Source organism: Pseudoduganella sp. RAF19 (assembly GCF_052114165.1).
GTDB lineage: Bacteria > Pseudomonadota > Gammaproteobacteria > Burkholderiales > Burkholderiaceae_D > Rugamonas.
Genome location: NZ_JBFREF010000007.1, coordinates 1 through 222,949 on the forward strand (window position 1 = coordinate 1; position 222,949 = coordinate 222,949).

217 protein-coding genes and 2 tRNA genes (1 of these 219 cut by a window edge) are annotated in these 222,949 nt (G+C 61.8%); 141 read left to right on the top strand and 78 right to left on the bottom strand.

From position 1 onward, the window contains the following. The first annotated feature begins 207 nt into the window (after positions 1 to 207). The 3 genes from ltrA to AB4Z19_RS19175 all read left to right on the top strand — a co-directional run bounded on the left by ltrA (position 208) and on the right by AB4Z19_RS19175 (position 4,272). Positions 208 to 1,641, top strand: coding sequence for a group II intron reverse transcriptase/maturase (gene ltrA / locus AB4Z19_RS19165; protein ID WP_442035796.1), 1,434 nt, complete (start codon positions 208 to 210; stop codon positions 1,639 to 1,641). A 118-nt stretch (positions 1,642 to 1,759) separates the two neighbouring features. Next, complete coding sequence (gene pmbA, locus AB4Z19_RS19170) at positions 1,760 to 3,112, top strand: metalloprotease PmbA (protein ID WP_442021697.1); 1,353 nt, start codon at positions 1,760 to 1,762, stop codon at positions 3,110 to 3,112. 71 nt (positions 3,113 to 3,183) lie between these two features. Continuing rightward, positions 3,184 to 4,272 carry a TRAP transporter substrate-binding protein gene (locus AB4Z19_RS19175; protein WP_442021695.1) on the top strand — a complete coding sequence of 363 codons (1,089 nt, stop codon included), beginning with the start codon at positions 3,184 to 3,186 and terminating at the stop codon, positions 4,270 to 4,272. Here the strand turns inward: AB4Z19_RS19175 and AB4Z19_RS19180 are convergent, their stop codons facing one another. Next, complete coding sequence (locus AB4Z19_RS19180) at positions 4,273 to 5,172, bottom strand: LysR family transcriptional regulator (RefSeq protein ID WP_442035797.1); 900 nt, start codon at positions 5,170 to 5,172, stop codon at positions 4,273 to 4,275. It abuts the gene before it with no gap. A gap of 64 nt (positions 5,173 to 5,236) precedes the next feature. On the opposite strand from AB4Z19_RS19180, the gene AB4Z19_RS19185 reads away from it, so the two are divergent. Beyond that, entirely contained in the window at positions 5,237 to 6,028 is a 792-nt protein-coding gene (locus tag AB4Z19_RS19185; RefSeq protein ID WP_442021691.1) for an NAD(P)H-dependent oxidoreductase, read from the top strand. Here the strand turns inward: AB4Z19_RS19185 and AB4Z19_RS19190 are convergent. Next, the gene (locus AB4Z19_RS19190) at positions 6,006 to 6,899 is read right to left on the bottom strand and encodes a LysR family transcriptional regulator (protein WP_442035798.1); all 894 of its coding nucleotides are present in this window, start codon (positions 6,897 to 6,899) and stop codon (positions 6,006 to 6,008) included. The genes AB4Z19_RS19185 and AB4Z19_RS19190 overlap by 23 nt on opposite strands. Positions 6,900 to 6,965: 66 nt before the next feature. Here AB4Z19_RS19190 and AB4Z19_RS19195 point away from each other — a divergent pair, with 66 nt between their 5' ends. Next, entirely contained in the window at positions 6,966 to 7,823 is an 858-nt protein-coding gene (locus AB4Z19_RS19195; RefSeq protein ID WP_442021703.1) for a type 1 glutamine amidotransferase domain-containing protein, read from the top strand. A gap of 47 nt (positions 7,824 to 7,870) precedes the next feature. Here the strand turns inward: AB4Z19_RS19195 and AB4Z19_RS19200 are convergent, their stop codons facing one another. Together AB4Z19_RS19200 and AB4Z19_RS19205 are read right to left on the bottom strand one after the other, a co-directional pair. Further along, positions 7,871 to 8,305 carry an Ohr family peroxiredoxin gene (locus AB4Z19_RS19200; RefSeq protein ID WP_442021687.1) on the bottom strand — a complete coding sequence of 145 codons (435 nt, stop codon included), beginning with the start codon at positions 8,303 to 8,305 and terminating at the stop codon, positions 7,871 to 7,873. A gap of 48 nt (positions 8,306 to 8,353) precedes the next feature. Beyond that, positions 8,354 to 8,785 carry an Ohr family peroxiredoxin gene (locus tag AB4Z19_RS19205; RefSeq protein ID WP_442021685.1) on the bottom strand — a complete coding sequence of 144 codons (432 nt, stop codon included), beginning with the start codon at positions 8,783 to 8,785 and terminating at the stop codon, positions 8,354 to 8,356. 123 nt (positions 8,786 to 8,908) lie between these two features. Between AB4Z19_RS19205 and AB4Z19_RS19210 the strand changes: the two genes are divergently transcribed. Then, complete coding sequence (locus AB4Z19_RS19210) at positions 8,909 to 9,361, top strand: hypothetical protein (RefSeq protein ID WP_442021683.1); 453 nt, start codon at positions 8,909 to 8,911, stop codon at positions 9,359 to 9,361. 32 nt (positions 9,362 to 9,393) lie between these two features. Then, the gene (locus AB4Z19_RS19215) at positions 9,394 to 9,561 is read left to right on the top strand and encodes a hypothetical protein (protein WP_442021681.1); all 168 of its coding nucleotides are present in this window, start codon (positions 9,394 to 9,396) and stop codon (positions 9,559 to 9,561) included. A 6-nt stretch (positions 9,562 to 9,567) separates the two neighbouring features. Here the strand turns inward: AB4Z19_RS19215 and AB4Z19_RS19220 are convergent, their stop codons facing one another. Then, positions 9,568 to 10,341, bottom strand: a complete 774-nt coding sequence (locus tag AB4Z19_RS19220; RefSeq protein ID WP_442035799.1) for a DUF2145 domain-containing protein — start codon at positions 10,339 to 10,341, stop codon at positions 9,568 to 9,570. 2 nt (positions 10,342 to 10,343) lie between these two features. Beyond that, positions 10,344 to 10,742 (bottom strand): hypothetical protein, encoded by a 399-nt coding sequence (locus tag AB4Z19_RS19225; protein ID WP_442021677.1) that lies wholly within the window; start codon positions 10,740 to 10,742, stop codon positions 10,344 to 10,346. A 128-nt stretch (positions 10,743 to 10,870) separates the two neighbouring features. On the opposite strand from AB4Z19_RS19225, the gene AB4Z19_RS19230 reads away from it, so the two are divergent. Beyond that, positions 10,871 to 11,602, top strand: a complete 732-nt coding sequence (locus AB4Z19_RS19230) for a helix-turn-helix domain-containing protein (protein ID WP_442021675.1) — start codon at positions 10,871 to 10,873, stop codon at positions 11,600 to 11,602. Here AB4Z19_RS19230 and AB4Z19_RS19235 read toward each other — a convergent pair. Then, the gene (locus tag AB4Z19_RS19235) at positions 11,599 to 12,726 is read right to left on the bottom strand and encodes a M14 family metallopeptidase (RefSeq protein ID WP_442021673.1); all 1,128 of its coding nucleotides are present in this window, start codon (positions 12,724 to 12,726) and stop codon (positions 11,599 to 11,601) included. The genes AB4Z19_RS19230 and AB4Z19_RS19235 overlap by 4 nt on opposite strands. A gap of 113 nt (positions 12,727 to 12,839) precedes the next feature. Between AB4Z19_RS19235 and AB4Z19_RS19240 the strand changes: the two genes are divergently transcribed. Next, the gene (locus AB4Z19_RS19240; protein ID WP_442035800.1) at positions 12,840 to 13,925 is read left to right on the top strand and encodes a TRAP transporter substrate-binding protein; all 1,086 of its coding nucleotides are present in this window, start codon (positions 12,840 to 12,842) and stop codon (positions 13,923 to 13,925) included. A 2-nt stretch (positions 13,926 to 13,927) separates the two neighbouring features. Here the strand turns inward: AB4Z19_RS19240 and paaX are convergent, their stop codons facing one another. After that, the gene (paaX, locus tag AB4Z19_RS19245) at positions 13,928 to 14,857 is read right to left on the bottom strand and encodes a phenylacetic acid degradation operon negative regulatory protein PaaX (RefSeq protein WP_442021669.1); all 930 of its coding nucleotides are present in this window, start codon (positions 14,855 to 14,857) and stop codon (positions 13,928 to 13,930) included. A gap of 122 nt (positions 14,858 to 14,979) precedes the next feature. On the opposite strand from paaX, the gene paaA reads away from it, so the two are divergent. From paaA to AB4Z19_RS19320, 15 genes are all read left to right on the top strand, one after another. Beyond that, a complete protein-coding gene (paaA, locus tag AB4Z19_RS19250) occupies positions 14,980 to 15,969 on the top strand; it encodes a 1,2-phenylacetyl-CoA epoxidase subunit PaaA (RefSeq protein ID WP_442021667.1) in 990 nt (329 codons plus the stop codon). A 93-nt stretch (positions 15,970 to 16,062) separates the two neighbouring features. Beyond that, a complete protein-coding gene (paaB, locus tag AB4Z19_RS19255) occupies positions 16,063 to 16,347 on the top strand; it encodes a 1,2-phenylacetyl-CoA epoxidase subunit PaaB (RefSeq protein ID WP_442021665.1) in 285 nt (94 codons plus the stop codon). Positions 16,348 to 16,357: 10 nt separating this feature from the next. After that, positions 16,358 to 17,110, top strand: coding sequence for a 1,2-phenylacetyl-CoA epoxidase subunit PaaC (gene paaC / locus AB4Z19_RS19260; RefSeq protein ID WP_442021663.1), 753 nt, complete (start codon positions 16,358 to 16,360; stop codon positions 17,108 to 17,110). 1 nt (position 17,111) lies between these two features. After that, positions 17,112 to 17,657, top strand: coding sequence for a 1,2-phenylacetyl-CoA epoxidase subunit PaaD (paaD, locus tag AB4Z19_RS19265; RefSeq protein ID WP_442021661.1), 546 nt, complete (start codon positions 17,112 to 17,114; stop codon positions 17,655 to 17,657). Positions 17,658 to 17,661: 4 nt separating this feature from the next. Further along, complete coding sequence (gene paaE, locus AB4Z19_RS19270) at positions 17,662 to 18,738, top strand: 1,2-phenylacetyl-CoA epoxidase subunit PaaE (protein WP_442021659.1); 1,077 nt, start codon at positions 17,662 to 17,664, stop codon at positions 18,736 to 18,738. An 81-nt stretch (positions 18,739 to 18,819) separates the two neighbouring features. Then, positions 18,820 to 19,611, top strand: coding sequence for a 2-(1,2-epoxy-1,2-dihydrophenyl)acetyl-CoA isomerase PaaG (paaG, locus tag AB4Z19_RS19275; RefSeq protein ID WP_442021657.1), 792 nt, complete (start codon positions 18,820 to 18,822; stop codon positions 19,609 to 19,611). 2 nt (positions 19,612 to 19,613) lie between these two features. Next, the gene (gene paaH / locus AB4Z19_RS19280) at positions 19,614 to 21,167 is read left to right on the top strand and encodes a 3-hydroxyacyl-CoA dehydrogenase PaaH (protein WP_442021655.1); all 1,554 of its coding nucleotides are present in this window, start codon (positions 19,614 to 19,616) and stop codon (positions 21,165 to 21,167) included. Next, entirely contained in the window at positions 21,160 to 21,606 is a 447-nt protein-coding gene (gene paaI, locus AB4Z19_RS19285) for a hydroxyphenylacetyl-CoA thioesterase PaaI (RefSeq protein WP_442021653.1), read from the top strand. Before paaH ends, paaI begins: the two co-directional genes overlap by 8 nt. A gap of 27 nt (positions 21,607 to 21,633) precedes the next feature. Continuing rightward, positions 21,634 to 22,944, top strand: a complete 1,311-nt coding sequence (gene paaK, locus AB4Z19_RS19290; protein WP_442021651.1) for a phenylacetate--CoA ligase PaaK — start codon at positions 21,634 to 21,636, stop codon at positions 22,942 to 22,944. 1 nt (position 22,945) lies between these two features. Next, complete coding sequence (gene pcaF / locus AB4Z19_RS19295; RefSeq protein ID WP_442021649.1) at positions 22,946 to 24,151, top strand: 3-oxoadipyl-CoA thiolase; 1,206 nt, start codon at positions 22,946 to 22,948, stop codon at positions 24,149 to 24,151. Then, entirely contained in the window at positions 24,151 to 24,771 is a 621-nt protein-coding gene (gene paaY / locus AB4Z19_RS19300; RefSeq protein WP_442021701.1) for a phenylacetic acid degradation protein PaaY, read from the top strand. Before pcaF ends, paaY begins: the two co-directional genes overlap by 1 nt. A gap of 4 nt (positions 24,772 to 24,775) precedes the next feature. Continuing rightward, positions 24,776 to 26,818, top strand: a complete 2,043-nt coding sequence (paaZ, locus tag AB4Z19_RS19305) for a phenylacetic acid degradation bifunctional protein PaaZ (RefSeq protein WP_442021647.1) — start codon at positions 24,776 to 24,778, stop codon at positions 26,816 to 26,818. A 58-nt stretch (positions 26,819 to 26,876) separates the two neighbouring features. Beyond that, complete coding sequence (locus tag AB4Z19_RS19310; RefSeq protein WP_442035801.1) at positions 26,877 to 28,439, top strand: amidohydrolase family protein; 1,563 nt, start codon at positions 26,877 to 26,879, stop codon at positions 28,437 to 28,439. A gap of 84 nt (positions 28,440 to 28,523) precedes the next feature. After that, positions 28,524 to 29,384: a c-type cytochrome gene (locus AB4Z19_RS19315; RefSeq protein ID WP_442035802.1), complete on the top strand. Its 861-nt coding sequence runs from the start codon at positions 28,524 to 28,526 to the stop codon at positions 29,382 to 29,384. An 80-nt stretch (positions 29,385 to 29,464) separates the two neighbouring features. Beyond that, positions 29,465 to 30,121: a hypothetical protein gene (locus AB4Z19_RS19320; protein WP_442021641.1), complete on the top strand. Its 657-nt coding sequence runs from the start codon at positions 29,465 to 29,467 to the stop codon at positions 30,119 to 30,121. Here AB4Z19_RS19320 and AB4Z19_RS19325 read toward each other — a convergent pair whose 3' ends face one another. After that, entirely contained in the window at positions 30,122 to 31,033 is a 912-nt protein-coding gene (locus tag AB4Z19_RS19325) for a DMT family transporter (protein ID WP_442021639.1), read from the bottom strand. 91 nt (positions 31,034 to 31,124) lie between these two features. Between AB4Z19_RS19325 and AB4Z19_RS19330 the strand changes: the two genes are divergently transcribed. Further along, positions 31,125 to 32,012, top strand: a complete 888-nt coding sequence (locus tag AB4Z19_RS19330; protein WP_442035803.1) for a LysR substrate-binding domain-containing protein — start codon at positions 31,125 to 31,127, stop codon at positions 32,010 to 32,012. On the opposite strand, the gene AB4Z19_RS19335 is transcribed toward AB4Z19_RS19330, so the two are convergent. Both AB4Z19_RS19335 and AB4Z19_RS19340 read right to left on the bottom strand, forming a co-directional pair. Further along, positions 32,002 to 33,228, bottom strand: a complete 1,227-nt coding sequence (locus AB4Z19_RS19335) for a M24 family metallopeptidase (protein WP_442021635.1) — start codon at positions 33,226 to 33,228, stop codon at positions 32,002 to 32,004. The two genes, AB4Z19_RS19330 and AB4Z19_RS19335, sit on opposite strands and share 11 nt — an antisense overlap. Before the next feature lie 157 nt (positions 33,229 to 33,385). Continuing rightward, the gene (locus tag AB4Z19_RS19340; RefSeq protein WP_442035804.1) at positions 33,386 to 35,908 is read right to left on the bottom strand and encodes a M4 family metallopeptidase; all 2,523 of its coding nucleotides are present in this window, start codon (positions 35,906 to 35,908) and stop codon (positions 33,386 to 33,388) included. Between the two features lie 342 nt (positions 35,909 to 36,250). Between AB4Z19_RS19340 and AB4Z19_RS19345 the strand changes: the two genes are divergently transcribed. Further along, positions 36,251 to 36,907, top strand: coding sequence for a hypothetical protein (locus tag AB4Z19_RS19345; protein ID WP_442021631.1), 657 nt, complete (start codon positions 36,251 to 36,253; stop codon positions 36,905 to 36,907). Here AB4Z19_RS19345 and AB4Z19_RS19350 read toward each other — a convergent pair. After that, complete coding sequence (locus tag AB4Z19_RS19350; protein WP_442021629.1) at positions 36,904 to 38,013, bottom strand: NADH:flavin oxidoreductase; 1,110 nt, start codon at positions 38,011 to 38,013, stop codon at positions 36,904 to 36,906. The two genes, AB4Z19_RS19345 and AB4Z19_RS19350, sit on opposite strands and share 4 nt — an antisense overlap. A gap of 117 nt (positions 38,014 to 38,130) precedes the next feature. Here AB4Z19_RS19350 and AB4Z19_RS19355 point away from each other — a divergent pair, with 117 nt between their 5' ends. Then, a complete protein-coding gene (locus AB4Z19_RS19355) occupies positions 38,131 to 39,012 on the top strand; it encodes a LysR family transcriptional regulator (protein WP_442021627.1) in 882 nt (293 codons plus the stop codon). Here the strand turns inward: AB4Z19_RS19355 and AB4Z19_RS19360 are convergent. Both AB4Z19_RS19360 and AB4Z19_RS19365 read right to left on the bottom strand, forming a co-directional pair. Continuing rightward, the gene (locus tag AB4Z19_RS19360) at positions 38,946 to 39,395 is read right to left on the bottom strand and encodes an ester cyclase (RefSeq protein WP_442021625.1); all 450 of its coding nucleotides are present in this window, start codon (positions 39,393 to 39,395) and stop codon (positions 38,946 to 38,948) included. The genes AB4Z19_RS19355 and AB4Z19_RS19360 overlap by 67 nt on opposite strands. Further along, positions 39,392 to 40,558, bottom strand: a complete 1,167-nt coding sequence (locus AB4Z19_RS19365; RefSeq protein ID WP_442035805.1) for an MFS transporter — start codon at positions 40,556 to 40,558, stop codon at positions 39,392 to 39,394. Before AB4Z19_RS19365 ends, AB4Z19_RS19360 begins: the two co-directional genes overlap by 4 nt. A gap of 103 nt (positions 40,559 to 40,661) precedes the next feature. On the opposite strand from AB4Z19_RS19365, the gene AB4Z19_RS19370 reads away from it, so the two are divergent. Further along, on the top strand, positions 40,662 to 41,495 hold the full coding sequence (locus AB4Z19_RS19370) for a LysR family transcriptional regulator (RefSeq protein WP_442035806.1): 834 nt from the start codon (positions 40,662 to 40,664) through the stop codon (positions 41,493 to 41,495). On the opposite strand, the gene AB4Z19_RS19375 is transcribed toward AB4Z19_RS19370, so the two are convergent. The 3 genes from AB4Z19_RS19375 to argH all read right to left on the bottom strand — a co-directional run bounded on the left by AB4Z19_RS19375 (position 41,496) and on the right by argH (position 45,278). After that, positions 41,496 to 43,208, bottom strand: a complete 1,713-nt coding sequence (locus AB4Z19_RS19375) for a TRAP transporter large permease (protein WP_442035807.1) — start codon at positions 43,206 to 43,208, stop codon at positions 41,496 to 41,498. After that, entirely contained in the window at positions 43,205 to 43,747 is a 543-nt protein-coding gene (locus AB4Z19_RS19380) for a TRAP transporter small permease subunit (RefSeq protein WP_442028558.1), read from the bottom strand. The genes AB4Z19_RS19375 and AB4Z19_RS19380 overlap by 4 nt, the downstream gene beginning before the upstream one ends. Positions 43,748 to 43,886: 139 nt before the next feature. Further along, positions 43,887 to 45,278 carry an argininosuccinate lyase gene (argH, locus tag AB4Z19_RS19385; RefSeq protein ID WP_442035808.1) on the bottom strand — a complete coding sequence of 464 codons (1,392 nt, stop codon included), beginning with the start codon at positions 45,276 to 45,278 and terminating at the stop codon, positions 43,887 to 43,889. A 53-nt stretch (positions 45,279 to 45,331) separates the two neighbouring features. Between argH and AB4Z19_RS19390 the strand changes: the two genes are divergently transcribed. From AB4Z19_RS19390 to AB4Z19_RS19420, 7 genes are all read left to right on the top strand, one after another. Then, the gene (locus AB4Z19_RS19390) at positions 45,332 to 45,832 is read left to right on the top strand and encodes a hypothetical protein (protein ID WP_442035809.1); all 501 of its coding nucleotides are present in this window, start codon (positions 45,332 to 45,334) and stop codon (positions 45,830 to 45,832) included. Further along, positions 45,829 to 46,260 carry a GNAT family N-acetyltransferase gene (locus AB4Z19_RS19395; protein ID WP_442028561.1) on the top strand — a complete coding sequence of 144 codons (432 nt, stop codon included), beginning with the start codon at positions 45,829 to 45,831 and terminating at the stop codon, positions 46,258 to 46,260. The genes AB4Z19_RS19390 and AB4Z19_RS19395 overlap by 4 nt, the downstream gene beginning before the upstream one ends. A gap of 16 nt (positions 46,261 to 46,276) precedes the next feature. Further along, positions 46,277 to 47,674, top strand: a complete 1,398-nt coding sequence (locus AB4Z19_RS19400) for a cyanophycinase (protein WP_442035810.1) — start codon at positions 46,277 to 46,279, stop codon at positions 47,672 to 47,674. Positions 47,675 to 47,752: 78 nt separating this feature from the next. Next, the gene (locus AB4Z19_RS19405) at positions 47,753 to 49,219 is read left to right on the top strand and encodes a DUF4331 domain-containing protein (protein WP_442035811.1); all 1,467 of its coding nucleotides are present in this window, start codon (positions 47,753 to 47,755) and stop codon (positions 49,217 to 49,219) included. 10 nt (positions 49,220 to 49,229) lie between these two features. Then, positions 49,230 to 49,481, top strand: a complete 252-nt coding sequence (locus AB4Z19_RS19410) for a hypothetical protein (RefSeq protein WP_442029160.1) — start codon at positions 49,230 to 49,232, stop codon at positions 49,479 to 49,481. Then, positions 49,478 to 50,710 (top strand): hypothetical protein, encoded by a 1,233-nt coding sequence (locus AB4Z19_RS19415; protein ID WP_442029161.1) that lies wholly within the window; start codon positions 49,478 to 49,480, stop codon positions 50,708 to 50,710. The genes AB4Z19_RS19410 and AB4Z19_RS19415 overlap by 4 nt, the downstream gene beginning before the upstream one ends. After that, a complete protein-coding gene (locus AB4Z19_RS19420) occupies positions 50,707 to 51,786 on the top strand; it encodes a HupE/UreJ family protein (RefSeq protein WP_442029162.1) in 1,080 nt (359 codons plus the stop codon). Before AB4Z19_RS19415 ends, AB4Z19_RS19420 begins: the two co-directional genes overlap by 4 nt. Here AB4Z19_RS19420 and AB4Z19_RS19425 read toward each other — a convergent pair. Then, on the bottom strand, positions 51,783 to 52,565 hold the full coding sequence (locus AB4Z19_RS19425; RefSeq protein WP_442035812.1) for an anti-sigma factor: 783 nt from the start codon (positions 52,563 to 52,565) through the stop codon (positions 51,783 to 51,785). The two genes, AB4Z19_RS19420 and AB4Z19_RS19425, sit on opposite strands and share 4 nt — an antisense overlap. Next, positions 52,562 to 53,122 carry a sigma-70 family RNA polymerase sigma factor gene (locus tag AB4Z19_RS19430; RefSeq protein ID WP_442029336.1) on the bottom strand — a complete coding sequence of 187 codons (561 nt, stop codon included), beginning with the start codon at positions 53,120 to 53,122 and terminating at the stop codon, positions 52,562 to 52,564. Before AB4Z19_RS19430 ends, AB4Z19_RS19425 begins: the two co-directional genes overlap by 4 nt. Before the next feature lie 96 nt (positions 53,123 to 53,218). On the opposite strand from AB4Z19_RS19430, the gene AB4Z19_RS19435 reads away from it, so the two are divergent. Beyond that, on the top strand, positions 53,219 to 54,631 hold the full coding sequence (locus tag AB4Z19_RS19435) for a M64 family metallopeptidase (protein WP_442035813.1): 1,413 nt from the start codon (positions 53,219 to 53,221) through the stop codon (positions 54,629 to 54,631). Between the two features lie 86 nt (positions 54,632 to 54,717). Beyond that, on the top strand, positions 54,718 to 55,212 hold the full coding sequence (locus AB4Z19_RS19440) for a hypothetical protein (RefSeq protein ID WP_442035814.1): 495 nt from the start codon (positions 54,718 to 54,720) through the stop codon (positions 55,210 to 55,212). 108 nt (positions 55,213 to 55,320) lie between these two features. Here the strand turns inward: AB4Z19_RS19440 and parC are convergent, their stop codons facing one another. Beyond that, positions 55,321 to 57,669, bottom strand: a complete 2,349-nt coding sequence (gene parC, locus AB4Z19_RS19445) for a DNA topoisomerase IV subunit A (protein ID WP_442035815.1) — start codon at positions 57,667 to 57,669, stop codon at positions 55,321 to 55,323. Positions 57,670 to 57,750: 81 nt separating this feature from the next. Beyond that, positions 57,751 to 59,748: a DNA topoisomerase IV subunit B gene (locus AB4Z19_RS19450; RefSeq protein WP_442022945.1), complete on the bottom strand. Its 1,998-nt coding sequence runs from the start codon at positions 59,746 to 59,748 to the stop codon at positions 57,751 to 57,753. A 225-nt stretch (positions 59,749 to 59,973) separates the two neighbouring features. Between AB4Z19_RS19450 and AB4Z19_RS19455 the strand changes: the two genes are divergently transcribed. The 9 genes from AB4Z19_RS19455 to AB4Z19_RS19495 all read left to right on the top strand — a co-directional run bounded on the left by AB4Z19_RS19455 (position 59,974) and on the right by AB4Z19_RS19495 (position 70,273). After that, the gene (locus AB4Z19_RS19455) at positions 59,974 to 60,066 is read left to right on the top strand and encodes a potassium ABC transporter ATPase (protein WP_442022944.1); all 93 of its coding nucleotides are present in this window, start codon (positions 59,974 to 59,976) and stop codon (positions 60,064 to 60,066) included. Then, positions 60,063 to 60,152, top strand: a complete 90-nt coding sequence (gene kdpF / locus AB4Z19_RS19460; protein WP_442022943.1) for a K(+)-transporting ATPase subunit F — start codon at positions 60,063 to 60,065, stop codon at positions 60,150 to 60,152. The genes AB4Z19_RS19455 and kdpF overlap by 4 nt, the downstream gene beginning before the upstream one ends. Next, complete coding sequence (gene kdpA, locus AB4Z19_RS19465) at positions 60,152 to 61,957, top strand: potassium-transporting ATPase subunit KdpA (protein ID WP_442035816.1); 1,806 nt, start codon at positions 60,152 to 60,154, stop codon at positions 61,955 to 61,957. The genes kdpF and kdpA overlap by 1 nt, the downstream gene beginning before the upstream one ends. A gap of 16 nt (positions 61,958 to 61,973) precedes the next feature. Next, the gene (gene kdpB, locus AB4Z19_RS19470) at positions 61,974 to 64,088 is read left to right on the top strand and encodes a potassium-transporting ATPase subunit KdpB (RefSeq protein ID WP_442022941.1); all 2,115 of its coding nucleotides are present in this window, start codon (positions 61,974 to 61,976) and stop codon (positions 64,086 to 64,088) included. A 9-nt stretch (positions 64,089 to 64,097) separates the two neighbouring features. Beyond that, positions 64,098 to 64,667, top strand: coding sequence for a potassium-transporting ATPase subunit KdpC (gene kdpC / locus AB4Z19_RS19475; RefSeq protein WP_442022940.1), 570 nt, complete (start codon positions 64,098 to 64,100; stop codon positions 64,665 to 64,667). Between the two features lie 7 nt (positions 64,668 to 64,674). Next, the gene (kdpD, locus tag AB4Z19_RS19480) at positions 64,675 to 67,467 is read left to right on the top strand and encodes a two-component system sensor histidine kinase KdpD (protein ID WP_442022939.1); all 2,793 of its coding nucleotides are present in this window, start codon (positions 64,675 to 64,677) and stop codon (positions 67,465 to 67,467) included. Next, entirely contained in the window at positions 67,464 to 68,174 is a 711-nt protein-coding gene (gene kdpE, locus AB4Z19_RS19485) for a two-component system response regulator KdpE (RefSeq protein WP_442035817.1), read from the top strand. Before kdpD ends, kdpE begins: the two co-directional genes overlap by 4 nt. Positions 68,175 to 68,279: 105 nt before the next feature. Then, positions 68,280 to 69,965 (top strand): outer membrane beta-barrel protein, encoded by a 1,686-nt coding sequence (locus tag AB4Z19_RS19490; RefSeq protein ID WP_442035818.1) that lies wholly within the window; start codon positions 68,280 to 68,282, stop codon positions 69,963 to 69,965. Positions 69,966 to 70,075: 110 nt separating this feature from the next. Continuing rightward, positions 70,076 to 70,273, top strand: a complete 198-nt coding sequence (locus AB4Z19_RS19495; protein WP_442022936.1) for a hypothetical protein — start codon at positions 70,076 to 70,078, stop codon at positions 70,271 to 70,273. A 38-nt stretch (positions 70,274 to 70,311) separates the two neighbouring features. On the opposite strand, the gene AB4Z19_RS19500 is transcribed toward AB4Z19_RS19495, so the two are convergent. The 3 genes from AB4Z19_RS19500 to AB4Z19_RS19510 are packed head-to-tail and all read right to left on the bottom strand — an operon-like array spanning position 70,312 to position 72,922. After that, positions 70,312 to 71,481 (bottom strand): vWA domain-containing protein, encoded by a 1,170-nt coding sequence (locus tag AB4Z19_RS19500; protein WP_442022935.1) that lies wholly within the window; start codon positions 71,479 to 71,481, stop codon positions 70,312 to 70,314. Then, on the bottom strand, positions 71,481 to 72,068 hold the full coding sequence (locus tag AB4Z19_RS19505) for a GNAT family N-acetyltransferase (RefSeq protein WP_442022934.1): 588 nt from the start codon (positions 72,066 to 72,068) through the stop codon (positions 71,481 to 71,483). Before AB4Z19_RS19505 ends, AB4Z19_RS19500 begins: the two co-directional genes overlap by 1 nt. Next, the gene (locus AB4Z19_RS19510) at positions 72,068 to 72,922 is read right to left on the bottom strand and encodes an AAA family ATPase (protein ID WP_442035819.1); all 855 of its coding nucleotides are present in this window, start codon (positions 72,920 to 72,922) and stop codon (positions 72,068 to 72,070) included. Before AB4Z19_RS19510 ends, AB4Z19_RS19505 begins: the two co-directional genes overlap by 1 nt. A 285-nt stretch (positions 72,923 to 73,207) precedes the next feature. Between AB4Z19_RS19510 and AB4Z19_RS19515 the strand changes: the two genes are divergently transcribed. The 6 genes from AB4Z19_RS19515 to AB4Z19_RS19540 all read left to right on the top strand — a co-directional run bounded on the left by AB4Z19_RS19515 (position 73,208) and on the right by AB4Z19_RS19540 (position 75,722). Beyond that, on the top strand, positions 73,208 to 73,531 hold the full coding sequence (locus AB4Z19_RS19515) for a c-type cytochrome (protein ID WP_442028328.1): 324 nt from the start codon (positions 73,208 to 73,210) through the stop codon (positions 73,529 to 73,531). Between the two features lie 10 nt (positions 73,532 to 73,541). Next, a complete protein-coding gene (locus AB4Z19_RS19520) occupies positions 73,542 to 73,883 on the top strand; it encodes a c-type cytochrome (RefSeq protein WP_442028326.1) in 342 nt (113 codons plus the stop codon). Positions 73,884 to 73,967: 84 nt separating this feature from the next. Further along, complete coding sequence (locus AB4Z19_RS19525) at positions 73,968 to 74,648, top strand: hypothetical protein (protein ID WP_442028324.1); 681 nt, start codon at positions 73,968 to 73,970, stop codon at positions 74,646 to 74,648. After that, positions 74,645 to 75,103: a hypothetical protein gene (locus tag AB4Z19_RS19530; protein ID WP_442028323.1), complete on the top strand. Its 459-nt coding sequence runs from the start codon at positions 74,645 to 74,647 to the stop codon at positions 75,101 to 75,103. Before AB4Z19_RS19525 ends, AB4Z19_RS19530 begins: the two co-directional genes overlap by 4 nt. Beyond that, the gene (locus tag AB4Z19_RS19535; RefSeq protein WP_442035820.1) at positions 75,079 to 75,339 is read left to right on the top strand and encodes a hypothetical protein; all 261 of its coding nucleotides are present in this window, start codon (positions 75,079 to 75,081) and stop codon (positions 75,337 to 75,339) included. The genes AB4Z19_RS19530 and AB4Z19_RS19535 overlap by 25 nt, the downstream gene beginning before the upstream one ends. 2 nt (positions 75,340 to 75,341) lie before the next feature. After that, positions 75,342 to 75,722 (top strand): hypothetical protein, encoded by a 381-nt coding sequence (locus tag AB4Z19_RS19540; RefSeq protein ID WP_442028319.1) that lies wholly within the window; start codon positions 75,342 to 75,344, stop codon positions 75,720 to 75,722. A gap of 81 nt (positions 75,723 to 75,803) precedes the next feature. On the opposite strand, the gene AB4Z19_RS19545 is transcribed toward AB4Z19_RS19540, so the two are convergent. Further along, positions 75,804 to 76,229, bottom strand: coding sequence for a DUF1841 family protein (locus AB4Z19_RS19545; protein ID WP_442028317.1), 426 nt, complete (start codon positions 76,227 to 76,229; stop codon positions 75,804 to 75,806). A 54-nt stretch (positions 76,230 to 76,283) separates the two neighbouring features. Next, positions 76,284 to 76,916, bottom strand: a complete 633-nt coding sequence (locus AB4Z19_RS19550; protein ID WP_442035821.1) for an RNA pyrophosphohydrolase — start codon at positions 76,914 to 76,916, stop codon at positions 76,284 to 76,286. A gap of 193 nt (positions 76,917 to 77,109) precedes the next feature. Here AB4Z19_RS19550 and AB4Z19_RS19555 point away from each other — a divergent pair, with 193 nt between their 5' ends. Genes AB4Z19_RS19555 through AB4Z19_RS19565 form a run of 3 tightly spaced genes read left to right on the top strand, consistent with a single transcriptional unit; the run spans position 77,110 to position 80,071 of the window. After that, positions 77,110 to 78,834 carry a proline--tRNA ligase gene (locus tag AB4Z19_RS19555; protein ID WP_442035822.1) on the top strand — a complete coding sequence of 575 codons (1,725 nt, stop codon included), beginning with the start codon at positions 77,110 to 77,112 and terminating at the stop codon, positions 78,832 to 78,834. Continuing rightward, positions 78,834 to 79,493 carry a lytic transglycosylase domain-containing protein gene (locus tag AB4Z19_RS19560; RefSeq protein ID WP_442028511.1) on the top strand — a complete coding sequence of 220 codons (660 nt, stop codon included), beginning with the start codon at positions 78,834 to 78,836 and terminating at the stop codon, positions 79,491 to 79,493. The genes AB4Z19_RS19555 and AB4Z19_RS19560 overlap by 1 nt, the downstream gene beginning before the upstream one ends. Then, the gene (locus AB4Z19_RS19565) at positions 79,481 to 80,071 is read left to right on the top strand and encodes a hypothetical protein (RefSeq protein WP_442028510.1); all 591 of its coding nucleotides are present in this window, start codon (positions 79,481 to 79,483) and stop codon (positions 80,069 to 80,071) included. The genes AB4Z19_RS19560 and AB4Z19_RS19565 overlap by 13 nt, the downstream gene beginning before the upstream one ends. On the opposite strand, the gene AB4Z19_RS19570 is transcribed toward AB4Z19_RS19565, so the two are convergent. The 3 genes from AB4Z19_RS19570 to ffh all read right to left on the bottom strand — a co-directional run bounded on the left by AB4Z19_RS19570 (position 80,072) and on the right by ffh (position 83,336). Next, complete coding sequence (locus AB4Z19_RS19570) at positions 80,072 to 81,265, bottom strand: MFS transporter (protein ID WP_442035823.1); 1,194 nt, start codon at positions 81,263 to 81,265, stop codon at positions 80,072 to 80,074. A 147-nt stretch (positions 81,266 to 81,412) separates the two neighbouring features. Further along, on the bottom strand, positions 81,413 to 81,790 hold the full coding sequence (locus tag AB4Z19_RS19575; protein ID WP_442030200.1) for an SWIB/MDM2 domain-containing protein: 378 nt from the start codon (positions 81,788 to 81,790) through the stop codon (positions 81,413 to 81,415). Positions 81,791 to 81,971: 181 nt separating this feature from the next. Beyond that, positions 81,972 to 83,336 (bottom strand): signal recognition particle protein, encoded by a 1,365-nt coding sequence (gene ffh, locus AB4Z19_RS19580; protein ID WP_442035824.1) that lies wholly within the window; start codon positions 83,334 to 83,336, stop codon positions 81,972 to 81,974. Between the two features lie 207 nt (positions 83,337 to 83,543). On the opposite strand from ffh, the gene AB4Z19_RS19585 reads away from it, so the two are divergent. From AB4Z19_RS19585 to AB4Z19_RS19635, 11 genes are all read left to right on the top strand, one after another. Continuing rightward, entirely contained in the window at positions 83,544 to 84,572 is a 1,029-nt protein-coding gene (locus AB4Z19_RS19585) for a YjgN family protein (protein ID WP_442035825.1), read from the top strand. After that, positions 84,572 to 85,558 carry a M48 family metallopeptidase gene (locus tag AB4Z19_RS19590; protein ID WP_442025952.1) on the top strand — a complete coding sequence of 329 codons (987 nt, stop codon included), beginning with the start codon at positions 84,572 to 84,574 and terminating at the stop codon, positions 85,556 to 85,558. The genes AB4Z19_RS19585 and AB4Z19_RS19590 overlap by 1 nt, the downstream gene beginning before the upstream one ends. Before the next feature lie 887 nt (positions 85,559 to 86,445). Continuing rightward, positions 86,446 to 87,420 (top strand): ABC transporter substrate-binding protein, encoded by a 975-nt coding sequence (locus tag AB4Z19_RS19595; protein WP_442025953.1) that lies wholly within the window; start codon positions 86,446 to 86,448, stop codon positions 87,418 to 87,420. A 9-nt stretch (positions 87,421 to 87,429) separates the two neighbouring features. Continuing rightward, a complete protein-coding gene (locus AB4Z19_RS19600; RefSeq protein ID WP_442035826.1) occupies positions 87,430 to 88,245 on the top strand; it encodes an ABC transporter permease in 816 nt (271 codons plus the stop codon). A 3-nt stretch (positions 88,246 to 88,248) separates the two neighbouring features. Further along, the gene (locus AB4Z19_RS19605; protein ID WP_442025954.1) at positions 88,249 to 89,037 is read left to right on the top strand and encodes an ABC transporter ATP-binding protein; all 789 of its coding nucleotides are present in this window, start codon (positions 88,249 to 88,251) and stop codon (positions 89,035 to 89,037) included. 31 nt (positions 89,038 to 89,068) lie between these two features. Then, positions 89,069 to 89,872, top strand: coding sequence for a cytochrome C assembly family protein (locus AB4Z19_RS19610; protein WP_442025955.1), 804 nt, complete (start codon positions 89,069 to 89,071; stop codon positions 89,870 to 89,872). After that, a complete protein-coding gene (locus AB4Z19_RS19615; RefSeq protein WP_442025956.1) occupies positions 89,869 to 90,117 on the top strand; it encodes a PP0621 family protein in 249 nt (82 codons plus the stop codon). The genes AB4Z19_RS19610 and AB4Z19_RS19615 overlap by 4 nt, the downstream gene beginning before the upstream one ends. Position 90,118: 1 nt before the next feature. Then, positions 90,119 to 91,798: a sensor histidine kinase gene (locus AB4Z19_RS19620; protein WP_442025957.1), complete on the top strand. Its 1,680-nt coding sequence runs from the start codon at positions 90,119 to 90,121 to the stop codon at positions 91,796 to 91,798. 10 nt (positions 91,799 to 91,808) lie between these two features. Beyond that, positions 91,809 to 93,329, top strand: a complete 1,521-nt coding sequence (locus tag AB4Z19_RS19625) for a sigma-54-dependent transcriptional regulator (RefSeq protein ID WP_442035827.1) — start codon at positions 91,809 to 91,811, stop codon at positions 93,327 to 93,329. Between the two features lie 367 nt (positions 93,330 to 93,696). Further along, positions 93,697 to 96,618: a ribonucleoside-diphosphate reductase subunit alpha gene (locus tag AB4Z19_RS19630; RefSeq protein WP_442035828.1), complete on the top strand. Its 2,922-nt coding sequence runs from the start codon at positions 93,697 to 93,699 to the stop codon at positions 96,616 to 96,618. Between the two features lie 102 nt (positions 96,619 to 96,720). Continuing rightward, positions 96,721 to 97,827, top strand: coding sequence for a ribonucleotide-diphosphate reductase subunit beta (locus tag AB4Z19_RS19635; RefSeq protein ID WP_442035829.1), 1,107 nt, complete (start codon positions 96,721 to 96,723; stop codon positions 97,825 to 97,827). 54 nt (positions 97,828 to 97,881) lie between these two features. Here AB4Z19_RS19635 and AB4Z19_RS19640 read toward each other — a convergent pair whose 3' ends face one another. Further along, positions 97,882 to 98,562: a type 1 glutamine amidotransferase domain-containing protein gene (locus AB4Z19_RS19640; protein WP_442035830.1), complete on the bottom strand. Its 681-nt coding sequence runs from the start codon at positions 98,560 to 98,562 to the stop codon at positions 97,882 to 97,884. A 112-nt stretch (positions 98,563 to 98,674) separates the two neighbouring features. Between AB4Z19_RS19640 and AB4Z19_RS19645 the strand changes: the two genes are divergently transcribed. The 7 genes from AB4Z19_RS19645 (at position 98,675) to AB4Z19_RS19675 (ending at position 107,471) form a co-directional block, all read left to right on the top strand. Beyond that, complete coding sequence (locus tag AB4Z19_RS19645; RefSeq protein ID WP_442024757.1) at positions 98,675 to 99,088, top strand: MarR family winged helix-turn-helix transcriptional regulator; 414 nt, start codon at positions 98,675 to 98,677, stop codon at positions 99,086 to 99,088. Continuing rightward, positions 99,085 to 100,827 carry a chloride channel protein gene (locus tag AB4Z19_RS19650; protein WP_442024755.1) on the top strand — a complete coding sequence of 581 codons (1,743 nt, stop codon included), beginning with the start codon at positions 99,085 to 99,087 and terminating at the stop codon, positions 100,825 to 100,827. The genes AB4Z19_RS19645 and AB4Z19_RS19650 overlap by 4 nt, the downstream gene beginning before the upstream one ends. 206 nt (positions 100,828 to 101,033) lie before the next feature. Further along, a complete protein-coding gene (locus AB4Z19_RS19655; RefSeq protein ID WP_442035831.1) occupies positions 101,034 to 102,734 on the top strand; it encodes a methyl-accepting chemotaxis protein in 1,701 nt (566 codons plus the stop codon). A 2-nt stretch (positions 102,735 to 102,736) separates the two neighbouring features. Then, positions 102,737 to 104,224: a chemotaxis protein CheW gene (locus tag AB4Z19_RS19660; RefSeq protein ID WP_442024751.1), complete on the top strand. Its 1,488-nt coding sequence runs from the start codon at positions 102,737 to 102,739 to the stop codon at positions 104,222 to 104,224. A 64-nt stretch (positions 104,225 to 104,288) separates the two neighbouring features. Next, the gene (locus AB4Z19_RS19665; protein WP_442024749.1) at positions 104,289 to 105,125 is read left to right on the top strand and encodes a substrate-binding periplasmic protein; all 837 of its coding nucleotides are present in this window, start codon (positions 104,289 to 104,291) and stop codon (positions 105,123 to 105,125) included. Positions 105,126 to 105,901: 776 nt separating this feature from the next. After that, positions 105,902 to 106,861, top strand: coding sequence for a transcriptional regulator (locus AB4Z19_RS19670; RefSeq protein ID WP_442035832.1), 960 nt, complete (start codon positions 105,902 to 105,904; stop codon positions 106,859 to 106,861). 97 nt (positions 106,862 to 106,958) lie between these two features. Next, positions 106,959 to 107,471, top strand: coding sequence for a YggT family protein (locus AB4Z19_RS19675; RefSeq protein WP_442024761.1), 513 nt, complete (start codon positions 106,959 to 106,961; stop codon positions 107,469 to 107,471). A 108-nt stretch (positions 107,472 to 107,579) separates the two neighbouring features. Here the strand turns inward: AB4Z19_RS19675 and AB4Z19_RS19680 are convergent, their stop codons facing one another. The 9 genes from AB4Z19_RS19680 to AB4Z19_RS19720 form a co-directional block, all read right to left on the bottom strand. After that, the gene (locus AB4Z19_RS19680) at positions 107,580 to 108,524 is read right to left on the bottom strand and encodes a carbohydrate kinase family protein (protein ID WP_442024745.1); all 945 of its coding nucleotides are present in this window, start codon (positions 108,522 to 108,524) and stop codon (positions 107,580 to 107,582) included. An 8-nt stretch (positions 108,525 to 108,532) separates the two neighbouring features. Next, positions 108,533 to 110,407, bottom strand: a complete 1,875-nt coding sequence (locus AB4Z19_RS19685; protein WP_442035833.1) for a DUF3426 domain-containing protein — start codon at positions 110,405 to 110,407, stop codon at positions 108,533 to 108,535. Positions 110,408 to 110,425: 18 nt separating this feature from the next. Continuing rightward, entirely contained in the window at positions 110,426 to 111,361 is a 936-nt protein-coding gene (gene prmA / locus AB4Z19_RS19690; protein WP_442027524.1) for a 50S ribosomal protein L11 methyltransferase, read from the bottom strand. Between the two features lie 3 nt (positions 111,362 to 111,364). Then, entirely contained in the window at positions 111,365 to 112,723 is a 1,359-nt protein-coding gene (gene accC, locus AB4Z19_RS19695; protein WP_442035834.1) for an acetyl-CoA carboxylase biotin carboxylase subunit, read from the bottom strand. Between the two features lie 99 nt (positions 112,724 to 112,822). Continuing rightward, positions 112,823 to 113,293, bottom strand: a complete 471-nt coding sequence (accB, locus tag AB4Z19_RS19700; RefSeq protein ID WP_442027522.1) for an acetyl-CoA carboxylase biotin carboxyl carrier protein — start codon at positions 113,291 to 113,293, stop codon at positions 112,823 to 112,825. A 94-nt stretch (positions 113,294 to 113,387) separates the two neighbouring features. After that, positions 113,388 to 113,825 (bottom strand): type II 3-dehydroquinate dehydratase, encoded by a 438-nt coding sequence (aroQ, locus tag AB4Z19_RS19705; RefSeq protein ID WP_442027526.1) that lies wholly within the window; start codon positions 113,823 to 113,825, stop codon positions 113,388 to 113,390. Positions 113,826 to 113,974: 149 nt separating this feature from the next. Further along, complete coding sequence (locus AB4Z19_RS19710; RefSeq protein ID WP_442027521.1) at positions 113,975 to 114,496, bottom strand: DUF4410 domain-containing protein; 522 nt, start codon at positions 114,494 to 114,496, stop codon at positions 113,975 to 113,977. Between the two features lie 128 nt (positions 114,497 to 114,624). Next, entirely contained in the window at positions 114,625 to 115,167 is a 543-nt protein-coding gene (locus tag AB4Z19_RS19715; protein ID WP_442035835.1) for a TlpA family protein disulfide reductase, read from the bottom strand. Then, a complete protein-coding gene (locus tag AB4Z19_RS19720) occupies positions 115,164 to 115,778 on the bottom strand; it encodes a hypothetical protein (protein WP_442024919.1) in 615 nt (204 codons plus the stop codon). The genes AB4Z19_RS19715 and AB4Z19_RS19720 overlap by 4 nt, the downstream gene beginning before the upstream one ends. A 162-nt stretch (positions 115,779 to 115,940) precedes the next feature. On the opposite strand from AB4Z19_RS19720, the gene mpl reads away from it, so the two are divergent. The 10 genes from mpl to AB4Z19_RS19770 all read left to right on the top strand — a co-directional run bounded on the left by mpl (position 115,941) and on the right by AB4Z19_RS19770 (position 125,654). Continuing rightward, entirely contained in the window at positions 115,941 to 117,296 is a 1,356-nt protein-coding gene (mpl, locus tag AB4Z19_RS19725) for a UDP-N-acetylmuramate:L-alanyl-gamma-D-glutamyl-meso-diaminopimelate ligase (protein ID WP_442024917.1), read from the top strand. Continuing rightward, the gene (locus tag AB4Z19_RS19730; RefSeq protein WP_442024913.1) at positions 117,297 to 117,875 is read left to right on the top strand and encodes a YqiA/YcfP family alpha/beta fold hydrolase; all 579 of its coding nucleotides are present in this window, start codon (positions 117,297 to 117,299) and stop codon (positions 117,873 to 117,875) included. Continuing rightward, entirely contained in the window at positions 117,872 to 118,480 is a 609-nt protein-coding gene (locus AB4Z19_RS19735; protein WP_442024911.1) for a chorismate--pyruvate lyase family protein, read from the top strand. Before AB4Z19_RS19730 ends, AB4Z19_RS19735 begins: the two co-directional genes overlap by 4 nt. Then, positions 118,477 to 120,525: a ribonuclease catalytic domain-containing protein gene (locus AB4Z19_RS19740; protein ID WP_442024909.1), complete on the top strand. Its 2,049-nt coding sequence runs from the start codon at positions 118,477 to 118,479 to the stop codon at positions 120,523 to 120,525. The genes AB4Z19_RS19735 and AB4Z19_RS19740 overlap by 4 nt, the downstream gene beginning before the upstream one ends. A gap of 102 nt (positions 120,526 to 120,627) precedes the next feature. Next, the gene (locus tag AB4Z19_RS19745) at positions 120,628 to 121,509 is read left to right on the top strand and encodes a TonB family protein (RefSeq protein WP_442035836.1); all 882 of its coding nucleotides are present in this window, start codon (positions 120,628 to 120,630) and stop codon (positions 121,507 to 121,509) included. Beyond that, positions 121,509 to 122,327 carry a shikimate dehydrogenase gene (gene aroE / locus AB4Z19_RS19750; RefSeq protein ID WP_442024905.1) on the top strand — a complete coding sequence of 273 codons (819 nt, stop codon included), beginning with the start codon at positions 121,509 to 121,511 and terminating at the stop codon, positions 122,325 to 122,327. The genes AB4Z19_RS19745 and aroE overlap by 1 nt, the downstream gene beginning before the upstream one ends. Continuing rightward, complete coding sequence (mtgA, locus tag AB4Z19_RS19755) at positions 122,324 to 123,025, top strand: monofunctional biosynthetic peptidoglycan transglycosylase (protein WP_442024903.1); 702 nt, start codon at positions 122,324 to 122,326, stop codon at positions 123,023 to 123,025. The genes aroE and mtgA overlap by 4 nt, the downstream gene beginning before the upstream one ends. Before the next feature lie 6 nt (positions 123,026 to 123,031). Further along, positions 123,032 to 123,391 (top strand): DUF4124 domain-containing protein, encoded by a 360-nt coding sequence (locus AB4Z19_RS19760; protein ID WP_442024901.1) that lies wholly within the window; start codon positions 123,032 to 123,034, stop codon positions 123,389 to 123,391. A gap of 95 nt (positions 123,392 to 123,486) precedes the next feature. After that, the gene (gene corA, locus AB4Z19_RS19765; protein ID WP_442024899.1) at positions 123,487 to 124,452 is read left to right on the top strand and encodes a magnesium/cobalt transporter CorA; all 966 of its coding nucleotides are present in this window, start codon (positions 123,487 to 123,489) and stop codon (positions 124,450 to 124,452) included. 98 nt (positions 124,453 to 124,550) lie between these two features. Further along, positions 124,551 to 125,654, top strand: coding sequence for a sensor histidine kinase (locus tag AB4Z19_RS19770; protein ID WP_442035837.1), 1,104 nt, complete (start codon positions 124,551 to 124,553; stop codon positions 125,652 to 125,654). Positions 125,655 to 125,790: 136 nt separating this feature from the next. Here AB4Z19_RS19770 and hemL read toward each other — a convergent pair whose 3' ends face one another. Together hemL and thiD are read right to left on the bottom strand one after the other, a co-directional pair. Then, positions 125,791 to 127,077: a glutamate-1-semialdehyde 2,1-aminomutase gene (gene hemL, locus AB4Z19_RS19775; RefSeq protein WP_442035838.1), complete on the bottom strand. Its 1,287-nt coding sequence runs from the start codon at positions 127,075 to 127,077 to the stop codon at positions 125,791 to 125,793. A 4-nt stretch (positions 127,078 to 127,081) separates the two neighbouring features. Beyond that, the gene (gene thiD, locus AB4Z19_RS19780) at positions 127,082 to 127,894 is read right to left on the bottom strand and encodes a bifunctional hydroxymethylpyrimidine kinase/phosphomethylpyrimidine kinase (protein ID WP_442025532.1); all 813 of its coding nucleotides are present in this window, start codon (positions 127,892 to 127,894) and stop codon (positions 127,082 to 127,084) included. Positions 127,895 to 127,989: 95 nt separating this feature from the next. On the opposite strand from thiD, the gene AB4Z19_RS19785 reads away from it, so the two are divergent. The 6 genes from AB4Z19_RS19785 to AB4Z19_RS19810 all read left to right on the top strand — a co-directional run bounded on the left by AB4Z19_RS19785 (position 127,990) and on the right by AB4Z19_RS19810 (position 138,271). Then, positions 127,990 to 128,142 (top strand): rubredoxin, encoded by a 153-nt coding sequence (locus tag AB4Z19_RS19785; RefSeq protein ID WP_442025537.1) that lies wholly within the window; start codon positions 127,990 to 127,992, stop codon positions 128,140 to 128,142. 149 nt (positions 128,143 to 128,291) lie between these two features. Further along, the gene (locus tag AB4Z19_RS19790; protein ID WP_442025538.1) at positions 128,292 to 128,690 is read left to right on the top strand and encodes a response regulator; all 399 of its coding nucleotides are present in this window, start codon (positions 128,292 to 128,294) and stop codon (positions 128,688 to 128,690) included. 5 nt (positions 128,691 to 128,695) lie between these two features. Then, the gene (locus AB4Z19_RS19795) at positions 128,696 to 129,061 is read left to right on the top strand and encodes a response regulator transcription factor (protein WP_442025533.1); all 366 of its coding nucleotides are present in this window, start codon (positions 128,696 to 128,698) and stop codon (positions 129,059 to 129,061) included. Between the two features lie 3 nt (positions 129,062 to 129,064). Further along, a complete protein-coding gene (locus AB4Z19_RS19800; RefSeq protein ID WP_442025534.1) occupies positions 129,065 to 129,613 on the top strand; it encodes a chemotaxis protein CheW in 549 nt (182 codons plus the stop codon). Between the two features lie 56 nt (positions 129,614 to 129,669). Further along, entirely contained in the window at positions 129,670 to 132,003 is a 2,334-nt protein-coding gene (locus AB4Z19_RS19805) for a methyl-accepting chemotaxis protein (protein WP_442035839.1), read from the top strand. 7 nt (positions 132,004 to 132,010) lie between these two features. Further along, complete coding sequence (locus AB4Z19_RS19810) at positions 132,011 to 138,271, top strand: Hpt domain-containing protein (RefSeq protein ID WP_442035840.1); 6,261 nt, start codon at positions 132,011 to 132,013, stop codon at positions 138,269 to 138,271. On the opposite strand, the gene AB4Z19_RS19815 is transcribed toward AB4Z19_RS19810, so the two are convergent. Continuing rightward, positions 138,258 to 139,703, bottom strand: coding sequence for a cryptochrome/photolyase family protein (locus AB4Z19_RS19815; RefSeq protein ID WP_442024595.1), 1,446 nt, complete (start codon positions 139,701 to 139,703; stop codon positions 138,258 to 138,260). The genes AB4Z19_RS19810 and AB4Z19_RS19815 overlap by 14 nt on opposite strands. Positions 139,704 to 139,836: 133 nt before the next feature. Here AB4Z19_RS19815 and AB4Z19_RS19820 point away from each other — a divergent pair, with 133 nt between their 5' ends. The 6 genes from AB4Z19_RS19820 to AB4Z19_RS19845 are packed head-to-tail and all read left to right on the top strand — an operon-like array spanning position 139,837 to position 144,522. Next, positions 139,837 to 140,496 carry a YqgE/AlgH family protein gene (locus AB4Z19_RS19820; protein WP_442024593.1) on the top strand — a complete coding sequence of 220 codons (660 nt, stop codon included), beginning with the start codon at positions 139,837 to 139,839 and terminating at the stop codon, positions 140,494 to 140,496. After that, the gene (gene ruvX, locus AB4Z19_RS19825; protein WP_442024591.1) at positions 140,489 to 140,887 is read left to right on the top strand and encodes a Holliday junction resolvase RuvX; all 399 of its coding nucleotides are present in this window, start codon (positions 140,489 to 140,491) and stop codon (positions 140,885 to 140,887) included. Before AB4Z19_RS19820 ends, ruvX begins: the two co-directional genes overlap by 8 nt. Next, positions 140,874 to 141,386 (top strand): bifunctional pyr operon transcriptional regulator/uracil phosphoribosyltransferase PyrR, encoded by a 513-nt coding sequence (pyrR, locus tag AB4Z19_RS19830; RefSeq protein WP_442024589.1) that lies wholly within the window; start codon positions 140,874 to 140,876, stop codon positions 141,384 to 141,386. Before ruvX ends, pyrR begins: the two co-directional genes overlap by 14 nt. 4 nt (positions 141,387 to 141,390) lie before the next feature. After that, complete coding sequence (locus AB4Z19_RS19835) at positions 141,391 to 142,356, top strand: aspartate carbamoyltransferase catalytic subunit (RefSeq protein WP_442024587.1); 966 nt, start codon at positions 141,391 to 141,393, stop codon at positions 142,354 to 142,356. Positions 142,357 to 142,361: 5 nt separating this feature from the next. Beyond that, entirely contained in the window at positions 142,362 to 143,663 is a 1,302-nt protein-coding gene (locus AB4Z19_RS19840; RefSeq protein WP_442035841.1) for a dihydroorotase, read from the top strand. Next, positions 143,644 to 144,522 carry a lysophospholipid acyltransferase family protein gene (locus tag AB4Z19_RS19845; RefSeq protein ID WP_442024583.1) on the top strand — a complete coding sequence of 293 codons (879 nt, stop codon included), beginning with the start codon at positions 143,644 to 143,646 and terminating at the stop codon, positions 144,520 to 144,522. Before AB4Z19_RS19840 ends, AB4Z19_RS19845 begins: the two co-directional genes overlap by 20 nt. Here the strand turns inward: AB4Z19_RS19845 and AB4Z19_RS19850 are convergent. Continuing rightward, complete coding sequence (locus AB4Z19_RS19850; RefSeq protein ID WP_442035842.1) at positions 144,519 to 145,382, bottom strand: symmetrical bis(5'-nucleosyl)-tetraphosphatase; 864 nt, start codon at positions 145,380 to 145,382, stop codon at positions 144,519 to 144,521. The genes AB4Z19_RS19845 and AB4Z19_RS19850 overlap by 4 nt on opposite strands. 94 nt (positions 145,383 to 145,476) lie before the next feature. Here AB4Z19_RS19850 and rfbB point away from each other — a divergent pair, with 94 nt between their 5' ends. The 10 genes from rfbB (at position 145,477) to AB4Z19_RS19900 (ending at position 156,164) form a co-directional block, all read left to right on the top strand. Next, positions 145,477 to 146,544, top strand: a complete 1,068-nt coding sequence (gene rfbB, locus AB4Z19_RS19855) for a dTDP-glucose 4,6-dehydratase (RefSeq protein ID WP_442024579.1) — start codon at positions 145,477 to 145,479, stop codon at positions 146,542 to 146,544. Next, positions 146,544 to 147,443, top strand: coding sequence for a glucose-1-phosphate thymidylyltransferase RfbA (gene rfbA, locus AB4Z19_RS19860; protein WP_442024577.1), 900 nt, complete (start codon positions 146,544 to 146,546; stop codon positions 147,441 to 147,443). The genes rfbB and rfbA overlap by 1 nt, the downstream gene beginning before the upstream one ends. Then, positions 147,440 to 147,985, top strand: a complete 546-nt coding sequence (rfbC, locus tag AB4Z19_RS19865) for a dTDP-4-dehydrorhamnose 3,5-epimerase (RefSeq protein ID WP_442024575.1) — start codon at positions 147,440 to 147,442, stop codon at positions 147,983 to 147,985. The genes rfbA and rfbC overlap by 4 nt, the downstream gene beginning before the upstream one ends. Beyond that, positions 147,982 to 148,833, top strand: a complete 852-nt coding sequence (rfbD, locus tag AB4Z19_RS19870) for a dTDP-4-dehydrorhamnose reductase (RefSeq protein ID WP_442024573.1) — start codon at positions 147,982 to 147,984, stop codon at positions 148,831 to 148,833. Before rfbC ends, rfbD begins: the two co-directional genes overlap by 4 nt. Positions 148,834 to 149,050: 217 nt before the next feature. Beyond that, on the top strand, positions 149,051 to 150,148 hold the full coding sequence (locus tag AB4Z19_RS19875) for a glycosyltransferase family 4 protein (RefSeq protein WP_442035843.1): 1,098 nt from the start codon (positions 149,051 to 149,053) through the stop codon (positions 150,146 to 150,148). Between the two features lie 66 nt (positions 150,149 to 150,214). After that, positions 150,215 to 150,529 (top strand): H-NS histone family protein, encoded by a 315-nt coding sequence (locus tag AB4Z19_RS19880; protein ID WP_442024130.1) that lies wholly within the window; start codon positions 150,215 to 150,217, stop codon positions 150,527 to 150,529. A gap of 103 nt (positions 150,530 to 150,632) precedes the next feature. Continuing rightward, positions 150,633 to 152,012: a phosphomannomutase/phosphoglucomutase gene (locus AB4Z19_RS19885; RefSeq protein ID WP_442024132.1), complete on the top strand. Its 1,380-nt coding sequence runs from the start codon at positions 150,633 to 150,635 to the stop codon at positions 152,010 to 152,012. Then, entirely contained in the window at positions 152,013 to 152,978 is a 966-nt protein-coding gene (waaC, locus tag AB4Z19_RS19890) for a lipopolysaccharide heptosyltransferase I (protein WP_442024134.1), read from the top strand. A 2-nt stretch (positions 152,979 to 152,980) separates the two neighbouring features. Further along, entirely contained in the window at positions 152,981 to 154,264 is a 1,284-nt protein-coding gene (gene waaA, locus AB4Z19_RS19895) for a lipid IV(A) 3-deoxy-D-manno-octulosonic acid transferase (protein ID WP_442024136.1), read from the top strand. Between the two features lie 94 nt (positions 154,265 to 154,358). Further along, the gene (locus AB4Z19_RS19900; protein WP_442035844.1) at positions 154,359 to 156,164 is read left to right on the top strand and encodes a CIA30 family protein; all 1,806 of its coding nucleotides are present in this window, start codon (positions 154,359 to 154,361) and stop codon (positions 156,162 to 156,164) included. On the opposite strand, the gene AB4Z19_RS19905 is transcribed toward AB4Z19_RS19900, so the two are convergent. Genes AB4Z19_RS19905 through glyQ form a run of 5 tightly spaced genes read right to left on the bottom strand, consistent with a single transcriptional unit; the run spans position 156,161 to position 161,436 of the window. Then, positions 156,161 to 157,057 carry a M48 family metallopeptidase gene (locus tag AB4Z19_RS19905; RefSeq protein WP_442035845.1) on the bottom strand — a complete coding sequence of 299 codons (897 nt, stop codon included), beginning with the start codon at positions 157,055 to 157,057 and terminating at the stop codon, positions 156,161 to 156,163. The genes AB4Z19_RS19900 and AB4Z19_RS19905 overlap by 4 nt on opposite strands. Before the next feature lie 53 nt (positions 157,058 to 157,110). After that, positions 157,111 to 157,812 (bottom strand): lysophospholipid acyltransferase family protein, encoded by a 702-nt coding sequence (locus tag AB4Z19_RS19910; RefSeq protein WP_442024142.1) that lies wholly within the window; start codon positions 157,810 to 157,812, stop codon positions 157,111 to 157,113. Between the two features lie 41 nt (positions 157,813 to 157,853). Beyond that, entirely contained in the window at positions 157,854 to 158,423 is a 570-nt protein-coding gene (gene gmhB / locus AB4Z19_RS19915; RefSeq protein ID WP_442024144.1) for a D-glycero-beta-D-manno-heptose 1,7-bisphosphate 7-phosphatase, read from the bottom strand. A 1-nt stretch (position 158,424) separates the two neighbouring features. Next, a complete protein-coding gene (gene glyS, locus AB4Z19_RS19920; RefSeq protein WP_442024146.1) occupies positions 158,425 to 160,527 on the bottom strand; it encodes a glycine--tRNA ligase subunit beta in 2,103 nt (700 codons plus the stop codon). Positions 160,528 to 160,539: 12 nt separating this feature from the next. Further along, positions 160,540 to 161,436, bottom strand: coding sequence for a glycine--tRNA ligase subunit alpha (gene glyQ / locus AB4Z19_RS19925; RefSeq protein ID WP_442035846.1), 897 nt, complete (start codon positions 161,434 to 161,436; stop codon positions 160,540 to 160,542). 169 nt (positions 161,437 to 161,605) lie between these two features. Between glyQ and AB4Z19_RS19930 the strand changes: the two genes are divergently transcribed. After that, positions 161,606 to 161,929 (top strand): hypothetical protein, encoded by a 324-nt coding sequence (locus tag AB4Z19_RS19930; RefSeq protein ID WP_442024150.1) that lies wholly within the window; start codon positions 161,606 to 161,608, stop codon positions 161,927 to 161,929. A gap of 40 nt (positions 161,930 to 161,969) precedes the next feature. On the opposite strand, the gene lnt is transcribed toward AB4Z19_RS19930, so the two are convergent. Together lnt and AB4Z19_RS19940 are read right to left on the bottom strand one after the other, a co-directional pair. Beyond that, positions 161,970 to 163,514 (bottom strand): apolipoprotein N-acyltransferase, encoded by a 1,545-nt coding sequence (gene lnt, locus AB4Z19_RS19935; RefSeq protein WP_442035847.1) that lies wholly within the window; start codon positions 163,512 to 163,514, stop codon positions 161,970 to 161,972. Beyond that, complete coding sequence (locus AB4Z19_RS19940) at positions 163,514 to 164,392, bottom strand: HlyC/CorC family transporter (RefSeq protein ID WP_442027880.1); 879 nt, start codon at positions 164,390 to 164,392, stop codon at positions 163,514 to 163,516. The genes lnt and AB4Z19_RS19940 overlap by 1 nt, the downstream gene beginning before the upstream one ends. Before the next feature lie 97 nt (positions 164,393 to 164,489). Here AB4Z19_RS19940 and AB4Z19_RS19945 point away from each other — a divergent pair, with 97 nt between their 5' ends. Continuing rightward, complete coding sequence (locus AB4Z19_RS19945) at positions 164,490 to 165,503, top strand: transporter (RefSeq protein ID WP_442027882.1); 1,014 nt, start codon at positions 164,490 to 164,492, stop codon at positions 165,501 to 165,503. Positions 165,504 to 165,617: 114 nt separating this feature from the next. Here AB4Z19_RS19945 and ybeY read toward each other — a convergent pair whose 3' ends face one another. From ybeY to miaB, 3 genes are read right to left on the bottom strand one after another with little or no spacing between them, the layout of a single operon-like run. Continuing rightward, positions 165,618 to 166,082, bottom strand: a complete 465-nt coding sequence (ybeY, locus tag AB4Z19_RS19950) for an rRNA maturation RNase YbeY (RefSeq protein WP_442027883.1) — start codon at positions 166,080 to 166,082, stop codon at positions 165,618 to 165,620. Next, positions 166,066 to 167,130, bottom strand: coding sequence for a PhoH family protein (locus AB4Z19_RS19955; RefSeq protein WP_442027885.1), 1,065 nt, complete (start codon positions 167,128 to 167,130; stop codon positions 166,066 to 166,068). The genes ybeY and AB4Z19_RS19955 overlap by 17 nt, the downstream gene beginning before the upstream one ends. Next, complete coding sequence (gene miaB, locus AB4Z19_RS19960) at positions 167,127 to 168,461, bottom strand: tRNA (N6-isopentenyl adenosine(37)-C2)-methylthiotransferase MiaB (RefSeq protein WP_442035848.1); 1,335 nt, start codon at positions 168,459 to 168,461, stop codon at positions 167,127 to 167,129. Before miaB ends, AB4Z19_RS19955 begins: the two co-directional genes overlap by 4 nt. A 90-nt stretch (positions 168,462 to 168,551) precedes the next feature. On the opposite strand from miaB, the gene AB4Z19_RS19965 reads away from it, so the two are divergent. Continuing rightward, a complete protein-coding gene (locus AB4Z19_RS19965; protein WP_442030282.1) occupies positions 168,552 to 168,866 on the top strand; it encodes a hypothetical protein in 315 nt (104 codons plus the stop codon). 239 nt (positions 168,867 to 169,105) lie between these two features. Then, complete coding sequence (locus AB4Z19_RS19970) at positions 169,106 to 169,480, top strand: hypothetical protein (RefSeq protein ID WP_442030238.1); 375 nt, start codon at positions 169,106 to 169,108, stop codon at positions 169,478 to 169,480. Positions 169,481 to 169,528: 48 nt separating this feature from the next. Here AB4Z19_RS19970 and AB4Z19_RS19975 read toward each other — a convergent pair whose 3' ends face one another. Together AB4Z19_RS19975 and AB4Z19_RS19980 are read right to left on the bottom strand one after the other, a co-directional pair. Continuing rightward, positions 169,529 to 170,374, bottom strand: a complete 846-nt coding sequence (locus tag AB4Z19_RS19975) for an HDOD domain-containing protein (RefSeq protein WP_442030236.1) — start codon at positions 170,372 to 170,374, stop codon at positions 169,529 to 169,531. After that, positions 170,371 to 170,706: a hypothetical protein gene (locus AB4Z19_RS19980; RefSeq protein WP_442035849.1), complete on the bottom strand. Its 336-nt coding sequence runs from the start codon at positions 170,704 to 170,706 to the stop codon at positions 170,371 to 170,373. The genes AB4Z19_RS19975 and AB4Z19_RS19980 overlap by 4 nt, the downstream gene beginning before the upstream one ends. Before the next feature lie 116 nt (positions 170,707 to 170,822). On the opposite strand from AB4Z19_RS19980, the gene AB4Z19_RS19985 reads away from it, so the two are divergent. The 6 genes from AB4Z19_RS19985 to AB4Z19_RS20010 all read left to right on the top strand — a co-directional run bounded on the left by AB4Z19_RS19985 (position 170,823) and on the right by AB4Z19_RS20010 (position 175,140). Beyond that, entirely contained in the window at positions 170,823 to 172,409 is a 1,587-nt protein-coding gene (locus AB4Z19_RS19985; RefSeq protein WP_442035850.1) for a sensor histidine kinase, read from the top strand. Between the two features lie 61 nt (positions 172,410 to 172,470). Then, on the top strand, positions 172,471 to 173,022 hold the full coding sequence (locus AB4Z19_RS19990) for a DUF1697 domain-containing protein (protein ID WP_442029370.1): 552 nt from the start codon (positions 172,471 to 172,473) through the stop codon (positions 173,020 to 173,022). 11 nt (positions 173,023 to 173,033) lie between these two features. Further along, positions 173,034 to 173,426, top strand: a complete 393-nt coding sequence (locus tag AB4Z19_RS19995; protein WP_442035851.1) for a DUF3224 domain-containing protein — start codon at positions 173,034 to 173,036, stop codon at positions 173,424 to 173,426. Positions 173,427 to 173,428: 2 nt separating this feature from the next. Then, a complete protein-coding gene (locus AB4Z19_RS20000; protein WP_442035852.1) occupies positions 173,429 to 173,602 on the top strand; it encodes a hypothetical protein in 174 nt (57 codons plus the stop codon). 6 nt (positions 173,603 to 173,608) lie between these two features. Next, complete coding sequence (locus AB4Z19_RS20005; protein ID WP_442029366.1) at positions 173,609 to 174,193, top strand: hypothetical protein; 585 nt, start codon at positions 173,609 to 173,611, stop codon at positions 174,191 to 174,193. After that, positions 174,136 to 175,140: a hypothetical protein gene (locus tag AB4Z19_RS20010; protein WP_442029364.1), complete on the top strand. Its 1,005-nt coding sequence runs from the start codon at positions 174,136 to 174,138 to the stop codon at positions 175,138 to 175,140. Before AB4Z19_RS20005 ends, AB4Z19_RS20010 begins: the two co-directional genes overlap by 58 nt. On the opposite strand, the gene AB4Z19_RS20015 is transcribed toward AB4Z19_RS20010, so the two are convergent. Continuing rightward, positions 175,137 to 175,676 carry a CGNR zinc finger domain-containing protein gene (locus tag AB4Z19_RS20015; protein ID WP_442029362.1) on the bottom strand — a complete coding sequence of 180 codons (540 nt, stop codon included), beginning with the start codon at positions 175,674 to 175,676 and terminating at the stop codon, positions 175,137 to 175,139. The two genes, AB4Z19_RS20010 and AB4Z19_RS20015, sit on opposite strands and share 4 nt — an antisense overlap. 106 nt (positions 175,677 to 175,782) lie before the next feature. Between AB4Z19_RS20015 and AB4Z19_RS20020 the strand changes: the two genes are divergently transcribed. From AB4Z19_RS20020 to AB4Z19_RS20045, 6 genes are all read left to right on the top strand, one after another. Then, entirely contained in the window at positions 175,783 to 176,637 is an 855-nt protein-coding gene (locus AB4Z19_RS20020) for an alpha/beta fold hydrolase (RefSeq protein WP_442035853.1), read from the top strand. A gap of 37 nt (positions 176,638 to 176,674) precedes the next feature. Beyond that, positions 176,675 to 177,499 (top strand): ChaN family lipoprotein, encoded by an 825-nt coding sequence (locus AB4Z19_RS20025; protein WP_442027986.1) that lies wholly within the window; start codon positions 176,675 to 176,677, stop codon positions 177,497 to 177,499. A 52-nt stretch (positions 177,500 to 177,551) separates the two neighbouring features. Then, entirely contained in the window at positions 177,552 to 178,274 is a 723-nt protein-coding gene (locus AB4Z19_RS20030; RefSeq protein ID WP_442027984.1) for a FadR/GntR family transcriptional regulator, read from the top strand. 81 nt (positions 178,275 to 178,355) lie between these two features. Further along, positions 178,356 to 179,267 carry a 5-dehydro-4-deoxyglucarate dehydratase gene (gene kdgD, locus AB4Z19_RS20035; RefSeq protein WP_442027982.1) on the top strand — a complete coding sequence of 304 codons (912 nt, stop codon included), beginning with the start codon at positions 178,356 to 178,358 and terminating at the stop codon, positions 179,265 to 179,267. Positions 179,268 to 179,285: 18 nt separating this feature from the next. Further along, positions 179,286 to 180,863: an aldehyde dehydrogenase (NADP(+)) gene (locus tag AB4Z19_RS20040; protein ID WP_442035854.1), complete on the top strand. Its 1,578-nt coding sequence runs from the start codon at positions 179,286 to 179,288 to the stop codon at positions 180,861 to 180,863. Further along, entirely contained in the window at positions 180,860 to 181,744 is an 885-nt protein-coding gene (locus AB4Z19_RS20045; RefSeq protein ID WP_442027838.1) for an SMP-30/gluconolactonase/LRE family protein, read from the top strand. The genes AB4Z19_RS20040 and AB4Z19_RS20045 overlap by 4 nt, the downstream gene beginning before the upstream one ends. A 76-nt stretch (positions 181,745 to 181,820) precedes the next feature. Here the strand turns inward: AB4Z19_RS20045 and AB4Z19_RS20050 are convergent, their stop codons facing one another. After that, positions 181,821 to 182,630, bottom strand: coding sequence for an NAD-dependent epimerase/dehydratase family protein (locus AB4Z19_RS20050; protein WP_442027836.1), 810 nt, complete (start codon positions 182,628 to 182,630; stop codon positions 181,821 to 181,823). 29 nt (positions 182,631 to 182,659) lie between these two features. Then, the gene (gene garD / locus AB4Z19_RS20055; protein ID WP_442027835.1) at positions 182,660 to 184,201 is read right to left on the bottom strand and encodes a galactarate dehydratase; all 1,542 of its coding nucleotides are present in this window, start codon (positions 184,199 to 184,201) and stop codon (positions 182,660 to 182,662) included. 193 nt (positions 184,202 to 184,394) lie between these two features. Here garD and AB4Z19_RS20060 point away from each other — a divergent pair, with 193 nt between their 5' ends. The 4 genes from AB4Z19_RS20060 to AB4Z19_RS20075 all read left to right on the top strand — a co-directional run bounded on the left by AB4Z19_RS20060 (position 184,395) and on the right by AB4Z19_RS20075 (position 188,106). Continuing rightward, a complete protein-coding gene (locus tag AB4Z19_RS20060; protein ID WP_442035901.1) occupies positions 184,395 to 185,804 on the top strand; it encodes an MFS transporter in 1,410 nt (469 codons plus the stop codon). A gap of 122 nt (positions 185,805 to 185,926) precedes the next feature. Further along, positions 185,927 to 186,250, top strand: a complete 324-nt coding sequence (locus AB4Z19_RS20065) for a thioredoxin family protein (RefSeq protein ID WP_442035855.1) — start codon at positions 185,927 to 185,929, stop codon at positions 186,248 to 186,250. Between the two features lie 9 nt (positions 186,251 to 186,259). Further along, positions 186,260 to 187,534 (top strand): MFS transporter, encoded by a 1,275-nt coding sequence (locus tag AB4Z19_RS20070; RefSeq protein ID WP_442028871.1) that lies wholly within the window; start codon positions 186,260 to 186,262, stop codon positions 187,532 to 187,534. Then, complete coding sequence (locus AB4Z19_RS20075) at positions 187,531 to 188,106, top strand: peptidoglycan recognition protein family protein (RefSeq protein ID WP_442028870.1); 576 nt, start codon at positions 187,531 to 187,533, stop codon at positions 188,104 to 188,106. The genes AB4Z19_RS20070 and AB4Z19_RS20075 overlap by 4 nt, the downstream gene beginning before the upstream one ends. Here AB4Z19_RS20075 and AB4Z19_RS20080 read toward each other — a convergent pair. Together AB4Z19_RS20080 and AB4Z19_RS20085 are read right to left on the bottom strand one after the other, a co-directional pair. Beyond that, positions 188,095 to 188,334 carry a hypothetical protein gene (locus tag AB4Z19_RS20080; RefSeq protein ID WP_442028869.1) on the bottom strand — a complete coding sequence of 80 codons (240 nt, stop codon included), beginning with the start codon at positions 188,332 to 188,334 and terminating at the stop codon, positions 188,095 to 188,097. The two genes, AB4Z19_RS20075 and AB4Z19_RS20080, sit on opposite strands and share 12 nt — an antisense overlap. 62 nt (positions 188,335 to 188,396) lie before the next feature. Then, on the bottom strand, positions 188,397 to 189,293 hold the full coding sequence (locus AB4Z19_RS20085; RefSeq protein ID WP_442035856.1) for a LysR family transcriptional regulator: 897 nt from the start codon (positions 189,291 to 189,293) through the stop codon (positions 188,397 to 188,399). Between the two features lie 99 nt (positions 189,294 to 189,392). Here AB4Z19_RS20085 and AB4Z19_RS20090 point away from each other — a divergent pair, with 99 nt between their 5' ends. Continuing rightward, positions 189,393 to 189,776, top strand: coding sequence for a (R)-mandelonitrile lyase (locus AB4Z19_RS20090; RefSeq protein WP_442035857.1), 384 nt, complete (start codon positions 189,393 to 189,395; stop codon positions 189,774 to 189,776). 2 nt (positions 189,777 to 189,778) lie between these two features. After that, a complete protein-coding gene (locus AB4Z19_RS20095; protein WP_442022753.1) occupies positions 189,779 to 190,000 on the top strand; it encodes a tautomerase family protein in 222 nt (73 codons plus the stop codon). Between the two features lie 52 nt (positions 190,001 to 190,052). On the opposite strand, the gene AB4Z19_RS20100 is transcribed toward AB4Z19_RS20095, so the two are convergent. From AB4Z19_RS20100 to AB4Z19_RS20120, 5 genes are all read right to left on the bottom strand, one after another. Next, positions 190,053 to 190,129: transfer RNA gene (locus AB4Z19_RS20100), tRNA-Met, on the bottom strand. Between the two features lie 89 nt (positions 190,130 to 190,218). Further along, a tRNA-Met gene (locus AB4Z19_RS20105) sits at positions 190,219 to 190,295 on the bottom strand. 46 nt (positions 190,296 to 190,341) lie between these two features. Then, positions 190,342 to 191,292, bottom strand: a complete 951-nt coding sequence (miaA, locus tag AB4Z19_RS20110; protein WP_442022752.1) for a tRNA (adenosine(37)-N6)-dimethylallyltransferase MiaA — start codon at positions 191,290 to 191,292, stop codon at positions 190,342 to 190,344. Between the two features lies 1 nt (position 191,293). Beyond that, a complete protein-coding gene (gene mutL / locus AB4Z19_RS20115) occupies positions 191,294 to 193,270 on the bottom strand; it encodes a DNA mismatch repair endonuclease MutL (RefSeq protein WP_442035858.1) in 1,977 nt (658 codons plus the stop codon). A 121-nt stretch (positions 193,271 to 193,391) separates the two neighbouring features. Next, positions 193,392 to 194,312 (bottom strand): peptidylprolyl isomerase, encoded by a 921-nt coding sequence (locus AB4Z19_RS20120; protein WP_442035859.1) that lies wholly within the window; start codon positions 194,310 to 194,312, stop codon positions 193,392 to 193,394. A gap of 90 nt (positions 194,313 to 194,402) precedes the next feature. Here AB4Z19_RS20120 and AB4Z19_RS20125 point away from each other — a divergent pair, with 90 nt between their 5' ends. Next, on the top strand, positions 194,403 to 195,047 hold the full coding sequence (locus AB4Z19_RS20125; RefSeq protein WP_442022749.1) for a VTT domain-containing protein: 645 nt from the start codon (positions 194,403 to 194,405) through the stop codon (positions 195,045 to 195,047). A gap of 123 nt (positions 195,048 to 195,170) precedes the next feature. After that, positions 195,171 to 196,247 (top strand): carbonic anhydrase, encoded by a 1,077-nt coding sequence (locus AB4Z19_RS20130; protein ID WP_442022748.1) that lies wholly within the window; start codon positions 195,171 to 195,173, stop codon positions 196,245 to 196,247. On the opposite strand, the gene AB4Z19_RS20135 is transcribed toward AB4Z19_RS20130, so the two are convergent. The 3 genes from AB4Z19_RS20135 to tsaE are packed head-to-tail and all read right to left on the bottom strand — an operon-like array spanning position 196,231 to position 198,899. After that, positions 196,231 to 197,028, bottom strand: coding sequence for a D-hexose-6-phosphate mutarotase (locus AB4Z19_RS20135; protein WP_442035860.1), 798 nt, complete (start codon positions 197,026 to 197,028; stop codon positions 196,231 to 196,233). The two genes, AB4Z19_RS20130 and AB4Z19_RS20135, sit on opposite strands and share 17 nt — an antisense overlap. Positions 197,029 to 197,037: 9 nt before the next feature. Continuing rightward, positions 197,038 to 198,450 (bottom strand): N-acetylmuramoyl-L-alanine amidase, encoded by a 1,413-nt coding sequence (locus AB4Z19_RS20140; protein ID WP_442022746.1) that lies wholly within the window; start codon positions 198,448 to 198,450, stop codon positions 197,038 to 197,040. After that, entirely contained in the window at positions 198,414 to 198,899 is a 486-nt protein-coding gene (tsaE, locus tag AB4Z19_RS20145; protein WP_442022745.1) for a tRNA (adenosine(37)-N6)-threonylcarbamoyltransferase complex ATPase subunit type 1 TsaE, read from the bottom strand. Before tsaE ends, AB4Z19_RS20140 begins: the two co-directional genes overlap by 37 nt. Positions 198,900 to 198,949: 50 nt before the next feature. Between tsaE and queG the strand changes: the two genes are divergently transcribed. Continuing rightward, positions 198,950 to 200,044, top strand: coding sequence for a tRNA epoxyqueuosine(34) reductase QueG (gene queG, locus AB4Z19_RS20150; protein ID WP_442022744.1), 1,095 nt, complete (start codon positions 198,950 to 198,952; stop codon positions 200,042 to 200,044). Here the strand turns inward: queG and AB4Z19_RS20155 are convergent. Together AB4Z19_RS20155 and AB4Z19_RS20160 are read right to left on the bottom strand one after the other, a co-directional pair. Next, positions 200,034 to 200,885 carry a CPBP family intramembrane glutamic endopeptidase gene (locus tag AB4Z19_RS20155; RefSeq protein ID WP_442035861.1) on the bottom strand — a complete coding sequence of 284 codons (852 nt, stop codon included), beginning with the start codon at positions 200,883 to 200,885 and terminating at the stop codon, positions 200,034 to 200,036. The two genes, queG and AB4Z19_RS20155, sit on opposite strands and share 11 nt — an antisense overlap. Further along, a complete protein-coding gene (locus AB4Z19_RS20160; protein ID WP_442035862.1) occupies positions 200,882 to 201,364 on the bottom strand; it encodes a MarR family winged helix-turn-helix transcriptional regulator in 483 nt (160 codons plus the stop codon). The genes AB4Z19_RS20155 and AB4Z19_RS20160 overlap by 4 nt, the downstream gene beginning before the upstream one ends. 85 nt (positions 201,365 to 201,449) lie before the next feature. Between AB4Z19_RS20160 and AB4Z19_RS20165 the strand changes: the two genes are divergently transcribed. Further along, positions 201,450 to 202,892 carry a diguanylate cyclase gene (locus AB4Z19_RS20165; RefSeq protein ID WP_442035863.1) on the top strand — a complete coding sequence of 481 codons (1,443 nt, stop codon included), beginning with the start codon at positions 201,450 to 201,452 and terminating at the stop codon, positions 202,890 to 202,892. A gap of 262 nt (positions 202,893 to 203,154) precedes the next feature. Beyond that, positions 203,155 to 203,784 carry a GH-E family nuclease gene (locus AB4Z19_RS20170; protein WP_442022740.1) on the top strand — a complete coding sequence of 210 codons (630 nt, stop codon included), beginning with the start codon at positions 203,155 to 203,157 and terminating at the stop codon, positions 203,782 to 203,784. Positions 203,785 to 203,787: 3 nt separating this feature from the next. Here the strand turns inward: AB4Z19_RS20170 and AB4Z19_RS20175 are convergent, their stop codons facing one another. Together AB4Z19_RS20175 and AB4Z19_RS20180 are read right to left on the bottom strand one after the other, a co-directional pair. Further along, the gene (locus tag AB4Z19_RS20175; RefSeq protein ID WP_442022739.1) at positions 203,788 to 204,375 is read right to left on the bottom strand and encodes a response regulator transcription factor; all 588 of its coding nucleotides are present in this window, start codon (positions 204,373 to 204,375) and stop codon (positions 203,788 to 203,790) included. Positions 204,376 to 204,387: 12 nt separating this feature from the next. Further along, a complete protein-coding gene (locus AB4Z19_RS20180; RefSeq protein ID WP_442022738.1) occupies positions 204,388 to 206,394 on the bottom strand; it encodes a sensor histidine kinase in 2,007 nt (668 codons plus the stop codon). Positions 206,395 to 206,519: 125 nt separating this feature from the next. On the opposite strand from AB4Z19_RS20180, the gene AB4Z19_RS20185 reads away from it, so the two are divergent. Continuing rightward, on the top strand, positions 206,520 to 207,512 hold the full coding sequence (locus AB4Z19_RS20185; RefSeq protein WP_442022737.1) for a TRAP transporter substrate-binding protein: 993 nt from the start codon (positions 206,520 to 206,522) through the stop codon (positions 207,510 to 207,512). A gap of 93 nt (positions 207,513 to 207,605) precedes the next feature. On the opposite strand, the gene AB4Z19_RS20190 is transcribed toward AB4Z19_RS20185, so the two are convergent. The 3 genes from AB4Z19_RS20190 to AB4Z19_RS20200 all read right to left on the bottom strand — a co-directional run bounded on the left by AB4Z19_RS20190 (position 207,606) and on the right by AB4Z19_RS20200 (position 210,325). Continuing rightward, on the bottom strand, positions 207,606 to 208,118 hold the full coding sequence (locus AB4Z19_RS20190; RefSeq protein WP_442022736.1) for an REP-associated tyrosine transposase: 513 nt from the start codon (positions 208,116 to 208,118) through the stop codon (positions 207,606 to 207,608). Positions 208,119 to 208,301: 183 nt separating this feature from the next. Further along, positions 208,302 to 209,687, bottom strand: a complete 1,386-nt coding sequence (locus tag AB4Z19_RS20195) for a TRAP transporter large permease (RefSeq protein WP_442035864.1) — start codon at positions 209,685 to 209,687, stop codon at positions 208,302 to 208,304. Then, on the bottom strand, positions 209,684 to 210,325 hold the full coding sequence (locus tag AB4Z19_RS20200) for a TRAP transporter small permease (protein ID WP_442028440.1): 642 nt from the start codon (positions 210,323 to 210,325) through the stop codon (positions 209,684 to 209,686). The genes AB4Z19_RS20195 and AB4Z19_RS20200 overlap by 4 nt, the downstream gene beginning before the upstream one ends. A gap of 481 nt (positions 210,326 to 210,806) precedes the next feature. Here AB4Z19_RS20200 and AB4Z19_RS20205 point away from each other — a divergent pair, with 481 nt between their 5' ends. From AB4Z19_RS20205 to AB4Z19_RS20215, 3 genes are read left to right on the top strand one after another with little or no spacing between them, the layout of a single operon-like run. Beyond that, positions 210,807 to 211,331, top strand: coding sequence for a methylated-DNA--[protein]-cysteine S-methyltransferase (locus AB4Z19_RS20205; protein WP_442028441.1), 525 nt, complete (start codon positions 210,807 to 210,809; stop codon positions 211,329 to 211,331). Continuing rightward, positions 211,307 to 212,206: a site-specific tyrosine recombinase XerD gene (gene xerD, locus AB4Z19_RS20210; protein WP_442028442.1), complete on the top strand. Its 900-nt coding sequence runs from the start codon at positions 211,307 to 211,309 to the stop codon at positions 212,204 to 212,206. Before AB4Z19_RS20205 ends, xerD begins: the two co-directional genes overlap by 25 nt. Before the next feature lie 37 nt (positions 212,207 to 212,243). After that, on the top strand, positions 212,244 to 212,423 hold the full coding sequence (locus AB4Z19_RS20215) for a hypothetical protein (protein ID WP_442028443.1): 180 nt from the start codon (positions 212,244 to 212,246) through the stop codon (positions 212,421 to 212,423). 119 nt (positions 212,424 to 212,542) lie between these two features. Here the strand turns inward: AB4Z19_RS20215 and AB4Z19_RS20220 are convergent, their stop codons facing one another. Both AB4Z19_RS20220 and AB4Z19_RS20225 read right to left on the bottom strand, forming a co-directional pair. Continuing rightward, a complete protein-coding gene (locus AB4Z19_RS20220) occupies positions 212,543 to 215,674 on the bottom strand; it encodes an efflux RND transporter permease subunit (protein ID WP_442035865.1) in 3,132 nt (1,043 codons plus the stop codon). A 3-nt stretch (positions 215,675 to 215,677) separates the two neighbouring features. Continuing rightward, a complete protein-coding gene (locus AB4Z19_RS20225) occupies positions 215,678 to 216,889 on the bottom strand; it encodes an efflux RND transporter periplasmic adaptor subunit (RefSeq protein WP_442028585.1) in 1,212 nt (403 codons plus the stop codon). Positions 216,890 to 217,096: 207 nt separating this feature from the next. On the opposite strand from AB4Z19_RS20225, the gene AB4Z19_RS20230 reads away from it, so the two are divergent. Further along, complete coding sequence (locus AB4Z19_RS20230) at positions 217,097 to 219,640, top strand: sensor domain-containing protein (RefSeq protein WP_442035866.1); 2,544 nt, start codon at positions 217,097 to 217,099, stop codon at positions 219,638 to 219,640. Here the strand turns inward: AB4Z19_RS20230 and AB4Z19_RS20235 are convergent. Continuing rightward, positions 219,546 to 220,520, bottom strand: a complete 975-nt coding sequence (locus AB4Z19_RS20235) for an endonuclease/exonuclease/phosphatase family protein (protein WP_442024667.1) — start codon at positions 220,518 to 220,520, stop codon at positions 219,546 to 219,548. The two genes, AB4Z19_RS20230 and AB4Z19_RS20235, sit on opposite strands and share 95 nt — an antisense overlap. A 39-nt stretch (positions 220,521 to 220,559) precedes the next feature. Here AB4Z19_RS20235 and ybaK point away from each other — a divergent pair, with 39 nt between their 5' ends. From ybaK to AB4Z19_RS20255, 4 genes are all read left to right on the top strand, one after another. After that, positions 220,560 to 221,051, top strand: coding sequence for a Cys-tRNA(Pro) deacylase (gene ybaK, locus AB4Z19_RS20240; protein WP_442024665.1), 492 nt, complete (start codon positions 220,560 to 220,562; stop codon positions 221,049 to 221,051). Positions 221,052 to 221,159: 108 nt separating this feature from the next. Next, the gene (gene plsY, locus AB4Z19_RS20245; protein ID WP_442035867.1) at positions 221,160 to 221,774 is read left to right on the top strand and encodes a glycerol-3-phosphate 1-O-acyltransferase PlsY; all 615 of its coding nucleotides are present in this window, start codon (positions 221,160 to 221,162) and stop codon (positions 221,772 to 221,774) included. 57 nt (positions 221,775 to 221,831) lie between these two features. Continuing rightward, positions 221,832 to 222,479, top strand: coding sequence for a DsbA family oxidoreductase (locus AB4Z19_RS20250; RefSeq protein ID WP_442024661.1), 648 nt, complete (start codon positions 221,832 to 221,834; stop codon positions 222,477 to 222,479). A gap of 113 nt (positions 222,480 to 222,592) precedes the next feature. Further along, positions 222,593 to 222,949 carry the 5' portion of a sensor domain-containing diguanylate cyclase gene (locus AB4Z19_RS20255; protein ID WP_442024659.1) on the top strand. Its footprint extends 687 nt past the window's final position, so 357 of the gene's 1,044 nt are visible here — the first part of the coding sequence; it begins with the start codon at positions 222,593 to 222,595; the stop codon falls past the right edge of the window.

Genomic DNA, 222,949 nt, shown 5'->3' on the forward strand with positions numbered 1-222,949 from the left:
AACCCCGCAAGCAGCGGCGCAACTTGAAGCAGCTCCATTTGGAACTTAAGGAGTTGGGCTACGAAGGATCATATGACCGCGTGGCGGCATTTGCCAGGCAGTGGAAGGTGGGTCAATCGGAGTGGGTCAATTCTGCGAGCAAACGAACAGACTGAAAACCAAGGCAAGCGCACCGCAGGCGTGGACCGGAAATTATGGGAAACGCCGTTGCAGAAGTTTGCAGCGATTGGGCAGTTGGAGAAGCGCCGTTACAGACCCCTGCCACTACGGAGGGTCTATATCCTCCCTAAGGCCAATGGAAAGGAACGCGCTCTGGGTATCCCGACCATGAAAGATCGAGCTATGCAAGCGCTGCATCTGCTAGCGCTCGATCCGGTGCTGGAGGCCGTGAGCGACCCGAACTCTTATGGGTTTAGGAAGAATCGTTCTACAGCAGACGCAATGGGGCAGCTGTTCGTGAAGATGTCTCAGAAGGCTTCGGCCAGCTGGGTATTAGACGCGGACATCGAAGGGTTCTTCGACAACATCAACCACGACTGGATGATCAAACATGTCTGTATGGACAAAGTGATTCTTCGGAAATGGCTGAAATCCGGGGTCGTAGACCGGGCGCAGTTGCTGGCAACCACAGCGGGAACGCCGCAGGGCGGCATCATCAGCCCTGCATTGGCAAACTGGACGTTGAACGGATTGGAAACGGAACTGATTAAGCACCTCGGTGCGAAATTCGGTAAGTCGAAAATCAAAGGACTCAAAGTAGGTGTTGTGCGATATGCGGACGATTTCGTGGTTCCATGCGGTTCATCTGAACTGCTCGAAACAGAGATCCGGCCATGGATAGAAGCCTTCCTCGCAAAACGAGGTCTGCGACTATCCGATGCCAAGACCAAGATCGTGCACATCGACGAGGGGTTCGACTTCCTTGGGTGGAATTTCCGGAAGTACGGGGAAAAGCTGCTCATCAAGCCGAGTAAGAAGAACTCGAAAGCGTTCTATGAAAAGCTGAGGAAAGTCATCGGCGAACATTTGATGGTACGGCACGAGGATCTAATCCGACTGCTAAATCCAATACTACGGGGTTGGGCGCAATATCACAGCCCGGTAGTAGCCAAACAAGCATTCTCGCGCATGGAGTCGTTGCTGTTCTGGCGACTGATGCGGTGGGCCAAGCGCAGGCATCCCAACAAGAACACCGAATGGATTCGTCGGAAATATTGGCGGACAGTCGGTGAACGAAGGTGGGTGTTTGCTGCAGACGTCGCAACGAAGGATGGCAACAAAGCTGCGATGGAATTGTACTCACTTGCGAGTACTCCCATTGAGCGCCATAAGAAGATCATGGGGGATTATCATCCTTATGATCCGCAGTGGGAGGAATATGGTGAAGCTCTCCGACAGGAACGCATGTTGAAAAACATGGGCTACCGAAAGGAATGGGCCAAACTATACGCTGACCAACGCGGCCTTTGCGCGCTCTGTGAATACGAGATGGACGTAGACACAGGATGGCATGACCACCACATAGAGTACCGTGTGATGGGTGGATCCGAGGCTCTTGGAAATCGAGTATTATTGCATCCAAATTGTCATACTCAAGTGCACCGCCTTGGTTTGATTGTTGTGAAACCGGTTCCTGTATAGGAATTTTTATTATGCTTGAGCCGTGTGCTGCGAAAGTCGCATGCACGGTTCTTAGGGGGGAGGGGTTCTGGCAACAGACCCTTCCTACCCTCCACGCCCACACCCCGAAAAACAGCCCATGAGCGAATCCGCATTCACCTACAGCCAGGACCAGTTGAAGCAGCTTGCACGCGACGTATTGACGTATGCGCGCGAGGTTGGTGGCACCGATGCCGCCGTTGAAATCAGCGAAGGAAGCGGTTTGTCGGTGTCGGTCCGGAAGAGCAAGATCGAAACGATCGAGCAGAACCGCGACAAAGGCATGGGCGTGACCGTCTTTGTCGGCAAGAAGCGCGGCAATGCCAGCACCTCCGATTTCTCCGCCAAGTCGCTGCGCGCGGCAGTGGAAGCGGCGCACAATATCGCCCGCTTTACCGCCGAGGATGACTGCGCCGGCCTGGCCGATGAGGACATGCTGGAAAAGCATCCGCAAGACCTCAAGCTGCACTATCCATGGCATATCGCCACTGAGGAAGCGGTGGTGCTGGCGCAGCGCGCCGAGCAGGCCGCGTTCGACGTCGATGCGCGCGTGACCAATAGCGAAGGCGCCGGTGTGCATGTGCAGCAATCGCACTTCGTTTCGGCTAATTCGCGCGGCTTTATCGGCGGCTATCCTTACTCGCGCCATACGCTGTCCGTGACCCCGATCGCTGGCAAGGGCGCCAGGATGCAGCGCGACGACTGGTACACCTCGGTGCGCGATCCGAAGAAAATGGCGTCCCCGGAAGCCGTGGGCCGTTATGCGGCCGAGCGCGCACTGGCCCGCCTGAATGCGCGCAAGCTGAATACCCGCACCTGCCCGGTGCTGTTCGAAGCGCCGCTGGCCGCCGGCCTGCTGGGCGCCTTCGTACAGGCCACCTCGGGCGGCGCGCTGTACCGCAAATCGACTTTCCTGCTCGATACCCTGGGCAAGAGCGTGTTCCCGTCCCACATCCAGGTGAAGGAAGATCCGCACGTAGTGGGCGGCATCGGCTCGGCGCCGTTTGACGAAGAGGGTGTGCGCACCTCCAAGCGCGATGTGGTGAAGGATGGCGTACTGCAGGGCTATTTCCTGTCGACGTATTCGGCGCGCAAGCTGGGTATGAAGACCACCGGCAACGCAGGCGGCTCGCACAATCTGTCGCTGACTTCCAAGCTGACGGCGAAGGACGACGACTTCGCAGGCATGCTGCGCAAGATGGGCACCGGCCTGCTGGTGACCGAGCTGATGGGCCAGGGCACCAACTATGTGACCGGCGACTACAGCCGCGGCGCGTCCGGCTACTGGGTCGAAAACGGTGTGATTCAATACCCGGTCGAAGAGATCACCATCGCTGGCAATATGAAGGAAATGTTCCAGCAGATCATGGGCATCGGCACCGACGTGCTGGTGCGCGGCACCAAGCAAACCGGCTCGATCCTGATTGAGAAAATGGTAGTTGCCGGAAACTAAAGATTTCCATACACTCTCCCGAAGCTGTAGCGTTTTCCCCGACGTACAACACTTCTAAGGAGACAACACGTATGGAACGTCGTTCCTTCATCAAGAAGGCAGCAGCAGGCGCGGGTGCGAGCGTAATTGCCGCCCCGGCGCTGGCCGCGGAGCTGCCCGCCATCAACTGGCGCCTGGCTTCCAGTTTCCCCAAATCCCTGGATACCATCTTCGGCGCCGCTGATACCTTCACCAAACGCGTTTCCCAACTGACCGGCGGCAAATTCAATATCCGCTCCTTCGCCGCGGGCGAGGTGGTGCCCGGCCTGCAGGTGCTGGACGCTGTCTCCGCCGGCACCGTCGAATGCGGCCACAGCGCGACTTACTACTACTTCGGCAAAGACCCGACATTCTCCTTCGACTGCGCCGTACCTTTCGGCCTGACTTCGCGCCAGCACACGGCGTGGTATGAGCAGGGCGGCGGCCGCGAACTGCTGCGCGCCTTTTTCAAGGACTATGGCGTGGTCAATTTCCTGGGCGGGAATTCCGGCACCCAGATGGGCGGCTGGTTCCGCAAGGAAGTGAAGACGCTGGCGGACCTGAAGGGCACCAAGATGCGCATCGCCGGTTTCGCCGGCAAGGTGATGGAACGTCTGGGCGCGGTGCCGCAGCAGCTGGCCGGCGGCGATATTTATCCAGCGCTGGAAAAAGGCACGATCGACGCCGCGGAATGGGTCGGTCCCTACGACGACGAGAAGCTGGGCTTCTACAAGGTCGCGCCGTACTACTACTATCCGGGCTGGTGGGAGGCGGGTGCGTCCTTCTCCTTCTACATCAACCTGAAAGAGTGGGAGAAGCTGCCGAAGGAATATCAGGCGGCCATTGAAGCGGCAACCTACGAAGCCCACGTGGTGATGCAGGCCGAGTACGACTTCAAGAACCCGACCGCATTGGCGCGCCTGCTGAAGAGCGGCGTGAAACTGCGCGGCTTCCCAACCGATATGATGGACGCGGCCTACAAGGTGGCGACCGAACTGTTCGCCGAAGAAGCGGCGCGCAACGCCAAATTCGCCAAGATCTACGAACCGTGGAAGCGCTTCCGCCACGACCAGAACCAGTGGGCCTCGATTGCCGAAGCCACGATGCAGAATTATCTGATCAAGGCCGACCGCGGCAAGTAATCAGGTTCCTACCGCTGCCACGATTTGCTCGCGCAACCACTGGTGGGCAGGATCGCGGTGGCGGCGTTCGTGCCACAGCATCGTCATCTCGTAGCCAGGGACCGCCAGCGGCGGTTCCATGATCTTCAGCGCAGCATTTCCCCGTACCAGCCGCTCCGGCACCATCGCCACCATGTCCGTATGCGCGACGATGTGCAGCATGGCCATGAAGTGCGGCACCGACAGCACCACGCGCCTTGCCAGTCCCGCCTCCGCCAGCGCCTCATCGGTCACGCCCGTGAACCCGCCGCCGTCGGGCGAGACAATCACGTGTTCCAGATCGCAGAACTGCTTTAGCGACGGGCGCCGTTTGGCTTTCGGATGCGCCTCGCGCATCGCCAGCACATAGCTTTCCTTGAACAGCGGCCGCGCTCTCAGGCCGGATGGCGCGCCTTCGGTGGTGTGAAAGGCGATATCGACTTCTCCTTGCTCCGCCTGGCGCGCCATGCGCGGCGGCACAGCCTCCAGCACAGCCAGTCGCGTGCCGGGCGCCAGTGTGCGTATCGCTGCCAGCGCAGGCAGCAGGATGGCTGATTCCGCGTAATCAGTGGCGGCCACGCGCCAGGTCTGGTCCGCCGCTGCGGGATCGAAGGGCGTAGAAGGCGCCACCGCTTGCGCCAGCCCTTCCAGTGCCTGCCGCAGCGGCTCGCGCAACGCGTCCGCCCGCGCGGTGGGACGCATGCCGCGTGGCCCTGGCAGCAGCAAGGGATCGCCAAACGCCTCGCGCAAGCGCGCCAGATGCACGCTGACGGCGGGCTGCGACAGATGCAAGCGCTCCGCTGCACGTGTGACGTTATGCTCTGCCAGCAGCGCGTCCAGCGTGAGCAGCAGATTGAGGTCGAGCCGGTGCAAATTATTCATCGTAATATCTGGAATTTATGGAATTCATTTCCAATATACCTTGAGCAGCCCTAATCTGCAGGGCATGAATACTTTAATCGTGTATGCCCATCCCGAGCCCCGTTCGCTGAACGGGTCCCTTAAAAACTTCATGGTCGAGCGCCTGCAAGCGGCCGGCCACACCGTGCAGGTCTCCGACTTGTACGCCATGGGCTGGAAGTCCGCGCTCGATGTGGACGACAGCCTGGACGGCGCCGCCGGTCCCCGCTTTCTGCCGGAGCAGGACTCGCGCCGTGCTTACGACAACGGCCGCCAGAGCCCGGACATCGCCTCCGAACAAGCCAAACTGCTGTGGGCGGACGCCGTGATCATCCAGTTCCCGCTGTGGTGGTTCTCGGTCCCCGCGATTCTGAAAGGCTGGTTCGAACGTGTGTATGCGAACGGCTTCGGCTACGGCGTCGGTGAGCATTCAGAACTGCGCTGGGGCGACCGCTACGGTGAAGGCACGCTGGCAGGCAAGCGCGCAATGATCGTGGTAACCGCTGGCGGCTGGGAATCGCATTACAGTCCGCGCGGCATCAACGGCGCGATCGACGATCTGCTGTTCCCCATCCAGCACGGCATGCTGTACTACCCCGGCTTCGACGTGCTGCCCCCCTTCGTGGCCTACCGCGTGGGCCGCACCGATGAAGCCCGCTACGCCGCGCTATGCCGCGCCCTGGGTGAGCGCATGGATACGCTGTTCGAAACGCCACCGATCCCGTACCGCAAGCAGAACGCAGGCGATTACGAGATCCCGGCCATGACACTCAAGTCGCATATCGCGCCGGGCCGCGAAGGCCTTAGTGTGCATCTCAAGGAACCAGGGTCTCGATAAACGCGCGCGCAGCGGCGGACAGGCTGCGCTGGCGGGGATAGAGCAGGGAGAAAGGCCTGCTGCGTCCCCATAGCTGCGGCAGCACCGGCACCAGCGCTCCGCGTGCCAGGCGCTCCTGCACGACGAAATGGAAGCCATGGCAAATGCCCAGTCCCGCTTCCGCCAATGAGATCACGCCGAGCGGATCGTCCGACACCTGCACCAGTGACTGGGGCGTCCAGTCGATATCTTCGCCGTCGCGGCGCAGCTGCCAAGGCACCGCACGGCCGGTGCTGGGCATGAGGAAGGACAGGCAACGGTGCTCGGCCAGCGCCTCGATGCTGTCCGGCAGACCGGCCTGCGCGGCATACGATGGCGAACAGACCAGCACCAACTGCGCGTCTTCCAGCTTGCGCGCTATCAGGCTGCTGTCCTTCAGCATGCCCTGGCGAATTGCGAAGTCATATCCATCCGCTGCGAGATCGACGTTGCGGTTGCTGATGTTCAGATCGACGCGTACGCCGGGATGCAGCGCTGTGAAGCGCTGCAGCAGGGCAGGCAGACGGTAATTGCCGAAGGTGGTCGGCGCGGTGATGCGGATGCGCCCCGTTACGGCACCGGCCGTGCCCTGGATTGCACGCTCCGCTTCATCGATTTGCGCAAAGGCGGCGCGGGATTGTTCCATGTAGAGCTGGCCGGCTTCGGTCAGGCTCATGCTGCGTGTGGTCCGGCGCAGCAGCTGGCTGCCCAGGCGTGCCTCCAGGCGGGCAATCGCGCGGCTGACGACGGAGGGCGTGGTGGATAGCGCCACTGCGGCAGCCGTCAACGAGCCACGCTCGACGACAGTCACGAAAGTCTCCACATCGGCGAGGTGGTCAAAGCGTCGCGTCATTATTGTCTCAAAAGAACAAATGAATTGGGTTGGCGGTAGTTTATCTCCTATGAAGGCTTGAATAAAGTGGCATCCATCGACAACCTGATGGAGAAGAACATGCTGAAAAAACTGAGCCTGGCGGCCTTGCTGGCGGCCGCCTTCGATGCCCAGGCCGCCAATGTGCTGGTGGTGCTGTCCGACGAGCATACGCTGGATCTCAAAGCAGGTAAGACCTACGAAACGGGCGCTTACCTGAATGAGTTGATGCAGCCGGCGAAGATGCTGCTGGATGCCGGCCACTCAATTACTTTCGCCACGCCAAAAGGCATGGCGCCGGCCATCGACAGGAACTCGCTCGATCCCATGTTCTTCGGGAACGACAAGGCGGCGATGGAAGCGCATCGGAAGCTGCTGGACCAGCTGCGCCTGACCGATCCTGTGAATTCGCCGGTGGTCAGCCTGGCGCGCGTGGCGCAGCAAGGCGTGGGGCGTTTCGATGCGGTCTTTGTGCCGGGCGGCCACGCGCCAATGCAGGATCTGCTGAAGGACGAGGGCCTGGGTAAAGTGCTGACCGCCTTCCATAACGCCGGCAAGCCCACTGCGCTGGTGTGCCATGGTCCGGCAGCCTTGCTGTCCGCACTGCCGGATACCAAAGGCTTTGCCTTGAAAATGGAGCAGAAGGGAAGCGCGCCGCATCCGAACTGGATCTATGCGGGCTACAAGGTGACGGCATTCAGCAATGCCGAGGAAGAGGCGTCCAAGGCCCAGCTGAATGGTGGCGAAATGAAGTTCACACCGCAGACTGCGCTGGAACAGGCCGGCCTGAAGTTCAGCGCCGCAGGACTGTGGCAATCGAATGTGGTGGTGGACCGCGAACTGATCACGGGACAGAACCCATTCTCCGCGCCCGCGGTGGGCGCCGAGCTGCTGAAGCGCCCGTGATACAACGTGGCCGGTCCTGCCCTCCAGCGGACCGGCCATGAGCCGCGTTAAGCGGTGGTGACTTTGATTGCCACGTCGATATTGCCGCGTACGGCTTTGGAGTACGGGCAGATCTGGTCGGCGGCGTGGGCGACGGTGGTGGCTACTTCTTCGCTCAGGCCGGGCAGGTTCACGGTCAGGCGGGCGCCGAGGAAGTACGCCTCGCCGGTCTGGCCCAGGTCCACTTCGATGTCGACCGAGGTGTCGGCGGGCAGCTTCACATTGTTCTGTTCTGCGGCCAGGCCCAGGGCCAGGGAGTAGCAGGAAGACCAGGCGCCGGCGAACAGTTGTTCAGCGGTCGGGTGGGCGGCCACGGCGTCGAAAGTGATTTCTTTGGCGCCGGTGCCGTTCAGTTTCAGGTTCACTTTGCTGTTGTGATCGCCTGCTTTGACTTGGGTGGTGTGGGTTTTGCCGGTAACGAGGACTTTTTCGATTTTGCTCATGATTTGCTCCTTAAAAATATGTAGCGGATACGTTTATATAGTGCACTATTAAACTGCCACGTTCAAAGCGACGTCGATGTTGCCCTTGGTGGCTTTCGAGTACGGGCACATTGCGTCGGCGCCATGGGCGATTTCGGTGGCGATGTCCAGCGGCAGGCCGGGCACGCTCAGGGTCAGGCGGGCTTGCAGGAAGTATTGGTCGCCGGTCTGGCCCAGGTCGACTTCGATATCGACCGCAGTGTCGGCCGGCAGTTGCACGCCTTTGCTGGAGGCGACGATGCTCACGGCGCTGATGTAGCAGGCGGACCAGGCGCCGGCAAACAGCTGCTCGGCAGTCGGATGGGCTGCGATGGCTTCGAAGGCGTAAGCTTTAGCGCCAGTACCGCTCAGGTTCAGATTGACTTTGCTGTTGTGATCGCCGGGCTTGGTCGGGGTGGTGTGGGTTTTGCCGGTGACCAGGACTTTTTCGATTTTGCTCATGATTTACTCCGTTAAGTTAGTTTGTGGCGTATGCGATTAGTTCGCATCCGATTAATAGCATTCTCGTGCACGGAAGGGCGCATGTCAAGGCCTTTGTGGCACACTGCGGAAATGAGAATTTTTATGAAAACAGCGGTTGCGATAGCCCTGCTTCCGGCGGCGTTGGCATTTGCGCAATCCGGGCCGCCGCCAACCGCGGCACAGCGCGAGCAGTTCAAGTCCTGCGTCGATGAAGAAGACAGCCTGCAGGAACAGCGGCTGTCCCTGATTCGCCGCCAGGACGAGCACAAGCTGGCGCTGAAGCGCACCCAGGATGAGATTGCGGCTCACATGGCGAGCGCGTCCACCGTGAGCCGAGACGATGCGGCAGCCGTTGCGGCCTTCAACGCCAGGCAGGAAGCGCTGGACGCGCGTGGCGCGGAGCTGAATGCGCAAGGAGAAAAGCTGAACCGCGAACAGACGCAGTTCAATGCCCGTATCTCGGAAGCGAACAAGCGCTGCAACGGCATGATCTTCTCGCACAAAGACCGCGACGCCATCCGCCGCGAGAACGCCAGCGGGGGCAAGAAGAACTAGCGCCGGCGTGCGCCCGGGCCTACCATGGGCCTATGGACGTCAAGCGACAATCGGAGCTGTTCCCGGAGCTCAGCGGTAAGTCCGAGCCGGGACATCACGAACACAAACATCCCGGCGAGCCGGGCTATCCGCAAGCCCATGCGCTCGACAAGCTGCGCCGCAAGCAGGTGAGGCGGGTGCGCAAACTCGGCAAACCCTAGGAAGACTCAGCGCACTTCCAATACGCGAGTTTGCGGGTCGGTGCGCAGGAAGCGGTCGACCGAATCCACCGTGATGGTATCGATCTGGCCTGCCATGCGCTGGCCGAAGGGATGATCGTCGAACGCCACATTGGCGCGGAACATGCGCGCGCCGAGGCGTGTAGCGGCATCGATGTGCACCGTGCCCGGCATGAAGCCCGCCTGTTTCAGCCAGCGCTGCGCTTCGTCGCGGGTTTCCACGGCGCCCGGCGCGGCCGATGCGGCCGCCAGCATCTCAAGCACCCACTGGTTTGAATTCTGATAGCGCGTCGAGAAAGCGTAGGCCAGCATGTTGTAGCTTGACTGGTGCATGCGCAGTGGCGTGCGGGAGGCCAGCAACTGCGCCATCTTCTGCTGCACGGCCGGTGCCGGAATCACGATCTCTGCGTTGAACTGGTACAGATCCGTCAGGAAGAAATTGCCCAGGCCTTCGTTGTAGAGATGGGAGTCCGCCGTGCCGCATTCGTTCAGCAGATGGACCACGGTCCAGCGGCCTTCGGGATGGTCGCGCCATACAAGGCCCACGTGCGAGTAGCGCACGTTATAGCGGGATAAGTTCTGTCCCGCGCGGGCGATGAGGGCCAACTGCGCGCCGCTCGCCTCCAGCGCGTCCATGCTGTGCTGCGCCAGATCCATCGACTTGCGTACTTCGTCTACCGACATGGGCTTGTCTTCACATTGCTGGCCGGCGCGAGCCAGCGCGGAGCAAGCCAGCAGCAGCGCAAGCAGCAGGCGGCGCATGATCAATTCACCTTGCTGTGATGGAGCAGGGCTTTGCCCGACTCGTTCGGAATGAAGGCCAGCACCTTGCCCGACGCGACCAGCGCCTGGCCTGCCGACATCGCCACCACTTCAACCACCGTACCCGTCGCCAGCGACAGGCCGCCAGCTGCGGTGCCGCTGAAGCGCAGCGTCGCCGTGCTGGCTTCAGACCCGCCCTTCACCACAACCTCGATACCATCACCGGCCGTCTTCACACTTTCAACCACCACGCTGCCTGCCGCGCCGGCGACGAGAAGCGAACCTCCCACCACGCCAACGGACAGTTCGCCAGGACCGCGGATCGAACCAACCGAACCGTCATGCGCCTGGCTGGCGATGCTGGCGACAGCGAGAAGGGATGCGAGCAGAACTTTTTTCATTGGATAGCTCCTGGTTAAGAGTTGTCATCATTGTCCGGCTGCGGCGTACGTGCAATGCGGAAAAACATCGTCGCAAGCGCCAGCGCTGCTGGTATCATATTTCGATACTTATTGACGGGGTGGGAGCTATGTCTAGTGTGGCGCGACTTGTCGATGCCCTGAAGCGGCAACTGAAGGCCAAAGGAATGACCTATGCGGATCTGGGGCAGCGCATCGGGCTGTCCGAGCCGAGCATCAAGCGCATGTTCGCCAGCCGCAACTTCACGCTGGAGCGGCTGGAGCAGGTGCTGAATGTGCTGGAGCTGGACCTGGCCACGCTGGCGCAGTCGTCGGCCGATGCGCCGCAGCTGATTTCGCGGCTGACCTATGCGCAGGAAGAGGAAATCACGGGCGACGTGAAGCTGCTGCTGGTGGCGGTGCTGGCGCTGAACCAGGTGCCGGTGGAAGAGATCGTGGCGGACTTCAAGATCAGCGCAGCAGAGGCCACGGCCTGTCTGCTCAAGCTGGACAAGACCGGCTTCCTGATTCTGAAGCCGAACAATAAGGTGAAGCTGCTGGTGTCGCGCACGTTCAGCTGGATACCCGATGGGCCAATCCAGGCCTGGTTCCGCCGCGAAGCGTCTGCGGATTATTTCGACAGCCGCTTTGACGGCCGCGATGAAATCATGCGTCTGGTGAGTGTGATGCTGTCGCCGCAATCGATGCGCGCCTTGCAGGAGCGCCTGCAGCAGGTGGCCGACGAGTTCTCGCGCCAGCATCAGGATGATGCGCGGCTGCCGTATGACCAGCGCCGCGCCGTGACCTTCATGCTCGCCGCGCGGCCCTGGATACCCAAGGCCTTCGCGGCGCTACAGCGTTAGATACCGCGCAGGGAGCGCAGCACCGGTTGCAGGATGGAGGCGCCCAGCTTTGCGCTGCGTGCACCGTTCCAGCCGTTGACGTCGTCCGGATCGTTGGCGTTGTCCTTGAACGGCATTTCCAGGGTCAGCGACAGGCAGCCGAACAGGTGGGTGATGTGCGGCGAACCCATGGTCAGCACTTCCGGCGTGTAGGGCGATTCGCCATAGCCGTGTTCCGACTGGAAATCCGGCGACGCGATCTTGAAGTCGGCGATGAACTTGTCCTGCGCCGCGCGCTGTTCCTTGGTGAAGCTCGGCAGGGCTTCGCTGCCGGCCACGAAGACGTAAGGCAGGCCTTCATCGCCGTGGATATCCAGGAACATATCGCAGCCGATTTCCTTCATCTTCTCCTTGACCAGGAACACTTCAGGGCTGCGCTCCATCGAAGGCTCGTTCCACTCGCGGTTCAGATTCGCGCCGGACGCGTTGGTGCGCAGATTGCCGCGCACGGAGCCGTCCGGATTCATGTTCGGCACCACGTAGAAGCAGGCATCCTGCAGGCACTGGCTGGCGAAAGGATCGGCCGGGTCCAGCAGGGCCTCGACCATGCCTTCCACGAACCACTCGGCCATGGTTTCGCCCGGGTGCTGGCGCGCGATGACCCACACCTTCTTCTCGGCATCCGGATCGCCGATGACCAGCATGTTCAGGTCGTGGCCGTCGATGGTGCTGCCGAGGTCCACCAGCTGGGTCAGCGGGGACAGCTGGGCCGAATCCAGCAGGGCCAGGTGGCGCTCCCACGAATAAGGCTCGAAGTAAGCGTAGTAGACGCTGTCGTGCTCAGGCGCATGCTCAATGGTCATCACCTCGCCGTCGTAGCTGGTCGGGACACGGAACCAGGTTTCGCGGTCGTAGGACGCTACCGCCTGATAATCCTTCCAGCCATCCGGATACGCAGCCTTGGCGGCGTTCAGGAAGCGGATCGTCAGCGGCACCGCCTGCGCGCCCTGCACGCGGAAGTAGAACCACTGGATGATGTCGGCGTGGGAATCCTTGCGGATATTGAGGTCGATATCGCCCGCGGTGGTAACGCTGACGATGTCGATGGCGCCAGCGTCGAACTGGCTGCTAACTTTGATAGACATTGTGTGTCCCATTGGAAAATAAGGCGCCTGTTGCGCAGAGCCCAACATAATACTCCTTCCGCGATTATTGAAGCTACAATGTTTGCCAAAATCACTATTTTGGAGACTCGTCCATGCAACGTCGCAGCTTCCTGAAAAACACCGCCGCCGCGGCAGGCGCCGGCACGCTGGCAATTCCGGCCATGGCACAGGGGCCGCAAGCGGTCACCTGGCGCATGGCGTCCAGCTTCCCGAAAACGCTGGATGCGATCTTTGGCCCGGCCGAGCAGTTCATCAAGCGGGTGTCTGAACTCACCGGCGGCAAATTCGTGATTCGCCAATACGCGGCGGGCGAGGTGGTGCCGGGCTTGCAAGTGATGGACGCCGTGCAGGCCGGCACGGTCGAAATCGGCCACACGCCGGCCTACTACTATTTCGGCAAAGATCCCACCTTCTGCTTCGACTGTGCCGTGCCTTTCGGCCTGACCTCGCGCCAGCAGACGGCGTGGATGGAGCAGGGCGGCGGCCTGCAGCTGCTGCGCGAGTTCTACAAGGGCTACGGCATCATCAACTTCATGGGCGGGAACACCGGCACCCAGATGGGCGGCTGGTTCCGCCGCGAGATCAAGACGCTGGCCGATATGAAAGGCCTGAAGATGCGCGTGGCCGGCTTCGCGGGGCGCGTGATGGAGCGCATGGGTGTGGTGCCGCAGCAGATTCCGGCCAGCGACGTTTATTCCGCGCTGGAGAAGGGCTCGATCGACGCGGCCGAGTGGGTTGGTCCGTATGACGATGAAAAACTCGGCCTGGCCAAGGTCGCGCCGCACTACTACTATCCGGGCTGGTGGGAAGCGGGGCCGCAGCTATCGTTCTACGTCGGCATCTCTGCTTGGGAAAAGCTGCCGAAGGAATACCAGGCGGCGTTTGAAGTGGCGGCCTATGAGTGCCATGTCCGCATGCAGGCCGACTACGACGCCAAGAATCCCGCCGCGCTGGCCCGCCTGATCAAGAACGGCGTCAAGCTGCACCCGTTCTCGAAAGAGATCATGGACGAAGCCTACAAGATTTCGGTGGCGACGATGGAAGAAGAGTCCGCTAAAAACGCCAAATTCCGCAAGATCTACGAGCCGTGGAAAAGGTTCCGCCACGACCAGAACCAATGGGCCTCGATCGCCGAAGCCACCATGCAAAACTACCTCATCAACGCCACCCGCCGCTAACTTCAGCGGAGGCCGCCGAAGCGGTTGTAGAAGCTGGAGGCGGCGGTGGGGGCTTCGGGGTCTTCGCGGCGCAGCATGGTGAGGACGTGGCGTTCGGATTGTTCCCACGTCAGCCGATACAGTTCGCGCGCCAGGCTGTACGCAGCGGCGCCCGGCCACGGATTGGGCAGCAGCTCGACCGGCAGCTGCGGGTCGTGCAGCTGTACGCGGCGGTAGGCGTGGATCACCAGCGAGCGCACCACGAAAGCCTGTTCGGGATCAACGGGCTCGGCTGCTTCGCGCAGCATGTCCAGCAGCGGCGTGAAGAGATCCACGAATTTGGTGTAGCCGGTTATCACCTCGGACAAATCCCACCCTTCGCCAACCAGATCCGACAGCGGCTTGCCGTGTACGCCGGGCAGCTCGCTCGCCTGGCACACATACACCTTGCTCAGCATGCCCATGCGCTGCAGCAGCGCTTCCAGCGCTTCGTGATCGCCGGCGGGATGGCAGGCGATGCCCGGCGCGATCACGCTGTAGCCCTCCCACAACAATTCCTTGCGCATCAGCGCGCGTTCGGACGCGTCCAGGCCGTTCGTCCCCAGCACCAGGGTCCAGTTGCCCGACCAGTGCGTATCCAGCGGCGAGTAGATGCGGCGGAAGGCCCGGCTCAGCCGTGGCTGCGCGTCCGGCATCACGGCGTAGTTGCTGCGGCGGCCGTCGCGCTGGGCGCCCAGCCAGCCTTCCTGCGCCAGGCGGAACACCGAGGTGCGCACCAGCCTGTCATTCATGCCGAACGGCGCCAGCAGATCGATCAGGCTGCCCAGCCAGACCATGCCTCCGTGGGGCACAACCGCGTCGCCAAAGATGGTCATTACCAGGGATTTCGAGCGCGGTGGCTCGCCGGAAAGAAATCCGGCAATCCAGTCATTGATTTTCTGGTTATTTTGCATAGACCTGAGTTTATACACTGACGACACTCAGGATACAGAAATTTTATATGACTCAAAAAAATAGTATGCAAACGCGAATCTGTATCGTATTATGATCTCACACTCGCTAGGAGACTTCCCACATGTACGCTCAAATGGTGGAAACCGGACTGAAAAATGTCCGTACGCTGGAAGACATGAGCGCCGAAGAGCGCGCTTTCCAGGACCGCATCGACGCCGGCATCAAGATCGAACCCAAAGACTGGATGCCCGAGGCCTACCGCAAGACCCTGATCCGCCAGATTTCCCAGCACGCCCACTCCGAGATCGTCGGACAGCTGCCGGAAGGCAACTGGGTGACCCGCGCGCCGACCCTGAAGCGCAAGTCCATCCTGCTGGCCAAGATCCAGGACGAAGCCGGCCATGGCCTCTATCTCTACAGCGCCGCCGAAACCCTGGGCGTGTCGCGCGATGAGCTGCTGCAGGCGCTGCACAGCGGCAAAGCCAAATATTCGTCCATCTTCAATTACCCAACCCTGAGCTGGGCCGACATGGGCGCCATCGGCTGGCTGGTGGATGGCTCGGCCATCATCAACCAGATCCCGCTGTGCCGCTGCTCCTACGGACCCTACTCGCGCGCCATGATCCGCGTCTGCAAGGAGGAATCTTTCCATGCGCGCCAGGGCTACGACATCATGATGTCCCTCGCCAAAGGCACGCCGGAACAGAAGGCGATGGCGCAGGATGCGCTGAACCGCTGGTGGTGGCCGTCGCTGATGATGTTCGGCCCGTCCGATGCGGAGTCCGTGAACAGCGCGCAGTCCACCGCCTGGCGCATCAAGCTGTTCTCCAACGATGAACTGCGCCAGCGCATGGTCGATCAGACGGTGCCGCAGGCTGAATTCCTGGGCCTGACGATTCCTGACCCGGATTTGAAGTGGAACGAGGAGCGTGGCAGCTACGACTTCGGCGAGATCGACTGGTCGGAATTCCACAACGTCCTGAAGGGCAATGGACCATGCAACCGCGAGCGCCTGCGCACCCGCGTGAAAGCCTACGAAGACGGCGCCTGGTTCCGCGATGCGCTGGTAGCGTACGCCGACAAACACAATAAGGAGCAGGCTGCGGCCTGATCAGAACCCACGGCAGAAAGCAGGTGGCAGCCACATCGTGGCTGCCACCAGGTTCACGCCTTGGGTGTTCCAGGAATTCGAGAAGGAGACAACATGAGCAAAGAATGGCCACTGTGGGAAGTATTCATCCGCAGCCAGCACGGCCTGGCCCACAAGCACGTCGGCAGCCTGCATGCGCCGGACGCCGAGATGGCGATCAATAATGCGCGCGACGTGTACACCCGCCGCAACGAAGGCGTAAGCATCTGGGTCGTACGCGCTGCCGACATCGTATCCAGCGCGCCTTCCGACAAGGGCCCGCTGTTCGAACCGTCCAACAGCAAAGTCTATCGCCACCCGACCTTCTTCCCGATGCCGGAAGAAGTGAAGAACCTGTAAGGCGGCGGCCATGGACAACAAGGTAAATTACCTGCTGCGCCTGGGCGACAACGCCATGGTGCTGAGCCAGCGCCTGGCCGAATTGTGCGGCAAAGGCCCTGCGCTGGAAGAAGATATGGCGCTCTCCAACGTGTCGCTCGACCTGCTGGGCCAGACCCGCATGTGGTACAGCTACGCCGCCGAACTGGAAGGCAAGGAGCGTGACGAAGACAAGCTGGCCTTCCTGCGCGATGCCCACGACTACAAGAATGTGGTGCTGGTCGAACAGCCGAACGGCAATTACGGCATGACCATGATGCGCCAGTTCTTCTTCGACACCTGGCACTACTTCCTGATTGGCGCCCTGACCAAATCGTCCGATCCACGCATCGCGGAAATCGCCGAGAAATCGCTGAAGGAAGTGACCTACCATCTGCGCCGCAGCGGCGACCTGGTAGTGCGCTTGGGCGATGGCACGGATGTGAGCCACAAGTTCATGCAGACTGCGGCCGACGAGCTGTGGATGTACACCGGCGAAGTCTTCATCTACGACGAAGTCGATGAAGCGATGGTTGCCGAAGGCGTTGCGCCACCAGCCGCCATGCTGCGCGAGCAGTGGCTGGCTCACGTGTCCGACATCTTCGGCGAAGCCACTCTGGCCATGCCGCCGGCCGAGGCCTGGATGCAGAAGGGCGGCAAGCAAGGCCGTCACAGCGAACACCTGGGCTATCTGTTGGCCGAGATGCAGTTCCTGCAGCGTGCCTATCCCGGCGCGGAGTGGTGAGATGGATTCGTCGCACGTCTGGACCTTGCTGGCCGGCGTATCCGATCCCGAGATCCCTGTGATCTCGGTGGTGGACCTCGGCATCGTACGCGATGTGCAGGTCACCGGACCTTCGTCCTGCGCCATCACGATCACGCCGACCTATTCCGGCTGCCCGGCGATGCAGGTGATCGCTGACGATATCCAGCAAGCGCTGCACGATTCGGGTATTCAGCAGGTGGACATCATCACCCGCCTGTCGCCGGCGTGGACCACCGACTGGATGAGCGATGCAGGCAAGGCCCGCCTGAAAGGCTATGGCATTGCACCGCCTGCGCAGAAGGTGATCGACATCAGCGGTCTGCGGCGCATTGGCGCGCCTGCCGCGCCGGTCGATCCATTGCGCGCAGGCGTCGCGCGCGGAGCCGTGCCTGCACCCAAAGTCGTGTGCCCGCATTGCGGTTCGAGCCACACCGAAGTCACCAGCCAGTTCGGCTCCACGCCGTGCAAGGCGCTGTACAAGTGCCTGGACTGCAAAGAGCCTTTCGACTACTTCAAGTGCCACTGACATCATGAGCAAATTCTATCCGCTGTCTGTATCGAAAGTGCAGCAGGAAACGCGTGACTGCATCGCTGTCACTTTCGCCGTGCCTGCCGAACTGCAGGACTGTTTCAAATACACGCAAGGCCAGCACTTGACGCTGCGCACCAATATCGAATCGGAAGACGTGCGCCGCTCTTATTCGATCTGCTCCGCCGTGCAGGATGGCAGCCTGCGCGTGGCCATCAAGCGCACGCCGGGCGGTATGTTCTCCTGCTGGGCCAACGATATGCTGAAGCCCGGCGCGACAATCGATGTGATGCCGCCAATGGGCCACTTCAATGTGCCGCTGGACGCGCAGAGCCATCGCAACTACATGGCCTTCGCGGCGGGCAGCGGCATTACGCCTATCCTGTCCATCATCAAGACCACACTGCTGGCCGAGCCGAATAGCAAATTCACCCTGTTCTATGGCAACCGTGCTTCGTCCTCGGTGATTTTCAAGAACGAGCTGATGGAGCTGAAGGATAGCTACCTGGAGCGCCTGAACATCGTTTACGTGATGAGCCGCGAGCAGCAGGACATTGAACTTTTTAACGGCCGCATCACGAAAGAGAAAACCCGGCAATTTCTGGAGCACTGGGTCGATATCAAGGATTACGACGTGGCCTTCATCTGCGGCCCGGAAGACATGATGCACGGCGTCTCCGAAGCGTTGCAGGAAGCGGGTATGGCGAAGTCGAACATCAAGATCGAGCTGTTTGCCGCCAGCATTCCGAAGCACCAGCACAAGGCGCGCGCCCAGACCAGCGCGGAGCCGCACCTGACCGAAGTCACCGTGATCATGGACGGCAGCGCCGCCACCTTCACCATGGAGAAGGACAAGGAATCCATCCTCGACGCCGGCCTGCGCGCGGGACTGGATATGCGCTACTCCTGTAAAGGCGGCGTGTGTTCCACCTGCCGCTGCAAGGTGCTGGAAGGGAAAGTGGACATGGACGTCAACTACGCGCTGGAAGACTACGAAATCGCCCGCGGTTTCGTGCTGAGCTGCCAGAGCTTCCCGACGACCGACAAAGTAATCATCGACTATGACCAGGCTGAATAAACCCACGGCGGAAAACAGGTGGCAGCCACGATGTGGCTGCCACCAGGTTCAAGCCTTGGGTTCTAAAAAAGGAGACCACGAGTGAGCTACGAAAACATCCTGTTCGACATCAAAGACGGCGTCGCGCAACTGACGCTGAACCGCCCCGATAAACTGAACAGCTTCACGCAAGCCATGCACCTCGAAGTGCGCGAGGCGCTGGCGCAGGTCCGCAATGACAAATCCGTGCGCGTGCTGCTGCTGACCGGCGCCGGCCGCGGCTTCTGCGCCGGCCAGGATCTGGGCGACCGCGCCGTTGCTCCCGGCGGCGCGGCGGTCGATCTCGGCGAATCGGTCGAAAAATTCTACGCCCCGCTGGTGCTGGCGCTGCGCGAGTTGCCGATGCCGGTAATCTGCGCCGTGAACGGCGTCGCTGCTGGTGCAGGCGCCAACCTGGCCCTGGCCTGCGACATCGTGCTCGCTGCGAAATCCGCCAACTTCATCGAAGCCTTCTCCAAACTGGGCCTGATCCCGGACACCGGCGGCACCTGGCATCTGCCACGCCTGATCGGCCACGCCCGCGCCACCGGCCTCGCCATGCTGGGCGAAAAGCTGTCCGCCGAACGCGCCGAGCAATGGGGCCTGATCTGGAAAGCCGTGCCGGACGAGGAATTGATGAACGAAGCGCTGGCCATGGCCAGGCACTTCGCCACGGCGCCGACGAAGGGCCTGGCTTTCACCAAGCACGCCCTGCAAGCCAGCTGGCACAACACTTTGGCCGACCAGCTGAAACTGGAAGGTGAAATGATGCGTGAGCTGGGCTACAGTCACGATTATCGTGAAGGCGTCGATGCCTTCATGGCCAAACGCGCTCCCAACTTCAAAGGAGAGTAAGCATGTCCGCCCTCGCACAAGGCAGCACCGTCGCCGTCATCGGCAGCGGCGCCATGGGCTCCGGCATCGCGCAAGTTGCCGCAGCCGCTGGCTACAAGGTCAAACTGTTCGACACGCGCGCCGAAGCGGTGGCGAAAGCCATCGCCGATATCGGCACCGTATTCGGCAAGCTGGTTGAGAAGGGCAAGATGACCGGCGAAGCAGCGTCCGCAGCGCGCGAGCGCCTGCATGGCGTCGGCGTATTGGAAGACGTGGCCGATGCCGCGCTGGTGGTAGAAGCTATCGTCGAAAATCTGGACGTGAAGCGCGCCCTGTTCGGCGATCTGGAAAACATCGTCGCTGAAGACGCCATCCTTGCCACCAATACGTCCTCGATTTCCGTCACTGCCATCGCGGCCAGGCTGCGCAAGCCGCAGCGCCTGGTCGGTATGCACTTCTTCAATCCCGTGCCGCTGATGGCGCTGGTGGAAGTGATCAGCGGCGTGGCAACCGATGCGGACGTGGCGGAAACCGTGTATGACACCGCCGAAGCCTGGGGCAAGAATCCGGTGCACGCCAAATCTACGGCCGGTTTCATCGTCAACCGCGTGGCGCGTCCTTATTACGCCGAGGGCTGGCGCCTGCTGAACGAACAGGCCGCCGATGCGGCTACCATCGATGCCGTGATGCGCGAGGCGGGCGGCTTTCGCATGGGGCCATTCGAGTTGATGGACCTGATCGGCCATGACGTGAACTATTCCGTCACCGAATCCGTATTCCGCGCTTACTACAGCGATCCGCGCTTCACGCCGTCCGTTCTGCAGCTGGAACTGGTGAATGCGGGCCACTTCGGCCGCAAATCGGGTCGTGGCGTTTATCCGTACGGCGAGGGCGTCACAGCGCCCCAGGCGCAGGCGGAGGCGCCGCAGCCGAAGCCGGAATACGTTGGCTACAGTTTCGAGCCGGACGATGCGGCCGCGATCACCAACGTTATCGCGGAACGCCTGAAACAGAACGGCATGGCGGTCACCACGCGCAAATCGGCGGAAGGCCACCGCAAGCACGAAGCGCCGGCTTTCCACTGCAACGGCGCCGCCATCTACCTGACCGATGGCCGCACCGCCACTGCCCGCGCGCATGACGACAATCATCCGGACACCGTGCTGTTCGACCTTGTGTTCGACTACGCCAAATCGCCGCGCATCGCGGTCGCCAAAGCGGACCAGTGCAGCACCAACGCCTTCAATGCCGCCGTGGCCATGTTCCAGGCTGCCGGATTCGCGGTGAGCCGTCTGGATGACGTACCTGGCCTCGCTGTGATGCGTACCGTTGCAATGCTGGCCAACGAAGCCGCCGACGCCGTGAATCAAGGCGTGTGCAGCGCCACTGGCGCGGATACGGCGATGCAGAAGGGCGTCAACTACCCACGCGGCCCGTTGGCCTGGGCCGACCTGGTCGGCGTGAACCACGTCGCCACGGTGCTGGACAACCTGGCACACAGCTATGGCGAGGACCGTTATCGCGTGTCGCCCCTGCTGCGCCGCAAGCAGCAAAGCGGAGCCAAGATCCATGAATGACGCAACACTCCATCCGCAAGCTTTGGCCGAAGCGGCAGGCGCCATCATGTATGAGCGCGATGCCGCCAGCCAGGGCCTGGGTATGAAACTGACGGAAATCCGCCCCGGTTATGCGCGCATGACCATGCCGGTGCGGGCCGATATGCTGAACGGGCACCAGACCTGCCACGGCGGCTTTATCTTCGCACTGGCGGACAGCGCCTTTGCGTTTGCGTGCAACAGCCATAACCACATCACGGTGGGCGCAGGATGCACGATCGACTACCTGGCGCCCGGCCGCCAGGACGACCTGCTCATGGCGGAAGCCATCGAGCGCACCCTGTCCGGCAAGACCGGCATCTACGACGTCACGGTGAGCAACCAGGAAGGGCGCATCATCGCGACCTTCCGCGGCAAGTCGCATCGTGTCAGTGGCCAGCTGGTGACGACTCACGGCTGACGCAAACATATTCGGAGGAGACACCCGATGGTTCAACGTAATCCCGCCCCGTCTGACCTGGAACCGATCGAAAAGGCCAGCCGCGACGAACTCCAGGCCTTGCAACTGGAGCGCATGAAGTGGTCGCTCAAGCACGCATACGAGAACGTGCCGCACTACCGCAAAGCCTTCGATGAGAAAGGTGTGCATCCGGACGATTTGAAGACGCTGGCCGATCTGGCCAAGTTTCCCTTCACTGACAAGAAAACCCTGCGCGACAACTATCCTTTCGGCCTGTTCGCCGTGCCGCGCGAGAAGGTGGTGCGCGTGCACGCATCGAGCGGCACCACGGGCAAGGCAACTGTGGTTGGCTACACGCAGAACGACATCGATACCTGGGCCGGCTGCGTGGCGCGTTCGATTCGCGCTGCCGGTGGCCGCGCGGGCGATATGGTGCACATCTCCTATGGCTATGGCCTGTTCACGGGCGGCCTCGGTGCGCACTATGGCGCGGAACGCCTGGGCTGCACGGTGATTCCAATGTCCGGCGGGCAGACGGAAAAGCAGGTGCAGCTGATTCGCGACTTCGAACCATCGATCATCATGGTTACGCCGTCGTACATGCTGAACATCATCGAGGAATTTCAGCGCCAGGGCGTCGACCCGGCCAAGTCCTCGCTGCAGGTCGGCATCTTCGGCGCCGAGCCGTGGACGGATGCGATGCGCGCCGAGATCCAGGAACGTGCGGGTATCGACGCGGTGGATATCTACGGCTTGTCCGAAGTCATGGGGCCTGGCGTGGCAAGCGAATGTATCGAGTCGAAAGATGGCCCGGTCATCTGGGAAGACCATTTCTACCCGGAGATCATCGATCCCGAAACGGGCGAAGTGCTGCCGGAAGGATCGGAAGGCGAGCTGGTATTTACCACGCTGAGCAAGGAAGCGCTGCCGGTGATCCGCTATCGCACGCGCGACCTCACGCGCCTGTTGCCGCCGACCTCGCGCTCCATGCGCCGCATCGGCAAGATCACGGGGCGTTCGGACGACATGCTGATCATCCGCGGCGTGAACGTGTTCCCGACCCAGATCGAAGAACTGATCTGCAAGATGCACGAACTGGCGCCGCAATACCAGCTGGTGGTGACCCGGGACGGCCATCTGGACAAGCTGGAAGTGCTGGCCGAGCTGCGCCCCGGCGTTGATCCGGCGCAGGGACTTGTGCTGGCAAAAGAACTGGAACACCGCATCAAAACCATGGTCGGCGTTTCGACCAAAGTAAGCATGCTGCCGCCTGACGGCATTGAACGCACCTTGACCGGCAAGGCCAAGCGCGTAATCGACAAGCGACCCAAGGAATAATATGACTGAAGCTTATATCTGCGACGCCGTTCGCACTCCGTTCGGCCGCTACGGCGGTGCCCTGGCATCCGTGCGCGCCGACGACCTGGCCGCCGTGCCTATCGCCGCGCTGATGCAGCGTAATCCCGGCGTGGACTGGAAGCAGGTCGACGACATTTACTACGGCTGCGCCAACGGCGCGGGCGAAGATAACCGCAACGTGGGTCGCATGGCTGCGCTGCTGGCCGGCCTGCCGGTCGAAGTGCCGGCCAACACCATCAACCGCCTGTGCGGTTCCAGCCTGGACGCGGTGGGCATTGCGGCGCGCGCCATCAAGTCCGGCGAAGCGCATCTGGTGATCGCGGGCGGTGTGGAAAGCATGACCCGCGCGCCCTTCGTGATGGGCAAGGCGGACAGCGCCTTCTCGCGCAGCGCGAAGATCGAAGACACCACCATTGGCTGGCGCTTCGTGAACCCGCTGATGAAGGGGAAATATGGCATCGACTCCATGCCGGAAACGGCGGAAAACGTCGCAGAAGAATTCAAGATCAACCGCGCAGACCAGGATGCCTTTGCACTGCGCAGCCAGCAGCGCTGGGCCGCCGCGCATGCCGCGGGCTTCTTCGAAAAGGAAATCGTACCGGTCACGATCCCTCAGAAGAAAGGTGATCCTAAGGTGGTCAGCACCGACGAGCATCCGCGTCCGGAAACCACCATCGAACAACTGGCCAATCTGAAAGGCGTCGTCAAGCCTGAAGGCACGGTCACCGCAGGCAATGCCTCCGGCGTGAACGATGGCGCCTGTGCGGTGCTGCTGGCCTCCGGTGCGGCGGTCGATAAATTCGGTCTGAAGCCGCGCGCCAAAGTGCTGGGCATGGCGACCGCCGGCCTGGCGCCGCGCATCATGGGCTTCGGTCCGTCGCCCGCTTCGAAGAAAGTGTTGGCGCAACTGGGTATGACTATCGAGCAGATGGATGTGATCGAATTGAACGAGGCCTTTGCCGCACAAGGCCTGGCGGTGACGCGCGATCTCGGCCTGCCGGACGATGCTGCCCACGTGAACCCGAACGGCGGCGCTATCGCTATCGGACACCCGCTCGGCGCGTCCGGCGCACGCCTGGTGACAACGGCGCTGAATCAACTTGAACGCACTGGCGGCCGCTACGCGCTGTGCACCATGTGCATTGGCGTGGGCCAGGGCATCGCGCTGGTGATCGAGCGAGTCTGATCATGCCGATCTACGAGATCAACGGCGTGCGTCCGGTCGTGCATCCGGCCGCATACGTACACCCGACGGCAGTGCTGATCGGTGACGTGATTGTTGGCCCGCGCTGCTATGTGGCGCCGCTGGCCTCCCTGCGCGGTGATTTCGGCCGCCTGATCCTGGAAGAGGGCGCGAACCTGCAGGATACCTGCGTGATGCATGGCTTCCCCGGCGCCGACACCGTGGTTGAAAAGGATGGCCACATTGGCCACGGCGCCGTGCTGCATGGCTGCCGCATCGGCCGCAATGCGCTGGTCGGCATGAACGCAGTCGTGATGGATAACGCGGTGGTTGGCCCGGAAAGCATCATCGCGGCCTGCGCTTTCGTGAAGGCCGGCTCGGAAATCCCGCCACGCAGCATGGTGATGGGTACGCCCGCCAAGGTGGTGCGCCAGGTGAGTGACCAGGAACTGAAGTGGAAGGAAGGCGGCACGGGCCAATATCACGAGCTGGCCATGCGCTCGATGCAAACCATGCACGAGGTGGAGCCGGACACCGAAGTGGCGCCGGACCGTCCTCGCATGCAATGGGACACCTCGCTGCCTATGCATCTGCACAAGCAATCAAATAAATCGGAGACTTGAACAAATGGCACAAACTCTGCAAAGCTTCATCGGTGGCCGCTGGCATGGCAAGGAGGCCGCGACGCCGCTGTACAACGCACTGACCAATGGCGTGATCTATCACACCCACGCCGAGAAGCTGGACTTCGCGGAAGCGGTGCACTACGGCCGCAAGACGGGCATCCCTTCGCTGATGAAGCTGGACTTCCAGCAGCGCGCCGCTTGCCTGAAGGCTTTGGCGCTGTACCTGATGGAGCGCAAGGAAGAGCTGTATGCGATCTCGCACCTGACCGGTGCAACGCGTCCGGACAGCTGGGTGGATGTGGAGGGCGGCATCGGCACCCTGTTCGCCTACGCCAGCATGGGCAGCCGCGAGCTGCCTTCGTCCAATGTGCTGCATGAAGGCCCGGCCATGGCGCTGGGTAAGCGCGGCGGCTTTGCAGGAACGCACATCCTCGTGCCACGTGGCGGTATCGCAGTGCATATCAATGCGTTCAACTTCCCGATCTGGGGGCTGCTGGAAAAGTTCGCACCAAGCTTCCTGGCGGCGATGCCGTGCATCGGCAAGCCTGCCACGGCAACCAGCTATCTGACCGAAGCACTGGTCCGCATGATCAACGATTCCGGACTGCTGCCGGAAGGCGCGCTGCAGCTGGTGATTGGTTCGACCGGCGATCTGCTGGACCGCCTGCAAGGTCCGGACGCGGTGACCTTCACCGGTTCCGCCGACACTGCCGCCAAGCTGCGCTCCAACAGCAATATTCTTAATAACTCGATTCCGTTCACCGCCGAAGCGGACTCGCTGAACTGCGCGATTCTGGCGCCGGATGTCACGCCGGATGATCCTGAATTCGATCTGTTCGTGAAAGAAGTGGCGCGCGAGATGACCGGCAAAGCGGGCCAGAAATGTACCGCCATCCGCCGCATCATCGTGCCGCAGAACCGCGTGGATGCTGTGGCGGAGCGCCTGCGCGATCGCCTGTCGAAGGTCGTTGTCGGCGACCCGTCGGTGGAAGGTGTGCGCATGGGCGCCCTGGCTTCCAAAGACCAGCAGCGCGACGTGGCCGAGCGCGTGGCGATGCTCGCCAAGGGCAATGAAATGGTATTCGGTTCGGACTCGCTCAAACTGGTCGGCGAAGGTGTGGCGGAAGGCGCCTTCTTCTCGCCGACCCTGCTGTTGTGCCGCAATGCGCTGAGCAACGATGCGGTACACGACGTGGAAGCCTTTGGTCCTGTCAGCACCATGATGACCTACAACGATATGGACGAAGCGCTGGAACTGGCCGCGCGCGGCAAGGGCAGCCTGGTGTCGACGCTGGTGACCAAAGATCCGATGATCGCCGCCCGTGCCGTGCCAATCGCCGCGGCTTCGCATGGCCGCGTGCTGGTGCTGGAGCGCGAAGCGTCCGTCGATTCCACCGGCCATGGTTCGCCGTTGCCGCAGCTGAAGCACGGCGGTCCGGGACGCGCGGGCGGTGGCGAGGAGCTGGGCGGCGTCCGCGCGGTGCGCCACTTCCTGCAGCGCGCGGCGGTGCAGGGATCGCCGACCATGCTGTCGGCCATCACGGGCGAGTATGTGCGCGGTGGCGCGGTGCGCGAGAGCGAGGTTCATCCGTTCCGCAAACACTTCGAAGATCTGGTAGTAGGCGATTCGCTGCTCACGCATCGCCGCACGGTCAGCGAGGCGGATATCGTCAACTTCGGTGGCGTGTCCGGCGACTACTTCTACATGCACTTTGACGAGATTGCTGCGAAGGATACGCAATTCGGCAAGCGTATTGCACACGGCTACTTCGTGCTGTCGGCTGCTGCGGGTCTGTTCGTGTCGCCGGCGCCGGGACCTGTGCTGGCCAACTATGGCCTGGACAACCTGCGCTTCATCACGCCGGTGGCGATTGGAGACACCATCCGTGCGCGCCTGACCTGCAAGCGCAAGGTGGATCGCAACCGCAAGGACGACAAAGGCGTCGGCCAGGGCGTGGTAGCATGGGACGTACAAGTCACCAACCAGAACGATGAACTGGTTGCCAGCTACGATATCCTGACGCTCGTCTCCAAGCGCGCCTGATCGCCCCGTCTCCGGGCCGGCGCCTGCGCGGCGGGCGTCCGGCCAATAAGGAGACAGAATGCAGATAAGCCGTTCCATCGTCCACGGCGCCACCCGGGCGCCGCTCATCCTCAGCGCTCTCGCCAGTGCATTCCTCGCCGCCGCCCAAGCCGCACCTGCTACAACTCAGGCTGCAGCCGTCACGCCCGTCGCTGCCGTCGCACCTGCCGGCACGCCGCCGGCGCCAGGTCCGGAAGTGCGCAAGTTCCTGAAGTACGATGCTCCTCTGATCGCCCTGGCGCACGTGCGCGTGATCGACGGCACCGGCGCCGCCCCGCTGGAAGACCGCACCGTCATCCTGCGCGATGGCCGCATCGACAGCATCCTGGCTGCCAATGTAGCGCCGCCGAAGGATGCGCAGGTGATCGATCTGAAGGGCCGTACGGTTATGCCGGGTCTGGTCGGCATGCACAATCACCTGATGTACACGGCTTCGCTGAATCAGGACGAGGAGGGAAAGCTGCCGCCGCCAGGCTTCTTTGTCACCGAAATCGCCTTCACGGCGCCGCGCCTGTATCTGGCGTCTGGCGTAACGACCATGCGCACTACCGGCAGCATTGAACCCTACAACGACCTGAATATCCGCCGCGCCATCGATGCGATGCAGATTCCCGGTCCGCATCTCGATGTGACCGGCCCTTATCTTGAAGGCAAGGGCACCGTCTTCCCGCAGATGGCGGTGCTGGAAGAACAGGCTCACGCCCGCAAGACCGTCGCGTTCTGGGCCACTGAAGGCGCAACCTCGTTCAAGGCCTATATGAACATCAGCGCGCCGGTGCTGGGTGCGGCCATCGACGAGGCGCACAAGCATGGCATCAAAATCACCGGACACCTGTGCGCCGTCAGTTACCGCGAGGCCGCCGCACTGGGTATCGATAATCTGGAACACGGCCCGGTCTTCACGGATACCGAATTCGTCGCCAACAAGCAGCCGAACCGCTGCCCGACCGGCGCGGAAATGCAGGCGTCGTGGGAGAAGCGCGAGATCGGCAGCCCGGAAGTGCAGGAGCTGATTCGCGACCTGGTACAGAAGAAGGTCGCCGTCACTTCCACGCTGCCAGTGTTTGAAGCCTTTGTCGCCACCCGTCCGCTGCTGTCGAAGAAGCAGATGGAGATGATGTCGCCCGAATCGCTGCGCAGTCACTTGGCCGCGAAAGCCACGGCGGCTGGCAATTCCGAGCGCGCCGCAAAGCAAGAGGCGATGCTGAAGAAGGAAATGGCCTTCGAACTGGCTTTCGTGCGCGCAGGCGGCACGCTGCTGGCCGGACCTGACCCCACCGGCAATGGTGGCACCTTGCCCGGCTTCGGCGATCAGCGCGAGCTGGAATTGCTGGTGGAGGCTGGCTTCACACCGCTGGAGGCAATCCGTATCGCCACCTACAATGGTGCGCGCTTCCTCGGCCTGCAGGACCGCATCGGCACCATCGAACCTGGCAAGCACGCTGACCTGATCGTGATCGACGGCGACCCGTCGCAACGCATCAACGACATCGAGAACGTGGAGACGGTGTTCAAGGATGGTCTGGGTTACGATTCCGCCAAACTGCGCGCCTCGGTGCGCGGCATGGTCGGCATTCGCTGACTTTTTTGCCACAAGCCGCGAAAAAGACATTGAACTGAAGGCCCCCGTGTACCAAGCTGTATTTTTGGGGATGGGGGAACGAACATGGCTAAGCATAAGCTGTGGGGGATAGTCGCGTGCCTGCTCATAACAGGCCAAGCGATAGCAGGGGCCAACGAAGCGCGTCTGGCGCGCGGCAAATACCTGGTGGAAGGCGTGCTGGCTTGCGCCAACTGCCACGGCGTGCGCGATGAGAAGGGGCGCGTATTGGCGGAGAAGGGCATGTCCGGCGGCTTCCACCTCGTGGAGCCCATGTTCGATGCCTATGTCCCCAACATCACGACCGATCCCGAAACCGGTATCGGCAAATGGACAGATGCCCAGCTGGGCAAGGCGATCCGCGAGGGTGTGCGGCCGGATGGCAGCATCCTGTCGCCGTTGATGCCGGTGGAGTATTACCGCACGCTGTCCGACGATGATCTCAAAGCGGTCATTCTCTACTTGCGCGCACAGCCTCCCGTGAAATCCGTGGTGCCTAAGTCCACATGGAACTTCCCGCTGCCACCGACTTATGGTCCGCCGCTGGTCAACGTAAAAGCCCCGTCGCCAAGGGACAAGGTGGCTTACGGCCGCTACCTCATCACGCTGGGGCACTGCCTGGAATGCCACACACCGCGCGGCGAAAAGGGCCAGCTCGATGCAACACGGCTTGGCGCGGGCGGGCAATCGATCAATGGTCCATGGGGCGAGTCCATCTCGCGCAATATCACTTCCCATGCTGAGGGCTTGAGAGACTGGTCGGACACCGAGATCGCTACCGCCATCCGCACCGGCATGGACCGTAGCGGCAAACACTATCGCCCGCCGATGGCCTTCGACTGGTACCACAACATCAGCGATGCCGACATCACGGCGATGATCGCCTACCTGCGCACGCTGCCGCCCGTGGAGAGTGTTGCGAAATAAGCGGTAGTGACATTGCGCGACTTTTGACGAGGGGGCCTGCACGTATGATGGGGCTCCCTTAACTTCACGCCATTTCACCGATGAAGAAACTTGCCCTTGCCGTGACCATCGCCACTGCGGCCGCAGGCTGCGCCACCATCCAGAAAGTATCCATCGATTCGAATTCCGTCAGCGTGATGAAGGGCCAGACCGTAGCGCTGACCACGCGTGCGGCCAAACCTGATTTTGCGGCGCAGACGGCCGGGAAAGCGGCTTTTGCGGTCCTGGGTGCCGTGGCCATGATCAGCGCGGGCAATGAAATCATCAGGACCAATGACGTGCAAGACCCGGCCGGCGATATCAGCCGCTGGCTGGGCGACGATCTGCGCGATATACGCGGCATGCAAGTGGTCGCGCCGATCACGGTCACGTCAGGCGACGCGGAGCAGTTGGCGAGCGCTGCATCCGGCAAGGCCAGGTACGTGCTGGATGTGGAAACCGTGAACTGGATGTTCGGCTACTTCCCCACCGACTGGTCGCACTACCGCGTGATGCACGTGGCGAACGCGCGCCTGGTTGATGTCGCAACGAGGAAGGTGGTGGCGCAAGGCCAGTGCAAACACATGGCCGAATCGAATACCGATGCGCCGACCTACGATGAGTTGCTGGACAACCGCGCTGCGGCGCTGAAGAAGGAGCTGTCGGTCGCCTCGCTGGAATGTGCCAGCACCCTGAAGAAAGAGATGCTGGCCTTGTAATCAGGCGCGCGAGGCTGCTGGCGCGGGCGCGGCTTGCTGCGCCTGGCGCGCGGATTGCAGCAGCCAGACACCGCTCAGGATGAAGGCCATTGCAGCGATGCTGGTGCCGTCCAGTGCTTCGCCGGCGATGGTGTGGCCGATGATCAGGGCGACCACGGGCGGCAGGTAGGTCACGCTGGCTGCGCGCAACGCGCCCAATTCCCCCACCAGGTAGTAATACAGCATATAGGCCACGCCGGTGCCGGCGATGCCGAGGCCGGCGATCAGGCCGACGCAGGCGACCGTGTCACCGGCGATGCGGCCGATGCCGTGCAGGTCGGTCACGGCCAGCAGCATCACCAGCGCGGCGCCGATCTGGTAAGTGGAGAGTGCCGCGGCCGGAATGCCTTTGTCGACCAGGAAGCGCTTCGCGTAAACGAAGGAGCAGCCGACGCTGAGCGAACCGGCCAGCATATAGGCCACGCCGACCGGATCGACAGCGCTGGCTTGCCACGGCCGGGCGATCAGTGCAATGCCAACCAGGCCAAGCGCCAGGCCGCCCAGTGCTGCGCGTCCCACTTTTTCTTCGCGCAGGAAGAGCAGGGCAGTCAGGAAGGAGCTAAGCGGAATCGCACCACTCAGCATGCCCGCGATGGCGGACGGCAGCAGCCGCGCCCCTGCGGCGTAAGCGAAGTAGTAGAGCGCCGTCGCCAGCAAGCCCATTACGATGTAGTGGCGCCAGTAGCGCAGGTGCGACCAGCTGAGCAAGCCGCGCAGCAGCGCATAGGCCAGCAGGGGGAAGAAGCCGAACACCGCGCGCAGCAGAACCACCTGTCCGGCAGGGATCAGGGCGGTGGCCCATTTCATGAAGATGAAGTTGGCGCCCCAGATCAGTCCAAGCAGGAGGTAGGCGGCGTAGGCGGTGCGTTTCATGGTCAAACTCATTCAGAAAGCTTCATTCTCGGTTCGCACGGCCGAGGCGACAAACGATTATATTTATGCTTTGGTATAGAAAAACTATAGCATGGACCGTATGCCGCCCTTGAAAGCGCTGGCCGTCTTCGACGTGGCCATGCAGCACCGCAGCTTCGCGCTGGCGGCGGAGGCGCTATCGGTCACACCCGGCGCGGTGGGCCAGCAGATACAGCGCTTGGAAGAGTGGCTGGGCGTAACGCTGTTCGTGCGCAAGGTGCGCGCGGTGGAGCCGACGCCGGCGGCTGAAGAATACTGGCGCGAGATCCGCCCGGCGTTGTCCGCAATCAGCCGTGCCAGCAGCGCCTTGCGCCACAGCGGATCGCAGGAGCTGTGCATCTCCATGCCGCCCACCTTTGCGGCAAAGTGGTTCAGCAACCATATGGCGCGCTTTGTTGAGCAACATCCCGGCATCACGCTGCGCGTGAGCGCGTCCACAGCGATAACGGATCTGGCCAGCGGCGCGGTCGATCTGGCAATTCGCCATTACGACGGTGTACCGGCTGCGGATTTACAGGCCACTTTGCTGACCCACGACAGGATCACGATCTTCTGCGCACCGGGTTATGTGGAGCGCCTGGAGTTGCACGAGCTGGCCGATGTGCGCCGCGCGACCTTGCTGCATACGACGCTGCATCCGCACTGGGTCGAATGGCTTGGGCGTTTTGCGGGGATGACCCCGGAACAGGTGGACGCCATCGGCGGCCTGCACTTCGATCAAACCCTGCTTGCCATCGAAGCGGCCCGTCGTGGGCGGGGACTGGTGCTGTGCAGCGCGCTGCTGATCGAGGAGGAGCTGGCGGAGGACGGCCTGTATGCCCCCTTTGACTGCGAGCTGGAACTGCCGAAGAGCTATTACCTTGTGCAGCCATCCGCCGCGGCTTTGCGTCCGGCGGCGGAGCTGCTCAAGGAATGGATACTGGCGGAGTTTACAGCTTGAACGGATTGTCGATGGTATGCGATGGTTCGGTGAACCAGCGCGGGCCGTCTTCCGCCATGTAGAAGTGGTCTTCGTGGCGTACGCCGAATTCGCCCGGCACTACGATCATCGGCTCATTGGAGAAGGTCATGCCGACGTCCAGCGGGGTCTTGTCGCCGCCCACCAGATAGGGCCATTCATGGATGTCCAGGCCGATACCGTGGCCGGTGCGGTGCGGCAGGCCTGGCAGTTTGTACTCGGGACCGAAGCCGTTGGCTTGCAAGGAGCGGCGTGCGGCCTGGTCGACTTCCTCGCAAGGGACGCCCAGCTGCGCGGCTTCGAATGCAGCCTGCTGTGCCGCCTTCTCCGCATTCCACACGAAGCGCTGGCGCTCGCTTGGTTCGCCGAAGACATAGGTGCGCGTGATGTCGGAAATGTAGTTCAGCAGCTTGCAGCCGGTGTCGATCAGTACCGTGTCGCCTTGCTTCAGCGTTTGCACGTAGCTGACGCCGTGTGGGAAGGATGTGGCCACGCCGAACAGCACGATCACGAAATACGATCCGGCCGGTGCGCCGACCTTGCGGTGGGCGCGGTCGATGAACTCGGCCACTTCGGTGGTCGTGATGCCTTCGCGCAGAATGCTGGCGGTGGCGATGTGCACGGCCAGGGTCATGTCCTTGGCGCGCTGCATCAGGGCGATTTCGGCCTTGGACTTGCGGGTGCGGCAGTGCGCCGTCACATTGCGCGCGTTCTCCAGCGCGTAGCCATTGGCCAGCGGACGGATGCCGTCGTAGATGAAAAACGCTGCCGATTCGTCGATGCCAACGCGCGGCGGCTGTGCAGGATTCGGCGCAATGCCCATGCGGGCCAGAACGCCGATAAACAGCTGATAAGGGCTTTCGTGCTCGTGCCAGCAATTCACCCGGCCTTCGATCAGCATGAAGTCGTTCAGCGTATCTTCCTCGAAGGCGGGGGCGATGTACTCGACGGGACCATTTGCGGGCAGGATGGCGCCAACCATGCGCTCGCTCGGATGCCATTTGGTGCCGGTGAAGTAGAGCAGGTTGCTGCCTGCGTTGATGTAGATCGCTGCAATGCCTTGCTGCTGCATATAAGCCTGCGCGCGGGCGATGCGTGCCTGATGCTCTTCCTTGCCGATGGGGACGGCGCCTGCCGTCATGTCCTTCAGGCTGGCCAGTGCCTCTTCAACCGTTTTTCCGCCGATGCCGATGCTCATGGTGTCCTCCGAAAATCAAGGCCGCCATCATAGCACCGGCCGCAAGGCCAAAACCGCCTTGTGCAGGGATCGTCATCGCGTATGCGGAGTGCTGCACACGAAAAAAACCGCCGGCCCAGGGGAGGTACCGGCGGGGAAGTGGAACCACAAACTGTGATTACTGGGTCACCAGGCTGACCTTATCCACTACGAAGGAGGTTTGCAGCGACGAGTCTTCCGTCATTGCGAACGACAGGCGCACCGTCTGGCCTTTGTAAGGCAGCAGATCGAAGGTGCGGATCTGGTAGCCGCTGGCCGCGTTCACGTTGGAGTAAGTTGCCAGCGTGGCCAGGGTGGTGCCTGCGGTGTTCTTCACAGTCACCACCAGCTTGTCGTAGGCGGTGCTGCCCGATTCCGCAGTGTCGATGTGCAGCGCGAAGCTCAGGGTTGCCGAGGTCACGGTCGATGGGATCGCCACGTCCTGGGTGATGGTCTCGGAAGCGGTGGTGCCGTTACCGCCCAGCCATGCGAAGCGGGTGCCTTCGTAGGCGGTCTGGCCGCTGTAGCTGCCGATCACGCCGGTGGTGCCGGCCCATGGCGAAGTGCCGGACTCGAAGCCGCCGTTTACCACGCGTTCGGTCTGCGAACCGCCCACGGTCAGGGTGGCGTTGTTCGAGTTCACGGTCGCTGCCGGCGAAGCGGAGTCGGTCACCGATGCGTTGAACGAAGCGCCGTTGTCGGCAGCCTGCGCGGTGAAGGAGTAGGTAGCCGAAGTGGCGCCGGAAATCAGCGAGCCGTTGCGATACCACTTATAGCTGTAAGGCGCGGTGCCGCCCGATGCTGCCACGGTGAAGCTGGCGGTGCCGCCGGCAGACACGGTCACGTTGTTCGGCTGGGTAGCGATCGCCAGTGCCCCCGATACCACTTCATCCACGTCGGCGCCGACGTTAATTGCAGCGTAGGCGCGCTTGACGGCGGTCGACTCTTTGGAACCCACGCCATACAATTCCTCGGCTGCCTGAATGACCTTGGTACGTGCGTCCGCATAGTTGGTGGACGAGGTGAACTTGGTGGTATTCGCCTTGAACCAGATGCGATAGGCCTTGTCGTTGCCGATACCCGTCATGTTCTTCGGGGTCTTTGTCAGGTAGGAGCTGTAGTAGTCGCTGGTCGAGCTGGAGCTGGAACCCTGCGACAGGAAGTAGAACATGCGGTTGTTCGGGCCGGAGCTGTAGTGCACGTTCAGATTGCCGAGGGTGCTGCTCCATGCGTTAGGGCTGGTGCCGTCCTTGCTTGGCTTGTACAGCCAGCGCAGCGGCTGGCCGCTCTTCGAGATTTCAGCACCCATCACCCAGTCATTGCCGGTGTTCGGGATGACGCTGCCGGTGCCGCCTGCGCGGCCATAGGCTTCCACCATTTCGCCGTTGATGTCCGAGTTGGATTCGTTCAGGCCACCGGATTCGCCGGAGTAGGTCAGGTTGGACGTGGCATCGGTCACGCCGTGGCCCATTTCGTGGCCAATCACGTCGATGGAACCGAGGTTATTGAAGGACGTGCCGCCGTCACCGATGTACATGCACTTGCAGCCCGGCTCGAAGAAGGCGTTGTCGTATTGGGTGTCGACGTGGACCGCGATGTAGGTCGCGGTGTTGTTGCCATCCAGGGACTGCCAGCCCAGCACGTTCTTCATCGTGTCGTAGGTGTTCATCAGGCCCCACAGCGCGTTCACTGCGGCGGTCTGGCCGTTGGCGTTGGTGGTGCTGCCGCCGTTGACGTACTGCTGGCCGTCGCCCCAGGTGTTGGTGCTGTTGGTGTAGATGGAGCCGGCTTGCGGATTGGATTCCGGCGAGTGGTTGGCGTTGGTGATCGCCATACCGCCGAAGGTGCCGCCTACGCCGCGCGTGGCGTCCAGCATCTTGTAGGTGGAACCGGACAGGGTGGTCTGGATTGGTACGTCGCCGTTGTACTGGCTGTGGCCGGTGCCGGTCACGGTTTCCAGCGCATCCCACTGCTTGATGGTGACGCCGGTCAGCGCGCTCACCACGGTGTCGCGGTAGACCAGCTGCTTGTTGTTGACCATGCGGGTTTTGACCAGGTAGGCCAGCTCGTAGTGATCAACCACGTCTTCCACGTCCACCGCGTTCAACTGGGCATCGGACTTGTTGCCGGCGGACGGCAGGCGCACCTGTTTCATCACCGGCCAGATCAGCAGTTCGGCTTCAGGCTTCCAGCGATGGGTGCCGTTCGGCGCCACACGTTTTACGACCAGGTCGATCGCTTCGTCGGCGCTGACGGTCGGGGTGGTGTCCGGTGCGCCTTTGCCACCGGCCTTGGCGGCGCGGGATGCGTCCAGCCCTTCGCGGCGGTTAGATGCCGATTCGCTGACGATGTCGCCATTTTGGTCGCTGACGATGACCGAATCCGAACCAAACACGCGCAGGCCGCGCCAGGTGTGAGCGGCGCGCGTGATGCGCTGGCCGTGGGTGCCTGGGTGCTGGCTAGTAATCTTATAGCTGTGATCGCTGTCCAGGCCTGCGGCGCCGCGGCGGTTGTTCAGCTTGTCCAGGATGTTGGCCTTGTCCGCGTCAGTCAGGGCCTGGCCCGGAGCGGACATCAGTGAATCCGGCAAAGCTTGCGCGAATGCGCATGCGAACGGCAGTGCTGCGATGGCAGCGGCGAGGATGCTCTTTTGAAGTTTCATCGTCTCTCCAGATGACGTGGTGGGTAGGAGAGCCGGAACTTAATCCTCCCGATCCGGTGAAGTCAAAAAAGTTGTGAAATGAGTCAAGCCCAGGAAATCTGTTCAAAATGAGACATACTGTTTTCGGAGATCGCGCGCGTATAGCGCTAATCGCACCAACTTGGCGCACTGTTACGAGAAGTTGTCGGCTTACTGCAACAAACTAGACTTGCCTCTCTAAATTCGTGTTTGGCGCAACACAAATATGTATCGAATTGTCGCGTCGTCGTTGCAATAGTTTAATTTTGCGATTTACACTAGCCCGTCACCGTTGAGGCATCTGTTTGTGAGGGCGCATCACTCATGCTGTCAATTTCAACCAAAGTCGAACGCATCGTCGCGGAATCGCCGTTTCTGAGCGAGGGGCTGCGTCGCGGACTGATCAACCTGTCGGAACTGGCGCGCCAGCTGCAACCGCAGCTTCAGACCGACCTGTGGAAACCTGTCGGCCAGGCGGCCGTCGTCATGGCCCTGCGCCGCGTAGCCAACCGGCTGCCCGATGCGGACAGCCACGAGATCGTGCTGGCGCAGAAGTCCGGCCAGCTGACCGCCCGTACCGATCTGGTGGAATTCACCTTTCGCCGCTCCGAGCTGACCGATGAATGCCATCGCCAGCTGCTGGAGAAGGTAGGCACGGGCCACGGCCTGTTCCTGACCGTCACGCGCGGCATCAACGAGGTGATGGTGATCTGTAGCCGCCCGCTGATCCCGATGGTGGAGGAAGTCTTCGGCGACGAGCGCCTGCTCGCGCGCCTGGAGAACCTGAACGCCGTCACCTTGCAGCTGACCGCCGATTCCTGGCGCACGCCGGGCATCTACCACGCGATCCTGAAAAAGCTGGCATGGGACAAGGTCAACCTGATCAATCTGATCTCGACCCACACCGAGCTCACACTATTATTAGAGAAGGAATATACGGGGGCGGCGGTGACGGTGCTGTCCACCATGATTACCCATTAGTTGGCGAAGGCCAGCTCGCTTTCCTTGATGTCCGCGATCGGGCCGAGAATGGACCCGTCGAAGTCGCGCGGTGCGTGGCGCCGCTCGAACAGTTGCGGCAGATCCGGGTTTGCCAGCGCGCCCCGGCCCAGCGCCACGACATCCGCACCCAGATCGAGCGCTTCGCCGCTGCGTTCGACGCTATGCAGAGAACCGTTGGCGATAATCGTGACGCCGGGGGCAAAGCGCCTTGCCAGTGCAATCAGGCTGTCGTGACCGTTCTCAAAAGCCGGCTTCCAGGCCTCGAACTCGGTCACATGGATGAAATCGGCGCCTGCGCGGGCCAGCGTGCCGAAAATGACCTCCGCGTCGGCCTCCCGGCCCGGCCATTTGCTGGTGAAGTCATTCACCTTGCCTTGTGATATGCGAATTCCAACCGGCACCAGGTCACCAACGGCGCTCTTCACGGCTTTGACGATTTCTTCCAGCAGGCGCACGCGGCCGTGCACATCGCCGCCCCAGCGGTCGGTGCGCAGATTGGTATGCGCGGTCAGGAACTGGTCCAGCAGATAGCCGTTGGCGCCATGGATTTCGATGCCGTTGAAGCCGCCGGTCCGCACCGCGCGCAGGGCAGATTGCACGAAGCTGTCGATTACCTCGGCGATTTGCTGTTCGCTGATTTCCTGTGGCGTGGCATATTCACCTGTGCCGTAATAGAAGGTCATCTGCTTGCCCTTCGGCTGCACCGGAGAAGGTGCAATGGTATGGGCGCGATAGGCATTGCCCTGGCTGAGGGCGCCTGCGTGCATGAGCTGGGCGAAGATCAGTGCGCCGTGCTGCTGCACCTCTTGCGTGACTTGCTTCCATGCAGCGGCCTGGGCATCGTCCGCGATGCCGGGCTGGTTGCGATAGCCTTGCGAGAACGCCTTATCGGTGTAGATCCCTTCCGTCATGACCAGACCGAAGCCGCCCTTGGCGAAGCGGCGGTAATAGTCGCGCATGGCCTGCGTGGCCAGGCCGTCCGCGGTCGCCGTAATCCGGGTCATTGGCGCGACAGCCAGCCGGTTTTTCAGATTCGTGCCATTCATATCGTGTTTTGATAAAATTTTGCTGAGAGAGTCGTTCATGATCTTCACTTTCCAAAAGGGACGCTGCGGTTGCAGTGCATGGAAGTCATCATAGGCATCGGTGCACACTTGAGAAAGCATCAGAAAGTGAAGCCGTCTTATCAAAAATCGTTATAAATGCAGATTTCAGACCTTCGCATTTTTCTCTCGGTGGTGACTGCCGGAAGTTTGTCGGCAGCCGCGCGCCAGCTCGACATCGGGCCGATGCAGGTATCGCGGCGGATCGCGGTTCTGGAGGAGGAGCTTGGCGTGCGGCTGTTTCACCGGACCACGCGTTCGGTATCGCTCACTGCGGAAGGTGAAGCGTTTCTGCCCTACGCGAATACAATGGCCGAAGCGGAAGAGAGCGCACGCGGGGAGCTCAGTCCGGCCTCGGCCACGGTTTCCGGCGTGCTTCGCCTCACCGCGCCAAGCGTGTTCGGCCAAACGGTCGTGCTGCCGATGTTGTCCGCGCTGCTGGAGCAGCATCCGGATTTGCGCGTCGATCTCGACTTGTCCGACCGGGTGGTCGATATCGTTGGACAAGGCCTCGATCTGGCCTTGCGCGTGGCAACGCTTGGCGATTCGGATCTGGTAGCGAAGCGGATGGTGAGCAATCCGCGTGTCATCTGCGCATCGCCGCGCTACCTGAAGCGCTATGGTGTGCCATCAACGCTAGCTGAGCTGGAGCTTCATCAGTGCATCGTGCTGCAGGCGGTAGCACGCTGGCCCTTTGTTATCGATGGAAAGCTGCAGCATCGGCGCATGAATGCCCGGCTCACCACGAGCAATGTGGACGCCGCCCGCCTCGCGGCGCTGCAGGGGCTCGGGCTGTCCATGCTCACTTACTGGGACGTTTATCGCCAGCTGCGAGAAGGCAGCCTGGTCAGCATTGAGCTGGAGGATGCGGCGATGGAAGACCTGTCCGTGTGGGCTGTGATGCCAACACGGCGCTATGTTCCGACCCGCGTCAAAGTATTTTTGGCGGCGCTTGAGAGGGAGCTGATGGTCAAGCTCTGATAAGCCTCCCAGCTGGAGCGCTCGACCCAATTGTGCATCAGCATGCCATCTTCGCGGACTTGCCACACGGCGGTGCCGGTGAAACGGACTTCGCGTTGGTCGGGGGGCAGGCCGAACATGCCGTTGTTGCGGCCGCTGACGATCCAGCGCGAGGCGACGCGGCTGCCGTCGGCGTTCTGGAAAGTCTCGACCACTTCGAATGCCAGTCCGCTGATCTGTTGGTTGAATTGTTTTGCCCAGGCCTTGAAGCTGGTCCTGGAGGCGATGTCCACGCCGCCAGAGGTGATGACAAAGTCCTCCACGCAGAAGCGGTCGATGGCGTCAAAGTCCTTGCCCTGCCACACAGCGGCCCAGAAGGCTTCGACGATGTTCACTGAATTCATTGGGATCTCCGGGTTGTAACGAAATAGGCAGCTGCCAGTGCACCGAGGAACAGCACGGCAGCGAATGCGATGGCGCCGGCTTCCATGCCGATGCGGTCGATCAGGAAGCCGCAGGCGACCGGCAGCAGGCCGGCCGGGATATAGGCGCCGATATTGAGCAGGGAAATGGCCTGTGCGCGCTGCGCGTCCGGCACGCGCACGCCGATGGCGCTCAGGCCGCCGAGCTGGCCGAGGCCCTGTCCCATGCCGCCCAAAACAGCGGCGAGCAGGAGCAGGGCGGGAGCTTCGGTATGGATAGCCGTGGTCACCGCGATCATCGCCAGGGCAGTCGCGCTAGCGCCAAACTGCAGAATGGTGCGGATCGGCAGATGTTTCAGCGCCAGTTGCGCGCCAGTCGCGCTCATGAACATCAGGCAGGCCGTTCCACCCGCCACCAAAGGGCTGCTGACGTGCAGTAGCTTGGACAGCAAGGCCGGTCCCAACGCCAGGACGAAGGAAGTCGCCGACAGACCCGGCGCGAACACGGCGACTCCTGATGCAATATCCATCCGGTATTGCGCCTGCACCGTCGGCAGACGCCAGGCCAGGCCGGCGCGGCCAACGTGGGTCGAAGGCCGTGTCATGAGCACGATAAGCGCAGTCGCGATCAGCAACAGTTCGGTGATGAAGATGGCCGGCGCCGGCTGCGCGATCAGCTGCGCCAATGTGCCGGCCAGCAGCGGCCCCAATCCTGCTCCAACGACCATCGCAATCGACGCCGCTTGCGAGGCCTGGCGCTTGCGCTCCGAGCCGCCTGCCTCGACCACGGCAGCCATACCGGCAGCGACGCCGGTGCCTACCGCTACGCCGGTCAGGAAGCGCGCCGCCACCAGCGCATGGACCGAGGCGGCCGTGGTGAACAGAACGCAGGCCAGCATGGCGAGAGCCAGGCCGGGCGCCAGCACGGCCTTGCGGCCGAAGCGGTCCGACAACTGGCCCGCCACCAGGAGCGCGCCAATCAGACCTGCGATGTAGGCCGAGAAAATCACGGTCATCGAGGCCGATGAAAATGCAAATTGGCGCTGCCAGTACACGTACAGCGGCGTGGCCGAATTGGACAAGATGAACACCGCTGTCACCAGCCATGCGGCGGCGGCGATGTTGCCGGGATGTTGAGACTTCATTTTCACTCCTGACGTGCAGCAAATTTCAGATGTTGCTATTCTGCTGGCGTCGCTGAAGAAGCGAAATTCCCCAATATTTCACCTGGCTTGTGAGGAAATACCCATGTTCGACTGGGAAGATCTACGCCACTTCACCGTGTTCGCGCAGGAGAAGTCTTTGTCGGCAGCTGCGCGTCTTCTCAATGTAGACCACGCAACGGTCGCTCGCCGGGTTGCCGCGTTGGAGGAGTCCTTGCAACTCAAGCTGGTGGACCGCCGGCCACGCGCTTATTTCCTGACTAGCGATGGTGAACGCATCGCCGAATTGGGCAAGCGCATGGAGCTGGAATCGCTGGCGGTGCAGCGCACTGCATCGGCAGGCCAGGCAGGTATTGCCGGAACGGTATCGGTCAGCGCACCGCCGGCGATGGCGGCGGCCTTGATTGCACCGCGCCTGGTGGAGCTGCGTGCGGCCCATCCCGACTTGCATGTTCGGCTGGATGGCGACACCCGCAATGTGTCGCTGGTGCGGCGCGAGGCGGATATCGTCATACGATTAAGCCGCCCGCAGGATCACGACGTCGTGGTGCGTAAGATCGCTGCCGTGCCTTTTTCCTTTTATGCCACCCGGGCCTATCTGAAAAAGAAAGACCGCGCCTACATCGCTTACGACACCAGCATGGACGAAACGCCGCAGCAGATCTGGTTGCAGAACGAGGCGGGCGATGCGCCGATTGTCCTGCGCAGCAATGACCTGGCGGTGCAGGCCTCGGCGGCTGCGGCGGGTGTCGGCATAGCGGTGCTGCCGGATTTCATGGGAGGCGCCGATGCGCGGCTGGTGCGCTTGCCGCACAGAGGCGAGGCGCTGAAGCGGGAGGTCTGGATCGCGGTGCACGACGACTTGCGCCGGGCACCGCGCATCCAGGTGGTGATGGCTTTTCTGGCAGCCTGCTTTTGATTACTTCTTCTCTTCTTCCGCCGGCACCGAGAAATTCAGCTCCGGCTCTTCCTGTTTCTTGTCGCTGTCCGGCGGTGGCGCTTCGGTCTGAATTTGCAGATCGCCTGATTGCACCGTGCCTGCCGTGCTGCGGTCGAGGAAAGCAGTCACGGTCTGCGGCAGCGCAGCCACCAGCAGCACCATGATCATCTGCAGGCCGACCCACGGTAAAGCGCCCCAGTAGATATCGGAGCTCTTGACTTCTTTCGGCGCCACGCCGCGCAGGTAGAACAGGGCGAAGCCGAAAGGTGGATGCATGAAGGAGGTCTGCATATTCACGCACAGCATCACGCCGAACCACACCAGCGCCGCGGACTGCGCCGCCTCCGGGCTGCCCATAATGCCTTCCAGTTGCGGTGCCAGGATCTTCTGCGCCACCGGCGCCAGCATCGGCACGACGATGAAGGCGATCTCGAAGAAATCGAGGAAGAAGGCCAGGAAGAACACGAACAGGTTCACCACCAGCAGGAAGCCGATCCAGCCGCCAGGGATGCCGGTAAACAGATGCTCGACCCACAGCCCGCCGTCAACGCCCTGGAACACCACGGAGAAGCAAGTGGAGCCAATCAGGATGAAGACCACCATCGCAGTCAGGCGCATGGTCGACTGGTAGCTCAACACGATCAACCCGCGCAGCTCGCTGATACGGCTGGCGCGGAAGATCATCCAGGCCAGCGCCACGTACAGCACGGCCAGCGTAGCCTGCTCATACGGCTTGGCGTTTGGCGCGAGGCCGGCCTCGCCCTGGTTGAAGAAGAAACCGATGGCTGCAGCCACCACGCCAGCGGTGAGGCCGATGCGGAACACGATGTGATCGCGGCGATTGAATTCCGGCTGGCGGATCACCGCCAGCACCACCGCGCCCAACGCGCCCATGGCGCCCGATTCGGTCGGCGTGGCGATACCGAGCATCATCGTGCCCAGCACCATGAAGATCAGCACCGCGGCCGGGATAATCCCGCGCAGGCACTTCTTCCACAGTTCCCAGCCACGCTCGGTCAGTTCGTCCTGCGGTGCGGCAGGCAGCCACTCCGGACGGATACGCGCCAGCAGGAAGGTGTAGATGGCGAACAGCGCGATCTGTACCAGCGACGGCCCCCATGCGCCGAGATACATGCTGCCCACATCTGCTGCGGCGGTCTGGGTTTTCAGCTGGTCGGCCAGCACCACCAGCACCAGCGACGGCGGCACTAGCTGCGTGATGGTGCCCGATGCGGCCAGCACGCCGGTGGCGTAGCGCATGTGGTAACCATAGCGCATCATCACCGGCAGCGAGATCATCGCCATGGCGATCACCTGTGCCGCAACCGTGCCGGTAATCGCGCCGAGGATGAAGCCGACGATGATCACCGAGTAGCCCAGGCCGCCGCGAATGCCGCCGAACAGCTTGCCCATCGAATCGAGCATGTCCTCCGCGAGGCGGCACTTCTCAAGCACCGCGCCCATAAAGGTGAAGAAGGGAATCGCCAGCAGCAGATCGTTGGCCAGCACACTGCCGAAAATCCTTTGCGGCACCGCCTGCAGGAAGGGCACACCGAAGAAACCGTGCAGGATCGAGATCCCGCCGAAGAACAGGCCTACCGCCAGCAGCGAGAACGCCACCGGGAAGCCAACCAGCATGAACACAACCAGGCCGCAAAACATCAGCGGCGGCATCCACTCCAATGGAATCATTGCACGGGCCTTTCGTATTTGCTGTCCAGGTGCACCATGCCTTTCAGGGCGGCGATGCGCTTAATCAGTTCGGAAATGCCTTGCAGCGTCAGCAAGGCAAAACCGAGCGGGACCACAAACTTGATGGGGTAGCGTGCCAGTCCGCCGGAGTTGCTGGACTGTTCAAAAATCTGCCAGGAGGGGAGGAACAGCGAATACCACGAGAGCCACGCAAACAGAATGCAGGCGGGGAGCAGGAAGAAGATGATGCCGAAAATGTCGATCCAAAGCTGCTTGCGCTCGCTGACATGGCCGTAAATCAGGTCCACGCGCACGTGCTCGTTGCGCTGGAAGGTGTAGCTGGCGCCCAGCATCACGGCGGCGCCAAATAAATACCACTGCAACTCAAGCAGCCAGTTATTACTCCAGTCGAATCCGTAGCGGATCATGGCGTTGCTGGCGCTGATCACGCAGGACAGCAAAATCATCACATTCGCCAGCTGGCCGCTTCTGTAGCCGATCCGGTCCAGCCAGTGGGAAAAGCGCAAAAATCCTTGCATTGGCGGTGTCTCCACGCATTGTTTTATTGCAAGAATATTAGCTGATTATTTGCCGCGGGTCATAAAAAACCAGCGGCCCAAAAACAAGTGCCTGCCACGGCGTGGCAGGCACTAGCTTTACGCCTTGGGTTTCTGCGGATTACAACTGGCTGCGCACGCGTGCGATAGCAGCGCGCACCTGGTTCGGCGCGGTGCCACCGACGTGATCGCGTGCGGCCACGGAGCCTTCCAGCGTCAACACGGCAAACACGTCCTCGCCGATCAGCGGCGAAAAGGCGCGCAGCTGGTCCAGCGACATTTCCGCCAGATCGATCTTCAGGTCATCGCAAGCGCGCACGGCATGCGCCACAGCTTCGTGCGCGTCGCGGAACGGCAGACCCTTCTTCACCAGATAATCGGCCAGGTCGGTCGCCGTGGCGTAGCCCTGCAGCGCCGCTGCGCGCATCGCTTCCGGCTTGACGGTGATGCCGCCGGCCATGTCGGCGAAGATGCGCAAGGTATCGACCACGGTATCGACGGTGTCGAACAGCGGTTCCTTGTCTTCCTGGTTGTCCTTGTTGTAGGCCAGCGGCTGGCCTTTCATCAGGGTCAGCAGGCCCATCAGGTGGCCGTAGACGCGGCCGGTCTTGCCGCGCGCCAGTTCCGGCACGTCCGGGTTCTTCTTCTGCGGCATGATGGACGAGCCGGTGCAGAAGCGGTCCGCGATATCGATGAAGCCCACGCGCGGGCTCATCCAGATGATCAGTTCTTCGGACATGCGCGAAATATGCGTCATGATCAGCGAAGCGGCCGCGGTGAACTCGATCGCGAAGTCGCGGTCGGACACGGCATCCAGCGAGTTGTGGCAGACATCGTCGAAGCCCAGGGTCTTGGCGACGCGCAGGCGGTCGATCGGGAAGGTGGTGCCGGCCAGTGCAGCGGCGCCCAGCGGCAAGCGGTTCACGCGCTTGCGGCAATCGGCCATACGCTCGGCGTCGCGGCCGAACATTTCAACGTAAGCCAGCATGTGGTGGCCGAAGGTGATCGGCTGCGCCACCTGCATGTGCGTGAAGCCGGGCAGGATGGTGTCGGTGTTTTTCTCGGCCAGATCGACCAGGGCGCCGCGCAGCTGATTCAGCAGACCAGTGATATCGTCGATGGCGGAGCGCACGTACAGGCGGATATCGGTCGCGACCTGGTCGTTGCGCGAACGGCCGGTGTGCAGGCGCTTGCCTGCGTCGCCGACCAGCTCGGTCAGGCGCTTCTCGATATTCAGGTGTACGTCTTCCAGATCGAGCAGCCATTCGAAGGTGCCGGCATCGATTTCGCCGGAGATTTGCGCCATGCCTTTCTGGATGGCGTCACGGTCGGCGGCGGAAATGATGCCCTGTGCGGCCAGCATTTCGGCGTGCGCCAGCGAGCCCTGGATGTCGGCCTTGGCCATGCGCTTGTCAAAGAAGACAGAGGCGGTGTAACGTTTAACGAGGTCGGAGACGGGCTCCGAGAAGCGGGCCGACCATGCTTCGGCCTTTTTGGAGAATTGGTCTGTCATGATTGAATAGCTGCGGTTGGATTTAGACGATTATAAATTAGAGGAATGATCTGATGAAAAAGTTAGCAATTTCACTACTAATGCTGGCTACGGCGGGCAGCGCATTTGCGCAGCAGGCGCGGCCGACCGATGTGGGTAGTGTGGAGGGCGTGATCGGCGCGCTGTACGACACCATTTCCGGCCCCGCCGGCCAGCCGCGCGACTGGGACCGCCTGCGTTCCCTGTTCCGTCCCGATGGCCACATGATCGTTCAAAGCCCAACCAAGACCACGGTGCTGAGCGTGGAGGATTACATTGGTCGCGTCACGCCAGTGTTTGCCAAAGATGGTTTCTACGAATCGGAAATTTCGCGCAACACTGAGCAGTTCGGCCAGATCGCCCACGTGTTCAGCACTTACCAGTCGCGCCACGCGCCGGGCGACGCGGCGCCTTTCCAGCGCGGCATCAACAGCATCCAGCTCATCAATGACGGCCAGCGCTGGTGGGTGCAGTCGCTGGTATGGCAAGCGGAAACCGAGAAATATCCTTTGCCTGACCGCTATCTGAAGAAATGACGTTCACCATCAGCACCGACAAGGCCCGCCTGGACGTGAGCCTGATTCACAACTTTCTCAGTAAGGAATCGGCCTGGGCTCAGAATATTCCGCTTGAAACTGTGCAACGATCCATCGAACATTCCTTATGCTTCGGCGGATTTGTTGACGGAAAGCAGGTTGCGTTTGCGCGCGTGGTGACAGACTACGCTACCTATGCCTATCTGGTGGATGTCTTCGTGTTGCAGGAATGCCGCGGGCGCGGCTACAGCAAACGCCTGATGGAAGCTGTCATCGCCCATGAAGGACTGCAAGGACTGCGGCGTTTTATGTTGGCGACCTCGACAGCCCACGCACTGTACGAACGCTTTGGTTTTACTCCGCCGTCGCGTCCGGCTACACTGATGGAAAGGTACTTCCCGGATGTTTACAAAAGAGACTCAGGATAGCGAACAGGAGTCCATTGTGAAGCTGCTCTCTCCCGCCGGCCTGGCGCGATTCGGGCTGGCGTTATTGGCGGCGCTCGGCCTGCCCACGCAGGGCAGGGAAGCGCCAAGATCTACGCCACCGGCGACCGGGCGCAGCAATCCTCCGCCCGCGCCCGCGCCTACGCCGGTTCCACCCGCGCCACCTGCGGCGCCTGAGCAGGTGCGCATCGTTGCGGGAGCAGTCAGTACCATGAGCAGCGGATCGGCAGCTATTGCCACCACCCCTATCGCAGCAACCCAGGGCTCCCTTGTCATCATCGGCGGCGGTTTGCGCGGCGACAATGCCGACGTGTGGCAACGCATCGTCAAGCTGGCCGGCGGACGCGGCGCCCACATCGCGGTCTTCCCTTCGGCCGCCGGCAATCCCGAGCGCTCGGCGCAAACCATCATCGGTTATCTGCGCAAATGGGGCGCGGACGCCTTCCTCGTCCCGGTCGCGATTCGCCTGGATGGCAGCGATTACCGCAAGGCGGCGGAAGATGCGGCGCTGGCCGACAAGATCCGCAAATCCGATGGCGTGTATTTCGTCGGCGGCGACCAGGGCCGCATCACCAAGGCGCTGGTGCGCGAGGATGGCACGCATACGGCGGCGCTGGATGCGGTCTGGGATCTGTACCGCCGTGGCGGCGTGATCGCCGGCTCGTCTGCTGGCGCAGCCATCATGAGTTCGACCATGTTTTCCAATCCCAAGGCCATCCTGGCGATGCTGCAGACCGGCATCGCCGACGGCAAGGAACTGGCGCCGGGTCTGGGCTTCATCGGCGACGATATCTTTGTGGATCAGCACCTGCTGGTGCGCGGCCGATTCGCGCGCATGATTCCGGCCATGATGGCCAAGGGTTACCAGATCGGTCTGGGCATCGATGAAGACAGCGCCATGGTGGTCACCGCCAAGCGCGAGGTGGAAATCATCGGCTACAAGGGCGCCATGCTGATCGACCTGACCCGCGCCGAAACGGATAAGGAAAATCCGAATTTCAACGTCAGCAACGTCTCGATCAGCTATCTCGATCGCGGCGACAAATTCAATATCGCCACGCGCATGTTCATCCCTTCGACGGACAAGGCGGGCGGCCGGCTCGACCCGCTGCACCCGTCCAGCCGCGGCGCCGTGTTCAGCAACGATGTACTCGGCAATAGCGCCGTGGTGGATCTGATGGAGCGCCTGATCGACAGCGATCAGCAGGAGGCGGTTGGCATCGCCAGCGGCAATCCGCGCATTGACAAGACCGACATGGGCTTCGAATTCCGCTTCACCAAGACGCCTGAGAGCGTGGGGTATGTCTCAGCCGTGGCGGATGCCTATTCCATCCTGAATATCCGCCTGGACATCCGTCCCATCGAGCTCTACCGCCCGCTCTACAAATATCGCTGAAAAAATCTGAATCCAGCCGGTCCCCGGCTGCGTATATAGCCATGCTGCACCTTCCTATCCACTATCCAGGGGATGAACATGGCTACTTTGCTGAAGAGAGTGCTGGCGCTGGCGATTGCCGCCGCCGCGCTGCCACCGGCGATGGCGTCCAGCCACCGCGAAGCTCCATTCATTACCAAGAATCCGAAAGCTGATGCGACGGACTTCTATATGTTCCGTAGCTACGAGCCGGGACGCGAGCAATTCGTTACCTTAATCGCCAATTATGTTCCTTTGCAGGATGCATATGGCGGTCCGAATTTCTTCCAGATGGACCCGGACGCGCTGTACGAGATCCACATCGATAACAATGGCGATGCGAAGGAAGACCTGACCTTCCAGTTCCGCTTCACCAATACCAACAAGGACGGCGCGTTCACAGTGGGCGGGCAGAAGGTATCCATTCCACTCGTGATCAATGGCGGCCCGATTAACGACGTCAATCCCGCCGGCTTGAACGTGCGCGAGACGTATTCGGTGACCGTGGTGCGCGGCGATCGCCGTGGCGGGCAACGCGCGATGGTCAGCAATGCAGCCAACGGCAGCACAGTGTTCGATAAGCCGGTGGACAATATCGGCAACAAGTCGATTCCCAATTACGCGGCGTATGCGGCCAAGCATGTGTACACGGTGAATATTCCTGGCTGCAGTGTGCCGGCGCGCATGTTCGTTGGCCAGCGCAAGGACCCGTTTGTGGTCAATCTTGGCGAGACTTTTGACCTTATCAACATCAAGGCCCCGGCAGTGGAATTTCTGGCGAATGCCGAGAAGAATGCACGCGATGATCTGGACGATAAGAATGTGACGTCGCTGGAGCTGGAGATTGCTGCTTCCTGTCTCACGGCAGGCAATGAGCCGGTGATCGGCGGCTGGACGACCGCCAGCTTGCGCCAGGGACGCCTGATCAATCCTCTCGGCGGCTCGCGTGATGGCGGGGCGTGGACGCAGGTGTCGCGGCTTGGCATGCCGCTGGTGAACGAGGTGGTGATTGGGCTGAAGGACAAGGACAAGTTCAATCACAGTAAGCCTTCCGGTGATGCGCAGTTTGCCACTTACGTGACCAATCCGACCTTGCCAGCCCTGGTCGAGGTGTTGTTTGGCAGCGCAGGCGCCAAGGCGCCGACCAATTTCCCGCGCAATGATCTGGTGACTGCTTTCCTCACCGGCGTGCCGGGTTTGAATCAGCCGAAGAATGTGAAGGCATCCGAAATGCTGCGGCTGAATACATCGATTCCCGCCGTGCCGATGGGATCGCAGAAACGGCTTGGCGTGATCGACGGTGATAACGCAGGCTTCCCTAACGGGCGGCGTCCTGGCGATGATGTGGTCGACATCGCGCTGCGGGTGGTGATGGGTAAGCTGTGCACACTGAATATCGGCTGCGCGCCGTCCGACGCACCGGCGGGCGCAATCCGCTTTACTGACGGGGCGTATCTCGACGACAGCTTCTTCACCTCGTCCTTCCCCTACCTGAAAACGCCGATCGCCGGTTCGCCGCAGCAGTAAGGAGCGCATCATGAAATCGCTTGCTCTCCTTTGCAGCGCGCTGCTGCTGGCCGCATGCGGCGGTGGCGGTGGCCACAACGCCGACACCAGCCCTACCACGCCGCCGCCACCACCCGTGATGACGGACGCCTTCACCGCCACCGTACTGGCCCTGATCGCCACCTCGCCCGACGACGCCGAGCCCACCGACACCAGCAACGTCGCGCTCACCACGTCCGAAGACAAAGAGCCCGAACCTGTCGACAAGGTAGCGGCGCCATGATCCCCGCCGGTACGTCGCTGGACAGGGAGGCCGCACGACGGCGCCGCCGCGCGGTCCGTGCACGCATCGTGCGGACGCTGGTGGCGGCCTGGCTCACGCTCGCGGCTGGGGCACGGGCGGGGATGGCGGCGCCGTATGTGCCGGCGTCCGGCGCGGTGGTGGTGGAGACGCTGCCGCGCCGTACCGAGGTGCAGCCGCCGGAACTGCTGGCCCTGCGCGCGCAGCTGCATGCCTCGCCGAACGACGCAAACATCGCGGCGGCGCTCGCGCAGCAGTACATCGCGCTGGGCCGCCGCGAAAGCGACCCGCGCTATTTCGGCTACGCGCAAGCGGTGCTGGCGCCGTGGTGGTCCATGGGAGCACCACCTGCGCCAGTGCGCCTGCTGCGCGCCACGCTGCGCCAAACCAATCACCAATTCGCCGACGCCATGTCCGATCTGGACGCGCTCACGAAATCAGACCCCGCCAACGCGCAAGCCTGGCTTACCCGCGCCACCGTGCAAACGGTGCGCGGCGACTACGCCGGCGCCACCTCCAGTTGCGCGCGGCTGTCCAACCTGTCCGGACAACTGGCCAGCTTCACCTGCCTCGCCGCAGCCCGCGCCAACACCGGCGATCCGCTCGCCAGCGAGCGTCTTCTGCGGGCGGCATTCTCACGTGAAGCCGCCGAAGCGCCGCCCGAAGTTCGTGTCTGGACACTAACCCTGCTGGCTGAACTGTCCGCCCGCCGCGGCGACCCGTCAGCCGATCACAGCTTCCGCCAGGCGCTCGCCATCGCCCCGCGCGACAGCTACCTGCTCGGCGCCTACGCCGACTATCTGCTCGACCAGGGCCGCCCCGCCGAAGCCGAACGCCTGCTGAAACCCTTCCAGCGCGTCGACAGCCTGCTGCTGCGCTACGCCCTCGCCCTGAAGCAACAGGGCGCCGGCACCACGTCCGTGCGCGCCGAACTGCAAGCCCGTTTCAACGCCGCAGCCGCACGCGGCGACAGCGTCCACTTGCGCGAACAAGCCCGCTTCACCCTGCACCTGCTGGGCGACGCGCAATCGGCCGTCGCCCTGGCCCGCCGCAATTGGGAAACGCAAAAAGAGCTGGCCGACCTGCGCCTGCTGCTGGAAGCGGGCGAACGCGCACATGACGGCGCAGCAGTCGCGCAAGCCACGACCTGGATACGCACGCACAAATTGGAAGACGCCGCCATCGCCGTGCTGATGAAAGGAGGTGCATGATGATCCGCCTGCTCACCATGCTGATGCTACTGATCGCCAGCAGCACCGCCTGGGCGCACAAGCCCAGCGACAGCTATCTGACCCTGCACATCGAAGGCCAGGAAATCACCGCGCAATGGGACATCGCTCTGCGCGACCTCGACTTCGCCATCGCCCTTGATGCCGACGGCGATGGCCAGCTGACCTGGGACGAAGTGCGCAGCCTCCACGATGCCATCGCCGCCTACGCGCTCTCCCGTCTCGCGCTCACCGCAGACGGAGCCTTGTGTCCACTGACTGCGGCGAGCCAGCTGCTCGATCACCACACCGACGGCAGCTACACCGTCCTGCGCATGCACGCGACCTGCGCCGCCGAGCCGCAGCGGCTCACGGTCAGCTATCGTCTGTTCGCCGACGTCGACGCCCAGCATCGCGGTCTGCTGCGCATCGAGCATCAAGGCGCGACGACAACGGGCATTGTGGGCGGCGACCAGCCTGCGCTGGAGATCACGCTCGCTCAGCCAGCGCTATGGCGCCAGTTCGCCGACTACGTCCAGCACGGCATCTGGCACATCTGGATCGGCTATGACCACATCCTGTTCCTGCTTTCGCTGCTGTTGCCGGCGGTACTCATCACAGCCGGCGCGCGCGGCGTGTTCATGGACGTGCTGAAGATCGTCAGCGCCTTTACCCTGGCGCACTCGATCACACTGAGCCTGGCCGCGCTACAGGTTGTAAGCCTGCCGTCACGCTGGGTGGAATCGGCCATTGCGGCATCGGTGGCCATCGCAGCGGCGAACAATCTCGTACCGATCATTCAAGGCAAGCGCTGGCTGGCTGCCTTCGTATTCGGCCTGGTGCACGGCTTCGGCTTCGCCAGCGTGCTGGCGGACCTGAGGCTGCCGCGCGAAAGCCTGGTGCTGGCGCTGGTCGGCTTCAACGCTGGTGTGGAAGTAGGGCAGCTGGCAATTGTCGCAGCCTTCCTGCCAATCGCCTACGCAGTGCGCGCGACCTGGCTATACCGTAAAGTGCTGCTGACCGGCGGCTCCAGCATCATCGTGCTGGTCGCCACCTTCTGGTTCGCCGAACGAATCTAAAGCACGCTTACCCACGGGCCTTTGTACAGCACGGGTCCCGTCGGGCCGTTGGGATCTGGCGAACCACCGCGCGGCTCCAGGCTGATCGCCAGCAGCACCACATCGCTGCCCACGGCCTTGTCGTTCAGTGCCAGCTTTGCCGTCCGCGCCGCGCCGAGCACGCCCAGCGAGCGCGGGTTGCCTTGTTTCGGAATCGCCCACAACTGCAAGGTTTTATCGTCCGGCACAGGGGCGCCGCCGACCACTTTGACTTCCATGGTTTGATGGCGTGAATCAGCGGTCACCACCAGCGCGGGCTGGGCTTGCGCGTCCGTCAGCGTGGCAACCATGTCGATGGACGGGGCTTGTAGTGTGCGCACGCCAATGGTGGCAACCAGTATTGCCGCCAGCGCGGTGGACGCGATGCCCAGGCCGCGCCACCAGCGCAGCGAATCCCACCAGCGGGCGCCCGGCGTTTCGCCCGTCTGCCGGCGCGGTGCGCGGCCGGTCGCGTCGCGGGTTCCCTCGGTATCAGCGGCCCCTGCGGCATTGACGGCACCAGCGGCGCTGAGGCGCAGGCGGCGCTCAATGTCGCGCCACACCTGCGGCGAGGGCGCCTGCTGCGGCGCCAGCTCGGCCAGCGGCAGCAGGCGATCCTGCCACTCGTTCACGGTACGGCGCAAGGCCGCATCATTGAACATCCACCCTTCAAAACGCCGCCGCGCGCTACCGCGCAAGGTGCCCAGCACGTATTCCGCCGCCAGGCGCTCGCGCAATGTCTCGTTGCCCCGGATATTCATGCCTGCCCCCTTTGCGCGAGGCAGGTCTTGAGGCGTTCCAGCCCGCGTCTGATCCAGGTTTTTACCGTGCCAATGGGCAGGGACATGCGCTGCGCCACCTCGGTGTGGGACATATCGTGGTAAAACGCCAGCCCGATCACCTGCCGGTGCAGCCCTTCCAGCGCGGAGAGGCAGGCGGCCAGCGCCTGCGCCTGGGCGCTCAATTGCAGCGCCTCTTCGGGGCGTACGTCGGAATCGGGCAGGGCGTTCATGAAGTCGGCATCGATTTCTATCGGTTCATCCAGGCGGCGCAGGATATCGAGCGCCTTGTTGCGCACGATGGCCGTCATCCACGTCATTGGCGCAGAAAGGCCGGACTGGTAGGTGCTGGCCGAATGCCAGATTGAGACAAAGCCATCCTGCAAGGCTTCTTCGGCCAGCTCCTTCTTACGTAATATACGCAGCGCGAAGCCAAACAGTTTCGGCGCTGCAGCGTCGTAGAGCGAACGGAATGCAGCCGCATCGTGGCGGCCCGTGGCGATCAGCCAGTTGCGCAGCTGCTGTGGATCGGAGGACATGGCAGGACTCCGTGAGGGCAGTGGGTCAATCCATCATAGCGGCAGCCCGGCCGGAGGTCTACAATATCGCGCAAACATTCAACACTTGGAGATTGCATGTCCCAATTTGCCCGTCTGCTGGCCGCCACGACGCTCAGCACCGCAGCCAGCCTGGCCTGCGCCGCCCAACCCGCCACCGTACGCGTCGATTACCTCCATAGCGGCAATGCCTTGAGCGAGAACTACGCCATGGAGCGCGTGGTGATTGAACCGCTGCCGTGGCCCGGCGATATGAGCCGCACCATCGATACCACCAACCGTGGCAATAACAAGGTCGAAGTGGCGGACGCCAAGACCGGTAAGCTGCTGTACACGCGCACCTTTTCCACCGTGTTCGGCGAATGGCGCACCACGGACGAAGCCTCCAAGGCAAGCCGTGGTTTCAGCGAGTCTGTGCGCTTCCCCAAACCGGAGCAGCCGGTCAAGGTGCGCATCCTGAAGCGCGACGAGCGCAATGAATTCTCCGTCGTGTGGAGCACGGAAGTCGATACCGATGTTCTGGACGTGGTGCGCAAGCAGGAGCCTGCGCCGGCCAAGCCGATTCCGATCCGCGTCAGCGGCCCGTCCGAAAAGAAAGTGGACCTGCTGATCCTGGGCGATGGCTATACCAAGGCCGAAATGGGCAAGTTCGAGCAGACCGTACGCCGCTTGACCGACTATATGTTCAGCGTGTCGCCATACAAGGAACGCGCCAACGACTTCAATGTATGGGCGCTGGCCGTGCCGACCCAGGAGTCGGGCGTGAGCCGTCCTTCGACCAATACCCACCATGCTTCCGCGCTCGGCACGCGCTACGATATCTTCGGTAGCGAGCGTTATGTGCTGACCACCGACAACCGCGCGCTGCGCGACATCGCCCAGTACGCACCGTATGAGTTCATCGAGATCCTGGTGAACAACGATACCTACGGCGGTGGCGGCATCTACGGCCAGTTCAGCACCGCTGCGGCCAACAACGATTGGGCCAACTACCTGTTCGTGCACGAATTCGGCCACCACTTCGCGGGCCTGGCGGACGAGTATTACACCTCGCCCGTGGCTTACGCGACCGGGGGAGCGCGCATGGAGCCGTGGGAGCCGAACGTCACGGCCCTGCAGGACCCGGCTCAGCTGAAATGGAAGAAGTTCATCAAATCTGGCACGCCGCTGCCGACGCCATGGCCAAAAGCTGAATATGAGGCGCATTCGCGCGAGCACCAGAAGTTGCGCGCCCAATTGCGCAAGGACAATCGTCCGGAAGCCGAGATGAGCAAATTGTTCAAGGAGGACCTGGCCTGGACCAATGCCCTGTTCTCGAAGGCGCCCAACGCCAAAGCCGTGGGCGCGTTTGAAGGGGCCAACTATGAGGCGACCGGCTACTATCGTCCGCAGCAGCAGTGCGTGATGTTCGACCGCAGTGAAGCCTTCTGCTCAGTGTGCGCGGAAGCCATCAGTGAGACCATCGATCTGTATTCGCGGCCTGCGATGTAATCAATTGTTACTTGGTGCGGTGGCGCACAGTGGCAATTGTTGCGTGAGCATATTCTGATTTCACCCAATTACCACGAGGTGAAATCATGAATAAATTGCTCGCAACCCTGATCGCCAGCGTGTTCGCTACCGCGGCCTACGCACAGACTCCTGCGCCGACCACGGTGCCAACTTCTCCGGCTATCTCGAAAGAGCAAGCCAAGGCTGATGAGAAGGTCTCCAAGGCCGAAGTCAAGGAAGCCAAGAAGGACGCCGACGCGGACAAAGATGTAGCGAAAGTGGCCGATAAGGCCGAGAAGAAGAAAGCCAAGGCTCACGCCAAGGCCGCCAAAGCCCACGACAAGGCCAATGAGAAAGTCGCCAAGGCCGATGCCGACGACAAGATGAAGGCTGAGGCAAAGGCTGAGAAGGACATCGCTTCTGCCGACACCAAGGCCGCCAAGGTCGATGCCAAGCAGGATGCGAAGGTAGCCAAGGAACAGGCCGAGGCCAATCGCGACAAGTCCATCGCGGCGGCCAAGACTTCTGAGGTGAAGGCCAAGGCTGCGGCGGATGTGAAAGAAGCTGCGGCCAAGCATTAAACCCACTGCAAAACCTGGTGGCGGGCTCGATGAGCCAGCCACCTGTTCAGCACCTGCGGCTTTGATCAGGTGGCTGGCACGTCAGTGCCTGCCACCAGCTTTCAAGGTTCAGGTGTTCGGCAGCAGCCCCGTAGGCTTGATACGGGTCGGCATCGCCTTGCCCTTGCGGGCGCGCTTGCCGAAGTGCGGCTCCAGCACAGTCGGACCCATACGTTCCTCCTTCGCCTTCTGCGCATTGCCGATGCCCAGCACGGTCACGCCTTTCTGCGTAATCGCGCGCGCGGCAACCAGCTTCTCCTTATCTTCCAGCTCCATCAGGATCACGCCGCGTCCGCCGTTGGACAGCACCTTCATTTCGTCCATGCCGAACACCAGCAGGCGCGCCTTCTCGGAGATGGTCGCCACCGCGCTGGCATCCTCGGCCACCACGGTCGGCGGCAGCGGCTTGGCGCCCTCGTCCAGCGTCATGAAGGCCTTACCGCCCTTCAGTCGCGACACCATATCGCCGGCCTTCGCAATGAAGCCATAACCAGCGTCGGACGCCATCAGCAGTTGCGTATTCGCATTGCCCGCGAAGTAGTGCAGCAGGCGCGCACCGCCGGACAAATCGACCAGCGTGGTGATCGGCACGCCATCGCCACGTGCGTTAGGCAGGGCGGCGACCGGCACGGAATACACCTTGCCGTTGTCGCCAAAGCCCAGCAGCGTATCCACCGTGCGGCACTCGAAGGCGCCGTACAGCGCATCGCCGGCCTTGAAGGTGAACTGGGCCGGATCGTGGCCGATGCCGGTACGCGCGCGCACCCAGCCTTTTTCCGAAATGATGACGGTGACCGGCTCGTCCACCACCTTCTGCTCGACCACGGCCTTCTGGGCTTCTTCGATCACGGTGCGGCGGGCGTCGCCATAGGTCTTGGCGTCGGATTCGATTTCCTTGATGATCAGGCGCTTCATGGAGGACGGATTGTCCAGCAGGTCTTGCAGCGTCTGTTTTTCCTTGCGCAGCTCGGCCAGTTCCTGCTGGATCTTGATCGCTTCCAGGCGGGCCAACTGGCGCAGGCGAATCTCAAGGATGTCTTCGGCCTGGCGGTCCGACAGCTTGAAGCGCTCGATCAGCGCCGCTTTCGGCTCGTCCGAATTACGGATGATGTGGATGACCTCATCGATATTCAGCAGGATGGTCTCGCGGCCTTCCAGGATATGGATGCGGTCATCGACTTTATTCAGGCGGAACTGGGTGCGGCGGGTCACGGTGGAGAAGCGGAAATCGATCCACTCCTGCAGGATTTCCATCACGCCCTTCTGGCGCGGACGGCCATCGCCGCCGATCATCACCAGGTTCATCGAAGCCGACGTTTCCAGCGAGGTGTGCGCCAGCAGCATCAGCATGAATTCGGTCTGGTCGACGTTCTTCGACTTCGGCTCGAACACCAGGCGCACGGCAGCTTCGCGGCCGGATTCGTCGCGCACCTTGTCCAGCTGGGACAGGATCAGCTGCTTCAAGGTCAGCTGCTCAGGCGACAGCGCCTTCTTGCCCATCTTGACCTTCGGATTGGTCAGCTCTTCGATCTCCTCCAGCACTTTCTGTGCAGAGGTACCGGACGGCAGTTCGTACACCACGGCCTGCCATTGGCCACGCGCCAGTTCTTCGATCTTCCAGCGCGCGCGCACTTTCATCGAGCCGCGGCCCGAGGCGTACATATCGTCGATCTGCGCGCGCGGCGTGATCAGCTGGCCGCCACCCGGGAAGTCCGGACCAGGGATCAGCTGCATCAGCTCAGCGTGCGACAGTTTGGGATTGCGAATTAGCGCCACCGTGGCCTGCGCCACTTCGTTCAGGTTGTGCGACGGGATTTCCGTCGCCAGGCCCACTGCAATTCCCGATGCGCCGTTCAGCAGTACCATCGGCAAGCGTGCCGGCAGCAGGGCTGGCTCCTCGTACGATCCGTCGTAGTTGGGGATGAAGTCCACGGTGCCCTGGTCGATCTCGTCCAGCAGCAGGCGGGAGATCGGGGTCAGACGGGCTTCGGTGTATCGCATTGCCGCAGCGCCGTCGCCGTCGCGCGAACCGAAGTTACCCTGGCCGTCGATCAGCGGATAGCGCAGCGAGAAATCCTGCGCCATGCGCACCATCGCGTCGTATACCGACTGGTCGCCGTGCGGGTGCAGCTTACCCAGCACGTCACCCACCACGGTCGCGGACTTGCGCGGCTTGGCGGTCGGGCCCAGGCCCAGTTCATTCATCGAATACAGGATGCGGCGCTGCACCGGCTTCTGGCCGTCGCACACGTCCGGCAGGGCGCGGCCCTTCACCACGGAGATGGCGTAATCCAGGTAGGCGCGTTCAGCAAAGGTGGACAGGGTCAGCGTTTCGCCGCCGTCGCCGTTATCGCCACCGCCGCCGTTGTTGTCCGGCTGTTCCGGTGCCGGTTCGTCAAAGAGATTTGCTTGAGTCATAGTCGTTGTCTTTTCCTGAAACCAGAGGCTTAAACCGGGTGGCTGCCACGATGTGGCAGCCACCAGCTTCACGCTGTTGGTTTAAATATCAGCTTCCACCTCATTGCCATGTTCCTCGATCCAGGCGCGGCGGGCGGCGGCTTCGCCTTTACCCATCAGCATATTGAAGCGGGAAGACGAGTAGCTGTGATCGAAGTCGCCCAGCGACACCGGCAGCAGGCGGCGGGTATCCGGATTCATGGTGGTTTCCCACAGCTGCTCCGCATTCATTTCGCCCAGGCCTTTGAAGCGGGAGATGGTCCACGATCCATCCTTGAGACCATCCTTGCGCAGCTTGTCCTCGATCGCCACCAGTTCGCCGTCATCCAGCGCATACAGCTTCTGGATCGGCTTCTTGCCGCGCGCCGGTGCATCCACGCGATACAGTGGTGGACGCGCCACGCAGATATGGCCCTTCTCGATCAGCGCCGGGAAGTGGCGGAAGAAGAGGGTAAGCAGCAGCACCTGGATGTGGGAACCGTCGACATCCGCATCGGAGAGGATGCAGATTTTGCCGTAGCGGAGGCCGCTCAGGTCCGGCGACTCGCCGTAGTTGTGCGGATCGACACCGATTGCCACGGCGATGTCGTGGATCTCGTTATTGGCGTACAGGCGATCGCGGTCCGTCTCCCAGGAGTTCAGCACCTTGCCGCGCAGCGGCAGGATGGCCTGGAATTCCTTGTCGCGGCCCATCTTGGCCGAACCGCCTGCCGAGTCACCCTCGACCAGGAACAATTCGGTGCGGGTCACGTCGTCGGTTTCGCAATCGGTCAGCTTACCCGGCAGCACGGCCACGCCGGAAGACTTCTTCTTCTCGACCTTTTGTGCGGAACGCAGGCGGGACTGGGCCTGCTTGATCACCAGTTCGGCCAGCTTCTTGCCGTAGTCGATGTGCTGGTTCAGCCACAGCTCCAGCGCAGGCTTGGAGAAGGTGGACACCAGGCGCACCGCATCACGCGAATTCAGGCGTTCCTTGATCTGGCCCTGGAATTGCGGGTCCAGCACTTTGGCCGACAGCACGAAGGAAGCGCGTGCGAACACGTCTTCCGGCAGAAGCTTCACGCCTTTCGGCAGCAGCGAGTGCAGCTCGACGAAATTCTTCATCGCACCGAACAGGCCTTCACGCAGGCCGGATTCGTGGGTGCCGCCGTTTGGCGTTGGAATCAGATTGACGTAGGACTCGCGCACCACGCCGCCTTCCTCGGTCCATGCCACCACCCATGATGCGCCTTCACCTTCGGCAAAGCCTTCAGCGTCCGGCGTGGCGAACTGCTCGCCTTCGAACAGGGGGACGATGGTTTCGCCGTTCGAGGTCTGGGCCAGCTGTTCGTTCAGGTAGCCGCGCAGGCCATCCTTGTACATCCAGGTCTGCTCGTCGCCGTTCTTGGCGTTCTTCAGCGTGACCGACACGCCCGGCAGCAGCACGGCCTTGGAGCGCAGCAGGCGTTGCAGCTCGACCTGCGAGATCAGCGGCGAGTCGAAATACTTCGGATCCGGCCAGGCGGTCACGCGGGTACCGGACTTCTTGCCGTCTTTCGGCGCCGGCTGCGAGTTCAGTGGTTCGACCAGGTCGCCGTTTTCGAAGGCCAGATGGTGGAAGCCGTTACCCGCGTCGTCCTTGCGCCAGACGGAGATCTCAAGGCGCTTGGACAGCGCATTGGTCACCGACACGCCAACGCCGTGCAGGCCGCCCGAGAAGGCGTAAGCGCCGCCCGAGCCTTTGTCGAATTTACCGCCTGCGTGCAGGCGGGTAAAGACGATTTCCACCGTCGGCACGTTTTCTTCAGGGTGCAGACCGACCGGGATGCCGCGGCCGTCGTCTTCCACCGTGATGGAGCCGTCCGCATTCTGCGTGACGATAATATTTTTGCAATGGCCGCCGAGCGCCTCGTCAGAGGCGTTGTCGATCACTTCCTGGATGATGTGCAGCGGGTTTTCCGTGCGCGTGTACATGCCGGGGCGCTGTTTGACAGGCTCCAGGCCCTTGAGGACGCGGATGGATGATTCGCTGTAGTCGGATACTGGTTTTTTAGTGGCCATACTTGGAGTTGCGGTTTTGGTTAAACACGGACGCTCCGCATTCTATCCTTAACCGACGGGGGTGTAGCAAGTGGATAGTGTGTTTTTATACAGTATCACTTGTCATTTGAATAATTATGCGGCGTTTACGCCTTGTTTACACCACATCTCCAAGTCTTTACACCATCTTTAGACCTCGCTCGATAAGCTGGAACCATCGAAACTACCCCTGTTGCGAGGACAAGAATGGATGTTGTGTTCATCGGCGCAATCGTGGGCTTCCTGGTCGTGACCTGGGCATTCGCCGCAGGCTGCGACAAGCTGGGGGGCCCGCAATGAGCGCGTTCTATCTGCTGGGCGCCGTGGCGTCCGCCGGCCTGCTGGTCTATCTGGTTTATGCCTTGCTGAAGGCGGAGGATCTGTGATGAGCGCCCAGGCCATTATTCTGCTGATCGTCTTCCTGGCCGTGCTGCTGGCGGTGTCCTGGCCACTCGGCGCGCTGCTGGCGCGCGTGGGTGAGGGCGGCGCCGTGCCCGGCATGCGCTGGCTCGGTCCCATTGAGCGTGCGCTGTACCGTGTCGCCGGCGTGAAAGCCGGGGAGGGCATGGGGTGGAAGGCGTATGCCGTCGCCCTGCTGGTCTTCAATACGCTGGGCGCGCTGGTCACTTACGGCCTGCAGCGCGTGCAAGCGTGGCTGCCGCTCAATCCGCAATCGATGGCGAACGTCAGCCCCGATTCGGCCTTCAATACGGCCGTGAGCTTTGTGGCGAACACCAACTGGCAGGGCTACAGCGGTGAGCAGACCATGAGCTACCTGACCCAGATGCTGGTGCTGACTTGCCAGAACTTCTTCTCCGCGGCGACCGGCATTGCCGTGGCCTTTGCGCTGATCCGCGGTTTCAGCTCGCGCTCGGCCAGGTCCATCGGCAATTTCTGGGCCGACGTAACGCGCTCCAGCCTGTATGTGCTGCTGCCGCTGTCGCTGGTGTTTGCCGTGTTCTTAACGAGCCAGGGTGTGATCCAGAACTTCTCCGCCTATCAGGATGTGCACCTGATGGACGCGGTCACCTACAGCCAGCCGAAGAACGACGCGGCCGGCCAGCCGGTGCTGGATGCCAAGGGGCAGCCGGTGCTGGAAACCCTGACCACCAGTACCCAGACCATCGCGATGGGGCCGGTCGCATCGCAGGAAGCGATCAAAATGCTGGGCACGAACGGCGGCGGCTTCTTCAACGCCAACTCGGCGCATCCATATGAGAACCCGACCGCGTTAAGCAACTTCGTGCAGATGCTGGCGATCTTCCTGATTCCTGCGGCGCTGTGCTTCACTTTCGGCCGCATGGTGGGCGATCGCCGCCAGGGCTGGGCTGTGCTGGCCGCGATGACTGCGATCTTTGTTGTCATGACGCTGTGCGTGTTCGCCGCCGAGCAGCAAGCCCACCCGGCGCTGCAAGCCCTTGGTGTGGACCAGCACACCACCGCCATGCAATCGGGCGGCAATATGGAAGGCAAGGAAACCCGCTTCGGCATCAACGCTTCGGCACTGTTTGCAGCGGTGACCACGGCTGCGTCCTGCGGCGCAGTCAACGGCATGCACGATTCCTTCATGCCGCTGGGAGGCATGGTGCCGATGCTGTTGATCCAGCTGGGCGAAGTGGTGTTCGGCGGCGTGGGCTCCGGCCTGTACGGCATGCTGATCTTCGCCATCATGGCTGTGTTCATTGCAGGCCTGATGATTGGCCGCACGCCGGAATATCTGGGCAAGAAAATCCAGTCGTATGAGATGAAGATGACCTCCATCGCCATCCTCGTCACGCCGACGCTGGTGCTGGCCGGTACCGCGATCGCCGTGATGCTCGATGTGGGCAAGGCCGGCATGGCGAATCCGGGAGCGCATGGTTTCTCCGAAATCCTGTACGCCTTCAGCTCGGCCGCCAATAACAACGGCAGCGCGTTTGCCGGCTTGTCCGCCAATACGCCTTTCTATAACTGGATGCTGGGCATCGCCATGTGGTTCGGCCGCTTCGCCATGATCGTGCCGATCCTGGCCATCGCGGGCTCGCTGGCGGGCAAGAAGCGCCTGGAAGCCAACTCCGGCACCATGCCAACGCACGGTCCAATGTTTGTCGGCCTGCTGATCGGCGTCGTGATCCTGGTTGGCGTGCTCAATTACGTACCTGCGCTGGCGCTTGGCCCTGTGGTCGAGCATCTGCAGGTATTCAGCAAATAATCGCGAGGGAAGCATCATGTCGCAAGCACAAACGCCGGGCTCGGACCTGGCACAGATTTCCGCCACGCCGGGCAAGAGCCTCAAGCTCTTCGACTCCGGTCTGGTCGGCCCCGCCATCGCGGACGCTTTCCGCAAACTGGACCCGCGCATTCAACTGCGCAGCCCTGTGATGTTCGTGGTTTACGTGGGCAGCATCATCACCACGCTGCTCTACGTCCAGGCCTTGCGCGGCGAAGGCGAGGCGCCAGCGGGCTTTATTCTGGCTACTGCCGTCTGGCTGTGGTTCACGGTCTTGTTCGCAAACTTTGCCGAAGCACTGGCCGAGGGCCGCAGCAAGGCGCAGGCCGCAACGCTGCGAGGCTTGAAGCAGAGCGTGACCGCCAAGCGTCTGCAGTCCGGCAAACATGGCACCCCCTGGCTGCCTTGCAATGCCAATGAACTGCGCAAGGGCCAGTACGTGCTGGTCGAAGCGGGCGATATCATTCCGATCGATGGCGAGGTGGTTGAAGGCGTGGCTTCGGTGGACGAAAGCGCCATCACAGGAGAATCGGCGCCGGTGATCCGCGAATCGGGTGGCGATTTCTCCTCCGTCACCGGCGGTACGCGCGTGCTGTCGGACTGGCTGGTCATGCTGGTTACTGCCAATCCCGGCGAAACCTTCCTGGACCGCATGATCGCCATGGTGGAAGGTGCACGCCGTCAGAAAACGCCCAACGAGATCGCCCTGACCATCCTGCTGGTGGCGCTGACCATCGTGTTCCTGGTCGTCACCGTGACCTTGCTGCCGTTCTCCCTGTTCTCGGTGGACGCTGCGCATTCCGGTACGCCGGTCACCATCACCGTTCTGATTGCGCTGCTGGTCTGCCTGATTCCGACCACGATTGGCGGCTTGCTGTCCGCGATCGGCGTGGCAGGCATGAGCCGCATGATGCAGGCGAATGTGATCGCCACTTCCGGCCGTGCTGTTGAAGCAGCGGGCGACGTGGACGTGCTCCTGTTGGACAAGACCGGCACCATCACGCTCGGCAACCGCCAGGCTTCCGGCTTCTTCCCGGCGCCAGGCGTGAGCGAGCAGCAGCTGGCCGACGTGGCGCAACTGGCGTCGCTGGCGGACGAAACACCGGAAGGCCGCAGCATCGTCGTGCTGGCCAAACAGAAGTTCAATATCCGCGAACGCGAGATGGCCAGCCTGCATGCGCTGTTCATCCCGTTCTCCGCCAATACCCGCATGAGCGGCGTGGACATCGGCGAGCGCCAGATCCGCAAGGGTGCGGCGGAAGCGATCAAGCGCCACGTGGAAGGCATGGGAGAAGCCTACCCGGCCGAAGTGGCGCGCATCGTGGATGATGTGGCGCGCCGCGGCAGCACGCCGCTGGTGGTATGCGAAGGCGCCCGCGTGATCGGTGTCGTGGAACTGAAAGACATCGTCAAAGGCGGCATCAAGGAGCGTTTTGCTGAACTGCGCCGCATGGGCATCAAGACCGTGATGATCACCGGCGATAACAAGCTGACCGCCGCCGCCATCGCTGCTGAAGCTGGCGTGGACGACTTCCTGGCCGAAGCCACTCCGGAAGACAAACTGAAATTGATCCGCAACTACCAGGGCGAAGGCCGCCTCGTAGCGATGACCGGCGACGGGACCAACGACGCCCCTGCGCTGGCGCAGGCCGACGTGGCCGTGGCCATGAATTCCGGCACCCAGGCCGCGAAGGAGGCGGGAAATATGGTCGATCTGGACTCCAACCCGACCAAGCTGCTGGAAATCGTGGAAATCGGCAAGCAGATGCTGATGACACGCGGCTCGCTGACCACCTTCTCGATTTCCAACGACATTGCGAAATACTTCGCCATCATTCCGGCGGCCTTCGTTGGCACGTATCCGCAGCTGAAGGCGCTGGATGTGATGCGCCTGGCCAGCCCGTCGTCCGCGATCATGTCCGCCGTGATCTTCAACGCGCTGATCATCGTGTTCCTGATTCCGCTGGCGCTGAAGGGTGTTCGCTATCGTGCCATTGGCGCCACCGCGCTGCTGCGCCGTAACCTGCTGGTGTATGGCGTGGGCGGCATCATCCTTCCTTTCATCGGCATCAAGCTGATCGACATGCTGCTGGCAGCCTTTAACTTTGTATAAGGAGCGACCATGAAATCCGTCATTCGTCCCGCTCTTGCGGTATTTACTGGCCTGACCCTGATCTGCGGCCTGCTTTATCCGCTGGCTGTTACCGGCATCGGCAACCTGGCCTTCCCGCAGCAGGCGGCAGGCAGCCTGGTTGAAGCGCATGGCAAGCCGGTTGGCTCCATGCTGATCGGCCAGGCTTTCACTTCGCCGAAATACTTCTGGGGCCGCCCGTCGGCCACCGGCCCTATGCCGAACAACGCTTCGGGCTCCAGCGGCTCTAATCTCGGCCCGGCAAATCCGGCTTATCTTGAAGCAGTTAAAGGACGCATCGATGCGCTGAAGGCTGCCGATCCGTCCAATAAAGCGCCAATTCCAGTCGATCTGGTTACCGCTTCAGGCAGTGGCCTGGACCCTGAAATCAGCCTGGCTGCCGCGCAGTACCAGGTGCCGCGCATCGCAGCTGCGCGTGGCGTCGGGCCGGTGCAGGTGCGCAAGCTGATTGAGGCAAATGCGAAGCGGCAGCTATTTGGCTTCTTCGGCGAGCCGCGCGTGAACGTGCTGGCGCTGAATCTGGCGCTGGAGCGCCTATAATCACAGGATGATTCCTACTGAAAGTCAACGCCCGGACCCGGACGCACTACTGGCCCAGGTCCAGGCCCAGGAAAGAAAGGCGGCGCGAGGCCGCCTTCGCATCTACTTCGGCGCTTCCGCCGGTGTGGGCAAGACCTATGCAATGCTGGCTGCCGCACGCAAGCTGCAGGCTGACAGCCAGCCCGTGCTGGTGGGCGTGATCGAAACCCATGGACGCAACGAGACGGCGTCCATGCTGGAGGGGCTGGATGTGCTACCCCTCAAAGCCATCGATTACCGTGGCAAACGCATTAGCGAATTTGACCTGGACGCCGCGCTGGAACGCCAGCCGCCGCTGATCCTGGTCGACGAACTGGCCCACTCCAATGCGGCCGGCTCGCGCCACCCAAAACGCTGGCAGGACGTTGAGGAACTGCTCGATGCCGGCATTGACGTTTTCACGACGGTCAATGTACAGCACCTTGAAAGCCTGAACGATGTCGTCGGCGGCATCACCGGCATCCGCGTCAACGAGACGGTGCCGGATACCGTGTTCGATGAAGCCGACGAAGTCGTGCTGGTCGATATTCCCGCGGACGAGTTGCTGGCGCGGCTGAAGGGCGGCAAGGTGTACAAAGGCCCGCAGGCCGAACGCGCCTCGCAGAATTTCTTCCGCAAAGGGAACCTGATCGCATTGCGCGAGCTGGCGCTTCGCCGCACCGCCGACCGTATCGAGGACGATGTTCGCGCCTATCGCGTCGAGAAATCCATTGGACCGATCTGGAAGACGGGTGCCGCGCTGCTGGCGTGCGTGGGGCCGCGTCCCGGCGCCGAGCAGGTCGTGCGCAGCACGGCGCGGCTGGCCGGGCAGTTGGGCGGCGAGTGGCATGCGATCTATGTTGAAACGCCATCGCTGCAGCGGTTGGCTGCGCCAGAGCGTGAGCGCATCCTGAAAACGCTCAAGCTGGCGCAGGATCTTGGCGCCACCACTGCCGTGCTGGCGGGGCAGGATATCGCTGCGACGGCGGTGGAATATGCGCACAGCCACAACCTCTCCAAGATTGCAGTGGGGCGCGCGCATCCAACCTGGCCGTGGCGAGAACCACATCACAAGCGCATGGCGCGGCTGGCGCCGGAGATCGACCTGATCGCGGTAGGGCAGGGACGTGAAGAAGCGCCGTCGCGCCCTCAGCGCGCCGCCGAAGATCCTGAAGCCATTCCGGGACAGGCTAAGCGGCGCGCGATCGGCTACGCAGTTGCGGCGGCGGCCAGCTTGCTTACCGCGCTGGCTGCGACGCCGTTGCTGACCTATCTGGACCTGGCCAACATTGCCATGCTGTTCCTGCTGGTAGTGGTGCTGGTGGCAGTACGTTTCGGACGCGGCCCGTCGGTGCTGGCTACCTGCGTCAGCGTGACCTGCTTCGACTTCTTCTTTGTGCCGCCGCGCTTCACGCTGGCGATTTCGGATTTCCAGTATGTGATCACGTTTGGCGTTATGCTGGTTGTCGGCCTGATTACCGGACACCTGACGGCGGACTTGCGTTTCCAGGCGCGCGTAGCGTCGCACCGCGAGGCGCGTTCGCGCGCGCTGTACGAGTTCGCACGCGAACTATCGGCTGCACTTCAGACGGAGCAGATTTTCGACATCACGCGCAGCTTCATCCAGCGCGCCTTCCGCGCCCGCGCCACGCTCCTGGTGCCGGATAACGATGGCCGCCTGCACCTGCCGGACCTGAGCGCCACCATAACCGCCGCCGGAACCGCCACCGCCGCCGCCGCCGCCGCCGCTGCGACCACCGCGGCCACCGCCGGCACGCCTTCGCTGGACATCGGCATCGCCCAATGGGCCTTCGACCACGCCGAAAGCGCTGGCCTGGGTACTGACACGCTGCCCGCCAGCGCAATCTTCTACCTGCCGCTGGTTGCTCCCATGCGCACTCGTGGCGTGCTGGCCATCGAGCCCGAACATCGGCGCTGGATTCTGATCCCCGAGCAGCGGCAGCAGCTGGACATCTTCGGCGCCCTTGCCGCAATCGCCCTGGAGCGCGTGCACTACATCGAAGTCGCACAAAACGCCCTGGTCAGCATGGAATCCGAGCGTCTGCGCAACTCGCTGCTGGCGGCCTTATCGCATGATCTGCGCACGCCGCTGACAACGCTGGTCGGCCTGTCCGAATCGCTGGCCGGCTCGAAACCCGCGCTGGCGGAAGCGCAGATCGAACTGGCAAACACACTGCGCGACGAAGCGCGCCGCATGAGCACACTGGTGGCCAACCTGCTGGACATGGCGCGCATCCAGAGCGGTGAAGTGAAATTCAACCTTCAGTGGCAAAGCCTGGAAGAAGTCGTCGGCAGCGCGCTGCGCCACAGCGGCTTCCTGCTGCAAGGCCATGCAGTCGATGCGCGCCTGCCGCACGACCTGCCGCTGCTGCACTTCGACGCCGTGCTGATCGAGCGCGTTCTGTGCAATCTGCTGGAAAACGCAGCCAAGTACACGCCGGCGGGCTCGCATATCACGGTGACGGCAGCCATCAACGGCGCCAATGCCGACGTGACGGTGTACGATAACGGCTCGGGCCTTCCGCATGGACGAGAGGAGGCCCTGTTCGAGAAATTCACGCGTGGCGAGCGCGAGTCGGCCAAGCCAGGGGTTGGGCTGGGCCTCGCGATTTGCCGCGCCATTGTCGAGGCCCACGGCGGCAGGATTTGCGCAACGAAGTCGCCAGCCGGCGGCGCAGCGTTTGTCTTTTCGCTGCCGCTGGGCACACCGCCCGCCATGCCGGACCTCGACGCGGAACAAACAGGAGAAGTAACAGAGTGAACACGCGAGCGACAGAACCTGCGCCAATTGCCCTGATCGTTGAAGACGAGCCCCAGATTCGCCGCTTCGTGCGCGGTGCGCTGGAAGACGAAGGCTGGGTAGTGCATGAATCGGTCAATATGCAGCGCGGCCTGATCGATGCAGGCACACGCAAGCCGGACCTCATCGTGCTCGATCTGGGCCTGCCGGACGGTGATGGCACAGACCTGATTGCCGACTTGCGCAAATGGTCCACGGTGCCGATCATCGTGCTGTCGGCCCGCGTAGCGGAAGATGACAAGATCAAAGCGCTCGATGCGGGCGCCGACGATTACCTGACCAAACCCTTTGGCGTAGGCGAGCTGCTGGCCCGCGTGCGCGCCACCTTGCGCCGTCAGCGGCAACCGGCCGCCGACAGCGCTGGCCTGGTGCACTTCGGCGAAGTGAGCGTGGATTTGCAGAACCGCCGCGTCACCAAGGGTGGAGAGAGCGTGCATCTGACGCCGACCGAGTACCGCCTGCTGTCGGTCCTGGTCAGTAATGCGGGCCGCGTGATGACCAATCCCCAGCTGCTGCGCGCCGTATGGGGGCCGGCGCAAGCAGAGAACGGCCACTATCTGCGCATTTACATGGGCCACCTGCGCCACAAGCTGGAAGACGATCCCGCGCAGCCGCGCTACCTGATTACCGAGACGGCGGTTGGCTATCGCCTGCAACTGCCGGCATAGTTTTTACGCCGTGTTTACAGGGCCTATCGGTCTTTTTGCATCGTTTTTATACCCCCATTGATAAGCTTTGCTCCGCGTCGAAAGACCTAACCAAAGGAGCAAAGAATGAAGAAGTTGTGCATCGCAGGACTGGGTATGATCGCCATGAGCGCAGCCCCCGTCTTCGCGCAAACCGAGGCTGCGGCCACCACGGCAGCCCCGGTCACCCAGCAGGAGCAGGCAAGCGGCGGCGCGGCCGAAGGTTGCGCGGCTGGTTCGGCGAATCGTTCGTTCAGCGAGCGTTTCGCCAGCAGCTACAAGGACTACCTGGCCTGGAACGGTGACCCCGCCGACGCAGCACCGACCTGGCGCGAAGGCTATGCGCCGCCTCCAGAATCCAGCCCACCATTCCCGTTCACCGCATGGCCGATTGGCGGCACCGAAGTGATCGGCTACGACAACCAGTATTACGGCCCGTTGATGGAAGCCCTGTGGTGCGGCTCCAACGGCAAGGCGTGGAAAGACAGCCGCGTGACCGTCTATGGCTGGGCCAACGCTGGCTTCAACCGAAGCACCTCGCACACCAGGTACAACGGCGCCAACGGCACCGGAGGCAACTTCCCGGCCGCCTACGCCTACCAGGGCAACACTGCGCAGATGGACCAGGTCGCGTTGTACGTTGAGCGCACACCGGACGTGGTGCAGAAGGACCACTTCGACTGGGGCTTCCGCCTGGCTGGCGTGTGGGGAACCGATACCAAGTACACCTTCTCGCGCGGCCTGTTCAGCAACCAGTTCTCGAACGCGAACAACAAGATCCAGAAGTACGGCTACGACATCCCGATGGCATACATCGAAGGCTACTTCCCCGGCGTGGCGGACGGCATGATCCTGCGTGTTGGCCGCTATATCTCGATCCCGGATATTGAAGCCCAGCTGGCGCCGAACAACTACACCTACACGCATTCGCTGCTGTACACCTACGACCCATTTACCCAGGAAGGCGCCATCGCGACCATTCGCTTGAACAAGAACTGGACCGTGCAGGCTGGCGTCCATGCCGGTAACGACGTGGCGCCATGGTATCGCCGCTCCGTGCCTGCGACATATACCAACGCAGCCGGCGTTGAAGTGCCGAATCCGAATGCGGGCAAGCAGTATGGCGCGCAGCTGTCCGGCACCGCCTGCGTGCAGTGGACTTCCGACTCCGGCAACGATGCGATTTATCCGTGCATGAACGGCATCAACAGCGGCAACTTTGGCTGGAACAACCTACAGCAACAGGTCGTGACCTGGTACCACAAGTTCAACGACCAATGGCATATGTCCAGCGAAGCGTATTACATGCGGCAGAAGAATACGCCGAACATGTCGAATCCTGACGGCCCTGGCGTGTGGAATTCCTACTTCGGCAGCAGCAACAGCGTTGGTGGCCCGTTCGGCGCAATGGGCGGCCGTGGCTGCGGTCCGAACGATGGCGTGACCTGCACTTCCAAGGAGTGGGCGTTCGTGAACTACATCTCGTACCAGCCTACGCCACGTGATTACTTCATTTTCCGCACCGATATCCTGAACGATATCAACGGCCAGCGCACCGGTTTCGCCACCCGCTACAAGGAATTCACCCTGAGCTGGAATCACTGGCTGGGCAAGGCGATCACCCTGCGTCCTGAAATCCGCCACGAAAGCGCTGGCGTTCCTGCATTCGATAATCCATGCCCGGTAGCCGGCACCGCCGGCTGCGGCAACGTGGTCACGCCTGGTTCCAAATCGCAGACCATGGTGGCGATGGACGTGATCGTGCACTTCTGATTTGTTGTAGCGACAGCCGTTACGATCTCACCCGACCGTAGCGGTCTTTCGGTCACGCCCTGATCCGGGGCGTGGCCGCTTTTTCTGCCTACCCGGCTATGGAGTTTTACATGAAAGTATTTTTCCGCCTTGCGGTGCTGGCCGCGATGACGACCGCTTGTTCCACTGAACCGGCGCCGCACAAGCTGCCGCTCGATCACGGCCCGCGCGCCACTTCCACGCCCTGGCTGAACCAGCAGCTCGCACACTCAGCTAGCGTTTCTTCATGTCCGGCCGATCGGTCCTGCGCGGCAGGAAACCCGCCGTAAGCCAGTTCAGTCAATGGGATCACGCCAGCCGGCGGCGATTATTTGCTCAGCAGCCGCATGGCCCGTTCCAGGCCTTCGATCGTGACCGGGAACATGCGGTTGTTCATCAGCTGGCGGATCACGGTAATGGACTGGCGGTATTGCCACAGGCCTTCCGGTTCGGGATTGAGCCAGATGAATTTGGGGAAGGTGTTGGTGAAGCGTGTCAGCCATTCGCTGCCGGCTTCCTCGTTGTTGTACTCGACCGAGCCGCCCGGTTGCAGGATTTCGTAGGGGCTCATGGTGGCGTCGCCGACGAAGATCAGCTTTGTGTCGGGCGTGTACTTCCGTAGCACGTCCCAGGTGGCGAAGCGCTCGGAGTTGCGGCGGCGGTTGTGTTTCCACAGGTAGTCATAGACGCAGTTGTGGAAGTAGAAGAACTCCATGTTCTTGAACTCGGACTTCGCGGCCGAGAACAGTTCTTCGGTGCGTTCGATGTGGTCGTCCATGGTGCCGCCCACGTCCATCAGCATCAACACCTTGATATTGTTCTTGCGCTCGGGCTGCATCTTGATGTCCAGCCAACCCGCGTTGTTGGCGGTGGCGCGGATGGTCTGATCCAGCGCCAGTTCTTCGTGCGCGCCTTCACGCGCGAAGCGGCGCAGGCGGCGCAAGGCCACCTTGATATTGCGCGTGCCCAGTTCGCGTTCAGAATCGTAATCCTTGTAGGCGCGCTGTTCCCACACTTTGACCGCGGTGCGGTTGCCGCCCTTGCCGCCGATGCGGATGCCTTCCGGATTGGTGCCGCCGTTGCCAAAGGGCGAGGTGCCGCCAGTGCCGATCCAGCGGTTGCCGCCTTCGTGGCGTTCCTTCTGCTCCTTCAGCAGTTCGTTCAGGCGGTCCATCAGCTTGTCGTAGCCGAATTTTTCCAACTGGGCGATCTGCTCGTCGGTCAGCTCGCGCTTCATGCGCTGCAGGAGCCAGTCCAGCGGGATCTCGCCCTTGGTGTCGAACACGCTGTTGATGCCCTTGAAGTAGAGGCCGAAGGCGCGGTCGAACTTGTCGTAATTCGCTTCGTCTTTGACGAGGCAGAGGCGCGACATGTAATAGAAGTCGTCCAGCGAAGGCTGCAGCACCTGCTTCTCCATCGCTTCCAGCAAGGTCAGAAACTCCTTGATGGTGACGGGGATTTTCGCGTCTTTCAGCGCGAAGAAGAAGTCGATGAGCATTACGCCCTCCGGTCAAGCAGGTATTGGATATGGGCGCGCACTTCCGGCCACTCGCCGTGCATGATGCTGTACATGACGGTGTCGCGCACGGTGCCGTCGCGGCGGCGCAAGTGGTGGCGGATCACGCCATCCTTTTTCGCGCCGAGACGTTCGATCGCGTTCTGCGAGGCGTGGTTGAAGTTATCGGTGCGGAAGCCGACCACGGCGCAGCCCAGCGTATCGAAGGCGTGCGTCAGCAGCATCAGCTTGCAGGTCGTGTTGACGTGGCTGCGCTGGGCGCTTTTGCGATACCAGGTGTAGCCGATCTCCACGCGGTCCACGGAAGGCATGATGTCGTGGTAGCTGGTAGTGCCCAGCACGTCGCCGCTAGCAGCATCGATCACGGCCCAGGCCATGCGGGAAGGGCGCATTTCCAGTGCGGTGGCGATGTATTGCGATACCTGCTCCGGCTCGGGCACGGAAGTGATGCGCAGCTTCCATAGCTCGCCATCCTGCGCCGCGGCCAGCAGGCCCTGCGCGTGCTGGGGATCGAGCGGCTCCAGGCGGATGCCGTCCAGTTCCAGCGTGACCGGTTCAACGTTGATCATCAGCGATTCGCCCGCGACATTAGGATCAGGCGCTCGAACAGGTGCACGTCCTGTTCGTTCTTCAGCAGGGCGCCGTGCAGTGGCGGCACGATGGCCTTCTGGTCCTCGCTGCGCAGGGCCTCCGGCGGAATGTCTTCGGCCATCAGCAGCTTGAGCCAGTCCAGGAATTCGGAAGTCGATGGTTTCTTCTTCAGGCCAGAGACTTCGCGCACTTCGTAGAAAGTCTGCAGCGCGGTCGCCAGCAATTCCTGCTTCAGGTTCGGATAGTGGACCTTGACGATGGCTTCCATCGTATCCTTGTCCGGGAATTTGATGTAGTGGAAGAAGCAGCGGCGCAGGAAGGCGTCCGGCAGCTCTTTCTCATTGTTCGATGTGATGATCACCAGCGGACGATGGCGCGCGGTCACCATTTCGCGCGTTTCGTAGACATAGAATTCCATGCGATCCAGCTCGCGCAGCAGGTCGTTGGGGAATTCGATGTCAGCCTTGTCGATCTCGTCGATCAGCAGCACCACCGGCTCGGGCGAGGTGAAGGCCTGCCACAGTACGCCCTTGACGATGTAGTTGTGGATGTCGCGCACGCGCTCGTCGCCCAGCTGGGAATCGCGCAGGCGGGACACCGCATCATATTCATACAGGCCTTGCTGGGCCTTTGTGGTCGATTTGATATGCCACTGCATTAACGGCATGTTCAGCGCGGCCGCGACTTCCTCGGCCAGCATGGTCTTGCCGGTGCCCGGTTCGCCCTTGATCAGCAGGGGACGCTGCAAGGTCAGGGCGGCATTCACCGCCAGTTTCAGGTCATTGGTGGCGACATAATTGTCCGAACCCTCGAAACGCTGGGGTGCTTGCATGGATGGCTTCCCTGGTAAATAAGTCAGTGATAGCCATATTCTACAGATCTCCCAGTAAGCGGTGGGCGAGGGCCTTGGCCTCTTCGAGGGCTGCTTCTAATGTGCCGGAGATTGCCGCTGCCCAGTTGTTCGGCGATTTTCCGGAAGGCGCCAACGCGGAAAATGTATCCTTGACATGCAATATGGACGGGTGGCTAATTTGTGAAGTAGAATCGCAGGTTAGGGCGTAAAAGCCTAGGTTTTTGAGCAAGGCGTATCCGATTACAACTGATTTAAAGCCAAACTATGAAAAAAATCTTCGCACTTCTCGTGCTCGCAGGCGTTGCCCACGCAGCCGCAGCCGCGGACATCGTTGGGGACCCGAAAGCTGCTCCAGCCAAGATCGAAATGTGTATTGGATGCCACGGCATTCAAGGTGGCTACAAAGCGACTTTCCCGGAAGTGTTCCAAGTGCCGAAGATTGGCGGTCAGAATGCCAAGTACATTGAAAACGCTCTGAAGGGCTATCAGAAGGGCGAGCGTAAGCACCCATCCATGAAGGGTATCGCTGTGAGCCTGTCCGACCAGGACATCGCCGACATCGCCGCTTACTACTCCCAGCAGAAATAAGGCCCTGACCATGAAAAAACTGATTACCGCTCTGTTCTGCTCCGCAGTGTCGTTCAGCGCCATGGCTGGTGGCAATATCGACGCCGGCAAGGCCCTGACTGAAAAGTACAGCTGCGCCGCCTGCCACGGTAAGGATTTCAACAGCCCGATCGATCCGTCCTATCCTAAGCTGGCTGGCCAGCACCAGGACTACATCCAGCATGCCCTGACCGCCTACAAGCGCGGCGACGGCGCCAACGGCCGTTCGAACGCGATCATGACCGGCCAGGTCAAGCCGCTGACCAACCAGGACATCAAGGACATCGCCGCCTACCTGCACTCGCTGCCAGGTTCGCTGGTGACCCACCGCTGATCGTTCTTCGATCTGCCTTAGAAAAGCCCGCCGAGTGCGGGCTTTTTTGCGTCCATTGCAGGCTTAGCGGCACTTCGCGCCGGGTTGGACGGTCACGGTCCCCGTCCCAGCGAGCGGGATGTCGAATGCGCGGTTGGCCAGATCATTGGTGCTCGCGCTGCCCAAGGTCTGCCCTTTGGGCTCAAGAACCGTGATCGAAATCCGGTTGTTCAACTTCGAACTTTGCCGGATTCGCACTTCCAGACAGTCTCCGTCCAGCAGCCCGGTGAACTCGTCACCGAGGCTACTTGCAGCCTGACCGTGAGCGGCTGCCTGGCGCTGCCGGCATCAAGTGTCAGCTGCATGGCCGCGGTCCAATTATTGGAGCAGCCCGCCAGCAGGGAGAGCAGGAGCGATGACGCGGCTTTGGCTGAGTTTTTCACAGTGCGCGTGTTGTCAAAAGTCAACAGTGGGAATGCGATAGTTTTCCCCATGGAAACTATTGCTAGTATATCCGGAACTGGAGGCCTGATGACTCATCCGTTCTCAATCGAAGAAAAGCTGGAACTCGCCGGAAAAGTCGGCAATGACCTTGCCCAGCATTTCGGCAAGAAGAAATATTACTCAGAGGCGATGATCAATGCGGCCGCACGCCGGCGGGGCATTGCGGCCGGCAGTATGTTCTGGGCTTACGCCTTACAGCTGGACGAATTCGAGCCGGATGGCGTTTCCCACTTTTCATGGAACATTGAGTTCTGGCTCAACTGCTCCTTACCAAGCGCATGACCACATACCGGATTATCAGCGCAATTTGCGCATTGCTGGCATTTTCGGCGTTGGGCTATTTCCTCATCAGATTCCGGTCGCTGACGCGCGAGCAGGGCAGGGGAATTGTGGTGTTCGGCGCGTTGTTTGGATTGCTGCTGTTCATTGTGATGCAGACCTTTCCGCGGCAGGCACAGCTGGAATTGCAATCCGGCCTGATGAACTATCGCACGTTCGCCTGGAGCGCAGGCTTCGTCTGCGCAATATTCCACATGCTGATTTGCCGCCTTTTCAAGGTGCGCGCTGCTTATGGTTTTGCTTATCCAGCGCTGGGCTGGCTGCTGTCCGCGGTGCCGGTAGAACAAAAGCTGGCGGTGTGGGAGGTGGCGGCACTGGCATTGATTGCCGGGATTGTCGTTGTAGTGGTTTGCTATTTAATGGAGCGTCGAGCATGGACAAGCAAGTTACCGCATTGACGATGGGCGCAGCCCTTCTGATCTCGGTTGTTGCTGGCACTTTGGCCTGGCATCACATGGGGCGGCCGGACAATTGGTACAAGGCCTGCGCCTTAGGACTGATGGGCGGAATTGCCGGCGCCGTGCCGGGGCTCATTCTGCCCTTTATGACCGAGTCCGAGCCGGTGCTTGTTTCCTTGAGTTTTGCCGCAGTAATGGGCGCGCTCATGGCGTACCGCTATATCGACGAAATCTAGCCATGGCGATATCGATCATGATCGTGGCGCTCGTCCACACATTTGGCGCGGAGCTGGCCCGGCATTTTATGCGCGCGCCCGGCGCGATCAGACCCGGCATGGAGAAGATGCAAAATGCAGCGTTCATGGGCGCGCTCGGCATTCCTTTGCTGATGCGATCGGAGCTTGGCTACGACGCGCCGTTTTGGCTTGTGACGATGCTGCTGCTGGCGGCGCTCGCCGTCAGTGGCTGGTTCGCGCAGAAGCGCGCCTACTGGCTGCTGACAGCAATCGCGGCGATTGGCGATCTGGCGCTAGCCGCGAGCGGCGAGCTGGTCATCGCGGCTTTTGCGGGGGCGATCCAGTTGATGATTGCGGGCGTGCTGAGAAGGCGCAAACAATGATTGCAGTTCTGACGATGATCGCAATCGGGCTGACATCGGCATGGTCAACCTGGCGCACGGCGCGTGCGGCGTTGATCGGTATCAGAGACGGCGCTTGACGGCTTCCACGTAAGCTTCGCCGTCCGGCGGAACGCCGCGGCGCTGGGAGTCCCAGATCATCTCGCCCAGGCACTCCATGATCTGGTGATGGGCTTCGTGAGTCGAGTCGAGCTTGCGCGCCAGCGCTTCGTAGGCGGCGCGGATACCGCGCGGCTGGTCGATCGAGATTTGTTCTGCGATCGACAGGTGCATGGACAAATGCAAAAACGGATTGGCCTGTCCGCCTTCGACCGAGTAATCGCGGGCGACGGCTTCTTCGGCATCCTTTAGCGTGTCGTCATATTCGGGATGCTGCAAAACCCAGTCCAGCGCCATGGCTTCCAGCGGGGTGAGGATTTCTTTGGCGTGGTGCTTGCGGAAGACTTCGCAGAAGAAACGGCGAACGTCATTGGAGGACGGCGTAAACATGGCCGCCATTATACGCGCTTAAAAAAAACGCAGCCCGGGGGGCTGCGTTTTCGCTTAGTCCTTCTCCGCCAGTTGGGGAGCCGCACAACTGATTGGCTCCGCCGGGGGCGCAATCACCGGCTGCTGCGGCTTGTCCCGCTGCTGCGGGGAGCCGTTGCGCTGGCCGTGAGGCTGGCGCAGGTAACGCGAGGCATGCCGGCGGTCCCCATGCGCAGGCCAGGTGAGGAACCTGGATAACTCCTGCAAGGCGCGCTGGTAAACTTCACGTTTGAACTCAATGACTACATCCAGCGGTACCCAGTATTCATGCCAGCGCCAGGCATCGAATTCCGGGTGGTCGGTCAAGCGCAGATTGATTTCATTATCGCGCGCGCACATTCGCAACAGGAACCAGATCTGCTTCTGGCCACGATAATGGCCGCGGATTTCCCGCTTGATGAAGTGATCCGGCACTTCATAACGCAGCCAGTCGCGCGTGCGGCCGATAATCTTGACGTGCTCCGGACGTAAACCTATTTCTTCTTCCAACTCCCTGTACATCGCCTGCTCAGGCGTTTCGCCGTATTTAATGCCACCTTGCGGAAACTGCCACGAATGCTCGCGCACCCGTTTGCCCCACCACACCTCGTTATTGGCGTTGAGCAGGATGATGCCGACGTTGGGGCGGAACCCTTCCCGATCGAGCATATTGCACCTCAAACTTTCTGTGGCCGAGCCTTCCTCTTATATTTTTGGCTACAAAACCCGCCGCCGGGCCGTCGTAAACGGTCCGGCAAGCTTGCAATTGCGCTCATTTGTATAAAGTTTGGACGCATCGACCAGCTAATCCTTTAAAATTAGGTCGATTATAACTCTCTCTTTTTAAAAAGAATTCACCGTTATGCGTGCTTCCCGTTTTTTTATTTCTACACTCAAAGAAGCGCCTTCTGACGCAGAGATCGTAAGTCACAAGTTGATGATGCGCGCAGGTATGATTAAACGCCTGGGTTCCGGCATCTATACCTATATGCCGATGGGCCTGAAAGTGATCCGTAAGGTCGAAGCGATCGTGCGCGAAGAAATGAACAAATCCGGCGCCATCGAGCTGCTGATGCCGCTGGTGCAGCCGGCCGAGCTTTGGCAGGAGACTGGCCGCTGGGACAAGATGGGTCCTGAGCTGATGCGCGTGAAAGACCGCCACGGCCGCGACTACGCCATCCAGCCGACCTCGGAAGAAGTGATCACCGACGTGGTGCGCGGCGAGATCAAATCCTACCGCCAGCTGCCGTTGAATTTTTACCACATTCAGACCAAGTTCCGCGACGAGCGCCGTCCACGCTTCGGCCTGATGCGCGGCCGCGAGTTCACCATGAAGGATGCCTATTCCTTCGACCGCGACCTGGAAGGCATGCAGAAGTCCTACCAGATCATGTACGACGCCTACACCCGCATCTTCACCCGCTTCGGCCTGAAGTTCCGCGCCGTGGCGGCGGACAACGGCGCCATCGGCGGTACTGGCTCGCATGAATTCCACGTGATCGCCTCCACCGGCGAAGACGCGCTGATTTACTGCCCGACCTCGGACTACGCGGCCAATATCGAAGCGGCTGAAGCCATCGCTACCGGCACCCGTGCCGCCGCATCGGCTGCGCTGACCAAGACTTCCACGCCGAAAGCGGCCAAGTGCGAAGAGGTTGCCAAGCTGCTCAACATCGACCTGAAGCAGACCCTGAAGACCATCGCCCTAACTGTGGAAAAGGAAGACGGCAAGAAGGAATATTTCATGCTGCTGCTGCGCGGCGATCACGAGCTGAACGAAATCAAGGCCAGCAAGGTGCCGGGCCTGGCGCAGAACCGCTTCTCGACCGAAGCCGAAATTCAGGAAGTGTACGGCTGCGTGCCGGGCTACCTGGGGCCGATCGGCACCAAGGCGCCTGTCACCGTGGTGGCTGACCGCACCGTGGCCCTGATGGCCGACTTCGTAACCGGCGCCAACGAAGCCGATTTCCACTTCACCGGCGCCAACTGGGGCCGCGACGTGGCCGAGCCTGCGATCATCGCCGATCTGCGCAATGTGGTGGAAGGCGATCCTTCGCCGGACGGCAAAGGCGTGCTGGCGATCGAGCGCGGCATCGAAGTGGGCCACGTGTTCCAGCTGGGCACCGCCTACTCGCAGTCCATGCAGGCCACCTACCTGGACGAAAACGGCAAGCCTGCTCCGCTGCAGATGGGCTGCTACGGTATCGGCATCACCCGTATCCTGGGCGCTGCGATCGAGCAGAACTACGACGACAAGGGCATCATCTGGCCGACCTCGCTGGCCCCGTTCGAACTGGTGCTGTGCCCGATGGGCATGGACCGCTCCGAGCTGGTGAAGGAGGAAACGGAGAAACTGTACGCCGCGGCGCAAGCGGCCGGCATCGACGTGATCGTGGACGACCGCGGCCTGCGCCCGGGCGCCATGTTCGCGGACTGGGAACTGATCGGCGTGCCGCACCGCGTCGTGATCGGCGAGCGTGGCCTGAAGGAAGGCAACCTGGAATATCAGGGCCGCCGCGATGCCGAAGCCACGCCTGTGCCGCTGGCCGACATCGTCTCCTTCGTCAAGGCCAAAGTGCAGCAGTGATGCCCGCCGCAGCCAAGCCGCCCCGCACCGGCCGCGAACGCCGCCGCTGGTGGGCGCGGCCGCTGCGCTGGTGGCATGTGCTGGCCTTCTCGGCCGGCGTGCTGACGGCGCCCTTCGGCTTTGCCGGCAACCAGCAGGAAGAAGCGCTGGCCGACTCGGTGCGGCTGGCGCTGTCGAACGCGATTCTGGATGCGCATCCGCCCAAACCGGCGTTTGCCAATGCGGCCGACAAGGCGTCCTACGACGTGTGGTTCACCGCGATGTCCGGCCGGCTCACACGCAAGCTGCCGGATGAAATGCAGCGCCGCGAATTCCTCGAAACCGCCTGGTACGAAGCACGCCGCGCCGGACTCGATCCGGGGCTGGTGCTGGGACTGATCCAGGTCGAATCGGCCTATCGCAAATACGCGGTGTCGATCGTCGGCGCGCGCGGCTATATGCAGGTGATGCCGTTTTGGACCAACATCATTGGCGACAGCGACCGCCGCAAGCTGTTCAATATGCAGACCAACCTGCGCTACGGCTGCGCCATCCTGCGCATGTACCTCGACATGGAAGGCGGCAACCTGTTCATGGCTCTGGGCCGCTACAACGGCAGCCGCGGACGTCCCGAATATCCCAACGCCGTGCTCGCGGCCTGGAACAAATGGAAAATGTAATCCGCTATCTGTGCTGCGCCGCCTTGCTGACCTTGAGCCTGGGCGCGGCCGCCAGGCAGCCCGGCGCGGGCGATGACGAGGGTTACAACGAGTTCACCATTCGCGCGTCTCACTATCCCGCCGACGCGCCGCGCTTCGAAAATTACCCGGCCACGATTTACCTGGGGCCTCTGGCGCCAACCCATTGGCGCGCCAGCGCGGAGTCGCGCCTGTTCCGCACGCAGATCAAGGAGTGGGGCAAGGAACGCCCCAATTTTGCAGGGCACTACACACTTGCCAAGTGGGGTTGCGGTACGGACTGCACCATGTTCGCCTTCATCGACACCCGCACAGGGAAGGTCTATTTCGACCACATCGCCACGAATGTCGCGGTCAACGTGCATCAGGACTTGCTGCCGGGTGGCGACTGGCATGGATCGGGAGCCTTGCGCTTCAAAGCGGACAGCCGTCTGCTTGTGTTGATCGGCATGCCGAACGAAGATCCAAAGCTGCGCGGCATTTCGTTTTATGAGTGGACCGGCCAGCGGCTGAAGTTGGTCCGCCGCGTGCCGGTAGCATGGTATCCGGATAAGCCCTAATCAGCGTTTGCCGACTTCCCAGGTGCGGATCGACTCGGGCAGCAGTATGGTGCTGGCCACGGACATGGCTGTCAGCAGAACCGCTGGCCAAAGCAGGCCAAGCGGCAGCAGAGGCGCTACCAGCATGGTGGCGCCGGCCACTGCGGCAAAGGACAGGAACATCGTCAAACCGGCGCCTTTCCCGGCGTCTTCTCCCGCAGCCTGAAGCGCGCCTGCCATGGTGGATGGTCCGCGGATGCCGAGCCCCGCGCAGAACAGCGCCCACAATGCAGTCAGCTCCAGGTGATTGAAGCTGTCCTCCCACGCCAGCCAGGTCATGATGAACCCGGCAAGCATCTGCAGTCCGCTGCCTGTACGCAGCAGGTTTTCCGGCCCCCATTGCGTTACGCGGTGCATGGCTACCGTCGCGCCACCCATGAAGGCCAGCACGCCGCAGATCTGCAGCACCGCGAAAGCGCGAATGCTCAGCCCCATCGACAACGTGACGATGACCGGCGCGCTGGCGACGAACATCAGCAGGGCGCCGAACATCAGCGCATAACTGAGCGCAAAGCGCAGATAGCCGCGGTTGCGCAGCAAAGGCGTGTAGACCAGTAACAGCGCGCCACGATCAGCGCCAAGACGCGACGTTGTGCGCTTGGCGGGGGAACTGCCGACAATGCGCGCGGCCAACGGCATCAACAGCAGCGACAAGGCGGTAATCACCCAGAACGTCACGCGCCAGTCGGCATACAGCACGATCGCTGCACCAACTGCCGGACTTAATGCGGGGATGGTCGATTCCGCCATTGCCACCATCGCCAGGGCCTTGACAGAATCGGCTTCGGAAAAGCGGCGCCGGATCAAGGCGGGCACGGCGACCGTAGCAGCGCCTGCGCCCAGGCCCTGCACCAGCCGGCCGGCCAGCATGGCGCCAATGTCCGGCGCAAGCGCGCACAGCAGGCTGCCGCCTGCCAGCAGCGCCGTACCGAACAGGATGGTGGTGCGGTCACCGAAATGATCCGCCGCCCAGCCCCACACCAGCTGCGACAAGGCCAGCGCAATCATGAACAGCGCCATCGTCGCCTGCGCCGACGGCACGGACGCATGCAGTTCCGCGCCCATGGCAGGCAAAGCTGGCAGATAAAGATCGGAAGCGAGCAGGCCAACCGCAGTCAGGCTGGCGAGAGGCAGGGCGATGAGCTGAGGCTTCATATTTCGCGATGGGGTCAGGCACTAAATGGTACATAAGCTCGCTTTGCAAGCGAGCTTATGTACCATTTAGTGCCTGACCCCATAAAAGAAAAAATGCCCCGAGCGCGGAGCATCGGGGCTTTTTAGCGGCTGCAACAGCCGGAGGCTTTATTTCAGGTGATCGGAGATCAGCTTGGTCATTTCGAACATGGACACCTGCGATTTGCCGCCGAATACGGCCTTCAGCTTGTCGTCGGCATTGATCATGCGGCGATTTGCTGCATCTTGCAGGTTCAGTTTTTTGATGTAGTCCCACACTTTCTTGGTCACTTCGGTGCGTGGCAGCGGAGCGGAACCGACCACCGCGGACAGTGCGGACGAAGGCGTCATGGCTTTCATGAATGCTGCGTTTGGCTTGCGGGCAGCAGGCGCTGCTTTCTTTGCTGCTGGTTTTGCTGCTGCTTTAGCCGGTGCTGCCTTTTTGGCGGCTGGTTTGGCTGCGGCTTTCTTTGCTGGTGCTGCTGGGGTTTTCTTGGCTGTTGCCATATTCGAGCCTCCTTAACAAACACTGGGGAAAATTGCGCAATACATTCGCACGGCTAATATTGGTGGGGATTTGCAGCTTATGCAAGTGTTTTTTCCCTTTTTTGTGGGAAACACACGTTAATCCCAGCCCCAGAGTGAAAAAAGCCGCCCGCAGGCGGCTTTCAGAGGGAGATTGCGCCGTTTAGCGCATGCCCGGCATCATGCCTTTCATCGATCGCATCATCTTCATCAGACCGCCGCCGGACAGCTTTTTCATCATGGTCTGCATCTGCTCGAACTGATTGAGCATACGGTTTACCTCTTGCACCTGGACGCCTGCGCCGGCTGCGATGCGGCGCTTGCGTGCCGCCTTGATCAGCTCCGGCTTGGCGCGTTCCTGCGGCGTCATCGAGTCGATGATGCCGACCATGCGGCGCACCTGCTTTTCCGCCTGGTCCATATTGGCGCCGGACGCAGCTTGCTGGAACTGGGCCGGCAGCTTGTCGAGCAGGCCGGACATGCCGCCCATTTTCTTCATCTGCGACAGCTGGGACTTGAAGTCGTTCATGTCGAACTTGCCGCCCGACTTGACCTTGGCGGCCAGTTCGGCCGCCGCCTTCTCGTCCACACCCTTGCGCGCTTCTTCCACCAGGGCCAGGATGTCGCCCATGCCCAGGATGCGGTTGGCCATACGGGCCGGGTCGAACGCTTCCAGGCCGTCCAGCTTTTCGGACACGCCGGCAAACTTGATCGGCTTGCCCGTGATGTGGCGCACCGACAGCGCCGCACCACCGCGCGAGTCGCCATCCAGCTTGGTCAGCACGATACCGGTCAGCGGCAGCGCATCGTTAAAGGCCTTGGCGGTGTTGATCGCGTCCTGGCCCAGCATGGCGTCGACCACGAACAGCGTTTCGATCGGCTTGACCGCGCCGTGCACGGCCGCGATCTCTTTCATCATTTCTTCGTCGATACCGAGGCGGCCGGCGGTGTCGATGATCAGCACTTCATGGTGGTGCTTCTTGGCCCAGTCCAGGGCGGACAGGGCGATATCGACCGGCTTGTCCTGCGCGGTGGACGGGAAGAAGTCGGCGCCAACCTGCTGGGTCACCGATTGCAGCTGGGCGATTGCGGCGGGACGGTACACGTCGGCCGACACGGTCAGCACTTTCTTCTTCTGTTCCTTGAGGTACTTGGCCAGTTTGCCGACGGTGGTGGTCTTACCCACACCCTGCAGACCGGCCATCAGGATGATCGCCGGCGGCTGCTGGGCAAAACTGAGCTTGGCCGCTTCCGGGCCGAGGTCGGCGCCCATCAGGGCGGCCAGCTCGCGCTGCACCACGCCGACCAGGGCCTGGCCCGGCGTCAGGGACGAAATCACTTCCTCGCCGAGGGCCTTTTCCTTGACCTTGGCGATGAATTCGCGCACGGCCGGCAGGGCCACGTCCGCCTCCAGCAGCGCCAGGCGCACTTCGCGCAGCATCTCGGCGGTGTTGGACTCGGTCAGGCGCGCTTCACCACGCATGGTCTTGACGACCTTGGCAAGGCGCTGTGTCAGATTGTCTAGCATTGGCTACCTACTAATATGGAGCGGGGAAAATCCCGCCATTTTACATTAGTGCGGCGCCACAATCTCAGCGCAATCCTGGGCGTAGCCATCAACTAACTCTCACATTGTCACAGTCGTGCACACTTGCTTTGCTAAATTGAGATTTCTCATTGACAACATTTGTGCCAGAAGGCATTTTGCTTATATTTCATGTAACAGGAGAGCAAGATGCAGAACCTGGCAGTTCAGGAACAGTCGACGGAAGACGGCGAACAGCAGCTGACCTTTTCGGCGACCGGCAGCGAATACTTCCGCATCTGGATCGTCAACGTCTTGCTGACGATTGTTACCCTCGGCATTTATTCAGCGTGGGCCAAGGTGCGCAGCAACCAGTACTTTTACTCAAGCGCCCGCCTGGCCGGCAGCAGCTTCGAATACCACGGCAACCCCAAGGCCATTCTGAAAGGCCGTATTGCTGCGCTGATTCTTGTCGGCGGCTACCACGCGGCGGTGCGCACTTCGATCACCGCGGCGCTGGTGATGGCGGCCGTCATGGCTTGCGTGATGCCCTACCTGGTCTGGAAAAGCCTGCAGTTCAAACTGCATAACACCAGCTACCGCGGCATTCGCTTCGGCTTTGATGGCAGCGTCGGCAAGGCCTATCTCTATTATCTGCTGATGCCGCTGCTGGCTGCGACCGTCGTCATGCTGCCGTGGGTCCATCAACGCATCAAGAAATTCCAGCATACCGAAAGCCGCTTTGGCGCCGCCCACTTCAGTTTTGATGCACCCGTCGGTCGCTTCTACGCCATTTACGGGATGATGCTGGCTGCCTATATCGCAGGCGTTATTGCTATTGTCGTGTTCGGGGTTGTAGCCGCTATCGGCAGCCACGCGGGCGCCATGATCATGATTCCGATTTTCGTCTACGTCGTGATGTTTGCGGTGTATCCGCTGTTCTTCACCATGTTCCAGAAGCTGGTCTGGAATCACACCCAGCTTGGCAATCACTGGTTCCGCTGCAATATGCACTGGAAGAGCCTGACCTGGATTTACCTCACCAATCTGCTGGGCATAGTCGTTACGCTTGGCCTGTACACGCCTTTTGCCAAGGTCCGCGCGCTGAAATATCGCCTGGAGTCGATGTACCTGGACGTCAACGGTAGTCTGGACGACTTCGTGGCAGGCGAGCATGCGAATGTCGGCGCGGCTGGCGAAGGCATGGCCGACTTCATGGACTTCGACCTGTCGCTGTGATGCTGGCAGGACGCTATTACGACGGCCGGACTTCGCGCGCGCACCGCGTGCGGTTGTCGGTGCAGGACGGCACCGCCGTGCTGGAAGGGGAGGCGGAACGCGCCTGCCCGCTGGATGCGCTGCGCGTGTCCGAGCGCAGCATCCATGCCGCGCGCAAGGTCACCTTTCCCGATGGCGCCACCTTCGAACCGGAAGATCTGAACGCGTTTAATCTGCTGCTGGCTCAGACCGGCTATCAGGATAGTGTCGTTGTCACCGCCCAGCGCAGCTGGCGTGTGGTCGTTGGCTGCATGGCCGCGATCGTTGCCGTCCTGGCGCTTGCTTATCTTTATGTGTTGCCGGTCGTGGCGGACCAAGTAGCACAGGCGCTGCCGCCATCGGTTGAACATCAGCTGGGACAGGGCGTATTGGCAATGTTCGACCGCCGCGCACTGGCGCCGAGCAGGCTGCCGCTGGAACGTCAGCTGCGCATCGCCAACGCGTTCGCCAGCCTGCACGCGCCGCACGAAGGCGCACCGCCGTATCGCCTGCTGTTCCGCAAAAGCCATATCGGCCCGAACGCGTTTGCCCTGCCTTCAGGCGATATCGTGATGACGGACGAACTGGTCGAGCTGCTGCCGGATGATGGCGCAGTCATGGCGGTGCTGGCCCACGAACTGGGCCATTTGCACCGGCGCCACATGACGCGCCGCCTGATTCAGGGTTCCGCCGTGGCCGCCGCCAGCACGCTGCTGTTCGGCGACGTCAACGCGGTCGTCTCCGGCCTGCCCGCGCTGGCGCTGGACCTGCACTATTCACGCGATGCCGAAACCGAAGCGGATGATTATGCGGCGGATATGTTGGTCGACAACGGCATTTCCCTGTCCAGCCTGGAGCAGGTTTTCACCGTGCTCGAAAAGCTGGACAAGGATTCCGTTTCCTACCTCTCCACCCACCCCGTCAGCAGCGAGCGCCTGGCCCGGCTGCACGCTCGCAGGAACAATTAATGCGGAAGCACTACCTCCAGCAAGCCTTCTCCTCAGATAACGGCAATGGCGAATTGGCCATACGGCACGACCTGGAGTGGCATGCGCAGAGTGCCCGGCAAGGGCCTCAGTTTCTCCATGCCTTTGCTGGAGTCGTCAGCAATTTTCCAATGAGGCCATAGAAGTCGTAGATGGGAGTTCTGACACCGCGTACGGCATGCGTGTTGCCGTCCGGCGCAGCGTCAATGTCAGCCGGCGGGGCGGTAATTGTAGTGGTGACGCTGGCAGCGGTAGCTCTCCCCATGATGTTTTTTTGCCATCGGCGTCCATGATGTACCGGTTGCCTTGGTCGTTCATGTGGTGGGCAGCCCGCGATTATGGGGACCTTTCCATCAGGTGTGACTTTATAAACGGCTGAGCCAGTGAAGGGCTCAACGTTTCCCCATTCTGAACGCCGGCAATAAAAGATGCCTTGCTGATTGACGACTATGTTATTAGGCGTCCCAATATTGTCGGTCGAGCCGATGGTCGTAACCTGGCTTGCAAGCGGGATGCGCAACAATGTGCCGTGCAGCTGAGCCCCGCCCGGATATGGCAAGAACTCCCTCCCTTGTAATCGGTTACTTAAATGTTCCCATCCAAATCGGCTGCAATAGCAGTCAGGTAGGGAAAACGTGCTTCATTGTTGCCATCCCCGCCGCAAGCGGCATGTGACAAAGTGAAGCCATATGCTAAATAGCACCATCTAATCATAGAAGCTTATTGGCGAAAAATTCCTAGTCTTCCTGATTGAGGCGCGCATTGCGTCACGCATTGTTCACGTGCGAAGGACTTATTGCATGAAAGCTAAAATAAACCGTATGATGGGCGCGCGGTCAGCAGGCTAACAATTTAAGAGGAGACCAGGGATGAATCTGAAAAGCATCGTGAAGTCGCTGGCGCTGGCTGCGCTGGTTGCAGCAGGTAGCGCGCAGGCGCAGGACGTGGTTCGGCTGGGCAACCTGAAATTCGCGCACTACGGCGCGGTGTCGTATATCAAGGAGATTGCACCGAAGTGCGGCATCAAGGTGGAAGAGCACGTCTTCGCCAAAGGTTTGGATGTGATGCAGGCCATCATCGCCGGTGAGCTGGACGTGGGTGCGACCGCATCCGAAGCGGCGATTTCCGGCCGTGCCGGCGGCGCGCCGATCTATGTAGTGGCGGGCTTCGCGAAAGGCGGCGCGCGCCTGGTGGGCCGTGCGGACCTCAAACTGAAATCGGTCAAGGACTTGAAGGGCAAGAAGGTTGGCGTCACGCGAGGCGGTATCCAGGAAGTGCTGCTGCTGGCCGAATTGCAGCAAGCCGGCCTGACAGTTTCCGAGCAGCCGGGCAAGGATGTGCAACTGGTCTTTCTCGCCTATGCGGATCTGAACCAGGCCATGATCGGCAAGAACATCGATGCCATGATGAACTCCGAACCGCAATCGTCCCAGGCGATCAATAAGGGATTCGGCAACGAAATCGTCAAGCCGTACGACACGCCGATCGGCGAGCCGGTGCGGACCATGGTGATGACGGAGAAGTTCTATAAAGAGCGCCGTCCCGTGGCCGAGAAATTCATGCGCTGCTTCGTCGAAGCCACCAAGACCTTCATTGACAATCCCGCCACCGCCGAGAAATTCGTGCGCGAGGTGGTGTTCAAGGGCCAGCTGACCAGCGGCGATTTCCAGGACGCGATCGGCAATTCGCCGTATTCCTACGACATCACGCCCGAGCATATCCAGACCACGACCGACGTCATGGTGAAGACCGGCGTAGGCAAGATGAGCAAGCCGCCAGTGGCCAAGGACTGGGTCAAGACCGACCTGCTGGATCAGGCCAAGAAGAGCCTCGGCGTCAAATAAGGAGGCATCATGGCGATAGCGGGATGGCGTCAACTGGGCGTCGGCCTGATTGTGCCGGCGGTGGTGATCGCGGCTTGGCAGCTGGTGTCCTCGCAGGGCTGGGTCAATCCACAGATTCTGCCGTCGCCGCTGGCCGTGGTGCAGAAGTGGATCGAATACGCGCTGCCGCCGCAGCCGCACACGGAAGGCAGCTGGCTGGCCTGGGCGTTTTCGGGTGAGCTGATTCATGACGCCATCGGTAGTCTGTATCGCGTGATTGTCGGCTTCCTGATCGGCGCCGGGCTGGCGTTGCCGGTAGGGCTGATGATGGGGGCCAGCGATCGCGTGTACGACTGGCTAAATCCGTTGGTGCAACTGCTGCGGCCGATTCCGCCGATTGCCTATATTCCGCTGTCGATTCTGTGGTTCGGGCTTGGCAATCCACCGGCCGTGTTCCTGATTTCGCTGGGCGCCTTCTTCCCGGTGCTGATGAATACCATTGCGGGCGTGCGCCAGGTGGACGGCATCTATATCCGCGCGGCGCGCAACCTGGGCGCGTCCGGAAGCACCATGTTCCTGCGGGTGATTTTGCCGGCGGCTGTGCCTTATATCTTGTCGGGCGTGCGGATCGGCATCGGTACGGCCTTCATCGTGGTGATCGTGTCGGAGATGATCGCGGTGAACAATGGGCTGGGCTTCCGCATCCTTGAGGCGCGCGAATATTTTTGGTCGGACAAGATCATCGCGGGCATGATCTCTATCGGGCTGATTGGCCTGGCGATCGATGTGGGCGTGAACCGTCTGAATAACTACCTGCTGCGCTGGCATCGCGGCCTGGAGAACTAATCCATGAGCGACGCGCATATCGTGATTGATCATGTCAGCAAGGTGTTCGGCGAAAGCGTCGTGGCGCTGAAGGACATCACTCTGGAAATCCCGCATGGGCAGTTCGTCTGCCTGCTGGGGCCATCGGGCTGCGGCAAGTCGACCTTGCTGAACGCGATTGCCGGATTCGCGCTGCCGTCGAAGGGCACGATCACTGCCGGCGTCGCGCAGGTGACCGAGCCGGGGCCGGAGCGCGGCATGGTGTTCCAGGAATACGCGCTGTTCCCCTGGATGACGGTGGAGGACAACGTCGCTTTCGGGCTGGAGATCAAGGGCACGCCGAAGGCCGAGATCACAGCGACGGTGGACAAGCTGTTGAAGATGCTGTCCTTGCAAGATTTCCGCAGCCGCTTCCCGAAAGACCTGTCGGGCGGCATGCGGCAGCGCGTGGCGATCGCGCGCGTGCTGGCGCTGGACTCGCCGATCATGCTGATGGACGAGCCTTTCGGCGCGCTGGATGCGCTGACCCGGCGCAATCTGCAGGACGAGCTGCTGCGCATCTGGTCGGAGCTTAAGAAAACCATCATCTTCGTCACGCACAGTATTGAAGAAGCGATTTACCTGGCCGACCGGATCATTGTGATGACCTACCGTCCGGGCACGGTCAAGCGCGACATGCTGGTCGAGTTGCCGCGCGAGCGCGACCCATCCGCCCCCGAATTCAACGCCTTGAAGCGCGAGCTCGGCCAACTGGTCATGGAAGAACAACAACGCCACCACAATGAAGAGCTCCGGCTCGCGGCGGTGGATTAGCCAGTCGTGGCTGGGGTGTTAAACTAAGCGAATGCAGACTTACTTTCTGATCGCAGCAACGCTGCTTTATCTTGTTTGTGCCTTCCTCCCATCCCGCAAGGCCGTTCCTGTCGCTGCGCTGACCGCGGGCGCCTGGCTGCTGCACGGCGCTGCGCTGTGGATTAATGTGATGGTGCCGGGTTCGCTGCGCATCGGTTTTGCGGCCATGCTGTCGTCGGCCCTGTGGATTTCAGTGGCCGCGTATTGGCTGGAGAACCAGAATTATCCGCTGGAGGGATTGCGCCGCATCGTGATGCCGGTCGCCGCCGCGACCACCGTGCTGCAGGCCATTTTCCCGGGCAATCTGTTGCCTGTAGATGGCCGCACTGCGGTGCTGGGCTGGCATATCGCCATTGCCACGCTGGCCTACGCCACCCTGACCATCGCTGCTTTCCATGCCGTGCTGATGGCGCTGCAAGAGTCCCGCCTGCATTCGAACAGCGACCGCACGACTTTCCTGTCCACCGCGCTGGATCAGTTGCCGGCGCTGCTGACCATGGAGAAGCTGCTGTTCCGCCTGATCGCCTTCGGCTTCACTCTGCTTAGCCTGACTGTCCTGTCAGGCATCGTCTTCTCCGAGGAGCTGTTCGGACGCGCGCTGAAGTGGGATCATAAGTCCGTCTTTACTCTGCTGTCCTGGATGCTGTTCGCGTCCTTGCTGGCCGGCCGCCACTTCCGCGGCTGGCGCGGCCGCACGGCCCTGACCTTTACGCTGGCCGGCTTCGCGACGCTGCTGCTGGCCTATGTCGGCAGCCGTTTTGTACTGGAAGTGGTTTTACATCGAGGTATTGCATGACACGTATTCTGTTCTGGCTGGCGCTGGTATTTCTGGTGATGGGCGCCATCCGCACCAAGCTGCGCAACGCGAGCGGCAATCAGCAGCCATCGCCGCGCCAGCCAAGCGCACCGCCGCGCCAGGCTGACGCCGAAGCCATGCTGCGCTGCGCCCATTGCGGCGTGCATTACCCCGCGTCGGAAAACGTGCTGTATAAAGGCCAGGATTTCTGCAGCCTGGCCCACGCCCAACTGGCCGCGAACTAAGTTGCTGGCGCGCCTGAATTCCCTGTCGGCCGAATCCCGCGAGACATTCTGGCGCTCGCTGCAGACCCTGAACGGCACGCGCGCCGTGATTGCGCTGGTGCTGCTGGCTTATATGAGCCTGGGCGCAGCGACAGTCTCTCAGCAGCGTGTCGAGCTGTGTACGGCTTATGTGCTGGCTGCGCTGGGCTTCGTGCTTGCGGCCAGTTACTGGCGCCAGCGCTTCATGCTGCAGCTGGTCTGCCAGCTGGCCTGCGATATCGGCGTCATCTCGCTGCTGTACCTGGACGATGGCGGCATGCGCAGCACCCTGGCGATCCTCTATCTGTTCCCGCTGGCCGGCTGTGCGATTCTGGCGCCGCTGCTGGTGGCCTTGTTCTTTGCTTCGATTGCGACCCTGTTCCTGTTGGCCGAGGCGATGTACCGGGTCATGCTGCAAAACGGCGAGCATGTGCTACTGGTGCAGGCGGGCTTGTACGGTGCGGCCGGTTTCGCGGCGGTGACGGTGATCAATCGCATGGCCGCCCGCCTGATCGGGCAGGAAGAACTGGCCGTGCAGCGCGGCGTGGAGATCGGCGTGCAGCAGGCCATCAACCGCCTGGTGCTGTCGCAGTCCGGCGACGGGATTCTGGTGGTGGGCGGCGATGGCGCTATTCATATGAGTAATCCCGCTGTCCAGAAGATGCTGGGCACCGTGGCGGTGCGGCACGGCAGCCGCTTGAGCGATACGCCGGCGCTGCAACCCATCGTGCAGGCTTACGCGGACTGGCGCGGACATCCGGAACAGGCCTTCGCCTTCGTCACCATCAAACCATTCGACGAGCCCATCGCGCAGGAAATGACGGCTGCCTGGAGCGCGCGCCGCGACGTGGCCTCTCACCTGAAAGTGCGCTTCTCGGCCGCCGATACCTCAGGCCTTGGCGTTGAGCGCAACGTGATCTTCCTCGAAGATGTGACCGAGATCGAGGAAAAGGCCCAGCAGCTGAAACTCGCTTCCATGGGACGCCTGACCGCCAGCATCGCGCACGAGGTGCGCAATCCGCTGTCGGCCATCGGCCACGCCAATTCGCTGCTGGAAGAGGACTTGCAGGCGCCCGTCCACAAGCGCCTGCTGAAGATCGTTAGCGACAATGTGGCGCGCGTGAACCGGATGGTGGAGGATATCCTGCAGCTGTCGCGCAAGGCCCAGGTCCATCACGATCCGCTGGAGTTGAGCCATTTCCTGTCCGAGCTGAAAGCCGAATTCGACGAAACCCACAAGCTGGATAGCGGCATCGTCTGCCTGGGCGGCATGCGCAAGCTGTTCGTGCGTTTCGATCCGCTGCACCTGCGCGAGGTGCTGATCAACCTTCTGAACAATGCCGTGCGCTATGCCAGCGGCACGCCGGGCAGCATGAAGGTGTTCATCGTTCACTTCAAGGGGCGCCCGCTGGAGCTGCATGTGCAGGACGACGGCCCCGGCATTTCGCCCGAGGTGCGGGCTCACCTGTTCGAGCCGTTTTACACCACATCCAGCAAGGGCACCGGCCTGGGACTATATCTGGCGCGCGAATTGTGCTTGAATAACGAGGCCATGCTGGACTACGAGTACCGCTTCGATTCCGACATGACAGCCGGCGTCCGCAAGTCGAGCGGGCGTTTCGTGATTACCTTCGCGCGGCCAGCCGCGCAAGCCAACAAGTAGAAAGAATTGCATGAGTTCTCCACGTGTCCTGGTCGTCGATGACGAAGCCGACCTGCGCGAACTGCTGGAAATTACGCTGCTGAAAATGGGGCTGGACGTGGACAGCTCCGAAACCCTGGCGGAAGCGCGCCGCCTGTATGCGGAGCGCGAGTATTCGCTCGTCCTGACCGATATGCGTCTGCCCGATGGCCTTGGCCTGGACCTGGTGCGCGATGTGACGGCAAGCGGCAAGAACATCCCGATCGCGGTGGTCACGGCATTCGGCAGCGCGGAAAACGCGGTGGTCGCGCTGAAAGCGGGCGCCTTCGATTACGTGAGCAAGCCGGTGCAACTGGACCAGCTACGCGTGATGGTGCAGTCGGCGCTGAAGCTGAACGAGCCGGATACCGCGACGGCGGACCACAAACCAGCGGCCAGCCGCCTGCGCGGCAACTCGGCCGCCATCCAGGCCCTGCGCGCACAGATCGGCCGCCTGGCCCGTTCGATGGCGCCGATCGCGATCAACGGCGAGTCGGGTAGCGGCAAGGAGCTGGCGGCACGCGAAATCCACGCCCAGAGTTCGCGCGCGGACAAGCCTTTTATTGCCGTGAACTGCGGCGCGATCCCGGAAGCGTTGATGGAGGCGGAATTCTTCGGCTACCGCAAGGGCGCCTTCACCGGCGCGGCGGACGAGCGCGATGGCTTCTTCCAGGCCGCGAATGGCGGCACCCTGATGCTGGACGAGGTGGCGGACCTGCCGCTGGCCATGCAGGTCAAGCTCCTGCGCGCCATCCAGGAGCGCCGCGTGCGCAAGATCGGCGCGACGTCGGAGGAGCCGGTCGATGTGCGCATCATCAGTGCCACCCACAAGAATCTGGAAAAGCTGGTGGAGGAGGGCCTGTTCCGGCAGGACTTGTTCTACCGCCTGAACGTGATCGAGCTGCGCCTGGCGCCCCTGCGCGAGCGGCTCGACGACCTGGAAGAGCTGACCCAGGCCATCCTCGGCCGCCTCGGCACGTTCGAACACAAGGTCACCATGGGACCGGGCGTGCTGGACGCGTTGCGCGCCTATGCCTTCCCCGGCAATGTGCGCGAGCTGGAAAATATTCTGGAACGCGCGCTGGCGTTTTCCAATGATGGCGTGATTGCGGTGGAGGATCTGGCGCTCAAGGGCGGAAGCACGGCCGGCCTGGCCGCCGCGCCGCAGCCCGTCGCGGCGCCGCAGCCGGCCGCCATACCGGTGCCGCCGCCCGCGATGCCCGCGGCGAGTGCGGCCGCGTCGGCGCAGGCAGTCACCGCCGCACCGCTCGCTGCCGTCTCTTCGCCTGCGGATGCAGCCGCGCCGGGCATCTCCATGCCGCCTCTGCCGGCCTTCGACGTCCTGCCAAGTGACCTGCCGGCCTACCTGGCGGCAGTCGAGCGCGACATCATCATCCGTGCGCTGGCGCAGACCAGCTACAACCGCACCCAGGCTGCTCAACTTTTGGGCATCAGCTTCCGCCAGTTGCGCTACCAGATGCAGAAGCTGAACATCCAGGAACCCGAGACTTAAACCCGGTGGCCGCCACATCATGGCGGCCACCCGCATCTCGCCATGGGTTTATAATGCTGTCCCCCGGCGAATTCCCAGGCCCATTCTGTAGCGTTTTTGCCAACGCACAACATCCTGCCACTGCACAATTTTGCTTACTTATTGAGCAATAAATTCAAGCAGTTAGTGCTTGCTCACAGCCGATCGCCCGTCAATTCCGGCGATATGAAAAGTCAATAGAAATATTGTCCGGCATGAAAAAAATTGGCCTTGTGCGAGCCGGAAGCGGTCACTACAATTAGTGGATGGATTTAACCGATTCACTAGATGTAGTGGTCGTAGTTGCCGTAAGAAAACAACCCTAATACGCGTTATCGTGGGAGCAAAAATGCAATCGACTCAAGATACCTCCATCACCCCAGTGCCACAAGCACCGGTATCCGCAGGCGCTGACGCTGGCGGCCTGAGCACGCCGGCGAGCACGCTGGGCGACTACCGCATCATCCGCCGTAACGGCGCGGTGGTGGCGTTCGAGCCGTCCAAGATCGCCGTGGCCATGACCAAGGCCTTCCTTGCCGTGAACGGCGGCCAGGGTGCAGCGTCCGCGCGCATCCGCGAACTGGTGGAGCAACTCACGAATAACGTGGTGAACGCCCTGGTGCGTCGCCAGCCATCCGGTGGCACTTTCCACATCGAAGACGTGCAGGACCAGGTGGAACTGGCCCTGATGCGCTCCGGCGAACACGACGTGGCACGTTCCTACGTGCTGTACCGCGCCAAGCACATGGAAGAGCGCCGCCTGAAGAAGGAAGCACAAGGCGCGACCGCTGCCGCTGAACCGCAAATCAGCGTGACCGAAAACGGCGTGCGCCGTCCGCTGGTGATGCAGGAAGTGCGCGACCTGATCGGCGCCGCTTGCTCCGGCCTGGAAAAGCACGTCGATGCCGACGCTATCCTGGCTGAAACCGTCAAGAACCTGTACGACGGCGTGCCGGTCGAAGAGCTGCACAAGTCCGCCATCCTGGCTGCCCGCGCGCTGATGGAAAAGGACCCGGCTTACTCGCAAGTGACCGCCCGCATCCTGCTGCACACCATCCGTAAGGAAGTCTTCGGCAAGGAAACCGCGCAAGCCAAAGCTGCCGCCGAATACATCGAATACTTCCCGAAATACATCGCCAAGGGTATCGAGAACGAGCTGCTGAATCCTGAGCTGGCCAAGTTCGACCTGGCCAAGCTGGCCAAGGCCCTGGTAGCCGACCGCGACCTGCAGTTCGGCTACATCGGCCTGCAAACCCTGTACGACCGCTACTTCCTGCACGTGCGCGATGTGCGCATCGAAATGCCGCAGGCTTTCTACATGCGTGTCGCCATGGGCCTGTCCCTGAACGAAGAAAACCGCGAAGCGCGCGCCATCGAGTTCTACAACCTGCTGTCGACCTTCGACTTCATGTCGTCGACCCCGACCCTGTTCAACTCGGGCACTCTGCGTTCCCAGCTGTCTTCCTGCTACCTGACCACCGTGTCCGACGACCTGGAAGGCATCTACGACGCCATCAAGGAAAACGCACTGCTGGCCAAGTTCGCCGGCGGCCTGGGTAACGACTGGACCCCTGTGCGTGCACTGGGCGCCCACATCAAGGGCACCAACGGCAAGTCGCAAGGCGTGGTGCCATTCCTGAAAGTAGTGAACGACACCGCTGTGGCAGTGAACCAGGGCGGCAAGCGCAAGGGCGCTGTCTGCGCTTACCTGGAAACCTGGCACATGGACATCGAGGAATTCCTCGACCTGCGCAAGAACACCGGCGACGACCGCCGCCGCACCCACGACATGAACACCGCGAACTGGATTCCGGACCTGTTCATGAAGCGCGTGATGGAAAAGTCGCACTGGACCCTGTTCTCGCCATCGGATTGCCCGGACCTGCACGACAAGGTCGGCAAGGCCTTCGAAGAAGCCTACCTGGCGTATGAAGCCAAGGCGGAAGCCGGCGAAATCCGCGTGTGGAAGAAGATCGAAGCGCTGGACCTGTGGCGCAAGATGCTGTCCATGCTGTTCGAAACCGGCCACCCATGGATCACTTTCAAAGATCCTTGCAACATCCGTTCGCCGCAGCAGCACGTGGGCGTAGTGCACAGCTCGAACCTGTGCACCGAGATCACCCTGAACACCAACGCCGACGAAATCGCCGTCTGCAACCTGGGTTCCGTGAACATGCCTGCCCACATGAAAGAGGGCAAGCTGGACCACGTCAAGCTGCAGAAGACCATCCGCACCGCCATGCGCATGCTGGATAACGTGATCGACATCAACTACTACGCTGTCGACAAGGCCCGCAACGCGAATATGCGCCACCGTCCGGTCGGCCTGGGCGTGATGGGCTTCCAGGACTGCCTGCACATGATGCGCGTGCCTTACGCTTCGCAGGAAGCGGTAGCTTTCGCCGATACCTCGATGGAAGCGGTCTGCTACTACGCTTACCTGGCGTCGACCGAGCTGGCGGAAGAGCGCGGCCAGTACGAATCGTACAAGGGTTCCCTGTGGGACCGCGGCATCCTGCCGCAGGACTCCGTCAAGCTGCTGGCTGAGCAGCGCGGCGGCTACCTGGAGCAGGACCTGTCCGCCTCGATGGACTGGGCGCCGGTGCGTGAGCGCATCGCCAAGTTCGGCATGCGCAACTCGAACTGCGTGGCGATCGCTCCGACCGCAACCATTTCGAACATCATTGGCGTGTCTGCTTGCATCGAGCCGACCTTCCAGAATCTGTATGTGAAGTCGAACTTGTCCGGTGAGTTCACCGAGATCAACGCCTACCTGGTGCGCGACCTGAAAGCCCGCGAACTGTGGGACGAAGTGATGATCGCCGACCTGAAGTATTTCGACGGCTCCCTGAGCAAGATCGACCGCGTGCCGCAAGACCTGCGCGATATCTATGCGACCGCCTTCGAAATCTCGCCAACCTGGCTGGTGGAAGCTGCCTCGCGCCGCCAGAAGTGGATCGACCAGGCACAGTCGCTGAACATCTACATGGCTGGCGCTTCCGGTAAGAAACTGGACGAGACGTACAAGCTGGCATGGCTGCGCGGCCTGAAGACCACTTACTACCTGCGCACCATCGCTGCGTCGCACATGGAGAAGTCGACCACCCGTACCGGCGCGCTGAACGCTGTGTCGGCCAATGCTCCGGCCGCCATGAACGCCGCTCCGGCCGCTCCGGCTCCTGTTGAGGCAGCTCCGGCAGTGGAAGAAGGCGCCGCCTGCTACCTGCGTCCTGGTGACGACGGTTTCGAGGAATGCGAAGCCTGCCAGTAATACAATAAGAACCAATGGCGTGAGGCGAGTGGCTGCCACATCGTGGCAGCCACTTGGTTTCCGCCTCGGGTTTAAAAGCTTAATTAGAAGGAACTCAACAAAATGCTATCCTGGGATGATGAAGCCGCGGCAACCCCGCGCCAAACCCCTCCGATGGGCGCCACCGCCGAGGCAAGCGCCGAGCAGGTCGCCCTGCGCGTGAATGCCGACGACAAGCGCGTCATCAATGGCCAGACCGACGTCAACCAGCTGGTCCCGTTCAAATACAAATGGGCCTGGGACAAGTACCTGGCCGGCTGCGCCAACCACTGGATGCCGCAGGAAGTGAACATGCAGCGCGACATCGAGCTGTGGAAGAACCCGAACGGCCTGTCCGAAGACGAGCGCCGCCTGGTCAAGCGCAACCTGGGCTTCTTCGTCACCGCCGACTCGCTGGCTGCCAACAACATCGTGCTGGGCACCTACCGCCACATCACCGCTCCTGAGTGCCGCCAGTACCTGCTGCGCCAGGCGTTCGAAGAGGCGATCCACACCCACGCTTACCAGTACATCGTGGAGTCCCTGGGCCTGGACGAGCAGGAAATCTTCAACGCCTACAACGAAGTGGCGTCGATCCGCGACAAGGACCAGTTCCTGATCCCGTTCATCAACGTGCTGACCGACCCTGCGTTCAAGACCGGCACCATCGAGAGCGACCAGCAGCTACTGAAGTCCCTGATCGTGTTCGCCTGCCTGATGGAAGGCCTGTTCTTCTATGTCGGCTTCACCCAGATCCTGGCGCTGGGCCGTCAGAACAAGATGATGGGCGCCGCCGAGCAGTACCAGTACATCCTGCGCGACGAATCGATGCACTGCAATTTCGGTATCGACCTGATCAACACCATCAAGCTGGAAAATCCGCAACTGTGGACGCCGGCCTTCAAGGAAGAGATCAAGGGCCTGTTCCTGCAAGCTGTCGAGCTGGAATACCGCTACGCCGAAGACACCATGCCACGTGGCGTGCTGGGCCTGAACGCGGCCATGTTCAAAGGCTACCTGCGCTTCATTGCCAACCGCCGTGCGGTGCAGATCGGCCTGGAGCAGCTGTTCGACCAGGACGAGAATCCATTCCCATGGATGTCCGAAATGATCGACCTGAAGAAGGAACGCAACTTCTTCGAAACCCGCGTGACCGAGTACCAGACCGGTGGCGCACTGAGCTGGGATTAATCTCAGCCTCACCCACAAAAAACCCGCCTTTCCGGCGGGTTTTTTTTATGCGTTTCAGCTGCGTAAAACTTCCAGCAGTTTCTTTGCGCCGGCGGTAGAGGAGGCCGGGTTCTGGCCGGTGACCAGATGGCCATCGACCAGCACATACGGTTGCCAGTCGGCAGCCTTGGAGAAAATGCCGCCGTTCTCTTTCAGAACATCCTCAACGAGGTAGGGAACGATCTTGGTGAGCTGCACCGCTTCCTCTTCGGTATTGGTGAAGCCGGTGACCTTCTTTCCCTTCACTAATGGCTGGCCGTCCGGCCCTTTCACAAAGCGCAGCGCGCCGGGAGCGTGGCATACCATGGCGACGGGCTTGCCGGCCGCGTAGGTCCGTTCGATCAGGCCGATCGAATCCTTGTCATTGGTCAGATCCCACAAAGGGCCATGTCCGCCCGGATAGAAAATGGCGTCGAAGTCCTTCTCGGACATTTCCGACAGGCGCCGGCTGTTTGCCAGGACGTGCTGGGAGGCCGGATCTTTCTTGAAACGCTCGCCTGCTTCGGTCTGGAAATCAGGCTCATCGCTTTTGGGATCGAGCGGCGGCTGTCCGCCTTTCGGCGATGCCACCGAGACGTCCACGCCGGCATCCTTGAATACATAGTAGGGCGCTGCGAACTCCTCCAGCCAGAAACCCGTCTTCTTGCCTGTGTTCCCTAGCTGATCGTGGGAGGTAAGTACCATCAGTATTTTCATGATCTCTCCTGAAATGAAGCCTCTTCAGCTTAGCGGAGGCTCGCCCAAATGCAATTGAAGCGTGGTATGATGTGCGGCTAATTATGTCACAACATGATATAAAATTTCGCCAATGACATCATCTTCATTAAGCAAGGCCGACTTCACGGCGCTGTCGGAATTCCGATACCAGATGCGGCGCTTCGAGCGCTTTTCAGAAAATGCGGCGCATGCGGAGGGCATCACGCCGCTGCAATACCTGCTGCTGCTGCACATCAAAGGCTACCCCGGCCGCGACTGGGCCACGGTAGGCGAGCTGGCGGAGCGCCTGCAGGCGCAGCAGCATGGCGTGGTCGCGCTGCTGACGCGCTGCGAGGCGGCCGGGCTAGTGCAGCGCAGGCCGAACGATCTGGATCGCCGCCGTGTCGAAGTGCATCTACTGCCGGCCGGCGAGGACGTACTGTCCCGCCTGGCGGCGATGCACCGTGCCGAGCTGCAATCGCTGGCCGGTGTGTTTACGATTCCCAACCTCCCTTCGAAGCTATGAAACCCTACGACCCACGCAGCGACTTCAGCGGCGACGCACGGCTTTTGCCGATCGGCGCCATTGCGGCCGTGATCGGCGTGCTGAGCACCGGCACGGCCTGGCTGCTGCTGCACGCCATCTCCTTCTTCACCAACCTGTTCTTCTTCCAGACGCTGTCGGCCGAGCCGCATTCGCCCGCCAACCATACGCTGGGCGCCTGGGTGATTGCGGTGCCGATTATCGGTTCCATCATCATCGGCCTGATCGCCCGCTACGGTTCGGAACAGATCCGCGGCCACGGCATTCCGGAAGCGATTGAAGCCATCCTGTTCAAGCGTAGCGCCATGTCGCCCAAGGTCGCGGTGCTGAAGCCGCTGGCGTCCGCAATTGCCATCGGCAGCGGCGATCCGTTCGGTGCGGAAGGCCCGATCATCATGACGGGCGGCGCAGTCGGTTCGCTGATCGCCCAGCACTTCCACCTGAGCGATGCCGAGCGCAAGACCCTGCTGGTGGCGGGCGCGGTAGCCGGCATGACCGCGGTGTTCGGTACGCCCATCGCTGCGGTGCTCCTGGCGGTTGAGCTGCTGCTGTTTGAACTGCGTCCACGCAGCCTGCTGCCGGTGGCGATTGCCTGCGCGGTGGCGGGCTTCCTGCGTCCGCTGATTCTGGACGCGGGGCCGCTGTTCCCGCAGCAGAGCGCAGCCCTGCAACCGCTGGGCTTCCTGCCTTGCGTGATCGCCGGCCTGCTGTGCGGCGTGCTGGCCCTGATCCTGTCGACCGCCCTGTACCGCGTTGAAGACTGGTTCCACAAGCTGCCGATCCACTGGATGTGGTGGCCGGCGCTGGGCGCCATTGCAATTGGCGTCGGCGGTTATTTCCAGCCGCGCGCACTGGGCGTTGGTTACGACGTGATCGGCGACCTGCTGCAGAACCATCTGGCGGCCAGCGTGGTGGCAAGCCTGCTGCTGGCCAAGGCCATCATGTGGCTGATCGCGCTGGGCTCCGGCACATCGGGCGGCGTGCTGGCCCCCTTGCTGATGCTGGGCGCAGGCCTGGGCGCAGTGCTGGGGCCTTATCTGCCGGGCGGGTCGCCTGCCGTGTGGCCGCTGGTCTTCATGGCTGCAACTCTGGGCGGCATGATGCGCGCCCCGATCATGGCGACCGTCTTTGCTTACGAGCTGACGCACGACGCCAACGCGCTGCTGCCGGTGCTGATGGCATCGGTGATCGCCTACGGCTTCACCGTGATCACCATGCACCGCTCGATCCTGACCGAGAAGATCGCACGCCGCGGCCACCATATCTACCGCGAGTACGGCATCGATCCGCTGGAACGCCACAGCGTGGAAGAGGTGATGACTGCCACTGCGATGTCGATCGATGCCGACGCGCTGATTGCCGATGTCCTGCAATCGCACTTCGGCGCCAATCAGAAGCACCGCGCTTATCCCGTTACGCATCAGGGCGCAGTGCTCGGCATGCTGGACCGCGCTGCGATGGAGCAAGCGCCCAATGCCGTGCATGTGCGCGAACTGTATGGCGTGAACGCCCCAGTGGTCGCGCTGCGTGGGGAAACCTGCCGCACGGTTGCTGTGCGTCTGGCGGTGCACGGACTTGAACGTTTGCCGGTGGTTGCTGATGCGACAAGCCGCGAACTTGCCGGTGTGATCAGTCGTAGCGACTTGATCAAGTCTTCGCTGGCACTGCATAACGAAGAACATGCGCGTCATCGTTTCCGCCGCTTTACGCTCGCTAAGTAATAGTCACTAAGGCCTCCTTCGGGAGGCTTAGTTTTTATGTGGCCGCGTGGCAACGTATTCTTAGCAGCTTGTTTACTACTTCAAATCTTTTCGATGAAAGGTGAGAATCGGTGAGGATTCAGAAGGGCTCCCTGTCTATACTGAAGATTCCCTCTAGGAAATTTCCTACCTACTTCAGCCAAGTCCGCAAAAAAAAGGAGTGCCTCATGAACAGCCCGGTCGTGCAGGAACAGCAACTGCAAGAACTCGAACTGCAAGCAATCAACACAGCACTCAACCGAGTGCAGGCACTCATCGAATTCCAGCTCGATGGCACCATCCTGCATGCCAATGAAAATTTCCTGAGCGCGGTCGGCTATACGCTGGAAGAAGTGCAGGGGAAACACCACTCGATGTTTTGTGAACCGGCGCTGGCGTCGAGCGAAGCCTATCGCCAGTTCTGGGAGCGCCTGCGCACCGGCCATTTCGATCAGGGCGATTACAAGCGCGTCGGCAAGGGCGGCCGCGAGATCTGGATTAACGCTTCCTACAACCCCGTATTCGACGCCGAGGGCAAGCCTTACAAAGTCATCAAATTCGCGACCGACATCACGGCCAGCAAACTGCGCAGCGCGGAAGATCAAGGCAAAATCAGCGCCATCGACAAGGCGCAAGCCGTGATTGAGTTCGACATGAATGGTCACGTGCTGACCGCCAATAACAACTTCCTCGACGCCATGGGTTATGCGCTGGAAGACATCAAAGGCGAGCATCACCGCCTGTTCTGCGATCCCGAATACGCCAACAGCATGGAATACAAGCGCTTCTGGCAAAAACTCAACCGCGGCGAGTTCGACAGCGGCCGTTACAAGCGCATGGGCAATGGCGGCAAGGAGATCTGGATTCAGGCCACCTACAATCCGATCCTTGACCTGAACGGCAAGCCTTGCAAGATCGTGAAGTACGCTATCGACATCACGGAACAGGTGAAACTGGAGCAAAGCATCAAGGCCAAAGCCGAATCCGATGCGCGCAAGATCGACGCGCTGCTGGATGCGGTGGCGCGCGCCGCCAAAGGGGACCTCACCGCGCGCCTGTGCACCGAAGGCAATGAACCGCTCGACCACCTCGCCGCCGGCATCGACAAGATGATGGGCGATCTGCGTGGCGTGATCGGCCAGGTGGTGATGTCTGCCACCGCCTTGTCGGACGATGCGGAATCGATCGCCAGCCGTTCCAGCGTGGTGGCCAGCGGCACCCAGGCCCTGGGCGCCACGGTGGAGGAAATGAACGCAGCGGTCGATGGCCTGACCCGTTCCATCGATGCTATTGCCAACAACACCTCCGCCGCCAACGACCTGGCCAAGAGCACCCAGGATGAAGCGGAAGCTGGCGCCAAGGCCGTGGCGCGTTCGATCGAAGCCATGGATCTGATCAATCGTTCCTCGGAAGACATCGGCGAGATCGTCAAAGTGATCAGCGACATCGCCAACCAGACCAATATGCTGGCTTTCAACGCCGCCATCGAAGCGGCGCGCGCGGGCGAGCATGGCCTGGGCTTCTCGGTGGTGGCGGACGAAGTGCGCAAGCTGGCCGAGCGCTCCTCGCAGGCGACCAAGGAAATCTCGAAACTCATCAACGAGTCGGTCAAGCGCGTGAACACCGGCAGCGAGATCTCGCGCCAGGCCAGCGAAGCCTTCGACAAGATCGTGCAGGGCGTGGGCAAGACCAGCCAGGCCATCGGCGTGATTTCCAGCGAAGCGCATGAGCAGCTGCTGACGGCGCGCGAAGTGAGTTCGGCGATCCAGCACATCGCGGAAGCGGCCGAGCAGTCGGCCGGCAGTTGCGACAGCATTGCCGCCTCCACCGCAAACCTGAACCAGCGTGCGGGGGACCTGAACAAGATCGTCGCCGGCTTCGTGGTGTAAGCATGGACGCCCTGCGCGTGGTGGCGGCGCCCGCCGCCGGAACCGTGGCGCCTGCGCTGGAGCTGTTCGGCTCCTTTCTGCTGGGCAGCGATGAATTTGCGCTGCCGGCCATGTGCATCCGGGAGGTGGTCAACTTCCCCGAACGCATGACGGCCGTGCCGCTGGCGCCGCATTACCTGGAAGGGATGTTCACGCTGCGCGGCAGCGTGATCCCGGTGGTGAATCTGGCCCGTCTATTCGATCCGTCGGCGCCGAAGGGCGCGGCACACCACAAAATCGCCATCATCGAGCACCAGGATGTGCTGGTCGGGTTGCTGGTGCACGGCATCGGCGAGGTGCTGCGCGTGCGTCCTGAACAGCGCAGCACCCTGCAATATGCCGGGGAAGCGGGCGTGGTGGCGGGCACCATCCTGCTCGACCAGGGCCGCCGCCTGTTGCAGGTGCTGAACGTCGAGCGTCTGGTGTGCATCGAGAACGTGCCCCAGGTGCTGGCCCTGCGCGCGGCGGGCAGCCAGGGACGCCAGCGCCAGTTGCGCGCGGTCGGCGAGAAGCGCCATGCGATCACCTTCCGCGCCGCCGGCGCCCATTTCGCGCTGGAGATGAAGGCCATACAGGAAATCGTGCAGGTGCCGGAGCTGCAATCCTCAGTCCTGAATAGTCAATTGTGTTTGGGGCGCATGCTGTTCCGCGGCAAACAGATCGCCGTGGTGGATTTTGCAAACCTGGCCGGAGCCGCCTCCGGTGAATCCCATCCCGATCAGCGCGTGCTGGTGGCCCGCATCGGCGACGCCACCATCGGCTTCCTGGTCGATGCCGTGGAAAGCATCGCCCATTTCCATACCGAAGACGTGATGCCGATTCCGTTGCTGAGCAAGGCGCGCAGCGGCATGTTCGCCGGCTGCGTGACACGGGCAGGGCAGGACGATGTGATCCTGCTCGACCACGACGGCATTTTCTCGCGCTGCGAGATCGGTGAGCTGCATCAGGGCCACCAGAACCTGTTCCCTGACGACGGCAAGGACAATGCCGCGCGTGCGGCGGCCGGCCGCAAGGTCTATCTCACCTTCACCGTGGGCGACAAGTTCGCGCTCGAATTGCGCCAGGTACGCGAGATCATCGACTGCAGCGGCGACATCACGCGCGCTCCCGGCGTGCCGGACTACTTGAGAGGCGTTCTCAACTTGCGCGGCAATTTCGTCAGCCTGGTCGACCTGCGTGTGCTGTACGGCATGCAGCCCTCCGGTCCGGCCGCGCAGTCCAAAGTGCTGGTCATCGAACGCGGCGACGAGCGCTTTGGCTTGATCGTTGATGGTGTAAATGACATCGTCACCGTCGCCGACAACCACCGCTATCCAACCCCAAGCCTGATGCGCAAGGGCGAAGCGGAAGGCCTGCAGTCCGAATCGAGCGAGGTGCTCGAACTGGGCGGCGACAACAGTTCCATTTGCCTGCTCGATCCCGAGCGCCTGCTGCGCAAGCTCGCCGCCTGATCCTTCTCCGCGTATTGCATCAAAGCGGCCAGCATCTTATCCTGTCCAGAAAAAGGGGGATGGGATGCTGGATGGGATGGCGAGCGCGCGCGTCGCGGCCGTAGTCGCGGCGGTGACGGCGCTGACGGGCATGGCGGACGCGCTTGCCGAGGGCTGCGCGCGGCCGGTCAAGGTTGCGGCCAGTCCGATGGGGCGCTCGATGATGGTGTCGTCATCGGGCCAGGTCAGTGGCATCGTACCCGACTTCCTGGAGCTGGTAGCGCGCCAATCGGGCTGCCGCTTCGAATACGTGATCGTCCCGCGCATGCGCGCCCATGCCCTGTTCGAGCGGGGCGACGCGGACCTGGTCCACAACAGCACCCGCACCGAAGAGCGCGACCGCTACGCCACCTTCATTCATCTCTATAACACTCGTCCCATGCTGTTGTCGGCCGGTGCGCGCATGCCGGAGCAGATCACCATGAGCGATCTCGCCGCCGGCACCACTACCTTGAGTGCTGTGCGCGGCTATAACTTCGGCCCGGCCTACATGGCGCTGATCAACGATCCGGTGGTCAGGAAGCGCGTCTCCCTGGTTCCCGATCCCGACACGGCAGCGCGCATGCTGGCCGTGCGCCGCTTCGATGCGGTGTTGATGTCACCTTCGGTTTTCGTTGAGGCGGCACTGGCCTCCGACCTGCAGGACAGGATCAATGTGACTGCGATTCGCGGCATGCCCGCCCATGCTGCCGGCATGTATCTGAGTCTGAATAGCCTGGACAGCACCGACCGCGAACGCGTGCGCGATGCCATCGTCACGGTCGCAGCGCGCGGCGAGTACGGTCGCCTGTTCAGGATGTACTACGCGAATCCGAAGTGGGCCTTGAAGGGATGGGACACCGAAGTCGCTCCATCAAAGTGAAGAGATGAACGCGTATCGGCATGCTACAGAGGTCCATGTAGCGTAATCGCGACGAAAAAAAATCGCGGACATGCGTGGTGACCTTCATCGGTCCATCGATGCTCGCAACGTGAACACCCCACCTTCGCATACAGCCTTTAGATAAAGGACGTATGCAAAGCGAAGCAAAGCTCGAAGACCTCGCGCAAGGTCCGATGCTAGGCAAAAACAGAGCGCAATGCGTGCTTCAATGTGCGCCAACTCGCAGATCAATGCAAAAAAAGAGCGAGAAAATCAATCGTGCTGGTTGCGCAACGGTAAGGTTTTCGTGTACTTTACGAACTTGAAATTGCGTGAATTTGCAAGCGCTCTTTTTTTGAGTGTGTCGTTACCGCAAAAATCGAAAAAAATGGGATACACAAACGCATAAGTATGCACAAGTCCACACCGATTTCAGCGAAGCCGCTCGCCTGATCTTAGGTCAGGATCGGGCGGTTTTTTCTTTAACGCTGACAAACGGAACGTGGCGCGATGATGGGGTGATGGAGCTGAGTACACGCCCGACCCGAAACATCTCGAACAAGATTTTGAGTCCGACGCTTTAGCACAAGGCGGCGGATTCGATGGCTGAAGCGCTGCACTTGTGAGGAGGTGCAGCAGTTCAGCTGGGTACCGAATTCATTAGCGCAAACCGCAATCAGGTTTGTGCCGATGAATAATTCGCCTGGTCCACCGCAGGACCGGACGGGTTTACATCTTGTGCGTGAATTTTCCCATCCCAGATAGGAGAACTAAAAATGGCTACCGCCGCTAAGAAAGTCGTTAAGAAAGCAGCTGCTCCAAAAGCAGCTCCAGCAAAGAAGGCCGCCGCCAAGCCGGCCGCTAAGAAAGCCGCTGCCAAGCCAGCTGCTAAACCAGCCGCTAAGAAAGCTGCCGCCAAGCCAGCAGCTAAGCCAGTAGCTAAGAAAGCTGCAGCTAAGCCAGCAGCAAAACCAGCAGTGAAGAAGGCAGCCGCCAAGCCAGCAGCGAAGAAGACCGTCGCTAAAGCAGCAGCTAAACCAGCAGCAAAGAAAGCAGCAGCTAAGCCAGTAGCTAAGAAAGCCGCAGCTAAGCCAGCAGCGAAGAAGACCGTCGCTAAAAAAGCAGCAGCTAAGCCAGTAGCTAAGAAAGCCGCAGCTAAGCCAGCAGCCAAGAAAGCCGCCGCTAAGCCAGCAGCCAAGAAAGCCGCCGCTAAGCCAGCAGCAAAGAAGACCGTAGCTAAAGCCGCTGCCAAGCCAGCTGCGAAGAAAGCTGCTGCCAAGCCAGCTGCCAAGAAAGCTGCTGCCAAGCCAGCCGCTAAGAAAGCCGCTGCTAAGCCAGCTGCGAAGAAAGCTGCTGCCAAGCCAGCTGCCAAGAAAGCCGCTGCTAAACCAGCTGCCAAGCCAGCTGCGAAGAAAGCCGCTGCCAAGCCTGCCGCTAAAAAACCAGCTGCCAAGCCTGCAGCTAAAAAGGCCGCCCCAAAAAAAGCCTCGGCTAAGCCAGCAGCTAAGCCAGCTGCTGCGCCAGTAGCCGTAGCACCGGCTGCCGCACCAGCGGCTAAACCAGCGCCAAAGAAGGCCGCTCCGAAGAAGCCTGCCGCTCCGAAGAAGGAAGCCGCCAAGCCAGCAGCACCGGCTCCGGCAGCAGCCGCTCCGGCACCAGCAGCCGCTCCGGCAGCAAAGACCGTGATCGCCCCGGCAGCCGCCTGGCCGTTCCCGACCAGCACCCGTCCTTCCTAAGCCTTAGCGCTTAGTGCCGGATGGCGAAAATGCCGCTGTGTGAGACAATCGCACAGCGGTTTTTTTATTATGGAGTGGACGCGTGTTTAGTATCGTCATGTTGATCGTCAATGCCATCGCCGGTCTGCTGGGCGGTGTGCTGCTCTTGCGCTTCTGGATGCAGGCCATCCGGGTGCGGCCGCCATCGTCGGTGGCGCAGTTCACTTTTCAACTTTCCGACTGGCTGGTGCGCCCTTTGCGCCGCATCGTGCCGGGCATGGGCGGCTATGACTGGGCCAGCCTGATCGGGGCCTTCCTGATCGTGATGCTGGCGACCTCGGTGATGTTCCTGTTTGGCGCCACGCCGGAAATCGTGTTCCTGGTCGCGCTGCACCGCTTCCTTGAATGGATTCTGTACGGCTTTATGGCTTTGCTGGTGATTGAGGCGGTCTTCAGCTGGGTGAATCCGCATGCGCCGATGGCGCCCTTCATCCGCGCGCTGAACGAGCCGCTGCTGACGCCTATTCGCCGCGTCGTGCCGCTGGTGGGGAATCTGGACCTGTCGCTGCTGGTGGCGTTGATCCTGCTGCAGATCGCGCAGATCCTGCTGGGAATGCTGTTCGGGCGCTAGCGCTTTTAGAACCCAGGGCGTGAATCTGGTGGCAGGCACGATGTGCCTGCCACTTGCTTTTGCGCCCCTGGTTTAGTGAGGTAGGGCGGATCATTGATCCGCCGTTTTTTAGAAGCGGTAACCGAAGGCCGCTTCGAACTGGTCGGCGATGGACGCCGGCGTGAACACGTGGTTCTGTGCGCCCTTGTGCACGATCTTGATGGCGCCGAGCAGGCTGGCCAGGCGGCCGGTGGATTCCCAGCTCAGGTCATTGGTCAGGCCATACAGCAGGCCTGCGCGGTAGGCGTCGCCACAACCGGTAGGGTCCAGATCCGCGCTTGCATCAACCGGTACTGCCGGAATATCGATGCGCTTGCCTTCCGTGTAGATCTCCGAACCTTTCTCGCCGCGCGTCACGATCAGCGCTTTCAGGCGCGAAGCGATGTCCGGGATGCTCAGGCCAGTGCGGTCCATCAGCAGTTCGATCTCGTAATCGTTGCAGGTCACATAAGACGCTTTGTCGATGAAGCCGATCAACTGTTCCGGCGTGAACATCGGCATCTGCTGACCCGGATCGAAAATGAAAGGAATCTCCAGGCGGGCGAAGTCCTCGGCGTGCTTCAGCATGCCCAGGTGGCCATCCGGCGAAATAATGGCGATGCGCGCCGCGCCAGCCTTGGCCACGTCGTTCTCGTGCGCGAAAGACATGGCGCCAGGATGGAAGGCGTTGATCTGGTTGTGGTCCGAATCGGCGGTGACGAAGCACTGCGCGTTGTAGGCATCCTTCTTGATCAGGATGTTGTCGGTGGACAGGCCCAGTTTCTGGAAGCGTTCCAGGTAGGAAGCGCAATCCTGGCCCAGCACACCCACGATGCGCGGCTCGCCGCCCAGCATCTTCAGGTTGTAGGCGATGTTGCCGGAGCAGCCGCCAAACTCGGTGCGCATGGTCGGCACCAGGAAGGATACGTTCACTTTGTGCAGCTGGTCGGCCAGCAGGGTATCGCCGAAGCGGCCTTCGTATTGCATGATGATGTCGATGGCCAGAGAGCCACACACCAGGGCAGTTTTAGTCATGGTCGTTTTTAAGGATAGAAAATGGCGATGTGATAGCCGGAAGCCTTGAGCTGGGACAGCTCGAAGTACAGTTTAACGCTTTGTTCACTGCGCGCGCTGAATCCTTTGTCGGCGTCGGCCTTGTTGACCAGGTAATCGCGCGGGGCGAAGACGCGGCGCACCACAGGCTTGTCGGCGCTGTCGTTCAGGACCAGTTCGATATGCGGCCAGGCTTGCGCGGTACGCGCCTGATTGCGCAGGGTGGTACTGAAGCTGAAGGTATTGTCGGCGACGGTTTGCAGCTCGCCTTGTTCGATGCTGAGCATATCGAGCTGGGTTGGCAGCTCGACCTTGCAGCCGAGGATGCCGCAGGCGGCGGTCAGGGTTGGCTTCAGCTCCGGGTAGTTTGCGGCCAGGGTGTTGCGGAAGGTGGTCGCGCCTTGCAGCAGCAGACCGGCCAGCAGCAGCGGCGTGCCAAAGGCCATTGCCAGCTTCGCGCTGCGTCCGTATTTCTCGCTGCGGTTGGCGCGTTTGACGAAGCCGAGTTCTTCGTGGTCGAGTTCCGGGTTGCTTGCCGCGTCTTTTTTTGCCGCGGACGGCGCGTCTTCCGGTTCGTCGTCAGGGAGCGATTCGGCGTCGTCGCGCGCGTCGGTACTGACGGCGGCGATGGCGTGCAGGGCGGTTTCGTTGCGCGGCGTGGTCGAGAAGGCTGGCTCGAACGTCGGCTCGGACGATGCTTCGAACGTTGTCTCGGTCGCGTCTTCCGGCAGCGGCTCGAAAGCGGATTCAGGCCAGCCGCCGGTCGACGCTTCCGGCACTGGTTCCGGCGCTGCATCGGGCTCCGCTTCAGGTTCTACTTCGCGCGCGGCGATCGGCTCTGGTTCGCGTGCGTCCAGATCGTCGAAGTGGTGCAGGTCATCCAGTGCGGCGGCGACGATGTGTTCCTGGGGCGTATCGAAACTCGGCTCGATGCGGCCATGGGCGTCGGCCAGCGACGGTGCTTCAGGCAGCTCGGCCTCGTACGCGCTCTCGGCGGCCGGCAAATCCGGCTTGGCGCGAGGCTCCGCCTCGAACGCAGCGTCCACGTCGGCGGCCGGCGACTCGGCATCAGCGGCATGTGGCTGATGCGGCTCCGGCGCAGCGTCGTCAGCCGCTGGCTCTGGCTCAAGCGCGCCCTCTGCCGTTGGCTCAGGTTCAGGCGTGCCCTCAGAATCGTGCGCCAGTTCGTGCTCCGGCTCAGATGCAACATCCGGCTCGCGCGCCAACTCGTGAGCCGACCACGCCTCGGCCCGCTGCTCCGGCTCGGATGCTGCTGGCTGCCACACTGGCTCGGACTCGGGCTCGGACGCCGGCTCAGGCGCGGTGTCGCGCGTGGCCTTTGGCGCAGGCGGGGCTGCGTCCTCGGCTTCCACTAGCTCGCGCTCTGGCGCGGCAGTGGCCGAGAAGGGCGCGGCAGGAGGGGCGGAGGTTGCTAACCAGCGCTTGGCTGCGGGTGCGGGGGATTGCTCGGCGGGTGGCGTGGCTGGCTCGCGCCCCGCGTCCGGCGCGGCGGCAGGTGGTTCGTCGTCGAAATCCAGCTCGATGCCGGACAGCAGTTCGTCAACGGAGGCCGTTGATGCGGCGAGGTCTTCGTCCGACTGGATGAGGGGTTCGTCGGTGTCGAGGGCGTCGAGATCGAAGTCGAGCGGCTCGCCGTGGATATAGTCGGCGGCTGCCGATGCCGGGGTGACGACGACTTCGGGAATAACGGGCGTTGGCTTGGCCGCAGGTTCGACCAGGGCCGCGTTGCCGTCGAAGACTTCATTACAGGCGCCGCAACGGACAATGCCCCCTCGCAGCTTCAACTGGTCAGCCGCGACGCGGAAGACCGTATTGCAGTGGGGGCATTTGGTGGCGAGCGCCATGCGTAGCGGAGTGCTACCTTAGCGTGGAGATGGAACGGTATCGCTGCCCAGGCGGCCGTACAGGCACACCCAGCCATCGTGTTCAGCCCACACGCCCATCTTGATGAAGGGAGCGTAAGCTGCGGCCACTTCTTCCGCCTGGCGTGCCAGCACGCCGGACAGCACCAGCGCGCCGCCATCGGCCACGCGGCCGGACAGCATCGGCGCCATCAGCTTCAGTGGCGAAGAAAGAATATTGGCGACCACGATGTCGAAACGCTGCGAAGCAAACGGCGACTCGGCAAAATCATCCGGCACGTAATACTGGATATCCTGCACATTATTGCGCGTAGAATTATCGTAAGCCGACTCGATTGCCTGTGGATCGATATCCACACCCGCCACCGGGAAGGCGCCCAGCTTGCGCGCCACCATGGCCAGAATGCCGGAACCGCAGCCGTAATCGAGCACGGTCTTGCCGGGCGCCGGATGCGCTTCCAGCCATTCCATGCACAGGCGCGTGGTCGGATGCGAACCCGTGCCGAAAGCCAGGCCCGGGTCCAGTTCCAGGATCAGCGCCTTGGGATCAGGCGCTTCGTGCCAGCTCGGCACGACCCAGATGTTTTTACCGATATGGATAGGGTCGAACTGGGATTGCGTCAGGCGCACCCAGTCTTCATCCTCGACTTTGCGGGTCGTGAACTTGGGGACTTCCGCCAGCTGGATCGCGGCGGCAGCTTCCGCCACGATCGCAGCCTGGTCGGCATCGTCATCGGTCAACGCTACGACGCGGCTGTGATCCCACGCCGCTTCTTTCGGTTCCATGCCCGGCTCGCCGAACAGGGGTTTCTCGGCGTCGGTGCCTTCATCGGCATCCTCCACCGACACCGACAGCGCGCCCACTTCCATCAGCGCGTCGGACAAAGCCTCCGCATGGTCGCGTGCTACTTCGATGACAATTTCAGTCCAGCTCATTTCTTAAGTACCTGCTTTAGGCATTTCTGCCAGTCGTTGTTCCAGATAGTGAATGTTGGTGCCGCCTTCGATGAAGCGCGCATCCACCATCAGCTCGCGGTGCAGCGGGATGTTGGTCTGGATGCCCTCGACCACCATTTCCGACAGCGCGATCTGCATGCGGCGGATAGCCTGCTCGCGGGTCGCACCGTAGGCGATCACCTTGCCGATCATCGAGTCGTAATTAGGCGGCACGAAGTAGCCAGCATACGAATGGGAGTCTACACGAATGCCTGGGCCACCCGGCGTATGCCACGCAGTGATGCGGCCTGGCGACGGGGTGAACTTGAACGGGTCTTCGGCGTTGATGCGGCACTCGATGGCGTGGCCGGACAGCATCACGTCGCGCTGGCGGAAGCGCAGCTTCTCGCCCGCAGCGATGCGGATCTGCTCCTGCACGATGTCGATACCGGTGATCATTTCGGTCACTGGGTGCTCAACCTGCACGCGGGTGTTCATCTCGATGAAGTAGAACTCGCCGTTCTCATATAGGAACTCGAAGGTACCGGCGCCGCGGTAGCCGATCTTGCGGCAGGCTTCGGCGCAACGGTCACCGATCTTTTCGATCAGCTTGCGTGGGATGCCTGGTGCTGGCGCTTCTTCGATCACTTTCTGGTGACGGCGCTGCATGGAGCAATCGCGCTCGCCCAGCCATACGGCGTTTTTGTGTTCGTCGGCCAGGATCTGGATTTCCACGTGGCGCGGATTTTCCAGATACTTCTCCATATAGACTTCAGGATTGCCGAAAGCGGCACCGGCTTCGCTCTTGGTCATGGTGACCGCGTTCAGCAGGGCTGCTTCGGTGTGTACCACGCGCATGCCACGGCCACCGCCGCCGCCTGCCGCCTTGATGATGACCGGATAGCCGACCTTGCGTGCAATCTGCACGATGGCTTTCGGATCTTCCGGCAGGGCGCCTTCGGAACCCGGCACGCAAGGCACGCCGGCCTTGATCATCGCCTGTTTCGCGGACACTTTATCGCCCATCATGCGGATGGAATCGGCGCGCGGGCCAATGAAGACGAAGCCGGATTTCTCCACGCGCTCGGCGAAGTCCGCGTTCTCGGACAGGAAGCCATAGCCTGGGTGGATCGCTTCCGCGTCGGTCACTTCCGCAGCCGAGATGATCGCCGGCATTTGCAGATAAGACTGGGCCGAAGGCGCAGGGCCGATGCAGACCGATTCGTCGGCCAGCTTCACATACTTGGCGTCGCGGTCGGCTTCGGAGTGCACGACCACGGTCTTGATGCCCATTTCGCGGCACGCGCGCTGAATGCGCAGTGCGATTTCCCCGCGATTGGCAATGAGGATTTTTTCAAACATGGCAGATTCTATGTTTGCGGGCGCCCGGTCGGGCCGGGCGCTCAATGAAGAAGAGGAGAGGCTGGCCGCAGTGTCGTCGGCAGCAGCCATAGCCCGCTATTAGCCGATGACGAACAGCGGCTGGCCGAATTCGACCGGCTGGCCGTTTTCCACCAGGATTTGGGTAATGGTGCCTGCTTTGTCCGAGTCAATCTCGTTCAGCAGCTTCATCGCTTCGATGATGCACAGGGTATCGCCTTCCTTGACGGTGGCGCCCACTTCAACGAATGGTGGGTTGCCTGGAGCGGAAGCGCGGTAGAAGGTGCCGACCATCGGCGACTTGACCACGTGGCCAGTCGGTTCGGCTGCAGCTGGGACAGCAGCGGCAGGTGCGGCAGCCGGTGCGGCCATTGGCGCGCCAGCCGGTGCATAGTGCACAGGTGCCTGCGGCGGCATCATGACCATTTGGTTTTGTGCCAGACCGCCGGACTTGACGATGCGTACTTTGCTTTCGCCTTCGGTGACTTCCAGTTCGGCGATGTCCGACTCTGCGACCAGGTCAATCAGCGTCTTCAGCTTGCGTAGATCCATATTGTGGCTCCCTGTGTATCTTTGTTCTGTTGGTTGTTCTGAGCGAAGTCGCCTTATGGGAGACATCGCGCCAAATAAGCGCAGATCGCGTAGATTAACTGCTTTTTAGAGCAAAGTCGATGGCAAAACGGTATCCCTCGATACCCAGGCCGCAGATCGTGCCCTGCGCGATTGCGCTCAGGAAAGAATGGTGGCGGAACTCTTCACGCCGATAAATATTCGATATGTGTACTTCAACAAACGGTATGGCGACCCCGGCCAATGCATCGCGCAGCGCGACGCTGGTGTGGGTGTAGCCGCCCGGATTGATCACGATGAAGTCTACACCCTCGCCGCGTGCGGCATGGATGCGATCGATCAACGCGCCTTCATGGTTACTTTGGAAACTGGATAGGGTAGCGCCCCCTGCTGCAGCTTGTGCTTGCGCTGCCTGTTCCACATCCGCCAGTGTAGTGGCTCCGTAGATTTCCGGCTCGCGCGTCCCCAACAAATTCAGGTTGGGGCCATTAAGGAGCAGCAAGTTTTTTGCCATGTTTCCCTGACCATTTTCCGCGAAAGTTCCGCATTTTGCCGCCAAGTCCGGGCATTGGCAAGAGAAATAGATTGCTGGCAGCGAATAGAACGCACGTTCGATAAAAAATAAAAGTGCGCTACGGGAGCGCACTTTGCTGATTTGGTAACTTAGTTTTTCGCGGTGCCGCCCAGGTTTTCGACGGTGTGCTCAGCGAATTTTTCGTACAGCCAGTTCATGCGCGACTCGTCCTGGCCACCAGCCAGGCCACCCAGCGCATAGGAAGCGCTGACTTCGAAACGGTTCAGTTCCTTGCCTTGCACGTCTTTCAGGACCACGTCGCCAGTCAGGCTGTCGTTGCCCGCCATGAAGCCGAACATCACAGCGGTAAAGCTGGAACGCACGCGCATGTCCTTGACCACGATTTCGATGGTGTTCATCGGGCCAGCCTGGTTCTCGTTCAGCATGTTCTTGGCAGTCAGCGCGCGTTTAACCTGCTCCAGCAGGGCGGTCTGATTGAACTTCATGTTGTCGGACAGCTTTTTCTTGGCATCGTCCGTCAGGCTGATCGAAATGGCGTTGGCCGGTTGAGTGGTGATGAATTGGCGATGGGCGTTATCGGCGACTTTGACGCCGGAGGCGCAACCGGTGAGCGCCAGGACCAACCCGATGGCAGCCAGCTTTTTAAACATACAATTACTCCCTGAAGATATTAATATAGTTAAATGTCGTTTCTTGCTTAAAAGAAATAACCGACGATGCGTATGCTACACATCGCGTTAGCTATATTGCAAGGGAGGTTGTTGCTTAATTGGGACGATTATAAATTTGCTAAATCCGCTTTTAGCTGATCAAATTTCAAGCGGCCCAGGTAAGTCTTCTTCACCTGGCCGTCTGCGCCGATCAGGACGGTAAATGGCAGGCCGCCCTGGGCATTGCCGAACTGCCGCGACAAGTCGGTGCCACTCATGCCGGCGACATACACCGGGTAGGCAATATTAAATTTCTTCGCAAAATCGGCAATATTGGTTGGAGAATCGATACCGATACCGATCACCTGGACTTTTTTGCCGGCGTCGGACTTTTGCAGCGCGGACAATTCCGGCATCTCTTCCACACACGGCCCGCACCAAGGCGCCCAGAAGTTCACCACCAGCGGCTTGCCTTTCCATTGCGACAAGGCTTGCTGCACGCCTTTATCGTCCGGCAGCGACTGGGTGAACATGGTTTGCACCGGGCCGGTCACGCCGGCGGGCGCGGTCGCGGTGACCGGCGCGGCGGCTTGTTCCTTGCGGGTGCAGGCGCCGACCACGGCGAACAGTACGGCGACCACGCCGTATGCGAGAAGATTTTTCTTGTTCATTGATGACTACTGTTGGTTAATAAAGTGCGCACTTCCGCAATGTCCGCGCGCAGCAACTTGTCGCCGGATTTCTTTTTCGCGCCGCGCATATCGTCTGTTTCATACAGTTCTATATGCACGCCTTCCTTTTGCCACATGAAGCTGACCGTTTCAACCGGCTCGAAGCGTGGCCCGCGGAAGTGGGGCGATTCGGAAATCTCGATCTGCAGATTGCGGTTCAGCAGAAAGATCTGGACTTCCTTGGCGCTGTCGGCAAATAACTGCAAGTGAATATCGTCGTGTTCACCTGCTGTGCCGTTGAGCACCGAGCCGGTGAGGAAGGGATTGTACTGCTCCAGCATTTCCATCACCTGCAGCGCCAGATTGCGCAGGCGGAAAACGCGGGCGGGATGGGTGTCGGCGTTGAACAGCGCGTGATAGAGACGGACTTCTTCCTCGATCTGTGCGTTATCAGGCAGTAAATTCTGCAAATCGGCCGCCTGCGAGTCGCCCAGGATCTGGCGCGCAGCCTTGCGTTTGGCGGTGCTGTAATCAGCGCCATCCTGCGCCACCAGCCGCGCCGCGGCGGCAGCAATCTCGGTGCGCAGTTCGTCGTTCGGGTTTTGCATCATGCTCGAATCATACTCTGAACCTCGCAAATGGGGACGTAACACAATTTCCGCATGGCGGAATTGTGTTACGTCCCCATATGCGAGGTCAGGTAAAATCCCGCTCTTGATACTTATAAGTGTTCCACCATGCATATTCATATCCTTGGTATCTGCGGCACCTTCATGGGCGGCCTGGCGGTCCTGGCGAAAGAAGCGGGCCACCGCGTGACCGGCTGCGACGCCAATGTCTATCCGCCGATGAGCACTCAGCTGGAGGCCCAGGGCATTGAACTGATCCAGGGCTTTGGCCCGGAGCAGGTGGACCTGAAACCGGATCTTTATGTCATTGGCAATGTGGTCTCGCGCGGCAATCCGCTGATCGAAGAGATCATGAACCGCAACCTGCCGTTCATCTCCGGCCCGCAGTGGATCGGTGACCATATCCTCAAGGATAAATGGGTGCTGGCAGTGGCCGGCACGCACGGCAAGACCACGACGTCGGCCATGCTGGCCTGGATTCTGGAACACGCCGGCTACGCGCCAGGCTTCCTGATCGGCGGCATCCCGATGAACTTCGGCATCTCGGCCCGCCTGACCGGTCCCGGCGCGCAATCGGAATTCTTCGTGATCGAAGCGGATGAATACGACACCGCCTTCTTCGACAAGCGCAGCAAGTTCGTGCACTACCACGCGAAGACCGCCATCCTGAATAATCTGGAATACGACCACGCCGACATCTTCCCGGACATCGGCGCCATCGAAACCCAGTTCCATCATCTGGTGCGCACGGTGCCCGGCATCGGCCGCGTGATTGCCAACGCCGATGAGGAATCCCTGCAGCGCGTGCTGAAGCGCGGCTGCTGGAGCGAGAAAGAACTGTTCGGCAGCGCCGCTGGCGCCGACTGGGCGATGAGCGAGCATGCCGACGCCAGCTTCGATGTGATTTTCAAAGGCGCGCAAGCTGCCACCATCAACTGGCAGCTGACCGGCAAACATAACCGCTCCAACGCGCTGGCGGCGATTGCGGCCGCCCGCCACGTGGGCGTGCCGATCGAAGTGGCGGCGCAGGCGCTGGAAAGCTTCCAGAGCGTGAAGCGCCGCATGGAAGTGCGCGGCGTGGTGAACGGCGTGACCGTGTACGACGACTTTGCCCACCACCCTACCGCCATCGAAACCACGGTCGGCGGCCTGCGCCAGAAACTGCGTGCGAGCGGCGCTGCGGCGGGCGCACCGGCTGCGCGCATTCTCGCCGTGCTGGAGCCGCGCTCCAACACCATGAAGCTGGGCACCATGAAAGACGCGCTGCCCGGCAGCCTGAAAGACGCCGATCTGGTCTTCGGCTTTGGCAGCGAGAAGGCGCTCGGCTGGCGGCTGGGCGAAGCCCTGGCGCCAATGGGCGGCATCGCCTCCGCCTACGACGATATCGACGTCATGGTCAAAGCCATCGTGGCCCAGGCCCGGCCGGGCGACCACATTGTCGTGATGAGCAACGGCGGCTTTGGCGGCGTGCATCAGAAACTGCTGGAGGCTCTGAAGTAAATGATCCTGTATTTGCATGGCTTCCGTTCCTCCCCGCTGTCGATGAAGGCGCGCATGGTGGGGGAACGGATGGCGCAGCTCGGCCGCGCGGACGAATACCTTTGCCCTCAGTTGCCAGCCTCGCCGAAACTGGCGATGGCGCAGACGATGGAAATGGTGCGCGGCTTTCCGGCGCAAGAACTGGCGATCGTCGGGTCTTCGCTGGGCGGCTACTACGCCACCTGGATGGCGGAGCAGATCGGCTGCCGCGCGGTGCTGCTGAATCCCGCCATCGTGCCGCAGATCAGCCTTGACCAGCATGTCGGCGTGACCACCGAATACCACTCGGACAAGCCCTTCGAATTCAAGCGTGAATATATAGACGAGCTGCACGCCTTGACGGTCGGGCAGATAACAAGGCCGGAGCGCTACTTCCTGATCGCCGCCACCGGCGACGAAGTGCTGGATTATCGCGACATGGCCGCCCACTACCCCGGCGCGCGCCAGACCGTGATCCAGGGCAGCGACCACGCCATCAGCGAATTTGCGGATTATGTAGACGAGGTACTGGCTTTTTGCGGCGTAGGCGGTCCTAAGTGAAGGGCCAGTCGCTGCACCAGGCGAACTGGCACGGCCATGTGCTTGCCACGAACCCGCCGCATGCGATGCGGTACTGGTTGATCAGCGGCGGCTCGCTGACCAATAAGCTGAAGGCGCACAGCGCCGCATTCCGCGTGCAGGTGCTGCATCAGGAAACGGCGATCTGCCTGAGCGACGAGGCCAATGCAGTCGGCCTGCACCGGCCGGGCCGGGTCTGGGAGAGGGAAGTTCTGCTGCGGTGTGATAATACGCCTGTGGTGTTTGCCCACACGGTCGTGCCGATGTCGGCGGACGCGTCGGACTGGCCGCTGTTCAGCGCCCTTGGCGAACGCTCGCTCGGCAGTACGCTGTTCGGCGATCCGCAGGTCCGGCGTGGCGCGTTGCAGTTCGCCCGCCTGCGCGCAACGCACCCGCTGGCCCGCCGCGCCCGTGCCGCGCTGGCCGCCAACGGCTGCATCGTGCCGGACGATCACCTGCTGTACGCGCGCCGCTGTTTATATGAGCGCCACGAAGGAACACTATTAGTGACCGAAGTCTTTTTGCCAACGGTCCTTGAATTGAAAAAGGCGGATCACCGATACGCCGAACCCAGGAACACGCAATGAATGTATTTTTCGAAGAATCCGGCGACTTCAAAGTAGGCTCGGTACTGTCGCAAGCCGGTGAAGCCTACCAGGTCGAAATGGCCAGCGGTAAGCGCAACAAGGTCAAGACCAAGGACGTGCTGCTGCAGTTCGACAAACCATCGCCCGCTGAGCTGATGGAAGAGGCCAAGGCGATTGCCGCCGACGTCGACCTCGACTTCCTGTGGGAAGTGGCAGGCGAGGAGGAATTCGGCTTTGCGGAACTGGGCGCGGAATACTTCGGCCACGCGCCGCACCCGGCGGAAGCGGCGGGCCTGATTCTGAGCCTGCATTCTTCGCCGATCTACTTCTACAAGAAGGGCCGCGGGCGCTACAAGAAAGCGCCGGAGCAGTCGCTGAAGGCAGCGCTGGCCGGCATCGAAAAGAAAAAGCAGCAGGCCATCATCCAGCAGCAGTACGTGGACGAGCTGAAGGCGGGCAAGCTGCCGGACGCGATGCGCAATATCGTGCAGCAGCTGCTGTTCAAGCCGGACAAGAACACCATCGAATGGAAGGCACTGGAAGCGGCCTGCGACGAGCTGCACACTTCGCCGGCGCGCCTGATGCTGACCACCGGCGGCATCGCTTCGCCGAAAGACCTGCACATGGCGAAGTTCCTGTTCGAGAATTTCCCGAAAGGCCATGGCTTCCCGAATCTGCCGGTGCCGGTTGCGCCGGCCGATCTGCCGAAGGCGAATGTGGAGGCCTTCTCCATCGACGACGTGACCACCACCGAGATCGACGATGCCTTCTCCGTCGTGCATCTGGACGATGGCAAGGTCCGCATCGGCATCCACATTGCCGCACCGGGCCTGGGCATTAAGCCGGAAGACGCCATCGATACGCTGGCGCGCGGCCGCATGTCCACCGTGTATATGCCGGGCGATAAGATCACCATGCTGCCGGACTCCATTGTCGATGCGTTCACGCTGGCTGAAGGCAAGACCTGCCCGGCGCTGTCGCTGTACGCGGTGCTGGACCCGAGCGACTGGTCCGTGATCTCGACCGAAACGAAGGCCGAACTGGTGCCGATTGCGAACAATCTGCGCCACAACGACCTGGACGAAGTGGTCAACGAGGAATCGCTGGCCGCCGGCACGGGCGAATATCCGCGCAAGGCCGAACTGACCTTGCTGTGGGGCTGGGCTCAGCATCTGGAAAAAGGCCGCATGGCCAAGCGCGAAGCCTTCGGTCTGAAGCCGGAGCAGAACAACCGCGTGGACTTCAACTTCTATGTGGAAGATGATGTCGTCACCATTACCCGCCGCAAGCGCGGCGCGCCGCTGGACAAGATCGTGGCCGAGCTGATGATCTTCGCCAACAGCACCTGGGGCAAGTTGATGCACGAGCACGGCGTGCCGGGTATCTACCGCAGCCAGACGCCGGGTGCTGGCGGCTGGAACGCCAAGCTGCAAGTGCGCATGGTCACCCACGCCGCGCCGCACCAGGGGCTGGGCGTCGATCAGTATGCGTGGTCGACCTCTCCGCTGCGCCGCTATACCGACCTGGTGAACCAGTGGCAGATCCTGGCCTGCGCCCAGAACGGCGTGACCGCGCCGCTGGTGGCGCCATTCAAGCACAAGGACGCCAATCTGTTCGCTATCGTTTCCGCCTTCGATGCGGCCTACGGCGCCTATGCCGATCACCAGTCGAATATGGAACGCTACTGGTGCCTGCGCTGGCTGGGCCAGAACGACGCCAGGGAAGTCGATGCCGTGGTGCTGAAGGATGAAGTGCTGCGCCTGACCGAGATTCCGCTGGTGCTGCGCCTGCCGGGCATGCCGTCCGTGGCGCGCGGCGCGCAGGTCAAGCTGGATGTGCTGCGCTGGGATGAAGTCGACCTGAACGTCGAGACTCGTCTGCAGGAAGGTTCGATTGCGCTGCCGACCGAGGCCGTGCTGGAAGAGGAAGAAGAGGAAGCCGCCGCGCCGGATGCCCCAGCCGATGCCGCCCAGCCGACTGACGCCTCCGCAGAACAGGCGGAACTGGCCAGCGAAACCGCCGTCACCGAGCCTGGGGCTCAATAAAAACCAACAGCAGAAGCTGGTGGCAGCCACATCGTGGCTGCCACCTGGGTTTGCCTTTGGTTTAGAATGCAGACTCCCTGACGCACCAACTTTCGTCTCTGCGTGAAGTTTTTACAAGAAAATCGTTTTCTGGCCTTCGCCCTTGGTATCTCGGTCGCCGTGCATGCACTGGCGCTGACGGTGCACTTTGTCGCGCCGAAGGACTTCAAGATTGAGCCGACCGACCCTGGTCTGGAAGTCATCCTCGTCAATGCCAAGCATGACAGCAAGCCGCTGAAAGCCGAGGCGCTGGCGCAAGCCAACCTGGATGGCGGTGGCAATGCCGATGCCGGCCGCGCCAAGTCGCCGCTGCCGGATCTGCACAAGATGGAATCCGGCGACAGCGTGAAAGCCGCGCGCCGCCGCATCGAAGAGCTGGAGCAGCTGCAAAAAAACCTGCTCACCCAGGTCAATCAGACGCCGTTGAAGGCGGCCCCGGTGACGGAAAAGGAACGACCTGATCCAACGCCAAATGGCGCGGACCTGATCGAATCCAGCAAGGCCATCGCGCGCATGGCTGCCGAGATCACCCAGACCATCGACGACCAGAACAAGCGTCCCAAGAAAACCTTCATCACGCCAAGTACGCGTGAGGTGGGCTACGCCGAGTATTACAAGACATTGCAGCGCCGCGTCGAAGAAATCGGCACGCTGAACTTCCCGCAAAAGAATGGCCGCAAACTGTACGGCGAACTGGTGGTCTACATCCCGATTTTCCAGGATGGCACCATTTATATGAAGGATGGCGGCGCGCGCGTTGAACGCAGCTCCGGCAACCAGGCGCTGGACGAAGCCGCGCTGGCCATCGTGCGCCGCGCCGCGCCGTTCGGCAAATTCCCTCCGAATATGCTGTCGCATGACAAAGACGACCTGTGGGTCATCATCACCCGCTTCAAATTTACACGCGAAGAGAAGATGGAAGCCAACCTGACCGGAGTCCAGTGATGGACAAATACTGCGTCTTCGGCAATCCGATCGCCCACAGCAAATCGCCCGAAATACACGCTGCCTACGCTGCGCAAACGGGCCAGCAACTGACTTACGAAAAGCGCCTGGCGCCGATTGACGGTTTCGCGCAGGCGGTCCACGCCTTCATCGCCGAAGGCGGCAAGGGCGCCAACGTCACCGTGCCGTTCAAGCTGGAAGCGCACAAGCTGGCCAATGCGCTGACCGTACGGGCGCAGGCGGCGGGCGCAGTGAACACCCTGATCTTCAGTGAGGAAGGCATCATCGGCGACAACACCGATGGCGCCGGCCTGGTCACCGATATCGTCGCCAATGCGCATACGCCGATCGGCGGCAAGCGCGTGCTGTTGCTGGGCGCCGGCGGCGCAGCGCGTGGCGTGGTGCTGCCGATTCTGGAACACCGCCCGTCCGCGCTGGTGATCGCCAACCGCACCGTCGCCACCGCCGAAGCGCTGGTCGAACAGTTTGCCGCGCTGGCGGGGGAGGGCGTGCTGTCCGCTTGCGGCTTCGCAGGCATCGAAGGCAGCTTCGACATCATCATCAACGCCACGTCGGCCAGCCTGAGCGCTGATCTGCCGCCCGTGCCGCCGGCCGTCTTCAAGCCCGGTGCGCTGGCGCTGGACATGATGTACGGGAAGGAGCCGACGGTCTTCATGCAGTTCACCGCCGCCCATGGCGCGCAAACCCGCGATGGCCTGGGCATGCTGGTGGAGCAGGCTGCCGAGGCTTTCCTTGCCTGGCGTGCCGTACGTCCTGCCACGGGCGACGTGCTGTCCGCGCTGCGTGCCAAGCTATGAGCAAGGGCGGCCGGCTGCGCTGGGTGAAGTGGATCTTTATCGTCCCCATCGCCATCATCCTGGCGATCCAGGCTTACTTCTTTGTGCAGATCTGGTGGTGGCGCGACCATAATCCGGAAATGACTGCCTTCATGCGCGCCCAGCGCGAAGCCCTGCGCGAGAAGAACCCCAAGGCCAACATCCAGCAACAGTGGGTCAGCTACAAGCAGATTTCGCCGAATCTGAAGCGCGCCATCATCGCATCCGAAGACGCCAACTTCGCCGAGCATGAAGGCGTGGATTGGGAAGCGATGCAGAAGGCCTACGAGAATAACCAGAACAAAAAGAAGAAGATCCACGGCGGCTCGACCATCACCCAGCAGCTGGCCAAGAACCTTTTCCTGTCCGGTTCGCGCAGCTACTGGCGCAAAGGCCAGGAGCTGGTCATCACTTATATGCTGGAAGCGCTGATGGACAAGGAGCGCATCTTCGAGATCTACCTGAACGTGGTCGAATTCGGCAAAGGCGTGTTTGGCGCAGAAGCTGCGGCGCGGCATTACTATGGCATTCCCGCCGCGCGCCTGGGCGCTGCGCAGGCAGCCAAGCTGGCCGTGATGCTGCCGAATCCGCGCTACTATGACGCGCACCGCGACACCAATTACCTGGCCCGGCGCACCGACATCATCATGCGCCGGATGAATTCCGCTGAACTCCCATAAGAAGCTATGCGCAAACGCCAATCCGGACTAAGTCTTATCGCTGTCGCCATCGGCATGGCCGCCCTGGCCGGTGTCGCCATGCTGGCGCTGTTCTCCATGCGCCACGAGCGCAACTATTTCGCCGAGAGCGTGAAGAAGGTCAGCGAGCCGGTGGCTGCGGCCGTGGCGGCGCCGCCTTCGTCTGCGCCGATGCGCAAGTGCACCATCAATGGCAAGACCGTGATCTCCAACACGGGGTGCCGGGACAGCGGCAAGGTCATCCAGATCCACGACAGCAAGGGCATCGAATCGCCCAAGGCGCCGCCGCCGGAACCGAAGGCTCCGCAGACCGCCCAGGATAAAATGATCGAAAAGGCAACCCAGTAAGCAAAATAATCTCCGGCCGGGGTGGTAGGCAATGTGGCTTCCGAGTACACTTGCGGAGTTTTGAAAACCCCCGCCTAAATCGCTGAGATTAGCCTATGATCAATGTTTTCGTCTTGCAGAATGGCCGGCTGAACCAGGTCCCCATCGATACCCGCGAAGACCTGGAAAAGGTCCAGCCGGTTTGGGTTGACCTCACCGACCCGACTGAAGACGAACGCGCCTGGGTCAAGACCATTTACGGCGTGATCCTGCCAGGCGAAGACGAAGTCAAGGACATCGAAGCGTCCGCCCGTTACTACGAGGCGGAAAACGGCGACCTGCACCTGCGCACCGACTTCCTGCTGGAAGAGGACGATGGGCCGTCCCGCGTAGTGACCGTGGCGTTCATCCTGGCCAAGAAGATGCTGTTCTCGGTCCATACCGACGATCTGCCGGTGTTCCGCCTGGTGCGCATGCGCGCCCGTTCGCGTCCCGGCTCGATCGAAGACTATATGGACGTACTGCTCGACCTGTACGCCACCGACGCCGAGTATTCTGCGGACGCGCTGGAAGGGATCTACCAGCAGCTGGAAGAAGTCTCCACCCGCGTGCTGCAGGAAGAATTCACCGACAAAGATGCAGCCGACGCCCTGAGCGCCATCGCGCACGAGGAAGACTTGAACGGCCGCATCCGCCGCAACATGATGGACACGCGCCGCGCGGTGTCCTTCCTGATGCGCGGCCGCCTGCTGAATTCCGAGCAGTTCGAGGAAGCGCGCCAGATCCTGCGCGACATCGAATCGCTGGACGGCCACACTTCCTTCCTGTTCGATAAGATCAACTTCCTGATGGACGCCACTGTCGGCTTCATCAACATTAACCAGAATAAGATCATCAAGATCTTCTCGGTGGCGTCCGTCGCCTTCCTGCCGCCGACCTTGATCGCTTCCGTGTACGGCATGAACTTCGACTTCATCCCGGAACTGAAGTGGCAGCTGGGCTATGGCTGGGCCTGGGGCGTGATGGTGGTCAGCGCCGCCGCACCGCTGCTGTACTTCCGTCGCCGCGGTTGGTTGCGCTAAGTAACTGAAAGTAGGCCACAGTCAAGCCTAGCTTGCTTGACAATAGAGTCACACCGTCACATGCTTGCCTTTCGGAATTCACATTCTCGGAGGGCGGCTTGCCGGACACAAGTAACGATGAATTGTCGCCCGCCTCGCGGGCCATGCTCGCCCTGCAGGGCCGGGTTGTCGACGCTTGGGCGGCAGCCGCACGCACCAATTTGAACAAGGCCCGGCGCCTGCCCGATCCCATTCTGCTCAACACCATCCCGGCTTTTTACGATGGTCTGGCCAAGCTGCTGACCGGGCCGGAGCGTGCGTCGGATGTATCCGCCATCGCCCAGGAACACGGCGGCGAACGCGCCCGCCTCAGCGGTTATGACACTACCGCCCTGATCGAGGAATTCCAGTTATTCCGCCGTATTCTATTCAGCGAATTGCATGCAGCCGGAACGGCGCTCAGTCACGAACAGCGCCTGGCAATCGATGATGCGATTGATGGCGCTATTCGCGAAAGCGTGACGGCCTTTGCAATGATTCAAAGCGCCTTGCGCGAACAATTTATTGCGGCCATTACCCACGATATTCGTACGCCATTGGCTAATGCCAGTATTGCCGCGCAAATTATTGAGAGCCGTGCCAAGAATGAACCCTTGAAAATCCTGGCCCGGAAAATTCTGGACAATACGGCGCGTATCGATTCCATGACCCGCGATTTATTGGACTGTATCGTATTTAATAGCGGCGAACATTTACCGCTGCATATCGAGCCTTTTGATATGGCCGAGCTGGTAAACGAAACTTTTGGCCTGTCGGAAAATGTCGTGGTGGATGCCGAATCGGTACCGGGTTATTGGTGCCGTGAATCCATTAAACGCGCCTTGGAAAACCTGTTTGGCAATGCTATTAAATACGGCATTGATGGAAAACCGGTGCAGGTCAGGGTGAGCGCTGAAAAAAGCAGGGTGAAAATTTCTGTCCATAACGAAGGCGACCCGATTCCCGCGACCCAGCTCGAAAGTATTTTCCAGATTTACCGCCGTGCCCAGGCGGCAAGTGGCCATCGCGACGGCTGGGGCGTAGGACTGCCTTATGCGCGCCGCGTGGCCGAGAGTCACGGCGGCAGCATTATCGTCACCAGCACTGCCGCGACCGGCACAACCTTCATCATCGACATCCCCATCGACGCGCGCCCCTTCGAAGGCGCTCCCACCGTAGCCTGAACGGCGCTGCCCGGCGCAGAGCGCCTGTTTGCGTGCGCACTGAGCAAGAATTTAGCGTTATCGCGCTAATTTCTGGCATGGGAGGGCGAAAAAAAGCCGGGCAATGCGCCCGGCTGCTCGGCTGCTACGGACAGGATCAGGCCAGGTGGGCGAACACCTTGCGCGCGGCGGCGATGGTGGCGTCGATCACTTCGTCGCTATGGGCGGCGCTGACGAAACCGGCTTCAAAAGCGGCTGGCGCAAAATAAACACCTTCATCCAGCATTTTATGGAAGAAGACATTGAATTTCTCGCGGTCGCCCGCCATCATTTCCGCATAATTATGCGGTGGGGTAGCGCTGAAATACAGGCCGAACATGCCGCCCTGGGAATCGGCGCAGAAAGTCACACCGGCTTCTTTCGCTGCCGCAGTCAAGCCATCCGCCAGGCGTTTTGCCGTTGCGGTCAATTTCTCGTAAAAGCCCGGCTGCTGAATCAGTTTCAGCGTGGTCATGCCGGCCGCAACCGCAACCGGATTACCCGACAGCGTACCGGCCTGATAAACCGCGCCGACCGGCGACATTTTCGACATCAATTCACGCGAGCCGCCAAATGCCGCTACCGGCAAACCGCCGCCAATCACTTTGCCCAGCGCGGTCAGATCAGGTTTAATGCCGTACAACTCCCGCGCGCCACCGAGGCCAACGCGGAAACCGCACATCACTTCGTCGAAAATCAGGATCGCGCCATATTGCGTGCACAAATCGCGCAGCGCCTGCAGGAATTCCGGCGCCGCTTTAATCAGATTCATATTGCCGGCGACCGGCTCGACAATAACGCAGGCAATATCTTTACCGTAGGCTTCAAATGCCTCGGTAATTTGCGCGATATTGTTGTAATCCAAAACCAGGGTGTGTTTGACGAAATCTTCCGGCACGCCCGCCGAAGTCGGATTGCCGAAGGTCAGCAGGCCGCTGCCCGCTTTCACCAGCAGGGAATCGGCGTGGCCGTGGTAGCAGCCCTCGAACTTCACGATCTTGTCGCGGCCGGTCGCACCGCGCGCCAGGCGCAGGGCGCTCATGGTCGCTTCCGTGCCGGACGACACCAGGCGCACCTGCTCGATTGACGGCACCAGGCGGCAGATCTCTTCCGCCATTTCGATTTCCGCTTCGGTCGGGGCGCCGAAGGACAGACCGCGCGTTGCCGCATCCTGCACCGCTTTTACGACTTCCGGATGCGCGTGGCCGACGATGGCTGGGCCCCAGGAACCGATGTAGTCGATATAACGCTTGCCATCCGCATCCCAGAAGTAGGGGCCGTCCGCCTTGGTGATGAAGCGCGGCGTGCCGCCCACCGAGCGGAAGGCGCGCACCGGCGAATTCACGCCGCCGGGAGTGGTTTTCTGGGCACGTTCAAACAGGATGTCGTTCTTGGAAGTAGTCATGTTTTCAATTTACTTTGAAGAAGCGGTTGGGCACAAAACGGCCCATGCCGTAGCGCTGGGCATGGGCCAGCGCCTGGTAAGTGTATTGTTCAGCGCGCTCGACGGCTTCGACCACAGGCACGTCCTGGGCGACGAAGGCGGCAATCGCAGCCGACAGGGTGCCGCCGGCGCCCACGAAGGGACCTGCCAGGTGCTGCCAGGGCTCGTGGCGCAGTACGCCTTCTGCCCCATACAAAGTATTGGCGCGCTGGCCGTTGGCGATGGGCGTGCCGGTCACCAGCACGAATTCGCAGCCGAGGTCGATCAGGTGCTGGGCGTCGTCGGCCATGGTTTCGCCATTGCCGATGTCGCGCCAGGTTTCGGCCATGCGCACCAGTTCCACATGGGACAGCATCAGCAGGGTCGCCTGCGGCACCAGCAGCTGGCGCAGAATGGTCAGATGTTCTTCGGGATCTTCTTCCTCGCCCAGCGGCGGCAGCTGCGAGCCGAACGGGTCGAGAATCAGCGCTGCGTCGGGATAGTCCGACACCACCTCGGCAATTGCCGACATGTGCTCCATATTGTCCAGCGCACCGATCTTGAAGGCTTGCACCTCGACGTCTTCCAGCACCATGCGCGCCTGGTCGGCTACCCAGTCCGAATCGACGTGCTGCTGGTCTTCAACGCGGGCGCTGTCGCCGATCAGCAACGCGGTGGTCGCAGCCAGGCCGCTGCAGCCCAGTGCGGCAAACACGGCCAGGTCGGCATGCACACCGATCGCTCCGACGGGATCGGCAGCCCCAAAGGTAAGGATAAGAGGAGAAGTTTGGTTTTGCACGGCGGGTAGATTAAGATACCTAATTCGGCATTTTACTTTATAGAAGGTGATTGAACGTGAGCAGCAACGAAACGACCCAGGAATTGAAGAGCTGGATGTGCCTTATTTGCGGCTGGATTTATGACGAGGCCGCCGGCCTGCCGGAAGAAGGTATCCCGCCGGGTACTCGCTGGGCCGACGTGCCGATGAACTGGACCTGCCCGGAATGCGGCGCGCGCAAAGACGACTTTGAAATGGTGGCAATCTAAGTCGTATATTTTCGTCAACTCCGTTAAAACGGCGTCATTACCTGTTAAAAGATAGTTATTTAAGTAACTGTTTCTTTTCAGCATCAGGTCCCGCCACTCCCCTGTGCGCTGTGCTATCGTACCGGAACTATTGGGTGGAACTTTCTCAAATGACGACAACGCCGCAAGCGACTGGTTTAAAAATCATGGTGATCGACGATAGCAGCACTATTCGCCGATCCGCTGAAATTTTCCTGACCCAAGCAGGCTATCAGGTCGTCACGGCCGAAGACGGCTTCGACGCCCTGGCCAAGATCAACGATCACCAGCCGGCCGTCATCTTCTGCGACATCCTGATGCCGCGCCTGGACGGCTATCAGACCTGCGCTCTGATCAAAAAGAGCGCGAAGTTCCACGCCACTCCGGTATTGATGCTTTCCTCCAAAGACGGACTGTTCGACCGCGCCCGCGGCGCCATGGTCGGTTCGTCCGCCTATCTGACCAAACCATTTACGAAAGATAGCCTGCTGGCCGCGGTGCGTGAGCACACTGCCGGCGCAGGCGCATAAATACCATGGCCATTCAACGTATTCTCATCGTCGACGATTCGCCTACCGAACGTTACTACCTGACCGATATTCTGGTCCGCAGCGGCTTTACCGTTTCCACCGCCGAAACCGGCGAAGAGGCGCTGGTCAAGATCAAGGCCGACAAGCCGCAGCTGATCCTGATGGACGTGGTCATGCCCGGTGCGAATGGCTTCCAGGTCACCCGTGCCATCGCGCGCGATCCGGACCTGCAGGACGTACCGGTCATCATCTGCTCCAGCAAGGACCAGGAAACCGACCGTATCTGGGGCCTGCGCCAGGGCGCCAAGGATTACCTGGTGAAGCCGGTGGACGCCGCCGAGCTGCTGGCCAAGATCGCCGCTCTCGGTTAAGCGATGGCCAGCACCGATCAGGATCTACAGCCCGCCGCTGAAGGCGAACGCCGTAACCGGCTGCGCCAGTACCAAGCCGCGCTGCTCGAACGCATGGCCGCGCGTAGCGGCGAGAGTTCGGCCGGCCGCGAGCTGGGCGTACAGGTGGGCGACAGGCGCTGCCTGCTGGACCTCACGCAAGTGGGCGAGATCGTGCCGTGGCAGGCCGTCACCAGCGTGCCCCTGGCGCGCGACTGGTATCTGGGCCTGGCCAATATCCGCGGCAACCTGACCGGAGTCATCGATCTGGCCCGCTACATGGGGGGCCAACCTACTGCGCTCGCTTCGGACAGCCGCGTGGTGACTTTTGCGTCCGGCATGGGCTTCAATTGTGCGCTGCTCGTGGCGCGCGTGCTCGGCCTGCGCCAGCTGTCCGAGATGGAGCCGCAGGCGGAAGCGGAAGGTCCGGACTGGTGCAGCCAGCAATTCCATGACCGCGATGCGCAAGCCTGGACCCGGCTGGACCTGACCCAGCTGGTGCGCGAAGCGCGGTTCCTGCAAGTCGGTTTGTAAAATGCATGCCGCTCACGAGGCGGCACCAATCAAAAAAGCAATCGGGGGAAGGTGTAATGGGATTCAAATTGTTCTCACGCTCCGCCAGCAGCGCTGCGCTCGATACGGCGCAAGACTCGGCGTTTGCCAGTTTCGGTGAAACCACTGTCGGCGGCGACACCGCGGCCGTGGCAGCGCCCGCATCTGCGGCCAATGAAGCCGATGCCGGTTCGCCGCTGCGCCTGCGCGATGCACTGCGCGGCCGCGACGGCCAGGACGGCAGCACTCCCGCTTCCCCTACCACCGCGACCGAAGGCGGCTTCCGCCTGCCCCTGATCGGCCACCTGCCGCCGGCACGCCAGCTGAGCATCCTGTCCACCGCACTGGGCGGCGCGATTCTGGTCAGCGTAGGCCTGGTGGGCTTTAACGCTTATAACTCCGGTGTGGCATCGACCCGTACCCAGATCGCTTCCGACGCGCTGATGCACTCGCAGCGTATCGGCAAGGCGGCGCCGAATGCGGTGCAGGGTAATGCCGAAGCTTTCCGCCAGCTGGAGGAAAGCCGCAATGAAATGAATCACGCACTGAATGTGCTGACCGACGGCGGCCGCTATGCCAACCGCAGTGTGGGTTCGGCGCCTTCGTCCGTGCAGAGCGTGGTGCTGGAAGCGAAGAAGCGCTGGGCCGCTTCGGACAAGGCTTCCGCCACCATTATCAAACACAAGTGGGACTTGAGCGGTCTGGATGAAACGCTGCAGAAGCTGAACGCCATGTCGCCGGAACTGCTGTCGATGACCGAGGACATCACCGCCACCAAGGCCCGCCAGGGCGGCAGCGCGCGTGAGATGGTGGCCCTGGGCCGCCTGTCCATGCTGACCCAGCGTATGAGCCGCAGCGCGAGCGCCTTCCTGACCGAGGGCGGCATCAGCTCGGAAACCGCGTTCCAGCTGGGCCGCGACACCACCGTATTCCGCAACACGCTGGAAGGCCTGGAGAAAGGTAACGAAGCGCTGGGCGTCACTGCGGTGAAGGATGCGGAAACCCGCGAAAAGCTCACGGTGCTGAAGAAGCAGTTCGAGGATTACCAGAAGCTGGTGACTTTCATTCTGGACCGTCTGGAAAAATTCTCCGCTGCGAAGAGCGCGGAACGACTGCTGTTTGCCGAAAACGAGCCACTGCGTAAGAGTCTGGCCGAACTGCAGGTATCCCTGCGTGACGCACAGGACTCGCTGGGCCTGGCCTTCTGGCTGATGGTGGCCGGCGGTGTGCTGACGCTGGTGTTTGCAGCGGCAATCGGCCGCGTGCTGCTGCAGGATTCGCAAGCCCGTAGCCGTTCTTCGGAACGCCGCCGCCAGGAAGCGGAAACCATGCGCGTCAAGGCGCAGCAGCAGGAAGAGGCGGCAAACGCCATGAACGAACAGAATCAGGCCGCAATTCTGCGACTGATGAACGAACTGCAGGAAGTGGCGGACGGTGACTTGACCGTGCAGGCAACCGTGTCCGAAGACATTACCGGCGCCATTGCCGACTCGGTGAACTATACCGTGGAAGAGCTGCGTGGCCTGGTGGGCCGCGTGACGGTAACGGCGGAGCAGGTGACGGCTGCTTCGACCCACGCATCCGGCATTTCCAGCGACCTGCTGACGGCATCGCAGCAGCAGTCGCGCGAGATCGAAGACGCATCGGCCACCGTCATGAAGATGGCGAACGAGATTACCGAGGTGTCCAAATCGGCATCCGAATCGGCGGACGTGGCGCGCCAGTCCGTTACCGCGGCACGCCAGGGCGCAACGGCGGTGCAGAACGCGATCAAGGGTATGGACGAGATCCGCGAGCAGATCCAGGAAACCTCCAAGCGCATCAAGCGGCTGGGCGAATCTTCGCAGGAGATCGGCGAAATTACCGAGCTGATTTCCGACATTACCGAACAAACCAACGTGCTGGCGCTGAATGCGGCGATCCAGGCGGCATCGGCGGGTGAAGCCGGCCGCGGCTTCTCCGTGGTTGCGGAAGAGGTGCAGCGACTGGCGGAACGCTCCGCCGACGCGGCGAAGCAGATCGGCGCGCTGGTGCGCACGATTCAAACTGACACGCACGACGCGGTCGCAGCTATGGAAAAATCTACCCAGGGTGTGGTGGAAGGTGCCAAACTGTCCGACGCGGCAGGTACTGCGCTGGACGATATCTCTCGCGTGTCGAACCGCCTGGCCGAACTGATTGAAGGCATGGCGTATGCAACAGGCATGCAGGCTACGTCGGCTGGTGGCGTGGCAAACAATATTCAGCACATTCTGAAGGTGACGCAGCAAACGCAGGACGGTACCCAGCAGACCGCCCAGTCCGTGCGCAAGCTGCAAGTGCTGGCACAGGAGCTGAAGAACTCCGTGTCGCGATTCCGTATTTCTGCCTGAGGAATAAATGAGCCAAACTGATTTTCCGTTCGCCGCATCGCCACACTTCGACACCGGCCCGCTATCGTGGGTGATGGTGGAAATCCGTGAGGCGCTGGCCCGCTCCCGCACCGCTTTGTTTGAAGCGGGCGGGCGTGACCCGGAAGATCAGTCGACCGCCTTGCAGCACGCCAAATCCCACCTGCACCAGGCGCACGGCGCGCTGCAGATGGTGGACGTCGATGGCGTGGTGCTGCTGACCCAGTTGGCCGAAGTGGTGCTGGACCGTTTCAAGGACGGCTCGCTGAAATGCACGCCCGACCACGCGCAGGTGCTGGCCAATCTGTACCAGGCGCTGGTGGAATTCCTGGAGGAGCTGCTGTCCGGCGCGCCTTTCCAGCCGGTGCGCCTGTTCCCTTATTTCCGCGACGTGCAGGACTTGCTGGGCATCGACCGCGTGCACCCGGCCGACCTGTTCTTCCCCGATCTCACGCACGTGCCCGAACTGCCGGCGCCCTTGCTGGGTGCCGCGCCGACCACCGAGGCGTCGCCCAAAGCTTACACGGCCCTGCGTCAGCGCTTCGAGCGCGCACTGCTTCCGTATCTGAAGGCCGGCGATTCGGCTACGCAATCGATCCAGGCTGCTGCCTTGCAGGCGGCCGTCACCGACGTGGCGGACCTGCAGAGCGAACCGAAAGCGCGCGTTTTCTGGCGCTCGATGCAGGCATTTTCCGAGCTGGTCGTGGGTGGCCAGCTGGAAAGCGGCAAATACGTCAAGCAGCTGTTTGGTCTGATTAATCTGCAACTGCGTCGCCTGTCGCAAGGCGCCCCGGAACAGCCGGATGCGATGCTGCGCGAAGCCCTGTTCTTCATCGCCGGCGCGGACGCAGGCAGCCTGCCGCCATTGGCACGCCAGCTGCGCGCGGCCTATCTGCTGGATGGCATGGTGCCGCACGATTTCGAGCAGCGCCGCTACGGCAAGATCGATCCCGATGCGCTGACTGCGGCGCGCGAAGGCATCGCCCGCGCACGCAGCACCTGGCAGCGCATGGAGCAGTCGGAAGTCAATCCGGATCTGGATGCTGAATTCCGCGATTCGCTGAACGAAGTGGCGCAGGCCAGCGACAAGCTGGGCCTCGAGGCGCTGTCCGGCCTGATGCGCCAGTTGTCGGATACCGCCGCGCGCGTATCGAAGGGCCGCAGCGAAGCGCTGGGCCTTGAAATGGCTACCGCGCTGCTGTTCGCGGAACATGGCATCGACCAGATCCGCCATCTGCCGGATGACTTCAATGTGCATGCCGACACCATTGGCGCCCGCCTGAAGGCAATGGAAGCCGGCGGCGATGCGCCGGAACCGGCGCAATGGCAGGGCAGCCTGGCGCGCCAGATGCACGAGAACGATACCGTTGTCGCGCTGTCGATGGAGCTGAAAGCGGGCCTGCGCCAGATCGAGAAAGTGCTGGACGAGTATTACACCGATCCGTCCAAACGCTCGGAACTGGCATCGCTCGACAAAGTGGTGCATCAGCTGGAAGGCGCGCTGGCCATCCTCGATCAGGACGACGCCACCCGCGCGGCCAAGCATGTCCGCTCTGAAATTCAGAAGCTGGCTGCGGGCCTGGATGATCCGGCCCACGAGCCGCGCCATCTGGACGAAATCGCGCAGAACGTTGGTGCGCTGGGCTTCTTCGTCGATATGCTGGCGCAGAATCCGGAAGGCGCGCGCGAGCGCTTCGCCTTCGACGCGGAGCAGGGCACGTTCCGCGCCGTACCGTTCAAGAAGATTGCCGGGCCCGAGTCGATTCCCGTGCTGGACGAACCGCTGCCGGCGCCGGAACCGGTGCCGGAAGCGGTTGTCGCCGCGCCGCCTGCCGCGTCGGAAGGCGTGTCCGGCGAAGAGGCGGTGGAAGCCGAGCTGCTCGAAATCTTTATCGGCGAGGCGCAGGAAGTGCTGGCCTTCGTCCGCGAGACGTTGGCGCGCCCACGCAGCGAGGCGGGCACGCTGGACAACATGACCATGCTGCGCCGCTCCTTCCACACGCTGAAAGGCAGCGGCCGCATGGTCGGCCTGAATAATTTCGCCGAAGGTGCTTACGGCATCGAGAAGGTGATGAACCTGTGGTTGGCCGAAGAGCGCCCGCTGTCGGACACGCTGTTCGCACTGCTCGACCGCGCGTCGACCGACATGAGCGCATGGGTCGACGAACTGGCCGCCTCCGGCCGCTCCTCCCGTTCCAGCGACGCACTCGTTGCGGCCGCGCTGCGCGTGCAGAACGGCGAGGCGTTCAGCATGGACGAAGCCGCCGCCGCTGCGCCTGCCGCACCGGCGCCCGCCGCCGAAGCGCAGGCATCAAGCAGCGCGCTCACGCTCGCTGACGATGCAGCCGCCAACGCGCCTGCCGTCGACGCCGATGCCGCCGCCAATGTGTCTGTCTTCGACGCCAATCCCGCCGTGGCTCCCGCGGTCCCCGTGGAGCCACTCGCTGAAGCTGCAAACTCCGCTCCCGTCGCTGAAGACGCGGCCACGGCCGCTGCTAGCGCCGACGCAGCCGCTCCCAGCGCTGACGCAGCCGCCGAAGCAGATGCCGTCGCCGAAGCCGCCACCGCCGATGCTGGCGCTGCGGCCGGAGAATTGTCCAACGACGCGTCCGACCTGGTGGCAACTGAAGCCAGCACCGGCGCCGCCGCCGCCGATGCCGAAGACATCTCGCTCGACTTTACCAGCCAGGCAGCGCCGGAAGAGTCCGCGGCCGACGCCCCTGCTGCCGCGCGCCCTCCTGCGCGTAATGGCAACGTCATCGAATTCCCGGCAGCGACTGCGCCAGCCGCGCCGGCGCCGTCGGCCGACGACAACGTCAAGTTTGTGGGCCGCCTGGCGATTCCGCTGCCGCTGTACAACATCTACCTGGCCGAAACCGATGAGCTGGTGCGCAAGCTCACGCGCGATTTCGGCGAGTGGCGCCATGAGCGCCGCGCCGTCAGCCCGGAAGCGCTGAAGGCCTCGCATACGCTGACCGGCACCTCCGCCACGGTCGGCTTCAAGGCCCTGCGCGAGCTGGCCTACGCGCTGGAAACCACGCTGCAGGCGCTGCAAGCGCCGGTGCCGAACCTGGACGACGCCCAGCACGATCTGTTCGACTTCACCATCGAGCGTGTGCGCCAGATGCTGGCCAGCTTCGCTGCTGGCGAAATGCCGCCGGATCAGCCGGAACTGATCACCGCGCTGCAGAAGCTGCGCGACGAACTGTCCCACCCGCCCGCCGACATCGACGCGCGCCTGGACAGCATGTTCGCCGCCACCGAAGCGACGGAAGTCACTGAGGCCGCCGAAACCATCGAAGCCGCCCCTGCACCGCTGCCGGAAGCCGGCCACTTGGAAGAGCGTCTCGACGCGCTGTTCACCGACACCTATCACAGCCTGGTCGCCAATCCGCCAGCAGCACCGGAGCGCAAAGCTCCTGTAGCCAAGCCGGACATGGCCACGCAGGACGAAAGCATTGACGATCTGTTCAGCGCCGCCTTCGACGACGCTTTCGCTCCACCGCTGACCCAGACCGCACCGAAGCACGAAGAACCGCTGCATCTGGTGCCGAGCGCGCCGTCCGAAGAAGCCGAAATTGAAGCCGCCGAATCCGGCGCGCTGGTCGAATCGATTGAAGAACCAATTGCCGCCGCCGAGGCGCACACGGAAGTAGAGGCCGTCGACCCGGTCGCCCTGCACGCGCAGGAAGATGCCGCAGCGGCGGAAGAATCGATGGAAATCGACGCCATCGAAGCGACCGAAGTCGCCTTCGAGGCCAACGAGGCCGAAGCCACGGGCGAAGCAGGTCTGCACGAAGCCGTCAACCTGGACATCGCACCGCCATCGGAAGTGCAGGTACTGCCGATTCCTGCATCCGAGCACCTGCTGGCCGGCAGTGCCGCCAGCTTCACCGATGAACTGGACCCGGACCTGCTGCCAGTCTTCCTGGAAGAGGGCGCCGACCTGCTGCCGCAAGTGGGCGAAGCACTGCGCGCATGGCACAACACGCCGTCCGACTTCAGCCATGCCCACAGCCTGCAGCGCGTGCTACACACGGTGAAGGGCAGCGCGCGTATGGCCGGCGCCATGCGTCTCGGCCAGCACGCACACGAAATCGAAACGCACATCGAAAACATGGTGCACGCGAACAGCGCGACGCCGCATGCCTTCGATGAACTGCTGGCGCACTACGACCACGCGCTGCTGCTGTTCGAGCAACTGCAGAACCCGGCAGCCTATCAACAAGCCGTGCAAGCCGCGCAAGCCGCACCGCTGGCATCTGCCGCCGCGGAAGATTCCGGCGTGCTCGCCGATGGCGCCGCCGCGACGCCATCCGGCGCACCGGCCGCAGGCTCCGCAGCCGCAGCCGGACAAGCCGCCGCACCGCGTGCTCCGCTGCCGGCGCCTGTGCAGCGCGGCGAAGAGGCCGAAGCCGGTGGTTCGAAGTCGCCGCTGGTCCGCGTCCGCGCCGACATTCTCGACCGCCTGGTGAACCAGGCCGGTGAAGTCTCCATCGCCCGCTCGCGCCTGGAGAACGAAGTCAACACCCTGCGTACCTCGCTGTCCGACTTCCAGGAAAACCTGGCGCGCCTGCGCCGCCAGCTGCGCGAAGTGGAAATGCAGGCCGAATCGCAGATCGCCTCGCGCATGTCGATTGCCGGCGAGCGTGAATTCGACCCGCTGGAATTCGACCGCTTCACCCGCCTGCAGGAACTGACCCGCATGATGGCGGAGAGCGTGAACGACGTGGCGTCCTTCCACGAAGGCCTGATGCGCTCCGTGGATACCGCCAACGGCGACCTCAATCAGCAAGCGCGTATGACGCGCGACCTGCAGCAGGACCTGATGCGCGTACGCATGGTGCCGTTTGCCAGCATCTCCGAGCGTCTGTTCCGCGTCGCGCGCCAGAGCGCGAAGGAAGTGGACAAGCGCGTCAACCTGGACATCCGCGGCAGTGCCGTCGAAATGGACCGCAGTGTGCTGGAACGCATGGCCGCACCATTCGAACACCTGCTGCGTAACGCTATCGTGCACGGTGTCGAGCCGCGCGCCAAGCGCGGCGCCAATGGCAAGGCCGAAACGGGCGAGCTGCTGGTGCAGGTCAGCCAGCAGGGCAACGAAGTGGTGCTCGAATTCAGCGACGACGGCGCAGGTCTGGACCTGGACCGCATTCGCGCAAAAGCCCGCAGCGTAGGCCTGCTGGCCGACAACGAAGATGTGAGCGATGCCGAAGCGGTGAAACTGATCTTCCAGCCTGGCTTCTCCACTGCGGACACGCTGACCGAACTGGCTGGCCGTGGCGTCGGTATGGATGTGGTGCAGTCGGAAGCCCAGTCGCTGGGTGGCCGCGTTGAAACCTTCTCCGAACTGGGCAAAGGCACGCGCTTCACGATTCGCCTGCCGCTGACGCTGGCCGTCACGCAAGTGGTGCTGGTGTCCGCCGGCGGCCGCACGCATGCGCTGCCTGCGCAGATGGTGGAACAAGTGCTGCAGCTGAAAGAAGCCGCGCTGCAGGATGCCACGGCCAAGGGCGCGGTGGTGCTGCATGGTCAGCACGTCGGCCTGCGTTATCTGCCAGGCCTGCTGGGCGATCATGCCGCGCAGCCGGTGCAGCAGCGTTCTTCGCCGGTGCTGATGCTGCACAGCGGTGGCGGACGCATAGCGGTGCACGTCGACGAAATCGTGGGCAACCGCGAGGTCGTTATCAAGAACATCGGCCCGCAGCTGTCGCGCATGGCCGGTATTGCCGGCGCGACGGTGCTCGGTTCCGGCGAGATTGTGCTGATCCTGAATCCGGTCGCTTTGCAGCAGCATATCGACGAGAATCCGGAACTGACTGCAATGATGAAGCCGGCAGCTAAGGCCGCACCCGTGGCGGCTGCACCGCAAGCCGCGACGGCAACCATCATGGTGGTGGACGATTCGCTGACCGTGCGCAAAGTGACCCAGCGTCTGCTGGAGCGCGAAGGCTATCGCGTCATGCTGGCGAAAGACGGTGTGGATGCGCTGGAGCAGATGCAGGACCACCACCCGGACCTGATGCTGGTCGATATCGAGATGCCGCGCATGGACGGTTTCGATCTCACGCGCAATGTGCGTGGCGACGACCGCAGCAAGAACATCCCGATCATCATGATCACTTCGCGTACTGCGGACAAGCACCGCAACTACGCCATGCAGCTGGGCGTGAATGCCTACTTCGGCAAGCCGTTCCAGGATACCATCCTGCTCGGCGCCATTGCCGGCCTGCTGCCTACCGGTTCTTGACCACTTCGTAGCGCGCGAGCGTGAGCTTGCGCGCTGCGTCGTGCTGCACGATCGGCTGCGGGTAGTCGAGTCCACGAATATTCCACGGCGCGTGGATCTCTTTGGGCGACAAGTCCCTCAGCTGAGGCAGGTAGTGCTTGATGAATTCACCCTCGCGGTCGAATTTCTCCGATTGCGTAATCGGGTTGAAGATGCGGAAGTAGGGCTGCGCATCGCAACCGCTTGACGCCGCCCACTGCCAGCCGCCGTTATTGGACGACAGCTCGAAGTCGTTCAGCTTCCCGGCGAAATATGCCTCCCCACGCCGCCAGTCGATGCCCAGGTCTTTCACCAGGAAGCTGGCGGTGACCATGCGCAAGCGGTTGTGCATATAGCCGGTGGTATTAATCTGCACCATGGCGGCATCCACCAGCGGATAGCCGGTGCGGCCCTCGCACCATGCGGCGAAGGCTTCGTCGGCATCCGGCCCCGTTTCCCATTCGATGGCGTCATAGGCAGGTTTAAACGCGCTCTGCGCAACGTGCGGGTGGTGGTAGAGGATCATCATGTAGAACTCGCGCCAGATCAGCTCCGACAGCCATACCGCGCCGCCTTCGCCAGCCTGGCCGCGCATCAACAGCTCGCGTACCGTGCGCACCAGGTGGCGGATTGAGACGGTGCCGAAGCGCAGGTGTACGGACAGCCACGAGCAGCCATTCACGGCCGGGAAATCGCGCGCCGTGCCGTAGTCGGCCACGCGCTTGATGAAGTCTTCAAACAGCTGCGCGCCGCCGGACATGCCGGACGGGATGAACATTTCGTTGCGCTCGAATCCCAGCGAGGCCAGGGTGGGCATGGTGCCGCGATGGGACGCGAACTTGCCGCGCGGTGCGGCGGCCGATTCGCCTGGCGCGGTGGCAGGCGCGGACGAGCCAGCCGCCACGCCCCAAGGCGCGAGCACGGACGGATCGGCGTCCAGCTTCTTCAGCCAGGCGTTCTTGTACGGCGTGAACACCGAGAACGGTTTGCCGGACTGCGACAGCACTTCATCGCGTTCGAAGACCACCTGGTCCTTGAAAGTGCGCAGCTGGCGGCCATCGGTGGCCAGGGCGCCGGCGACGGCGCTGTCGCGCGCGATGGCAGCGGGTTCGTAATCCTGATTCGCGAACACGGCGTCCACGCCGAGCTCAGCAGCCAGTGCCGGTAGCTCAGCCGTAGCGTCGCCGTGGTGCACGATCAAATGGCCACCGGCGTCGTGCAGCTCGGCAGACAATTCTTTCAGGCAATCGTAGATAAACGTTACGCGGCGGTCATCGCGCGGCAGCGGATCGAGAATCGCGGTATCGAAAACGAAGCAGCAATACACGCGGTCGGCGGCCAGCAGGGCCTGATGCAGGGCGGCGTGGTCAAAAAGCCGCAGGTCGCGGCGGAACCATACAAGAGCGGATTTCATGGGCGGGAGTCAATTTAGGACCTGCTTTGAATGGCTGGATCGTCAATTCATAGTAAACTGTCGATATATCCCTGAGTTGCGACGCGGATATTACAGTAAAGAATGCAAAACAGCCCTGCATAGAGAGCAACTTATGAAAAAGAGCAAAGTCAGCAAGAGCCTGCCTGTGCCTGGTCTGTTACCGGAAACTAGCGAACTGAAGGAGCTACTGGTGCCGATCACCGCCCCTACGCTCAACCTGGCAAATCATTTCCTGATTGCCATGCCGTCCATGGAAGACCCGATTTTCGGCGGCACGGTAGTGTATGTTTGCGAGCACAATGAAAACGGCGTGCTGGGTGTCGTTATCAATAAACCCACCGATATGACCATGGAAGTGCTGTTCGACCGCATCGACCTCGAAGTGAGTTCAGCCGCCGACCGCCACATGGAAGCCGAGCCTATCATGTTCGGCGGCCCGGTGCAGGACGACCGTGGTTTCGTGCTGCACACGCCTGGCGCGCGGTATTCATCCTCACTGACGGTGACCAATGACGTGGCCTTCACCACTTCGATCGACGTGCTGGAAGCTGTCGCCAAGGGCCGTGGCCCCGAGCGCATGCTGGTGTCGATTGGCTATTCGGGCTGGAGCCCGGGCCAGCTGGAAGATGAAATCAGCCGCAATGGCTGGCTGACCGTGGCGGCCGACCCGCGCATCCTGTTTGACCTGCCGATTGAAGAACGCTATTCGGCAGCCATGAAATTGCTGGGCATCGATCCGATGATGCTCACCTCTGAAGCGGGCCATGCATAGTCCTGAAACTGTTTTTGGCTTCGACTTCGGCATCAAACGCATCGGCGTCGCAATGGGCAATACAATGATCGGCCAGGCTTCCCCCCTGGCCGTCATTCAATCGGTGGGCAATGATGCGCGCTTCGCGGACATCAAAGCCCTGATCGACAAATGGGGACCGGCCCGCTTCATCGTCGGCATTCCCTACCACCCCGACGGGGCGGAACACGAAATGACAGCGCGCTGCCGCCGCTTCGCCAATCAGCTGAACGGCCGCTTCAATATTCCGGTAGTGCTGGTCGATGAACGCTACTCCTCCGCGATGATTTCCGCGAAACGTGGCGAAGTGATCGACGACCGCGCCGCCGCCATCATCCTGCAACAATACTTTGACGAATATGTCCCACACTGACCCCAACCAACTGGACGCGGAAGCCCTCTACGCCAGCCTGCTCGAACAGGTGAAGGCGGGGCTGGCGAACGCGCACGAGCCGGCGATTGTCGGCATTCACTCCGGCGGCGCCTGGATCGCCGAGCGCCTGGCAAAAGACCTCGGCCTGGAAGCGCGCTGCGGCGTGCTGGATGTGTCCTTCTACCGCGACGACTACGCGAACAAGGGCCTGCCGACTGACGTGAAGCCGACCGACATCAAGTTCGAAGTGGCCGGCGCCACCATCCTGCTGGTGGACGATGTGCTCTACACCGGCCGCACCACGCGGGCCGCCATCAACGAACTGTTCGACTATGGCCGTCCGGCGCGCATCATGCTGGCCGCACTGGTAGACCGCGGCGAACGGCAGCTGCCGGTTGCCGCCGATTTTGTGGCCGCGCACACCCGCTGCGCGCCCGGTACTGCGCTGCGCCTGAAGCAGGCCGGCGAGGACCGACGATTTACCCTGACTATCGAATGACACCATGCTCAATCCGCAACTGAACAAACACGGTGAACTCCAGCATTTGCTGACGACCGAAGGCCTACCCAAGGCCATCATCAACCAGATTCTGGATACCGCATCCTCCTTCGTGTCCGTGTCCGACCGCGAAGTGAAGAAAGTCCCCCTGATGCGCGGCAAGAGCGTGTTCAATCTGTTCTTCGAGAACTCGACCCGCACCCGCACCACCTTCGAAATCGCTTCCAAACGCCTGTCGGCGGACGTGATCAACCTGAACATCCAGGCTTCCTCGGCCAGCAAGGGCGAATCGCTGCTGGACACCATCGACAACCTGGCCGCCATGCATGCGGATATGTTCGTGGTGCGCCACTCGCAATCGGGCGCGCCTTACCTGATCGCCAAGCACCTGCAGGACACCAAGCAGAACCACGTGCACGTGGTGAACGCGGGCGATGGCCGCCACGCGCACCCGACGCAGGGCCTGCTGGACATGTACACCATCCGCCACTACAAGAAGGCCTTCAGCAACCTGACCGTGGCGATCGTGGGCGACATCCTGCACAGCCGCGTGGCCCGTTCCGACATCCACGCACTGACCACGCTGGGCGTGCCTGAAATCCGCGCCATCGGACCGCAAACCCTGCTGCCGGGCGGCCTGGAGCAGCTGGGCGTACGCACTTTCACCAATATGGATGAAGGCCTGAAAGGCGTGGACGTGATTATCATGCTGCGCCTGCAGAACGAGCGCATGAACGGCGCGCTGCTGCCGTCCTCCGGCGAATACTTCAAGGCTTACGGCCTGACGCCGGAACGCCTGGCGCTGGCCAAGCCGGACGCCATCGTGATGCACCCTGGCCCGATGAACCGCGGCGTGGAAATCGACTCCGCCGTGGCCGATGGCCCGCAAGCGGTGATCCTGTCCCAGGTCACCTTCGGTATCGCCGTTCGCATGGCGGTGATGAGCATCGTCGCAGGCACTCAGGCATAAGAAGCATGAACATCCATATCAAGAACGGCCGACTGATCGATCCGGCCAACAAGATCGACGCACAGCAAGACCTCTTCATCGTGGACGGCAAGATCGCTGCCGTGGGCGCCGCACCGGCCGGCTTCAGCGCCGACCGCACCATTGACGCCAGCGGCAAGGTTGTCGCGCCGGGCCTGGTGGACTTGTCCGCCCGCCTGCGCGAACCAGGCTTTGAATACAAGGCCACGCTGAAATCCGAAATGCAGGCGGCAGTGCAGGGCGGCGTGACCTCCCTGGTCTGCCCGCCGGACACCGATCCCGTGCTCGACGAACCGGGCCTGGTCGAAATGCTGAAGCACCGCGCCAAAGGCCTGAACCAGGCAAACGTGCATCCGCTGGGCGCACTGACCATGGGCCTGAAGGGCGAGGCGCTGACCGAAATGGCCGAGCTGACCGAAGCGGGCTGCATCGGCTTCTCGCAGGCCGAAGAGCCGGTCACCGACACCACCGTGCTGCTGCGCGCCATGCAATATGCGAAGACTTTCGGCTACACCGTGTGGCTGCGTCCTCAGGATGCCTACATCGGCCGCGGCGGCGTGGCGCACAGCGGTCCTCTCGCTTCGCGCCTGGGCCTGTCCGGCGTGCCGGTGATGGCCGAAACGATCGCCCTGCACACCATCTTCGAACTGATGCGCGCTTCGGGCGCCCGCGTGCACCTGTGCCGCCTGTCGTCCGCCGCCGGCATCGACCTGGTGCGTGCAGCCAAGGCGGAAGGTTTGCCGCTGACTTGCGACGTGGGCGTGCATCACGTGCACCTGACCGATGCCGACATCAACTTCTTCGATTCGAACGCGCGCGTCGATCCCCCGTTCCGCAGCCAGCGCGACCGCGATGCGATCCGCGCCGGCCTGCTGGATGGCACCATCGATGCGATGTGCTCCGATCACACGCCGGTCGATGACGACGAAAAGCTGCTGCCGTTCGGCGAAGCGTCGCCGGGCGCCACCGGCCTGGAACTGCTGCTGTCGCTGGCCGTGAAGTGGGCCGACGATTACGCTGCCCAGCATGCGGGCGAGTCGCCGCTGCAGCGCGCCATCGCGCGCGTGACGTCCGAGCCTGCCCGCGTGGCCGGCTTGGCTGCGGGCCAGCTGGGCGTTGGCAGTACCGCCGATGTGGTGGTCTTCGATCCGGCTGCGCGCTGGGTCGTGGAACCTGCCGCGCTGGCCAGCCAGGGCAAGCACACACCGTTGCTCGGCTACGAACTGGCCGGCCAGGTGCAGGCAACCATCGTCGCAGGACATGTCGCTTATGAACGCAACGCCCGCTAAAAAGCCGCTGGATCTGGTCCAGGTGCTGCGCATGGTGCGCCTGGTGCTGCATATGCTGGAAGGGATGGCCACCTGCGCCTTCATCTTCCCCTGGATCAGCGCCGACTCGCGCAATGCGCACATCCGCCGCTGGTCGCGGCAGCTGCTCTCGATGTGTAACGTCACCGTGCAGATGACCCATGGCAGCGCGGTGCCGCTGAAGCAGGGCATGATCGTGGCCAATCACATTTCGTGGCTGGACATTTTCGTCATCAACGCCCTGTATCCATGCCGCTTCGTGGCCAAGTCGGAAATCCGCTCCTGGCCGCTGGCGGGCTGGCTGGTGGAGAAAGCCGGCACCGTGTTCATCGAACGCGGCAACCGCCGCGAACTGCGCCATGTGTTCAAAGGCCTGGTGACGGCGCTGCACAGTGGCCAGCGCGTGGCCTTCTTCCCGGAAGGGACCACGGCGGCGCAAGGCAATATCCTGCCGTTCCACGCCAATCTGTTTGAAGCCGCGGTGGATGCGAAGGTGCAGGTGCAGCCGTTTGCCTTGTCCTACCAGGACGACAAAGGCCGCCATCATCCATCCGTCGACTTCATCGGCGAAATGACGTTTGTGGAAAGCGTGCTGGAAATCCTGCGCGGCAAACCAGTGCGCGCGCGCCTGACCTGCCTGGAACCGATGGAGGGCGAGGGCGCTCATCGCCGCGAACTGGCGCAAGCCGCGCACGATGCGATCGGCATCGCGCTCGGTATCCTGCTCGACCCGGATGCCGATGCGCCGGCGGAGCCGCCGGCTGGCGGTGAAGTGATCCTGTCCGCCGAGGGGGATGCGGAGCACGGCGACGCGGCGCAGCCGTCGCCGCGCGGCGCTTAAGCCTTACCTTTGCCTTTGGCTGCCCGGTACTCCGGGCATTCGACCTGCAGTAGCGAGCGGTCATCCAGGCAGACTGCGGACAGCTGGCCGCCCCACACGCAGCCGCTGTCCAGCGCGATCCACTGCGGTGTGATGCGCAGCCCCAGGGCCGACCAGTGGCCGAACACCACCGTGGTGTCCGTAGTGCAGCGGCCCGGTACTTCGAACCAGGGCATGAGGCCTGTCGAAGCATCGACGCGGGCCGACTCTTTCATCTTGAAGTCCATCACGCCATCGGCGGTGCAGAAGCGCATGCGCGTCAGCGCGTTGACGATGCAGCGCAGGCGCGCGGTGCCGGTCAGCGCATCGTCCCAGCGGTCCGGCTGATTGCCGTACATATCGCGCAGGAAGTCCACCCATTCATCGTGGCGCAGCGCGCTTTCCACTTCGCCCGCCAGTTCCATGGTTTTCTGTGCCGTCMATTGCGGCAGTACGCCGCCGTGTACCAGCAGATGTCCCTTGGCCATGATCGCCATGGGACGCATGCGCAGCCAGTGCAGCAGGGCTTCGCGGTCGGCGGCGGCGAGAATATGCTCGATCGTGTCGGAACTCGACTCCGGACGGATGCCGTTGGCCACCGCCAGCAAATGCAAGTCATGATTGCCCAGCACCGCATCGATGCGGCCGCCGCTGCCCTGGGCCAGGGCCTGCACATACCGCAGTGTGGAAAGCGAATCCGGGCCGCGATTGATCAAATCGCCGCAAAACAGCAGGGAAGGGGGCTCGCGGCCCGCTTCCTGCTCATGTTCGAGAATGCGTTCAACCAGGGCCACGGTCTCGCCGTGGCATCCCTGCAGGTCACCGATCACATAAGTATTCATTATCACCTCAGCACGATTGCTGTTCAGTTGGCGCAACCCCGCCGCTTTCACATACAATCATGATTACAACTTACTAAGCAGGACAGGATACTAAATGATATTCGTAACTGGTGGTGCCGGTTTTATCGGCTCGAACTTCGTACTGGACTGGTTGAAGCAGTCAGATGAAGCCGTCCTCAATTTCGACAAGTTGACCTATGCAGGCAACCTGAAAAACCTCGCTTTCCTGCAGGGAGACGCGCGCCACATCTTCGTGCGCGGCGATATCTGCGACAAGGAACAAGTGTTGTCCCTGTTCAGGCAGCACAAGCCGCGCGCGGTGGTGCACTTCGCGGCGGAGAGCCACGTGGACCGTTCCATCCTCGGTCCGGGTGAGTTCATCAACACCAATATCAACGGCACTTTCAGCCTGCTGGAAGCGGCGCGCGCCTACTGGAGCGAGCTGCCGGAAGCCGAGAAAGCGGCATTCCGCTTCCTGCACGTGTCCACCGATGAAGTATATGGCACGCTGGGGCCGGAAGATCCTCCTTTCAGCGAAACCACCGCCTTTGCGCCGAACAGCCCGTATTCCGCATCCAAGGCAGCCTCCGACCATCTGGTGCGTTCCTACCACCACACCTACGGCTTGCCGACGCTGACCACCAACTGCTCCAACAACTACGGCCCGTATCATTTCCCGGAAAAGCTGATTCCGCTGATGATCGCCAATGCGCAGGCGGGCAAGCCGCTGCCGATTTACGGCGATGGCCAGCAGATCCGCGACTGGCTCTACGTAAGCGATCACTGCGCCGCAATCCGCCGCGTGCTGCAGGATGGTCGCCTGGGCGAGACTTACAACGTGGGCGGCTGGAACGAGATGGCCAATCTGGATGTGGTGCACACTCTGTGCGACATGCTCGACAAGCTGAAGCCGAAAGCCGATGGCGGCAGCTACCGCACGCAAATCACGTATGTGAAAGACCGTCCGGGCCACGACCGCCGCTACGCCATCGATGCGCGCAAGCTGGAACGTGAACTGGGCTGGAAACCTGCCGAGACTTTCGAGACCGGCATCCGCAAGACCGTACAGTGGTATCTGGATAACCCGCAGTGGGTGGCGGACGTGCAGTCCGGCGCTTACGCCAATTGGGTTGAAGCCAACTACAACAACCGGGAGCAGTAATGAATCCAGTCACCGACCGTAAAGGCATCATCCTGGCGGGCGGCTCCGGCACCCGCCTGTACCCGATCACCAAGGCCGTGTCGAAGCAGCTGCTGCCGATCTACGACAAGCCGATGATTTACCATCCGCTGACCGTGCTGATGCTGGCCGGGATGCGCGATATCCTGATCATCTCGACCCCGCAGGACACGCCGCGCTTCCAGGAGCTGCTGGGCGACGGCAGCCAGTGGGGCCTGAATCTGAGCTACGCCGTGCAGCCTTCGCCGGACGGTCTGGCGCAAGCCTTCATCATCGGCAAGGAATTTGTCGGCAATCACCCGTCCTCGCTGATCCTGGGTGACAACATCTTCTACGGTAACGACCTGGATGCCTTGCTGCGCAGCGCGGCCGAGCGCGACGACTGCGCTACCGTGTTTGCCTACCACGTCACCGATCCGGAGCGCTATGGCGTGGTGGAGTTCGACGCCAACCGTCACGCGATGAGCATCGAGGAAAAGCCGAAAGTCCCGAAATCGAATTACGCGGTGACCGGCCTGTATTTCTATGACAACCAGGTGTGCGATATCGCGGCCAGCATCAAGCCATCCGCGCGCGGCGAACTGGAAATCACCGACGTCAACAAGGCTTATCTGGAAGCGAAGCAGCTGAAGGTGGAGCTGATGGGCCGCGGCATGGCCTGGCTGGATACCGGCACCCACGAATCGCTGCTGGACGCATCCCAGTTCATCGCCACCATCGAACGCCGCCAGGGGCTGAAGGTCGCCTGCCCGGAGGAGATCGCCTACCGCAAAGGTTATATCGATGCCGGCCAGCTGGCACGCCTGGCCGAGCCGCTGAAGAAGAACGGCTACGGCCAGTACCTGCTGCAAATTCTTCAAGATAAGGTCATCCCGCGATGAAAGTCATCCCCACCGACATCGAGGGTCTGCTGGTCATCGAGCCGCAAGTGTTCGGCGACGACCGCGGCTTCTTCTACGAGAGCTTCAACGGCCGCCGCTTCGCCGAGATGACGGGCGTGACCGCCCAGTTCGTGCAGGATAACCATTCGCGCTCCGCAAAGAACGTGCTGCGCGGCCTGCATTACCAGATCGAACAGGCGCAGGGCAAGCTGGTGCGCGTGACCACGGGCTCCGTGTTCGACGTGGCGGTGGACTTGCGCAAAGCATCGCCGACTTTCGGCAAGTGGTTCGGCCTGGAGCTGTCGGCCGAAAACAAGCGGCAGCTGTGGATTCCGCCCGGTTTCGCGCACGGCTTTGTGGTGACCAGCGAGTTTGCCGAATTCCTGTACAAGACCACCGACTACTACGCGCCGCAGTTCGAGCGCTCCATCCTCTGGAACGACCCGGCGATCGGCATCGAATGGCCGCTGCAAGGCGAGCCTCTGCTGTCCGGCAAGGACCAGAAGGGCGTGTTGCTGGCCGATGCGGAAGTGTTTGCATGAAGATCCTGCTGACAGGCAGTACCGGCCAGGTCGGCTACGAACTGGAGCGCAGCCTGCAAGCGCTGGGTGAAGTCGTGGCCGTCGATCGCGGCCGCATGGACCTGGCCAATCTGGACCAGGTGCGCGATGTGATCCGCGAAGTGAAGCCGCAGCTGATCGTCAATCCGGCCGCTTACACCGCGGTGGACAAGGCTGAAAGCGAAGCCGGACTGGCCTACCGCATCAACGCCGAAGCGCCGGGCGTGATGGCGGAGGAGGCGAAAAAACTGGGCGCGGCACTGGTCCATTATTCGACCGATTACGTATTCCCCGGCACCGAGCCGGGCGCGCGCGTGGAGACGGACGCCACCGGACCGGCCAATGCCTACGGCGCCAGCAAGCTGGCGGGCGAGCAGGCAATTGCCGCCAGCGGCGTGTCGCACCTGATTTTCCGCACCAGCTGGGTGTACGGCATGCGTGGCAAGAACTTCCTGCTGACCATGCTGCGCCTGGCCAAAGAGCGCGACGAACTGCGCATTGTCAACGACCAGCACGGCGCGCCGACCTGGAGCCGCACCATTGCCGATACCACCGCCGTGGTGCTGGCGCAGGCGCGCGGCGAGTCCTGGTGGGCCGAGAACAGCGGTGTCTATCATTTGAGCAGCCAGGGCGAAACGACCTGGTTCCACTTCACTCAGGCCATCCTGAATCAGGCGGAACTGGACTGCCGCCTGGTGCCTATCACCACGGCGGAATACCCGCTGCCGGCCAAGCGGCCGGAGTTTTCAGTACTGTCATCGCAAAAGCTGATGGACCGATTCTGCCATCTGCCGACCTGGCAGGAAGCCCTGCGCCTCTGCATGAAGTAAGTAAAATCGGGTTCGGAGTTTGTATCTATTGGTAAGCAAACTCCGGCCCGGTCATGCCCGTTTGTTAGAATCATTCACCCCAACAACACCCTTCCTATCAATTTCTCTGTTTCCCTTCATTAATCCGGTACAATCGCCGGTTAGCGTGCTGATAACAATCATTGTTGCACTGCGAAACGACAAAAAAAGCGGACAATAAGCGCCACCGACCACTCAGATGTTTTCTTTCCTCGTAAGCTTTATCGCTTCCGCCCTGTTGACCCTGCTGGTCATCAAGGAGGCGAGGCTGCACGGCCCCGCGCTCGATTCCGATTTCCATGGTGTGCAAAAAGTGCACGCCCACCTGGTAGCCCGTATTGGCGGGTTGTCGATTTTCCTCTCCGTGGCGCTGTCCGCCTGCATTTCGGTGTGGCGCGTGCCGGCCATGACGAGCTGGATGCTGTCCCTGATGGCCTGTTCCCTGTGCGCTTTTACCGGCGGCATCGTGGAAGACTACACGGGCAAAGTCAGTGCGTTGCGGCGCCTGCTGCTCACCATGTGCGCGGCCATGCTGGGCTACTTCCTGCTGGACGCCCGCATCGACCGCATCGACTGGGTGACGACAGCGCCGTTTGCCTTGCCCTGGTTGTGGTTCACCTTGCCGCTGACGGTGCTGGCGGTGGCCGGTATCGCCAATGCCATCAATATCATCGACGGTTTTAATGGCCTGGCCAGCGTGGTCACTATTTGCATGCTGCTGTCGCTGGGTTATGTGGCTTTGCAGGTAAACGATATGTTCGTTCTGGTGGCGGCCCTGATGGTGGCGGGTGCGACGGCTGGTTTCCTGATCTGGAATTATCCGGTCGGCCTTATTTTCCTCGGCGATGGCGGTGCATATTTTATTGGTTTTATGCTTGGCGAATTGGCATTGCTTCTCGTAATGCGAAATCCACAGGTTTCTACTTGGTATGCAGCGTTGCTATTAATCTATCCTGCATTTGAAACCCTGTTCTCGGTTTATCGGCGCATGTTTATTCGCGGGAAATCGCCTGCTATGCCGGATGGTATTCACTTGCACAGCCTGATTTTCCGCCGTATCGTGCAGTGGGCGGTGGGCCGCAAGGATGCGCGCGCCCTGATGCGCCGCAATTCCCTGACTTCGCCCTATCTGTGGATGTTCTCGCTGATGGCTGTTATTCCTGCCACGGTATTCTGGCGCCATACCTGGGTACTGATGCTGTTCTGCCTGCTATTTATCATCAGTTATGTCTGGCTTTATGTGCGCATTGTGCGATTTAAAGCGCCGCGCTGGATGATTCGCCATAAGAAAGGCTAATCGCTGGAATTTAGTGTATATTGCGTTCGGAAACACTCTCATTTATTTATCTCTAAAGGAATGAAGATGGATCTGTCGAATATGTCGTCCAGCGAATTGCGCAATCTGCAGGATCAGATCAAGCGCGAATTGAAAAACCGCGAAGGCGCAGATAAGCAGAAAGCACGAGAGCAGATTTTTGCGATTGCCCAGGCTGTGGGTGTGCCTCTGAAAGATTTGCTGGGCACGTTGCCAAAATCGGGCAAGAGCGGCGGCAAAGTCGAAGCCCGCTACCGTAATCCGGCCGATGCCACCCAGAAATGGACCGGCCGTGGCCGTCAGCCGAAATGGGTCAAAGACTGGGTCGACGCCGGCAAATCGATCGACGACCTGCGCATCTGAAGTAAATCCTCTCCCGACGGCAGGGCTTGCCTGCCGTCTGCATCGCACTTACCATACCGTTTGTCCTGCCGGGCTCCCGGCCTCACTTCTTCTGTCACATCCTATGGTTTCCCTCTCCAAATCGATCTTCAAAGCTTACGATATCCGCGGCATCATCGGTAAAACCCTGGACACCGGCGTTGCCCGTTCCATCGGCCACGCATTTGGCCTGGCTGCCGTCGGCAAGGGAGAGAAAGCGGTCGTGATTGGCCGCGATGGCCGCCTGTCCGGCCCGGATCTGGCCAAAGCGCTGGCCGAAGGCCTGCAAGCGGCGGGCGTGGACGTGATCGACCTGGGCGTGGTGGCCACGCCAATGGTCTACTTCGGCACCAATATCCTGGAAACCAGATCCGGCATCATGGTGACCGGCAGCCACAACCCGCCGGACTACAACGGCTTCAAGATGGTGCTGGCGGGCGAAGCGATTCACGGCGAAGCCATCACCGGCCTGTATGAAGCAATTGCTGCGGGCCTGACCCCTGGCATCAAGGCCGGCGGCTACCGCACCCACGATATCCGCGCCGCTTACCTGGAGCGCATCATCAGCGACGTGAAGATTTCGCGTCCGATCAAGATTGCGGTGGACTGCGGCAACGGCGTGGCCGGCGCGTTCGCTGGCGACCTGTATCGCGGCATGGGCTGCGAAGTGATTGAGCTGTTCTGCGAGGTAGATGGCAATTTCCCGAACCACCATCCTGATCCGGCTCATCCGGAAAACCTGCAGGACCTGATCCGCTGCCTGCAAGAGACCGACGCTGAAATCGGCCTGGCCTTCGACGGCGACGGCGACCGCCTCGGCATCGTGACCAAGGATGGCCAGATCATCTTCCCTGACCGCCAGATGATGCTGTTCGCGGAAGAAGTCCTGTCGCGCAATCAGGGCGCACAGATTCTGTACGACGTGAAGTGCACCCGCCATCTGGCCCCTTACATCGAGAAGGCCGGCGGCAAGCCGCTGATGTACAAGACCGGCCACTCGCTGGTGAAGGCCAAGCTGAAGGAAACCGGCGCACCGCTGGGCGGCGAAATGAGCGGCCATATCTTCTTCAAGGACCGCTGGTACGGCTTCGACGACGGCCTGTACGCCGGCGCGCGCATGCTGGAGATCCTGACCAAACACGCCGATCCGTCGGCTCTGCTGAACGCGCTGCCGAAGTCCGACAGCACGCCGGAACTGCACTTGCACCTGAAGGAAGGCGAGAACTTCGCGCTGATGGACAAGCTGCGCAGCGACGCCACGTTCCCCGGCAATGAACGCATCATCGATATCGATGGCCTGCGCGTGGAATATGCGGACGGTTTCGGTCTGGCGCGCTCTTCGAACACCACGCCGGTGATCGTGATGCGCTTCGAAGCGGAATCGCCGGAAGCGCTGGCGCGCATTCAGGGCCAGTTCCGCGATGTGATCCTGGCCGCCAAGCCGGACGCCGAGCTGCCGTTCTGAATGAACATCCTGCTTGTCCGCGTCTCCTCGATGGGAGACGTGCTGCATAACTTGCCCATCGTGGCCGATATCAAGCGCCATTTCCCGGATGCGAATATCGACTGGGTGGTGGAGGAGGGCTATGTCAGCCTGCTCCGCCTCAACCCGATGATCCGCAACATCCTGCCCTGGGGCCTGCGCCGCTGGCGCAAGAACCTGGGCGACAAAGCCATTCGCGCCGAGCTGACAGGCTTCTTCCGCAAGCTGCGCGAAACGAAGTACGACTATGTGTTCGACACGCAGGGCCTGATCAAGACCGGCATCATCATGGGCGCCGCCCGCGCCCATCACAAGATCGGCCTGGCCAACGGCACCGAGGATTCGGGCTACGAAGGCATTTCGCGCATCTTCCACAGCAAGTCCATACGCGTAGAGCCGCGCACGCACGCCGTCACGCGCGGCCGCCTGGTGGTGGCCGAAGCAATGGGCTACAAGATCGACACACCGGCCGATTTCGGCCTGCCTGAAATACCGGCGAGCGCCGCACGTCCCGAGTGGATGGGCGAAGCGCCTTATGCCGTCTATTTCCATGGCACGGCACGCGACGCCAAGAAGTGGGCGCCTGCCAACTGGATCGAACTGGGCAAGCAGCTGGCGCCCATGCCTATCCTGCTGCCATGGGGCTCGCCAAAAGAGAAAGCCGAAGCCGAAGCGCTGGCGGCGCAGCTGCCGAATGCGCGCGTGCTGCCCAAGCTGTCGATGGCCGACGCCGTCGTGCTGGCGCGCCGCGCCGCACTGGCAGTGGGCGTGGATACGGGCCTGACGCATATTGCGGCGGCATTCTCGCGGCCTGTGGTGGAAATTTACGCTGACTCTCCGCGCTGGAAGACCGAGGGCAACTGGTCGCCGCGCATCATCAATCTCGGCGACAAAGGTTCGCCGCCCGGCGTGGCCGAAGTGACGGCCGCCGCCAAAAGCCTGCTCTGATCATGCGCCATTTTTATACCCTGATGTGGTGGCTCGGTTTGCCGCTCGTGCTGGGCCGCCTGTGGTGGCGCGGCCGCAAGGAGCCGGGCTATCGCCAGCACTGGGGCGAACGTCTCGGCATGTATGGCGCACGCGCCGCTAACGACGGCCCGGCGACGATCTGGGTGCATGCGGTGTCGGTTGGCGAAACGCGCGCTGCTGAGCCGCTGGTGGATGCGCTGCTGAAGCGCTATCCGCAGTCGCGCATCGTGCTGACCTGCATGACGCCGACGGGGCGCGCCACCGGCAAGACCGTATTTGCCAAGCACGGCGCGCGCGTGGTGCAGTCCTATCTACCTTACGACATGCCAGGCCTGGTGCGCCGCTTCATCGATCATTTCCAGCCGCGCGTCTGCATCCTGATGGAGACGGAAGTGTGGCCGAACCTGATCGCGCAATGCAATCGCCAGAACGTGCCGGTGGCGCTGGCCAATGCGCGCCTGAGCGAACGCTCGCTGCGCCGCGGCCTGCGCCTCGGTAAGCTGATGCGCGATGCGGCGCAAGGCGTTTCCGTTGTCGCGGCGCAGACTGAGGCCGACGCGGAGCGCGTGCGTGTGCTGGGCGTAAGCAATGTCGGCGTCACCGGCAGCATCAAGTTCGACGTCGTGGTGCCGCAAGCTGCCCTGGATATCGGCGCGCAGCTGCGCAAGCAGTTTGGGCCTCGTCCCGTGTTCCTGTGCGCCAGCACGCGCGAGGGCGAGGAGGGCATGATCCTGGAGGCCTTCCAGCAAGCGCGCGCGTCGCTGCCAGCCGATGTGCTGCTGCTGATCGTGCCGCGCCATCCGCAGCGCTTCAGCGAAGTGGAAGCGATGGTCGCGGAGCGCGGATTGTCCGTGCTACGCCGCTCTTCGCTGACCACGCCGGATGCCAGCGTGCCGCCGGAAACGGCCGTGGTGCTGGGCGACTCGATGGGCGAGATGTTCGCCTATTACACTGCCTGCGATATCGCCTTCATTGGCGGCAGCCTGCAGCCACTGGGTGGCCAGAACCTGATCGAACCGGCCGCGCTGGGCAAACCGATTCTGGTCGGCGAACACACCTTCAACTTCGCGCAAGCCACGGAGGACTGCCTGCACGAAGGAGGCGCCGTGCGCGTGCACAGCTCCGGTGCGCTGATCAAGGAAGCGGGCGGTCTGCTGGCCGACGACGCCGCGCGCGCGGCGATGGGCCAGCATGCGCTGGCATTCGCTAACCGCCACCGTGGCGCCACAGCGCGTACGCTGGACCTGCTGCCGCCAATTACATGAGCGGTCGCCTGGCTATACGAGTGGTCAGCGCAACCCGCTAAAGCTAGTTTAAAATCGGCAATGTTGCATATTTTCTATCTCAACGGAGAACAACATGCCGAACCGCCTTATCGCCAGCGCTTTGCTGGCAGCCGGCCTCGCGAGCGCGCTGCCCGCGCTGGCCGCCGACCCTTACCTGATCCGGGATGTCCGCGTCTTCGACGGCCAGAAGCTTCTGCCGAAGCGCAATGTGCTGATCGCGAGCGGCGTTATCGCCAGTCTTGAGCACCAGGGCCCTGTGCCGGAACACACGGTCGTGATCGATGGCCATGGCCTGACCCTGATGCCTGGCTTGATCGACTCGCACGTGCACGCTTACCAGAATTTCTCGATGCCGCTGCTGTTTGGCGTGACGTCGGAACTGGACATGTTCACCTCCGTGTCCGTCCTGCAGGACATGAACAGGCGCATGGAGCGCAACGAGAACAAGGACCGCCCGGACATCTTCTCGGCCGGCACGCTGGCCACGGCGCCGGGCGGCCACGGCACCGAATACGGTCTGCCGGTGCCCACGCTGACCAAGCCGGAAGAAGCCCAGCCCTGGGTGGATGCGCGCATCGCCGAAGGTTCTCACTTCATCAAGATCGTGATGGAGCCGGGCAGTGCCACACACGCGATTCCAACGCTGGACAAGCCTGTCGTGAAAGCGCTGATCGAAGCGGCCCACAAACGCGGCAAGCTGGCCGTGGTCCACATTTCCAATTTTGCCGATGCGCGTACGGCGCTGGAACTGGGGGCGGATGGCCTGGTGCACCTGTTCACCGGCGAAGCGATCGGCGATGCGGACCTGAAGTCCTTCGTCCAACTGGCCAGGCAGCGCAAAGCCTTCATCGTGCCGACCTTCAGCGTGATGGAAAGCATGGCGGGCCTGCAAGAAGAGGATGTGCTGTCAGACAAGGACATGGTGTCGCTGCTGAACAAGGAACAGATCGCGCCGCTGAAGGCCACTTATGGCCAAGCGGCCAAGCCGCAGATGCTGGTCGCACCCAATGCTGTTGTGGCAGCGCTGAAGAAGGCGGGCGTGCCGATTCTGGCCGGTACGGATGCCGGCAATACCGGCACCCAATATGGCGTCAGCCTGCACCACGAACTGCTGTCGCTGACCAAAGCCGGCCTGACGCCGTCTGAAGCGCTGACCGCTGCCACGGCGACGCCGGCCAGAGTCTTCAAGCTACCGATCCGCGGCCGGGTTGTGAAGGGCTATAAGGCCGACCTGCTGCTGGTGGACGGCGATCCAACGCATGACATCACGGCGACGCGCCGCATTGTCGAAGTGTGGAAGGATGGCGAGCCGCAGTCCGCCGTGCGCAAGGACCAGCAGGAGAAGGTCGCGCAGCAACTGGCCGCGCCGAAAGCGCAGCAGCTGGCGCTTCCCGCCGATGGCCGCATCAGCCTGTTCAGCAAGGACAAGCTGGCCAGTCCGTTTGGCGCCGGCTGGATGCCGTCCAACGACGCTTTCCTCGGCGGGAAATCCACCGTGCAGGTGGACTATCACGACGACGCCAACCGCGCGGTGCAGATCAAGGCCAATGTGCAGGCGGGCTTCGCTTTTCCATGGGCAGGCCTGGCCTTCATGCCGGGTGTGCAGCCGATGGAGGCGGCGGACCTGAGCGCTGCGCGCACCTTGCGTTTCCGCGTCAAGGGCGACGGCCAGAAATACCAGGTGATGATTCTGTCCAAGGGCGGCGCGATCCCGGCCAGCCAGACCTTTGCGGCGGGCAGCGATTGGCAGGAAGTGAGCCTGCCGCTGGATAGCTTCAAGGGCGTGGATACCAGCGCGATCACCATGATCGGCTTTAACGCCGGCCCTAAAACCGGCGAATACCAGTTCGAGCTGGCGGACGTGCGCCTGATGCCTTAATCGGCGGCGAACAGTGGTGGCAACTCCTGCGCGCGCCTGCGCAGGAGGTTTTTGGCTTCATCGTAGTGCGGATAAATGCGTCCCACATGATCCCAGAAGCGCGAGCTGTGGTTCATTTCCAGAATGTGCGCCAGTTCGTGCGCCACCACATAATCGATCAGGGGCAGCGAGAAGTGCATCAGCTTCCAGTTCAGGCGAATCACGCGCTGCACAGTGCATGAGCCCCAGCGCGTGTCGGCATTCGATAGCGAGAACGAGGCATACTGCACGCCGAGGCGCGCCGCATACATATCCAGGCGCTGCGCAAACAGTCCCTCCGCCTGCTGCTTGAACCAGTTCTTCACACGCTCCTTCAACAGGTGCTCGGTCGCACCCTGCACCAGTCCCATATTCAGTTCCATGGTCGCCGGATTGAATTCCGTGCGGTTGCGTGGCGCGTGATACAGGCGCAGCGTGACCTCGCCACCCAGATAGGGCAGCTTGGCGCCGTCATCCCACACCAGCGGTGGCTTCTCCAGACGCGCAGCGCGGCGCTGGCGGCGTTCATCGAGCTTGGTCAGAATCCAGTGCTGCTTGACGCGGATAGCGTTGTCGATATCGGCCAGCGAGCAGCGCTTGGGCGCAGTCACGCGCAGGCCATCGTCATCGACGGTAAAGCCGATCGAGCGGCGCGTGGAGCGGCGCAGTACGTATTCGAGGATGAATTCACCAACCAATAGTTGGCGTTTGTCTTGACCAGCGGTAGGTGGAGCGAGCGGAACATCGGGGCGGCGCAATTGCACCGGAGGACGCAGCAGATTGACTGTTGCGGGAGCGGGGATCGGAAAAGTCGGAATGGATGCCACTGAATTGTCGCAGGCGGCTGGCGCTTGTTGCGCGCCACCTGCAAACATTTCGAGCTGCCCCTCCGGCTTTTCCGCTGACTGCCTGGAACTTGCCTGATCGGCTAGCCAGCGTTGTAAGCGTGGGGCGAAATGACGCGCATTTCTGATTCGATCCACTGTTCCACCTGCTCCATCATGCCATCGGGCGTCTGACCCTCGGGCGAAATTGGTTTGCCTATCGAGACCGTGACCTTGCCCGGTTTCTTGATAAAGGAATTCTTTGGCCAGCATTCGCCGGAGTTCAATGCGATCGGCACCACCGGCGTTTCGGTTTCAATCGCCAGGCGCGTCCCGCCGCTCTTGTACTTGCCCTTCGCGCCGACCGGAATGCGAGTCCCTTCCGGGAACATGATAATCCATTGGCCGTCTTTCAGGCGTCGCTTACCATGCTGCACCACCATCTTAAACGCATTCTTGCCTTGTTTGCGGTCGATCGGAATCATGCGCAGCAACGCAATGCCCCAGCCGAAGAAAGGAATGTACAAAATTTCTTTCTTAAATACGAAGACCAGCGGACGTGGCATATACGCCAACAGGAAGATGGTTTCCCACGCCGACTGATGCTTCGACAGCAGGACGGCAGGACCATCCGGCAGATTTTCCCAGCCCTTGATCTCATACTCGATGCCGCAGACAACGCGCGCGGCCCAGATGATGAAGACGTTCCAGCGCGAGGTGACGTAATAGCGCTTAGGGTAAGGCAGTGGCGCCGCCAGGAAGCAGATACCGGACCAGATGACGGTCGCAACGACCATCATCAACATGAAAATCAAAGAACGCAGGAAGGCCAATCAGGATTCTCCGGTCAGGTGGCGGCGGGCGCCGTCTTCAGAATATGGGTAACGGTCGACGCAAGGTCAGGGAAGACCATTGTACCGGGCGGCAGGCCGCCGGTGGCGTGGGTCTTCTCGCCTTTGCCGGTCAACACCAGGTAAGGCACGCAGCCGCTGATGAAGCCGGCCTGCAGGTCGCGCAGGGAATCGCCCACGGTCGGCACGCCTTTCAGGCTCATGTCGAAACGCTTGGAAATTTCCGCGAACATGCCTGGCTTCGGCTTGCGGCAATCGCAGTTGTCCGCCGCGGCGTGCGGGCAGAAGAAGATGGCATCGATATCGGCGCCGACTTGCTGCGCCAGGCGATGCATCTTCTGGTGGATCGCGTTCAGGGTCGTGATGTCGAAGAACTGGCGCGCGATGCCGGACTGGTTGGATGCGATGACCACGCGATAACCCGCCTGATTCAGGCGGGCGATCGCTTCCAGCGAACCGGGGATGGGTATCCACTCCTCGGGGGACTTGATGAAGTCCGGCGAGTCGTAGTTGATCACGCCATCGCGGTCGAGGATGATCAGCTTTTCAGGCTGGTACTGTGGCATATCAGGCCGCCAGCTTGGAGATGTCGGCTACGCCGTTCATCATGCCGTGCAGCGACTGCAGCAGGGCCAGGCGGTTGTTACGCAGGGCCACATCTTCCGCCATCACCATCACGTCGTTGAAGAAGGCGTCGACTTCGTTCTTCAGCTGTGCCAGCGTCTTCAGCGTGGTGGTGAAATCGCCGCCTGCAAATGCGCGGTCCACTTCCGGCTTGACGCGGCCCATTGCTTCGAACAGCGCCTTTTCGGCGGCGTCCTGCAGCACGGCCGGATTAACGGCGCCTGCCTGCTTCAGGGCTTCCTCGTTCTTCTTCAGGATGTTGGTGATGCGCTTGTTGGCGCCGGCCAGCGATTCGGATTCCGGTAGGGCGGCAAAGGCTTGCACCGCTTCCAGGCGCTGCACGATATCGTCCAGGCGGTCCGGGTTCTGCGCAACAACGGCTTCGATCTCGTTCACGCTGAAGCCGCGCTCACGCAGGATGCCGCGCAGGCGGTCCATCATGAAGGCGGTGACGTCGGCAGTCGGGTCCTTGAAGTTCGGCACGGCCACGAATTGCTGGGCAGCGTCGGTCAGCAGGGCGGAGATCGACAGCGGCAGGCGCTTCTCGATCAGCATGCGCAGCACGCCCAAGGCATGGCGGCGCAGTGCGAACGGGTCCTTGTCGCCGGTCGGCTGCAGGCCGATGGCCCAGATGCCTACCAGAGTTTCCAGCTTGTCGGCCAGGGCCACGGCGGTGCCGGTAGCAGTGGACGGCAAGGTATCGCCGGCAAAGCGCGGCTGGTAGTGTTCGGACGCAGCCAGGGCCACTTCTTCATGCTCGCCATCGTGGCGCGCGTAGTAGGTGCCCATGATGCCTTGCAGCTCAGGGAACTCGCCCACCATGTCGGTCAGCAGGTCGGCCTTGGACAGGCGCGCTGCACGCTCGGCCAGCGCCTTGTCGCCACCGAGACGGCCGGCGATGGCAGCCGCCAGCGAGGTCACGCGCTCGGAGCGCTCGGCCTGGGTGCCCAGTTTATTGTGGTACACCACGTTCTTCAGCAGCGGCAGGCGCGATTCCAGGGACTTCTTCTTGTCCTGCTCGAAGAAGAACTTGGCGTCGGACAGGCGCGGACGCACCACGCGTTCGTTACCGCCGATGATGGCTTGCGGCGTGTCGGTCGCGATATTGGACACGATCAGGAAGCGCGAGCGCAGCTTGCCGCTGGTATCGGTCAGCGCGAAGTATTTCTGGTTGGTCTGCATGGTGAGGATCAGGCATTCCTGCGGCACGGACAGGAACTCTTCCTCGAAATGGCATTCGTACACCACCGGCCATTCGACCAGGGAGGACACTTCATCCAGCAGCGCTTCCGGCATCAGCACCTGGTCGGCGCCCGCTTTCTGCAACAGGGATGCGCGGATGGCTTCCTTGCGCGCTTCGAAGCCCGGCACCACGCGCGCCTGCTCCACCAGGGTGGCGGCGTAGGCTTCGGCGTTCGGCACGGTCACTTCGCGCTTGCCCGGTGCGGTCAGGAAGCGGTGGCCATCGGTCTTGTTCGATGCGGTCAGGCCCAGCAGGGTCAGAGGGATGACGGTGTCGCCGAGCAGGGCGATCAGCGCGTGGGCTGGGCGCACGAACTGCACGGTCTCGCCGTCAGGACGTTGGTAGCTCATGACCTTCGGGATCGGCAGCTTGGTCACGGTTTCTTCCAATGCTGCCTGGGCGCCCGCTTGCAGGGCGCTGCCGGCGGCGAGCTTGGTGTAGAAGAAGGATTCGGCCTTGCCGTCCTGTGCGCGTTCCATATCGGCCACGGTGACGTGCGACAGACCCATGGCGGCCAGCTTCTTGGTCAGCGGCGCGGATGGATTGCCTTCAGCGTCCAGCGCGATGGCGACTGGCAGGATCTTTTCGCGGACTTGCTTGTCCGGCGAGGTGCCGCGCACCTTGGTGATGGAGACGGCCAGGCGGCGCGGCGTGGCGAAGATGGTAGCTTCGCTGTCGTCTTCCAGGAAGTCGCGCGCTTTCAGGCCGTTGAAGATGCCCGAAGCAAAAGCGGCGCCCAGTTTGGACAGGGCTTTCGGCGGTAGTTCTTCGGTCAGCAGTTCGATGAGCAGGGTCTGATTCATGTTCGGTATTCTTTATTTGGCGACCATCGGGAAGCCGAGGCGTTCGCGGGACTCGTAATAGGCCTGGGCCACCATGCGCGACAGATTGCGCACGCGGCCGATGTAGGCGGCGCGTTCGGTCACGGAGATGGCGCCGCGTGCATCCAGCAGGTTGAAGCTGTGCGAGGCCTTCATGATCTGTTCGTAGGCGGGCAGGGTAAGCTGCAGCTCGATCAGGCGCTTGGCTTCGGATTCGTGGTTGGCGAATTGGGCGAACAGCAGTTCGGTGTTGGAGTGCTCGAAGTTGTAGGCCGACTGCTCCACTTCGTTCTGGTGGAAGACATCGCCGTACTTCAGCACTTTCTTCTCGCCGTTCTCTTCCCACTCGGTCCACACCAGGTCGAACATGTTTTCCACGCCCTGCAGGTACATGGCCAGACGCTCGACGCCGTAAGTGATCTCGCCCAGCACGGGCTTGCAATCCAGGCCGCCCACTTGCTGGAAGTAGGTGAACTGGGTCACCTCCATGCCATTCAGCCAGACTTCCCAACCCAGGCCCCAGGCGCCCAGCGTCGGGCTTTCCCAGTCGTCTTCCACGAAACGCACGTCGTTCTGCTTCAGGTCCAGGCCCAGGGCTTCCAGCGAACCCAGATACAGGTCCAGGATATTTTCCGGCGCCGGCTTCATCACCACCTGGTACTGGTAGTAGTGCTGGCCGCGGTTCGGGTTCTCGCCATAACGGCCATCCTTCGGACGGCGCGATGGCTGCACGTACGCCGCACGCCATGGCTCAGGGCCGACCGCGCGCAGGAAGGTGGCGGTGTGGAAGGTGCCCGCGCCGACTTCCATGTCGTACGGCTGGAGCAGTGCGCAGCCCTGCTTGTCCCAATAGGTTTGCAGGGTCAGGATAATTTGTTGAAATGTCAGCATCTTTGTGTGTCGGTGACGCGCACAGGCGCGAGCGTTATCGGATCGCTAAAACGGCTCATTTTAGCGGGTTTTGCCGGGAACCTGTAGAGTTTTGCCCGCTGGGCTGGTGTTTGATTTGCCTCAAGCGCCCTGACGCAACCATTCCCACCGCCCGGCCGTCCAAATTTCCATGGACGACAGCAACGACGACTTCGACACCCGCTGGAAAACCGCCATCGCGCGCTACTTCCAGGAGTTCCTCGCGTTCTACTTTCCGACGGCCTGCGCGGCCATCGACTGGGCCGTCGCGCCCGCCTTCCTCGACCAGGACCTCGCTCCCCTCGTGCCGGACGCCCGCACCGGCTGCCTCCGGCTCGACAAACTGGCCCGGATCGCCCGCCTTGACGGGCTCAGGGAGTTGCTGGCTTGTCAGCTTGCAACGCGTTCCGGCCCCCAGTCCGAAGCGGTGCGCGAGCGGTTGATGGGCGGTACCGAGGAAGAGTTAAGGCGCTGACGCGTGGCCGTGTTGAGCGCGGCCACGCTGGAGGAGGTGTTCAGGCCTTCTTAGCCTTGCGCGACCATAGCCAGGCCCCAGCCACAGCCAGCGCGGCCAGAACGAGCATCAGCTTGTTCTGGGTGGCGATGTAGGGCGTGGTGCCGCTCATGCCCTGCACGGAGGTCGCGAGCACGCCCGGCTGGTAGTAGGGCAGCTTCTGCACGACCACGCCGTGCGGATCGATCACGACCGTGGCGCCGGTATTGGTGGCGCTGAGCATCGGGCGTCCCGTCTCCAGGCTGCGCATCTGCGAAATCTGCAAGTGCTGAGGAATCGCAATCGACTCGCCATACCAGGCCAGTTCGGACACATTCAGCAGCACCGTTGCCGACGTTGCAGAAAGCTGCTCGGCAATCTCCTCGCCAAACAGATTCTCGTAGCAGATATTCGGCAGCACCTGCTGATCGCGTACGGCAAATGGCGCCTGGATGGCCGGACCCGGCGTCTGGTCGCCCAGCGGAATCTGCATCATATTGGTGAACCAGCGGAAGCCCAGCGGAATGAACTCGCCGAACGGCACCAGGTGATGCTTATCGTAGCGGTAGGGCGCGACGCCGCGCACCGGCGACAGGCCAAGCACGCTGTTGGAATAGCGCGTCGGCGAATCCATCAGCGGGATGCCCAGCACCACGCTGGAACCGGTCTTGCGCGCAAACAGGCCGTAAGCATCCAGATAACCAGGCGGCAGCTGGTGCGGGAACAGTGGCACGCCAGTTTCCGGAATCGCGATCAGGTCAGCAGGGGTGGCAGTGACGGCGTCGAAGTAGCGGCGCAGCGTGCCCTGGATATGCGCCGGATCGAACTTTGCGTCCAGCGCCACATTGCCTTGCACCAGGCGCACCGAAATTGGCTTGCCGCTGGCATGCGTCCACTCTACGTATTGGAGGCCGAAGCCGCCGATCCACACCGCGCCGATCACACCCAGCGCCGCATAGCGCGTGCGATGCATCAGAAGCAGTAGCGCGCCGGCGGTCAGCGCCACCAGCCAGCTGATGCCGTACACGCCCAGCACCGGCGCCCAGCCGGACAGCGGCGACGTATTGTGCGCATAGCCCGCCGACACCCACGAGAACCCGGTGAACAGCCAGCCGCGCAGCCATTCGAACAAGGCCCACATCGCCGGCAGCACCAGCAGATTAGCGGCCGGCAGCGGCAAGGCCCAGCGCTTGCGCAGCCAGCCCGCGGCACCCATCGCCAGACCGGCATACAAGCCCATGGCCGCGCCAAGCAGCGCGATCGAAACCGCGGCCAGCGGTCCGGGCAAGCCGCCGAAGCGGCCTAACGCGATATACAACCAGTGAAAGCCCGCCGTGCACCAGCCGAAGCCAAACGCCCAGCCTACCAGCGCGCCCCCGCGCACGGTGTCGGCGCGCAGCATCTGATAGAACATCAGGGCGAGAGCAAGGATCTGCAGCGGCCACCAGCCGAAAGGCGCGAAGGAAAACACGCTGATGCCGCCAGCGATGGCGGCAATCAGCATACGGCTGCGGGTACTGCGGGGAGGTGCGGACGGCTCGCCAGCACTGGCTTTACGCCAGCGCATCAGTCCTGCTCGTCCACGGAAGGTGGCAGCTTTTCGACGGTCAGCACGTGGATCTGGCGCGCGTCGGCGCGCAGCACCTCAAAGCGCAGATTGTCGATGTCGAACACTTCGCCTTTGTGCGGCATGCGGCCAAGATGCTTGGCGACGAAACCGCCGATGGTATCCACGTCCTCGTCGGACAGGGCTGCGTCCAGCTCTTCGTTGAATTGCTCGATTTCCGTCAGCGCCTTGATGCGCCAGCGCGGGCCGATCTGACCTTCCTTGATGGAGAGGATATTGTCTTCCTCTTCATCGAAATCGTATTCGTCTTCGATATCGCCGACGATCTGCTCCAGCACGTCCTCGATGGTGATCAGGCCGGCCACGCCGGAATACTCGTCCACCACGATCGCCATGTGATTGTGATTGGCGCGGAAATCGCGCAGCAGCACGTTCAGGCGTTTGGATTCCGGGATGAAGATGGCAGGGCGCAGCATATCGCGCACGTCGAAGGATTCTTCGGCGTAGTAGCGCAACAGGTCCTTGGCCAGTAGAATGCCCACGACCTTGTCGCGTTCACCTTCGATGGCCGGAAAACGCGAGTGAGCGGTTTCCAGAACCAGCGGCAGCCAGTCTTCAATAGGCTTGGAAATGTCGATGACGTCCATCTGCGAGCGCGGGATCATGATGTCGCGCGCGGACAGATCGGACACCTGGAACACGCCCTCGATCATCGACAGTGCGTCGGCGTCGATCAGGTTGCGTTCATGGGCATCGTGCAGAACTTCAAGCAGCTCCGAGCGGTTCTCGGGCTCTGGGGAAATCAGTGCGGTGAGTCGCTCAAATAGCGACCGGTGTGGTTTAGCGTCATTTCTGACGCTACTAGAGTGCTCTTGCATAGTTGGCGTTGAAGCCTATTGTTTCGAAGTGCTATAGGATACACCAAACGGACGCGCGGGGTTCGATTTGTCAGTTTGATATGAGTCAGGAGAATGCATGCAGATAAGCGCAGTTGCCTACGGTTCGGATCAATGTGGACTGGTGTGTAGCTATCTGTTCGGCCGTGGCCCGCACCCGCTACCCATTGACGCAGCGGAGGCAGAGCAGTGGCTGCGCCAGCGCGCGGATCATCCCGGCGAATTCGTCTGGCTGCATTTCAATCTCGCTAACACGGCCAGTGAAAAGTGGATGCGCGAGCACACCACGCTGGCCACCGAATACTACGAAAGCCTGCACGAAGGCTCACGTTCGACGCGCATCGAGCAGGCTGACAATACGCTGGTGGCCGTAGTGAATGACGTGCTGCGCGATTTCAGCTACGAGCCTTCCGATATCGCCAGCCTGTCGCTGAGCGTCGACCGCCAGCTGGTGGTAAGTGCGCGCCGTAAGCCGCTGCAGGCCGTCGAACGTCTGCGCCAGGCGGTGCAGCGCGGCGAGACGATTGCCACCACCGTGGTGCTGCTGACCCATTTGCTGCGCGACCAGGCGGATGTGCTGACCCGCATCGTGCGCGATGCCACGACCAAGGTGGACGGCATCGAGGATAGTCTGTTGTCCGGCAAACTGCGCTACAAGCGCGCGGACCTGGGCTTGATGCGCCGCGTGCTGGTGCGCCTGCAACGCCTGCTGGCGCCGGAACCGGCGGCGCTGTTCCGACTTTTGCAACGCCCGCCGACCTGGGTGTCCGAAGCGGACCGCCAGGAGCTGCGCGAGTCGAGCGAGGAATTCGCGGTGACGCTGAATGATATGGCGGCGCTGCAGGAGCGCATCAAGGCGCTGCAGGAAGAGATTGCGGCGCTGGTGAACGAGGCTAATAACCGCAGCCTCTACGTGCTGACCATCGTCACCGTGCTGGCGCTGCCGATCAATCTGATTGCCGGCTTGCTGGGTATGAACGTTGGCGGTATTCCGCTCGCCAATGACAAGGAAGGGTTCTGGATCATCATCGCCATCGTGGCCGTGTTCACGGCCGTGGCGGGATGGTGGGCTTTCGGGAAAGAGCGCGATTAGAGCCTACGGCGGAATCCAGTTTAGAACCCGCGGCGGAATCTAGTTTAGAACCCGCGGCGAAATCTAGTGGCTGCCACATCGTGGCAGCCACTTGGGTTACGCCTTGGGTTTTGATCAGGACGCGTAAGGATCGGCGTAACCGAGTTCGTCCAGGATCTCGGTTTCGATGCCTTCCATCTCCGCCGCTTCCTCATCATCCTCGTGGTCGTAGCCCTGCGCGTGCAGCACGCCGTGCACGATCAGGTGGGCCGTGTGTTCTTCCACCGTTTTCTTCTGCTCGGACGCTTCGCGCAGCAGCACGTCCGTGCACAGGATGATGTCGGCGCGGGTCGGCTCGTCCTCGTCGTAATCCTCGCCCTCGTTGTAGGCAAAGGTCAGCACATTGGTAGCGTAATCCTTGCCGCGGTATTCCCGGTTCAGCTCCTGGCCTTCCTCGGCCGCCACGAAGCGGATGGTCAGTTCGGCCGGCGCGAACAGGGCCGCCTTGACCCACTTGCGGATCATGGGACGGGTAATGTCTTCCTGCAGGCGTGGATCGGCGTACTGGACGGACAGGGTCAGCTTATTTTTTTCGGACATTGCGGACTGCTTTAACGGCGGGTTTAACGGGATGCAGCAGGGGCGCGATTTCCGCACTGGCTTCCTGCGACTGTTCATACGCATCGACGATGCGCGCCACCAGCGGATGGCGCACCACGTCGGCGCTGGAGAAATGGCTGAAGGCGATGCCGCGCACATTGCGCAGTACATGCATCGCATCGACCAGGCCGGACTTCTGGCTCTTTTGCAGGTCGATCTGGGTCACGTCGCCGGTCACCACGGCCTTGCTGCCAAAGCCGATACGGGTCAGGAACATCTTCATCTGTTCGACGGTGGTGTTCTGGGCTTCGTCCAGAATCACGAAAGCGTGGTTCAGCGTGCGGCCGCGCATATAGGCCAGCGGCGCGATTTCGATGATCTGCTTCTCGAACATCTTTTGCGTGCGGTCGAAACCGAGCAGGTCGTACAGCGCGTCGTACAGCGGACGCAGATACGGGTCCACCTTCTGCGCCAGATCGCCCGGCAGGAAGCCCAGGCGCTCGCCGGCTTCCACCGCAGGACGGGTCAGGATGATGCGCTTGATGACGTCGCGCTCCAGCGCATCGACGGCGCAGGCCACGGCCAGATAGGTTTTGCCGGTACCGGCAGGGCCGATGCCGAAGCTGATGTCGTGGTCGAGAATATTGCGCAGGTAGCGGATCTGGTGCGGCGTGCGGCCGCGCAGGTCGGAGCGGCGCGTTTTCAGGATCGGGCTGGTGATGTCCGGATCGTGGAAGGGCGGTTCTTCGCCGGTTTCCTCGGCTTCCGGCGCCAGGCCCGCGCGCTGTTCCACCAGTGCCAGCTGGACTTCTTCCACTGGAATCACTTTGTCCGCCACGTCCCAGAAGCGGGTCAGGATTTCCACCGCACGTTCGGCATTGTCGCCGCTGACGATGAACTTCTCGCCGCGGCGGAAGATGGTCACATCCAGCGCGGCCGAGATCTGGCGCAGGTTTTCGTCCAATGGACCGCACAGGTGGGCGAGGCGCGTGTTATCCAGCGGCTCGGGGATGAAGTAGTGCGGTTGCACTGGTGTTTTTGTTTTCAAAGTAAGGCTTCTCCGCGCAGGGAGTAATCAAGGCTTTCGGTGATGCGCACATTGACCATCTGGCCGTGCAGGGCTGCTGCGTTGGCGCCGCCGTCGAAGTAGACGGTGCGGGTATTGCTGGCGCGTCCCTGCAGTTCGCTGCCGCCGCGTTTGGACGGACCTTCTACCAGCACCTGCATGGTCTGGCCGACCATGGCCGCGCTGTGGCGCTTGGTGTTGGCATCAAACAGGGCTTGCAGACGCTGCAGGCGTGCCGACTTCACCTCGGCCGGCGTATCGTCGGCCAGGTTGGCGGCCGGCGTGCCGGGACGTTTGCTGAAGATGAAGCTGAAGCTGTTGTCGAAGTCGACGTCCTGCACCAGCTTGTACATGGCTTCGAAATCTTCGTCCGTTTCGCCAGGGAAGCCGACGATGAAGTCGGAAGAGATCACCACGTTCGGACGCACGGCTCGCACCTTGCGGATGATGGACTTGTATTCCAGCGCTGTGTAGCCGCGCTTCATCGCGCCCAGGATCTTGTCCGAGCCATGCTGAGCGGGCAGGTAGAGCTGGTCGGCCAGCTTGGGGATATTGGCGTAGCAGTCGATCAGGCGCTGCGTGAATTCTTTCGGGTGGCTGGTCACGAAGCGGATGCGCTCGATGCCCGGAATCGCCGCCACGTACTCAATCAGCATGGCGAAGTCGGCAACCTCACCGTCTTCGGTGGCGCCGCGGAAGGCGTTCACGTTCTGCCCAAGCAGCATGATTTCCTTCACGCCTTGCGCGGCCAGGCCTGCGACTTCGGTCAGCACGTCTTCAAAGCGGCGCGATACTTCCTCGCCGCGGGTGTAGGGCACCACGCAATAGGAGCAGTATTTGCTGCAGCCTTCCATGATGGAGACGTAAGCGAACGCCCCTTCCACGTGGGCCGGCGGCAGGTGGTCGAACTTTTCGATTTCCGGGAAGCTGATGTCGACTTGCGGCTTGCCACTGTGGCGGCGCAGTTCGATCATCTTCGGCAAGCGGTGCAAGGTCTGCGGGCCGAATACCAGATCGACCGTCGGCGCGCGCTTGACGATGGCATCGCCTTCCTGCGACGCAACGCAGCCGCCGACGCCGATCAGCAATTCAGGCTTGGCTTCTTTCAGCTTGCGGAAGATACCCAGGTCGGAAAACACCTTCTCCTGCGCTTTTTCGCGCACGGAACAGGTGTTCAGGAGGATAACGTCGGCTTCTTCCGGGGAGTCGGTGCGTACCAGTCCGTCGGACGCGCCGAGTACGTCTGCCATCTTGTCCGAGTCGTACTCGTTCATCTGGCAGCCGAAGGTCTTGATAAATACTTTTTTCTGCATAGTGGAAGTTTACCGTAAATCGGGAACGCCCTTGAAATTGGGGGAAGTGCGCCCTAGAGTAAAAAGAGCAACTTCTCTCTGGAGCCTGCCATGCCTGTGAATTCCGTCAACAGCAGCACCAACGCCGCCAATCTGCTGCAGCAAACCAATGATGCGGCGGCACAGCGCCGTCTGGAAGAACAGCGTCAGCAACGGATCGAGGAACAGCAGCAGCGCGACCAGCAGCTGCAGCGCGCAGAGCGGGAGCGGACTCAGTTGCAGGAAACCCGCCGCAGCGAGCAGGCACAGCAGACGGAACAGCAGGACTTTCTGACCCTTCAGCAATTGCGTTCGCAGAGCGCTAACGAGAACCGCAGCGGTCCCGGAACCCCGGCGCCCGGCAGCAATGTCAATGTCACGGCATAAGCCGCTGTATTTGTAACAATTTCCCCACAGTTCTTTCGTGCGCCACAGGATGTTTCCCTGTGTTGAAATGGCTTTGTTGTCAAGATTTTAGGCGAAACATTGCATATCGTTGAGATTGATTAATGTTCGCTTGAGACAGCTTGGCAGGGATGGCCGTTGTGGACATAAAATATTGTCTGAAGAACAATTCCACCTCCCGGTCGCCCTTTGTTTTCTAATTCATTTCAGAGAGGATCATCATGGCACATCACGCTCTCGCATCGCAGGAAAGTTATAACCCCAACCACCTGCTGGACATCCTGCTGGGCAAAATGCAGCTGAAAAATGACGCTGCCCTGTCCCGCTTGCTGGAAGTGGCTCCGCCAGTTATCAGCAAGATCCGCCACCATCGCCTGCCAGTCGGGGCTTCGCTGCTGATCCGCATGCACGAAGTGACCGGCATGAGCATTCGCGACCTGCGCGACCTGATGGGCGACCGCCGCACCAAGTATCGCCTGTCGGACGCACAAGGCCGTCCGAAACCAGAAGATAAGGCTGCTGCGGCAAATACCCAGCAAGCTTCGGCCAATCCGCCTCAGAAAGCCGAAGGCGGCAACGGCAACTACGCGCATTAAGCGCGCCGCGTGACTGCTGCGGCGGATCAATGATCCGCCCTACGATAGCTACGATAGCAGGACCATCGAAATTTCTTCGAATTGCAGCTCGGTTTCGCGGAACAGGTGCAGGCAGGTTTCCTCGTTAAGCGCGAGCGCCTGCCAGGCGACGGTGGACACTTTGGGCACCAGGTCATCCTCCTGGCGCGCCAGGTCCAGCGCATGAACCACCGCATCCGCCACATGGATGATGGTGGCAAGGAAGCCCGCGCCTGGGCGGTCCGGCTCGTGGTGGCCACCAATGGCCAGCCGCATCGTGTCGGAGAAATTCCAATGCTCGGCCAGAGCCAGGCCGGCGTCCACGTGGTCGATGCCCATGGCAGTGCGCTCCGCTTCCAGCAGGGTGCAGTCGTGGGCTTCGCGGTAGGCCAGCACGTCGGTATAACGCTCAGGGAAACATGACACCAGCACCAGGCGGCCGATGTCGTGCAGCAGCCCTGCGGTGAAGGCATAGTCCTGATTGAAGCGCATATGGCGGGCCAGGATCTTGGCGCAAGCGGCGGTGCCGATCGAGTGGCGCCAGAACGCCTTGTGATCAAAAGCCTTGCAGGCGCCTTCCGCGAAGCAGCCCGTCACGGCCGCGGCCGTGATCAGGTTGCGCGTGGTCTGGAAGCCCAGATAGGTAATCGCTTGCTGGATGGTGGTTACCTTGACCTGCAAGCCATACAGCGAGGAATTCGCCAGACGCAAGGTCTTGGCGGTCAGCGCCTGGTCGTGCGACACCTTCTTGGCCAGCACGCCGATATCGATATCTTCCTGATCGATGCTGTTCAGCAGCTCCATCACCACTGCGGGCAGGGATGGCAGGTCTTGCAAATTCTTTACCACATCGTCGTAGCTCAGGTGCTCGGTCATGCAGCCTCCTGGCCGGTGCGGAATTGGATCACCAGACGGCGCAGGGCATTGGCAGCCCAGTCATCGCCGTTGTCGGGATCATGCAGGCGGAACAAGTGAGCGATGCGTTCGCGCTGTTTTTCATGTTCGGCCGCCAGTTCCGTGGCGCTTTTTTCGGCCTGCGCGATCGGTAGTGCGGTGACGCCGTGGCGCGGCATCAGGGCCAGCATTTCCGCGGTCAGCACCGTACCTTGCGGCAGCAAGACTTTGCCATGCACGTCCAGCAATTCGTCGGACAGCACCATGCCGGGCTGCACGTCCGCCAGTGCCAGATGTTGATAGCTTGCCGTCATCGTTCCTCCTCTTATCCTGGCTCGAATCTTACCATCGGGTCGGATTTGCATCACCTCTTAAAATCTTGCCAAGTTGCACTCCATCCCGTACATTGAGCACAAAGGGAGGACGTTCGATGTTTGGTATTCAAGGCCGGCTGACATGCCTGTTCGTGGTCATCGTGACCGTTGTCCTGGGCATTTCCGGAACCTACGCGCAATACAGCCTGGGCCATGAACTGGAAGTCAGCAATCAGCGCCTGCGTGAAGGTGTGCTGACCCGCCTGCAAACCAGCCTGCCTTCCGCCCTGTGGGACCTCGATAAAGCCAAAGTCGACAATATCGTTGCCGCCGAAATGCTGCCCCCCGAACTGGTGGCCATCCGCGTATATGACACCTCCGTCGGTCTGTTCTCCGGCAAGCGCCGCCAGGACGACGGCAATATTGTTCCCATCGAAGGCGAATCGCCGATTGCCGGTGCGCCCGTGGTGGCCGATCTGGCCTACCGCGATGCGGGCGCCGCCGGCAGCGCGCTCAAGCCCGTGATCGTGGGCCGCGTGGTGGTCAACTTCAGCCGCGCCCAGATCGACGCTACATTGGCCGCAGAGGTGCGGCGCAAAGTCATTGAAGTGCTGATGCTGGACATCATCCTGGTGGTGGCCCTGGCGCTCAGCCTGCGCATCGTGTTCGATCCGCTGAAGAAACTGCGCGACGGTCTGTTCGAGCTGGCCACGCGCGGCAGCGATGAAGTGGAAGAGCTGCCCGAGAAGCGGCGCGACGAACTGGGCGATGTAATCCGCGGCTTTAACGCCATTCAGCGGCGAGTGAAGGCGATCATTCTGCGCACCCGCGAAGCGGAAGACGCGGCCCGCAAATCGGCCCAGGAAACGGCGAAAGCGCTGGACGATCTGCAGCGCACCCAGGAGTCCCTGCTACAGGCCGAGCGCCTGGCATCGCTGGGCGGCCTGGTGGCCGGCGTAGCGCATGAAATCAATACGCCGGTGGGCATCGCGCTGACCAGCGCGTCGGTGCTGATGGAGGCCACGGAAGGTGTGAATGCCGCCATGTCCAGCGGCGCCATCAAGAAATCGGAAATCCAGAAATACATTGAAACGGCGGGCGAAAGCGCGCGCCTCATCATGAACAATGCCTACCGCGCGGCGCACCTGATCCACAGCTTCAAGCAGATCGCGGTGGACCAGGTCAGCGAGGCGCGCCGCCGCTTCGAGCTGCACGAATACATCGGCGAAGTGGTGTCCAGCCTGCAGCCCAAGCTGAAGAAAACCCATATCGGCGTTGAGATCGAGTGCCCGGACGATATTGTGCTGGATAGCTATCCCGGCGCGCTGGCGCAAGTCATCACCAACCTTACCCTCAATTGCGTCGAACACGCCTTCGACGCCGACGCCGTGGGCACCATCTGGATCAAGGCCGCCGAGCAGGGCGATGTGATCGAAATGCAGGTGGCGGACAATGGCAAGGGCATCGCGCCCGATATGCTGGACAAGGTATTCGACCCCTTCGTCACCACGCGCCGCGGCCAGGGCGGCACGGGCCTCGGCCTGAACATCGTCTTCAATCTGATAGTGAAGCAGTTTGGCGGCACCATTACCGTAGACAGCCTTGTGGGCCAGGGCGCCGTCTTCACGCTGCGCATTCCGCGCGTGACGCCAGGCGACGCCGAAGCCAACGAACAGCATCCGGACGCACGCCTGCACGCATGAGGCGGGCGACGCCGATGCAATGATTGACGCATACTTTGCCCATCATCACGGGAGGTAAAGGATGAGTACCCGCCGCCAGATCGCGCTGCTGCGTGGTATCAACGTTGGACGCGCCAAACGTATCGCCATGGCTGATCTGCGCAAGCTGCTGACCGGCCTGGGCTTTGCCGACGTACGCACTTTGCTTAACAGTGGCAACGTGGTCTTCGATTGCGAGGCCAGGGACGCGCGCCTGTCGGCCACGCGCATCGAGGAAGCGCTGGTGATGCGGCTGGGTGTCGCCGCGCGCGTCACCGTGCTCGATGCCGAACAGCTCGACGGTGTGGTGGAAGACAACAGCTTGTGCGAGGTGGCGGACGATCATTCCCGCCTGCTGGTCGCGGTGCTCAACAATCCCGCCGACCGCGCCAAGCTGGAGCCGCTCGCGCATCAGGACTGGAAACCCGAAGCCTTCGCGTTGGGACGCTGGGCTGCCTACATCTGGTGCGCGGACGGCATTCTCGCCAGCCGCGCCGCAGCGGCCATGGGCAAAGCTGTAGGCGATGCGGTCACCACGCGCAACTGGTCAACCATCAATAAATTGCACGCGCTGGCCAGCGGCCAGTCCGCCTGAGGAGAACAAGAATGCCCGCGGTAAACGGAGAATTTGACGTAAAGCTGCTGCCCGCACCGAACGCCTCCCTGACCGAGGGCTGCGGCATCGGCCGCATGACGCTTGACAAGCGCTACCACGGCCCGCTGGAGGCGGAGGGCTACGGCGAATTCCTGAGCTACCGCAGCGCTGTGCCGACGTCGGCCGTGTATGTGGCGATCGAAAAAGTCAAAGGCACACTGGACGGCCGCCACGGCAGCTTCGCTTTACAACACCAGGGCGTTATGGGTGGCGAATATGATGGGTTACGGATTATCATCGTGCCCGATTCCGGAACCGATGGACTGGTTGGCTTGCGCGGTAAAATGGACGTGCGCATCGAAGACGGAAAGCACTTCTATTCGCTTGATTACAGCTTTATATAAAAATGAGAATAAACGATACATGGCGCGGCGTTCTGATCCTGGCCGCGCTGGTGGTGGCGCTGTTCCTTGGCGCCATCGCCCTGACCGACAATGGCGCTGAAAAAGTGAGTTGCGTCGGTCGCGCGATTGCGCACGGTATTTCCTTCACCAATATCCACAGCGTCTGTAATCTCTGAGCGCAGATGGCCGTCATCGCGCACGATGTCCGCATCGTTACCACGCCCGTCATCATTCGCCCGGCCCGCCCGGCGCCGCCGGTTCCGCGTGCGCTGAGCCCTGCTGGGCGTGGCAATCTGAAGCTTTGGCTGTATCACCCGGCCGATCTTCGAGGATTGCCCACGGGCGTGTTCGTGCAAAAGGCTGCGGCGCCGGACTGGCAATTTACGGCCGCGAATCCGGATGGCAGCCTGAGTCTGCAATTGGCGCCCGGCCAGTATCTGCTCGACACCGTTGAGCCGCCCGGATCGCCGTTGCGGCGCCATCGCTACCAGATCAGCGTGTCGGCCGGTGGCGCCGCCAGCATCGGCGGCATGCAGCCGGACGGGCAGGGCGTGTATGCGGTGACGCTCGATGCGGGCACGGTGCCCGGCGAGCGTGGCGCGAAATTGCTGGCGCTGGCCAGCGAACCTGCATCCACGTTCAAACCGGCATCCGCCTGCCAGCTCATGGACCAGGTGACGCCGGTGCGCAGCTTCAACACCGACACGTCGTGGGCTTTCCCAAGGTGCGCGTGCGTCTGCCATCGTTTGGCCGCGTCAGGGCGCTGATCGTGCCGGTGGATTTCGATGAAGTCAGCGGCAAGGACGATCCCGCCGCATTTTTCACGCCGCTCGCCAGCGACGTGCGCGACTTTTATCTGAAGCAGTCCTACGGCCGGCTGGCGTTTGATTTCGACATCCTGTCGCGCTGGGTGCGCCTGCCATTCTCGCCGGACAAGTACGGCTCGGCCGATTTCACCGGCTACCGCAACGAAATCATTGGCCTGACCGACGGCCAGATCGATTACGGCCAGTACGACGCCGTGTACTTTCTGGTGCCGAAGGAAATGCCGATGGCGACCATGCGCATGGGCCCGGCAATTACCTTTCCGACGTGGACGCGCACCGGCTATGTGCTCAACGGCGCCACGGGAGGCGCGGACATGTACTACAACGAAGAGCGCGGCATCATTGGCGCCAAATGGAAATGGATGGTGCATGAAACCGGCCACGCCTTCGGCCTGGTCGATGAAGACCTGGACCATGCATCGCAAACCCTGGGTTCGTGGGGCGTGATGGTCAACAGCTGGAGCAATGCCGCCATCGAACACAATGCCTGGGACCGTTATCTGCAAGGCTGGCTGCCGGAAGAGCAGGTGGCGTGCCTGACCAGGCCGGCGCAAGCGATCAAGCTGAGTCCACTCGTGCGCCAGGGCAGCGGCATCAAGGCGGCCATGGTGCCGCTCAGCAGTTCGAAAATTCTGGTGATGGAATCGCGCCGCAATGAAGGCTACGACAAACTGCTACCGGAGCAGGAGGGCCTGCTGGTCTACACGGTCGATATGAGACTCGGTTCGCTTGGCGGCGGCTACCGCACCCAGCGCCGCACCGGTTCCGTCGACCGGCAATTCCGCGACGCGGCGCTGCACGCGGGCGATGCGGTCACCGTCGATGGCGTTACCGTCTCGGTCACCACGGCGGACGCGGATGGCGACACAGTCCAGGTGCGCCGTTAAACCTCCGCTTTTTGCCGCTGGCGGAAGGAGGCTACCTTGTTGCGGTTGCCGCACAGCGCCATGCTGCACCAGCGGCGGCGGTGGGACTTGGTGCGGTCCAGGAACCACAGCGTGCACTCGTGATCTTCGCATTTGCGGATAAGATTAAAGTCGCCATCCGCCAGCAACTGCGCGGCGGATTCGGCCAGCGGCGCCAGCAGGCGCTCGGGCGTGTCCGTCGCGTAGCGCGTTTGCAGTGTGACGCTGCCGTCCGCCTGCGCGTGCAGTGCCAAGTGGCGCTGCGATTGCGCCAGCAAGCCGTTCAGACGGGCCACATCCAGCTTATGCCCATGCTTGCGGGCGTGCACCAGCGCGCGCACCGTTTCGCGCAGGCCGCGCCCGGCTTCCAGCAAACCATGCGGCGCCTTGCCGCTCACCGGGAAGCCGGCGTCCTTCAGCCATTGCATCACATCGGCATCGCTATGCCATGTTTCTGTTCCCTGCACCACCGTGTTGATCAGGTCCAGTGCGGGATGATCGCCATAGAACTCAGTCATCTTGCATTCCTCCATGGCTTCATTGTAACCATCAAAAAATCACTTGACAAGTTACGCTGCCGGCGTAAGATGGTAACCATAAACAACACATTTAAGAGGTTACAAAATGCGCTTCAACACGATCAAAGCCGATGGCATCAACGTTTTCTACCGCGAAGCCGGCCCTGAAGATGCGCCGGTGCTCCTGCTGCTGCACGGCTTCCCGTCTTCCTCGCACATGTTCCGCAACCTGATCCCGCTGCTGGCCACTAAATACCGCGTGATCGCTCCCGACTTGCCTGGCTTCGGTTTCACTGAAGTTCCCGCCGAACGCAATTACCAGTACAGCTTCGACAGCCTGGCGGCCACCATGGAGGCCTTCGTGCAAGCGCTGAAACTGGAAAAATACGCGCTTTACGTGTTCGACTACGGCGCGCCTACCGGCTTCCGTCTGGCAGCGGCGCATCCGGAACGCGTCACGGCCCTGATCTCGCAAAACGGCAATACCTACCTGGAGGGTCTGAGTGAAGAGGGCTGGGCGCCGATGCGCAAGCACTGGGCTGATCCCAGCGCGGAAAACGAGCAAGTGATGCGCAGCTTCCTGACCTACGACGCGACCAAATGGCAGTACACGCATGGTGTCGCGAATCCCGAACAGGTCGCGCCGGAAGCGTATGCGCTGGACGCACTGCTGATGACCCGTCCCGGCAATAAGGACATTCAGATCGCGCTGTTCTACGACTACCGCAACAACCTGGCGCTGTATCCCGTGTTCCAGAAATTCTTCCGCGATACCCAAGTACCGACCCTGGCGATCTGGGGCAAGCACGACCCCTTCTTCATTCCGCCTGGCGCCGAAGCCTATCGCCGCGATAATCCCAATGCGGTGGTGAAATTGCTGGACACGGGCCACTTTGCGCTGGAAACCCATGTGGACGAGATCGCTGCGGAAATCCACACGCTGCTGGAGAAGGCACTGTGAGGTAGACTAGACGCTTCACTCAACTGATCCATGTTCGATGAAGCGTCACCTCATAATCCTCGTGGCGGTAGCCCTGTCCGGCTGCAGCTTCTTCAAGAAGTCTCCCGAGCCGGTGGCGTCGATCGCCGCCGGTCCCGCCAACCCGCAAGTGCTGCTGCTGGGCGAAGTGCACGACAACCCGCAAGGCCACAAGCTGCGTTTCGAAGAACTGAAGCGCCGCGTGGAAGCGGGCTGGCGTCCGGTCATTGCGATGGAGCAGTTCGACCGCGACAAACAGCGCCTGCTGGACGAAGCCCAGAAAGGCTGTCTTGATGCGTCCTGCCTGATCAAAGTGATGAATACGCCCGGCTGGAACTGGCAGCAATACCATCCGCTGATTCAGCTGGCACTGACCAACAACCTGCCGCTGCTTGCCGTGAATCTGTCGCGTGCCGATGCTTCGCGCGTGGTGCGTGACGGCGTGACATCCAGTTTCGATGCCGCGACCGTTACAGCCTACAAGCTGGACAAGCCGCTGCCGCTGGAGTTGCGTAAGGCGCAGGAACGCGAAATCAAGGAAGGCCATTGCGATATGCTGCCGGACATGATGGTCCCCGGCATGGTCGATGCCCAGGTGGCACGCGACATCTGGATGGCCAAGCTGATCCGCGAACAGCAGCCGCGCGATGTGGTGCTGATTGCCGGTAACGGCCATGTCCGAAAAGACATCGGCGTGCCGCGCTGGCTGAACGCGGTTGAGCCCAAACTGAACATCCGCACTATCGGTTTCGTGGAGCCGGATCAGATGCGTTTGCCCTTCGATGAAGTGCGCAAGCTGGAGTCTGTAAAGCGCGCCGATCCTTGCAAAGGGCTGAAAAAATAGTCGTCATACAACAAGTGGTATACTAGTTGCTTTCCAGAGAAGGCATGCCACGATGACTGAAACCGCAGCTCCTGTCCGCAAGAAACACCGCAACCTGGCTCAGGGGGTGGTGGAGGCGATCACGTCCAATATCCAGAGCGGAACGTTGAAGCCGGGCGAAAAGCTGCCGACCGAGTCGCTGATCATGCAGCTGCATGGCGTGTCCCGTACTGTGGTGCGCGAAGCGATCTCGCATCTGCAGGCCGCCGGGCTGGTGGAAACCCGTCACGGCGTGGGCACCTTTGTGCTGGAACCGCCGAGCGGCAATATGCGCCTGACCATCAGCACCCTGGAAGACGTGCTGGCCATCCTGGAGCTGCGCATCACCCTGGAAACGGAAGCGGCGTCGCTGGCGGCCAGCCGCCGGACCGATCAGCAGGCCGTGCAATTGTCCGCGCTGCTGAAGCGCATGCAGGAAGAGGGCAATCCGGTGGATGCTGACAAGCAATTCCACCAGCTGATCGCCCAGTCCACCAATAACCGTTATTTCGTTGACATCCTGAGCGATCTGGGCAGTGCGATCATCCCGCGCGCCCGTGTGAATTCGGCGCAACTGGTGCACGACGACCCCGCCGCCTATCTGATGCGCGTGCAGCGCGAGCACGAGGATATCTGCCACGCCATCATGCGCAAGGACGCGGAAGGCGCCCGCGCGGCCATGCGCACCCACCTGAGCAATAGCCGCGAACGCCTGCGTCATGCCCAGGAAATGTTGGAAAAGGGCGGCAACGCCTGACCGGTAACAAAAAACGCTTGCAGCGTTTTGCGGATACTTGTACGATGTCATACAACTTAACCGCGACCTCTAGGAGACGCCATGAATCCGCAAGACCTGAAAAAGATCCTTTCCGCTGGCCTGCTGTCCTTCCCAGTGACCGACTTTGATGCTGAAGGCAACTTCAACAAGAAGGGCTACATCGAGCGTCTGGAATGGCTGGCTCCATACGGCGCCTCCGCTCTGTTCGCGGCTGGCGGCACCGGCGAGTTCTTCTCGCTGACCCACGAGGAATACCCGGAAATCATCAAGACCGCCGTCGACACTTGCCGCGGCAAAGTGCCTATCCTGGCCGGTGCAGGTGGCCCGACCCGTGCAGCCATCAAATTCGCCCAGGAAGCCGAGCGCCAGGGCGCCCACGGCGTGCTGCTGCTGCCGCACTACCTGACCGAAGCGAGCCAGGAAGGCCTGATCAAGCACGTGGAAGAAGTTTGCGCTTCTGTGGACTTTGGCGTTGTGGTCTACAATCGCGGTGGTTGCCGCCTGACGCCTGATTCGCTGGCGATCCTGGCAGATCGTTGCCCGAACCTGATCGGCTTCAAGGACGGCATCGGCGACATCGAACTGATGGTATCGATCTGGCGCAAGATGGGCGACCGCTTCTCGTATCTGGGCGGCCTGCCGACGGCAGAAGTTTATGCAGCAGCGTACAAGGCATTGGGTGTTCCGGTGTATTCCTCCGCCGTGTTCAACTTCATGCCGAAGCTGGCCATGGACTTCTACCACGCTATCGCGAAAGACGATCACGCTACGACGAACCGTCTGCTGGACGAATTCTTCCTGCCGTACCTGGCGATCCGCAACCGCAAGCAAGGCTATGCGGTGTCCATCGTCAAGGCCGGCGCCCGCCTGGTCGGTCACGATGCGGGTCCAGTGCGCGCTCCGCTGAGCGACCTGAACGAGGAAGAGTGCGCAATGCTGGACAAACTGATCCGCGCCCAAGGCGCACAATGAAAAACTAAGGAGTAAGCAATGCACATCGCTGGTGAAATGGTAATTGGACAGAGCGCTGTCATGGGCCGCGAAGGCCAGATGAAGGCGATCGATCCTTCCCGCAACGTGGAAATCGATCCGCCCTTCGGCATGGCCAGCGCCGCTGACCTGGAAAAAGCGTGCAGCCTCGCCGCTGCCGCCTTCGACACTTACCGCGAAACCGGCCTTGAGCAGCGCGCGCAGTTCCTGGAGAAGATCGCCGACAACATCGTGGCCATCGGCCCGCAACTGATCGAGCGTGCGATGCAGGAATCCGGCTTGCCGCAAGCCCGCCTGGAAGGTGAACGTGGCCGCACTGTGAATCAGCTGCGCCTGTTCGCCAAGGTGGTTCGTGATGGCGTGTTCCTGAACGCCACCGTGGATTCCGCACTGCCCGAGCGCACCCCTCCGCGCTCGGACATCCGCATGCGCAAGATCGCCATCGGTCCGGTCGCTGTGTTCGGCGCCTCCAACTTCCCGCTGGCCTTCTCGGTGGCAGGTGGCGACACCGCTTCCGCGCTGGCCGCTGGTTGCCCTGTTATCGTGAAAGCCCACCCTGCGCACCTCGGTACTTCCGAACTGGTGGGCAAGGCTGTGCAAAAAGCCGTTGCCGATTGCGGCCTGCCGGAAGGCGTGTTCTCCATGCTGATCGGCGGTATTGAGACTGGTTCCAATCTGGTGGCGCATCCGGTCATCAAGGCTGTCGGCTTCACCGGTTCCCGTTTCGGTGGCCTGGCGCTGATGCGCATCGCCGCTGCACGCAAGGAGCCGATCCCTGTGTACGCCGAGATGTCCAGTATCAACCCTGTATTCCTGCTGCCGGGCGCTCTGAAAGAGAAAGGCGCCCAGGTTGCACAAGGCTTCGCTGATTCGCTGACCATGGGCGCGGGCCAGTTCTGCACCAACCCTGGCCTGCTGATCGGCCTGGAAAGCGCCGAGCTGGATGCCTTCACCACCGCTGCTGCCGCAGCCGTGCAGGCCAAGCCTTCCACCACTATGCTGACCCCGGGCATCCACAAGGCCTACGAGTCCGGCGTGGAGAAGCTGTCCGCACTGGAAGGCGTGACCCTGCTGGCGCAAGGCGCTCCGGCTGCCGGTTGCCAGGCCCGCCCGCATCTGTATTCCGTGGACGTGGATACTTTCCTGTCCACCGCTGCGCTGGAAGCTGAAAACTTCGGCCCAAGCTCGGTGCTGATCCGCGCCAAGACCGCTGAAGACCTGAAGCGTTTCGCTGAGCACCTGGAAGGCCAGCTGACTGCCACCGTGCAGGCAACTGCCGATGACCGCGACATCGCCGGCTCGCTGCTGCCGACGCTGGAGCGCAAGGTTGGCCGCATCCTGTTCAACGGCTTCCCGACTGGTGTGGAAGTGTCGCATGCGATGGTGCATGGCGGTCCGTTCCCGTCCACTTCGGACAGCCGCACCACTTCGGTGGGTGCGACCGCGATCGACCGCTTCCTGCGTCCGGTCAGCTACCAGGACGTGCCGTCCTACCTGCTGCCGCAAGCGATTGCCGATAACAATCCGCTGAACGTGCCGCGCATCGTCAACGGCGAACTGCAGGCCAAGAAGGCATGACGGCCTTCGAGCGCGTCGGCGACCTGGTTTGCAGCGTGGGCGAAAGCCCGACGTGGAACGCAAGCGAGGGGGCTTTCTACTGGGTGGATATTCCGGCGCGCCGCATCTGGCGCTGGGATGCCTCCAGCGGCGCGCTGCGCAGCTGGGAGTCGCATGAAATGACTGCCTGCGTCGCCGCCAGAGAAGGCGGCGGCCTGATTGCAGGCATGGAGAGCGGCATCTTCAGCATCGCGCTGGGCGACGGCGCGCAAGCCGAAGCCACGTTGCTTGCCGCGCCCGATACGCTCGGTCCCGGCAAGCGCTTTAACGATGGCCGCACCGACCGCCAGGGCCGCTTCTGGTCCGGCACCATGTTCATGGACATGGCGGCGGCGCAGGCCATCGGCCAGCTGTATTGCTACGATGGTTCGCTGTCGCAGCCGGTCGTTTCGGGCCTCCTGACCCAGAACGGCCTTGCATGGTCGCCCGATGGCCGCACCATGTACCTCTCCGATTCCCACCCGAAGAGCCAGATGATCTGGGCCTTCGACTTCGATACGTCGACCGGCACACCGTCCAATCAGCGCGTGTTCGTGGACATGAAGGAATTTCCGGGGCGCCCTGACGGCGCGGCCATGGATGCCGATGGCTGTTACTGGATCTGCGGGAATGACGCGGGCTGCATCCTGCGTTTCACGCCGGAAGGCAAGCTGGATATGCGTATTGATGTGCCAATGACCAAGCCGTCGATGTGCGCGTTTGGCGGCGACGATCTGCGCACGCTGCTGGTCACTTCGATCGTGCCGGGCCAGCCTGCTGAAGGCGAACTGGCCGGAGCGGTGATTACGCTGCGCCCCGGTGTGCAGGGCGTCAGCGATACTCCCTTTAAACCAGCGGCGTAACCGATACTCTTTTAAACCAACGGCGTAACCCTGGTGTCAGCCACGATGTGGCTGACACCTGCTTCTGCCGTGGGTTTTAATCCTTATACGTCGGACCGTCGTTCACAAACTTCCCGCCTTGCCAGGTCGAATTCGGATCGCCTGCTGGCGGGTAGTCCGCGCTGTTAGGGAACAGGTGGTTGAACTGTTCCGAGCTGTCCTTCGGACGGAAGCCCATGTGCGCAGCCTTGCGGTTATCCCACCAGCTGCCCGGATTATTCGACGTCCCAAACAGAATGGTGTGTCCCACGCGCGGCGCGAACAGCGAGCAGCGCAGCGCTTCCACCAGGTCGTCGTAGGAAAGCCAGGTCACCAGCATGCGGGGATTGGCCGGCTCAGGGAAAGACGAACCAATGCGGATGCACACCGTCTCGATGCCCGTGCGGTCGTAGTAGTAGCGCGACAGCTGCTCGCCAAACACCTTGCTGATGCCGTAGAAGCTGTCCGGACGCGTCGGCGCGTCGGCGTCGATGTAGTCGGTCTGCTTGTAGAAGCCCACCGCGTGGTTCGAGCTGGCAAACACGATGCGCTTCACGCCATGCTTGTGCGCCGCCTCGTAGAGGTTGTAGGTGCCGCGGATATTCGCTTCAAGGATGTTCTCAAAAGTGTTCTCGGTCGAGATGCCCCCGAAGTGCAGAATCGCTTCCACGCCTTCCATCATCTTCAGCACGGCCGCCTTGTCCGCCAGGTCGCAGCGGATAATCTCTTCGCCTTCGCGCGCCTGGCCCATGTCGCCGATATCGCTCAGCACGACGGTATCCGCCCATGGCTTGATGCGGTCGCGCAGCACTTTGCCCAGGCCACCAGCGGCGCCAGTCAGCAGCAGACGTTTGAATGGTTTGCTCATTGCTCTTCCTATCAATTCAAATCAAATTCTCAGGTCACTGGCGCAGGATTAAAGAGCACCAGTGCATTTTGCAGTTTCCAGTGTTCGGCCCAGGTCTTGCGGCCGCTTGCCACTTCCAGCATCAGGTGGAACAGTTCCCAGCCGATGTCTTCAATCGTTGCGTCACCGCTGGCGATACGGCCGGCGTTGACGTCCATCAGGTCGTGCCAGCGGCGCGCCAGATCGTCGCGGGTAGCGACCTTGATCACGGGGCATTCCGCCAGGCCGTACGGTGTGCCGCGGCCCGTGGTGAAGATGTGCAGGTTCATGCCCGCAGCGAGTTGCAGCGTACCGCAAATAAAGTCGCTTGCGGGAGTGGCAGCGTAGATAAGGCCTTTCTGCTTCAGCTTTTCGCCCGGCGACAGCACGCCGGCAATCGGCGCCGAGCCGGACTTCACGATCGAGCCCATGGCCTTTTCCACGATGTTGGACAGGCCGCCCTTCTTGTTGCCGGGCGTGGTGTTGGCGCTACGGTCAACGCCGCCGCGCTTCAGGTATTCGTCGTACCAGGCCATCTCGCGGATCATGGCGTCGGCCACTTCCGGCGTCGCAGCGCGGGACGTCAGCTGGTCGATGCCATCGCGGACTTCGGTCACTTCCGAGAACATCACGGAAGCGCCGGCACGCACCAGCAGGTCGGTGGCAAAGCCCACGGCCGGATTGGCGGTCACGCCGGAGAAGGCGTCGCTGCCGCCGCACTGCACGCCGACCACCAGGTCGGAAGCAGGGCAGGTGACGCGCTGGCGCTTGTTCAGGATCTCCAGCTGGGACTCGGCCGTCTTCATGATGGAATCGATCATCGACATGAAGCCCACGTGCTGCTGGTCCTGCAGGCACACCACCGGCGGCTCGCCTTCCTTCATGATGGGGAAGGAGCCTTTCGGGAACAGGCGGGTTGGCTGCAGCTTCTCGCAACCGAGGCTGACCACCATGGCTTGTCCGCCAAAGTTGGGGTTCTTGCTGATGTTGTGCAGGGTGCGGATCGGCACCATGGCATTCGGCGCATCGATCGCCACGCCGCAGCCGTAGGTGTGTTCCAGGCCGACCACGTCATCCACATTCGGATAGCGCGGCAGCAGTTCGTTCTTGATGCGCTCAACGGCAAATTTCACCACGCCGGATACGCACTGTACGGTGGTCGTAATCGCCAGGATGTTGCGCGTGCCGACCGAGCCGTCTTCATTGCGGTAACCCTGGAAGGTGTACCCTTCAAGTGGCGGCAGTGGCGGTGGCAGGCGGTCGGATATGGGCAGGTTGGTCAGCTCGCGCGCGGCCGGCATTTCCACCAGCTGCTCGCTGACCCAGCTGCCACGGGCGATATCGCGCGCGGCGCGGCCGATGGTCACGTTGTAGCGGGTGATGGGCTGGCCTTGGGGGATGTCCACCAGCGCTACCTTGTGCCCCTGTGGTACGCCTTCCACTAGAGCCAGACCGTCGGGGAAAACGGTGCCGGCAGGAAGTCCGCCGTCATTGACCACGATGGCGACGTTGTCGTTCTCGTGCATGCGAATGCGGCGTGGGGTGAGAGTCATTTTTTGTCCTGCGCAATGAGGTTGTCTGATGACTGGCAGTATGGCAGAAGTTGGATCATCTGGCTAGTCCAAAACTGCAATTGGTCAGGCCAATTGATTATTTCTTGCGTTGGGGTGGTTTCGGTTGTACGATGACGTACAAGCTACCGTGGAGACCGGCAGCGTCAACGATTACACCTATATAAGTGACACCATGAACGAACAAGTGATTGGGAAGTTGGAGACCGCCGCCGACAAGGCCGCGCCCGTTGCACAGGCAGTCGGCAAGTACCGCTGGACCATCTGCGGTCTGCTGTTCTTCGCTACCACGGTCAATTACCTGGACCGCCAGGTTCTGAGCCTGCTGGCGCCTGATCTGTCCAAGGAATTCGGCTGGTCGAATACCGATTACGCCAATATCACGGCCGTCTTCCAGTTCGTTTATGCGATTTCCATGCTGTTTGCCGGCCGCGTGGTCGACCGCATGGGCACGCGCGCAGCGTTTGTGCTGGCGATCGTCATCTGGTCCCTGGGCGCGATCATGCATGCGATGGCAATTCCGCTGGGTGCGGGCATTGCTTCCATTCTCGGTGCGGTAGGCATTGCTGCGGTGCCGGTTTCGATTGCCGGCTTCATGCTCGCACGTGCTGTGCTGGCGATCGGCGAGTCGGGCAACTTCCCGGCCGCGATCAAGGCCACCGCGGAATACTTCCCGAAGAAGGAACGCTCCTTCGCTACCGGCATCTTCAACTCGGGCGCCAATGTGGGCGCCATTCTGGCGCCGCTGACCGTGCCGGTCATCGCCTTGTACTGGGGCTGGCAGGCGGCCTTCGTCATCATTGGCGCCATCGGTTTCCTGTGGATGATTGCGTGGCTGATCTTCTTCGATACGCCCGATCGCCAGAAGCGCATGTCCGCTGAGGAACTGGCTTATATCCGCAGCGATGCACCAGCCGCCAAGCCGGCCGCTGTGGGCGGCGCGAAGCTGAGCTGGATGCAGCTGCTGGGCTATCGCCAGACCTGGTCCTTCGTATTTGGCAAGTTCATGACGGACGGCGTGTGGTGGTTCTTCCTGTTCTGGCTTCCGAAGTATTTGTCCGCGCAGTACGGCATGGGCAAGGAAGACATCGTGCTGCCACTGGCCGTCTTGTACAGCATGACCATGGTCGGCAGTATCGGCGGCGGCTGGTTCCCGGCCTACTTCATGAAGCGCGGCGACAACGCTTACGACGGCCGTATGAAAGCCATGCTGGCAATCGCCTTCTTCCCGCTGGTGGTGCTGCTGGCGCAGCCGCTGGGCCACATCAGCTTCTGGCTTCCGGTGCTGCTGATCGGCGTGGGGGCGTCGGCGCACCAGGCGTGGTCGGCCAATATCTTCACCACGGTGTCGGACATGTTCCCGCAGCAGTCGGTGGCATCGGTGGTCGGCATTGGTGGTATGGCCGGCGGTATCGGCGGCGTGCTGATGTCCAAGATCGGCGGCTGGCTGTTCGACTACTACGGCGCGCTGGGCCAGATCTACACCGGCTATATGATCATGTTCGCGATCTGCGCGCTGGCCTATCTGGTTGCATGGCTGGGCATGAAGGCCCTGGTGCCGCGCTATAAGGAAATTACCGTCTGATAGAACCACGGCAAGAACCTTGTGCCTGCCACGTCGTGGCAGGCACCTTAGTTAGGCCTCTGGTTTGATCGCGGCGAAATTTCCTCGGGCGTGATAAGGTGTGGCTTCTCAGGAGGCCGCATATGGAACAGACCTATAAGCCCGAGGCGCCTACCCGCGCCGAGATCGATGCGCTCAGCGGACCTGCCTTGCTGGAATTCGGCACCAACTGGTGCGGATACTGCCGGGCAGCGCAGCCGCTGCTATCCGAAGCCTTTGCCGGTCACGAGCCGGTAAAGCACATCAAGGTGGAAGACGGACCCGGACGCTTGCTGGGACGCTCTTTCCGAGTCAAACTGTGGCCCACGATGATCTTCCTGCGCGATGGTAAGGAAGTCGTTCGCGTGGTCCGCCCCGAGGACGCAGACGAACTTCGCGAAGGATTCGAAAAAATCACAACAACATAGGAATCTTCAATGTCCAAAGCCCACACCGGCGCCGTGAATTCTCCCGGCACCGTGCTGTTCGCCAGCCTGATTGGCACCACGATTGAGTTCTTCGATTTTTACATCTACGCCACCGCAGCGGTTCTCGTTTTCCCCAAGCTGTTCTTCCCCGCAGGTGACGCCACCGCGGCCACCTTGCAGTCGCTCGCTACATTTGCCATTGCTTTCTTTGCGCGTCCCGTCGGCTCGGCCGTGTTCGGCCACTTTGGTGACCGGGTAGGACGCAAGGCCACGCTGGTTGCCGCGCTGCTGACCATGGGCCTTTCGACCGTCGTTATTGGTCTGCTGCCGACCTATGCCTCCATCGGTACCATGGCGCCGGTGCTGCTGGCACTGTGCCGCTTTGGCCAGGGCCTGGGCCTTGGTGGCGAATGGGGTGGCGCCGTGCTGCTGGCGACCGAGAATGCGCCGCCGGGCAAGCGCGCCTGGTATGGCATGTTCCCGCAGCTGGGCGCGCCGATCGGCTTCTTCCTTTCCGGCTCCACCTTCCTGCTGCTTAGCACGATGCTGACCGACGAACAGTTCTTCGGCTTCGGCTGGCGCATTCCCTTCCTTGCCAGCGCGCTGCTGGTGCTGGTGGGTTTGTATGTGCGTCTGAAGATCACCGAGACGCCAGACTTCCAGAAAGTCCTGGACCGCAACGAGCGTGTTGAAGTGCCGGCGCTGACAGTGCTCACCAGGCACACGGGCGTGCTGGTACTCGGCACGCTGATTGCGCTGGCGACCTTTGTGCTGTTTTATCTGATGACCGTGTTCGCTTTGAGCTGGGGCACGACCGCGCTGCACATTCCGCGCCAGACCTTCCTGATTCTGCAGTTGATTGCGGTGCTGTTCTTTGGCCTGACGATCCCCGTTTCTGCCGTGCTGGCGGACCGCCGCGGACGCCGCGGAACCTTGATCTGGGTATCTGCTGCGATTGCGGCTTTCGGCCTCGTGATGGCGCCTATGTTCGGCTCCGGCAGCCTGGTGCAGGTGACCGTGTTCCTGTCGATTGGCCTGGGTCTGATGGGCATGACTTACGGCCCGCTCGGCACGCTGCTGTCCGAGCTGTTCCCGGCCGAAGTGCGTTACACCGGCGCTTCGCTGACCTTCAACCTGGCGGGCATTCTGGGCGCATCGCTGGCGCCGTATGCAGCGACCTGGCTGGCCAGCACGTATGGATTGCAGTACGTCGGTTATTATCTGTCCGCCGCAGCGCTGCTTAGCCTGATCGCGCTCGTGCTGACCAAAGGACCACGGCATTGAAAAAAATTCTAATGGCGGTGCTGCTCGCCGCCACGTCGGCAGCCTATGCGGCGGACCCGCACATCATCAGCGTTGAAGAGTGGGGCGGCACGCCTGCCGACCCCGCAAAGGCGCGCCCGCAAGAGATCACCCACATCACGCTGCATCACCAGGGCGAGCCATTCCCCGCCGGGACTGACCCCATTGCCTACCTGCGCAATCTGCAAACATGGTCGCGCAATACCAAGCACTGGATCGACATCCCTTACCACTACATCATCGACCTCGACGGCCGCATCTACGAAGGCCGCCGCATCGATTACGCGGGCGACACCAACACGGAATACGATCCGAAAGGCCATGCACTGATTGAGGTTGTCGGCAATTTCGAGGAAGTGCAGCCGAACGCCGCGCAGCTGGATGCGGTGGTTGAGCTGATGGCGATGCTGGCGAAGAAGTACAAGCTGTCAGCGGACACCATCCACGGCCACAAAGACTACTCCGCGCAAACTGTCTGCCCCGGCGAAAACCTGTACCGTTACCTCGCCGACGGCACCATCCAGCGCCGCGTTGCCGGGAAACTAGGCCAATAGTCGCGCGATGATCGTGCTGCGATGTAGCAGCACGAAATCGCGAAACGCCTGCTCCTTCACCGCCAGCCGCACCACGCCCGGCAGCAGGGCATAGCATACGTCCGCCACCTGCATCATCACCCGATCATCCTGCATCGCCGCCAGCGCCGCCTTCCCGCCGACCGACTGCAGAATCTTCTCGCGATGCCCTTCCACCACCCGCGCTACCGGCAAAGTCAAATCCGCCATCTCCGCCTCCCGAGCAAAGATCCCAGTCTAGGCGTGTGAATGCAGCGACGTTATGGGCTAGCTCAAGCCTTGCGGTATCGAAGCGCTTCGACCAGCAGCGCGAAGGCGGGGGAGGTTTGGCGGCGGCTGGGGTAGTAGAGGTGGTAGCCGGAGGATAGGGGACACCAGTCGTCGAGCACGCGGTGCAGGCGTCCGGATTCGATGTGAGGCATTGCCATGCCTTCGGGGACGTAGGCCAGGCCCAGGCCGTGCAAGGCGGCGTTCATCAGCTGGGGGCTGCTGTTGAAGGTCATCTGGCCTTCGACGCGAACGTTCACCTTGCGTTTACCTTTCTCGAATTCCCAGGGATAGGTATTGCCGTGCGTTGGCAGCCGTAGGTTGATGCAGTTGTGGTCCATCAGGTCTTGCGGCTTCTTCGGCAGCGGGTGGGCTGCGAAGTAGGACGGTGCGCCGACGACGGCCATGCGCATGTCCGGGCCGATGCGCACGGCGATCATGTCCTTGGCAAGTTGTTCGCCCCAGCGCACGCCTGCATCGAAGCGTTCTGCGACGATATTGGTAAGGCCATAGTCGATCACGATCTCCACACGAACATCCGGATATTGCGCCAGGAAGCCGGAGAGTTTGGGGAGGAGCGTCGAATCCGACGCGTATTCAGTGGCGGCAATGCGTATTGTGCCGGCGGGCTTTGCGCGCGACTGGCGCAGCGATTCAAGCTCGACTTCGATCTCTTCGAACTTATGTCCAACCGACTGAATCAGCCCCTCGCCTGCTTCGGTGGGCGAGACATTGCGGGTCGTGCGTGCCAGCAGACGCACGCCGAGCCGCGCCTCAAGGCCTCGCAATGAGTGGCTGAGCGCGGAGCGCGACACGCCCAGCTTTGCCGCCGCTCGCGTAAAGCTCTGTTCCCGCGCCACCGCGAGAAATGCAATCACATCATCCAGGCCTTCGTTTTTCATTGTTGAACGTGATTCACCATTGCATGCCGATTTGCCCATCTTATCAGCAAATGCGGTTGGCCTTACATTGCTACCTGAGCATATCGCAAGGAGGTTGTAATGGAAATCAAACGTAGTGGTTCGCAGGCGTCTATGAAAGGCCCTGACGACTGGTTCACCGGTGCGGTCAGGATCGATCCGCTGTTTCAGGCGAATGAGGCGGCGCGTGCTTCGGGCGGTAGCGTGACGTTCGAGCCGGGCGCCCGCACGGTGTGGCACGCACACCCGCTGGGACAAGCACTGGTCGTCACAGCAGGTTGCGGCCGAGTGCAGCGCTGGGGTGGTCCGGTGGAGGATATTTATGCAGGCGACGTAGTGTGGATCGCGCCCGGCGAAAAGCACTGGCATGGCGCAGGCGTCGACACGGCGATGACCCACATCGCAATCCAGGAGCAGCTTGATGGTAAGGCCGTTGACTGGTACGAGCCAGTCGTGGAGGTCTGAGCATGCCGCACATTATCGTGAAGCTCTGGCCCGGCAAATCGGACCGGCAGAAACAGTTGCTGGCCGACCGCATTACGGAAAGCGTGATGGAGGTGCTGAAGTATGGCGAGGAGTCGGTATCGGTCGGCTTCGACGAAGTGGCGGCACAGGACTGGACCGCGCAAGTCTACGAACCGGATATTCAGGCCAAGTGGGACACTCTGCTCAAGAAGCCCGGGTACTGAGAATAAAAAAACCGCCGACTCTTGCGAGCACGGCGGTTTTTTCTGTATTCCTTGGTGGTGATAGGTGGACTTGAACCACCGACCCTAGCATTATGAATGCTATGCTCTAACCAACTGAGCTATATCACCAGAGCCACACATTATGGCATGTGTTTCGGCGGGCGTCAACTTCTCCTGCCGAAAGTCAAAACCCGCGAAGGCGCGGGTTTTGGAATTCTTGGTGGTGATAGGTGGACTTGAACCACCGACCCTAGCATTATGAATGCTATGCTCTAACCAACTGAGCTATATCACCAAAGAGAGGCGAAATTATCGCGGCGGCGAGGGGTGACTGTCAAGAGCTAATTCGTGGAAATCTTGGCAAGAACCTGCTGCAGGAGCTGGTCGGACGCGTCCGGCGCGAGGCAGTCGATCACAGTGCGCTGGGGCATGGAGCGCAGCCAGGTTAGCTGGCGCTTACACAGCTGGCGCGTAGCGAAGATGCCGGTGTCGCGCATGGTTGCGTAGTCGATTTCGCCATCCAGATACTGCCAGGCCTGGCGGTAGCCTACGCAGCGGATCGAGGGCAGACCCACGTGCAGGTCGCCGCGTGCGCGCAGGGCTTTCACTTCATCCAGCAAGCCGCCTTCGAGCATGATGTCGAAGCGGCGCTCAATGCGGTCGTGCAGGACTTTGCGGTCGGACGGCTCCAGCGCGAAGGACACCAGCTCGAACGGCAGTTCTTCTTTCACTCGCTGCGCCAGCAGCTCGGACATCGGCCTCCCGGTCAGCTGAATGATTTCCAGTGCGCGCTGAATGCGTTGCGAGTCCATGGGCTTGAGACGGGCGGCGGTGGCCGGGTCGAGCAGACCCAGACGCGCGTGCAGGGCTGGCCAGCCATCGCGCGCGGCTTCCACGTCGAGCTGGGCGCGGATGGCGGGATCGGCGCCGGGCAGATCATCCAGGCCGTCGTTCAGGCCTTTGTAGTACAGCATGGTGCCACCCACCAGCAGCGGCAGCTTGCCGCGCGAGCTGATTTCGTCAACGAGGCGTAGCGTATCGGTGCGGAACTGGGCGACGGAATACGAGTCCAGCGGATCGATGATGTCGATCAGGTGGTGCGGCACGGCGTCCAGTTCTTCGCGCGAGGGCTTGGCGGTGCCAATGTCCATGCCGCGATAAACCAGCGCAGAATCGACCGAGATAATCTCCGCGGGAATGTGCTGTGCGATCTTCAGCGCGGAGGCGGTCTTGCCCGATGCGGTCGGGCCCATGATGGCGACCGCCAATGGCCGCTTCAACTGCTGATTCATTTTATTGGCCGCGCAGGAAGAGCTTGTCCAGCGCGGAGATTTCGACCTGCACCCAGGTTGGACGTCCGTGGTTGCACTGGTCGGCGCGCTCGGTGGATTCCATCTGGCGCAGCAGGGCGTTCATCTCGGGCTGGGTGAGGATGCGGTTGGCACGCACTGCCGTGTGGCAGGCGAGAGTGCCGAGCAGTTCGTTGCGGCGCTCGATCAGCACGCGCGAGCCGCCGTATTCGCGCACATCGCGCAGCACGTCGCGCGCCAGCGTTTGCGCGTCGGCGTTCTTCAGCAGGGCAGGCACGGCGCGCACGGCCAGCGTGGTTGGCGACAGCACGGCGATGTCGAAGCCCAGTGTTTTCAGGGTGTCGCCGTGTTCCTGCACGGTGCCCACTTCGATGCCGTCAGCGTAGAAGGTGACGGGGATCAGCAGGTTCTGCACCTGCATATCGGTGCCGCTGATCTGCGCGTCCAGTGCGTTCTTCAGCTGTTCGTAGAGGATGCGCTCGTGTGCGGCGTGCATGTCGACCAGCACCAGGCCCTTGCTGTTCTGGGCCAGGATGTAGATGCCATGCAGCTGGGCCAGTGCGAAGCCGAGCGGGAATTCGTCGCCGGACAGTTGCGACGACGAGGCGGCGATTGGCGCACCTTGCGGCAGACTGTAATCCGAGGAGGCGCGGAAGCCCGCGCTGCCATCGGCGGCGGTGGCGCCGGAACTCCAGCCGGCGGAAGGGGCAGCTGCGTTGCCCGCACTGAAACCGGTAGCGCCATCGCGCGCGTCGCCCGCAAACAGTGCGCCATAGCGCTCTGTGGACTGCGCCACGCCGCCATTGCTGCCGCCGAATGGCGACGGCGAGAACGTCGGCCTGTATTCAGGGTTCAGGATCGAACCGAAGGATGTCTGCTGCTGCGGGCGCCAGGTCGGGCCGGATGTTTGCAGCGTTTCGGCGGCAGGCAGCGGCGATGGCACGCTGCCGTGCGAGGTTGCCGACGTTGCGGCGAGGGCACGCTGCACGGCGTGGAATACGAACTGGTGCACCGCGCGGCTATCGCGGAAGCGCACTTCGATCTTGGACGGGTGCACGTTGACGTCCACCAGTGCCGGGTCGAGATCCAAAGCAAGCACGTAGGACGGGAAGCGGTCGCCATGCAGCACGTCTTCGTATGCAGCGCGCACGGCGTGCACCAGCAGCTTGTCGCGCACGAAGCGGCCGTTGACGTAGAAGTATTGGCTGTCGGCGCGGCCCTTGGATGCCGTCGGCAGACCGGCGAAACCATGCACGCGCAGCACGCCCGAGCCTTCGTCAATTGGCAGGCGCGCTTCCTCGAAGGTCGCGCCCAGGATTTGCGCGCTGCGCTTGGCCATATCGCTGACCATCCAGTGATCGACGGTGCGGCCATTGTGGGTCAGCGTGAAGCTGACGTCCGGACGCGCGAGCGCAATGCGGCGCACGACTTCCGCGCAGTGGCCGAATTCGGTTTGCTCGGATTTCAGGAATTTGCGGCGCGCGGGCGTGTTGAAGTACAGGTCCCGCACGTCGATGGTGGTCCCGTGGGCGCCCGACGATGGCACGACGGTGCCGAGGTGGGAACCTTCCAGTTCCCAGGCGTGGGCGCCATCGGCGGTGCGCGAGGTCAGGGTGACGGCGGCTACGGAGGCGATCGAGGCCAGGGCTTCACCGCGGAAGCCCAAAGTGCCTACGTTTTCCAGATCGTCCAGGGAAGCGATTTTTGAGGTCGCGTGACGGGCCAGAGCCAGAGGCATCTGGTCCGGCGGAATGCCTTTGCCGTTGTCGGTGATGCAGATACGTTTGACGCCGCCTTCTTCCAGCCGCACGGTAATTTGCGACGATCCGGCGTCCAGGGCGTTTTCCAGCAGCTCTTTGACGACGGCGGACGGGCGTTCGACAACCTCGCCGGCGGCGATCTGGGAGATGAGCTGGTCAGGAAGGGCGCGGATGGGGCGCGGGGGCGTTGGGGCGTTCATGGTTGGGCATTATAACAACCCGAGGCATAACCCTAGTGCCAGCCACATCGTGGCTGGCACTCGAATAACCCGAGGCATAACCCTAGTGCCAGCCACATCGTGGCTGGCACTGGATTTTGCTTCAGGGTTTAGCTTCGCGGACGGGGATGGGCACGTTGCAGAGGTCCACATGGCCTGGGGAGACTTTATTCCATGGCCCGCCGCGGTTGCGGGAGGCGTCAGCGACAGCCTTGAAGCTGGCCGATTCGGTGCGCATGACTTCGAACTTGCTGCGCTCCGCTTCAGGTACGTCGGCGGCGAGGCGGACGGATTTGATCGGCACATACATGTCCGGCTTCTCGTACATGCCCATCGGCGCCGGGCCGCGCGGGATGATGGACAGCAGCGGCATACCGCTTACCACGCGTCCCACGACGGTGATGTTGCGGTCCAGCTGGCGCGGGGCGTTGCCGATGACCGCGTACAGGGTGCCGCCGTTGCCGCTGTCGGACTCATTGCCGCGCGCGACGCCGATCATGCCGTAGCAGTGCGTCAGCCACGCCTGGCCGGTTTTCGGATCGCGGGCGGAAGGGAAGCCGTTGGAGTGGCCGACCACCGGCGCGTAGCCGTCGCTGTCCGGCAGCTTGGTGAACTGGTTGTCGTTCTTCAGCGGGATAGTGAATTCGCCGGCCAGCTTGGCCTTGGCGGTTTTCAGCGCCTTGGGATGGTCCTCGTCCGGATCGCCCCACTGGGCCACGAAATTGTCCTGCGAGCGGTAGACGGACAGGCCATCGAAATAGCCCTCGCGCACCAGCGTGCGGATGTTGGCGGCGTGATTCGGCGCAAAGATCGGCGACAGTTCGATGATTACGCGGCCTGCCGCCAGGTCCATATACAGGGTGTTCTCGGGATCGAGAGCGCGCCACTCGGAAGGTTTGGATGCCTTGATGACATCACCCACGGTCGGCTTGGGCGGCAGTTCCTTTTGCGCCGCGATGCCGGGCAGGGCGGCCAGCGCCAGAACTAAGGCGGGCCAGGACTTCACAATCTTCGGTGCGTGCATCCTCTTCGTCTCCTTGTTATATGGGTTCTGCCGGCCGTCCGGCGACAGGCGATTGTAGTATGATTCCCGCCGCGACCTTTTGGAATTTATATGGATTTCGTTCAATTTCTGGACATGCTGCTCCACGTCGACAAGGCGATGGGCACCCTGATCAACCAGTACGGCACTTTGGTGTACGCCGTGCTTTTCGGTATTGTGTTTTGCGAGACCGGCCTGGTGGTGCTGTTCTTCTTCCCGGGTGATACGCTGCTCTTCATTGGTGGCGCCTTCTGCGCCTCCGGCCATATGGACCTGGCCGCGCTGATTTTCCTGCTCACGGCTGCGGCGGTGCTGGGCAATACGACCAATTACTGGATCGGCGAAGCGATTGGCCAGCGCGTGTTTACCCACGACTATCGCTGGATTAATAAGGACGCGCTGCGCCGCACTCACGAATTCTTTGAACGCCACGGCGGCAAGACTATTATCCTGGCGCGCTTCGTCCCGGTGGTACGTACTTTTGCGCCTTTCGTGGCGGGCGTTTCGGATATGACGCATACCCGATTCCAGATGTTTAATGTGGCCGGTGCGCTGGCCTGGGTAACGTCGCTGACCGTAGCGGGATACCTGTTTGGCAACGCGCCTTATATTCGTGATCACTTGAATACCATCGTGCTGGTCGGCGTGGGCGCGGCAGTTGTGCCGATGGCGCTGAGCGGAGCGTGGAAACTGGGACGCAAGGTGCTGGGGCGCTGACCCAGAAACGGGGTCAGACCCAGGGGGCAGTCCCTTGGGATTGACCCGGATATGAGGGCTCAAGTTTTCCCCCAGCGCAACCGTTAACCGGTGTAACCCCAGTATTTTTACACCCCGGATAACATGCGTAACCTGATCGCCCTGTCGGCTTGCTATCTCGTCATCGGTACGGCAAGCGCGATCGATCCTCCTGCGGAGCCGAAAGGCGTGCCGTCGATTCGTCCTAATCTCGCAGCCGCTGCGGCAGCCGAGAAGGCAAAGTACGGCTCCACCGGCGAATCCGCCGCATCGGCGTCTTCCGCGCCGGTGCCGGCGGTCAAACCGGCCACCACCCGCAAGCCTTCCCAGCGCGAGCAGGAAGCAATGGCCGAAGCCGAGCTGTCGGCCAAGATTGCCCAGCGCCTGGCTGAAATGAAAGCCAATCAGGCTGCGCGCATGGCCGCCGCCAACAAAGCCAAGAAGGAATCTGCCGCCAAGGCTGCACGCGAAGCCGCCATCGCCAAACTGCCGCCACCGCGCACCAATGGCACGCACTGGGAATACGAAGGCGAGCTGGGTCCGGCCAACTGGGCACGCATCAATACCGACTGGGCCAAGTGCGGCTTCGGCAATCGCCAGTCGCCGATCGATATCCGCGACGGCATGAAGGTGGACCTGGAGCAGATTGGCTTCGACTACCATCCGGCGGGCTTCAATGTGCGCGACACTGGCCACACCGTGGAAGTGCAGCTGGGCGGCGGCAATTATCTCAACGTGGGTAACACCATGTATGAGCTGCAGAGTTTCCACTTCCATCGCCCGTCCGAAGAGCGCGTGAATGGCAAGGGCTACGAGATGGTGGTGCACCTGGTGCACAGGAGCGCGGAAGGCAAGCTGGCCGTGCTGGCGCTGCTGCTCGAGCGCGGCAAACCGCAGCCCGTCATCCAGACTGTCTGGAATAATCTGCCGCTGGAGAAAGGCGACACCTCGGTGCCGTCCATCGTGCTGGACCCGAACGACCTGCTGCCGCAGAAGCGCGAGTATTACACCTATATGGGTTCGCTGACCACGCCGCCCTGCACCGAAGGCGTGCTGTGGATGGTGATGAAAGAGCCGCTGCAGGCCTCGCCGGCGCAGATGGCGCTGTTCAGCCGCCTCTATCCCTTCAATGCGCGTCCGGTGCAGGCCTCTTCCGGCCGCATGATCAAGGAATCAAACTGATGGTGTGAGTGCCGGACCATTCGGCACCGGCTGCCAGCGGTTTCTTGTCCACGCGCGCCGGTTCGACGCACACGAACTGGCGGTACTCCTCGTCTGCCATATCGCTCAGGGCCGCAGCGCCCTCGGCGCCGGGATTCCACACCACGAATTCAGTGAAGCCTTCCTGCTGCAGGCGCAGCGCGCCGGCGCCAGTGTGCAGCAAGGTCAGTTCGTCCGGAGCCGGATAGATGTTGTCCAGCTTTTCCTTGAAATAGATGTCGCCGGCTGCCAGGCCTTGCAGCGCCGTGTGCTCGAAGGCTTCCAGCGCGTAGTAGGTATGCAGGGCGCAGGCGAAATCGAAGTCCTGATCGCCTGTGTTGCGCACATTGAAGCTCATCTCGATCGATTCAGCGTGCAGGGTGAAGCGCAGGCGCAGCGCGAACACATGCGGCCAGCCTTGCGCCAGCGCGGGCGGCACCTCTTTTTCGGTCAGCTCGAATTCGGCCCAGGCGCTCGGGCCTTCCGCGCCGCTGTCGGCCAAACGCCAGTTGGACAGGCGCGCAACGCCGTGGCGCTGTCCCGTACCGCGTGTGGAGAATTGCGGGAAGATCACCGGCACGCCGCCGCGGATGGCCGCGCTACCGTCCAGCGGCGATTTGCTGCTCATGAACAGGCGTTCGCGCCCATCGGCGGTTTTCCAGGATGTCAGATGCGCGCCGTATAGCGTGATGGTGGCTTCGGCGCCGTCGGCCGTGTTGATCGAAACGGCGGGCAGGGCGCCGATAGTCACCATCTTGTGCATCTGAAGTCCTTATGTGAGCCGGTTCTTGGCGAGCGGCGGGTTCTTGGCAAAGTAGCGGCGGATGCCTTTGACGATGGCGTCCGCAATCTGGTCCTGATAGGCGTTGTCCAGCAGGCGCGCCTCTTCTTCCGGATTGGAGATGAAGGCTGTCTCGATCAGGATCGATGGAATATCCGGCGCTTTCAGCACGGCAAAGCCCGCGCGTTCAACGGCGCCGTTGTGCAGCTTGTTGATGCCGCCGATTTCACCCAGCACGGCCTTGCCCACTTTGAGGCTATCGTTGATTTGCGCGGTCGTCGACAGGTCGAACAGCACGCTCGCAAGCTGCGGGTCGCCGCCTTTCGCGTTGGCGCCGCCGATCAGGTCGGCCTGGTTTTCCTTGTTGGCCAGCCAGCGCGCGGCGTTCGAGCTGGCGCCTTTTTCCGACAGCACGAACACCGACGAGCCGCGCGCGGTCGGCTGCACGAAGGCGTCGGCGTGGATGGACACGAACAGGTCGGCGTCCACCTTGCGCGCTTTTTCCACGCGGGTTGGCAATGGCACGAAGAAGTCGCCATCGCGCGTCAGCATCACGCGCATATTCGGATGTTCTTCGATCTTGGATTTCAGGCGCTTGGCAATTGCCAGCACGATGTCTTTTTCGCGGCTGCCGCGCGAACCGGTGGCGCCGGGGTCTTCACCGCCGTGGCCTGGGTCGAGCGCGATGGTCAGCATGCGCACCAGTTTTCCACCGGGGCCGGGCAGCGGTTTCTCAGGCTTGGCCACGGCTGCGACTTCCGGCTTGGTTACTTCCGGCGGCAGGGCAGGTGTTGGCGCAGCGGCGGGCGGCGTGGCCGGCGCTGGTGGCACAGGCACGCCGGGTGTCGGCGCGGCGGCTACCGAAGGCTGCTGCGGCGTGGCGGTATTGCCATCCGTGGTCCATTCGCCCTTTTCGATCATGGCCGCAATCGGGTCCACTTCCTTGACCGGATACAGGTCGAAGATCAGGCGATGCTTGTAGTTGCCAACCGGCGGCAGGGTAAACACCTGCGGCGTAATCTCTTCTTTCAGATCGAACACCAGGCGCACCACGTTCGGGCGGTTCTGGCCGACGCGCACCTGCTTGATGTACGGGTCGTTCGACTGGATCTTGGCAACCAGGCCTTTCAGCGTCGGATTGAGTTCGAGACCTTCAATATCGACTACCAGTCGCTCAGGGTCTTTGACGATGAAGTGGGTGGCTTTCAGGTCCGAATCGTTTTCCAGCGTGACGCGCGTGTAGTCGTCGGCTGGCCAGACGCGGACGGCCAGGATTTGCGCCGCCATTGCAGGCAGCGGTGCGAGCACGGACAGCAGCAAAGTGCCGCCGGCTTTGAGGACCGTGCGCCGGGTCCGGGCGCGGGCGGTCAGAGATTCGGTGCGAATTGGAGGCGTTGCAGGCATAGCTGACCCAGAGCTGAGGACGCCTGCAATTCTACATCACGTCCATCGCCTTCAATCGAGAGAATAACGCGAAGATCCGGTGGCGGCAGCACGCCTTCCGCTTTTTCGGGCCACTCGACGATGCAGATGTTCTGGCCATCGAAGTCCTCGCGGAAGCCCGCATCGAGGAATTCCTCCGGACTGCCCATGCGATACAGGTCGTAATGGATGATGTTGACAGGCTTGCCATCCAGGGCCACGCGGTAAGGCTCGGACAGCGTATAGGTCGGGCTTTTCACATTGCCGACGTGGCCGGCCGCGTGCAGCAGTGCGCGGGTGAGGGCGGTCTTGCCTGCACCGAGGTCGCCGTGCAGGTAGATGGCCAGGCCGGGAATGATGGCGCGCGCCAGCGAGCTGCCCAGGGCGGCCGTGCCGGCTTCGTCGTGAAGGTGAGATTTAAAGTGCTGCATCGAATAAAATGGCGGTTTGATCCCCGCATTGTATAGCTGGTCCCGCCCCGATGTCCCTCCCTGAGCAGAAATTAGCCGAACTTGCCGCGTCCATCAAGGCGTGGGGGGAGGAGCTTGGCTTCGCCGAAGTGCGCATTGCGGACATTGATCTTGCGTCCGCCGAAGCGGGCTTGCAGGCCTGGCTGGACGCTGGCATGCACGGCGAAATGGACTATATGGCAAGCCACGGCATGATGCGCGCCCGTCCCGCCGAGCTGGTGCCGGGCACGGTGCGCGTGGTGACTGCCCGCATGAATTACCTGCCAGGTGCACAGGATGAGAACTGGCGCGAGCGCGAAACGGCGCGTCTGAGCGATCCGACACAGGCCGTGATTTCCGTTTATGCACGGGGACGCGATTACCACAAGGTGCTGCGCGCGCGCCTGCAACAGCTGGCGGACAAGATCCGCGCCGCCGTCGGCGAATTCGGTTATCGCGTGTTCACCGATTCCGCGCCCGTGATGGAATTGCCGCTGGCCGAGAAATCCGGCCTGGGCTGGCGCGGCAAGCATACCTTGTTGATCAACCGCAGCGCGGGCTCGATGTTCTTCATGGGCGAGATTCTGGTCGACCTGCCGCTACCGGTCGATGAGCCAACCGGCGCGCATTGCGGCCAGTGCCAGGCTTGCATCGATGTGTGCCCGACGCAGGCGATTCTGGGGCCGGGCAGGCTGGATGCACGGCGCTGCATTTCCTATCTGACGATTGAATTGAAGTCTTCGATTCCGGAAGAACTGCGCCCGCTGATCGGCAACCGCGTCTATGGCTGCGACGATTGCCAGACCGCCTGCCCGTGGAACAAATTTGCCCAGCGCGCCACGCTGCCCGATTTCGATGAGCGCCATGCGCTTGGCAGCGCGGGCATGATTGAGCTGTTCGCGTGGACGGAGGAGGAGTTCAACCGCCGCATGGAAGGCAGTCCGATCCGCCGCATCGGGCACGAACGCTGGCTGCGCAATATCGCGGTCGGCCTGGGCAATGCGGCGGACATGGGCGCACGCGGCGATGCGGCGATTGTGGCGGCGCTGCAGGCGCGCCGCGATCATCCTTCAGCGCTGGTGCGCGAGCATGTGGAGTGGGCGCTGGCCCGCCACCTCAGCGCTTGAATGCCGCGCGGCGCAGCAGGTAGCTTGCCGCTGCGACCCACACCAGTAGCGTGACAACGGATGCCTCCACGCCATAAGCGCCGCCGGTCAGCCATTCCGGGCCGGGCATCGCAACCTGCAGCCAGCCACGTGCGGCATGGCCGGAGACGGGAACGGCAAACACGCCGTCATACAAATAATTCCATCCGAAGTGAACGCCGATGCACAGCCACAGGCGGCGCGTCAGCATATAGCAGGCGCACAGCGTGATCGATGCCACGCCGGTAATCAGGAAGCCCAGCGCATTGGCATGGGCGTTCTCCATATGCGCCAGTGCGAACAGCAGGAAGGACACGACGAGCGCAGTGCGGCTGCCCCAGCGTTGTTCGACGATGCGGAACAGTACGGCGCGGAACAGCAGCTCCTCGAAGAAGGCCACCATGAGTTCTTCGGGCAGGGACTTGAGCAGGAATTCCCAGCCATTGCTACCCGTGATCGTGAAGGCGCCGGCTGCAGCCAGCAGGCCAGCGGTAGCCAGTCCAAGCATTGCGCCGATTGCCATCCCTATGCTGATTTCAGGCAGTGCCCCGGCGCGCGCCAATTCGGTCGCATCGCGCTTCTCCATGCGGCGCACGTAGAAGCGGTAGCTCAGCACGCAGATGACGGCGGCCAGCAGGAAAGGCCAGGCCACGCGCAGCGGTTTCGGCACCAGGGCCTGGATCAGCATCATCGTGCCCATGATCGGCACTGCCGTTGCGGGAATGCCGATCAGGATGCGCGCGATGGGATGCGTGAAGAAGCGTGCAGCGCGGGATGGAACAGACGGCGAGGCAGGTGAAACGGCTTGCTGGGCAATGCTCATGGAACCTCCTTCTTATTGTTGATGGCGGCGCGCGCTTTGCGAATGCGCTCGTCAAAGGGCTGCGTTTGCAGTGCGGCGATGGCCTGGGCCAGCGCCTCGGACAAGGGATAGGGCAGGTCGCGATCCAGGCTGTCGGCTGCCGCGCGCGTGGCTTGCCAGCACTGGCGCAGCTTGGGCAGCAAATCCTGCCCTTCTGCGCTCAGGCTGATGAGCTTCTGGCGGGCGTCTTTATCACTGACGCTGGCGGCCAGCAGACCTGCTTTCAGCATTAAAGCAACAGTCTGCGTGGCGGCCGGCTGGGTGATTCCGGCCGCTTCCGCGATCTGGCTGACGGTGCGCGGCTGGCCGCTCTCCAGCGCCCGCATGACGGGTGTGTAGCGAGGGCGATAGTCGATGCCGGCCTCGTCGTAGGAGGCGGCAACGGCGCCGTCCAGCAAGTCGATCAGGTGGCGCAACTGGGTTCCAAGTCCTTGTCTCATAATTTAATAATAACAAAATTCATAAGTGCTTATGTAATTTTTTGTGGCTTTCGTTTGTATAATGATCAGATACCAAGGGGAACCCATGTTGTCGGACATTAAAGTGGAAGCTCCTCCGTACCGGGAGTTGTCGCCATGGCGACTGTGGCGCGACGGCAGCCGGCAGCAGAAGGCCTGTTTGTTCGGCGGCTGGCTGGCGTTGCTCGTCCTGTGCATCGCGCTGGGCGTGGGCATGGTGGTGTGGCGCTGGTCCGGCATTCCCCTCGAATTTGGCGGTGTGACCATCTATCTCACCGTTTATCCGCCCCTGCTGATCTGCATGCTGCTGACGCTCACCCTCGGCTGGTGGTGGGGCGCGATTCCGGCTTACTGCGCCACGTTCTCGCTGGCGATTTATGCGGGCATGCCGGTGCCATGGGCGATGCTGTTCGCGTTTTCCAATCCGCTCGGTTTTGCGATCATGGTGATCGGCTACCAGGCCATCGCCATGCGGCGCGATTTGCGCGGACTGAATCCGCTGCTGTTCTATGTGCAGCTGGCCTTTATCGCCAGCGTGTTCGGTTCCAGCGGTGCGCTGATCTGGAGCTATACCAATCACTACGAACCGGCCGCCTTGCTGCCGATCTGGCAGGGCTGGTGGTTGGGCGCCTTCCTGCAAAGCGTGCTGATTGCCGGTCCCGCGATGGCGCTGGTGTGGCCGTGGGTCGATCGCTGGATGGCGGCGCATCCTCAGCTGATGCGCGATACCTTTACGAGTTCGCGCCAGTCGATTCTCGGCCTGCTGGCTTCCGTTACGCTCGGCGTGCTGATTTACGGTTTCGTGACTATTCAACTGGCGGAGCGGCAGATCGATCTGGCGTCGCTGGTGCACGCGCTGGGCGTGCTGCGCCAGACCATGTGGATTTTCTACTGGGTGTTCGCGGTGATCGTGGTGTTCATGGCCTTCTTCGGCTACGAGCTGTTCGTGCACTGGCAGCAATCGCAGGACCGCCTGCTGGCCGAGCTGCATCGTGCGAACGATGATCTGCAAAAGCTGGCCACCACCGATGCGCTGACCGGCCTGCTGAACCGCCGCGCCGCCGACCGCCGCCTGTCGGCGGAATGGCAGCGCGCGCGCCGCTTGCGCCACGGGGCGGCCATGGTGCTGCTGGATATCGACCACTTCAAGGAAATCAACGACCGCTACGGCCATCCCGCCGGCGACGCGGCCTTGCGCCAGCTGGCTTGCGTGATCCAGTCCGTGATGCGCGAAATGGACTTCGCCGCGCGCTACGGCGGCGAAGAGTTCCTGATCGTGCTGCCCGAAACCGGCGAGCTGGGTGCCCATGCCTTTGCGGAACGCCTGCGCGAAGAAGTCGCCGCATCGCCCGTGCAGCATGAAGATGCCCGCTTCCACATGCACATCAGCCTCGGCGTCGCCGTCGCGCTCGATGAGGAAGCCAATTACGAACGCTGGTTCACCCGCGCCGACCGCGCCCTCTACCGCGCCAAGCAGGGCGGCCGTAACCGCACGGAGTTGGCGGCCTGAGTCCACTCCGGTGAGAATGTGTGAGCATTCCGGCATAGCGATCGCGCTATGCTGCGATATCGTCCACCGCTGAGCAGACCATATGGGCATGCCGCGCGTTCCGCCACCTTATACACCGTTTGCCAAGCCGGTTGTGCAGGCGTCTGCCGTGCGCGCATTCCCAAAGCCGCCTGCGATGGTGAATGCGCAAGCGCTGCCAGCGGTGCCACGGGTGTCGGCACCACGAGTTCCAGCCCCACGAGTACCAGCCCCACGAGTACCGGTGCCGCCGCCGATCGCGCGGCCGGGGCAGGTGGCGCAGGCGGCACAACGGCCGACTGCCGGCCTGGTACAACTGCTGCAAATGTCGCGGCGTGGACGTCAGAAGAAGAACGACGATGATGAGGATTACGAGCCGCCTGGCGCCCGGCGCCAGCTGCGCTTCACGTTTCCGGTCAGCTTGCGCAGTAGGCTGATCAAGCGCACGGCGGTGCTGCACGTGCGCGGCTTCTATGTCTGCCCGCGCTGCGGCCGGCCGATCGCGCGGCGCGACCGCAGCGAATTACCCTTCTACTACCGCAGCAAGAAGAAAAAACGCCTGCACAAGACATCAAGCGTACACCTCGACCATTACCCTAGCTGGGCCGGGCGCCTGGCGAAACTGACGGCCCGCCGTGCAACGCACGCCGAGATCCGTGCCGAATATTTGCGCCCGGATGGCTTGCGCGTGCTGTGCAAGCGCTGCAACGAGTCGCACCGCTACGAAAACAGGAAGATCAATCCCGTCGATGACGACGATGATGATGGCTACCACACGCCGGATGATGAACCGGAAATGTCCGGCAAATACCAGCCTTTCCGCAAGGATGACGGCAGCAGCGGTGGCGGAGGCAGCATGGTGCCGGTGAAATAAGCGCTACTTCAGCAGGCCCGCCAGTTCGACCGCGGTTTTAACCTGCATCTTGTCGAAGATGTGGGCGCGGTGGACTTCGACGGTGCGCATCGAGATGCCCAGCTCGTCCGCCACGACCTTGTTCATTTTGCCGGCCAGGATCAGGTCCAGCACTTCGCGTTCGCGCTGCGACAGCGTGGCGAGGCGGGCGTGAACGGCGGCCTTGCTGCTGGCTTCGCGCGAGCGTGCCAGGCCTTCCTGCACGCGGTCCATCAGCTGGTTGTCGTTGAACGGCTTTTCGAAAAAGTCGAAGGCGCCGCGCTTGAGCGAGTCGACGGCCATGGGCACGTCGCCGTGGCCGGTCAGGAAGATCACGGACAGGCGCTGCGCCAGGCCGCGCGCGGCCAACTGGTCGAATACGGCGATGCCATTAATGTCGGGCATGCGGACGTCCAGCAACACGCAGTCGCCCGCCTCGTCGAAGTCGCCGTTCGCGACATGGGCGAGGAAGCTGGTGCCGCCGTCGTAAGCCACGGCCGGAATCCCGCGCGAGGAAGCCAGCCATGACAGCGCATCGCGCACTACCGCTTCGTCATCGACTATGTGCAACATGAAAATCTCCGTCTACTTTGCGCCGGATGCCGGCAGCGTGAAAGTGAATATGGTACCGCCTTGCGGGTTATCGCGGTGAGTCAGCGTGCCGCCGTGGAATTCGATGGCCGTGCGGCAGATGTTCAGGCCCATGCCCATGCCCTCGGCCTTGGTCGAGAAGAAGGGCGAGAACAGGCGCTCGGCCACTTCCTGCGGAATGCCGTGGCCACGGTCGCTGACCGCCACCGCCACCAGACGGGTCGCGGCGTCATAGGAAGCGTCGATGCGCAGCACGCGGCGCTCGGCGGGAATATTCGCCATGGACTCGATCGCATTGCGGGTCAGGTTCAGCAGCACCTGTTCGATCAGCATGCGATCGGCGCGCACGGTTGGCAAGTCGGCGGGAATGGCGACCTGCATCTGCACGTAGAGCTGGTGCGCCTGCAGCTCGATCAGGGCGCTGATGCTGTCCAACATGGTCTGCAGGCCGATGTCCTGGCGCTCCGCCTCGCGCTTCTTCACGAATTCGTGCACGCTGCGGATGATCTGTCCGGCGCGCTGGGCCTGGGCGCCAGCCTGCTCCAGTGCCGGGCGCAATATCGCGCAGTCGACCGCCGTGCCGCCGGATTCGGCGCGCGCCATCACGTTCAAGGCACCGGTGGTATAGCTGGAAATCGCAGCCAGCGGCTGGTTCAGCTCATGCGCCAGCATGGACGCGATCTCGCCCATGGTCGCCAGGCGCGAGCTGGCCTGCAGCTTTTCCTGATGCTCCCGGTTCAGTTCCTCAATGCGCTTGCGGTCCGTGATGTCGAGGATGGAGCCCATATAGCCGGTGTGGCGGCCTTCCTTGTCCACCAGCGGCGCTTCGAAAATCAGCACGGGAATGCGGGTGCCGTCCTTGCGCTGAAAGATGGTTTCGAACTGGGGCACGATGGAGCCGGCCAGCACGCCCGCAAGACGGTGCTGGTATTCGGCCATCACTTCCGGCGCCCAATAGGGCATCGGTGGCGAGCGGCCCACCAGTTCGTCTTCCGTGTACCCCACCATCTGGCAAAAAGCGGGATTCACATAGGTGACGCGGCCTTCCAGGTCGCGTGCGCGCAGGCCCGTGACCAGGGAGTTTTCCATCGCCGTGCGGAAGGACATCTGCTGGCGCAGCGCGCCCTCGGCGGCGAGGCGGCGCGAGATGTGCCCCCACAGAGCCAGCAGGCTCCAGAGCAGGGCCAGCGACAGGGCGATCACGGAGCCGACCAGCAGATTAGGCAGTAGCTGCGGCTCGGACTTCACGCTGTCCGTCATCAATGTGAGCGAAACGCCCGGCAGGTCGAGGCCGCGCTTGTGGGTGTAGACGCCGTGACCGGGACCGGCCGCGCTGCGGCGGGCCAGGATCTTGTCGTCGCGGTCGAGCAGGGTGATCTGATTGTCCTGGGCGAACCACCACGGCACCATCTCGTCCAGGATGGTGGACAGCTGGTAGCTGGCGACCAGGTTGCCCAGCCAGACGTCGCCGCGATAGACCGGATAGTGGAAGTCCATCATTTGCACGCCGGGCGAACCGGCCGGATGTTCGGCTTGCTGCTCCGGCTGGCTGTAGACTGGATTGCGCGAACGGCGGGCACGGTCCAGCGCCGTCTGCGAAGCTGGGCTCAGTCCCGGATTGAGTGGCGCCGCCGGTTCGCTGGAGGCGCTAATATGGCCGTCCGCTCCGACGAACATCACGCGCTTCAGCTCCAGGCCGTTCTTCAGCAGGCGCTCCATGCGCTGGTGCAGTTGCTCAGTAGTGAGATGTCCGGCCGTGATTTCATTGGCCATGCCATGCAGGCTTTCCTCATGGCGCCCCAGCTGGAAGCGGATCGATTGCTCGACCCAGAGGGTGTCGGCAATCAGCTGCTCTTCGCGTTCGCTGCTTTCCATCTGACGCGCCTGCCAGGGCAGCCAGATCAGGATGGCCATGAACAGCAGCACAATGACGATAGGCAGCAGCCAGCGCACCGGGTTCGGCAGCTGGGGACGGCTGAATGTAGGCGTGGAATCAGGCATTATCCGAGGGTAAACAATTTCAGGGCTGGCTGTATTGTGGTTTTCCACAGTTGTATAGCCTTATTGCTTTTTGCAGAATGGGATGGGTAAGAATAATAATCCATCCACTTTTACGGGGAGACACTATGAAATTCAAGACCATCCTGGTCGCCTTGAGCGCGGCCGCCTGCATTACTTCCAACGCATTCGCCCAGGCGCCGATCGTCATCAAGTTCAGCCACGTGGTCGCCACCGACACGCCGAAGGGCCAGGCCGCCGAGCGCTTCAAGCAGCTGGCGGAAAAGAATACCAACGGCCGCGTGAAGGTTGAAGTGTATCCAAACAGCCAGCTGTACAAGGATAAGGAAGAAATGGAAGCCCTGCAGCTGGGCGCCGTGCAGATGCTGGCGCCTTCGCTGGCCAAATTCGGTCCGCTGGGTGTGAAAGAATTCGAAGTCTTCGACCTGCCGTACATCTTCCCGAGCAAGACCGCGCTGTACAACGTGACCGAAGGTCCGATCGGCAAGGGTCTGCTGAAGAAACTGGAAGGCAAGGGCATTACCGGCTTGGCTTACTGGGACAACGGCTTCAAGATCATGTCGGCCAACAAGCCACTGCACAACGTGGCGGACTTCAAAGGCCTGAAGATGCGTATCCAGTCGTCCAAAGTGCTGGACGCGCAGATGCGTGCCCTGGGCGCGAACCCGCAGGTGCTGGCGTTCTCCGAGGTGTACCAGGCGCTGCAGACCGGGGTGGTGGACGGCACCGAGAACCCGCCATCGAATATGTACACCCAGAAGATGCATGAAGTGCAGAAGCATCTGACCACCTCCAACCACGGCTACCTGGGCTATGCGGTGATCGTGAACAAGAAGTTCTGGGATGGCCTGCCGGCCGATATCCGCACCCAGCTGGAAGCGGCAATGCGCGATGCCACCACGTACGAGAAGGCCATTGCCCAACGCGACAACGATATGGCGCTGGACGCAATCAAGAAGTCCGGCAAGACCACCATCTACAACCTGAGCGCCGCCGAACAGGCCGAATGGCGTAAAGCAATGCTGCCGGTGCAAAAGCAAATGGAAAGCCGTATCGGCAAAGATCTGATCGACGCCATCAACAAGGAAACGTCGAAGTAATCCACCAGTCTTTCTCAGCAGCGATGTGGGCAAGCTTCGGCTTGCCCTTTTTTATTGAGCGTCGACGGGGAGGCGGCCGCACGCCACGGTGACCTATTCGAGATGCGGGGTTGTAGGGCGGATCATCGATCCGCCGCTGACTGCGTCACCGCACCAGTCGGCTGTATAGATGCCTTCAGCGATGTAGCGATGGAAGGTCGACCAGGGCCAGTCCACTACGCGCGCCACCAGCCCGTGTTTCATCGGATTCCAATGAAGGTAATCGAAGTGCTGGCGGAAGTCTTCTTCCGAGCGCAGCCAATGCTCCATATAGCGATGTTGCCAAGGGGAGTTTTGTCCTCCCTGATGTGTGACAAGCCCCTTGATTAAGCGCCACCTCAGCGGAAAGTTGCTGTCACCTTCCGGCAGAGTCCAAATTGTGTGGAGATGATCCGGCAGCAAAACGAATGCAATGATGTCGAATGGGTAGCGAGCCCGCACGCGCTGGATGGCGAAGCGAAGGTTGTGGCGGAACGCGGCGTCCGTGAGAATACGACGGCGACCTTCGCTGACCACGGTGAAGAAGTAGCGACCACCAGGATGCAGCAGGCGGCGGTAGTTCGGCATAGGATTCCGTTCCGGGCTGGTGAGTATTCAGCCTAGCGCGGATGCGGCAGTTGTCGCTTGCGGCGGGTCAATGACCCGCCCTACGCCCCGAAATATTATCCAATCAATCCGCAAAATGAAACGCCGCCTTGTGGGGCGGCGTAGGGCGGATCATTGATCCGCCTTGCAGGCGCAGACCGAGCCTTACATCAGGCCCATTGCCTTCGGCAGCCAGAGCGATAGTCCTGGCCAGTAGGTCACGATTACCAGGAACACGAGCATGGTGAGCAGCCAAGGCATCACGGCCACGGTCAGCTCGGAGATGCTCATCTTCGAGATGCCGCTCGCCACGTACAGGTTCAGGCCGACCGGCGGGTGGCACAGACCGACTTCCATGTTGGCGTCGATCATGATACCGAAGTGGACGGCGTCGATGCCCAAGCGAATCGCGGCCGGGTGCAGGATCGGCGCCATCACCAGGATGATCGAGGATGGTTCCATCACGTTACCAGCCAGCAGCAGCAGGATGTTGGTGAAGAACAGGAAGCCGACCTGGCCCAGGTCCTTGGCCAGAATCCAGTCCGCCATTGCTTGCGGGATGTTCTCGTGCGCCATCAGGAAGGAGAACAGCACAGCGTTGGTGATGATGTACAGCAGCATCGCGCTCAGGCTGGCCGACTTCTTCAGCACTTCCGGCATCTTCTTCAGCGGCATGTCCTTGTAGACGAACACGGAAATGAAGAAGGCATACACCGCGCTCATCGCGGCGGCCTCGGTCGGCGTGAAGATACCCTTGGTGATACCGCCGATGATGATCACCACCAGCATCAGGCCCCACACGCTGTCGCGGAAGGCTTTCCAGCGCTGGGCCCAGGTGGCTTTCGGCATGCGCGGATACTTGTTCTTCTTGGCCAGCACCCAGGTCACGCCGCACAGCATGAAGGTCAGCAGGATACCTGGGAAGAGGCCGGCCAGGAACAAGGCGCCGATCGAGGTATTGGTCGAAATCGCGTAAATCACTTTCGGAATCGACGGCAGCATCAGGATGCCCAGCGAGCCCGCGGTAATGATCACGCCCGCGCCGAACTGTTTCGGATAGCCCTGCTTCACCATGGCCGGCAGAATGATCGAACCGATTGCCACCACGGTTGCCACGCTCGATCCGCACACCAGCGCAAACATCGCGCAAGCGATAATACCCGCCAGCGCAAGGCCGCCGTGCCAGTGGCCGATCATGGAGGTAGCAAAGCTGATCATGCGGCGCGCCACGCCGCCGTGGGTCAGGAAGTTACCCGCCAAAATGAACAGCGGGATCGCCATGATCTCGAACTTCTCGATGCCGCTGAACAGCTTCAGCGCCACCGCTTCCACCGGCACCTGGGTCAGCAGGTACATGAACATCAGCACCGTCAGGCCCAGTGCAATCGACACTGGAATACCGGTCAGCATCAACAGGATCAGCAGCGAGAAAACGATGCCGACCTTGCCGCCGACGAAGCAGACGGCGCCGAGAATGGCACCGATGCCCAGCAGCCAGGTGGCCGCCTTCTGGCGCGACATTGGAACTACATCATGTGCGTGGCCGCTCATCGTGCGCCTCCATGGGTGGTGTGAGGAACGGTGGCGAACAGCGGATCGTTTTCGATATCGTCCAGACCTTCCACTTCGGATTCGTCCTGGTGCGGCATTTCACCGGTGCGGATAAAGGTGACCAGCACCTGGATGAAGCGGAAGCACATCAGGTAAGAGCCCATCGGCACCACGGAATACACGAACCAGGTCGGCCATTCCAGGTCAGGCGTGATCGGGCCTTCCGGTACATCGGTCTCGATGTGCAGAAGCGTGTAGACAGCATGGTGCATGCCGTTCTCCCACACGAAGCGCAGGCCCAGCGTGCCGACGATGCCGGTGAACAGCATGCCGCACAGCAGGGCGATGATGGTGGTGTTCTTGCGCCATTCAGCCGGCAGGCGGCTCACCAGCACGTCCACGCCGACGTGTACGCCCTTGCGCACGCCGTAAGCCGCGCCAAACTTGGCCATCCACACGAACATGATGATGGCCAGTTCCTGCGCCCATTCGAAGTGCAGGCTGAGCAGCCAGTCCTGAACGCCCGGAATGGGAAGTCCGGTCCCGTAACGGTGTACCACCGACAGGAAGATGATGAGGGTTGCGCCTCCCATCAGAAAGCTGATAATCCACTCTTCCAGATGGTCGAGTACTTTCATTAGCATTGTGTGTCTCTCTTTTAGTTATAAACCCCGGCCCTTTCGGGTCTTGCCTTGAACATATTATTTTTGCCTCAGTTTTGGCAATTGCGGTTACTACTAAGAGGCGGGCTTACCACAGTTCTATGGTCGGGGCGACAATTTCGTTTGCATAACAACAAAAAAAGAAAAATGGACAAATCAAGTCACAGATCAGTTATGATGGCGTCGCTCCCAAACGGTGCAAAACGAATATAAAAATGCACCAAGGTAGCAACGAATACGCAAGTTAGTGGGGAGTGGTACATAACAACGGTAGCCAATACCGCGGATTAATGAGGAGACGACGCAGCTCACAGTAATGCCGTTAGACCACCGCTGAGCGGGGCTAAACGGCCGGGGCCGCGAACCTAACTTGAAGACGCACCGGATGGTGCGTTTTTTTTTGCCCTCTCGAAGCGAGTGTTGTAGCATCAATGCCACAGTACCAAGTGGAGCAAATGTGACCAGAATACAACAGGCGAACGAGCTGTTTTCCGCCATCATCCAGGTGCCTTTCGGGGCTCTGGGTATCCGCACCGCTGGTGCGGTTGTGACCGAATTGTTCTACCTCCCGGCGCATTACGCCGAGAAGGCGCCGGCCGATGCGCTGGCCGAAAAAGCGGCCCAGCAAGTGCTCGCTTACTGCGCAGACGCGGATTTCCGGTTCGATCTTCCACTGGCCCGGCTGGGCAGCGATTTCCAGCGCCGCGTGTGGGACACCATTTGCGAAATCCCGCGCGGCGAATTGCGCACCTACGGCGAGCTGGCCAAGCACCTGGGCTCGCATCCACGGGCCATCGGCCAGGCCTGCGGCGCCAATTACTTCCCGCTGGTGATTCCCTGCCACCGCGTGACGGGCGCGCAGGGCCTGGGCGGCTTTGCGGGCAGCGATGACCAGGCTGGCTTCACGCTGGGCGTCAAACGCTGGCTGCTGGCACATGAGGGCCATAAAGAGTATCAATGGCAGCAGACAACCTTGATCTGATCGACGAGTTCGTCGACAGCCTGTGGCTGGAAGACGGCTTGTCGAAGAATTCCCTGGATGCCTACCGCCGCGATATGCGGCTGTTTGCCAAGTGGCTGGCAACGACCCGTCCCGCAACGGGGCTGCTGTCCGTCACCACGCCGGATATCGACGCCTATTTCGCCGCCCGCCATGAGGACACCAAGGCCAGCTCGGCCAACCGCCGGCTGTCCGTGCTGAAGCGCTTCTATCAGCTGGCGCTGCGGCAGAAGCAGATCGCCGAAGATCCCTGTCTGAAGCTGTCCTCGGCCAAGCAGCCGCTGCGCTTCGTCCACACGCTGAGCGAGTCGCAGGTGGAGGCCTTGCTGGCGGCGCCGGATTTGCGCACGCCGCTGGGTATCCGCGACCGCACCATGCTGGAGCTGATGTATGCCAGCGGGCTGCGCGTATCCGAACTGGTGGCGCTGAAAACGCTGGAACTGAGCATGAACGATGGCGTTCTGCGCATCACGGGCAAGGGCGCCAAAACCCGCCTGGTGCCGTTTGGCGAGCAGGCGCGCCTGTGGATTGAGCGCTACCTGCGCGAGGCGCGCGGCGTGATTCTGGATGGCCAACAGGACGATGCCTTGTTTATTACGGCGCGCGGCGGCCCGATGACTCGCCAGATGTTCTGGGTCGTTGTCAAGAAATGCGCACAGAAGGCGGAAATTACGGCACCCTTGTCGCCCCACACCCTGCGCCATGCGTTTGCCACCCATTTGCTCAACCACGGCGCGGATTTGCGCGTGGTGCAGCTGCTGCTGGGGCACTCGGATATTTCCACAACTCAAATTTATACCCATGTGGCGCGCGAGCGCTTGAAGCATTTACATGCGGCACATCATCCGCGCGGGTGAAAATTTGCGCTAATGTATGGTGAGGAGGTCCACCACCATGGCGAAAACGAATTTCCAGTACGAAAAACGGCAACGGGAACTAGAGAAGAAGCGCAAGGCGGAGGAAAAGGCCAAGCGCAAGCTGGAGGGGAAAAACCGGCCGCCCTCGGAGCAGGACGCCGATGAAGCCGGTTTCGAAACAACCGAAACCGATGTGGGAGCCGACGCCAACATCTAGCACCATGGGGTCAGACCCTAACATCGGACATGCTGCGCATGCCCGACGTCAGCGTCAGACCCCGGCCATTTGGCCGCCGTCACGTCCGCGCTTGTGCGTGGACAGCTCGGGCGAACCGGTTACGCGACTTCCGCCACGTTGTCCTTTTTCGGCGTTTCAACCGGGCTGACTTCCGGGTTGTTGCGACGAAGCCAGCGCGCGGCGCGCTTGCCGATATTGTCCAGATACGTATAAGCCACCGGCACCACCACCAGGGTCAGCAGGGTGGAGGTGATCACACCGCCAATCACGGCGCGTCCCATCGGCGCCTGGGTTTCGCCACCGTCGCCCATGCCGATCGCCATGGGCAGCATGCCGAAGATCATGGCCAGCGTGGTCATCATGATCGGACGCAGGCGCACCTGGCCCGCCGCCATGATGGCCTCGCGCTGGTTCATGCCGTCGCGCTGGCCGTGGTTGGTGAAGTCCACCAGCAGAATCGCGTTCTTGGTCACAAGGCCCATCAGCATGATCACGCCGATCACCGAGAACACGTTCAGCGTGGAGCCCGTCACCAGCAGTGCCACCAGCACGCCGATCAGCGACATCGGCAGCGACATCATGATCGCGATCGGCTGCAGGAAGCTGCCGAACTGCGATGCCAGCACCAGGTAGATGAAGATCACCGCAATGCTCAGCGCCGTGATGGCGCCGCTCATGGTTTCCTGCATCTGCTGCGCATTACCCGACACGTCGAAGCGCAGGCCGTCGGGCAGCTTCATGGAATCCATGGCCTTCTTCACGTCCGCGTCCACGTCGCCCACAGGACGGCCTTCCGTGCCGGCAAAGATCGCCACGCGGCGCAGCAGGGCCTGGCGTTTCAGCACTTGCGGGCTGAAGGACGGCACAAAGGTCACCACCTGGCGCAGCGGGATCATGACCGGATTGCCTTGCGCATCGAGCTTGCTCGAAGCGATCGACAGGTCGCCCAGATCGGCGATGCGCTGGCGGCCGGACTTTGGCAGCTGCACATTCACTTCATAGTTCTGGCCATCTTTCGCCAGCCAGTAGCTCACCTGCTCGCCGCCGACGAACGGACGCAGCGCGGCGCCGATCTGCTGCACGGTCAGTCCCAGATCGCTGGCCAGCTCGTTGTTGATCTTGACCATGGTGGACGGGCTGGCGCCTTCCTGGCTGTATTCCAGGTCGGCGATGCCTTTGATCTTGCGCATCTTGTCCATCAGTTCCCTGGCGGCGGCATCCAGCTTGGCTTCGTCGGTGCCCAGAATCGCAATGAAGATCGGCTTATTACCGCTCGACATAGTGATGCCGGCCACGGACGCCAGGCGTGCACGGATCGACTTCTCCAGCTCCTGCTGCGAGCGGCGGTGGTGCTTGTTCTTGTCGACCAGCTTCAGGTTCACTTCCGAAGTGTGGCGGCCTTGCCAGGTCACGACGTTGGACAGCATGGTGTCGATTTCCGGGTACTCCTTCTTCAGGATCTCCTCAATCTGCGCCACCTTGGCCGAGTTGTATTCCAGGCTGGAGCCGACCGGCACCTTGAACACCAGATTGACCCAGCCCTGGTCCGTCTCCGGGAACATCTCGCCGCCGATCTTCGGCACCAGCAGCAGGCTGCCGGCAAACAGTGCGAAGGCGAGAGCCAGCGTGGTCTTGCGCCAGTTCAGCGCCACGCCCAGGATCTTCCCGTACAGGACGTGCAGTTTCTCGACCTGGTGCTCGATGCCTTCCATGAAGCGGCCCAGCCAGGGCACATACTTGAAGCGGTTCTTCACCGGGTCATGCCAGACGGAGGAGAGCATCGGGTCCAGGGTGAAGGACACGAACAGCGACACCAGCACAGACACCGCCACGGTCACGCCGAACTGCAGGAAGAAGCGGCCGATCAGGCCCTTCATGAAGGCCACCGGCACGAACACCGCGACGATGGCGAAGGTGGTCGCCATCACGGCGATGCCGATTTCATTGGTGCCGTCTTCCGCCGCCTTGCGGTGATGCTTGCCGAAGCCCAGGTGGCGCACGATGTTTTCTCGCACCACAATCGCATCGTCGATCAGCAGGCCAATGCACAGCGACAGCGCCATCAGGGTCAGGAAGTTCAGCGTGAAGCCGAAAGCCTTCATGGCGATGAAGCTGGCCAGCACGGAGATCGGCAAGGTTAGGCCGGTAATGATGGTCGAGCGCCAGGAATGCAGGAAGAAGAACACGATGATCATCGTCAGCACGGCGCCTTCGATGATGGTTTCCTTCACATTGTCCACCTGGCTCTGCACGCGGTCCGATTGCGAATCGACCACGTGGACCTTGATGTCCGGCGGCAGGGTCTTCTGCATTTCCTGCGCGACCTTGATGACGCCGCGGCCCACTTCCACCACGTTGGCATCCTGCACCTTGGTCACCTGCAGCGAGATGGCGCGCTTGCCATTGACGCGGGCGATGGAATCCGGTTCCGCTTCGCCGTCGAACACGTCGGCCACCTGTTCCAGATACACCGGGCCATTGGCGCGGCGGGCGACAATGATCTTGTTGAATTCCGAGGCTTCTTTCAGCTTGCCTTCCACGCGCACCAGGTCTTCGCTCACGTCGTGCGTGATGCGGCCGGCGGGCAGGTTGGCGTTGGCATCCTGGATGGCCTTGATGATTTCATCCACGCCCACGCCTTGCGCCGTCATCTCGTTCGGCTTCAGGCTCACCTGCAGCTGGCGCTTGGTGGTGCCGAACACACGCACCTGGCCCACGCCCGGCACGCCCTGGAAGCGCTTGGCCAGAATCTGGTCGGTCATGGTGGACAGCTCGCGCAGGCTGCGCGTATCGGAAGTAATGGTCAGCTGGACGATGGCCTGGTCGTTCTCGCCTTCGGCGCGCACGATCAGCGGGTCCTTGGCTTCACGCGGGAAGCGTGGACGCACCAGCGCAATCTTGTCGCGCACGTCCTGCATGGCGCGGTCCATATTGGTGGTCAGGTCGAATTCCAGATAGACGCCGGACTTGCCTTCCCAGGAGTTGGCGCGGATCGACTTGACGCCGCTGACGGTGTTGACGATGTCCTCGATGGGACGGGTGATGTCGTTCTCCACCGCTTCGGGCGAAGCGCCCGGATACTGCACTTCAATCGCAGCGAAGGGCAGGGAGACATTGGGCATGCTTTCCACGCCCAGGCCTGCGTAGGAGGCCAGGCCGAGCACCATCAGCGCCACCATCACCATGGTGGCAAAGACTGGCTGGCGGATGGAGATTTTTGTGATCCACATGGCTTAGCCCCGTGCCAGCATGGCCGGCTTGGCGGCAGGCGTGGCGCTGGTCGGCACCGCCAGCTTGACCTTGGCGCCTGGCTTGACGCCTTCCAGCTTGGCGACGATGACGTTCGCACCGGGCGACAGGCCATCGGTAACCTGGGCATAGCCCTCGTCTTCATTGCGCAGGCCGATGGTGACGTTGCGCGCCACCACCTTGCCGTTCACGACTTCATAGACCACCTGCTGGCCGTTCACGTCGCGCAGCGCGGCGACCGGCACCACGGGCGCATCGTCCGAATGCTCGGTGGTGATGGTGCCCTTGGCGAACATGCCGCCGTGCAGGGCGCCGTCGCCATTGGCCACAGCGATATACACGATGGTCGAGCGCGAACCCAGTTCCGACGTCGGGTTGATGCGCGCCACCTTGCCGTTGAACTGGCGGCCGGCATAGCCTTCGACTTTGAAGCGCACTTCCTGGCCCACTTTCACGCGCGGGATTTCAGTGGTCGGCACCTGGGCTTCCAAGGTCAGCTCATTCAGGCTGACGATGGTGTAGACGGGCATGTCAGGCGCGACTTTATCGCCCGCCTGAACATGACGTTTGGAGACAATTCCGCTGATGGGCGCGCGGACCGTGCTGTCGTTCAGCGCGATGCGGGCAATGTCCACCATGGCGGAAGCGGATTTCACTGCTGCCTTGGCCAGATCGACGGCATTCGATGTGCTGTCGTAGCTGGTCTGCGAGATGTATTTCTGCGTCAGCAGCATGTAGGAGTTGTATTCGTTCTTCTGTGCCAGCTGCAGTTTGGCCTGCGCTTCATCCAGCGCGGCTTGCTGCTGTTGCAGGCGGGCTTTCAGGTCGGCCTGATCCAGACGGACCAGCACATCGCCCTCATGCACGGTGGTGCCTTCGCGCATACCTGACTCATGCACGAGGCCCGACACTTTGGAACGCACGGTTGCCTGTGCCACCGGCATCAGCGAGCCGGAGAGCGGCAAGCTCATTGCGAGCGGACGGCTTTCAATGGCGGTCACATCGGCGCTGGCCAGTTCATAGACAGGCTCCTTGGCCGGAGCCTTGCTGTCGGGCTTTGCCGTTTGCGTTGCGGAAGCTTGCGACTGTGCTTGCATCACAGTCCAGCCGCCGCCCGCCAGTCCCAGCACCACCAGCCCGATCAGGGGGAGGCGCCAGCGTGGGCGGGATTTCAAGGGCAGGGTTGTCAGGTTCATTATTTTACTCATTGGATAAGAGTTGGCCGCTGCCTGCGGTGTGGGATGGTGACACTCTAGGTTTTCACAAGGGAAGGGACCATCGGAATGCGATGAAGCGTGAAAAGCGGTAGCTGAAATGCATAAAGCTGGGATGAAACGCAGGTCAAGGGGAGGACCTTTGCGCCATATCAAATGTGCACTCGCGACTCTCGATAAGAATGGAGAATGCGCCAGCCAGATCCCTCCCCCGCCTCCACCTCAAGCTCAGCTGCTCTCACTGCGCTGGAGCTGATTACGCGCATGGTGGCGGCTCTTGAGCTGACGCCCATGGTGGCCGTTTGCAGCGTCGATCGGGATGGCCTGGTGCGCTTCTGTAACCAGTCCTGCGCCACGCTGTGGGGTGTGACGGTTGGCCAGGCGATGGGGCGGAAGATGTCCGATCTGCTGTCGCATGGCGAACGCCAGGCCGAGCATGACATGCTGATGACCGAGTTGTGGCGCGAGGGCCGCGCTACTCCGGCGGACGACTGGCTGGTACGCACGGCAGCTGGACGCGATCTGTGGCTGTACTCGGCCAAGATCCCGGTGCGCCACGATGGCGAGCTGGCGCAGATCGTTTGTATGGATGTCGACATCACCGAGCGCCGCCAGGCGGCCGATGCGCTACAGGCCGCCGGCACCAACTTCTCCCAGATGTTCGAGCGTTCCAGTGATGCCATTTTGTTACTACGTGATGGAGTGATCGAAAAGGCAAATCCGGCGGCGGTGCGGCTGTTCTGCTGCAAGACGGAAGAGCGCTTGCATGGACGTAGCCTGGATGACTTTTCGCCGCTGAAGCAGCCGGATGGCGTTCCCTCGGCCGGTGTTTCTGCCCAGCGCGTGGAAGAGGCCATCCGCAAGGGCAATAGCCGCTACGACTGGCATTACCTGGATTGCGAAGGCCAGCAGTTCTGGGCCGAAGTCCTGATGACCTCCATCAGCCTGGATCACAAGCATCTGTTTTATGTGGTTGTGCGCGATATTTCAGAGCGCAAGCGGACCGAGCAATCATTGCATCTGGCGGCCCAGGTCTTCGAAAACAGCCACGACGCCATCCTATTGACCGATCACGGCCGGCGTGTGATCGCGATCAACCGCGCCTACTCAGCCGTAACGGGTTTTGTCCCGGACGATATCCTGGGCAAGCCGGTCAGCGCCTTCCGCAGCGGGCTGGAAGATGAATCCTTCTACCGCGAGGTCTGGCTGAGCGTCGACAATGCCGGCCATTGGCAGGGCGAAACCTGGGCGCGCCACAGCGACGGCTCGCTGTTTCCGGCCTGGGTCAACATCACGGCGATTCGCGACAGCGCCGGCCAGGTGTCTAATTACATGGGCATCGTGTCCGACATCACCGAACGCAAGAAAACCGAAGAGCAGACCCGGCATCTGGCCGAGCACGACTTCCTGACCGATCTGCCCAACCGCGTGCTGCTGCTGGACCGTCTCAGCCTGGCCCTGGCCGCCGCACGCCGCAGCGGCGAGAAGCTGGCCATCCTGTTCCTGGACCTGGACCGTTTCAAATATGTCAATGATTCGCTGGGCCACTCGTTCGGCGACCGGCTGCTGCGGGAAGTGTCGGCACGCCTGGTCAGATGCGTGCGTGAGGCCGACACGGTGAGCCGGCAGGGCGGCGACGAGTTCGTCATCATCCTTACCGACATCGGCAACGCGGAGCGGGCGGCTCACGTGGCCGAAACCATTCTCCGCGCTGTGGAGCAGGAATACGCGCTGGACGAGCACCAGCTGCATATCTCCACCTCGATCGGCATTGCCATGTATCCGGCCGACGGCGCCGACATCGATACCCTGCTCAAGCACGCCGATGTCGCCATGTACCACGCCAAGCAGGATGGACGGAATAACTGCCAGTTCTTCAGCAGCGAAATGAATGCGCGCGTCGTGGAGCGGGCCGGCATCGAGAATGGCCTGCGGCGGGCCGTGGCGGAGCAGCAGTTCGAGCTGGTGTTCCAGCCGGAAGTGGAGATCGCCTCCAATACCGTGATCGGCATGGAAGCGCTGTTGCGCTGGCGCCATCCTGAACTGGGCCTGCTGCTGCCGGAGCGCTTTATCGATGTCGCGCAGGAAGCGGGGCTGATGATCGCCATCGGCAACTGGGTGCTGCAGGAGGCTTGCCGGCAGGCGCAGGTCTGGCATGAGCAGGGCAGGCTGCTGATTGTGTCAGTGAACCTGTCGCGCGCCCAGTTCACGCACAAGGGGCTGCTGGACAGTGTGGGCGATGCGCTGGCGGCATCCGGTCTGGCTGCTGGCTGCCTGGAGCTGGAACTGACCGAGAACATTCTGCAAGACGGCGGTCCTCGCGTAACCGAAACGCTGGCGGCCCTGCACAAACTGGGTGTGCGCTTATCGCTGGACGATTTCGGCACCGGCTATTCGCGGCTTGGCCAGTTGAAGGACTATCCGATCGACCAGCTGAAGATTGCGCAAGTTTTCATGAATGGCGGCACGGATACCACGGCCATCCGCACCATCATCGCGATGGCGCGCAGCATGCACATGACGGTGATTGCCGAAGGCGTAGAGACGAACGAACAGCTGGAGCTATTGCGTGCACTGGGCTGCGACCGGTATCAGGGCTTTCTGGCCGATGCCACGCTCAGCGCAGCCGTAGGGCGGGTCATTGACCCGCCGAAAGTGGCCGAAGCCGCAAGCGCACCAGCACCTGGCCATGATCCGACACTTCCGGCCGTTCCTGCCGCAGATGGTCGTTAAAGTAGGAGACATCCACCACCTCGCCGATTGCGCGCGGCGAGGCCGGATTGAACTCCTCCGACACCAGTACGTGATCGATGGTCGAGTAATGCCCCTCATGGATGCTGGTATAGCCCACGTGCCGCAAATGGTCCTGGCGCAGCTGGATCTGATTGGCGTCGTACATGCGGCCGCGGCGTTCCTCGGTGCCGAGGATGCTGGCGCCGTTGCCCAGGACGATGGTAGTGGTCACGGCATCGGCCGTATCGTTGAAGTCGCCCAGCACGATGCAGGGGCGGCGCGTTTCGCGCATCATTTTGCTGAGCAGCACGCGCAGCGCCACCGCTTCCGTACCGCGCCACACGAGCGAGCGCAGGCTGGCCATCGCGTAGTGCAGGGGATCGTCGCCATCATCGCCGGAACGGTAGTCGGGACGACGCGACTTCAGGTGCACCACGATCACATCGATCACATGCTCGCCGGGCAGCACCACCCGTGCGTGTAGGGGCGCCCGTGCGAAGCGGGCCTCCGGGCCGTTGACATCGTTGGACACATCTTCCGGAAAATTGGCATAGACAACCGGCTCGCCCGCCAGCGGCAGACGGGACACCAGGGCCACATTGGGCGTCAGGCGATCGGCTTGCGGATCTGGATCGAAACCGGCGTGGATGGCCTCGCGGTATTTGTGGGTGCGGGACAGGACATCGCGCAGCGCCTCCTGGGAGAAGATTTCCTGGAAGCCGATCACGTCGGCATCGAGCTGATCCAGCTGCTGGGCGGTCCAGTTCGCCTTGGCTTCGTATTCGGCCTCCGTCAGAGGCAGCAGATTGTCGTACAATTTTGCGCCCGGCGGGGCGAGGTTGCAGACATTGAAAGTGGCAAAGCGAATTTCTTGCTGCATAATGAGAAACTCCTTCCTGAGCACTTAGCGTATCACGGCATGGCAAAAAAAGAGCACATTTCAGAAACCCCGGCGACAGCTTTACTGCGCAAGCACAAGGTCCCGTTCACCGAACACCCTTACGAATACGAAGAACATGGCGGCACCACCGTATCCGCGCGCGAACTGGGCGTGGACGAACACCATGTCGTGAAAACGCTGGTGATGCAGGATGAAGCAGCTAAACCTTTAATTGTGCTGATGCATGGGGATTGCAAGGTCTCCACGAAAAACCTGGCGCGCAATATCGGCTGCAAATCGGTGGAGCCGTGCAAGCCGGAAGTGGCGCAGCGCCATTCCGGCTATATGGTGGGCGGCACCTCGCCGTTCGGCACCAAGAAAGCAATGCCGGTGTACGTCGAGGAAAGCATCCTCGGGCTGGAAACGATTTATATCAATGGCGGACGGCGCGGCTTCCTGATCGGCATCCAGCCGCAGGTGCTGAGCGAGGTGCTGGGCGCCAAACCCGTGAATTGCGCGCTGGCCGATTGACCGGTATAGTCACCGCCGGCACTTAAATGGGGACGTAACACATTTAAAAAGACAAATGTGTTACGTCCCCATTTAAGTGCAATATAAATAAAACAACTCAGGGGAATCATGAATACTGTCCTGCTCACCATCGCTGCCTATCTGATCGGCTCGATTTCTTTCGCCGTCGTGGTCAGCAAGTTCTACGGCCTGGCGGACCCGCGTTCCTACGGCTCGGGCAATCCTGGCGCCACCAACGTCTTGCGTAGTGGTAATAAAGGCGCGGCGATCTGGACGCTGATTGGCGACGCCTTCAAAGGCTGGATCGCCGTCTTCCTGACCATCCACTTCGCCGACCAGCTGGGCGCCGGCGACAGCACCATCGCGCTGGTAGCGATTGCCGTCTTCATCGGCCACCTGTGGCCCGTATTCTTCAAGTTCAAAGGCGGCAAGGGCGTGGCGACCGCCGCGGGCGTGCTGCTGGCGCTGAATATCTGGCTGGGCGTGGCGACGCTGGTAACCTGGCTGGTGGTGGCGTACGCCTTCCGCTACTCCTCGCTAGCCGCGCTGGTGGCGTCCATCTTCGCGCCTTTCTACTACGGCCTGCTGTTCGGCGCCGATCCGCAAATGGCGGCGGTGGTGGTGATGAGCGGCCTGCTGATCTGGCGCCATGCCAAGAACATCGGCAATCTGATGGCCGGCAAGGAAAGCCGCATCGGTTCCAAGTCGAAAAAGAAGGCCTGACAGCGCCGATTTCTTCTTCATGCGAAAATGCCAGCTTCGTGACACATGGAGCTGGCAATGAGCACTCCCCTCCGCATTGATTTCGTATCCGACGTTTCCTGCCCCTGGTGCGCCATCGGGCTGCACTCCCTGGAAACGGCACTCAATCGCCTCGGCAGCACCGTCAAAGCCGACATCCATTTCCAGCCTTTCGAACTGAATCCCGCCATGGGACCGGAAGGGCAGGACATCACCGAACACATCCAGCAGAAGTACGGCGCGACGCCAGCCCAGCAGGAACAATCGCGCGAGATGATCCGCCAGCGCGGCGCCGACGTCGGCTTTGAATTCGCTCTGGGCGCGCGCACCCGCATCTACAACACCTTCGACGCCCACCGTTTGCTGCACTGGGCCGGCGAACAGGGCAAGCAGAGCGAGCTGAAGCATGCGCTGCTGTCCACCTACTTCACCAAGGGCGAAGACCCGAGCAACCGCGACATTCTGATCCGCGTGGCAGGGGAAGCGGGACTGGACCAGGAAGCCGCCACCGAAGTGCTGTCGTCCAACCGTTATGCCGAGGAAGTGCGGGAAGCCGAGCGTTTCTACCAGCGCAACGGCATCCACTCGGTTCCTGCGATCATCATCAACGAACGGCATTTGATTTCTGGCGGGCAACCGCCGGAAGCCTTCGAGCAGGCACTGAAACAAATAGTGGCGATGAAATAATAGGTCTTATCTCGGTTACAACCTCTCCCGTTTGCTATACACTGCAAGATGTAGCACCAGCAGCTCAAGGCAAACACTAGAAGCGCGACAACGCTACACACGGGAGAGGGCTCATGTCAGCCGCAGAACAGATCTTTTCGCACTCGTTTCCACTGCCGATGGACGACAAGCACCGTCTGGCCGCCTTGCACCGCTATGAAGCGCTGGACGCGCCAAATACCGAAGACTTCACCTTCCTTACCGAGCTGGCCGCCAAGGTCTGCGACGTGCCTTACGCCTTCATCACCCTGATCGACGCCGACCAGGCCTACGTGAAATCCTTCACCGGGCTGGAACTGGGCAACCTGCCGCGCGGCCAGTGCTATTGCTCGCTGGCGGTGCTGGGCGACGAGGCCACTGAAATCTGCGACCTGACGAAGGATGCGCGCACTTCCAGGATGCCGCTGACGACGGAAGCGCCCTTCATGCGC

Excerpts from the sequence above, each read along its gene's own strand:
- pmbA (WP_442021697.1), top strand. The coding sequence starts at position 1,760 with ATGAGCGAATCCGCATTCACCTACAGCCAGGACCAGTTGAAGCAGCTT.
- AB4Z19_RS19175 (WP_442021695.1), top strand. The coding sequence starts at position 3,184 with ATGGAACGTCGTTCCTTCATCAAGAAGGCAGCAGCAGGCGCGGGTGCG.
- AB4Z19_RS19180 (WP_442035797.1), bottom strand. The coding sequence starts at position 5,172 with ATGAATAATTTGCACCGGCTCGACCTCAATCTGCTGCTCACGCTGGAC.
- AB4Z19_RS19185 (WP_442021691.1), top strand. The coding sequence starts at position 5,237 with ATGAATACTTTAATCGTGTATGCCCATCCCGAGCCCCGTTCGCTGAAC.
- AB4Z19_RS19190 (WP_442035798.1), bottom strand. The coding sequence starts at position 6,899 with ATGACGCGACGCTTTGACCACCTCGCCGATGTGGAGACTTTCGTGACT.
- AB4Z19_RS19200 (WP_442021687.1), bottom strand. The coding sequence starts at position 8,305 with ATGAGCAAAATCGAAAAAGTCCTCGTTACCGGCAAAACCCACACCACC.
- AB4Z19_RS19205 (WP_442021685.1), bottom strand. The coding sequence starts at position 8,785 with ATGAGCAAAATCGAAAAAGTCCTGGTCACCGGCAAAACCCACACCACC.
- AB4Z19_RS19210 (WP_442021683.1), top strand. The coding sequence starts at position 8,909 with ATGAAAACAGCGGTTGCGATAGCCCTGCTTCCGGCGGCGTTGGCATTT.
- AB4Z19_RS19215 (WP_442021681.1), top strand. The coding sequence starts at position 9,394 with ATGGACGTCAAGCGACAATCGGAGCTGTTCCCGGAGCTCAGCGGTAAG.
- AB4Z19_RS19220 (WP_442035799.1), bottom strand. The coding sequence starts at position 10,341 with ATGCGCCGCCTGCTGCTTGCGCTGCTGCTGGCTTGCTCCGCGCTGGCT.
- AB4Z19_RS19225 (WP_442021677.1), bottom strand. The coding sequence starts at position 10,742 with ATGAAAAAAGTTCTGCTCGCATCCCTTCTCGCTGTCGCCAGCATCGCC.
- AB4Z19_RS19230 (WP_442021675.1), top strand. The coding sequence starts at position 10,871 with ATGTCTAGTGTGGCGCGACTTGTCGATGCCCTGAAGCGGCAACTGAAG.
- AB4Z19_RS19235 (WP_442021673.1), bottom strand. The coding sequence starts at position 12,726 with ATGTCTATCAAAGTTAGCAGCCAGTTCGACGCTGGCGCCATCGACATC.
- AB4Z19_RS19240 (WP_442035800.1), top strand. The coding sequence starts at position 12,840 with ATGCAACGTCGCAGCTTCCTGAAAAACACCGCCGCCGCGGCAGGCGCC.
- paaX (WP_442021669.1), bottom strand. The coding sequence starts at position 14,857 with ATGCAAAATAACCAGAAAATCAATGACTGGATTGCCGGATTTCTTTCC.
- paaA (WP_442021667.1), top strand. The coding sequence starts at position 14,980 with ATGTACGCTCAAATGGTGGAAACCGGACTGAAAAATGTCCGTACGCTG.
- paaB (WP_442021665.1), top strand. The coding sequence starts at position 16,063 with ATGAGCAAAGAATGGCCACTGTGGGAAGTATTCATCCGCAGCCAGCAC.
- paaC (WP_442021663.1), top strand. The coding sequence starts at position 16,358 with ATGGACAACAAGGTAAATTACCTGCTGCGCCTGGGCGACAACGCCATG.
- paaD (WP_442021661.1), top strand. The coding sequence starts at position 17,112 with ATGGATTCGTCGCACGTCTGGACCTTGCTGGCCGGCGTATCCGATCCC.
- paaE (WP_442021659.1), top strand. The coding sequence starts at position 17,662 with ATGAGCAAATTCTATCCGCTGTCTGTATCGAAAGTGCAGCAGGAAACG.
- paaH (WP_442021655.1), top strand. The coding sequence starts at position 19,614 with ATGTCCGCCCTCGCACAAGGCAGCACCGTCGCCGTCATCGGCAGCGGC.
- paaI (WP_442021653.1), top strand. The coding sequence starts at position 21,160 with ATGAATGACGCAACACTCCATCCGCAAGCTTTGGCCGAAGCGGCAGGC.
- paaK (WP_442021651.1), top strand. The coding sequence starts at position 21,634 with ATGGTTCAACGTAATCCCGCCCCGTCTGACCTGGAACCGATCGAAAAG.
- pcaF (WP_442021649.1), top strand. The coding sequence starts at position 22,946 with ATGACTGAAGCTTATATCTGCGACGCCGTTCGCACTCCGTTCGGCCGC.
- paaZ (WP_442021647.1), top strand. The coding sequence starts at position 24,776 with ATGGCACAAACTCTGCAAAGCTTCATCGGTGGCCGCTGGCATGGCAAG.
- AB4Z19_RS19310 (WP_442035801.1), top strand. The coding sequence starts at position 26,877 with ATGCAGATAAGCCGTTCCATCGTCCACGGCGCCACCCGGGCGCCGCTC.
- AB4Z19_RS19315 (WP_442035802.1), top strand. The coding sequence starts at position 28,524 with ATGGCTAAGCATAAGCTGTGGGGGATAGTCGCGTGCCTGCTCATAACA.
- AB4Z19_RS19320 (WP_442021641.1), top strand. The coding sequence starts at position 29,465 with ATGAAGAAACTTGCCCTTGCCGTGACCATCGCCACTGCGGCCGCAGGC.
- AB4Z19_RS19325 (WP_442021639.1), bottom strand. The coding sequence starts at position 31,033 with ATGAAACGCACCGCCTACGCCGCCTACCTCCTGCTTGGACTGATCTGG.
- AB4Z19_RS19330 (WP_442035803.1), top strand. The coding sequence starts at position 31,125 with ATGGACCGTATGCCGCCCTTGAAAGCGCTGGCCGTCTTCGACGTGGCC.
- AB4Z19_RS19335 (WP_442021635.1), bottom strand. The coding sequence starts at position 33,228 with ATGAGCATCGGCATCGGCGGAAAAACGGTTGAAGAGGCACTGGCCAGC.
- AB4Z19_RS19340 (WP_442035804.1), bottom strand. The coding sequence starts at position 35,908 with ATGAAACTTCAAAAGAGCATCCTCGCCGCTGCCATCGCAGCACTGCCG.
- AB4Z19_RS19345 (WP_442021631.1), top strand. The coding sequence starts at position 36,251 with ATGCTGTCAATTTCAACCAAAGTCGAACGCATCGTCGCGGAATCGCCG.
- AB4Z19_RS19350 (WP_442021629.1), bottom strand. The coding sequence starts at position 38,013 with ATGAACGACTCTCTCAGCAAAATTTTATCAAAACACGATATGAATGGC.
- AB4Z19_RS19355 (WP_442021627.1), top strand. The coding sequence starts at position 38,131 with ATGCAGATTTCAGACCTTCGCATTTTTCTCTCGGTGGTGACTGCCGGA.
- AB4Z19_RS19360 (WP_442021625.1), bottom strand. The coding sequence starts at position 39,395 with ATGAATTCAGTGAACATCGTCGAAGCCTTCTGGGCCGCTGTGTGGCAG.
- AB4Z19_RS19365 (WP_442035805.1), bottom strand. The coding sequence starts at position 40,558 with ATGAAGTCTCAACATCCCGGCAACATCGCCGCCGCCGCATGGCTGGTG.
- AB4Z19_RS19370 (WP_442035806.1), top strand. The coding sequence starts at position 40,662 with ATGTTCGACTGGGAAGATCTACGCCACTTCACCGTGTTCGCGCAGGAG.
- AB4Z19_RS19375 (WP_442035807.1), bottom strand. The coding sequence starts at position 43,208 with ATGATTCCATTGGAGTGGATGCCGCCGCTGATGTTTTGCGGCCTGGTT.
- AB4Z19_RS19380 (WP_442028558.1), bottom strand. The coding sequence starts at position 43,747 with ATGCAAGGATTTTTGCGCTTTTCCCACTGGCTGGACCGGATCGGCTAC.
- argH (WP_442035808.1), bottom strand. The coding sequence starts at position 45,278 with ATGACAGACCAATTCTCCAAAAAGGCCGAAGCATGGTCGGCCCGCTTC.
- AB4Z19_RS19390 (WP_442035809.1), top strand. The coding sequence starts at position 45,332 with ATGAAAAAGTTAGCAATTTCACTACTAATGCTGGCTACGGCGGGCAGC.
- AB4Z19_RS19395 (WP_442028561.1), top strand. The coding sequence starts at position 45,829 with ATGACGTTCACCATCAGCACCGACAAGGCCCGCCTGGACGTGAGCCTG.
- AB4Z19_RS19405 (WP_442035811.1), top strand. The coding sequence starts at position 47,753 with ATGGCTACTTTGCTGAAGAGAGTGCTGGCGCTGGCGATTGCCGCCGCC.
- AB4Z19_RS19410 (WP_442029160.1), top strand. The coding sequence starts at position 49,230 with ATGAAATCGCTTGCTCTCCTTTGCAGCGCGCTGCTGCTGGCCGCATGC.
- AB4Z19_RS19415 (WP_442029161.1), top strand. The coding sequence starts at position 49,478 with ATGATCCCCGCCGGTACGTCGCTGGACAGGGAGGCCGCACGACGGCGC.
- AB4Z19_RS19420 (WP_442029162.1), top strand. The coding sequence starts at position 50,707 with ATGATGATCCGCCTGCTCACCATGCTGATGCTACTGATCGCCAGCAGC.
- AB4Z19_RS19425 (WP_442035812.1), bottom strand. The coding sequence starts at position 52,565 with ATGAATATCCGGGGCAACGAGACATTGCGCGAGCGCCTGGCGGCGGAA.
- AB4Z19_RS19430 (WP_442029336.1), bottom strand. The coding sequence starts at position 53,122 with ATGTCCTCCGATCCACAGCAGCTGCGCAACTGGCTGATCGCCACGGGC.
- AB4Z19_RS19435 (WP_442035813.1), top strand. The coding sequence starts at position 53,219 with ATGTCCCAATTTGCCCGTCTGCTGGCCGCCACGACGCTCAGCACCGCA.
- AB4Z19_RS19440 (WP_442035814.1), top strand. The coding sequence starts at position 54,718 with ATGAATAAATTGCTCGCAACCCTGATCGCCAGCGTGTTCGCTACCGCG.
- parC (WP_442035815.1), bottom strand. The coding sequence starts at position 57,669 with ATGACTCAAGCAAATCTCTTTGACGAACCGGCACCGGAACAGCCGGAC.
- AB4Z19_RS19450 (WP_442022945.1), bottom strand. The coding sequence starts at position 59,748 with ATGGCCACTAAAAAACCAGTATCCGACTACAGCGAATCATCCATCCGC.
- AB4Z19_RS19455 (WP_442022944.1), top strand. The coding sequence starts at position 59,974 with ATGGATGTTGTGTTCATCGGCGCAATCGTGGGCTTCCTGGTCGTGACC.
- kdpF (WP_442022943.1), top strand. The coding sequence starts at position 60,063 with ATGAGCGCGTTCTATCTGCTGGGCGCCGTGGCGTCCGCCGGCCTGCTG.
- kdpA (WP_442035816.1), top strand. The coding sequence starts at position 60,152 with ATGAGCGCCCAGGCCATTATTCTGCTGATCGTCTTCCTGGCCGTGCTG.
- kdpB (WP_442022941.1), top strand. The coding sequence starts at position 61,974 with ATGTCGCAAGCACAAACGCCGGGCTCGGACCTGGCACAGATTTCCGCC.
- kdpC (WP_442022940.1), top strand. The coding sequence starts at position 64,098 with ATGAAATCCGTCATTCGTCCCGCTCTTGCGGTATTTACTGGCCTGACC.
- kdpD (WP_442022939.1), top strand. The coding sequence starts at position 64,675 with ATGATTCCTACTGAAAGTCAACGCCCGGACCCGGACGCACTACTGGCC.
- AB4Z19_RS19490 (WP_442035818.1), top strand. The coding sequence starts at position 68,280 with ATGAAGAAGTTGTGCATCGCAGGACTGGGTATGATCGCCATGAGCGCA.
- AB4Z19_RS19495 (WP_442022936.1), top strand. The coding sequence starts at position 70,076 with ATGAAAGTATTTTTCCGCCTTGCGGTGCTGGCCGCGATGACGACCGCT.
- AB4Z19_RS19500 (WP_442022935.1), bottom strand. The coding sequence starts at position 71,481 with ATGCTCATCGACTTCTTCTTCGCGCTGAAAGACGCGAAAATCCCCGTC.
- AB4Z19_RS19505 (WP_442022934.1), bottom strand. The coding sequence starts at position 72,068 with ATGATCAACGTTGAACCGGTCACGCTGGAACTGGACGGCATCCGCCTG.
- AB4Z19_RS19510 (WP_442035819.1), bottom strand. The coding sequence starts at position 72,922 with ATGCAAGCACCCCAGCGTTTCGAGGGTTCGGACAATTATGTCGCCACC.
- AB4Z19_RS19515 (WP_442028328.1), top strand. The coding sequence starts at position 73,208 with ATGAAAAAAATCTTCGCACTTCTCGTGCTCGCAGGCGTTGCCCACGCA.
- AB4Z19_RS19520 (WP_442028326.1), top strand. The coding sequence starts at position 73,542 with ATGAAAAAACTGATTACCGCTCTGTTCTGCTCCGCAGTGTCGTTCAGC.
- AB4Z19_RS19530 (WP_442028323.1), top strand. The coding sequence starts at position 74,645 with ATGACCACATACCGGATTATCAGCGCAATTTGCGCATTGCTGGCATTT.
- AB4Z19_RS19535 (WP_442035820.1), top strand. The coding sequence starts at position 75,079 with ATGGACAAGCAAGTTACCGCATTGACGATGGGCGCAGCCCTTCTGATC.
- AB4Z19_RS19540 (WP_442028319.1), top strand. The coding sequence starts at position 75,342 with ATGGCGATATCGATCATGATCGTGGCGCTCGTCCACACATTTGGCGCG.
- AB4Z19_RS19545 (WP_442028317.1), bottom strand. The coding sequence starts at position 76,229 with ATGTTTACGCCGTCCTCCAATGACGTTCGCCGTTTCTTCTGCGAAGTC.
- AB4Z19_RS19550 (WP_442035821.1), bottom strand. The coding sequence starts at position 76,916 with ATGCTCGATCGGGAAGGGTTCCGCCCCAACGTCGGCATCATCCTGCTC.
- AB4Z19_RS19555 (WP_442035822.1), top strand. The coding sequence starts at position 77,110 with ATGCGTGCTTCCCGTTTTTTTATTTCTACACTCAAAGAAGCGCCTTCT.
- AB4Z19_RS19560 (WP_442028511.1), top strand. The coding sequence starts at position 78,834 with ATGCCCGCCGCAGCCAAGCCGCCCCGCACCGGCCGCGAACGCCGCCGC.
- AB4Z19_RS19565 (WP_442028510.1), top strand. The coding sequence starts at position 79,481 with ATGGAAAATGTAATCCGCTATCTGTGCTGCGCCGCCTTGCTGACCTTG.
- AB4Z19_RS19570 (WP_442035823.1), bottom strand. The coding sequence starts at position 81,265 with ATGAAGCCTCAGCTCATCGCCCTGCCTCTCGCCAGCCTGACTGCGGTT.
- AB4Z19_RS19575 (WP_442030200.1), bottom strand. The coding sequence starts at position 81,790 with ATGGCAACAGCCAAGAAAACCCCAGCAGCACCAGCAAAGAAAGCCGCA.
- ffh (WP_442035824.1), bottom strand. The coding sequence starts at position 83,336 with ATGCTAGACAATCTGACACAGCGCCTTGCCAAGGTCGTCAAGACCATG.
- AB4Z19_RS19585 (WP_442035825.1), top strand. The coding sequence starts at position 83,544 with ATGCAGAACCTGGCAGTTCAGGAACAGTCGACGGAAGACGGCGAACAG.
- AB4Z19_RS19590 (WP_442025952.1), top strand. The coding sequence starts at position 84,572 with ATGCTGGCAGGACGCTATTACGACGGCCGGACTTCGCGCGCGCACCGC.
- AB4Z19_RS19595 (WP_442025953.1), top strand. The coding sequence starts at position 86,446 with ATGAATCTGAAAAGCATCGTGAAGTCGCTGGCGCTGGCTGCGCTGGTT.
- AB4Z19_RS19600 (WP_442035826.1), top strand. The coding sequence starts at position 87,430 with ATGGCGATAGCGGGATGGCGTCAACTGGGCGTCGGCCTGATTGTGCCG.
- AB4Z19_RS19605 (WP_442025954.1), top strand. The coding sequence starts at position 88,249 with ATGAGCGACGCGCATATCGTGATTGATCATGTCAGCAAGGTGTTCGGC.
- AB4Z19_RS19610 (WP_442025955.1), top strand. The coding sequence starts at position 89,069 with ATGCAGACTTACTTTCTGATCGCAGCAACGCTGCTTTATCTTGTTTGT.
- AB4Z19_RS19615 (WP_442025956.1), top strand. The coding sequence starts at position 89,869 with ATGACACGTATTCTGTTCTGGCTGGCGCTGGTATTTCTGGTGATGGGC.
- AB4Z19_RS19625 (WP_442035827.1), top strand. The coding sequence starts at position 91,809 with ATGAGTTCTCCACGTGTCCTGGTCGTCGATGACGAAGCCGACCTGCGC.
- AB4Z19_RS19630 (WP_442035828.1), top strand. The coding sequence starts at position 93,697 with ATGCAATCGACTCAAGATACCTCCATCACCCCAGTGCCACAAGCACCG.
- AB4Z19_RS19635 (WP_442035829.1), top strand. The coding sequence starts at position 96,721 with ATGCTATCCTGGGATGATGAAGCCGCGGCAACCCCGCGCCAAACCCCT.
- AB4Z19_RS19640 (WP_442035830.1), bottom strand. The coding sequence starts at position 98,562 with ATGAAAATACTGATGGTACTTACCTCCCACGATCAGCTAGGGAACACA.
- AB4Z19_RS19645 (WP_442024757.1), top strand. The coding sequence starts at position 98,675 with ATGACATCATCTTCATTAAGCAAGGCCGACTTCACGGCGCTGTCGGAA.
- AB4Z19_RS19650 (WP_442024755.1), top strand. The coding sequence starts at position 99,085 with ATGAAACCCTACGACCCACGCAGCGACTTCAGCGGCGACGCACGGCTT.
- AB4Z19_RS19655 (WP_442035831.1), top strand. The coding sequence starts at position 101,034 with ATGAACAGCCCGGTCGTGCAGGAACAGCAACTGCAAGAACTCGAACTG.
- AB4Z19_RS19660 (WP_442024751.1), top strand. The coding sequence starts at position 102,737 with ATGGACGCCCTGCGCGTGGTGGCGGCGCCCGCCGCCGGAACCGTGGCG.
- AB4Z19_RS19665 (WP_442024749.1), top strand. The coding sequence starts at position 104,289 with ATGCTGGATGGGATGGCGAGCGCGCGCGTCGCGGCCGTAGTCGCGGCG.
- AB4Z19_RS19670 (WP_442035832.1), top strand. The coding sequence starts at position 105,902 with ATGGCTACCGCCGCTAAGAAAGTCGTTAAGAAAGCAGCTGCTCCAAAA.
- AB4Z19_RS19675 (WP_442024761.1), top strand. The coding sequence starts at position 106,959 with ATGTTGATCGTCAATGCCATCGCCGGTCTGCTGGGCGGTGTGCTGCTC.
- AB4Z19_RS19680 (WP_442024745.1), bottom strand. The coding sequence starts at position 108,524 with ATGACTAAAACTGCCCTGGTGTGTGGCTCTCTGGCCATCGACATCATC.
- AB4Z19_RS19685 (WP_442035833.1), bottom strand. The coding sequence starts at position 110,407 with ATGGCGCTCGCCACCAAATGCCCCCACTGCAATACGGTCTTCCGCGTC.
- prmA (WP_442027524.1), bottom strand. The coding sequence starts at position 111,361 with ATGAGCTGGACTGAAATTGTCATCGAAGTAGCACGCGACCATGCGGAG.
- accC (WP_442035834.1), bottom strand. The coding sequence starts at position 112,723 with ATGTTTGAAAAAATCCTCATTGCCAATCGCGGGGAAATCGCACTGCGC.
- accB (WP_442027522.1), bottom strand. The coding sequence starts at position 113,293 with ATGGATCTACGCAAGCTGAAGACGCTGATTGACCTGGTCGCAGAGTCG.
- aroQ (WP_442027526.1), bottom strand. The coding sequence starts at position 113,825 with ATGGCAAAAAACTTGCTGCTCCTTAATGGCCCCAACCTGAATTTGTTG.
- AB4Z19_RS19710 (WP_442027521.1), bottom strand. The coding sequence starts at position 114,496 with ATGTTTAAAAAGCTGGCTGCCATCGGGTTGGTCCTGGCGCTCACCGGT.
- AB4Z19_RS19715 (WP_442035835.1), bottom strand. The coding sequence starts at position 115,167 with ATGAACAAGAAAAATCTTCTCGCATACGGCGTGGTCGCCGTACTGTTC.
- AB4Z19_RS19720 (WP_442024919.1), bottom strand. The coding sequence starts at position 115,778 with ATGATGCAAAACCCGAACGACGAACTGCGCACCGAGATTGCTGCCGCC.
- mpl (WP_442024917.1), top strand. The coding sequence starts at position 115,941 with ATGGGCGGCCTGGCGGTCCTGGCGAAAGAAGCGGGCCACCGCGTGACC.
- AB4Z19_RS19730 (WP_442024913.1), top strand. The coding sequence starts at position 117,297 with ATGATCCTGTATTTGCATGGCTTCCGTTCCTCCCCGCTGTCGATGAAG.
- AB4Z19_RS19740 (WP_442024909.1), top strand. The coding sequence starts at position 118,477 with ATGAATGTATTTTTCGAAGAATCCGGCGACTTCAAAGTAGGCTCGGTA.
- aroE (WP_442024905.1), top strand. The coding sequence starts at position 121,509 with ATGGACAAATACTGCGTCTTCGGCAATCCGATCGCCCACAGCAAATCG.
- mtgA (WP_442024903.1), top strand. The coding sequence starts at position 122,324 with ATGAGCAAGGGCGGCCGGCTGCGCTGGGTGAAGTGGATCTTTATCGTC.
- AB4Z19_RS19760 (WP_442024901.1), top strand. The coding sequence starts at position 123,032 with ATGCGCAAACGCCAATCCGGACTAAGTCTTATCGCTGTCGCCATCGGC.
- corA (WP_442024899.1), top strand. The coding sequence starts at position 123,487 with ATGATCAATGTTTTCGTCTTGCAGAATGGCCGGCTGAACCAGGTCCCC.
- hemL (WP_442035838.1), bottom strand. The coding sequence starts at position 127,077 with ATGACTACTTCCAAGAACGACATCCTGTTTGAACGTGCCCAGAAAACC.
- AB4Z19_RS19785 (WP_442025537.1), top strand. The coding sequence starts at position 127,990 with ATGTGCCTTATTTGCGGCTGGATTTATGACGAGGCCGCCGGCCTGCCG.
- AB4Z19_RS19790 (WP_442025538.1), top strand. The coding sequence starts at position 128,292 with ATGACGACAACGCCGCAAGCGACTGGTTTAAAAATCATGGTGATCGAC.
- AB4Z19_RS19795 (WP_442025533.1), top strand. The coding sequence starts at position 128,696 with ATGGCCATTCAACGTATTCTCATCGTCGACGATTCGCCTACCGAACGT.
- AB4Z19_RS19800 (WP_442025534.1), top strand. The coding sequence starts at position 129,065 with ATGGCCAGCACCGATCAGGATCTACAGCCCGCCGCTGAAGGCGAACGC.
- AB4Z19_RS19805 (WP_442035839.1), top strand. The coding sequence starts at position 129,670 with ATGGGATTCAAATTGTTCTCACGCTCCGCCAGCAGCGCTGCGCTCGAT.
- AB4Z19_RS19810 (WP_442035840.1), top strand. The coding sequence starts at position 132,011 with ATGAGCCAAACTGATTTTCCGTTCGCCGCATCGCCACACTTCGACACC.
- AB4Z19_RS19815 (WP_442024595.1), bottom strand. The coding sequence starts at position 139,703 with ATGAAATCCGCTCTTGTATGGTTCCGCCGCGACCTGCGGCTTTTTGAC.
- AB4Z19_RS19820 (WP_442024593.1), top strand. The coding sequence starts at position 139,837 with ATGAAAAAGAGCAAAGTCAGCAAGAGCCTGCCTGTGCCTGGTCTGTTA.
- ruvX (WP_442024591.1), top strand. The coding sequence starts at position 140,489 with ATGCATAGTCCTGAAACTGTTTTTGGCTTCGACTTCGGCATCAAACGC.
- pyrR (WP_442024589.1), top strand. The coding sequence starts at position 140,874 with ATGTCCCACACTGACCCCAACCAACTGGACGCGGAAGCCCTCTACGCC.
- AB4Z19_RS19835 (WP_442024587.1), top strand. The coding sequence starts at position 141,391 with ATGCTCAATCCGCAACTGAACAAACACGGTGAACTCCAGCATTTGCTG.
- AB4Z19_RS19840 (WP_442035841.1), top strand. The coding sequence starts at position 142,362 with ATGAACATCCATATCAAGAACGGCCGACTGATCGATCCGGCCAACAAG.
- AB4Z19_RS19845 (WP_442024583.1), top strand. The coding sequence starts at position 143,644 with ATGAACGCAACGCCCGCTAAAAAGCCGCTGGATCTGGTCCAGGTGCTG.
- rfbB (WP_442024579.1), top strand. The coding sequence starts at position 145,477 with ATGATATTCGTAACTGGTGGTGCCGGTTTTATCGGCTCGAACTTCGTA.
- rfbA (WP_442024577.1), top strand. The coding sequence starts at position 146,544 with ATGAATCCAGTCACCGACCGTAAAGGCATCATCCTGGCGGGCGGCTCC.
- rfbC (WP_442024575.1), top strand. The coding sequence starts at position 147,440 with ATGAAAGTCATCCCCACCGACATCGAGGGTCTGCTGGTCATCGAGCCG.
- rfbD (WP_442024573.1), top strand. The coding sequence starts at position 147,982 with ATGAAGATCCTGCTGACAGGCAGTACCGGCCAGGTCGGCTACGAACTG.
- AB4Z19_RS19875 (WP_442035843.1), top strand. The coding sequence starts at position 149,051 with ATGTTTTCTTTCCTCGTAAGCTTTATCGCTTCCGCCCTGTTGACCCTG.
- AB4Z19_RS19880 (WP_442024130.1), top strand. The coding sequence starts at position 150,215 with ATGGATCTGTCGAATATGTCGTCCAGCGAATTGCGCAATCTGCAGGAT.
- AB4Z19_RS19885 (WP_442024132.1), top strand. The coding sequence starts at position 150,633 with ATGGTTTCCCTCTCCAAATCGATCTTCAAAGCTTACGATATCCGCGGC.
- waaC (WP_442024134.1), top strand. The coding sequence starts at position 152,013 with ATGAACATCCTGCTTGTCCGCGTCTCCTCGATGGGAGACGTGCTGCAT.
- waaA (WP_442024136.1), top strand. The coding sequence starts at position 152,981 with ATGCGCCATTTTTATACCCTGATGTGGTGGCTCGGTTTGCCGCTCGTG.
- AB4Z19_RS19900 (WP_442035844.1), top strand. The coding sequence starts at position 154,359 with ATGCCGAACCGCCTTATCGCCAGCGCTTTGCTGGCAGCCGGCCTCGCG.
- AB4Z19_RS19905 (WP_442035845.1), bottom strand. The coding sequence starts at position 157,057 with ATGTTTGCAGGTGGCGCGCAACAAGCGCCAGCCGCCTGCGACAATTCA.
- AB4Z19_RS19910 (WP_442024142.1), bottom strand. The coding sequence starts at position 157,812 with ATGTTGATGATGGTCGTTGCGACCGTCATCTGGTCCGGTATCTGCTTC.
- gmhB (WP_442024144.1), bottom strand. The coding sequence starts at position 158,423 with ATGCCACAGTACCAGCCTGAAAAGCTGATCATCCTCGACCGCGATGGC.
- glyS (WP_442024146.1), bottom strand. The coding sequence starts at position 160,527 with ATGAATCAGACCCTGCTCATCGAACTGCTGACCGAAGAACTACCGCCG.
- glyQ (WP_442035846.1), bottom strand. The coding sequence starts at position 161,436 with ATGCTGACATTTCAACAAATTATCCTGACCCTGCAAACCTATTGGGAC.
- AB4Z19_RS19930 (WP_442024150.1), top strand. The coding sequence starts at position 161,606 with ATGGACGACAGCAACGACGACTTCGACACCCGCTGGAAAACCGCCATC.
- lnt (WP_442035847.1), bottom strand. The coding sequence starts at position 163,514 with ATGCGCTGGCGTAAAGCCAGTGCTGGCGAGCCGTCCGCACCTCCCCGC.
- AB4Z19_RS19940 (WP_442027880.1), bottom strand. The coding sequence starts at position 164,392 with ATGCAAGAGCACTCTAGTAGCGTCAGAAATGACGCTAAACCACACCGG.
- AB4Z19_RS19945 (WP_442027882.1), top strand. The coding sequence starts at position 164,490 with ATGCAGATAAGCGCAGTTGCCTACGGTTCGGATCAATGTGGACTGGTG.
- ybeY (WP_442027883.1), bottom strand. The coding sequence starts at position 166,082 with ATGTCCGAAAAAAATAAGCTGACCCTGTCCGTCCAGTACGCCGATCCA.
- miaB (WP_442035848.1), bottom strand. The coding sequence starts at position 168,461 with ATGCAGAAAAAAGTATTTATCAAGACCTTCGGCTGCCAGATGAACGAG.
- AB4Z19_RS19965 (WP_442030282.1), top strand. The coding sequence starts at position 168,552 with ATGCCTGTGAATTCCGTCAACAGCAGCACCAACGCCGCCAATCTGCTG.
- AB4Z19_RS19970 (WP_442030238.1), top strand. The coding sequence starts at position 169,106 with ATGGCACATCACGCTCTCGCATCGCAGGAAAGTTATAACCCCAACCAC.
- AB4Z19_RS19975 (WP_442030236.1), bottom strand. The coding sequence starts at position 170,374 with ATGACCGAGCACCTGAGCTACGACGATGTGGTAAAGAATTTGCAAGAC.
- AB4Z19_RS19980 (WP_442035849.1), bottom strand. The coding sequence starts at position 170,706 with ATGACGGCAAGCTATCAACATCTGGCACTGGCGGACGTGCAGCCCGGC.
- AB4Z19_RS19985 (WP_442035850.1), top strand. The coding sequence starts at position 170,823 with ATGTTTGGTATTCAAGGCCGGCTGACATGCCTGTTCGTGGTCATCGTG.
- AB4Z19_RS19990 (WP_442029370.1), top strand. The coding sequence starts at position 172,471 with ATGAGTACCCGCCGCCAGATCGCGCTGCTGCGTGGTATCAACGTTGGA.
- AB4Z19_RS19995 (WP_442035851.1), top strand. The coding sequence starts at position 173,034 with ATGCCCGCGGTAAACGGAGAATTTGACGTAAAGCTGCTGCCCGCACCG.
- AB4Z19_RS20000 (WP_442035852.1), top strand. The coding sequence starts at position 173,429 with ATGAGAATAAACGATACATGGCGCGGCGTTCTGATCCTGGCCGCGCTG.
- AB4Z19_RS20005 (WP_442029366.1), top strand. The coding sequence starts at position 173,609 with ATGGCCGTCATCGCGCACGATGTCCGCATCGTTACCACGCCCGTCATC.
- AB4Z19_RS20015 (WP_442029362.1), bottom strand. The coding sequence starts at position 175,676 with ATGACTGAGTTCTATGGCGATCATCCCGCACTGGACCTGATCAACACG.
- AB4Z19_RS20020 (WP_442035853.1), top strand. The coding sequence starts at position 175,783 with ATGCGCTTCAACACGATCAAAGCCGATGGCATCAACGTTTTCTACCGC.
- AB4Z19_RS20025 (WP_442027986.1), top strand. The coding sequence starts at position 176,675 with ATGAAGCGTCACCTCATAATCCTCGTGGCGGTAGCCCTGTCCGGCTGC.
- AB4Z19_RS20030 (WP_442027984.1), top strand. The coding sequence starts at position 177,552 with ATGACTGAAACCGCAGCTCCTGTCCGCAAGAAACACCGCAACCTGGCT.
- kdgD (WP_442027982.1), top strand. The coding sequence starts at position 178,356 with ATGAATCCGCAAGACCTGAAAAAGATCCTTTCCGCTGGCCTGCTGTCC.
- AB4Z19_RS20040 (WP_442035854.1), top strand. The coding sequence starts at position 179,286 with ATGCACATCGCTGGTGAAATGGTAATTGGACAGAGCGCTGTCATGGGC.
- AB4Z19_RS20045 (WP_442027838.1), top strand. The coding sequence starts at position 180,860 with ATGACGGCCTTCGAGCGCGTCGGCGACCTGGTTTGCAGCGTGGGCGAA.
- AB4Z19_RS20050 (WP_442027836.1), bottom strand. The coding sequence starts at position 182,630 with ATGAGCAAACCATTCAAACGTCTGCTGCTGACTGGCGCCGCTGGTGGC.
- garD (WP_442027835.1), bottom strand. The coding sequence starts at position 184,201 with ATGACTCTCACCCCACGCCGCATTCGCATGCACGAGAACGACAACGTC.
- AB4Z19_RS20060 (WP_442035901.1), top strand. The coding sequence starts at position 184,395 with ATGAACGAACAAGTGATTGGGAAGTTGGAGACCGCCGCCGACAAGGCC.
- AB4Z19_RS20065 (WP_442035855.1), top strand. The coding sequence starts at position 185,927 with ATGGAACAGACCTATAAGCCCGAGGCGCCTACCCGCGCCGAGATCGAT.
- AB4Z19_RS20070 (WP_442028871.1), top strand. The coding sequence starts at position 186,260 with ATGTCCAAAGCCCACACCGGCGCCGTGAATTCTCCCGGCACCGTGCTG.
- AB4Z19_RS20080 (WP_442028869.1), bottom strand. The coding sequence starts at position 188,334 with ATGGCGGATTTGACTTTGCCGGTAGCGCGGGTGGTGGAAGGGCATCGC.
- AB4Z19_RS20085 (WP_442035856.1), bottom strand. The coding sequence starts at position 189,293 with ATGAAAAACGAAGGCCTGGATGATGTGATTGCATTTCTCGCGGTGGCG.
- AB4Z19_RS20090 (WP_442035857.1), top strand. The coding sequence starts at position 189,393 with ATGGAAATCAAACGTAGTGGTTCGCAGGCGTCTATGAAAGGCCCTGAC.
- AB4Z19_RS20095 (WP_442022753.1), top strand. The coding sequence starts at position 189,779 with ATGCCGCACATTATCGTGAAGCTCTGGCCCGGCAAATCGGACCGGCAG.
- miaA (WP_442022752.1), bottom strand. The coding sequence starts at position 191,292 with ATGAATCAGCAGTTGAAGCGGCCATTGGCGGTCGCCATCATGGGCCCG.
- mutL (WP_442035858.1), bottom strand. The coding sequence starts at position 193,270 with ATGAACGCCCCAACGCCCCCGCGCCCCATCCGCGCCCTTCCTGACCAG.
- AB4Z19_RS20120 (WP_442035859.1), bottom strand. The coding sequence starts at position 194,312 with ATGCACGCACCGAAGATTGTGAAGTCCTGGCCCGCCTTAGTTCTGGCG.
- AB4Z19_RS20125 (WP_442022749.1), top strand. The coding sequence starts at position 194,403 with ATGGATTTCGTTCAATTTCTGGACATGCTGCTCCACGTCGACAAGGCG.
- AB4Z19_RS20130 (WP_442022748.1), top strand. The coding sequence starts at position 195,171 with ATGCGTAACCTGATCGCCCTGTCGGCTTGCTATCTCGTCATCGGTACG.
- AB4Z19_RS20135 (WP_442035860.1), bottom strand. The coding sequence starts at position 197,028 with ATGCACAAGATGGTGACTATCGGCGCCCTGCCCGCCGTTTCGATCAAC.
- AB4Z19_RS20140 (WP_442022746.1), bottom strand. The coding sequence starts at position 198,450 with ATGCCTGCAACGCCTCCAATTCGCACCGAATCTCTGACCGCCCGCGCC.
- tsaE (WP_442022745.1), bottom strand. The coding sequence starts at position 198,899 with ATGCAGCACTTTAAATCTCACCTTCACGACGAAGCCGGCACGGCCGCC.
- queG (WP_442022744.1), top strand. The coding sequence starts at position 198,950 with ATGTCCCTCCCTGAGCAGAAATTAGCCGAACTTGCCGCGTCCATCAAG.
- AB4Z19_RS20155 (WP_442035861.1), bottom strand. The coding sequence starts at position 200,885 with ATGAGCATTGCCCAGCAAGCCGTTTCACCTGCCTCGCCGTCTGTTCCA.
- AB4Z19_RS20160 (WP_442035862.1), bottom strand. The coding sequence starts at position 201,364 with ATGAGACAAGGACTTGGAACCCAGTTGCGCCACCTGATCGACTTGCTG.
- AB4Z19_RS20165 (WP_442035863.1), top strand. The coding sequence starts at position 201,450 with ATGTTGTCGGACATTAAAGTGGAAGCTCCTCCGTACCGGGAGTTGTCG.
- AB4Z19_RS20175 (WP_442022739.1), bottom strand. The coding sequence starts at position 204,375 with ATGTTGCACATAGTCGATGACGAAGCGGTAGTGCGCGATGCGCTGTCA.
- AB4Z19_RS20180 (WP_442022738.1), bottom strand. The coding sequence starts at position 206,394 with ATGCCTGATTCCACGCCTACATTCAGCCGTCCCCAGCTGCCGAACCCG.
- AB4Z19_RS20185 (WP_442022737.1), top strand. The coding sequence starts at position 206,520 with ATGAAATTCAAGACCATCCTGGTCGCCTTGAGCGCGGCCGCCTGCATT.
- AB4Z19_RS20190 (WP_442022736.1), bottom strand. The coding sequence starts at position 208,118 with ATGCCGAACTACCGCCGCCTGCTGCATCCTGGTGGTCGCTACTTCTTC.
- AB4Z19_RS20195 (WP_442035864.1), bottom strand. The coding sequence starts at position 209,687 with ATGAGCGGCCACGCACATGATGTAGTTCCAATGTCGCGCCAGAAGGCG.
- AB4Z19_RS20200 (WP_442028440.1), bottom strand. The coding sequence starts at position 210,325 with ATGAAAGTACTCGACCATCTGGAAGAGTGGATTATCAGCTTTCTGATG.
- xerD (WP_442028442.1), top strand. The coding sequence starts at position 211,307 with ATGGCAGCAGACAACCTTGATCTGATCGACGAGTTCGTCGACAGCCTG.
- AB4Z19_RS20215 (WP_442028443.1), top strand. The coding sequence starts at position 212,244 with ATGGCGAAAACGAATTTCCAGTACGAAAAACGGCAACGGGAACTAGAG.
- AB4Z19_RS20220 (WP_442035865.1), bottom strand. The coding sequence starts at position 215,674 with ATGTGGATCACAAAAATCTCCATCCGCCAGCCAGTCTTTGCCACCATG.
- AB4Z19_RS20225 (WP_442028585.1), bottom strand. The coding sequence starts at position 216,889 with ATGAACCTGACAACCCTGCCCTTGAAATCCCGCCCACGCTGGCGCCTC.
- AB4Z19_RS20230 (WP_442035866.1), top strand. The coding sequence starts at position 217,097 with ATGCGCCAGCCAGATCCCTCCCCCGCCTCCACCTCAAGCTCAGCTGCT.
- AB4Z19_RS20235 (WP_442024667.1), bottom strand. The coding sequence starts at position 220,520 with ATGCAGCAAGAAATTCGCTTTGCCACTTTCAATGTCTGCAACCTCGCC.
- ybaK (WP_442024665.1), top strand. The coding sequence starts at position 220,560 with ATGGCAAAAAAAGAGCACATTTCAGAAACCCCGGCGACAGCTTTACTG.
- plsY (WP_442035867.1), top strand. The coding sequence starts at position 221,160 with ATGAATACTGTCCTGCTCACCATCGCTGCCTATCTGATCGGCTCGATT.
- AB4Z19_RS20250 (WP_442024661.1), top strand. The coding sequence starts at position 221,832 with ATGAGCACTCCCCTCCGCATTGATTTCGTATCCGACGTTTCCTGCCCC.